The following is a 221,050-nucleotide window of genomic DNA, read 5'->3' as shown; positions in this document are numbered from 1 at the left end:
GACCGCGCTGGGCGCCCGAATCGGCTGGGCGCCGGTGCCGCCCGGGTCCCGCGCCTTCTCCCGGCCTTCTCCCGGCCGGGACCCCGGAGTGCGGGACCCCAGGTGGGGAAAGGCGCGCCCGGGGTCACCGGCTCGGTCGCGCCGAGGCCGGTGACCTCACGTTTCGCCTGGTGACCGACATCTCACCCGGTCGCCGTCGAAGTCGGGTGAAACTTCTGCCAGGCTGTGCGCGTCTACCTGGGTACACGGGACGTCGCTCCCGTGGCCCACCTTTCCCCCCAAGGAGGCGGACATGGAGCTCTCACTGTTCGTCATCGCCCTCGTCGTCGGCCTGGTCATCCTCTCCACGGCCGTCTCGTTGCACCGCGAGCACCGCCGGGTCCGCTCGGCCATGATCGGCCACTACGGCGGGCCGCCGAACCCGTACGAGCTCGCCTATCTCTCCGGGGGGCCGCGCCGCGTGATCAACACCGCGCTCGGCCTGCTGGCCAGGGCCGGGGCGATCCGGATCTCGCGAGGAGGTCAGGCCAGCCTGGTCGCCGGGGCACAGCCGTCTCCCGACCCGATCGAGTACGCCGTGATGGAGTCGCTCCACCAGCGCGGAGGCTCGGCTCCGGTGGGTGAGGTGCGCCGCGCGGTGGCCGAGGGACAGAGCGTCGACGGCCTGCGCTACCGGCTGCTGGGGCTCGGCCTGCTCGTGCCCGAGGGCGCGCTCGACCACGCGCAGGCGCTGCTGAGCCGGCTCCAGATCGCCTCGATCATCGAGGTGGTCGTCGTGGCGGGCATCCTGATCGCGGGAGCCACCGGGGGACTCGGCACCTTCGCGCTGCTGGTGGGCATGTTCTCGGTGATCGGCGGTTTCTCCGTCTACGCGCGGCAGAAGAGGGCCCTGCGCGACGCCCTGAGCCACGCCGGTCACGAGGCGCTCGCCTCCGCCCGCCGGACCTACGTGCGGGGCGCCCGCCCTCTGGCGCCCGATCTGGCCTTCGCCGTCGGCATTCCCGTCGCCCTGTACGGCCTGGGCGAGCTCAACGAGCCCGGCCTGGAGGAGGAGCTCCAGCGCCAGACCGCGAACACCGCGAGCAGCTGCGCCTCGGGCGCCTGCGGCGGCGGTTCGAGCTCCGGTGACGGCCTCTCGTTCGGCGGTGGCGGTGATTTCGGCTCCGGTGGCTGGGGTGACTCCGGCGGGTCGGGTGACGGCGGCGGGTCGAGCGACGGCGGTGGCGGGTCCAGCTGCGGCGGAGGGTGCGGCGGTGGCGGTTGCGGTGGGTGAGCTGCACCCGGTCCCGGCGGCGAGGGCGGCCGTAGCCACAGCCACCGGAGCCCATGTGGCCCACGGGTCTTACGGGGCCCACGGGTCTCACGGAACCTCCGGAGAGGCAGCGGTGGCCCGGCGGCGGGCGGGTCTGGGCGGAGGTGCCCTCGATGGCGGCTGAGTTCCCGGCGCTGGGGGTGGGCATCGGCTGGCGGCCGGAGATCGACCTCACCGTGGAGCGGCTGCCCGGGGTCGACTTCGTCGAGGTCATCGCCGAGAACGTCCACCCCGCCCGGCTCCCCGAGTCGCTGCGGGTGCTGCGCGCCCGAGGGGTTCCGGTGATCCCGCACGGTGTCGGTCTGGGCGTCGGCGGTGCCGAGCCTCCCGACCCGCGGCGGCTGGCGCACCTGGCCGACTGTGTCCGCGCCCTGGACGCGCCGCTGGTCAGCGAGCACCTCGCCTTCGTACGGGCGGGCGGGATGGAGGCCGGGCACCTGCTACCGGTCCCGCGCACCCGGGCCGCGCTCTCCGTCGTCGCCGAGAACGTGCGGCGGGCGCAGGACGCGCTTCCCGTACCGCTGGCCCTGGAGAACGTCGCGGCCCTGTTCGGCTGGCCGGAGGACGAGATGACCGAGGCCGCCTTCCTCGGCGAGCTGGTGGAGATGACCGGCGTCGGGCTCCTGATCGACGTGGCGAACCTCTACACGAACCAGGTCAACCTGGGCCTGTCGGCCACCGCGGCGCTTGACGGTCTCCCGCTGTCCGAGCTGGCCTACGTCCACGTCGCCGGAGGCCACTCCCGCCAGGGGGTGTGGCACGACACCCACACCGCCCACGTCCCGCAGGACGTGCTGGACATCCTCTCCGAGCTGTGCGCCCGGGTCGATCCGCCCGGCGTGCTGCTCGAATGGGACGACGACTATCCCAGCGACGGCGCCCTGGAGGGGGAGCTCGGCCGGATCCGCGGCGCGATGGCCCATGTCTGACGACACGGCCCGTGACACGGCCCGCGACACGGTGCCCGGGGGCGCCACCGCCCGGGTACGGGAGACGGGCGGCCACGAGGGGCCGGAAGCCGTCGAAGGGGTTCGAGAGGCCGCCAAGGGGCGGAAGGCGGCGGGAGAAGCGCCAGGGGCCCTGGAGGTCGGCAGAGGGCGAGAAGCCTCGGAGGAGGTACCAGAGGCCACCCGTGGGCGGGAAGCCGCGAGAGAGGCACTGGGGGCCGGGCAGGGGCGGGAGGGCGTCCGGGAGCCGGAGGCCGGGGGCGCGGCGCGTGAGGCGCTGGCCAGGGCTCAGACGGCCCTGGTGGCGGCCCTGGTGGCCGGGGAGGAGGCGCCGCGGGGTTTCGACCGGGAGCGGCTGCGGATCCAGGAGGCCGGCCTGATCTCCAAACGGCGCAGGACGGTGGCCAGGCTGCGGCCCGACCTGGCCGCGCTGCTCGGCGACGGCTTCGCCGGGGAGTTCGACGCGTACGCGAGAGGGCGTCCCAAGCCGCCGGGCGGCTCGCACGCCGACGCCCGCGACTTCGCCGACCGCCTCCGCGCGGCGGGACGGCTGCCGGAGGAGCCCGGCCCCGGGCTCGCCCCCGAGCCCGGCCCCGCCCCCCGCCGGTGGTCGCTCTTCGGCAGACGCCGTTGAGTCCCCGCATGCCGGACGGAGTGCGCCGAACCGGGTGTCGTCGAACGGGATGTCGCCGAGCCGGGTGTGTCGGATCGGGTATGCCGAACCGGGTGCCATCCGGCCGGGTGTGTTGAGCCGGGGCCGTCGAACCGAGGCCACTGAACCGGCTGTCACCTGAACCGGCTGTCATCGAGCCGGGTGTGGGGGGCCGGAGGCCGTCGAACCGGGGGACCGAGCCGGACGCCCCACGTCAGGGGTGCCGGAACCGGTATAGCTGAAACTTCTGGTCCTCCCCGTTCGTCCACTGGGTAAGTCAACCTCACGCAGGGACGTCATCCCGGAGGCCGTCATGCAGACCGCACAGATCGTCGTCGTGGTGGGTCTCTCGCTCCTGGCGGTGGCCGTGCTGATCGCGCTGCGCCTGGCCGCGCGTCCCTCGCGCGTCTACGAGGGGCCCGAGCTGACGCCGTACGAGCTGGCGCTGCTCGCGGGCGGCCGGTCCCGGGTGGCCGACACCGCGCTGGCCTCGCTGACCGGGGGAGGGGTGGTCAGGGCGCGGCGCGACGGGCGGCTGACGCAGGTGTCGGGCCAGGTCGGCGTGCTCACCCAGCCGGTGCAGACCGAGGTCCTCGACCACCTCCGGGGGCAGGGGGGCGGCGTGCCGGTCTGGGTGGTCAGGAACAGGGTGGCCCAGGGGGCCGCGGTGACCATGCTGATCGCGCGGCTGAGGGACCTGGGGCTGATCGACGCGCCCGGTTCCGGCCGGGCCGACCCCACCCACCCCAACCGCGCGGGGAAGACCGCGCTGGCCCACTACCGCCTGCGCCACCGCGAGGACAGGTCCCTGCCGCCCCGCGCCGGGGGTCATGTCGACCACGACGAGCTGAACATCATGGGCGTCGCCCTGCACGGCCTGAAGCAGTGGGAGGAGGGGCGGCTGGCGGCCATCCTGTCCATGGACGGCCCGCCACCGCCTCCCGCGCTGCGCCGCGGCTCCTCCCGCCGCCGCTCCTCCGACGCCTCGGCGGGCGCCTCCTACGGCTTCTTCGGCGGGGGCGGCGACGGCGGGGGTGGCTCCGACTCCGGTTCCGGTTGCGGGGGTGGGGGCGGTTGCGGCGGCAGCTCCTGAGGGTTCTGTCCGGCCGGGGCGCGGTCGGTTAGGTTGGGCCGACACATGCCGACCGGTAGATACCGGCCGGTACATGTCGGCCAGTACGTGCCAGTACGTTCCGGTCGACACATGTCGATCGGCACATGCCAGTACGCGTCAGCCGATACGTGTCGGTACGTGCCAGCTGATACATGCCGGTACATGTCGGTATATGCCGGTCGATACACGTCAGTCGGTATGTGCCGGTCGGTACGGGCCGATACATGACCGGACGCCTGCATCGGAGTGACCGTGGGAAAGTTCGTCGATCACGCGACATGGCCGCTGCGGCCCGAGGACGAGGGGACGCACCCGGCGGGCCCCGAGCCGCTGTGGAGCGAGTCCGTCTATCTCGACTTCGCGGCCGAGGACGGCTCGCTCGCCGGTTACGTCCGGCTCGGCCTGTATCCCAACTGGAACCGCGCCTGGTACTGGGCGTGCCTGGTCGGCAGGGACCGGCCCACGGTGCTGCTCGCCGACCACCACGTCCCGCTGTCCGTCCCGGGCCCTCCCGAGCGGTACGGGGCCGGGACGCGCCCCGGCGTCCACGCGGTGCGCGGCGAGGGGTGCGGGGGGTTCCGGGCCGTCCACGACGTGACGGCCCCCATGCGGTCCTTCCGGGTGACCCTCGACGCCGGGGCGGCGGCCGTCCTGGACGACCCCGCCATGGCGTACGGGGACCTCGGGGACGCCGGGACGACCTCGCTCGCGTTCGACCTGGAGTGGCGGAGCGGCGGCGACCCGTACCCCTACCGCTTCATGTCCCGCTACGAGATCCCCTGCGAGGTCGCGGGGACGATCCGGGTCGGCGGGACCGGTGGTGCCGGGGCCGAGGAGATCGCCTTCTCCGGGTACGGCGAGCGCGACCACAGCTGGGGGGAGCGTGACTGGTGGCGGCTGTCGTGGCTGTGGAGCTCGGGGCGGCTCGACGACGGCACGTTCTTCCACGGCATGCGCGCCAACGTCGGCTTCGAGATGCCCTGGCCGTGCTTCACGGTCCCGCCGGGCGGCGAGACCGAGGAGCGGGAGGGCTTCACCGCGGCGAGCGAGTTCGGCGAGGGCGGTTTCCCGTCCGGAGCGCGGCTGGAGGTGCCGGGCCTGCCGATGACGGTCGTCCCGGTCGCCTTCGCCCCGGTCGCCATGACGTCCCCCGACGGGGAGATCGCCCGCTTCCCGCGCGCCCTGTGCCGGTTCGAGGCCGAGGACGGGCGATCCGGATACGGCTGGACCGAATGGCACCAGCCGCCCGGCTGGCGGGGACATGGATGGCGTTGATCATGTTTTGGCGGACTGGGCCGGGGATACCCTCTCTGAGGTGGGGGGACTGCGTTGTCTTGATGGTTCTTATCTGACCGTTACGCCGGTGGCGTGCCGTGACAGTGTCGGCACGCCGTACGAGATCACCCTGCAGCTGCACCGCGACGGCGCGCTGTACGGGACGGTGGGCGAGCGGTGCGGCTGGGTTCTCACCCGGCTGGCGCGGGGGGTCGCCGAGGCGCGCGCGGGCCACGAGGCCCGGTGGCCTGACCCCGACGACCGCTTTCCCGACGACACGGAACTGTTCGCCTTTCGTTACCGGGCCAGGAACGGCGTCGTCGGCGGCGGCGAACTCCGCTGCCAACTGCGGACCATCCCGGTCTGGGTCCCGGGGCTGCGGGGGCCCGGCGGCGAGTGGCGGCTCACCAGAAGAGCTTTCCTGGAGGCCTGGGGAGGCGGCGGGGTGGGGATGCGCGCCATTCTGACATCCTCTGAGCTGGGCGTTTTCGTGGAGGCACTCGTCGCGGAGGCCGAGGATTGCCTGGGGTCCCATAAGCCGGGCAAGCCCGCCAGATCCCTGTAGAGGGGGCGGAGAGGTCCGCGGGGCGGCGATAATTGCCTGTCAGTGCCAATTCGTGGCGGGTGCTGGGGGAGGGGCTTCAATGGGCGTGCGCGATCTCGTCTACCGGGTGTACGAACGCAGGCTTGAGGCGAAGCTGTCCCGTCAGAGGGAGATGGCTCCCCGGCACGTCGGCGTGATCGTCGACGGCAACCGGCGCTGGGCGCGCTCGATGGGCATCGACGACGTGAGCCGCGGGCATCGCAAGGGCGCCGACAAGATCTCGGAGCTGCTCGGCTGGTGCCGCGAGGCCGGCGTCGAGGTCGTCACCGTGTGGCTGCTGTCGAGCGACAACATCAACCGCTCCAAGGACGAGCTGGACCTCCTGATGAAGATCATCGAGGACGTGGTCCAGGAGCTCGTGGCCGACGGGTGGCACATCAAGCCCATGGGAGCGCTCGACCTTCTGCCCGATCACACGGCCCGTGTGCTCAAAAACGCAAAAGAAGCGACATCACATCGTCCCGGTTTGATTGTGAACGTTGCTGTTGGGTATGGAGGAAGGCGTGAGATCGCTGATGCGGTGCGCTCCCTTCTCCAGGAGCACGCGAGCAAGGGCGCGAGTATCGAGGACCTCGTCGAGGTCCTCGATGTCGAGCACATCGCGGAGCATCTCTACACGCGCGGCCAGCCCGATCCGGATCTGGTCATCCGGACCTCGGGAGAGCAGCGGCTCTCCGGATTCCTGCTCTGGCAGAGCGCTCACTCCGAATTCTACTTCTGCGAGGCCTACTGGCCTGACTTCCGCAGGGTCGACTTCTTGCGGGCTCTCCGCTCCTACGCCGCGCGACACCGCAGGTACGGTTCCTGAAACTCCACATGAACGACCCCTTTCGGTCACTCTTAAGCAGTTGGAAGTCGGGCATTCAGGACGTACCGTAAGAAGTAGGAGAGCACAGCTCACCTACGCCGGAGAGGGCCCGCCTTTGCGTCACGACCTGCTGAGGAGGGCCGGTCAACGGTCCCTGCTCGACGTTCTCGTGAGCGGGCCCGGGGCCGGTCCGCATCCCAGCTCATGGCAGGGCGCCGTCCATGGCGCCCGGGGGAGAACGCGTGGCAAACCCTTCGTCCTCACCCACGTCGCCGGCAGTGCAGCGGCGCACGTACGTCCTGGACACCTCGGTGCTTCTGGCGGATCCAACGGCGATGAGCCGTTTCGCCGAGCACGAGGTCGTCATCCCGATCGTCGTCATCACCGAGTTGGAGGGCAAACGCCATCATCCAGAGCTCGGATACTTCGCGCGTAAGGCGCTAAGGTCCCTCGACGAACTCCGGGTGACGCACGGACGACTGGACGAGCCCATGCCGATCGGCGAGGGCACCATCCGGGTCGAGCTCAACCACAGTGACCCGTCCATCCTGCCCGTCGGGTTCAGGCTCGGCGACAACGACACCCGCATCCTGACCGTGGCGAAGACCCTCGCCGCCGAGGGCAAGGACGTCGTGCTGGTCTCCAAGGATCTGCCGATGCGGGTGAAGGCCGCCTCCATCGGGCTCGCCGCGGACGAATACCGCGCCGAGCTCGTGGTGGAGTCCGGCTGGACCGGCATGGACGAGCTGCAGGTGACCTCCGAGGACGTCGAGACCCTCTTCGAGCACGGCACGGCCGATCTGGACGACGCCCGTGACCTGCCCGCCCACACGGGTCTGCGCCTGCTGTCCAGCAGGGGCTCCGCGCTGGGCCGGGTGCTGCCCGACAAGTCGGTGCGGCTGGTGCGCGGCGACCGCGAGGTGTTCGGCCTGCACGGTCGTTCCGCCGAGCAGCGGATCGCGCTCGACCTGCTGATGGACCCCGAGGTCGGCATCGTCTCGCTGGGCGGCCGGGCGGGCACCGGAAAGTCCGCGCTCGCCCTCTGCGCGGGCCTGGAGGCGGTCCTGGAGCGCCGCCAGCACCGCAAGGTCATCGTCTTCCGTCCCCTGTACGCCGTGGGCGGCCAGGAGCTGGGCTACCTGCCCGGTTCCGAGAACGAGAAGATGGGCCCGTGGGGACAGGCGGTCTACGACACCCTGGGCGCGGTCACCACGCCCGAGGTGATCGAGGAGGTCATGGACCGGGGCATGCTGGAGGTGCTCCCGCTCACCCACATCCGCGGCCGGTCGCTGCACGACGCCTTCGTCATCGTGGACGAGGCGCAGTCGCTGGAGCGCGGGGTGCTGCTCACCGTGCTGAGCCGGATCGGCGCCAACTCCCGGGTCGTCCTCACCCACGACATCGCCCAGCGCGACAACCTGCGGGTGGGCCGCCATGACGGCGTCGTGGCGGTGGTGGAGAAGCTCAAGGGCCACCCGCTGTTCGCGCACGTCACCCTGACCCGCTCGGAGCGCTCGCCGATCGCGGCGCTGGTCACCGAGATGCTGGAGGACATCACGATGTGACGGGGCGTCTCGACGCCACCGCCGGAGCGCGGTCGCGGGTGCCTGCGGGCATCCGCGACCGCGCTTCGCGCGTCACGGCTCCGGACCTCTCCGGACCTTTCTAGAGCCTCTTCGACCTCTCCGGGTCTCTCGCCGCGGTGGCCGCCGGGACCCGCCCGCGGTCACGGTCCGGGGGTGGAGGGGTCTCCCGCCGCGCCCGTACGACCCCGGAGCCCGTACGGCCCCGTAGTCCTGGCGGTCGGGACGGGACCGGGACGGACGGACCCTCAGGGGGGCAGTCGCACGCCGGGCGCCGCGAGATTGCGGTACTCGAAGCAGCCCCGGTCCCCCATCGTCTCCGGGGTGCCGGGGAAGAGGCGGGTGACCTCGACGCTCCAGATGCTCTCCTGCTTGTTCTGCCGGATGGTGCAGGTGATCTGGGCGAGGGCCTCCTTGGTGACCTTGCCCTCACCCGTGATGATCACATTCAGCCGGTAACCCAGGTTGTCGTCCGGCTCGTTGCGCTGGTCGGTGTTGTCCGAGTAGCGGGTCGTCTTGGTGTCGTAGTGGCTGAAGTCGTTGAGCGCGCTGGTCAGCCCCGCCTTCGGCGGCTGCTTGCCGGCCCGGAACAGGGTGTCGATGATGTTCTTGGCCGAGTCGGAGACCACCGGGACCTTGACGGGCTCCAGCCGGTTGTCGCGGAGCAGATAGACCGTCACCCACGTGGGGCTGTAGCTGATCACCGGCGGGCGGCCGTAGTCCTGGACGTCGGTCGGGGAGATGCCGCAGCCGCAGAGCACCAGGGCCGCGCTGATCAGGCAGGCGAACCACCCCGCGCCGGCGAGCCGTCTCCCGCGGGGGAGGTCCGGGCCGGTGGGTGGTCTCGTGCCGAGGACGGCCGGGCCGGCGGGCCGTCTCCCGGCGAGGGCCGCCAGGACGTGCGGGTGGAGCCGTCTCCTGACGAGGGCGGCCGGAACGTACGGGTGGGTGAGCCGCCTCATGCCGGGGGGAGCCAGACCGTGAAGAGGGTGCCCGGCCGCTGCGCGCGGACCGAGATCGTGCCCCCGTGCAGCTGGGCGTTGGCCCGCGCGATGGACAGGCCGAGCCCGCTGCCGTCGCCCCGGGCGCCGGCCTTGTAGAAACGGTTGAACACGAAGGGCAGGTCCTTCGCCGGGATGCCCTTGCCGTGGTCGCGCACCTTCACCTCCAGGCCGTTCGGGGTGCTGCGGGCGGTCACCATCACCGGGAGCTCACCGTGGCGCAGGGCGTTGCCCACCAGGTTGGCCACGATGACGTCGAAGCGCCGGGGATCGACGGAGAAGGCCAGCCCCTCCGGGACGTTCACCCGAACCTGGTCCGACCAGCCGCGCATCTCCAGGCAGTCGCAGACCACGTCGACGATGTTCACGGTGTCCACGTTCAGCGTGGCCGTCCCCGAGTCGAACCGGCTCGCCTCGATGAGCTGCTCGATCAGGGTCCGCAGCCGCGCGATCTCGCGCAGCACCAGCCGTACGGCCGCCGCGGGCTCGGGGGGCAGCCGGTCGGCCTCCTCGGAGAGCATGTCGGTGACCGCGGTCATCGCGGTGAGCGGGGTCCTGAGCTCGTGGGAGACGTCGGCGACGAAGCGGCGGGACATCGCCTCCAGCGCGCGCAGCTCGGCGACGCTCCGCTCCAGGGCGGCGGCGGTGTCGTTGAACGTGGCGGTGAGCTCGGCCAGCTCGTCCTGGCCGTGTACGGGCAGGCGGGTGTCGAGGTGGCCGGCGCCGAGCGCGCGGGCCGCCGAGCCGAGCCGCCTGACCGGCAGCAGGAGCTGCCGGGCCGACACCAGGCCGAGGGACAGCGCGATGATCAGCATGGCGACGCCGGCGACGGCTAGTGGCTGCCGCAGGCCGCTCAGCAGCCGCTCCTCCTCGATGAGGGGGACGAACACGAAGACGGTCATCCCGGTGGGCTGGGCGGTGTGGATGGGCTCGATCCGCCAGACGGGGGTGCCGATGAGCAGCCACATGTCGCCGTTGATGGTCATGCGCTTGGCGACCAGCCGCTGGGTGGCCCTCGCGGCGAGGTCGCCGGGGACGTCCTTGGGGCCGAAGTCGCCGTCGGGGTAGGGGTAGTTCTCGTAGCGGACCACCACCCTGCCGCCCTGGGGGCGCAGGCTTCTCTGCAGCGCGCTGATCTCCTCGTCGGTCGGCGGGCTGTCGCCCGGCCAGAGCGCGCCGACGGGCAGCCTGCTGCCCTCCAGGATGTCGCGTACCTCGCTCACGGCCACGTGCTCGGCCCGCCTGATCATGCTGTTCTTGACGAACTCGTAGCCGATCACCGCGACGACCGCGGAGGCGGTGACGGCGATCAGGGTGAAGGTGATCACCAGGCGCCCGCGCAGGCCGGTGTACATCCGCCGCGTCGAGGGAGGGAACATCCGCTTCACGGCGGGCTGAACCGGTAGCCGAATCCCCGTACCGTGTGGATGAACTCGGGCTCGGCGGGGACCGCCTCGATCTTGGCGCGGACCCGCTGGACGCAGGCGTCGACCAGCCGGGAGTCGGCGACGTGGGTGTGGTCCCAGACGGCCCGCAGCAGGTATCTGCGGTTGAGCACCTGGCCGGGGTGGCGGACGAGTTCGAGCAGGAGGCGCAGCTCCGTGGGGGTGAGGTGGACCTCGCGGCCGCCCAGCGCCACCTTGAGCGCGCCCCGGTCGATGACCAGGTCGCCAAAGGTGATGCGGTCGGAGGCGACCGACTCCATCCGGCGCAGGACGGCGCGGATGCGGGCGTCCAGCACCCGGGGCTCGACCGGCTTGACCACGTAGTCGTCGGCCCCGGCCTCCAGCCCCACGACCACGTCGAGGTCGTCGCCCCTGGCGGTGAGGAGGATCACCGGCAGCTGGTCGAGCTTGCGGATGCGGCGGCACACCTCGACGCCGTCGATGCCGGGCAGCATGACGTCCAGGATGGCGATCTCGGGGCGTCGGGACCTGATGTGCTCAAGGGCCTCCTCGCCGCTGGCGTACGCGGTGACGGAGTGGCCCTGCCGGGTGAGCGCGAGCTCCAGCCCGGTACGGACCGAGGGGTCGTCTTCGACGAGGAGGATGCCTGCCACCGGGTAATCATTCTCCCAAGGCTCGGATGGATCTGCCGGGTCACAAAACCCAGACATAAGGCAAACAGTACCTGAATGAGGTGGTCAGACCACGATTCGGGCAATTTCATGATCGCCATAAGGGGCTACATGGCACCGTACGGTAAAATGTGAGCAAAATCACTTTCAAGCTTTTCTCGCCGGGAAAGTGCTCGTGGCCTGGTGGTTAGGTCGCGAGGAACCCCGGCGGGCCCGGCCGGACGTCGGCCGACACCGACCAACTCCGCCGTTCCGGTTGCGGACCACCCCCCTCCGCACGGCAAGCTCATAGGTCGTGAGTCCAGGATCACAGCAACTGCAGGAACGCTCGGCGCCCCGCGCCCGCCGCTCGAACCGCAGGGCGGTCAGGGGGAAGACCTCCGACGAGCCGAGTTCGAAGCGCGGCATGACCTCCAAGCGCGTGCTGATCCTGGGCGCCGCGCTCGTGGTCCTGGTGGGTGGAGGCGCCTTCACCGCCTACACCGCCATCCAGAACGCCTCGGCGCCGCCGACCAAGCCGCTCACCCTGGACGAGATGGCGCAGATGCTCGGTTCCGACCCGTTCGGCTCCGACCTGCAGTCCGACATGCTGAAGGCCCAGGCGGCCCAGGCGCTCAAGGCCGACAAGATCGCCGCCGAGCGCGAGAACCGCAAGGCCCTGAACCAGGTCAAGATCGTGGACGAGGCGCCGGGCGGCGGCGGGTTCAACCCGCAGCAGCTCCCCCCGGGCACCTCCAACCCGACCGGCAACAGGGCGCTGGGCAAGCAGATGCTGGAGTCCAGGGGCTGGGCGGGCGAGTGGGGCTGCCTGGAGAAGCTCTGGATGAAGGAGAGCGGCTGGAACGAGCGCGCCATGAACACCTCCAGTGGCGCCTACGGCATCCCGCAGTCCCTCCCCGGCCACAAGATGGCCAGCGCCGGAAGCGACTGGCAGACCAACGCGGCCACCCAGATCGAGTGGGGGCTCGGCTACATCAAGGGCCGCTACGGCTCGCCCTGTGGTGCTTGGGCCCATTCCCAGGCCAAAGGCTGGTACTGAGAGACCAGGAGTCGGCAAGTCTGACCGTCTCCCGGCGCCCGGCGCCGCACCCTTGGCCGCATGGACGTGAAGGTCAGCGTGGTGGTGCCGGTGCACAACCCCGGTGATGGCGCCGACGCCTGTATCCGGTCGGTGCTGGAACAGTCGATGGCCTCCGAGGACTACGAGGTCATCTTCGCCGACGACGGCTCCGACGACGGGATCCAGCAGCGCCTCGACACCCTGGCGACGGTACGGCCGAACGTCCGGGTGCTCCACCTCGAACGGACCGGCTCGCCGATGCGCGGCCGCAACGTCGCCCTCATGGTCGCCAGGGGCGAGTACGTCTACCTGATGGACCAGACCGACCGCCTGGAGCGGACCGCCCTGGAGCGCATGTACCTGCGGGCCGTGGAGACCGGGGCCGACATCCTCCTCGGGCGGCTGGTCAGCGACCAGAGGCCGCCCGCCACGATCTTCGACGCCGACCGCGAGCACGCCGACATCGTCAGGGACCGGCTGCTCACGCTGCTCACCCCGCACAAACTCTTCCGCAAGGCCTTCCTCGACGCCGAGGCGCTGAGCTTCTCCGACCCCGGCGGGTGCCTGGCCGAGCAGGCGTTCGTGCTCCGCGCCTACCTGCGGGCCGGGAACGTCGTCGTGATGGCCGGCCCGGTCTGCTGCCACGTCACCGAGCGGCCCGACCCGCCGGAGGACCCCTACGTCTGGGCCGCGGAGCTGCGCGAGCTGCTCGACATCATCGACGACGAGGTGCCCGAGGGCCACCGGCGCGACCGGATGTACGCCCAGTGGTTCCGCACCGCGGTGCTGCGACGGCTCGGCGGGGCCAGGTTCGCCACCTCCTCCGCGGGCCGGGCGGCCACCTTCACCACGCTGCGCGAGCTGGTCGTCCAGCGCTTCCCCCCGCGCCTCGACCTCCTGCTGCCCGTCCCGCTGCGGGCCCGCGCCGCGCTGCTCCGCGCGGGCAGGCTCGACCAGCTCGTCGTACTGGCCGGGGCCACGCGCGGCGTCCGCCTCCAGGCCGACCTCGACGAGCTCACCTGGGACGACGGCGCGCTCACCCTGGGGCTCACCGTGGAGATCGTGCAGGCCGACGGCACCCCGATGCGCTTCGTCCCGTACGGGGACGACGGCCTGCTCTGGCAGCCCCCGGTGCCCCTCGAAGGGCTCCGCCTGCCGCCCGAGATGGCCGACGTCAGCCAGGCCGCCGCCAGGGCGCGGTTCGAGGTCTACATCAGGCAGGAGGACACCGGGGTCATCCACTTCCTGCCCTCGCGGTGCTCGATGATCCGCAGTCGTCACCGCAACGGGGTCAGGCTCCAGGTCACCGGTACGGCCCGGCTGGACGTCGACTCGGCGGCGACGGGCGACCCGCTGCCTCCGGGACTCTGGGAGATACACGTGCGCATGTACGGGGGAGCGCAGCAGGCACGCACCCGGGTGACCGGGTCGCCGCTGAACTGCACCGGGATGGTCGCCGACTGTTCCAGGCGCCTGATCGTCCCCTGGTGGTCCGACCGGGGGGAGCTGGGGATCTGCGTGGAGCCGCGCTCGTTCCCCGAGTCGATCGTGCTGGTCTCACCGGGGACGACGGTCATCAGGCAGCGCAAACACGTCTTCGTCGTCGTGCCCGTGCCGTACGTGCCGCCGAGCGGGGGGCCGCCCGCGGAGCTGGTGTTCCGCCAGACCACGGGCAGGGAACGCGAGGTCGCCGCCCCCGCGCTGGTCGAGCCCGGCGTCCCCGGGGAGCTGGCCGGGCGGCTGATCGCCAAGATCCCGACCCGGCTGGCGTACCGGGAGGGGTTTCTCGCGCCGGGCGTCTGGGCGCCGTTCCTGCGGGTGGACGGCGAGGAGACCGGTCTCCGCTTCAAGGTGGAGATGAACCGCGGCGGCCGGGTGGAGATCCACAGGTCCGCCGCCGCCAGGCTCTCCGAGCCGTGGTACCCGCTGCTGAAACGGGTCGCGCTGCGGATACCGCTGGTCAGGAACGCGGTCCGGGTGACCAGGACCGTCCAGCGGCGCTACATGCTGAACTGACGTCCGGGTCGCCTGTCCCGGACCCCGGACCTGGACCCCGGACCTGGACCGTGGACCTGGACCGCGGACAGCCCGACGGCGCCACACGGCCCGTGGGGGCGGTGTGGCGCCGTGCGGTGGTGTCACGCGGTCGGTGTCACCTGGCCGGTGTCACGCGGTCGATGTCGTCTGGCCGGTGTCGTCTGGCCGGTGTCGTCTGGTCGGTGTCACGCGCCCAGGCGGCACTCGTTGGGCAGGTCGCCGGTCGAGGGCCTCGGCAGGGTCGCGCTCGGCGGCGGGTTCTGCCCGCGCTCCACCCAGCCCTCCAGGGTCTCGAACGCGCTGCGGAAGCACGGCAGCAACGGGCGGAGCTTGTCGGGGTAGGCGGCGTAGAGGCTGTCCACGTGGGTGCCGTCGGTGATGCGGTAGTAGCGGAACGGCCGGTGCCCGCCGACCATGTCCGCGTAGACGTCGCTGGAGCGGGAGATCGGCAGCAGCGCGTCCAGCGTGCCGTGGATCGTGATCAGCGGCTTGCCGATCCGGCCGGTGAGCCCGATCTTCCTCACCGCCGCGTACGGCTTGCGCGCGTCGTAGTCGTAGTCGGCGTCGCAGGCCGGGGTGCCCGAGGAGCAGAAGGGGGTGCCCGCCTCGACGTCGCCGTCGAAGGAGGGGTCGAGTTCCTCACGGTAGAGGCGCTGGGTCAGGTCCCAGTAGTACTGGTAGTGGAACGGCCACAGGAACTCCGAGCCGCGGGCGAATCCCGCGTCGTACATCCCCTGGGTGTCGCCCGCCGGGTAGGCCCGCAGCGCCGGGGGCAGGTAGTTGACCAGGTTGTCGCCCTTGACCCGCCAGAGCGTGCCCTCCCAGTCGATCCCGCCGTCGTACAGCCAGGCCCGGTTCTCCAGCTGCCAGCGGACCAGGTAGCCGCCGTTGGAGATGCCCGCGGCGTACGTCCGCTTGGGAAGCCTGCCGTAGCGCTGGGCGACGACGGCCTTGGCCGCGATCGCGACCTGCGTGACCCGGTCGTTCCACTCGGCGACCGCGTCACCGGGCTTGCGGCCGTCCTTGTAGAAGGTGACGCCGACGTTGCCCTTGTCCGTCACCGCGTAGGCGTAGCCCTTGGCCAGCGCCCAGTCGGAGACGGTGAAGTCGTTGGCGTACTGCTCCCGGTTGCCCGGGGTGCCGGTGACCACCAGCCCGCCGTTCCAGTTGTCGGGCAGCCGCAGGACGAACTGCGAGTCGTGGTTCCAGCCGTGCGTCGTGTTGGAGGTCGAGGTGTCGGGGAAGTAGCCGTCGACCTGGATGCCGGGCACGCCCTTCGGGTTGACCGCCCCCGCCGGGTGCAGGCCCGCCCAGTCGGCCGGGTCGGTGTGCCCGGAGACGGTCGTGCCCGCCGTCGTGAGGTCGTCCAGGCAGGCCTTCACCTGGTGCTCGGCACCCGGCACCGCCACCCGGTCCAGCCGGGCGCAGTGCGCCGGTGAGGTCCCCGCGCTCGCTACCGGTGCCCCGGCCAGGGCCACCAGAGTGGCGAGCCCGACGGCGGCGATTCCCGCGACCGTTTTGGTACTGCGCCGTGAGGCCGCGCCGGGGACTGGACTGAGGAGCGCCGTGAGGTCGTGCCGGGGACTGGTCTGAGGAGCGCCGTGAGGTCGTGCCGGGGACTGGTCTGAGGAGCGCCGTGAGGTCGTGCCGGGGACTGGACTGAGGAGCGAAGGAGCGAAGCGGATGAGTGACGAGGGAAGGAGCCGGACAAGAGCGGCCGAACCGCGACGCGGAGCGTCGCCATGGGCACTGCGCATTGGTCAGCTCCGCTTCAGGTGGTCGGAGAGGGCGGCGCGGAACTCGGCGGGCCGCTCGATGTGCGGGCTGTGGCCGGCGTCCAGGACGACCTCGGTGTACGGGCCGTACCGCTCCAGGGCGGCGCGGGTCTGGGTGACCATCGGCTGCGCGGGGGTGCCCGGCGAGCCGGGGACGGCCCCCAGGGCGCCCAGGTGGGCCAGGTCGAACAGCGAGGTGTCGGAGACGATCACGTCGGACTCGCCCCTGATCCACAGGATCGGCGGCTTCGGGTCGATCGTGTGCAGGTCGTCGATCCGGAAGTACGTCGGGGCGAACGAGTTGAGCACACCCCGTGTGCCGGGACGGACCCCCGGCCACTCCTCCGACGCCACCGCGTCACCCGGGTAGTGGTCCTCGCCGACCCTCGTGGACAGCATCGACGCGACCAGGGCGTCCTCGTCCTCGATCACCGTGCCGGGCTTCACGTACGTGGTCCGCATCACGTTCCTCGGCGAGGCCGGGGAGTCGTCCGAGGTGTCCCCCGCCGCGAGCAGCCTCACGAAGTCGGGGTTGGCCGCGCCCGCCCCGGCGCCCGTGCCGTCGGCGTGGTTCAGCGCGCCGTCGGCACCGTGCGTGCCGCCGAAGCCGTACGGGGAGATCGGGTTGACCAGGGTCACGCTCCGCACGGCGGACGGCCGGTCGCGCAGCGCCTGCAGCACGACCCCGCCGCCCATGCTCCAGCCGACCAGGTGCACGCCGTCCGGCCCGAGGGCGTCGAGGAGGGCGAGCACGTCGTCGGAGTAGTCCCGCAGGCCGCGGGTGGCGTCGACCGGGGCGGGCTCGGTGTCGCCGAAGCCCCGCAGGTCCACGGCGAGCGGCCGGTGGCCCTCCTCCGCCAGGGCGAGCAGCGTGCCCCGCCAGAAGGCGGCGCTCGACACGTTCCCGTGCACGAACAGCACGGTCTCGCCGCTCTCCGCCGTGCTTCCGGCGTTCCCGGCGACCGACAGGACGTTCTGGGTGATCCGGCCGGTGGGCACCGGCCGGTTCTCGATGCGCATCAGATGTTTCTCCGTACGGTTCAGCGAGTGGCCTTGGCCTCGTCGCGGGTGCCGATGGTGACGAGGTCGCGGCCACGGGTCTCACGCGAGACGTACACGGTGATCAGGGTGAGCACGGCGGCCCCGGCCACGTACAGCATGATGGGGAACGACGACTTGTAGGCGTCCAGCAGGGCGACCGCGATCAGCGGGGCGAGGGCGCCCGCGACGATCGAGGCGAGCTGCGAGCCGATCGAGACGCCCGAGTAGCGCATCCTCGTCGCGAACAGCTCGGAGAAGAACGCGGCCTGCGGGCCGTACATCGCGCCGTGCAGGATCAGCCCGACGGTCACCGCCAGGGTGACGGCGGCGAAGTTCTTGGTGTCGATCAGCGGGAAGAACGCGAAGGACCACAGGCCCACCCCGGCGGCGCCGAGCAGGTAGACGGGCCGGCGGCCGAGCCGGTCGGAGAGCGCCCCCCACATCGGGATCGAGACGAAGTGGATGGCCGACCCGATCAGTACCGCGTTGAGCACGACGGGCTTCGCGAGCCCCGCCTGCGCCGTCGCGTAGACAAGCACGAACGCGGTGATCACGTAGTAGGAGACGTTCTCCGCGAAGCGGGCGCCGATCGCGATGAGGACGTCCCGCCAGTGGTACCTGAAGACCTCCACGATCGGCAGGGACTTCGAGGGCTTGGCGTTCGCGACCGCCTGCTGGAAGACCGGCGACTCGCTGATGGAGAGCCGGATCCACATGCCGACCAGCACCAGCACGCCGGAGAGCAGGAACGGGATCCGCCAGCCCCAGCTCACGAACGCCTCGTCCGTCTGGACCGCGGCCAGCACCGCCAGCACGGCGGTGGCGAGCAGGTTGCCGCCGGGGGCGCCCGCCTGCGGCCAGGAGGCCCAGAAGCCGCGGCGCGCGGCGTCGCCGTGCTCGGAGACGATCAGCACCGCGCCGCCCCACTCGCCGCCGAGGGCGAAGCCCTGGACGAGCCTGAGCAGGGTCAGCAGCAGCGGCGCCGCCATGCCGATCGCCGCGTGGGTCGGCAGGCAGCCGATCAGGAAGGTCGCCCCGCCCATCATCAGCAGGCTGACCACCAGCAGCTTCTTGCGTCCGATCCGGTCGCCGAAGTGCCCGAAGACCAGCGCGCCCAGCGGGCGGGCCACGAAGCCCACCGCGTAGGTCAGGAAGGCCAGCAGGGTGCCCGTCAGCGGCTCCGACTTGGGGAAGAACAGCTGCGGGAAGACCAGCGCGGCGGCGGAGCCGTACAGGAAGAAGTCATACCACTCGATCGTGGTACCGACGAGGCTGGCACCGACGATCTTTCCGATGGGGGTACGGGTTTTCTTTTCCATCTTGTCGATGGGGGTACGGTTTTTTTCTTCCATCTCACTCACCAAGGGGAATCGCTGTTGGGGGGGATTCCGGCTACCGTACGTAGTGACCGGCGTCACTCCTATGGGTACGACCGCCATAGCCAACCGACGCCCTATGTGGATGTGTGAGAGTGCCCGGGGCGGAGCTCCGGGTCAGCCGCTGAGGCGGTGCAGGCGCAGGGCGAGCTGGATCTCCAGGGCCCGCTCGGGGACCTGCCAGTCGTCGCCGAGCAGCTGGCCGATCCGGTCCAGGCGCTGGGTGACCGTGTTGACGTGGATGTGCAGGGTCTCGCTCGTCCGCGACAGCGAGCCGCCCGTGCCGAAGTACGCGGTGAGCGTCTGGACCAGCGCGGTGCCCCTGCGGGCGTCGTAGTCGATCACCGGGCCGAGCGCCGAGGCGAGGAACGCCCCGATGTCGCGCCCCTCGCCGACCAGCAGGCCGACGAAGCCCAGCTCCCTGGCCCCGGCGCCCTCCCCGGCCCTCCCCAGGGCCACCAGGGCGTCGGCGCAGCGCTGCGCCTCCCGGTGCGCGGCGGCGACCTCCGCGGTGCCGCGCACGGGCCCTCCGGCGCCCGCGGTGGCCGGGTGGCCGAGCGAGGCGCTCAGCTCGGCCGCCACCCGCTTGGCCAGGGGGCCCGGCCGGTTCCCGGGAAGCAGCAGCACCACCTCGTCGCCGCGCTGCGCGGCGAGGCCGTGGTGCAGCGTCGCCTGGGAGGACGCCCAGAACGCGGCCCGCTCCCGCCCGCCGCCGTGGCGGACCACGACCACCACGTGGTCGTGGTCCAGGTTCACCCCCACCCGCCGGGCGCGGTCGGCCAGGCCGTCGAGGGCGGGCCGCGAGATCAGGTCGTCGAGCAGCTCACCCCTGACCCGGCCCTCCGCCTCGGCCACCGTACGCCTGAACAGCAGCAGCAACGCGGTCACCAGCGCGGCCCGCTCCAGGATGCGCTGGTCGGCGTCCGACACCTGGCCGCCGTTGCGCAGCACCAGCGTGCACAGCGGCTCCGCGCCCACGTCCACCGACGCGACCAGCAGGTCTCCCTGCCGTACGGTGCGTCCCAGCGCCCTCGACGACCGCGCGGCGTCCGCGATCACGTCCGTGACCTTCCGCGCCCCCCGCCTGGCGCCCGCCTTCGAGCCCGGCCTCCTGCTCGTCACCGAACTCGTCCCCGTGCCGTACGCCGAGCTCGTGCTTGGGCCGGTCCCTGAGCCCGTTCCCGAGCCCGAGCCCGTCCCCAGGCCCTTTGCCGGGCCCTTTCCCGGTCCGGTCGCCGGTTGGTCGAACGCCGCCTCGCCCAGCGCCCCCTCCTCCAGCACGCCCGCGTCCCCGGCGATCGGGCGCCCGGCGTCGTCGAGCACCGTCAGCGAGCCGCCGAGCACCTCCGTCACCACCGCCGCCACGTCCTCCACCCCGCCGCCGCGCAGCACCAGGCCGGTCATCCGGTCGTGCGCGAGCGCGGCGCGCTCCACGGCCTGGCTGTGCGCGTTCACCTGCCGGTTGGCCTCGCTGAGCTCCTCCAGCGCGTTCCTGGTCTCCTGCAGCAGCCGGGCGTTGTCGATCGCCACCGCCGCGTGCGCCGCCAGCGAGCCCAGCAGCACGACCTCGTCCTGGGTGAAGGGCCGCACGCTCCGGTTGGCGGCGAACAGCACGCCGATCACCCGCGCGCCCAGCTTGAGCGGTACGCCGAGAATGGCGACCAGCCCCTCTTCGAGCACCGCGTCGTCGATGTCGGTCTTGTGGCGGAAGCGCTCGTCGGCGAAATAGTCGGCGGTCGAGTACGGGGTGGCGGTCTGGGCGACGAGCCCGCCGAGCCCCGCGCCCATGGCCAGCCGCAGCGCCCGGAACTTCGCCGACACCGAGCCGTCGGTCACCCGCATCCAGGTGTCGCCCCGCGCGGGGTCGTGCAGCGTCATGTAGGCGGCGTCGGTGCCGAGCAGCTGCCTGGCCCGGTGCACGATGGCCTCCAGGACGGCGTCCAGGTCCCGCAGCCCGGCCAGGTCGCCCGCCGTGTCGAACAGCGCCGACAGCTCCGCCTCCCGCTTCGCCCTGCGCCGCAGCAGCGCCCGCACCTTCAGCGCGGCGAGCTTGGCCTCCTCCAGCTCCGCCAGCGCCTCCGCGTCGGCCCCGCCGGTCCTCGCCGCGAGAACGGGCCCCTCGAACTCGACCGCCGACGCCTCCCTGGCCAGCAGTTCGAGAAAGACCCGTGTGCTCATACCGACCATTCTCCGTTGCTCGCGACGCCGCTCAGGTCCGGCTCCCTCCCTCGTCGGTCCAGTCTCCGGCGCGGCCCCACGGGGTCACCGGACCCGGCGGGCCTCGGGCTCAGCGGGCTGTCCAGCCACCGTCTATGGGGAGGGAGGTGCCGGTCATGAAGGAGCCGTGCGGGCCGCAGAGGTAGGCGACGAGTTCGGCGACCTCCTCGGGCTCGATCAGCCGCTTCACGGCGGCGGGGGCGAGCATGATCTGTTCGACCACCTCGTCCCTGCCGATGCCGTGGGTGCCGGCCTGGGCGCCGATCTGGTTCTCGACCAGGGGAGTGCGGACGTAGGCGGGACTCACGCAGTTGGAGGTGACGCCGTGCGGGGCCCCCTCCAGGGCGATCGTCTTGGACAGCCCTTCGAGGGCGTGCTTGGCGGTGACGTACGCCGACTTGTAGGGCGAGGCGCGGAGCCCGTGGACCGAGGAGATGTTGACGATCCGGCCCCAGCCGCGCTCGTACATACCCGGCAGGACCTCCCTGACCAGCAGGAAGGGCGCCTCGACCATCACTTTGAGGATCTTGGAGAACACCTCGGGGGGGAACTCCTCGATCGGGGCGACGTGCTGGAACCCGGCGTTGTTCACCACGATGTCCGTGCCGGACGGGATCGCCCGGACGAAGTCCGGTTCCGACAGATCCGCGACGACGGGCGTCCCCGAGATCTCCGCGGCGACCTTCGCCGCCGCCTCGGCGTCGATGTCGACCACCAGCACATGTGCCCCGGCCATGGCCAGCCGGTGCGCGCAGGCGCGCCCGATCCCGCTGCCCGCCCCGGTCACCACGGCTCGCCGACCCGCTAGGTCAATCATGCTGCCGAATCTAGGCAATGACCCGAATCCCAGCCCATGTCGCCCACCCCCACACTCCGCTGCATGCTTATGTGGCGAGCCTCCGCTCCGACAGAGGTACCGCTTTCCCTCCGCACTCGTTCCCGGGAGCGCCTTCGCGTTCCGAATGCGAACGCCCGGAGCCGGTCTCCGCCGGGGCACGGTGTCGGCGACCGGGTCGCGCGACGGTCAGATGGTGACCGGGTACATGAGTGTCAGCTCGTCGCCGGGGAGGCCGCGGATGCCCCAGTTGACCTTGGGTGATTCCATGATCACGATTTCCAGGTCCTCGGCGGGGAGGTCGAGCGCCTCCCCGGTCCTGGTGAACAGGGCGCGGATCAGCGAGCGCTTGGCCTCGTCCGACCGGCCGCTGAAACAGGCGATCTCCACGATGAGATACCGCTCGCTCCGCTGCGGGCAGATCATGTCCTCGGAGTCCAGCAGCAGGAACCGGTGGAACCGCTTGTCCTCGGGAAGTTTCCAGACGTCCACCAGGCAGCCGTGGACGATGTCGGAGATCTCCCGGCGTCGATCGGCCCACACGTCCCTGCGGCCGTAGAACTTGATCTGGGTCATGTCCCGAGTCTCCCAGGCAGCCGATCTACGGCGCCGGCCGGGTCGTCGGTCGGTGACCGGTGGCCGGTCCACCGGTCCGCTACGCCGATCCGGCCGCGAGGGCGGCCGGGTCGCGGTCCACGACCGCGCGGCTCGGGCGACCCGCGACCGGTGGCGGGGGCGCGGTCTACGAGGGCGGCCGGGTCATGGACAGCACGTCGAGCAGCTCGTCGAGCCGTTCCTCGGTGAGGGTGCCGTTGGCGACGTGGCCGCGCTCGATGACGACCTCGCGGATGGTCTTGCGCTCCGCCAGGGCCTGCTTCGCTATCTTCGCGGCCTCCTCGTACCCGACGTACGGGTTGAGCGGGGTGACGATCGACGGCGACGACTCCGCGTACTCGCGCATGCGGTCGACGTTGGCGGTGATGCCGTGCACGCACCGGTCGGCCAGCAGCCGGGAGGCGTTGGCGAGCAGTCGTACCGACTCCAGGATGTTGCGCGCGATGACCGGGAGCATCACGTTGAGCTCGAACGTGCCCGAGGCGCCGGAGAAGGCGATGGCCGCGTCGTTCCCGATGACCTGGGCGGCGACCATGGTCACCGCCTCGGGGACGACCGGGTTGACCTTGCCCGGCATGATCGAGGAGCCGGGCTGCAGGTCGGGCAGGTTGATCTCGCCCAGTCCCGCCCGGGGGCCGGACCCCATCCAGCGCAGATCATTGGCGATCTTGTTGAGCGAGATCGCGACCGTGCGGAGCTGGCCGGAGAGCTCGACGACGGCGTCCCGGGCCCCCTGGGCCTCGAAGTGGTCGGGAGCCTCGGAGAACGGCAGTCCGGTGGCCTCGCGCAGCCTCTCGATGACCTTGGCCGCGAAGCCGGGAGGGGTGTTGACGCCGGTGCCGACCGCCGTGCCGCCCAGGGGAAGCTGGGCGAGGCGCGGGAGCGCGCTCCGCACCCGCGCGATGGCGTTGTCGATCTGCGTGGCGTACCCGCCGAACTCCTGTCCCAGCGTGACCGGGGTGGCGTCCATCAGGTGCGTACGCCCGGCCTTGACCACGCCGTCGAACTCCAGCGACTTGTCCCGCAGCGCGGTGGCCAGGTGCCGCAGCGAGGGGATGAGGTGGTACGAGACCTCGGTCGTGGCGGCGACGTGGATGGAGGTGGGGAACACGTCGTTGGACGACTGAGAGGCGTTCACGTGGTCGTTGGGGTGGACGGGGCGGCCGAGCCGCTCCTCGGCGAGGGTGGCGATCACCTCGTTGGCGTTCATGTTGGAGGAGGTGCCGGAACCGGTCTGGAAGACGTCGACGGGGAACTCGCCGTCCCACTCGTTCTCCGCGACGTCGGTGGCGGCCTCGGCGATCGCCTGCGCCAGCTCCTTGTCGAGCACCCCCAGCTCCGCGTTGACCTCGGCGGCGAGTGCCTTGATCAGGCCGAGCGCCGCGATGTGCGGGACCTCCAGCCCGCGCCCGGAGACGGGGAAGTTCTCCACCGCCCGCTGGGTCTGCGCCCGCCACTTCGCCCCCGCGGGAACCCGTACCTCACCCATCGAGTCATGCTCGATCCGATACTCGCTCATGAACCCAGTCTGCGTCCTGGAGGGGGAATCAAACCGGGGAGGGGAGCGGTGGGTACGGGGTTTTCCTCGCGGGCCGTGTGTGAAGTCGTTTTCGGGGATGTGCTCAGAGCCGTCTTCGGGGCCGCGGTCAGCCCCGTGCTCGGCCCTGTGCTCGGATCCGTGCTGAGGGCCCTCTTCGCCCAGGTCCGTGCTCAGGGCCGTCTTCGGGGGTGTGCTCAGAAGAAGGCGGCCACCGTCAGGATCATGATCACCACGAGGGCGATCGCCGCCACGCCCATGAGGACGAGGACGCCGATCCGGGCCTTCTGCGACGGTGGCTTCCTCGGGCCCGGGCGGCCGGGATCGGGCTGGGCGTTCTGGTTCGCGATCGCGAACAGGTCGGTGCCCAGGCCCGGGGAGCGGTAGGCGCCGTCGGACGCCTCGGGGCCCGGCGGACGCCAGGGCTGCGCGGTCCCCGGCCCTCCCCGGCCGGAAGGGCCGCCGGCGCCGGGGGGCCGGTTACCGGGACCGGGCCGGTTGTCGGGGAAGAGCCTCAGCGGCGGAGGGAGCGCCTCGGAGTCGGGAGACCCGGGACGTCCCTCGCCGGACGCGGCGAACTCCGGATCGACCGGCGGGAAGCCGTGCGGCGGGGTGGCGGAGAGATCGGGTCTGCCTGCCACCGGGAACCCGTGGGGCGGGGTGGCCGCCGACTCGTTTCCCGGACCTCCGAAGGCCGCCGTCTCCTCGGCGGGCTCCTCGAAGGCGTCCGCCCCGAACGCCCCCGGCCTGGATGCTCCCGGCCTGGACGCTCCCGGCCTCCCGAAGGGGCCGGGGGTCGCGGGTCCTCGCGCGACGGGGGTGCCGAGACCGGAAGGGCCCTGCCGTCCCGCGACCGGCCTGCCCGGCTCCGCGAAGGGCGGCCGGTCCGGGTAGGGCGAGGTCGTCGGACGGCCGGAGGCCGGTGCCGGAGAGGCGGAGGGCTCGGCGGGCGCCGTCCCGCCGGGGATGCGCAGACCGTCCTTGGGACGGATGACCACCATGGTGCGGTCGGCGTCGAAACCTCCGGCCCCGTCGTCGGGGTCGTCGGGGTCGCCGCGGCCCCCGGGCTCCTGCTCGACGGCCCCGATGAAGCCGATGACTCCGGCGTCCTCGGCGTTTTCGATGTCTTCCGCGTCCTCGGCGTCTTCGGTGTCCTCCACCAGGGGGATCTCGGAGGCGGGGGGAGACGGCACGAAGGCGGGTGCCGGGGGCGGCGGGGGGAGAGAGTCCGCGAGGTGCGAGGGGGTGTCGGCCACCGCCCGGAGCAGCGCGCCCGCCTGGGCGGCCGTCAGCCGCGTCGTGTGGTCCTTCTCCAGCAACTGTTCGAGCACCGGGCGCAGCGGCCCCGCCTGGGTCGGCGGGTCGACCTGCTCGCTCATCAGCGCGGCCAGGGTCTCCGCCACCGAGGACCGCTCGTAGGCCGGCCGGCCCTCGACCGCGAAGTACAGCGTGGCGCCGAGGGACCACAGGTCCGACTCGGGCCCGGTGTGCTCGCCGCGGGCCCGCTCGGGCGCGGTGTATCCGGGGGAGCCGATCACCATGCCGGTCTTGGTGAGGCTCGTGTCGCCCTCCGCCTTGGCGATGCCGAAGTCGGTGAGGACCACCCGGCCGCTCTCGGTGATCAGCACGTTGCCGGGCTTCACGTCGCGGTGCAGGACCCCCTGGGCGTGGGCCGCGCGGAGCGCCCCCAGCAGGTCGGCCCCGATCTCCGCGACGAGGCGGGGTGGAAGGGGCCCTTCCTCCTCGATCACCTGCTCCAGGGAACGCGCCTGCACGAGCTCCATGATGATCCAGGGGCTGCCGTCCTCGACGATGGCGTCGTGGACGGTGGCCACCGAGGGGTGGCTGATGCGGGCGGCCGTACGACCCTCGCGGATCATCCGTTCCCGAAGTTCGGTGCGCTGCGCCTCGCTGAGGCCGGGCTCCTGACGGATCTCCTTTATCGCGACCTCACGGCCGAGGGAACGGTCGTGGGCTTTCCAAACGGTGCCCATCGTGCCCCGGCCGAGCGGCGCGATCAGCTCGTAACGGTCCGCGAGCACACGCGTCTGCTGTTCCGGCATGAGAAGAAGATAGCCATTCCACCTTGAGAAGCGCTTTACCCGCGCTTACGGAGTTCCCTCGGCCAGAGAAGACGTGGGAGGACCAACCTTATGAAGGGTGTCATAAAACGGACAAACGGGCGATAGGTTGGCGAAATGTCTGCCGGCTTGCGGTGGACGCCCTCGCCGGGCCGTCGATGCGCGCGAAGCTGGGGTGTCGGCCCCGACGCGGGCCCCGACGGCGGCGGGGGTGTCCCCGGCGACGAGGGCCGCGGTGCCGGGGGCGGCGCGGAGCCGACCCGGTGCAGCCCGCGATGGTGTGAGCGGCGGTTGAACGGCGGAGCCGACGCCCCGTCGGACCCGCTCGTGGACGGCCTGCCGTCGGGTCGCCCCGGGGGCCTGGAGAAGGACTCCTCGACCATCCCGCCGGCCGCCACCCTGGCGAGCATCATCGAGGCCCGTCCCGCGTCGAGCCGGGAGTTCGGGTCGATCGTGAGGAGGCCGCGCAGCACCGGCGTCAGCGGTCCGGCCCGCTCCATGGGGATCGGCTCGCCACTGGTCAGCGCGGCGAGCGCGGCCGCCGCCGTACGGCGCCCGTGCAGGCCCCGGCCCTCGACGGCGGTGTAGAGGGTCGCGCCGAGCGACCACAGGTCGCCGGACGGGCTGGCCTTGGCCCCCAGCACGCGCTCGGGGGCGATGTATCCGGCGGAACCCAGCACGATGCCCGCCTGGGTGATCGACACGTCGCCTTCGAGCGCGGCCAGGCCGAAGTCGGTGAGCACGGCCCGGTCGTCGGTCACCAGGACGTTGCTCGGCTTCACGTCGCGGTGCAGGATCCCCTTGGCGTGCACGGCGCGCAGCGCGCCCAGGACCTGACGGCCGATCTCCGCCACCTGGCGCGGCGGCAGCGGGCCGTGGTCCTGGAGGAGCTGCTCCAGCGATCGGGCGCGGAGCAGCTCCATCACGATCCAGGGACGCTCGTCCTCGGTGACGACGTCGAAGACGGTGATGACGGAGGGATGGGCGACCATCGCGGTCGCGCGTCCCTCGCGCTCGGTCCTGGCGCACAGCTCGGCGCGGAGCTCCTCGTCGAGGACGAGGGGCAGGCGCACCTCCTTGACGGCCACCTCACGGTTGAGCAACTCGTCGTGTGCCCGCCAAACGGTGCCCATGCCGCCGCGCCCAACCGGTTCTGACAGCCGGTAGCGCGCTGCGAGAAGGTATCCGGGCGGCGCACGCATGTGGTGCAGCTTACCGATTTGCGTAATGCGACCAGTAGAGACCCGGCCGAATCTTCTTGCCAACTTGGGTCAGATTTTCGCGCTAGTAACTGTTGAGAAACGCTGAGTGACATCCGCCCAGTTGACCAGGGTCCACAACTTCTCCACGTAGTCGGGGCGTACGTTGCGGTATTGGAGGTAATAGGCGTGTTCCCAGGCGTCGAACACCAGCAGCGGCGTGGAGTTCGTCCCGACATTGCCGTGGTGGTCGTAGACCTGCTCGACGACCAGGCGACGACCCAGTGGTTCCCAGGCCAGGATGCCCCAGCCGGAGCCCTGCACCCCGGCGGTGGCGGCGGTGAGCTGCCTCTGGAGGGCCTCGAAGGAGCCGAAGTGCTCGTCGATGGCCGCGGCCAGCTCGCCGTCGGGGCGGTCGCCGCCGTCCGGGGAGAGGTTCTCCCAGAAGATCGAGTGCAGCACGTGCCCTGACAGGTTGAAGGCGAAGGTCTTCTCCAGTCCGACCAGGCCGCCGAACTCGCCCCTGTCGCGGGCCTCGGCCAGCCGCTCCAGGGTGTCGTTGGCGCCCTTGACGTACGCGGCGTGGTGCTTGGAGTGGTGCAGTTCCAGGATCTCCCCGGTGATCGCGGGCTCCAGGGCCGCGTAGTCGTAGGGCATGTCGGGCAGGACGTACTCACCCATGCGGGCTACCTCCTCGTTGATCACCTTTCCCTCGGACACTATTGCAACTCATTTGCATCTGCATCAGCCTTGCGGCCTAGCTCTCCATCTATTGCGAAGAAGTTGCAGTTGCGGCATGATGGCGAGTGTCGGTTTGGTCCAGGAGGTCTCGTGCCACCGGTCTTCGACGACGCGACGCCGAGCGTCGCGGCGTTGAGGTCGATCTACGCTGCGGCGTTCACGCCGCCGCCGTGGCACGAGACCCCCGACCAGGTCGAGGCGTTCGCCGGGCGCCTGCCGTCACAGATGGGCGAGCCCGGATTCCGCTGCGTGACCGCCTGCGTCGACGGCGAGCCCGCCGGTTTCTGCTACGGCTTCGCGACCCCCGACCCGTGGCCCGCCGACCGCCTCTACCGCCCCATCGCGGCCGCTCTCGGCGGCGACACGTCGGTGTTGAGGGCCCGCTTCGAGGTCCACGAGCTCGCGGTCGGCCCGCGCTTCGCCGGCCGGGGTCTCGGCGCCTCCCTGCTCCGCCGCGTCGCCGCGGACGCGGGCCCCTCCTGGCTCGTCACCTCATCCGCGGCCACCGCCGCCGTACGCCTCTACGAGCGTCTCGGCTGGTCCCGGCTGTGCGAGTTCGACGTCCCCCGTGAGCCGTTCCGCACCTTCCGCGTCTACCTCTCCCCGAGCCCCGAGCCCCCGAAGCCGGGGTGACGTCCTCGCCGCGGTCGCGGCGACCCCGGTGAGGGCGCGGGTGGGGGCGGAACCGGCGTCGCGCACCGGATGGGCGCCACCGGGGGGTTGACCGGCTCACGTCCCTCGTCCTATATTCAACATATCGGTTGATAAAAGAATTGGTTGAACAACATGAGTGTTGACGATCGGGACGAGCGACTGGACCGGGCGTTCACCGCGCTGGGCGATCCCGTCCGGCGCGCGATGATCGCCCGGCTGTCGCGTGGCGAGGCGACCGTGAACGAGCTGGCCGAACCCTTCTCAATCACCAAGCAGGCCGTCTCGCGCCACATTCACGTGCTGGAGACGGCCGGGTTGATCACCCGCAGCCGCGATGCCCAACGCCGGCCGTGCCACCTGAACGCGGCCGCCCTGGAGGAGCTGACCGGCTGGATCGACACCTACCGGCTGGTCGCCGAGCAGCGCCACCGCCGCATGGACGCGGTCCTGGAGAACATGAAGGAGCAGGACAAGTGAACGAGACGACGATCACCGCCCAACCCGGCACGCCGTTCATCGACATCGTGCGCGAGTTCGACGCGCCCCCGGCCCTGGTGTTCCGGGCCTGGACCGACCCCGAGCTCGTCCCGCAGTGGCTGGGAGCGTCCGGGACGACCACGACCCTGATCGAGTACGAGGTGGTCCCGGGCGGCCGCTACAGCTACGTCCACCGCGACCGGGCCGGTGAACACGGCTTCCGTGGCGTGTTCCACACCGTCGTGGCAGGCGAGCGGATCGTGCAGACCTTCCAGTACGACGGCCGGCCCCACGACGTCAGCCTGGAGACACTGATCTTCGAGGACCTCGGCGGACGCACCCGCGTGCGCACCCACGCGGTGTTCGGTTCGGTGGACAGCCGCGACGCGATGATCGAAAGCGGCATGGAGCACGGCGTCCGCGACTCGATGGCGCGCCTGGACCGGCTGCTGACCCGATGACCACGCCGGACCGGCGAAGCGGCCTTGTCCCGGCTCGGCCCCTGTCCCCGGTGCTCGCGGACCCCAACGGCGCGCGCACCCCCTCCCGGCCCGCTGGACCTTCCGCAGAGCCACAGAGCAGGAGATCATGACCAAGATCCTCAGCAACATGGCCGTCTCCGTCGACGGCTTCATCACCGGCCGCGCCCCCTCTCCCGGGTACGGGCTCGGAGACGGCACCGTCCTGCACGGCTGGTACTGGGACGGCGACACGCTCAGCACGGTCGTCCCCGGGTTCCGGCTTTCCGCGGCGACCCGCCGCTTCGTCGACCCCCTCGCCGAGCGCGTCGGGGCGGTGGTCGCGGGCCGTAACAGCTACGACGACGCGAACGGCTGGGGCGACGGCAGCCCGCACCCCACCGCACCCCTCGTCGTCGTCAGTCACCGCCCCGCACCGCCCGAGGCGACGCCGGCTCAGCGGTTCGCCACCTCGATCGAGGAAGCGCTCACCGCCGCCCGCGAGAGCGCGGGGGACCTCGACGTCGGCCTGATGGGGGCGGCGCTCTCACCGCCGCCCTGGTCGACGAGATCGTCGTCCACCAGGTGCCGGTCCTGCTCGGCGCCGGACGACGGCTCTTCCAGGAACTGCCCGGCCACGTGCGGCTCAGCCTCGTCGCGGCCATACCGGCACCCGGCGTGACGCACCTGCACTACCGCGTGGAGCGATGACCTCCACGCCGCCGCCCGGCCGGTGACCTCGCCCGTCCTGTGAACACCTCGCCCCGCACGACCGCGAAGCAAACGAAAGCCGCCGCGCGCCCCAAGCTCCCGCTGTTCTCCCGGCCGGGCTTCACCGCCGACCTCGCGCACACCGCCGCACGGTGCTCCGATGTGAAGCTCGTCGACCTCGGGCGGCGGTGCGGCGGATCCTGACGGGGCGGCGCCCCGTCAGGCCCGTCAGGAGGGGAGGTCAGCGGCGGCCGATGGTGAGGACGGGGCCGGTGGAGTCGGTGAAGAAGTCCTCGCCCTTGTCGTCCACGACGATGAAGGCGGGGAAGTCCTCGACCTCGATCCTCCAGACGGCCTCCATGCCCAGCTCGGGGTATTCCAGGACCTCCACCTTCTTGATGCAGTCCTGGGCGAGGCGGGCGGCGGGGCCGCCGATGGAGCCGAGGTAGAAGCCGCCGTGGGTCCGGCACGCGTCGGTGACCTGCTTGGAGCGGTTGCCCTTGGCGAGCATGACCTTCGAGCCCCCGGCCGCCTGGAAGCGTTCGACGTAGGAGTCCATCCGCCCGGCGGTGGTGGGGCCGAAGGAGCCCGAGGCGTAGCCCTCGGGGGTCTTGGCGGGGCCCGCGTAGTAGACCGCGTGGTTCTTGAGGTATTCGGGCATCTCGCCGCCCGCGTCCAGCAGCTCGCCGATCTTGGCGTGCGCGATGTCGCGGGCGACCACGAGCGGCCCGGTCAGCGACAGGCGGGTCTTGACCGGGTATCTGGTCAGCTCGGCGAGGATCTCCGGCATCGGGCGGCTGAGGTCGATCTTGACGACGTCGTCCGAGAGGTGGTCGTCCGTGGTCTCCGGCAGGAACCTCGCCGGGTCGGTCTCCAGCTGCTCCAGGAAGACCCCCTCGGGAGTGATCTTCGCCAGGGCCTGGCGGTCGGCGCTGCAGGAGACCGCGATGGCGACGGGGCAGGAGGCGCCGTGGCGGGGGAGGCGGATGACGCGGACGTCGTGGCAGAAGTACTTGCCGCCGAACTGCGCGCCGATGCCGAGCTTCTGGGTGAGCTCGAAGACCTTGGCCTCCAGCTCGGTGTCGCGGAAGCCGTGGCCCGAGGGGGAGCCCTCGGTGGGGATGGAGTCCAGGTAGCGGGCGCTGGCGTACTTGGCGGTCTTCAGGGCGAACTCGGCGGACGTGCCGCCGACGACGATCGCCAGGTGGTACGGCGGGCAGGCGGCGGTCCCGAGCGAGCGGATCTTCTCCTCCAGGAACTGGAGCATCCGCTTCTCGTTGAGCACCGCCTTCGTCTCCTGGTACAGGAACGACTTGTTGGCGCTGCCGCCGCCCTTGGCCATGAACAGCAGCTTGTACTCGTCGGGGTGGCCGCCCGGGTCCTCGGCGTAGAGCTCGATCTGCGCGGGGAGGTTGGAGCCGGTGTTCTTCTCCTCCCACATGGTGAGGGGCGCCATCTGGGAGTAGCGCAGGTTGAGCCGGGTGTAGGCGTCGTAGACCCCGCGCGAGACGTGCTCGGCGTCGGCGCCGTCGGTGAGGACGTGGCGCCCGCGCTTGCCCATCACGATCGCGGTGCCGGTGTCCTGGCACATCGGAAGGACGCCGCCCGCCGAGATCGACGCGTTCTTCAGCAGGTCGAGGGCGACGAAGCGGTCGTTCCCGCTCGACTCGGGGTCTTCGATGATCTTGCGGAGCTGGGCGAGGTGGGACGACCGCAGGTAGTGGGAGATGTCGTGGATCGCGTTCTCGGTGAGAAGCCGCAGCGCCTCGGGCTCGACCTCCAGGAACCTGCGGCCCGCGGCCTCGACGACCCGTACCCCCTCGGTGGTGATCAGACGGTACTCCGTCTCGTCCGGTCCCATGGGAAGCAGGTCGGTGTAGTCGAACTCGGGCATCGTCGTCGATCCTCCGTGCGGGCGCGTTTTCCCTAGAGGGTACGGCCTCGCGTTCACGCTCCATCCTCGCGGTCGGTGCGGTGGTCTCCCTCTCCCCGGGCCCCGCGCAACCGGGCGGACATATGGCATTAAATCAGCACATTTAGGATAAATATTAATTGGCTATGCATCTTTTGTGCACATATGTCCGAATGTACGGGGAAAGCTGGAAAGAGCCGGACCGAGCGTCCGGCGGAAGCTGGGGGACAGCATGAACATCGGAAACAGCGTCCTGGCCGGGAACATCGTCCTGCTGGCATTCGTGGCCCTCTTCGTGGTGGCCGGCCTCGGCGTGTCACTCATAGCCATAACACTGACGAGCATCAAGGAGTCCAACGGCCGTACTCCCCAGTGGCCGGTGAGCTGGCCGGAGCCCCCGCTGACCACCTCCCGGCAGCGGCTCGACGTCGCCTCCGGGCGGGCGAGCCTGCCCTCGCAGCAGGTGACCCTGCCCCTTCCCGAGCGGGAGGCCGAGGAGCCCGCGCGGCAGGTCAACCTGCCCCAGTGGGTCGAGATCCCTCGGCAGCGGTCCGCCCCGCCCCAGCCGGTCGACGTGCCCGCCCAGCGGGTGAGCCCGAGGAGCTGAGGCCGACGACGATGCCGGTGACCACGAGCGCGGCGCCGAGCAGGTCGGGCGCCGAGGGCGCGCCCAGGCCGAGGACGGCGCCGGTGACGATGGCACCGACCGGGATCAGCCCGGCGAACAGCCCGGCCCTTCCCGGGCCGAGCCGGGGCAGGGCGTCGTACCAGAGGAAGAACGCCACGGTCGTCACGATCAGCGCCTGGTAGCCCAGGCCCGCGGCCTCGGGCACCGTCGGCGCGCGGAACATCGCGGTGCCGTCCACGAGCAGCCCGGCGGCCACCAGCATCGGCACGGCCAGCGTCACCGAGTACGCCGAGACGCGCACCGCGCCCAGCTTGGGCAGCAGCGGGATGGCCAGCATGGAGAAGCAGACCTCGCAGCCCAGCGCGCCCAGTGACCAGAGCAGCCCCGTCAGGTCGCCGCTGCCCAGCCCGGCGGCCACCGTCGCCCCCGCGGCGACCAGCGTCGCCGCCCCGAGCAGCCGGGGCGAGGGGCGTCCGCCGAGCAGGGCCAGCGCCAGCGGCACGGTGCCGAGGACGGTGCCGACCAGGGCGGGACCGCCGTGCCGGGTGGCCTCGACCACGCACACATTGAAGATCACCAGCCCCGTCAGGGAGAGCGTCGCCAGCAGCGCCGTCTCGCGGGCCGTGAGCCGGACGAACCGCAGCCCCGCGACCCGGGCGACGGTGAGCAGGGCCGCGGCCGCCAGCAGGTGGCGCAGGGCCTGGCCCCCGTAGACCGGGTAGTCCCCGATCACCCCGGCGACCGCCGCCAGGGTGCCCACCAGGAACATCGCCGTCGCGGCCTCGACCGGGCCGCGCGGTCCCGGCCGGGCGGGAGAGCCGGGGCCGGTGCGGGCGGCGGCGCTGGGCCCGGTGCTGACATCTGCGTTCATGTGCGGAATGCTAGGGAGCCAATGGCACCCCTGTCGGGTCCAATGTGGCAGCGGAACAGAGGACCAATTGGCCGATCTGCACCTCGTCGTCGACCGGGCGGCGGGCGGCGTCGCCGCCCAGATCGCCCGCGAGCTCCGCGAGGCGGTGCGGCGCGGGCGCCTGGCCGCGGGGGTCAGGCTGCCCGCCAGCCGCGAGCTGGCCAGGGACCTCGGGCTCTCCCGCGGCGTGGTGGTCGAGGCGTACGAGCAGCTCGTCGCCGAGGGGTTCCTGATCTCCCGGATCGGGGCGGGGACCACCGTGGCCCCTGCGGCGGGCCGTCCCGCCCTCCCCGCCCTCCTTGAGAGTCCCGATGCCTCCGGCGGCCCTTCCGGGACGCCGGAGGGAGCGTCGCGCGCCGCGTCCCGTACCGCGAAGCCTCCCGGGCGGGAAGCGGAGGCCCTCGACGGGGAGGCGGTGACCCACGGCCGGGAAAGGGATCGCGAGCCGTACCACGGGCGCCGTTCCACCGCGCCCGACCTGGGGGCGTTCCCCAGGGAGCGGTGGCTGGCCTCGATGCGCAGGACGCTCGCCGCGCTGCCCGCCGAGGCCCTGGACTACGGCGACCCCGGCGGTGTCCCGGCGCTGCGCGAGGAGCTGGCCGCCTATCTCAGGAGGGTGCGGGCGGCCGACGTGGGCCCGGACAACCTGGTGATCGTGGGCGGGGTGGCCCAGGGGATCAGCCTCACGATCCAGGCGCTCGCGGGGAGGCTGCCCCGGGGCCGCTCGCCCCACGACCTCGGCTGGTTCGTCCGGCGGGCCGCGCGTCCGGTGCCGCCCCCCGGCCGGATCCGGCTGGCGGTCGAGGACCCCGCCGGGGGACGCCAGCTGCCGCTGCTGCACGCGGCGGGCGCGGACCTGGTCGCCGTGCCGGTGGACGGCGAGGGCGTCGACGTCGGGGCCCTCGCCGCGACCGGGGCGCGCGCGGTGCTGCTCACCCCCGCGCACCAGTACCCGACGGGCGTCGTGCTCTCGCCCCGCCGTCGCGCCGAGCTGATCGAGTGGGCCGCCGGGACTGGGGCGGCGATCCTGGAGGACGACTACGACGCGGAGTTCCGCTTCGACCGCGACCCGGTGGGCTGCCTGCAGGGGCTCGCCGCCGACCGGGTGATCCTGATCGGGAGCGTCAGCAAGTCCCTCGCCCCCGGGCTCCGCCTGGGCTGGGTGGCCGCCCCGCCCGAGATCGCCGAGTCGCTGCGGCTGGCCCGCGGCGAGCTGGACCTGGGGTCGCCCGTCCTGGAGCAGTACGTCCTGGCCGACTTCGTCACGACCGGCGGCTACGACCGGCACCTGAGAAGGATGCGCCGGGAGTACCGCGCCCGCCGCGACGCCTTCGCGCTGGCCCTCGGCGAGCACCTTCCCGAGATCACCGTGCGGGGAGTCTCCGCCGGGCTCCACCTGCTCGCCGAGCTGCCGTACGGCTGGGACGAGGCGGCGGTGGCGGGGACGGCCCAGGAGTGCGGGCTCGCGGTCGAGCCGGTGGGCCCGATGCGGCACGCCCCGGGCCCGCCCGCGCTGGTGATGGGCTTCGCCCGCCTGCCCGCCCGCCGCGCCGACGCGACGATCCGTGCCCTCGCGGACGCCCTGCGCCGCCCTCCCGCCCCGTGAGCGTGCCTCTCCGGCCCGTGAGCACGCTTCCCGCCTGCCGGATGCGTCCACGCCGGAGCCTCCGGTACGGCCCGATGAATCGTCCTTATGTCCTGACAAATTCTTGACGGCTCCTGGCTTGTCGCATAGAACTGGAGATCGGCCGCTTTCTTCTCCTCCGGAGGCACGATGCGTGTTGGACTGCTGGGACTCGGCAGGATCGGGGCCTGCCACGCCGCGACCCTGGCGGCGCATCCCGGGGTCGACGAGCTGGTGGTGAGCGACGCGGACGGCGGGCGGGCGGCGGAGGCGGCCGCCAGGCTGGGAGCCCGGGTGGGAGACGCGTTCGACAGCGACGCGGTGGTGGTCGCCACTCCCACGGCCACCCACGCGGAGCTGCTGATGCGCGCCTGCGCCGAGGGGGTGCCGGTGTTCTGCGAGAAACCGGTGGCGCCCGGCGTACGGGACACCCTCCGCGTGCTCGACGCGGCCAGGCGGAGCGGCACGGTCGTGCACATCGGCTTCCAGCGGCGCTTCGACGCCGGGTACGCCGCCGCGAGGAGGGCGCTGGCCGGCGGCGAGCTGGGCACACTGCACCGGGTGCACATGGTGAGCGCCGACCCCCACCCACCCGACCCCGGATACATCCCGCTGTCGGGGGGCATCTACCGCGACTGCCACATCCACGACTTCGACATCCTGCGCTGGGTGACCGGCGGGGAGGCCGACACCGTCTACGCGACCGGCGCCAACCGGGGCGAGGCGTTCTTCGCCGAGGCGGGGGACGTCGACAACAGCGCCGCGCTGCTCACCATGGACGACGGCACGCTCGTCACCCTGCAAGGTTCGCGATACAACGGCGCCGGGTACGACGTGCGGATGGAGCTGGCGGGCACTCTGCGGACCTGGGCGGTCGGCTTGGACCCGCGCGTGCCGCTGACCGGCGTCGAGGGCCTGCGGCCGCCGGGCGAGCCCTGGCCCGACTTCGCGGCCAGGTTCGGGCCCGCCTACGTCGCCGAGCTCGACGCGTTTCTCGGCGCGGCGCGAGGGGAGACGGAGAGTCCCTGCACCGTCGAGGACGCCCTCGCGGCGCTCTACCTCGCCGAGGCCGCGGAGCTCTCCCGGCGCGAGGGGCGTCCGGTGCGCGTCACGGAGGTGATCGTGTGAGAAGAGGCGACCCTGTGCGAGAGATCCGCCCCACCGCTGGAACCGGCCCGGTGAGAACGGCCGGAGCGCCCATCTCCTGGGGTGTCTGCGAGGTCCCCGGATGGGGGCGGCAGCTGGATCGCTCCCGGGTGCTCGCCGAGATGAGGGAGCTGGGCCTGACGGCCACCGAGCTCGGTCCCGACGGGTTCCTGCCGCCCTCGCCGACGCGCTGCCGCTCCCTCCTCGCGGAGTACGGGCTGCGGGCGGTGGGCGGGTTCGTCCCCGTCGTCCTGCACGAGGCCGACCACGACCCGCTCCCGGTCGTCCGGGCCGCGATGCGCGCCTTCATGGACGGCGAGGTGGACGTGGTCGTGCTGGCCGCCTCCACCGGCGGTGAGAGCTACAACGCCAGGCCGGAGCTGGACGCCGCGGCCTGGAAGACCCTCATGGGCAACCTGCGCCGGATCCTCAAGAACGCCAAGGAGTTCGGCAGGACCGTCACCCTGCACCCGCACATCGGGACCGTGGTGGAGAACCGGGAGGAGGTCCAGCGGGTGCTCGACGACAGCTCGATGCCGCTCTGCCTCGACACCGGCCACCTCCTCGCGGGCGGCACCGACCCCGCCGAGCTGGTCTCCCACGCCGCGGGACGGATCGCGCACGTCCACCTCAAGGACGTGGACGCCGCCATGGCCGGGCGGGTGAGGGCGGGCGAGCTGACCTACACCCGGGCCGTGAAGGACGGCCTCTACCGGCCGCTGGGCCGGGGCGACGTGGACCTCCCCGCCATCGTCGGCGGCCTGACCAGGGCCGGGTACGACGGCTGGTACGTCCTGGAGCAGGACATCGTGCTGGACCCCGGCGACGGCGATCCCGGCGAGGCTTTCGGGGATCCCAAGGAGAACGTCCGCGAGAGCCTGGCGTACCTGAGGAAGCTCACCGGCGACGAGACCGAGCAGCCCGGGAGCGGCGGGTCCGGGAGCGGTGTGGCCGGGAGTGGCGGGCCGGGGCGTGGCGGGGCCGGGAGCGGCGAGCCGCCCGGTGAGGGACGCGCATGATCGAGGTCCTGGCCATGGGGCGGGAGACGCCTTCGGCGGCGCCCCGTGCCGCGGTCTCCTCGAACGCCGGCCGTCTGAGGCCACGCCGTGGTTCGCTGACGCGGCCGGGTCCGTCGTCGCGGGCCGGCCGGCCCGCGCCCCGGCGATGCCACGAGCCGACGAGGTGATGGACGTGCTCGGCGCGAGCGGTGGTGGCCCGGCAGGGGTGGGAGGCACATGAACGAGCGAGAGCACCGGACGCTCATTGACACGCGGGCGCGGTTTCCCGGGCGGATCGCCGAGGCGGCGGCGGCGCGAAGGCGCGGGAGACCGCTGGAGGAGCGCGACCGGCTCCTGATCATCGCCGCCGACCACACGGCCAGGGGCGTCGTCGGCGTCGGAAGCCGTCCCGGGGCGATGGAGAGCCGCGTGGAGCTGCTGGAACGCCTGTGCGTGGCACTGGCCAGGCCCGGCGTGGACGGCGTGCTCGGCACCCCCGACATCGTCGAGGACCTCCTGCTGCTCGGCGCGCTGGAGGACAAGGTCGTGATCGGGTCGATGAACCGGGGCGGTCTGCACGGGTCGGCCTTCGAGTTCGACGACCGCTTCACCGCCTACGACACCTCCACGATCGTCCGGACGGGTCTGGACGGCGGCAAGATGCTCTGCCGGATCGGCATGGACGACCTCACCACCGCCCGCACCCTGGAATCGTGTGGACGGGCCGTCACCGAGCTCGCCTCGCACGGCCTGGTCGCGATGGTCGAGCCGTTCTGGTCACGGCGGGCGGCCGGCGCGGTCACCCACGACCTGTCACCCGAGGGGGTCATCCGGTCCATGCACGTCGCCCAGGGGCTCGGCGCGACCTCCGCGCGCACCTGGCTGAAGATCCCGGTCGTGGACGGGATGGAACGGGTGATGCGGGCCACCACGCTGCCGACGCTGCTCCTGGGGGGCGACCCGGGCGGCGCGCCGGAGCTCACCTACGCGGCCTGGCGCGAGGCTCTGCGACTTCCCGGCGTGCGGGGTCTGGTGGTGGGCCGCGCGTTGCTGTATCCCCCCGATGACGACGTGGCCGCGGCCGTCGACACCGCCGCGGCGATGCTGGAGGTGACATGAACGGTGCCGTGAACGGGAGACCGGCGGGCCGGGGCGGCGACGAGGAGGATCCGAAGGGGAGATCGGGCCGGAGCGGTGCCGGAGAGGACACGGGCGGGAGACCGGCGGGCCGGGGCGGCGACGAGGAGGATCCGAAGGGGAGATCGGGCCGGAGCGGTGCCGGAGAGGACACGGGCGGGAGACCGGCGGGCCGGGGCGGCGACGGCGAGGAGTGGTCATGACCTTCGTCCCCGCGGGAAGCACCGCGCGGGCGCCGTGGGCGCTGTCGATCACCCCGGAGGCGGCCGGGTGGACGTACGCCGGACTCCGGCTGCTCTGCCTGTCCGGCGAGGACGTGGAGTTCGACACCGGCGACGAGGAGATGCTGGTCCTGCCGCTGTCGGGCGCGTGCGCGGTCGAGTGCGACGGTGAGAGGCTCACGCTGGACGGCAGGACCTCGGTCTTCCACGCGGTCACCGACTTCGCGTACCTGCCCGTCGGCGCGACCGCGCGGATCACCGGCGAGGGCCGCTTCGCGCTCCCCGCCGCCCGCGCGACCAGGCGTCTTCCCGTACGGTACGGCCCCGCGGACGCGGTTCCCGTCGAGGTGCGCGGGACCGGTTCCGCCAGCCGCCAGGTGAACAACTTCTGCGCCCCCGACGCCTTCGACTGCGACAAGCTCGTCGCGGTGGAGGTGATCACCCCCGGCGGCAACTGGTCGTCGTACCCGCCGCACAAGCACGACACGGCCTCCGAGCACGAGGCCGTGCTGGAGGAGATCTACTACTTCGAGGGCGGCCCCGGCTACCAGCGGGTGTACGGCACCCACGACACCCTGGCCGAGGTGGCCGCCGGAGACGTGGTGCTCGTCCCGCACGGCTACCACGGCCCGTCGATGGCGGCCCCCGGCTACGACCTCTACTACCTGAACGTGCTGGCCGGACCCGCCGAGAAGCGGTCCATGGCCTTCCGCGACGACCCCCGGCACGCCTGGATCCGCTCCTCCTGGACGGACCGGCCGGTCGACCCGAGGCTTCCGATGACGAAGGCATTGTGAGGCATTAGGAGGCGCGGCGATGAGACTCACCGTGGCACAGGCGCTCCTGCGGTTCCTCGCGAACCAGTGGTCGGAGCGCGACGGCGTGGAACACCGGCTGGTGGCCGGATGCCTGGGCATCTTCGGCCACGGCAACGTCGCCGGGATCGGGCAGGCCCTGGCCGAGCGGGGGGCGGGCACCGACGGCGACCTCCCGTACTACCTGGCGCGCAACGAGCAGGCCATGGTGCACACCGCCGCCGGCTACGCGCGGGCCCGCAACCGGCTGTCCACCTTCGCCTGCACCTCCTCGATCGGCCCCGGCGCCACCAACATGGTCACCGGCGCGGCGCTGGCCACGATCAACCGGATCCCGGTGCTGCTGCTGCCCGGCGACGTCTTCGCCACCCGCGCCGCCGACCCGGTCCTGCAGCAGCTGGAGGACCCCCGCTTCCCCGACGCGACCGTCAACGACGCGCTGCGTCCCGTCTGCCGGTTCTTCGACCGGATCAACCGGCCCGAGCAGTTGCCGTCCGCCCTCCTGGCCGCGATGCGGGTGCTGGCCGACCCGGCCGAGACGGGTGCGGTCACCCTGGCGCTGCCGCAGGACGTGCAGACCGAGGCGTACGACTGGCCCGAGGAGCTGTTCGCCCGCCGGGTGTGGCACGTGGCGCGTCCCGTCCCCGAACCCGCCGCGCTCGCACGGGCGGCGGAGCTGGTGAGACGGTCGCGGCGGCCGCTGATCGTGGCGGGGGGCGGGGTGGTCTACAGCGAGGCGTGGGAGACGCTGGCCGCGTTCGCCGCCGACCACGGCGTCCCGGTGGGGGAGACCCAGGCGGGCAAGGGGACGCTGCCCTACGACCACCCCTGCGCGGTCGGCGCGATCGGGCACACCGGCACCGCCGCCGCCAACGACCTGGCCCGCGACGCCGACCTCGTCATCGGGGTCGGCACCCGCTACACCGACTTCACCACCGCCTCCCGCACCCTGTTCGGCGAGGCCGCGTTCCTCAACGTCAACGTCACCGCCTTCGACGCCGCCAAGCACTCCGGCGAGACGCTCGTCGCCGACGCCCGCGAGGCGCTGCGCGCCCTGGACCTCGGCGACTGGAGCGCCGACCCCGGCTGGACCGCGAGGGCGACGCGCCTGACCCACGAGTGGCAGGAGCAGGTCTCCCTGCTGACGACCGGGGACACGCTGACCCAGCCGGTGGTGCTCGGCATGGTCAACGAGGTGGCCCGGCCCTCGGACGTGGTGGTCAACGCGGCCGGGTCGATGCCCGGTGACCTGCACAAGCTGTGGCGGGCGAGCGACCCGAAGTCCTACCACGTCGAGTACGGCTACTCCTGCATGGGCTACGAGATCGCCGGAGGGCTCGGGGTGAAGCTGGCCGCGCCCGAACGCGAGGTGTTCGTGCTGGTCGGCGACGGCTCCTACCTGATGATGGCCCAGGAGATCGCCACCGCCGTGCAGGAGGGCGTCAAGCTCGTCGTGGTGCTGGTCGACAACCGGGGCTTCGCCTCCATCGGGGGCCTGTCGGAGGCGGTCGGCGCGGGGCGCCTGGGCACCGCCTACCGGATGCGCGGGGCCGGGGGCGCGCTGGACGGGGCCCTCCTCCCGGTCGACCTGGCAGCCAACGCCGCCAGCCTGGGCGCCGCCGTGATCCGCGCCGACGGCCCCGAGTCCCTGCGGGTGGCGCTCACCAAGGCGAGGGAGGCCGTCGGCACCACCGTCGTGTACGTCGAGACGGTGCCGGGTCCCGGGCCCCGGACCACGGCCTGGTGGGACGTCCCGGTGGCGGAGGTGTCGGGGCTGCCGGAGGCGCGTCGCGCCCGCGCCGCCTACGAACAGGCCAAACGAGACCAGCGCACCTACCTGTGAGGTCCTCGCGCGGCTGCGGCCGTGGGCGCCTGTGGGGTCCTCGCCCGGCTACGGCCGCGCGGCGGGTCCCGGGCACCGGTGGGGTCTTCTCGCGGGCCAGGGCTTCGCGGCGGGTCCTCTTCTCGCGGGCTACGTCCGCGCGGCGGCTCTACGTCCGCGCGGCGGCTCTACGTCCGTACGGCGGCTCTACGTCCGTACGGCGGCTCTACGTCCGTACGGCGGCTCTACGTCCGTACGGCGGCTCTACGTCCGTGTGGCGGGTTCCGGGTCCGGCTGGAAGCCCCTGGCGAGGAACACGATCAGGGCCACCAGGACGACGGCGGGCACGAACGCCACCCGGATGTCCACCGTGTCGTTGAGCGTCCCGACCACGGCGGCGCCGACGAGGAAGCCGACGTAGTTGAACATGTTGACCCGCGCGATCGCGGTCTCCGCCCCGGCACCCAGCCGGCCCGCGGCCGAGAACGACTGCGGGGCGATGACGGACAGGCCGATGCCGATCAGGCCGAACGACACCACGGCCACCGCGACGCCGGGCGCGACGACGACCCCCAGCGTGCCCAGGGCCGCGATCACCGCGCCCGCCCGGACCACCGGCGCCGGGCCGTACCTGCGGACGGCGAGGTCGCCGGGGACCCGGGCCAGGAGCATGGTCGCCTGGTAGACGAAGTAGGCGAACGGCACCAGCCAGCCGCTCGCCGCCAGCGCCTTCTCCATGTAGACGGTGCTGTAGCTGGAGACCGCCGCGTCGCCGACGTACAGGAACGCCATCGCCAGGCAGAGCGGGATGATCGGCCGCCACGGCACCCTGACCGCCACGGGCGCGGCCCGTTCGGTGGACCGCTCCTCCTCCCGCCCGTAGAGGCGGGGAAGCATGACCACCGAGATCGCCGCGCCGATCAGCACCGGGACGGAGAAGGACCAGCGCAACTCCACGCCGAGCTCGCTGAAGGCGGAGTTGAACCCGGCCCCCAGCATCGAGCCGACGCTCCACACGGCGTGGAAGCCGGTCAGCACGCTCATGCCGTACCGGCGCTCGACCGCGACGGCCTGCATGTTCATCGCCGCGTCCACCGCGCCGACGAACAGGCCGAACACGGCGCTGAGCGCGTACAGGCCGGCGAGCTGGTCGTTCCAGCCCGACAGGACCACCGCGGTGCAGACGCCGACCTGGGAGATCCGCAGGACCGGGGCACTGCCGTACCGGCTCGCCAGGAGGCCCGCGACCGCGCTGCCGACCCCGGCGATCACCGGTACGAGCAGCAGGACCAGGGTGAGGTCGCCGTCGCTGAGCCCGAACTTGTGCTGGAGGTCGATCACATGGGTGAGCAGGGTGGCGAAGCAGAGGCCCTGGACGAAGAAGGCCGCCCAGGTCGCCACGCGCGCCTGCCGGTCACGTGGGGTCGCCACGCGCGCCTGCCGGTCACGTGGGGTCGGCATGACGACCTCCGGGGGAACGTGAGGGGGATTCAAGTTCTCGTCAGGGTATGGGCGAGGTACCCGGGGGTCAATGGCCGGTCACCTGCCGGTTTCACCGGCACGGCCGGGGGCGGGGGGCCGGGCGGCGCACGCGAAGCCGAGGGGCCGGAGTTCGCCGCGTCCGGGATCGGGGTGGCCGGAATTCTGCTGGATTCTCCTGATGGGCGGGCCCGCGGCGCCGGAGATCCGGGCTTCCGGAGCGTGCCGGAGCCCTCGCGCCGCCGCCGAAGGCTCGAACCTCCGGGGTACGCCCGCGCTCGCGCCGCCACGGGAGGTCCGAACTTTCGGCACGTGCCGGAGCCCTCGCACCGCTGCCGGAGTCCCGTCAGGGATTATGGTCGAAGGGTGGAGAGTTCCCGTCCCCCCGCCGTCCGCCGCTACGCCCCCGAGCCGCGCCCCGCCGACCTGAGGGCCGGAGACACCGACCGCGAGAGGGTGGCCGCCGTGCTGGGCGACGCGCTCGCCGACGGGCGCCTCGACCACCAGGAGCACGACGAGCGCACCGAGGCCCTCTACCGCGCCCGCACGCTGGGGGAGCTCTCCGCGCTCACCGCCGACCTGCTGCCGCCCGAGGCGCAGCCGCTCCGCACCGACGTCCGCCCGGTGGCGGCGTTCTTCGGCTCCGAGGAGCGTTCGGGCCGCTGGGTGGTGCCGACCCGGTTCACGGCCACCGCCATCTGCGCCAACGTCAAGCTCGACCTGTGTGACGCGCTGCTCCAGTCCAGCCATGTGACCCTGCACGTCACCGTGATGGGCGGCACCCTCACCCTGATCGTCCCCGAGGGCGTGCGGATCGAGATGCCCGCCTCGGCCTACATGGGGGGCAAGAAGAACCAGGTCCCGGCCTCGCCCGACGGGCCGGTCATCGAGATCACCGGCGTCGTCACGCTCGGGAGCATCGTCGCCAAGTCCCCCAAGCGCCCCCGCCGCTCCTGGTTCCGCCGCTGACGCCGTTTCCGGGTCAGCGGCCGGCACCTGGTTCTCGGCCGATACCCGGTTCTCAGTCGGCACCCGGTTCTCGGCCGGCGCTGTCGAATCTCAGCTGGCGCTGTCGAAGTTGATCGCGCTGTAGGCCCGCAGCTTCCAGAGCTGGTGCTCGCTCTCGATCTTCCGTATCGTCCCGGAACGGCCGCGCATGACCAGGGAGTTGGTGATGGCCCTCCCCGCGCGGTAGCGGACACCCTGCATCAGCTCGCCGTCGGTGATCCCGGTGGCCGCGAAGAACACGTCGTCGGACCTGACCAGGTCGTCGGTGCTCAGCGTGGCGTCGAGGTCGAGGCCCGCGTCCAGCGCCCGGCGGCGCTCGGCGTCGTCCTGCGGCCAGAGCCTGCCCTGGATGACGCCGCCCAGGCACTTGAGCGCGCACGCGGCGATGATCCCCTCCGGGGTGCCGCCGATGCCGAGCATCAGGTCGACGCCCGTGCCCACCCGGGCCGCCATGATCGCACCGGCCACGTCGCCGTCGGTGATGAGCCTGATCCGGGCGCCGGCCTCCCGGATCTCCCTGATGATCTTTTCGTGGCGGGGGCGGTCGAGGACGACCACGGTCACGTCCGAGGGCTCGCCGCCCTTGGCGCGGGCCACCGCGGCGATGTTGTCGGCCACCGGGGCGTTGATGTCGACCGACGAGGCGGCCTCGGGGCCGGTGACCAGCTTGTCCATGTAGAAGACGGCCGACGGGTCGTACATCGAGCCGCGCTCGCTGACCGCGATCACCGAGATGCCGTTGGGCATGCCGAGAGCGGTGAGCCGGGTGCCGTCGATCGGGTCCACGGCCACGTCGCACGCCGCGCCGCTGCCGTCGCCCACATGCTCGCCGTTGTAGAGCATCGGCGCGTTGTCCTTCTCACCCTCGCCGATCACCACCACGCCGCTCATGGACACCGTGTTGATCAGCTGGCGCATGGCGTTGACCGCGGCGCCGTCGGCGCCGTTCTTGTCACCTCGCCCGACCCAGCGGGCACCGGCCATCGCGGCCGCCTCCGTGACCCGGACCAGTTCCAGAGCGAGGTTGCGATCGGGTGCGTGCTCTCCCGCGGCGAGGGCGTCGGGAACGGACGTCTCATCGGACATGGTGGGAAACCCCTCTCGTGGTTAATGCAACGATCGTAGTTGGCGCCCCTCTGACCGGTCGGCGGAGGATAATGTGCCCACCATGAGCAGCGACACGGAACGACTGGTGAAAGGCGTGGGTGCGCGGACCTCCGAGCGGGGTGCCGCCACGCGCGTCGCGCTCCTGTCCGCCGCGAGGGAGATCTTCGTCACGAGCGGTTTCGCCGAGACCGGGGTCACCGACGTGGTCGCCCGCGCCGGAGCGAGTGTCGGAAGTCTTTACCACCACTTCTCCGGCAAGGCCGATCTCTACCTCACCCTCTTCGAGGAGTTCCAGACCCGTCAGACCCAGCGGACCAAGCAGGCGGTCCAGGACGCCAGGGCCGAGGGCGAGAGCGACCCGATGCGGCTGTTCATCGCCGGGGCCCGCGCCTACCTGGAGGGCTGCCTGGCCGAGCGGGAGATCTCCGCGCTGTTCCTGCGCGGAGACGGGCCGCCGGGGTTCGAGCTCATCATGCGCGACCGGCTCCGGCAGTGGGCCAACCGCAACGCGGCCCTGTTCGAGGGCGACGAGGGCGCGCTGGCCGTGGTCCTCACCGGCGCGCTCGCCGCCGCGGTCTCCGAGGTCGCCCTGTCCGACGACGAGGACGCCTCCCGGGCCCTGGTCGAGGACGTGCTGACCATCATCGCCCGGATCCACCGCCCCTGAGATCGCCCGGATCCACCGCCCCTGAGGCAGGACCGCCCTCCCGAACGGATAGTGTCGACAGTCGTGCGAAAGTTCACTCAGGGCTTCTACGGCTACGTGTTCGCGATGGCGGTCTGTCTGGCCGCCGTCGGCCTGTTCCTGCTGGTCACGCCGCAGAGCAGGACCGAGCACATCCCCAGGGTCGACTACTCGATCGCCCTGGCCGACCTGCGCCGTACGGCGCCCTTCCAGGTGTGGGCCCCCGAGCCCGTCGCCGCCGGATGGGTCCCGAACAGCTCCCGGAACACGAACACCAACGGCGTCACCACCTGGCGGCTCGGTTTCGCCACGGCCAAGCGCTTCCACGCGATGCTCGCCCAGAGCAACGAGAAGCCCGCCGCCGGGTTCGCCAACCGGCTCTCCAACACCTCCACGGTCACCGGCACCGTCCAGATCAACGGCGTGACCTGGGAGCAGCGTCTCCGCGAGGACAAGGACCAGCGTTCCCTCGTACGGTTCCTGCCGGACGTCACGATCGTCGTCACCGGCACCGCCCCGTGGGACGAGCTGTCGGCCCTGGCCGGGTCCCTCAAGCAGCAGCCGAAGGTCACCTCCTGAGGTCCGCTCCAACCGGAGGGCTTCCGAAGGCTTCCGGGCTGCGGGAGCCGACGGCCAGGCGAGATCAGAAGGGGGCGTCTCCGGACGGGTCGGGTTGCCGCCGCTGCGCCATGGCCGCCGCGAGCTTCACCCTGGCCCCCTGGAGCCACTCCTCGCAGACCGCGGCCAGCCTCTCGCCGCGCTCCCAGAGCTCGATCGACTGTTCGAGGGTGAGCCCGCCCGCCTCAAGACTGCGGACCACCTCGGTCAGCTCCTCGCGCGCCTGCTCGTACGACGGTGTCTTCTCATCGGCCACGCACCCCACCTTAGGTCGTGTCCCGGGGATCTTCAGCCTGTGCCGTCCACCCGGCGTGGTCCCGGTGTGGGCCCGGCATGGTCCCGGTGTGGTTCCGGGGCGGTCTCACCGGTGACGTCCGCCCGGCGCCCCGCCGTACCGTCCGCGTCTCGGCAAGGATGATCCACAAACGATCCGCGGGTGCCTCCCCGGTCGCTCCACCGCAGCGTACGGCTGGGAGGATGCTCGGATGAGCGTTCGTGACGCGACCCCGGAGGACATCCCCGAGCTGGTGCGCCTCCGTGAGGTCCTGGCCGACCGGATGGCCCAGGACGGCAGCTACCCGGTCGACGAGGAGTGGCAGGGGGCCTACGCGGAGAGCCTCGAAGAGCGGCTGGGCAGCCCCGACACGGCCGTCTACGTGGTGGACGCCCCCGGGCGGGGGCTGGCGGCCTGCGGGATCGGCCTCATCTTCGACCGCTTCCCCGGCCCCAGCCTTCCCAACGGCCGCTACGGCTACGTCCAGGGCATGGCCACCGACCCCCGGTACCGGCGCCGGGGGCACGGCCGGGCGATCATGGGAGCCCTCCTGGGGTGGTACCGCGACAGCGGGGTCCGCAGGGTCGACCTGCACGCGACCTCCGACGCCGAGCCCCTCTACCGGCAGCTCGGCTTCGTCGACGACGGCTACCCCTCGCTCACGTGGCGGTCTCGCTCCTGACCGTCACCCGGTCGTCGGGGAAGCGCACCGTCAGCTCGTCGCCGGGGGAGACCTCGCTCGCGAGGCGTACGACATCGCCCGAGGGACGCTGCACGATCGCGTAGCCGCGCTCCAGCGTGGCGGCCGGAGACAGCGAGACCAGGCGGGCCCGCAGGTGCTCCAGCGAATCCTGGGCGCGGTCCAGGGAGGCGGTGAGGGAGCGTCTCGCCCGGTCCCTGAGCTGCTCGGCCTGCTCGGCCCTGCGTTCGACCTCGCGCACCGGGTCGGCGAGAGAGGGACGGGAGCGGGCCGCCGCCAGCCAGGCCGTCTCGCGGTCGAGCCAGCCGCCCGCGACCCTGCGGCCCCGGTCACGGAGCTGGCGGATCAGCGTCAGCTGCTCGCCGACGTCCGGTACGACCTTCTTCGCCGCGTCCGTCGGGGTGGACGCGCGCACGTCGGCGACGAGGTCGAGCAGCGGGTTGTCCTGCTCGTGGCCGATCGCGCTGACCACGGGCGTGCGGCACGCCGCGACCGCCCGGACGAGGGCCTCGTCGGAGAAGGGCAGCAGGTCCTCCATCGACCCGCCGCCCCGCGCGACCACGATGACGTCGACCTCGCCGTCCGCGTCGAACTTGCGCAGCGCCTCGGTGACCTCGCCGACCGCGTACGGCCCCTGCACGGCCACCGGCTCGACCTTGAACCGCACGGCGGGCCAGCGGCGCCGCGAGTTCTCCAGCACGTCGCGCTCGGCGGCCGAGTCGCGCCCGCAGATCAGCCCGACCGTGCCCGGCAGGAACGGCAGCCGCCGCTTCCTGTCGACACCGAACAGCCCCTCGGACGCGAGCAACTGGCGCAGCCGTTCCAGCCGCGCCAGCAGCTCGCCGACCCCGACCGGCCGCAGCTCCAGCGCGGTGAACGCGAAGGAGCCCTTGTTGACCCAGAAGTCGGGCTTCAGATGGGCCACGATCCGGGCGCCGTCGACCGGCCGGGGGAGGGTCGCCTCGTACACGCCGCGCGGGCAGGTGACCCGGGCCGACACGTTGGCCACCGGGTCGCGCAGGGTGAGGAACACCGTGCCGCCGCGGGCGGTCAGCTCGGTGATCTGCCCCTCGACCCAGACGGTGCCGAGCTTGCCGATCCAGCCGCCGACCATCTGCAACACCGTGCGGACCGGGAGGGGCTGCTCAGGGGTGGTCTTCGAGCTCATGGCCGGGAGCCTACGCGCCGGGCGTGACTATTCCGCGGTCTCCAGCTTGGCCAGGCGGTTCTCGTACATCCGCACTACGGCCTCGCGGTTGGCGGTGGCCCGCTCGTAGGTGATCAGCTCCAGGATCTGCGCGGCCGTCCTGCCCCGCATCCGTGCCCGCAGGGACGCGACCGTCAGGTCCGCGTAGCCGGGCAGCGGCTCGGCGAGCGCGGCGGACGTCCCCGAGGAGGGCTCGGCCGTGGCGGTCGTCGCCCCGGGGAGCGCGGCGGCCTCGGGGGCCGCGGCCCTGGTCTCCCTCACCTCGACCACCGCGGCGTCCGAGGTCTCGGGCTTCGCGGTCTCGACCTTCGTCACCTCGACCTTCACCGCCGAGGGGGTCTCGAGCACGGCCTCCACGGGGGCGTTCGCCGTGCCGCTCGCCGCGGCGCTCGTCAGGGCGCCGCTCTCCGCGCTCTCGGCGCTCTCGGTCACGGTCTCCGCGGGGGCGGCCTTGGTGGTCTTGCGGGTCCTGGTCGCCCTGGCCTTCGGAGCGGCCTGGGGGGCTTCGGCCGCGGTGGCCGCGGACTCCGTGGCCTTGGAACCCGCGGTCCTGGACTTCGTGGCCCTGGGCTTCACGGACTTGGAATCCCCTGCGACGGAACCCACGGCCTCGGAGTCCGAGGTCTCGGGCGCGGCGGTCTCGGTGACCGGGGCCTTGGCCTTGGCCCGGGTGGCCCTGGGCTTCCTGGCGGGGGCCTCGGCGACCGCACTCGCCTCGGCGGCCTCGGGCTTCACGGCCTCGGGCTCGGCGGCCTCGGGCTTCGCGGCGGGAGCCTTGGCCCGGGAGGTCCTGGGCTTCCTGGCGGGGGCCTCGGCCTCGGTGGCCTCGGTGGTCTCGGTGGCCTCGGTGGTCTCCGTGGTGGAGCTCTTGGCGACCTCGGGCTTCGCGGGCTCGGTGGGTCCGGTGGGTTCGGCGACCGGTGCCTCCGCGACCCTGGCCTCAGTGGTTTCAGTGGCCTCGGCGGTGGCCGGAGCCTCCGTGGTCTCCGCCGCCGGGGCGGCGGGGGCCTGCGCGGCCTTCGCCTTCGGGGCGGCCGGGCTTTCCGCGTCGGCGGGGGCTTCCGCCTCAACGTCGGCGGGGGCCTTCGCGCCGGCGGGGGCCTCCGTGGAGACGGCCTCGGCGGGCTTCGCCGTGGCGGTCTCGGGCTCCGGGGCGGCGGGGGCCTCGGTGGTCCCGGCGGTGGCAGAGGCATCGACGGCATCGACGGTCTCGGCCTTGGCCTCGGGAGCCTTCACCTCGGGAGCGGAGGGCGTCGCGGTGTCGGGCTTGGTGGGGCTGAAGATGACCGGGGCGGGAGTGCTCTTGGCCCCGTTGCCCTCGGCGGCGGGCCTGCTCGCGGTCTTCTCCGGGCGCGGCGCGAAGATGACGGGCTCACGTCGGGTGGGCTGCCCCGCCTGGTCCGTGGTCTTCTCGGCGGTCTCCGCGGGCATGTCGTCGGCCGTCCCGAAGGGCTCGTCGGCTTCGCCCTGGCCGGAGGTGCCCCTGAACCTGGTCCGGACGCGGTCGCCGAGGAGCAGGGCCTGGCCGACCCCGCTCAGCGCGCTCTGCAACATGTGTAGCGGCAGATCTTTTGCCTTTTGTGTGACATTGCGGATCATGTCGGGGACTGACATATCGTCTCCCTGGGAGGTCTGTATCGAGAAGGCTAGTGTGGCAAGACTTGTGCCGCATGAGCTCGTGGGACGTATGGGCTGTCTCGCGGACGTGTCCACGTAGCATAAGAGCATGACTTCAGACACCCCCGCGACCCGACGCGTACTAGTGGCGAAGCCCCGTGGTTACTGCGCCGGGGTCGATCGCGCGGTCCAGGCCGTGGAGAAGGCGCTGGAGCAGTACGGCGCCCCGATCTACGTCCGTAAGCAGATCGTCCACAACACCCACGTGGTCAAGACGCTGGAGCAACGCGGGGCGATCTTCGTCGAGGAGACCGAGGAGGTGCCCGAGGGCGCCATCGTCGTCTTCTCCGCGCACGGGGTCTCCCCGGCGGTCCACCAGGAGGCCGCCCTGCGCAGCCTCAGGACGATCGACGCCACCTGCCCCCTGGTGACCAAGGTGCACAACGAGGCCAAGCGTTTCGCCTCCCAGGACTACGACATCCTCCTCATCGGCCACGAGGGCCACGAGGAGGTCGAGGGCACCGCGGGCGAGGCGCCCGACCACGTCCAGCTCGTCGACGGCCTGCACTCGGTCGACACCGTGCGGGTCAAGGATCCCGAGCGGCTGGTCTGGCTGTCGCAGACCACGCTGTCGGTGGACGAGACGACCGAGACGGTCTCCCGGCTCAAGGAGCGCTTCCCCCACCTGATCGACCCCCCGAGCGACGACATCTGCTACGCCACCCAGAACCGCCAGGTCGCGGTCAAGGAGATCGCCGCCCAGGCCCAGCTGGTCATCGTCGTCGGCTCGGAGAACTCCTCCAACTCCAAGCGGCTGGTCGAGGTCGCCCTCGACCACGGGGCCGACGCCTCCTACCTGGTCGACGACGCCTCGCTCATCGACGACGCCTGGCTCGACGGCGTCGCCACGGTCGGCGTGACGAGTGGCGCCTCGGTACCCGAGGAACTCGTCGCCGAGGTCCTGGCCCGCCTGGCGCGCAACGGTTTCGAGGACGTCGAGGAGATCGAGTCCGTCCACGAGAGCGTGCGCTTCGCGCTCCCGCACGAGCTGCGCAAGGACCTGCGCGCCACGGTCTGAGCCTGATCACGCGGTCTGAGAGCAGGCGCCTCACCCGGAGGAATCCCCGCTTCTGAGGGATCCCGTCGTCAGGCGCCTCCTTCGGGAAATCCCCGCCCGGGGCCCGTCATCGGACGCCTCCCTCAGATGATCTCCCGCCCGAGGGATCCCGGCAGCCCTCTCACAGATGAGGTCCGGCCGCTACTGGCCCTCGCGCGGGGTGCCGTACACCTTGGGCTCGAAGTATCCCTCGGGCTCGGGGGCGAAGGCGGTGCCGCCGCCGTCGCCTCCGCTCCTCGGGCGGGGGACCGAGGCCTTGGTCGCCCTGAGCTCCTCGCGCAGCTCGCGAACGCAGCGGGTCAGGCCGCGGCGCCAGGCGATGACCAGCACCAGGAACGAGCCGCCGAACAGCCAGGGGGCTCCCTGCGACAGCGCCGTGTACATGCCCAGGCCGAAGGCCTGGACCGGGGTGGCCGCGAACAGGGAGCGGACCGCCTCGATGAACGTGGTGGTCACGAAGAAGACCAGGGGCGGGGACACCACCAGCGACAGCAGGTCCCGGCGGTTCACGAGCGACGCGGCGGCCACGCAACCGGCCACGAACGCCGCCCCGGTCAGCGCCGCCACCCCCACCAGCGCCTGCAGCACGCTGCCCACCAGCGTGGACACCAGTACGAAGGCCAGCGCGCCCCGGACGGTCAGCCGGATGCCCGCGGCCCGGTCAAGCTCACTCATGCGATCACCCCGCCGGCCGGCTGCACGCCGCCTCGCTCGTCCACCACTCGCCCCCTTGACCCTTGCCCTCGCGGACCCCCGCGTCGTCGACCGCGCTGCTTCCAGTGTCCGGCCGCCGGAGCTTTCAGGGAACAGTTTCTAGGGCAGGTCGTTGGCCAACCTACCGTTCACGCGGGACACGAGAGGTGAGCTTGGCTCCTCTTGCGCGAGCAGTTCCGGCGAGGTCAGGGCGCGCGGCAGGTCCTCGACCGCCTGCGGGGTGTCCAGGTCGGTCTCGACCAGCCCCAGATCGTTCAGCTTGCGGGCGCTCACCAGCACCCGGGTCTCCAGCGAGCCGACCGTCCTGTTGTACGACTCCACGGCCCGGCTCAGCGAGCGTCCCAGGGCGTCGACGTTGCGCCCCATGCTGCTCAGCCGCTCGTACAGCTCCTTGCCGACCTCGAAGATCGCCCGCGCGTTCTCGCCGAGCGCGGCCTGCTGCCAGGCGTACTGCGCGGTGCGGAGCATGGTGATCAGCGTGGTGGGGGTGGCGATGTGGACCCGGCGCCGCATGGCGTACTCCAGCAGGGCGGGGTCGCGTTCCAGCGCCGGGGCGAGGAACGCCTCGCCGGGGATGAACAGCACCATGAACTCCGGCGCTGGGCTGAACGCCTGCCAGTAGGGCTTCGAGGCGAGCCGGTCGACGTGGTCGCGCACGTGCCGGGCGTGGGCGTCGAGCCGGATCGACTGGTGGTCGGGGTCGGCCGACTCGGCGGCCTCCAGGTAGGCGGAGAGCGAGACCTTGGAGTCGACCACGATGTTCTTGCCGCCGGCCAGCCGCACGATCATGTCGGGCCGCAGGACACCGTCCGGGGTGGTGACGCTCACCTGCTCGTCGAAGTCGCAGAACCGCTGCATCCCGGCGATCTCGGCGACCCTGCGGAGCTGGAGCTCTCCCCACCTGCCCCTGGCCTCCGGCCGTTGCAGGGCTCGTACCAGCGAGTTCGTCTGGGCGCGGAGCTGCTCGTTGCTCTCGCGGACGACGTCGATGTGCTTGGCCAGCTCGGCGTGGGCGGCCCGCTGGCCCGTCTGGGTGTCGCGCAGCTGCGTCTCGACGCGGGCCAGGGTGTCCTTCAGCGGCTCGATCAGGTGCTCGACGGCCTGCTTGCGCTGCTCCAGCTCACCGGCCGCCTCGGCCCGGTTGGCGGCGAGCCTCGTCTCCGCCAGCTCCAGGAACCGCAGGTTGTTGACGTCGAGGGCCCGGCTCGACAGGGCCTGGAACCGTTCGGAGAGCTGCCCCTCGATGTAGACGACCTTCTCCTCGGCGATCTTCGCGCGGGCCTCGGCGTCGGCCAGGCGCGCGGTGACGTCGGCCGCTCCCGAGGAGGCGCGCGCCCGGCCCAGCAGGAACCCGATCGCGAGTCCCGCGGCGAGGCCCACCGCGAGCTGGAAGGAGAGCGCCATGACATCCACCCCGGCATGATTCCAGGCCCGGCCACTCCTGGCGCGCCGACACGCTCCGGGAGCCGACGCTTCCGAAGCGGGTGCGCTTCCGGAGCCTGCGCGCCTCCGGAGCCGGTGTGCTCCCTGAGCGAGGGCGCTCCCGAGGCCGGTGCGCTCCCCGAGCCGGGGCGCTCCCGAGGCCGGAAGCGGCTCCGTTCGCGCCCGTGACTCGTACCTGTGACCTGTCCGTGGCAGGTAGCAGTGGGTCATTCCGCGTAAACTCGGCTCACGTGAGCCTGAGCATCGGCATCGTCGGATTGCCCAACGTCGGCAAGTCAACGCTTTTCAACGCGCTGACGAAGACCGCCAACGCCCTGGCGGCGAACTACCCGTTCGCCACCATCGAGCCCAACGTGGGCATCGTCGGCGTTCCCGACCCGCGTCTTGAGAAGCTGGCCGAGATCTTCGGATCCGCCAAGATCCTGCCGGCGAAGGTCGAGTTCGTCGACATCGCCGGTCTGGTCCGCGGCGCCTCGGAGGGACAGGGGCGAGGCAACCAGTTCCTCGCCAACATCCGTGACACCGACGCGATCTGCCAGGTCATCCGGGTCTTCAACGACCCCGACGTGACCCACGTGGACGGCGGCGTCGCTCCCGGCCGCGACATCGAGACGATCAACACCGAGCTGATCCTCGCCGACCTGCAGACGCTGGAGAAGGCGATTCCCCGCCTGCAGAAGGAGTCCAGGACCAACAAGGACCGCAAGGCCGCGCTCGACGCGGCGGAGGCGGCGTTCAAGCTTCTCGACGGCGGCACCACCCTGTACGCCGGGGCCAAGGGCGCGGGCATCGACCCGAAGGACCTGCGCGAGCTGCACCTGCTGACGGCGAAGCCGTTCCTGTACGTCTTCAACCTCGACGCCGACGAGCTGGTGGACGAGAAGCTGAGGGCCCAGCTGTCGGCGCTCGTCGCTCCGGCCGAGGCCGTCTTCCTCGACGCGAAGATCGAGTCCGAGCTCGTCGAGCTCGACGACGCCGAGGCGCTGGAGCTCCTGCAGTCCGTCGGCCAGGAGGAGTCGGGCCTGACCCAGCTGGCCAGGGTGGGTTTCGAGACCCTGGGGCTGCAGACCTACCTGACCGCCGGTCCCAAGGAGACCAGGGCCTGGACGATCCGCAAGGGCGCCACCGCCCCCGAGGCGGCCGGGGTCATCCACACCGACTTCCAGCGCGGCTTCATCAAGGCCGAGATCGTCTCCTTCGACGAGCTCGTGGAGACCGGCTCCATCGCCTCCGCCCGCCAGGCGGGCAAGGCCCGCATCGAGGGCAAGGACTACGTCATGCGCGACGGCGACGTGGTGGAGTTCCGCTTCAACGTCTGACCGGCCGGAGATCCCCCGACCCGTCGGCGGAGCGGCCGGGTGTCCCCTTCCGAGGGGACACGGTCCGCCCGCCGCCGGGTGCACGAGCGCCGGGCCGGGCCGAGGCAGTACCGATCGAGGCCGATCAAGACCGATCGGGTTCTGGTGAGGGGCCCGGCGCCGCGCCTGCCGGGGGCACCGGCCCCCCGCCCACCCCCGTCGTGTCTTTCACGCCGGACGGCGCCGGTTTTCGCGACGGACGGCGTGACGCATGACGCCGCGCTTCCCGTCGGCCACCGGCTTCGACGGCTCCGGACGGAGCACTCATGGACGAGCCTGGAGGTTTGTCCATCTTGCTGGAGATTCGCCCTCCGGCAGGGCGTGCTGAGCAACGTCATTTGGGGGTTGTGACCCTGGGTGACGTATTTCGTGTTAAATGCGCAGGTCGCGACAGTCAGGGGGCCGTCCAGTTAGCAATGGGTGGCGTTTGAGTAATCAGCCCGCGCGCTGGCCAGGGGTAATGCGCTTTTCACGGGTCATCGGCGGCATCGGCTGCCTCGTCGGCGTTCCAGACCCGGTTTGCTCAGTCATCGCGATGCCTGCAGCATAGGCGTGGCTTTCCTGGAACAATCGGCTGGGCGGCTAGAGTAAGTGCGTCACCATGGCCAATGGGATCGCGGCAATACGCCCCCGTACCGGCCGAGGATTGACGCGAGCGGAGGCGTGATGGCTCGAAGGTCGACGGTCCAGCGTGATCCCCGGATCGCTGGCGACCCTGAGCTGTCGGCATACCCGGACTTTCCCGACGATCCCGACCTTGATCGCGCCCCGGCGCGCGGGCGGGGCGCGTCGCGCGGACGATGGTCCGGCGGGGGCGGTCGCTGGCTGGTGTGGACCGGCCGTGCGGTGCTCTGGGCGCTGATCATCGTCATCGTGGTGAACGGGGTCCGCGCGCCCTTCGAGCGCTTCACCCAGCAGAACGCCCCCTCAGGCGCGGTGTCCGCGCCGGACGACGGATTCCCCAGGGTCCAGGCCTCCGCCTTCGCGGCCCAGTTCGCCGAGGTCTATCTGAACTTCGACGGCGCCCGCCTCGCGGAGCGGGAGTCGAGACTCGCCCCCTACCTGCCCGAGGGCGTCGAGGCGCAGTTCGGCTGGGACGGTTTCGGCAGGATGAGCGCTGGAGCGGTGCAACCGTACGGCATCGAGGTCGTCGACGCCGACAACGCCGTCGTCACCGTCGCCTACCAGTCGGAGAACCGCCGCCAGCTCCTGTCGGTGCCCGTCTACCACGACCGGGCCTCGAAGAGGTTCGTCGTCGCCGGGCGTCCGGGCATCCTGCCCGCGCCGAGGGCCGCCGACCTGCCGCCCAAGCCCGCGCCCGAGCGCGACCGCGCCGCGGAGCAGGAGCTGCGCACCACGCTGGAGGACTTCTTCAGGGCGTACGCGGGCGACACCACCGCGCTGCAGCAGTACGCCGACGCCGGGGTCACCCTGCAGGGGTTCGGAGGCGCGTTCACCTTCCTGCAGCTCAAGGACCTCGCCGTGCCCGTCGCCGGGGGGACCACCCGCGAGGTGACCGCGACGGTCACATGGGGTGTGCCGTCGAAGGCGCCCCCGGCCGCCGAGCCGGAGCCCGCCGACCCCGGCCAGACAGGAGGCAAGCTGGAACAGTCCTACTTGCTCACCATGGTCAAGCAAGGCGATAAGTGGTTCGTCAAGGACATTCGTGGCGCATACCGATCTGTGGCGGGGTAGCGCATGATCGAATGGTGCCGGTCCACGGTGAGCAGACCCCCCCTGATCGATGAGCCGCCGACTCGGGTTCCCGCGCCTACGCGCCGCGGGCCCGTCCCCGCCCGGCGGGCACGATCGTGAGTACGGAGGACAAGAAGTGATTCTCAAGACCATGCTGCTGAGCGCGATAGAGCTCGCTCAGCCCACAGCTCCTCCGGCGGGTGTCAACACCGAGGGCCTCGCTGACTTCCTCCGCAGCTTCTTCGCGCCGCTCTTCCTGGTCATCGTCTCGGTGGTGGCCCTCTTCTTCCTCTTCACCCGTGAGATCACCAGGTTCGTCCAGTTCATCATCCTGGCGATCGCCATCGGAGTGATCTTCTACGTGCCGAACATCATCGAGGTGACTGCCAAGGCGATCGCGGGCGCACTGGGCATCTCGGGGGGTTGAGACCGGGTCCGAACGGTCAAACAAGGAGAGGCGGAGAGGAGGATCACGTGGATCTGCCCACGTACACCAATATCTGGAGGATCGAGAAGCGGCTCTACAAGCTGTACGACCTACGGCTGCCGATGCCGCTCCCGATCGTCTGGATCGGTGGGTTCGTGGGAGTGCTCGCCCCGTGGTCGCTGCTGCTCTACCTGCTCGGTCTGCCCTTCGCCGCCCCCTGGCACGTCCTCTACCTGGTGCCGCCCGGTGTCGTCACCTGGCTGTCCACCCGGCCGGTGATCGAGAGCAAGAGGCTCACCGAGCTGCTCCAGTCGCAGGTCCGCTACGTGGGGGAGCCGCGCACCTGGTGCCGGATGGCACCCCTGTCCGAGCCCGCCGAGGTCACGCTGAGCGGCCGGATCTGGCGGGCCGCGCCGCAGCGCGCGGCCGTCCGGGTCAAGGCGTCGCGCAAGGCCAGGCACGCCCAGTCCAAGCGCGCCGCCGCCCGCTCGCGCGAGGTGCGTCCCGCCGTGGCCGCCGCGGCGGCGGCCGCCGCCACCGCTCCGGTGGCCCGCGAGCGCGTCGCCTGGGCCGAGGTCCACGCCCCCCGTCAGGGCACCGCCCCGGCTCTCGGCCAGACCTCGGCCGCCGAGGCGTCCCGGGCCGTCGAGGCGCCCCAGGTCGTCGTCCCCGCCGTCCTCCCGATGCCCCACGCGTCCTCAGTCTCCTCCGCGTCTTCGGGGCCGTCCACGCCCTCCGTCGCGCCTTCCGCGCCGCACGCGCCCCGGCCCGTGGTGTCGTCCCTCTCGGTGCCCGTCGCGCCCCCGGCCGCGGATCCCGTGGAGCCGGTGTCCGCCTCCGAGCCCGCCGCGCCCGTCGCCGGGGATTTCGAGGGCTACGAGGACTCCGAGGACGCCGGGTCCGGCGCGCCGGTCGTGGGCACGGGCTCGCGGCCGCCCGCCGACCGGTCCGCCGGACGGTCCGAGGGACCGGCGGATCGTGCTCCGGCGGCCGGATCCGCCGACGCGGGGCACGCGAGCGATTCGAGGGACGAGGCCACGGCGGCGTCCGGCGCGACCGCGGCCCCGGGCGCTCCCATCGGCACCGAGGCACTGCGCCGCCTGCGCAGGCTCGCGGCCTCCGCCGAGGCCCAGCGCGCCGCCACCGCCCCGGCCGTGGCGGACACGCCCCCCGCGCCTACCGCGCCGGCTGTGCCGTCCGCGCCGTCCGCGCCGTCCGCGCCGGTGGCGCCTCCCACGGTGATCGTGCCCGCAGCCTCCTCGGCGTCTTCGGCGTCCTCGGGGGCTTCCGAGACCGTCGCCCCCGCCCCGAAGCCTCCCGTCAAGCAGCGGCCGGAGGCCCCGGCCGTGCCGCCGCCCTCGGTTCCCGAGCCGCCCCGGGCGGAGCCGCCCCGGGTGGAAGCGCCTGCCCCGGCCCGTGTGGCGCCCGCAGAGCGGCCGGCCGTCGTGCCCGACCCCGCCCGGAAGCCCTCCGACCCGGCCGTTCCGTCCTTCGTGCCGAGGTTCGTCGGACCGGCGCCGATCGGGCGCCGCGCCGCGGAGGCGGCCGAGCTCCCGCAGGACAGGCAGGACAGGCAGGACAGGCAGGACGAGGAGAGCGCGCGGCGCCAGCACCGCAAGGGGCAGCCCGCGCCGATCGGCCGACCGGCCGGCACGTCGCAGGTGTGGCCGCCGGAGAGAGCCACGGGCGCGCAGGGAGGGCCCGGCGCCCCCTCGGCTCCCGGAGTCCAGGGAAGCGGCATGTCGATCCGCGCGGTCCCTTCGGGATCGGCCACGGCGGATCCGGTCACCCCCGCGGTGCCGGTGACCGGTTCCTCTCGCGGCGAGGCCGAGACCAGGGTCCGCCGGGTGGAGTCGGTGGTCGGCCGTGACTCCTCGGGCGGCTGGCGGCGGCTCGCCCAGGTGGTGATCGGACCCGGCGGCGGTGGCCGTACGGACGGCTCGGAGATCGACGAGGCGCGGGCCAGGGCGGTGTTCAGCGGCAGCCGCCGGGTGGTGGTCCTGGGATGCACCGGCGGCGCCGGGCAGACCACGACCGCGCTCATGCTCGGCCACACCCTCGCCCGCTACCGGGAGGACCGGATTCTCGCGGTCGACGCCAGCACCGGCTCCCACGCCCTGTCCAGCCGGATCCAGGGCGAGTCGCCCGAGACCCTGAGCTCCCTGCTCTCCGGGCTCGACGACGTCCAGGGATACCTCGGCATGCGCGCCTACACCAGCCGCTGCGCCTCGGGGCTGGAGGTCCTCGCCGGAGACAGCGACGCCGGTGCCGAGCAGCGCCTGTCCGACCGCGCGCTCTTCTCCGACCGGCGGCTCGGCCAGGTGATGGACATGCTCGACCGGCACTACAAGACGATCGTCGTGGACCCGGCGGCGGCCCTCGCCGCGCGGGTCCTCCCCTACGCCGATCAGCTCGTCCTCGTCGTCCCGGCCAGCGAGGACGGACCGGACGCGGTGGCGATGACCTACGAGTGGCTCGACGGGCACGGCTGCGCCGACCTGCGCCACCGGGCGGTCATGGTCGTCAACGGGGTGAGCCGCCGCAGCATGGCCGACGTGGAGCAGGCGGAGGCGGTCGCGCGGGGCAGGTGCCGGGCGATCGTCCGGGTTCCCTGGGAGGACGCGCTCGCCCCCGGCAGGGCCGATCGGGTGGAACCGTCCCACCTGAGGGCACCGGGCCGCCGGGCGTACCTCGCCCTGGCCGGTGTCGTCGTGGCGGGCTTCGGAACGGTTCAGGCGGGTCGACCCAGCGAGGAGGAACTAGCCCAGTGATCCCCCGGGCGCGAGGAGATGTTGTGAGCGGGCGAGACGAGGTGCAGGTGGTGAGCGGGCAGGCCGGCGTCCGGGTGAGCGGGTTGGATCCGGCGCGGGTGAACGGGTCGTACGAGGTCCGTACGAGCGGGCCGAACCAGGCCGGTACGGGGTGTTTCGAAAGGAACGGCGAGGTCCAGGTGGGCGGACGCCGTGGGATCCGGGCCGGCGAGGGGTCCGGAGACCACGGGGGCCGCGGCAAGGGCCACGGGGGCCACGAGGGCAGGGCCGCGCGAGCGGTGGGGGAGGGGCTGTGAGCCGCGCCTCCAGGACGCGCAGCCGCCTGGCCGTCCGATACTTCGACGATCGGATCCTGCTCACCGACTCGTCGGTCTGGGCCTACTTCAGGCTTCCCACCGTGAGCTACGAGTTCATCACCCCCGAGGAGCGGGAGGCGCTGGCCACCAACATCACGATCGCGCTGGCCGCCATCCGCATGCCCGACGCCGAGGTCCACCTCCGCGTCGCGCACCGCACCTACCCCGCCGCCGAGTGGGCGATGGCCCTGAACTCCACCTCCGACGAGGGGCCGGGCTGGCGCGACTACCTGGAGGACATGTACCGCCACGTCTGGGCCAAGGACTTCTGGACCAAGGAGGTCTACCTCGGGGTGCGGCTCGGCACGCGCGGGCGGCAGCTGGGCACCGGGGTCCTCTCGCAGCTCTTCGGCTTCTACCAGCGCAGCGAGAAGGCCCTGGGCATCGAGGACGACCACGTCCCCAAGGCGGAGATCGCCAAGTGGTCCGAGCAGGCGGAGCGGCTGGGCAGGGCGCTGTCCGCCAGCGCGCTGTACGCCAGGCACGCCACCTCCGTCGAGCTCGCCTGGCTCTTCCAGCACGCCACGACCGGGTCCCTCGGCGACCCTCCGGCCTCGGCGAGCCCCAAGCGCCGGTGGGGGCAGGGGGAGATCGAGTCCCTCGTCGAGGGACAGATCCACAACGGCAGGGCGCTGCTGCGCATCGAGCAGCCGCAGGGCGACTCCTACGTGGCGCACATGTCCTTCGCCCGCTTCCCCGACCTCATGCCCTTCCCCGACGGCGAGCCCTGGATGCACTTCGCCGACCAACTGCCCTTCCCCGTGGAGATCAGTTCGAGGATGCGGCTCATCCCGCCGGTCAAGGCGAGCAAGGACGTGGCGCGCAAGCTCGCCCACGCCCGCGACATGGACATCCACATCCGCGAGGCGGGCGCGGAGGCGCCGCTCGCCCTCGCCGAGCAGATCGACGCGGCCCGGATGCTGGAGCACGGCATCACCAAGGAGCGCCTGCCGTTCGTGTACGGCTGGCACCGCCTCATCGTGTCGGCCCCGACCGAGGAGATCTGCGTGCAGCGGGTCGAGGCGGTCGTGGAGCACTACCGCGACATGGGCATCGACATCGTCAACTCCACCGGCGACCAGTTCTCGCTGTTCTGCGAGACGCTGCCGGGGGAGCGGGTCCGGGTCAACGCCTACGCGCAGCGGCAGCCGCTGCGCACCATCGCGGGCGGCATGGCCACCGCCACCGTCGACCTGGGCGACCGGGTCGACGAGAGCGCCTCGGGCTGGATGGGCCCGTACGTCGGGGAGACCCTGGGCCGGGCCCGCAGCATCGTGCACTTCGACCCGCTGGTGGCGGCGACGCGCAACCGGCCGACGGCCATCGCCATCACCGGCGAGCCCGGCGGCGGCAAGACCACGCTGGCGCTGCTGATGATCTACCAGATGGCGCTGCGCGGGGTGACGGTCGCGGTCATCGACCCCAAGGGCGACGCCGACTCGCTGGTGCAGCTGTTGCGCAAGCGGGGCAGGAAGGCGCGGATCATCCCCCTGGGCTCGGCGGCACCCGGCCTGCTCGACCCGTTCTCGTTCGGCGACGACCTCGCGGCGAAGAAGACGATGGCCACCGAGACCCTGCGGCTGCTGCTGCCTCGCATGTCGGAGGAACGCGAGTCGGCGATGATCCAGGCGGTCGCGGCGGTGTCCAACGCCGAGGACCCGTCGCTGGGCAAGGTCGTCGACTACCTCGAACGGACCGAGGACGCCGCCTCCAAGAACCTGGGCGCGGTGCTCCGCTCCATGTCGGACATGCATCTGGCCAGGCTCTGCTTCGACCCCTCGGGCGGCGACCAGATCGACACCGAGGGCTGGACCACGGTCTTCACCCTGGGCGGCCTCACGCTGCCCGACGCCTCCACCGGCCGCGACGACTACTCGTACGAGCAGAGGCTGTCGGTGGCGCTGCTCTACCTCGTCGCGCAGTTCGCGCGAGGTCTGATGAACGGCCTGGACCGGCGGACGCCCAAGGCGATCTTCCTGGACGAGGCGTGGGCGATCACCTCCACCCCCGAGGGCGCGAAGCTGGTGCCCGAGGTGAGCCGGATGGGCCGCTCCCGCAACACCGCGCTGGTCCTGGTCTCGCAGAACGCCGGAGACCTGCTGAGCGAGCAGGTGACCAACTGCCTGTCGTCGGTCTTCGCGTTCCGTTCCACCGAACGGGTCGAGGTGGAGCACGTGATGGCGCTGCTCGGGGTCGAGCCGTCGGAGGAGCACAAGGCGGTGCTGCGCTCGCTCGGCAACGGCGAATGCGTCTTCCGGGATCTGGACGGTCGCGCGGGCCGTATCGGGGTGGACCTGATCTCCGATGAGCTGCTGCGCTGGCTGGACACGAATCCGACCCACGACAAACCCGACGAGAAAGTGCATGATCTTCCTGGGGGCGACAGAGTCGGTAGGCCGGGGGCTGCGGCGCTGGAGGTGCGGTCATGAAAGGCTCCCGCAAGGGGTTCGAGGGCTCTCGTGAGAGACGGTCCCTCAAGGGGACGAAGGGGCCGAAGGGTCCGCGTAGTCTTCGCGGTCTTCCGGGGTCCCGTGGGCTTTCGGGGCCTCGCGGCCTTCGTGGGCTGCGCGGTCTTCCGGGGTCTCGCGCGGCGGGAGGCTCTCGCGAGAGGGGTTCCCGCCGGGGACGGCTGGGCAGGCGGATCGCCATCGGGCTGGTGGCGCTGGCCGCCTTCTTCGCGCTGCCGCTGGCGTTCCCCGGCGACACGACCACGGCCGTCGCCGCGGCTCCCTGCGACATGTCGCCCGACCTGTCCCCGGACATGGTCGCCGGAGGCGTCGACGGCCTGATCCAGCCGCCGCCCCCCGACCCCGCCCAGCCAGGCGCCCCGGCGGCGCAGGCCCCGGCGGTCCAGGGCAACTACGCGACGTACGGCATGAGCGGCCAGTTCTGGCACACCCACCTGCTCGGCTGCGACGACATCGCGGCGGTGATGGGCAACGCGATGGCCAACACGGTCTTCCTGTGGGCGAAGGCGCTGGACCGGCTGACCATCACGACCTACCAGGCGGCGGCCACCGAGGGCCCGCTGGAGTCGATCAAGAACGTCGTCGACGACATGGTGGTCCGGCTGGCCGACGCCATGTACTGGCCGTACCTGCGGCCGCTGGTGATCCTCGGCGCCATCTGGCTGGCCTGGTACGGGCTGATCCGCAAGCGCGCCACCACCACCGCCGAGGGCGTCATCTGGATGGTCCTCGCGGTCACCGTGGCGGTCTGGTTCTTCAGCCGTCCCGGCGACCTCACGGGGCTGGGCAAGGTCGTCACCGACAAGACCGGCGAGGTGGTCAACTCCGCCTTCTCCGGGCTGCCGGGCGCGGGCGGGACCTCCTGCCTGCCCGCCAAGGGCGACACCAACCCGCAGGTCAAGGGCGGCGGGTACGGCCAGAGCGGTGTGCCCGGCGTCGAGCAGAACTCCGACGCCCTCTGGTCCACCCTGGTCTGCAAGCCGTGGCTGATGGGCCAGTTCGGCACGGCCGACCCCAACGCCCCCATCATCAAGATATTCGGCGCCAAACTGCTGGAGATCCAGACGATCGACGCGGCCGAGATGAAGGCCGAGCAGATGCCGGAGGCGAACTCCCACCAGGCACGATACGAGACGGAGATCGCCGACAAGCTGCAGAACACGCCGGTCTTCCCCCTTTTCCAGGGCAAGGACTGGACGAGCCGCCTGGGGGTCGCGATCGGCGCCTTCATGGCCGCGGTGGTCGCGGGGCTGCTGATCTTCCTGGTGGCGGTCTCGCTGCTGGTCCTCAAGGTCGGGTTCCTGCTGCTGCTGATCCTCGCGCCGGTCTTCCTGCTCATCGGCGTCCATCCGGGGTCCGGGCGGATCATCGCGATGCGCTGGGTGGAGATGCTGATCGGCACCCTGCTCAGACAGGCCGTGCTCGCCCTCGTCCTCGGCGTGCTCGTGTACGGCTACGCCCTGATCATCTCCACGGCGATGCCGTGGGGCATGCAGGTCATGTTCATGGCGATCCTGACGATCGCGGTGTTCTTCTACCGGCGGCCGTTCCAGCACCTGTTCTCGTCCATGGACGGGCACACGCTCACCACCCGGATGCTCGGCGACGCGGCGACCGCGCCGACCCTGCAGCGGGCCGCGTCCGTGCTGCCGCCGGTCGCGGCGGCCAGGGCGGGCCGGTGGGGCATGCGCAAGGCCGAGCCGATGCTGCAGGCGGCCGCGATGGCCGGCGGAGCCTCCGTCGGCGCCGCCGCGGCGGCGGTCGCCCAGGGCAAGGTCCGCGGCGAGGACGGCGGTGCCACACCGGCCACGCCGTCGGGCAGCCGGGTCCCGGTCGGCGCGCAACCGGCGCCCCTCGACACCGACTCCCAGGCGACCGGGCGGCGCAGGGGCACCGGCAGGCCGGTCACCGCGGCCCGCCCCGGCGCGGCGCCCCCGCTCAACCTCTCCGGAGCCGGTACGGGAGGCGGCGCGCCCCCGACCAGGTCCGGAGGCTCCTCCGGGCGCGGCTCGGCAGGTTCCGGCTCAGGCGGCTCAGGTGGTTCGGGCGGCTGGTTCGGTGGCCGGTCCGGCGGCTGGGCCCCGCAGGGAGGCTCGGGCGGCCGGTCCTCCTCGGGCGGCGGGTCCTCCTCGGCGGGCAGGTCGTCCGGCACCCCCTCGGTCAGGCCCTCGGCGCCCTCGCCGGGCAGGTCCTCGGGCTCCTCGGGTGGTGGCGGTCGCTCGGGCAGCGGCATCTTCGGCGGCGGGTCCTCCCGGGGCTCCTCGGGCTCCGGCTCCTCGCGGGGCGGCTCCGGCTCGGGATCGCGTGACGGCGGGTCCTCCCGGGGCTCCTCGGGTTCCGGCGGCTCCGGTGGTTCCGGCGGGAGCATCTTCGGCGGTGGCTCCTCGCGGAGTTCCGGTGGTTCGCGAAACCGCGACTCCGGAGGCAGGTCGTCCGAGGCGCCCCCGCTCTGGATCACCCGGCGGGTGGAGCGCGGCGGGGAGGCCGGTGAGCCGCCGCCGTTCTGGCTGCGCCCGTCCAACCGCGGCAAGGACTGACGATGGTCGAGGCAGGCAGCCGGCGGGGGGTCGTCTTCGCGGTGCTGGTCGTGATAATCGCCGCGGTCGGCATCTACGTGACCATGTGGTCGGACACCGGCCAGGGGCCGGAGACCCGGGCGGAGCCGGCGGGCGTCACCCGTACCGTGGCGTCAGGGCAGGAGCCGGCCGCCGAGCCGGCGCGCCCGGCGGCGACGGCGAGCAACGCGCCCTTCGACGTCTACACCTACCTGCCGATGACCAAGCAGGAGCTGGCCGCGGCCGCCGACTACGCGCAGCGGTTCACCGCCGAGTACGGCACCTTCAGCTACGACGAGGACCCGGCGGTCTACGGCGACCGCCTCAAGGGGTACGTCACGGCGGAGTTCTCGGGGGCGCTGCTGCGGACCGTCACCTCGCCGGGCACCGTCGAGGCGAACAAGGCCGACGAGGTCGTCTCCGTCGGGTCGGCGCGGGTGAAGGGGATCCGGCAGATCGACAGCGCCTCGGTGGTCTTCGTGGTCGTCGGCACCCAGAACGTCACGGCCAGGAGCGGGGTGAACGAGAGGACCGCGGAGTACGCCGTCACGCTCATCCAGGTCGGCGCCGAATGGCGAGTCCACGATCTCCAGCCCGCCGACTCCGGCCAGGAGGGGGACGACCAGCCCTTCGAGACCGGCGCGACCGGATGACCGGCGGAACCGCGTACGGGCGTGGCGGGACGGGCGGCGAGGGCGCATGAGGAACAACAAGCACCTCCGGCTCGCGCTGATCCTCGGAGTCGCCGCACTCTGCCTGATCACGCTGATCATGGCGCCGATGATGATGATCAGCGGTTTCCCGTCCTTCCCGTCGATCACCGGGGAGGCGCAGCCCGACTGCGGAGAGGACACGCAGGCGGCGGAGGACCAGTCGGAGACCGCGACGTCCGACATCCCCGAGGAGTATCTGAAGTTGTACCGCGAGCACGGCCGGAAGGTCGGCGTGCAGTGGAACGTGCTCGCCGGGGTCGGCAAGCGCGAGACCAACCACGGCCGTTCCACGCTGCCCGGCGTGCGGAGCGGCACCAACTACGCGGGCGCCGCCGGGCCGATGCAGTTTCTCATCAGCACGTGGGGCGGCAAGGCCAAGATCAAGATCCCGTCCAAGTTCAACGGCTACGCCTCCGACGGCGACGGAGACGGCTGGGCCGACGTGTACAACCCGGCGGACGCCATCCTAGGCGCGGCGAAGATGCTGAAGCGGAACGGCGCGCCGGAGGACGTGCGGCGTTCGCTGTTCGTCTACAACCGTGCCTGGTGGTACGTCGACCAGGTCATGGAGATCGCCGGGAAGTACGCCAAGGACGGCGAGGTCACCACCCCGCCCGAGGCGGACGACAGCTGTGACGAGCCCATGCTGGAGGCGGCGCCGACGAGCACGGTGGCCGCGATCCTCGAGTACGCGCTGGCCCAGCGCGGCAAGCCCTACATCTGGGGAGGCACGGGCCCCGCCGGTTACGACTGCTCGGGGATCATCTACATGGCCTACCGGAGCGTCGGCCTGACGATCCCGCGCACCACGTTCGGCCAGTGGCCGTTCGGCGTAGAGGTTCCCGAGGGGGAGGAGCAGGCGGGGGACCTCGTCTTCTTCAACTCCGGGCCAGGAACCGGCCCAGACCGTCCCGGGCACGTGGGAATGGTGGTGTCCCCGGGCAAGATGGTCGAGGCGAGATGCCGGTTGTGCGGGCCGATCAAAGTCACCACCTACCGGGAGCGCACCGGGATCGTGGGTTTCACCCGGCCGCTGCAACATCCCCAGATCCTCGCGCAGCTCAAGGCGCGGGAGCAGGGCTGACAGAATCGGGAGCCATGGAAAAGGTCGTTGTGGGCGCAGCCATCGTCGACGGTGACGGGAAACTGCTCGCCGCCCAGCGTGCCGACCCTCCCGAACTGGCCGGAGGGTGGGAGCTTCCCGGGGGGAAGGTCGATCCCGGTGAGGACGAGCACACGGCACTGGTGAGGGAGTGCCAGGAGGAGCTCGGCGTGCTGATCGAGGTGGGCGAGCGGGTCGGCGGCGACTGGGCGCTCGCCGGCGGCTATGTCCTGCGGGTCTGGCTCGCGGTGGTCGCCGAGGGCAAACTCGAGGCGAGGGAGCATCTGGACCTGCGCTGGCTGGGCGCCGACGAGCTTTACGACGTCGCGTGGCTGCCCGCGGACCTTCCAATCGTCCGGGCGGTACAAGGTCGTCTCAACGATGGGCAAGGTCGGTTCAATAAGGATTGATCGACTCCGCAACGTGACATAACTGCTACTGGACGTGGCGATGTCGCGTGTCCGTACCCGGGGAACGGAGATATGCGGTGACCGTATGGTGGCGTGGAGCTGGGTTGGTGTCCGCTGTCGGGGCGGGGGTGCTCGTCCTCGGAGCCTCGGGGGTGTACGCCGTCCAGATGGCCGATCCGGCCGCGCCGCCGCTCGACCTGGCGGCCGCCGCCGACTCCGGTACGTGGGCGCCGGGAAGCCGCGCCGACCGGGTGATCCGCTTCCGCATCCGCCTGCAGGGGCCGGGCGCCGACACGCGGCTGGCGGTCCTGACGACCCCCGCCGAGGCGCTCGCGGGTATCGAGTGCCCTGAGGAGACCAGGTCCTCGGCGCCCGTACCCAAGGGGGCGGGGGTGTGCGTGATCGGCGCCCTGCCCGCCAGGGGCGGCTCCGTCGACGTGCTGCTCGCCGTGCCGGAGCGCCCGAGGGACGTCACGGTGACCGCCCTGGCCCGGATGAGCGGGCCCGACGGCAAGACGGTGAGGCAGCAGGCCCAGAGCACGATCAAGAGCTCGGACGCGGCGATGCGGCCGGGCGGGGATGTCGTCGGGGGGCCGGAGACGCTGGAGCACGCCCGCGCCGCGCGGGAGGACCGGTCCGCGGAAGCACGCGGTGTCGGGGCGCCAGGTGCCGCCAGCATGGTCCTCAGGGTTCCCCAGGGGGCCGACGAGGCAGGGGGTGCTCCCTTGGTCGCCCCGGGCACCCCGGAGGCCGTGGAGGCCGCGGAGGCGCAGAGGGCCGAGAGGCGCACGTCGGCGTTCCTGCTCGATCTTCTCGGAAAGGCGTTCGTCCCGCCGCCCGCGGGGCCGGGCGCCGTGGGCACGGAGGCGAACGGCGCCGCCGCGCTTCCGGGCCCGGCGGTTTCCGCGCTTCCCGCCAGGCCGGGCGCGCTGCCGAGGGGCGGTGCGCCGGTGAGCCCGCAGGCGGGTGCGCTTCCCGGACAGGCGGGCGCGCTCGCCGGGGAGGCACGTGCGCTTCCCGGGGAGGCGGGGGCGACGGGAGGCCCCGCGGACTCGCACGAGACGCGGATCACCGCGCCGGGCGGGCGTCAGGAGGCCGGGTCGCCCGCGGCCGCTCCGGCGGCTCCCGTCCGGGTGCCGGGCGCGGCTCCGGCCCCCGCCCCTGCTCGGGTGCCGGGCGCGGCCGCCGCTCCCGGTCGTCCCGCGGGCCCGGTCGCCCCCGGTCTTCCGCCGGAGGGGGTACGGCTCCCAGGGGGGACGCGGCTTCCGGACGGCGCCGCGGTCCCGGGCGTCGCGCCCGAGGCCGGTGCCGGCGTGCCAGGTCAGGGGCAGGTCGCCGTACCGCCGGCGGGAATGTCCGGGGCCCCCGCGCTTCAGGGACAGAACGGTAGGAACCATTCGGCCGTGGACTCCCAGGCGGGTCGCAAGGCGGCCGGGCGGAAGGCGCGCGGACAACGGCACGCGGCCGGACGGCCCGGTGCGCGCGGTCAGGGAGCGGGCCGGTCCGCTCTCCGGCACGCGGGTCCCGGCCTGCCGACGAACGGCTTGCCGACGAACGGCCAGCCGATGACCGGCCTGCCAGGGATGCCGCAAACGGGTCCGGGCGTACCGAACCTCCAGGCGCTGGGTCCCGCCTACCCGGGAGGCGGGCAGAAGATCGCCGGTCGTCCCGGAGCACGACGGCCGGTGGTCGGCCCGATGGTTCCCGGTTATCCGGGGGCCGGCAGGCAGCCCGCCATGCCAGGACAGGGCGCCGGACAGGGCATGGGCCAGCCGATGATGCCCGGCTATCCGGGGATCGGGCAGCCGGGAATGCCGCCGGGCACAGGACAGCCCGGTGTGCCGCCGCAGGGAGCGGGCGGACCGATGGGCGGGCCCATGCCTCCCGGCCAACCGGGAGCGGGCATGGGGCCGGGCGGAGGGCAGATGCCGGGTGCGCAGCCCGGCGGGCCGCAGATGCCGGGCGCGCAGCCGGGCGGAGCGCAGGTGCCGGGCGCGCAGGGGGCCATGATGCCGCCGGTCTCGATGGGGATGGCGGGAGCGGGCCAGATGCCCGGCCTCGCGAACGGCCTCCAGTTGCCGCAGGCGGGAGCCTTCCCCGCCGCGCAGGTGCCCCCGCAGGACCAGCGCCCGCAGGGCGCGCCCCTCCCGCAGGACCTCGACGGCCCGAGCGGCCAGGTCCAGCCGGTCGCCGAGTCGAGCCCGCTGCTGACAGGGGTCACGGGTCTCCCGGCGGTGGGGGCGGGGGTGGGGACGCTGCTCGGTCTCCTGTGGCTGCAGCGGAGGATCCAGCGCCGTCGCCGGTCACGACACGTTTTGTAAAACGCGGTTTACTGTTACTTTTGCCCAACTAGTATTTCTTTGACGTGTTCATGGTTGATTGCGCGGAGGGAACCGGTGACGCGAGCACGGCACAGGGCAGCTGTCTCCGCCGTTGTGATGTCCCTGGGACTCAGCGGCGTCGTCCTGCTCGCCCTGGCGCCGCTCACCGGCTCCTCCGCGGCCGGCGCGACCGTCAGGGTGATGGGCGTCAACCCCTCGCAGGTCGAGGGATGTGACGTCGACCCGGCGGGCCCCTGCGAGGAGCCCACGCCGATCGTCACCGTCACGGTCACCGAGGACCCCCAGGGCGGCTCCGGGGAGACGGCCGTGCCGCAGAAGACCGTGACCACGACGATCACCGTCCCGGCGTCGCCGAAGCCCAAGCCTCCCAAGACGTCCGCGCCCGCGCCTCCGCCCGCGCAGGAGACGGCGGCCGTGCAGCCGCCGCCGGTCCAGAACCCCCAGCCTCCGGTGACCCCGCCCGCCGACACCGGGACGCCGGAGAACAACGAGCCCCAGTTCCCGGCGACCACTCCCGAACAGAGCAACCCGCTTCCCACGGCCCCGTCCACGCCGTCCGACACCGCGACGCTCGACGAGAGCGCCTCCGGTTCCTCCGTGTACGAGATCCGCAACGCGGGTTCCGAGTTCGACGGGGCCACGCTGAGCCGCCAGCTCGGCATCCCGGCGCTGATCCTGGTGCTGCTGGTGCTGTTCGCCGTCCTGATCTTCGAGGGCAGGCTGCGCCGCCTGGCGCACGCCGCGGCCATCCGCCGGGCCGGTCCGCGCGGGATGGGCCGCGATCCGATGGACCCGATGGCCTACCCCGGCGGCCCCGGCTACGCTCCCGGCCCCTACCAGGGCGGTACGGCCTACGCGCCGATCATCAGCTTCGTCCCCATGCAGATGTACGCCCCGGTCTACCCGGAGGGCTACACCCCCGAGCAGTATCCCCACGGGTACGACCAGACGACGGCGTACCTGCCCGCGCCCGGCTACGAGCAGCAGCCGGTCGTCGGCCACGGTGACCCGTACGACCCGCGCGCCGGCAACGTGCAGCCGGGGCAGACCGGGCAGGTTGGGCAGGTTGGGCGGCCCGTGCAGGAGCCCTACGGCCCGACGATCCAGGACGGCCCGCCGGCCGCCTTCCAGAGCGCCCCGCGCCTCGGCCCCGACTCCGGCGAGGTGGGCCTTCCCCAGGGGGCTCCGGAGTTCCCCGGGGCGCCGTTCCCGCAGGAGCCCGCCCGGGGCGATCTGGGGATCGGCGGCCCGCGAGACGACTTCCGGTCGTTCGGTCCCACCGCCCCCGGTCCCGTCCCCGACGGCGCCTCCGGTCAGGGTCCCTCTCCGGATCGGCCCCTCCACGGCGGCCCCCAGGACGGCTCCGCGCCGTTCGGGCAGGAACCGCGGGGTGACCGGAGCGGGGAGCGTCCCGCGGCGGAGGAAAGGCCGTTCGGGCCCGAGCCGCAGGGCGGTCCCGCCCAGGGCCCCGGCGAGACGGGCTCCGGCGACCGGCCTCCCGTCGAGCCCACCCCGACGGCGGTCTATCCGCTCCCCGGCCAGGACACCGGCAAGAAGAAGCGCGGCCTCTTCCGCCGTTCCACCTGACCCCGAACGGCCTCGAAGGGCCCTGACCGTCCTCGCGCGATCTCCCCGGCCAGGACCGGCCCGGTCGCGGGCGGAGCGGGAGGCGGCGTGGTCGGCGTGAGGACACCGACGTCGTACGAGAACGTCGTCGCGGTCGCGGTCGCGGTCGCGGTCGCGGTCGCGGTCACGGTCACGGTCACGGTCGCCGTGCCGGACCGGTCCGCGAGGTCACCGGTTCCCGAAGGGGGCCGGGGCGAGGAAGACGGCCTGGGAGGCGCCTGAAACCCCGGGTCTCCGGGGCCGAGGGGCCGCTGTGCCGAATACCGGGATCAGATCCGTAACACGGACAGGGGAGCCGTGCAGAGGGCCTGCTCGGCGCCGTACTCCTCGAACGTGCCGATGGGGCGGAAGCCGAGGCGGGCGGCGAGTTTCATGGATCGCTCGTTCGCGGTCTGGGTCACGAGCAGGACCGGCTGGTCGGGGAGCTCGTCGGTCGCGGCGCGCAACGCGGCCGTCGCGGCCTCGAACGCGAACCCCGCGCCCCACGCGCCGCGCCGCAGCACATAGCCCAGCTCCAGCTCTCCGCCGTCCTCGGTGACATGCCCGGGGCGGTCGGCCGACCGGTGGGCGAGCATCAGTGTCCCGACAAGCCGGTTCGTCGTGTTGTCCGCGATGACATAGTTGCCGGACCTGGACGTCCCGTCGGCGATCGCCGCGTCGAAGCGCCGCTCGACGTCACTCCGAGGCTGGGGACCACCGATGTAGGCCTGAACCTCGGGATCGGTGTGGAGTTCGACGAATCCTTCACGGTCGGCGTCGTGCAACGCTCCGCGAAGCAGGAGGCGTTCCGAAGGGATCTCCGTGGCAGACAACATCCGCGATCGGCTCATAGGCCCAGGAGCATAGAACACGGGATCCTGTCCGGGCCTGTCGCGCCCGCCCGCGCCCGTGGCGTCGACGCGCACCTGGCCGGTCTCCGGGACGTCGCCACCGGCTCGCGTCGCGTGCACCGGCCGGCTGGGCACGGACCCCTCGACGATCCACCGGTGCGGCGACGGCCGGCCTGCTCGCCTTACGTGCCTTACGTGGTCTGACGATCTTCAAGCCGCTGACCGGCCAGTTCGCCCGACAGCCCCGGACGGGCGCGGCGCCGGTGTGATACAGGTGGGCCGGTTCGGGCATGGAGTGCGGGCAAGACTTCTTCCGGAAAGATCGTCTACTCTCCTCGCACCAAAATGGAGAGTCTCCTCTTTGGAGTCTCTCTATTTTAGAGAGAGTGGGAAGAGGGGGTCGCCATGTCGACGGAGCGGGAAAACCGCATGGAAATGATCATGGCCATGGCCGACCAGGGGCGCCTGACGGCCGTGCGGTCGGTGCTGTTCCACGTCGGCGTGGCCGGCCGGGCCGGAATCAACGTGACCGACTTCAACTGCCTGGCCGTCCTCGACAAGGAGGGGCCCCTCACCCCGCACGACCTCGCCGTGCGGATAGGGCTGACGCGCGGCGGCGCCATCACCGCGGTCGTGGACCGCCTGCAGAAGGCGGGGTACGTGCGCCGGGGCCGGGACACCGCCGACCGGCGCCGCGTCCTCGTCGAGCTGGTACGGGAGGGGCCCTACCGTGCGCTGCAGGAGATCCTGGCGGACCTCAACCGGGCCTACGCCGATCTCGTCGAGAGCTACGGCGACGCGGAGCTGGTGATCATCCATGACTTCGCCGTCCGCGCCAACGAGGTCATGCGGAAACAGACGCAGCGGCTGTGGCACGACTGAGAACGGCGGCACGAGGAGACGGCGACCGGCGGGAAGGGCGCTACGAGGAAACGGCGCCTTACGGAAACGACGGCACGCACGAGGGAGCGGCCGACGCGTGCGGGGAAACGGCGACGCGTGCGGGGAAACGGCGACGCGTGCGGGGAAACGGCGACGCGAGGAAACAAAGAGGAAACGCGACGGCGCCGCCCCCGGGAGAGCCCGGGGGCGGCGCCGTCGTGAGAGGTGAGAAGACTCAGGTCTTCGAGCTGGAACGCTTGAAGATCTTGTTGCCCAGCCAGACCAGCGGGTCGTACTTCCGGTCGACGACGCGCTCCTTCATCGGGATCAGCGCGTTGTCGGTGATCTTGATGTGCTCGGGGCAGACCTCGGTGCAGCACTTGGTGATGTTGCAGTAGCCGAGACCGTGCTCCTCCTGGGCGGAGTCCTTGCGGTCGGCCACGTCGTACGGGTGCATGTCCAGCTCGGCGATCCGCATCAGGAAGCGCGGACCGGCGAAGTTGGTCTTGTTCTCCTCGTGGTCACGGATGACGTGACAGACGTTGTTGCACATGAAGCACTCGATGCACTTGCGGAACTCCTGGGACCGCTCGACGTCGATCTGCTGCATGCGGTACTCGCCCGGCTTCACGTCGGCCGGAGGGGTGAAGGACGGGATCTCCCTGGCCTTCTGGTAGTTGAACGACACGTCCGTGACCAGGTCCTTGATCACCGGGAACGTCCGCATGGGCGTCACGGTGATCGTCTCGTCCTCGGTGAAGGTGGACATCCGGGTCATGCACCCGAGCTTCGGCCTGCCGTTGATCTCCATCGAGCACGAGCCGCACTTGCCGGCCTTGCAGTTCCAGCGGACGGCCAGGTCGGGGGCCTGGGTGGCCTGGAGCCGGTGGATGATGTCGAGGACGACCTCGCCCTCGTTCACCTCGACCGTGAAGTCCTCAAGCTTGCCCTCGCCGCCCTCGCCCCGCCAGACGCGGAACTTCGCCTTGTAACTCATGGTTACTCCTTGGCCAGCGCGTCAAAGGCGGCCAGCTCTTCCTCGGTGATGTACTTCTTCAGCTCGTCGCGGTCGAACAGCGTGATGAGGTCGTCCCGCATCGGCGGCTGCACCTGCTCCTCCACCGTGACGCCGGAGCCGTCCGGGTTGAGGGCGCAGAGCAGGATCTTGGTCCGCCACTCGGGGGACATACCGGGGAAGTCGTCGCGGGTGTGACCGCCGCGGCTCTCCTGGCGCAGCAGCGCCGCCTTCGCCACGCACTCCGAGACCAGGAGCATGTTGCGCAGGTCGAGGGCGAGGTGCCAGCCGGGGTTGTAGATGCGGCTGCCGGCCGCGCCGACGCCCTGGGCCCGCTCCTTGAGCTTCTCCACCGCCTCCAGCGCCTCGGAGACCTCCTCGGCCTTGCGGATGATGCCGACCAGCTCGTTCATCGTCCGCTGCAGCTCGTGGTGGACCTCGTACGGGTTCTCGCCCGCGCGCTCCAGCGGGGCCAGCGCCTCCGCGCTCGCCGCGGCCACGACCTCCTCGGAGATCTTCGGCCGGGCCGCCAGGCCGTCCACGTACGAGGCCGCTCCCGCTCCCGCGCGGCGGCCGAACACCAGCAGGTCGGACAGCGAGTTGCCGCCCAGCCGGTTGGAGCCGTGCATGCCGCCGGAGACCTCACCGGCCGCGAACAGGCCGGGCACGCCCGCCGCGCCGGTGTCGGCGTCGACCTCGACGCCGCCCATGATGTAGTGGCAGGTCGGGCCGACCTGCATCGCCTCCTTGGTGATGTCGACGTCGGCCAGCTCCTTGAACTGGTGGTGCATCGACGGCAGCCGCTTGACGATCTCAGCGGCCGGGAGGCGGGTGGAGACGTCCAGGTAGACGCCGCCCTGGGGTGAGCCGCGGCCCGCCTTCACCTCGGAGTTGATGGCCCGCGCGACCTCGTCGCGGGGGAGCAGCTCCGGAGGGCGGCGGTTGTTGGCCTGGTCGGTGTACCAGCGGTCGCCCTCCTCCTCGGTGGTGGCGTACTTGTCCTTGAACACCTCGGGGATGTAGTCGAACATGAAGCGCTTGCCCTCGGAGTTTCTCAGCACCCCGCCGTCGCCGCGGACGGACTCGGTGACGAGGATGCCCCGCACCGAGGGCGGCCAGACCATCCCGGTGGGATGGAACTGGATGAACTCCATGTTGATCAGCTTCGCGCCGGCGAGCAGGGCGAGCGCGTGGCCGTCGCCGGTGTACTCCCACGAGTTGGACGTGACCACGTACGACTTGCCGATGCCGCCGGTGGCCAGCACGATCGCGGGGGCGTCGAACAGGATGAGCTTGCCGTTCTCCCGCCAGTAGCCGAAGGCCCCGGAGATCGCGCCGCTCTCGCCGGGACCCGCCTCCTTGAGCAGGCGGGTGATCGTGCACTCCTGGAAGACCTTGATGTACGCCTCGGCGTCGCCGTGGAGCCTCTCGTCCTCCTGCTGGAGCGCGACCACCCGCTGCTGCAGGGTGCGGATCAGCTCCAGGCCGGTGCGGTCGCCGACGTGGGCCAGCCGCGGGTACTCGTGCCCGCCGAAGTTGCGCTGGCTGATCTTGCCGTCCTTGGTGCGGTCGAACAGCGCGCCCCACGCCTCCAGCTCCCAGACCCGGTCGGGAGCCTCCTTGGCGTGCAGCTCGGCCATCCTCCAGTTGTTGAGGAACTTGCCGCCGCGCATGGTGTCGCGGAAGTGCACCATCCAGTTGTCGTCGCTGTTGACGTTGCCCATGGCGGCGGCCGCGCCGCCCTCGGCCATGACCGTGTGCGCCTTGCCGAACAGCGACTTGCAGACGATCGCCGTCCGCTTGCCCTGCTGGCGGGCCTCGATGGCCGCCCGCAGGCCCGCACCGCCGGCGCCGATGACGACGACGTCGTATTCGTGACGCTCGATTTCCACAGGAGATCCTTATGCGAACGAGAAGGCGATGATGCCCTTGGCGACCAGGCGCACGTACAGGTCGGCGCCCATGACGGAGAACATGGAGATCAGCGCGAGCTGCGAGTGCCTGGCGTTGAGCTTGGAGACGAAGCCCCAGGCCCGGTAGCGGATCGGGTGCTTGGAGAAGTGGTTCAGGCGCCCGGCCGTGATGTGCCGGCAGGAGTGGCACGACAGGGTGTACAGGTTGATCAGGACCGCGTTGACGATCAGGATCCAGGTGCCCAGGCCGGCCGGCTTCTCGATCAGCGCCTTCACCGCGTCGTACGCGAGGACGAGGCCGACGACGATCGCCGCGTAGAAGAAGTAGCGGTGGACGTTCTGCAGGATCAGCGGGAACCGCGACTCACCGGAGTACTTCTTGTGCGGCTCGTTCACCCCGCAGGCCGGGGGCGAGAGCCAGAACCCCCGGTAGTAGGCCTTGCGGTAGTAGTAACACGTGAAGCGGAACCCCGCGGGAAGGCCGAGGATCAGCAGGCCGGGAGGCAGGGTGTACCAGTCGCCGAAGGGGGCGAGGCCGAACAGCCGCGCGTCCGGCGGGCAACTCGTCGCCAGACAGGGCGACGCGAACGGCGCGTGATACGGCGATACGAAGTATTTTGTATCAAAGATCGCCCACGTGGCGTAGACGAGGAATGCCGTGAAGATGATGAAAGTGACCAGTGGATAGCGCCACCACTGGTCGGTTCGCAGAGTGCGCTCCTTGATCTGCGCACGTTGCCTTCTGGCCGGGCTCTCGGCCGTTGTCTGGGTCATCGAGACCTCTCCACCTCCCGCGGACCCCGCTCGCCCAGGGGTCCGGGTTGTTTCAGTTGTGCCGCGCGTCCGGGGCATCGTCGCGCCGGCTCACACGTGCGCGCGCATGTTGGTGGGGGATACGTTACGACGACGTCCAGGGGTTGTGTGTAAGGGGTCTCTCACAATTTCACTGACCCGGTGTGATTCCTGTCACGTTCGGCTGGCAGGAGGCCCTCGCCTGCGCCGTCTCACGGGGTGGACGATCACAGGGAGGTCTCGGGAGGCCGTGGGGGCGGGTGCGGCGATTGGGCAACCCCTGTTTTTCCGCCCCCGCGGGCCGTCAGTAGTGCTGGCTGGAGTTGGGCAGCTTGACGACGGTCACGAAGAAGTCGTCGATCCGCCGGACCACGCTGATGAACTGGTCGAAGTCGACCGGTTTGGAGACGTAGGCGTTGGCGTGCAGGTTGTAGCTGCGCAGGATGTCCTCCTCGGACTCCGACGTGGTCAGCACGACCACCGGGATCCCGCGGAGCTTCTCGTCGGCCTTTATGTCCTGGAGCACCTCCCGGCCGTCCTTGCGGGGCAGGTTGAGGTCGAGCAGGATCAGGTCGGGCCGGGGCACGTCGGCGTAGTCGCCCTCCTTGCGCAGGAAGGCCATGGCCTGCTCGCCGTCGTTGACCACGTGCAGCTTGTTGCGGACCTTGTTGAGCTCGAACGCCTCCCGCGTCAGCAGGACGTCGCCCGGGTCGTCCTCGACCAGGAGCACGTCGATCCAGCGCAGGTCATTCATCAGTTCCTCCAGCGTGAAGACCCCGGCCTTCGGACCGGTGGAAACGCGGCACGGTGCCGCGAGATTCGGCAGCGTACTCGGACTCGGTAGCGTATTCGGCGGCGGTGACGACCAGGTCACCGCATGCGTGATCGGCGGCACCATCGCCGCCGGGCCGGCGGCGAGGCGGAACGCCCGTGGGGCTCGTGCGGGACCTCAAGGGAGTTCTCTCCTGGCGCGAACCGGCGGTGAAGCGGGAACTCTCACGAGCGATCCTGGGAATCCCCTCCCTCCGGGGAGGGGAGGTCCTCGGCCGTGTCTCCAGGGGGAAGGGTCCAGCGGAAGGTCGTGCCCGGCGTGGCGGTCCTCCCGGCGCTCGCGCTGTTCTCGGTCTTCCCGGTGCTCGCGGGGGTTTCACTGTCTCCGGTGGTTTCGCCGTCCCCGTTGTCCACCCAGATGCGGCCACCGTGGTACTCGACGATCTTCTTGCAGAGCGCCAGCCCGATGCCCGTGCCCGCGTAGACGTCCCGCCCGTGCAGGCGCTGGAAGATCAGGAAGATGCGGTCGGTGTACTTGCTGTCGATACCGATGCCGTTGTCGGTGCAGGAGAACTCCCACATCTCCCCGGCGCGCCGCACCCCGATGTGGATCACCGGCGGCTCCTGCGAGTGGAACTTGATCGCGTTGCCGATGAGGTTCTGGAAGAGCTGGGTGAGCTGCGCCCGGTTGCCGTGCACCGCGGGCAGCTCGTCGTGGGTCACCGTCGCCCCGGTGTCCTCGATGGTCGCGCCGAGGTTGTTCAGCGCGGCCCTGAACGGCACGGTGGCGTCGATCCTGCTGCGCTCGCCGCCCATCCTGCCGACCCGGGAGAAGTCGAGCAGGTCGTTGATCAGCATCTGCATGCGCTTGGCGCCGTCGACGGAGAAGGCGATGTACTGCTTGGCGCGCTCGTCGAGCTGGTCGCCGTAGCGCTGGTCCAGCATCTGGGTGAAACTGGCCACCTTGCGCAGCGGCTCCTGCAGGTCGTGGCTGGCCACGTAGGCGAACTGCTCCAGCTCGCCGTTGGAGCGCTTCAGCTCCGCCGTCTGGTCCTCCAGCTTGCGCTGCGTCTCCGAGGAGCGGCGCCACTCGGCGAGGATGCGGCGGCGCATCGCGTCGACGTGGCCCGACAGCTCCGACAGCTCGGCCGGGCGCTCCACCCTGAGCTTGTGGTCGAAATCCCCCTGGGCGACCGCGCGGACCTGCTGGTTCAGCTCGGCGAGCGGGCGGAGCACCGCGTACCGCACGATGAGCACCGCGATGATCCCGGCCACGACCAGCGCCGAGGTCACGCCGATGAGCGCGGCGTAGAGGGCCTGCCAGCCGAGGTCGAACCGGACGACGCCGGCCTCGTGCAGCCGGTTCAGGTGGCTCTGGAGGCCGGTGAGGGACTGGCGGACCTCGGTGAACCGGGTGGCGTTGATGTTGGCGTTCTGCCGGGCGGCGTCGGTCTTCAGGGTCGGTACGGCGGCGATGACCGTCTCCGCGTAGTCGCGCCGCCAGGCCTCTCCCGCCACCCTCAGCCGGGCCACCTCGGCACTGACCGCCTGCCGCTCCGGCATCCGGGGGAGCAGCGCGACGAGCGCGCCCACCGCGGTGTTCTCCGCGGTGATCGCGTTCCGGTAGTCCCGAAGGGAGGCTTCCTCGTTGGTCCTGCCGTACGCCCGCACCGAGCTCTCCTGCGAGGTCATCGCGTTGGAGATCTCCAGGAGGCGCAGCGCCGCCGGGTCGACGACGTCGACCAGGGTCTCCCTCGCCTCCCGCGTCTCCTCGATCGAATTGATCGTGACGACGGCGGAGACCATGAAGACCAGCGCGATGCCCACCCCGGCGAGCGTGAACCAGCGTCCCACCGGAAGGTTCCCGAACCCCTTCGAGGGGGTGAACGCGGGCAGGGGGCGAGGGCTGAGGCCGTGACCCGAACGATCCGAGGGCTCCGGACGGTCGGTCATCGGTTTCCGCTTCGAGAGATGAGCACGGTCGCCAGGTCGTCGCTGAGCGCGTCGCGGTTCAGCTCGATGACGCGTTCGATGAGCCGGTCGAGCTCGATCCCGCCCTGCTCCTGGACGAGCCTGAGCAGGCCCTCGGTGCCGAGCAGGTCGGGCCCGCCGCCCACGGTGGCCTCGATCAGGCCGTCGGTGTAGAGCAGCAGCGACCAGTCGGAGCCGAGCGGGACGTCGATCGCCGACCACTCGACGTCCTGGAAGATCCCCAGCGGGGGGCCGGAGGGGGTGCCGGGCACCACGCCGATCTCGCCGTCGCGGATCAGCAGCGGCGGCGGATGGCCGACCACGTGCATCCGCGCCGTGCTGAGCGTGGGGTCGATCGTGACGATGCACAGGGTGGTGAAGATCTCCGCGGACTTGCGCTCCAGGCGGAGCACCGCCTCCAGGGTGGAGAGCAGCTCGTTGCCGGTGTGCCCGGCCAGGACCAGGGTCCGCCAGGCGATCCTGAGCGCGACGCCCAGCGCGGCCTCGTCGGGGCCGTGCCCGCACACGTCGCCGACCACCACGTGGACGGCGCCGTCGGGGCTCTGCACGGTGTCCCAGAAGTCGCCGGCGAGAAGGGCCCTCCTGCGTCCCGGCAGGTAGCGGGCCTGGTGGTCCAGGACCTCCGAGGCCAGCAGCGGGACCGGCAGGAGCCCGCGTTCGAGGCGGGAGTTCTCCTTGGTGAGCAGCTCGGCCTCGACCAGCCTGCGCTGGGCCAGGTCGGCGCGCTTGCGCTCTATCGAGTAGCGGATCGCCCGCGCCAGCAGGCGGGCCTCCACGTCCTGCTTGACCAGGAAGTCCTGGGCGCCGGCGGCGACGGCCTCCACGCCGACGTGGGTGTCGTTCAGGCCGGTCAGCACGAGCACGGCGGCGTGCGGCGCCATCGACAGCACCTGCTCCAGCGCCTCCAGGCCGGACGCGTCGGGCAGGGAGAGGTCGACGAGCACGCACTGCACGTCCTCGGTGAGGCGCTCCCGGCTCTCGGCCATGCTGCGCACCCAAATGATCTTGGGTGGGTTGTCCGCCTCGCTGAGCAGCTCCTCCACGAGGAAGGCGTCGCCCGCGTCGTCCTCGATGAGGAGAAGCGTGAGCGTTTCATTGGCGGGGGCGGTCACTGACGCCTCTTCGTGAGATCGGGAGAACCTGTCGACGCTACGTAGAATAGTGTGACACCGGGACTTAGAGGGTGTTGATCAGTCACCTTGATCCACGCGGCGGATATCGTGACCCGCCGCACGTCGGGAACGTGCCACGACGCCCGTCGGGCACCTGCCCACCCCTCGGGCGTCCACGGCCACTGCCCGGCCGTGTGGCCCGCAAACTCCCGGCCGTCGTCCTTTCGGGCACCCGGGCCCGCCGCCCGGCCGGATGGCCCGCGCACTCCCGGGCACCCGCGACCGCCGCCCGGCCTTACGGCCGCGCACTCCGGCCGTCACGCGCGGCGGGGCCCGCCCCGCGGTGGCGGTTGCGTGGTGGAGGTTTCCGTGACGACGGTTTCCGTGACGGCCTCGCCCGCCGGGGCCGGTTCTCGTCGACCGGCCTTCGTCGATGAGGTCTCGTCGATCGGCTCTCGGTGATCGGTCCTCGTCGGTCAGGTCTTCGGTGATCAGGTCTCGGTGATCAGGTCGAGTCCCTGGGGGAGGCTGCCGTCGCGGGCGGCCTCGGTGAGGAAGAGGAGCAGGGTCGAGCGGAAGGCCTGGGCGGCGCGGGTGGGCTGGACGTCCTTACGATGCGCGATGGCTATCGTGCGGCGCAGCCCGGGGGGCGCCAGCGGCGTCCCGGCCAGTCCCGGGCGGCCGTCCAGCACCATCGAGGGGACCAGCGCGATCCCCAGCCCGGCCTCCACGAAGCGCAGCACGGCGTCCATCTCGCCGCCCTCCACCGCGAACCTGGGCTCGAACCCGGCCTGCCTGCAGGCGCTGAGCGTCGCCTCCCGCAGGTCGTACCCGCGCCGGAACATCACCATCGGCCGCCGCCGCAACTCCTCGATGCGCACGTACGGCCGGTGGGCGTGGTCGGCCGAGGGGGAGGCGACGACGAGGTTCTCCCGCAGGATCTCCTCGGTGACGAGGGCGGGGTCGTCGCTGTGCAGCGGCATGATGATCAGCGCCAGGTCGAGCTGGCCGCGGGCGAGGGTGCGGACCAGGTCGCGGGAGCCGCCCTCCTCCACGAACAGCTCGATGCCGGGGTAGGCGTGGTGGAACCTGGCCAGCGCGTCGGCGAGCAGCCCGGCGCAGAGCGAGGGGGTCGCGCCCAGCCTGACCCGGCCCCGGCGCAGGCCCGCGAGCTCGCCGACCTCGCTCCTGGCGGTCTCGGCGTCGGCCAGCATCCTGCGGGCCAGCGGCAGCAGCGCCTCACCCGCCGGGGTCAGCGTGACGTTCCCCCGGGCGCGGCTGAACAGCGGCGCGCCGAGCTCGGCCTCCAGGGCCTTGATCTGCTTGCTCAGCGAGGGCTGGGCGACGCGCATCCCCTCGGCGGCCTGGGTGAAGTGCCGGGCCTCGGCGACCGCCACGAAGTAGGCGAGTTGCTGGAGCTGCACGTTTCCCTAGCGTAGGGGCTCCTCGGCGTACGGCTCCCCGGTACGCGCGTCACCGGGGGCGCGGGTCGCCGGGCAGGCGACGTCCCGGACGCGGGACGTGTAGCGCACGGGTCCTCCGGGCTCGGATCCGGGACCGGCGACGGTGTGCGAGACGATGTGAGGCTGTCCTCAGCACGTTGTGAGATTGCTCGCACCGGGCCGGCAGCCACGGTCCTGGAAGCCGCAGGAGCGCAGAGTCAATAGCCGCAGGCTATGGAAACCACATCCACGATGACTTGGACGCCGATAAATCCTCCTACCTAGCGTGACAAACGTGACTGCCACGATTGAGCGCGGATCCGCCACCGCGTCGGTGAAACCCCCGGCGGACGCCCCAGCGAAGCCGGCAAGGCCCAGGCGGCGGGGCGGCTTCCTGAGCTCCTCCAACGGCAAGAAGGCCGTGATGGCCGTCACGGGTGCCGTGATGGTGCTCTTTCTTGTCGGCCACATGGCCGGAAACCTCAAGAGCTTCTTCGGCGCGGAGTCCTTCAACTCCTACGCGGCCTTCCTGCGGACCATGGGCGAGCCGATCCTCCCGCACCGCACCCTGCTGACCATCGTCGAGATCGGACTGGTCGTCGCGGTCGGGCTGCACATGTGGTCGGCGATCTCCCTGGCCCGGCGGGCGCGCAAGGCCCGTCCGGTCAGGTACGCGGCCAGGCGCAAGTCCCGGGCGAACGGCTACGCGGTCCACACCATGCGCTACGGCGGCGTCGTCATCGTGCTGTTCGTGGTCTACCACCTGCTGGACCTGACGTTCGGCGTGGCCAACCCGGCGGGTGGCGGCTCCACACCGTACGAGCGCCTGGTCGAGGGCTTCGCGCCGTCGCGCTGGTGGGTCACCCTGTTCTACGTGCTCGCGGTCGTCATGGTCGGCCTGCACCTGCGCCACGGCCTGTGGAGCGCCTTCCAGACGCTCGGCCTGGCGGGCCGCCGCAGCTACCGCTCGCTGAGGGCCGCCGCCACGGGCCTGTCGGCGCTGCTGGTCGTCGGCTTCCTCGCCGTCCCGGTCGCGGTCGTCCTCGGAGTGATCAAGTGAACGGGGCCCGGGTGAGCGGGGCCCGGCGCGGCGAGCACGGCGGCGTACGAGGAGCGGGTCTCACGCGTGGCGTACGAGGAGCGGATCTTCCGCGTGGTGAACGAGGAGCGGTGAGCGGGTCATGACCACGAGATACACAGAGGGCGAGCCCATCCGCGACACCAAGGCTCCCGACGGCCCGATCGAGGATCGCTGGGAGAAGCGCAAGTTCGGCGCCAAGCTGGTCAACCCGGCCAACAAGCGCAAGCTCAACGTCATCGTCGTGGGCACCGGGCTGGCGGGCGGCTCGGCCGCCGCGACCCTCGGCGAGCTGGGCTACAACGTCAAGTCCTTCTGCTACCAGGACACGCCCCGGCGCGCGCACTCCATCGCGGCCCAGGGCGGCATCAACGCGGCCAAGAACTACCGGGGCGACGGCGACTCGATCTACCGGCTGTTCTACGACACGGTCAAGGGCGGTGACTTCCGCGCCCGCGAGTCCAACGTCTACCGGCTCGCCCAGGTCAGCGTGAACATCATCGACCAGGCCGTGGCCCAGGGCGTGCCGTTCGCCCGCGAGTACGGCGGCCTGCTCGACACCCGCTCCTTCGGCGGCGCGCAGGTCTCCCGTACCTTCTACGCCAGGGGCCAGACGGGCCAGCAGCTGCTGCTCGGCGCGTACCAGGCGCTGGAGCGGCAGATCGCGGCCGGGACCGTCGAGATGCACACCCGCCACGAGATGCTCGACCTGATCGTCTCCGACGGCCGGGCGCGCGGCGTCATCGTCCGCGACATGGTCACCGGCGAGATCGAGCGGCACCTGGCCGACGCGGTCGTGCTGGCCAGCGGCGGGTACGGCAACGTGTTCTTCCTTTCGACCAACGCCAAGGGCTGCAACACCACGGCGATCTGGCGGGCGCACCGGCGCGGCGCGATGTTCGCCAACCCCTGCTACACCCAGATCCACCCGACCTGCATCCCGGTCAGCGGCGACTACCAGTCGAAGCTGACCCTGATGTCGGAGTCGCTGCGCAACGACGGCCGCGTGTGGGTGCCGCTGGAGCGGGGCGACGCCCGCCCGGCCTCGGAGATCCCCGAGGAGGAGCGCGACTACTACCTGGAGCGCATCTATCCGGCGTTCGGCAACCTGGTCCCGCGTGACATCGCCTCCCGCGCCGCCAAGAACGTCTGCGACGAGGGCCGAGGCGTCGGCCCCGGCGGGCTGGGCGTCTACCTCGACTTCGCCGACGCGATCCGCCGTCTGGGCCGCGACGCGGTGGAGAAGAAGTACGGCAACCTCTTCGAGATGTACGAGCGCATCACCGGCGAGGACCCCTACGCCCAGCCGATGCGCATCTACCCGGCCGTCCACTACACGATGGGCGGCCTGTGGGTGGACTACGACCTGCAGTCCACGATCCCCGGCCTGTTCGTGATCGGCGAGGCCAACTTCTCCGACCACGGCGCCAACCGTCTCGGCGCGTCCGCGCTGATGCAGGGCCTGGCCGACGGCTACTTCGTGCTGCCGACCACGATCGGCGACTACCTCGCGAACGGCCCGTACGGCGAGGTCGACGAGGAGGCCGTGGCCGAGGCCGAGGTCGCGGTGCGCGAGAAGATCGCCAGGTTGCTGTCGAACGACGGGGACCGCACCGCCGACTCCTACCACCGCGAGCTGGGCAAGCTCATGTGGGACTACTGCGGCATGGAGCGCACCGAGGAGTCGCTGCGCAAGGCCCTGGAGCGGATCCCCGAGCTGCGCGAGGAGTTCTGGCGGAACGTGAAGGTCTCCGGCGAGGCCGGGGAGCTCAACCAGGCTCTGGAGCGGGCCGGGCGGGTGGCCGACTTCTTCGACCTGGCCGAGCTGATGTGCGTCGACGCGCTGCACCGCACCGAGTCGTGCGGCGGCCACTTCCGCGCCGAGTCGCAGGACGCCGACGGCGAGGCCCTGCGCGACGACGAGCACTTCGCCTACGTCGCCGCCTGGGAGTACGGGGAGCAGGGCCCGATCCTGCACAAGGAAGATCTCGACTACGAGTACGTCAAGATGAGCCAGCGGAGCTACAAGTGAATCTCACTCTCAAGGTCTGGCGGCAGCGGGGCCCCGAGGACAAGGGCCGCATGGTCACCTACCGGGTCGAGGACGTGTCACCGGACATGTCCTTCCTGGAGATGCTCGACGTCCTCAACGAGCGGCTCATCCTGGAGGGCGACGACCCGGTCGCCTTCGACCACGACTGCCGCGAGGGCATCTGCGGCATGTGCGGCATGGTCATCAACGGTGTCGCGCACGGCGAGCAGGTGGCGACCACCACCTGCCAGCTGCACATGCGTCACTTCGAGGACAACGCGGTCATCACCATCGAGCCGTGGCGCGCCGCGCCCTTCCCGGTGGTGAAGGACCTGGTCGTGGACCGCTCGGCGTTCGACCGCATCATCCAGGCGGGCGGCTTCGTCTCCGTCCCGGCCGGCTCCGCCCCCGACGCGCACAGCGTCCCGGTGAAGAAGGTCGACGCCGACTCGGCGTTCGACGCGGCCACCTGCATCGGCTGCGGCGCCTGCGTCGCCGCCTGCCCGAACGGCTCCGCCTCCCTCTTCACCGCCGCCAAGATCACTCACCTGGGCCTGCTGCCGCAGGGCCAGCCCGAGCGCGACTCCCGCGCCAAGGCCATGGTCGAGCAGATGGACGCGGAGGGCTTCGGCGGCTGCACCAACACCGGCGAGTGCACGGCGGTCTGTCCCAAGGGCATCCCGCTGGACACCATCGCCCAGATGAACCGCGACTACCTGCGGGCCTCCAAGTAGGTCCCCGGGGGCGGGAGCCGTGGGTTCCGGGGGGCGGGAGCGCCCCACGCCGGGCACGGCTCCCGCCCCACGCCGGGCACGGCTCCGCCTCCCGTCCCGGGTCGCCGGGTTTGTCGTCCGGGGCCGTCGTCCTTCCCGCACCGGGCACCTCGGTGTCGCCGTCGCCGACGTTCACGGCCGGGACGGCCGGCCCAGCTCGGTGACGACCTCCCGGCGCAGGGTCGCGACGTCGAGGCCCGCGTCGGTCAGCACCTTGCTGCCCAGCCCCTCGCCCTCGCGCATGAGGCCGAGGAGGAGGTGGCCGTCGCCGATGTGGTTGTGCTTGAGGTTGATGGCCTCGCGCAGGGACAGCTCCAGGGTCTTCTTCGCCCGGGGGCTGAAGGGGATGTGGAAGCCGCCGAACACGCGGCCCCGCCGGTCGGTGCGGGGTTTGCGGTCCAGGGCGCCGGGCCCGAAGGCCGCCTCGACCTTCTCCCTGATGGCCGAGAGGTCGATGCCGATCGACTCCAGCGCCTCGGCGTCGAGCGCGTCGCCCGGCTTCTGCGGGGTGAGGCGGACGACCGACCGGTAGGCGCCGTCGTGGTCGAGGCCGTGTCGGCGCAGCACCCGCGCCGACAGGCTCTCGGGCTGGTCGAGCAGGCCGAGCAGGATGTGCTCGGTGCCGATGACGTCGTGCCGCAGCCTGCGGGCGTTCTCCTGCGCGAGGGTCACCGCCTGGCGGGCCTCATGGTGGAACCGTTCGAACATCGCTATCTCTCCCGTCTCAACAGACCTCGGCCACCCGCGTACTTCTTGTGCACCGCCTGCCGGGTGACCTCCAGGCAGTGCGCGATCTCCTGCCAGGACCAGCCCTGCTCGCGTGCGTTCTCCACCTGGAGGGCCTCCAGCCGGTCGACCAGCGTCCGCAGTGCCCGTACGGCCCGCAGGCCCACGGCCGGATCGCGGCTACCGGCGTCGGATGCCAGCTGCGCCGTATCACTCATGTCTGTCAATTTAGGTTGACGTGACACGGTTGTCAACCCTGATTGACGGCGACACGCCGGTGAGACCGAAAATGGTTTGCCGGGCCAGGTCGAAGTTTGTGACCCTTGTTGTGAGATGCGCTCCCTACCTGTCGCCGACCCCGGCGTTCCCGATGCCCGCAGCCCTGCCAGATACCTGTGGTGGGTGGCCCGCGCGCAGATGGGCCCACTGCTCCTCGGCATCGCCTACGCCATCCTGTGGTGGCTCGCGATGGCCCTCGTGCCGTACGCCATGGGCAAAGGGATCGACGCCATCACGGCGAAGGACGTGCCGTCCCTGACCACCTGGGGCGGGGTGGTGCTCGCCCTGGGGATCACGCAGGCCGTCACCGGCATCCTGCGCCACCGGATGGCCGTCTACAACTGGCTCGCCGCCGCCTACCGGACCGTCCAGGTCACCGCGAGGCAGGCGACCAGGCTGGGCGCGACCCTGCCCAAGCGCATGTCCACCGGCGAGGTCGTCAGCGTCGGCAACTCCGACATCGCCCACATCGGCAACACGGTCGACATCCTCATCCGGGGCGGTGGCGCGGTCGTCGCCATCGCCGTCGTGACCGTCATCCTGCTGGGCAGCTCGCCGCCGCTCGGCCTGATGGTGCTGGCGGGCCTGCCCCTCATGGCGGTCGCCGTCGCCCCCCTGCTCAAGCCGCTGCACCACCGCCAGAACGCCCACCGCGACCTGCAGGGCGACCTCTCCACCCGCGCCGCCGACATCGTCTCCGGCCTGCGGGTGCTGCGCGGCATCGGCGGTGAGCGGGTCTTCGCCGACCGCTACGGCGCCGAGTCCCAGCGGGTGCGACGCGCGGGCGTGCGGGTGGCGTCCGTCGAGTCGACGCTGGAGGGGGCGCAGGTCCTGCTGCCGGGCCTGCTGATCACCGCGGTGACCTGGCTCGGCGCGACCTTCGCGACGCGCGGTGAGATCAGTGCCGGCCAGCTCGTCGCCTTCTACGGCTACGCCGCCTTCCTGATCGCCCCCGTACGCACCCTCACCGAGGCCGCGGACAAACTGACCAAGGGGCACGTCGCCGCCCGCAGGGTGGTGCGCATCCTCTCGCTGAGGCCGGAGGTGGAAGGCGGCGCCGGCCGCTCGGAGGGCGGCCTGCTGCGCGACGTGACCTCCGGGGTCGCCGTGCGCCCCGGCATGCTCACCGCCGTCGCGGCCGCCGTCCCCGAGGAGGCCGAGGCCATCGCCGACCGGCTCGGCCGCTACGGCGAGGGCGACGTCGACTTCGGCGACGTGGCGCTCGAAACCCTGCCGCTCTCCGAGGTGCGCCGCCGCATCCTGGTCGCCGACAACGACGCCAGGCTGTTCGCCGGGGTGCTCAGGGACGAGCTCGACGTCACAGGGCGGGCCACGGACGAGGAGCTGGGCCAGGCGCTGAGCGCCGCGTGCGCCGAGGACATCGTCGAGGCGCTGCCCGGCGGCCTCGACGGGCGCGTCGCCGAGGCGGGCCGGGAGTTCTCCGGCGGTCAGCAGCAGCGGCTCAGGCTCGCCAGGGCGCTCACCCTCGACCCGGAGGTGCTCATCCTCATCGAGCCCACCAGCGCGGTCGACGCCCACAGCGAGGCGCGCATCGCCGACCGGCTCGCCAAGGCCCGCGCGGGCAAGACCACGCTGGTCTGCACGACCAGCCCGCTCGTGCTCGACCGCACCGATCACGTCATCTACGTCGAGGGAGGCGTCGTGCGCGCCCAGGGCACGCACCGGGAGCTGCTCGCCGCCCACCCCGGTTACACCGCGGTCGTCACCCGGGGGGAGGAGTCATGAGCAGGCAGATCCTGCCCGTCGCCGACCAGGCGCAGGTCCGGGCGTACGCCCGCAGGCTCACCCTGAAGTACCCCCGTGACCTGACCGTGGCACTGCTCCTGCACGCCCTGGCCGCCGTCGCGGGCCTGGCGGTGCCGTGGTTGCTCGGCGGCCTCGTCCAGGGCGTCCACGACGGCTCGGGGATCGACGTCGCCCAGGTGTCGCTCGCCATCGGCGGCTTCGTGGTCGCCCAGGCGGTGCTGGTCAGGTTCGCCGTCTACTTCTCCTCCAGGCTCGGCGAGAAGGTCCTCGCCGAGCTGCGCGAGGAGTTCGTCGGGCGGGTGCTCGGCCTGCCGCTGTCCACGGTCGAGCGCGCCGGATCCGGCGACCTGATCTCGCGGACCTCCCGCGACGTCGACTCGCTGTCGCGCACCGTGCGGCACGCCGTGCCCGAGACGCTGATCGCGCTCGTCACCTGCGTGATCACCGTCGGCGCGCTGCTGCTGGTCGGGCCGCTGCTCGCGCTGCCCTCGCTGCTCGCCGTCCCCGTCCTGTGGATCTCCACCCGCTGGTATCTCAAGCGGGCCAGAGACGGATACCTGCGCGAGAGCGCGGCGTACGCCGACATGACCGACGGCCTGGCCGAGACGGTGAACGGCGCCCGCGCCGTGGAGGCCCTGGGCCTGCAGGACCGGCGCCACCGCCGCACCGACGCCGACATCGCCGAGTCGTGGGCGGCCGAGAGATACACGATGGGGCTGCGCACGGTCTGGTTCCCCACGGTCGAGCTCGGCTACGTGATCCCGATCGTGGCGACGCTCGTCATCGGCGGCCTCTTCTACACCCGGGGCTGGGTCTCGCTGGGGCAGGTCACCGCCGCCACGCTGTATGTCCAGCAGCTCATCGACCCGCTCGACCGGCTGCTCATGTGGATCGACGAGCTCCAGGTCGGCGGCGCCTCCATGGCCCGCCTGCTGGGCGTCGCCGAGGTGCCCGACGACCGCGAGGCCACCTCCGCCACGCCCGAGGGCAGCGAGCTGAGGGCCGAAGACGTCCGCTACGCCTACCGCGAGGGCCACGACGTGCTGCACGGCATCGACCTCACGGTGAGGCCGGGGGAGCGGCTCGCCATGGTCGGCCCGTCAGGGGCGGGGAAGTCCACGCTGGGCCGCCTGCTCGCGGGCATCCACGGCCCCCGCACCGGCTCGGTCGCGGTCGGCGGCGTCCCGCTCGTCGAGCTCCCCTTGGACGACCTGCGTGGCCACGTCGCCCTGGTGACCCAGGAGCACCACGTCTTCCGTGGCACAGTACGCGACAACGTGCTGATCGCCCGGCCCGACGCCGACGACGCGCGGGTCCGCGAGGTGCTGGAGGCCGTCAACGCCTGGGAGTGGGTCGAGGCCCTGCCCGAAGGACTCGACACGGTCGTCGGCTCCGGCGGCGAGCCGGTCCCCGCCGCCCAGGCGCAGCAGCTGGCCCTGGCCCGGCTGGTTCTGGCCGACCCGCACACCCTCGTCCTCGACGAGGCCACCTCGCTGATCGACCCCCGTGCCGCCCGCCACCTGGAGCGCTCGCTCGCCGCCGTCCTCGACGGCCGCACGGTCATCGCCATCGCCCACCGCCTCTACACGGCCCACGACGCCGACCGCGTCGCGGTGGTGGAGGACGGCCGCATCAGCGAGCTCGGCTCCCACGACGAGCTGGTCGCGGCGGGGGGTTCGTACGCGGCACTGTGGAGCAGCTGGCACGGCACCTCCCGGTGAGAACGGGCTTCCTGAGACTCTCACCGGGACGTGCGGGCGTACGCTCTCGGAGGCGGCGGAAAGCGACCGTCAGCCCGTTCCCGACGCGCCGGTAGATGTGATCTCCGCCCAGATCACCTTTCCGTCCACCAGGGGGAGCATGCCGAACCCGTCGGCATGGTGTGCCGCGAGAAACAGGCCGCGCCCGTCACACGCTTCGAGATCCGGCGCTTTCCGGGGTACGACCGGCAGCGGAGCCGGCGCGGACCAGGCGGCCCCGCAACCCGTGCTTACTCCACGGCCCTACAGCCCGTACTTACTCCAAAGGAATAGTGCCGCGCCGTGAGTTGTTCTCAAGGACTGCCACTCCTTCGACGTCAGACTGCTTTTAATCTCGGTCAGAATCGGTGTGATATTGGCTTTGGTGAGATACTCGGCCATCATCACGTGAACCTGATTGAAGCAGTCCGCCTTTGTCTTTCGACTGCTTTTCATCGCAAGAATCTTCTTGCTCATGTTATTGTAATACGGTTCAAATCTGCGGAGAAGGACCGCGAGGGCCTTTGTCAGCGGAGCCCCGGATTTCGATACGATCGCCATTTGGCTCAGGGTGAGATCATTCGGCTTGATGAGAGTGCCGAAGGATTCTTTGAAAGATTTGTTGGCGTAGATGTCTTCCGCCGTCGCGTCCAGGATTTTGGACAGCTGCTGCTCGGTGAAGAATGTTGTCAGCAGGGTTTTTATCTTGTTGATGGCCGTCTGCTTGGACGTGATGAAGGTCTGCGGCCCCTGTAGCAGGCCCGGTTTGGCTGACGTCGATGCGTGAGTGGCACCCATCGACGTCTGGGCCGGCGACGATGAAGCCGCGCTTACCGCTGAGGTATTCGCAAGGCAGACCGACACCGTGAGGGCGGCGGCCAGAAGAGAGGTTCGGGGCACGGGCGTCACGTTACTCATTTATTCGGTGCCCGTCCACGGCGACGCCTCGGCACGGGGCTTGGGCGAGCGGGGCGCCGATCGACGGCGTGTCGTAGCCGGGTAAGTAAAGGTCTCCGACGGAGGGTTCATCGACGAAGAAGAACCTCATATCCGGAGACCTCGTGGCCACCTTAACGGTGACGCGGCGGCTCGACCTCACCGATGCGCAGCGGGAGCGGCTGGAACCGCCACTTCCCGCCCCAACGGGTCCGGTCGGCCGTCACGGTGGACCAGCGGGGACGCACCGCGGTTTCTCGCAGCGTTGGCCGCCGTCACAGTGCCCCGGTCAGACCCGGGCAGGCCGCGCACCCGGCGCGGCCCGTACCCGCCACCGGGTACGGGCCGTTCAAGTCTCGGGAGGACGTCTCAGGAGGACAGCGCCTTCTTCAGGAAGTCGACCTGGAGCAGCAGCAGGTTCTCCGCCACGGTCTCCTGCGGGGTCATGTGGGTGACCCCCGACAGCGGCAGCACGTTGTGCGGGCGGCCCGCGGCCAGCAGGGCAGAGGACAGGCGCAGGGTGTGCGCGGCGACCACGTTGTCGTCGGCGAGGCCGTGGATCAGCAGGAGGGGACGGTCCAGCTTCTCCGCGTCGGCGAACAGGGACGAGGAGTCGTAGTGGCCCTCGTCCGGGTGGCCGAGGTAGCGCTCGGTGTAGCAGGTGTCGTACAGGCGCCAGTCGGTCACTGGGGCCCCGGCGACGGCCGCGTGGAACACGTCGGGGCGGCGGAGCACGGCCAGGGCGGCGAGGTAGCCGCCGAACGACCAGCCCCGGATGGCGACCCGCGACAGGTCCAGGTCGTCGGGGAACCGCGCGGCGGCGCCGTGCAGGGCGTCGATCTGGTCGTCCAGGACCGGGGTGGCCAGGTCGTGCAGGACGGCCCGCTCGAACTCGGGTCCGCGCCCCGGGGTGCCCCGGCCGTCGGCCACGACCACCGCGAAGCCCTGGTCGGCGAACCACTGGCTGGTCAGGTGCGCTCCGGCCGCGGCCAGCACGCGCTGGGCGTGCGGTCCGCCGTACGGGTCCATGAGGACCGGCAGCTTCGCGGAGCCGGGCACGTGGCCGGTGGGCAGGAGCACGGCGGTGGCCAGGTCGCGCTCGCCCGCCCTGATCAGGGAGACCCGCAGGTCCAGGCTGGGACGCTCGGCGTGCGAGGTGATGTGGCCTCGGGGCGTGCCGTTGTGCAGGACGCGGGTGACCGAGCCCTCGCTGCCGAGGGTCTGGCCGGTGATCACCAGGGTGCCGCCCGCGGTGTGGCCGCTGTAGACGCCGCCCTCGGCCGGGCTGACGAGGGTGATCTGACCCCGCCGGTAGGCCCAGACGGCGATCTCGGTGGGCTCACCGCTCGCCCGGAAGAGTACGGTCTCGCCGTCGATGTCGAGGATCTCGCGGACCTGGAGGGTGGGCGGCGTGACGGGGGAGTCGCCGACGACCAGGCGGTGGCCGCCCTCCGAGGTGGCGGCCCAGACGAGGCTGCCGTCGGACAGGTGGCCGGGGACGCCGGTGACGATGTCGACCCAGGAGGGGTCGGTGTCCTCGCGCACGACCGTGGAGGCGCCGGTGGCCGGGTCGACGTCGAGCAGCCGCATCGTCCGCTGGTCGCGCGTCATGGTGACGATCGACAGGCCGTGGGCGTCCCAGGAGGCGTTGACCAGGTATTCGTCGTCGAAGGGCACCGCGACGCGGGCTCCGCCGAGAGTGAGGACGAAGAGCTCCACCTCGGCGTTGGCCGTGCCCGCCGAGGGGTAGCGCTGCTCGGTGGCGGGCCGGGCCGGGTTGGCCGGGTCGGCGATGTGCCAGCGCTTCACCGGCGACTCGTCGGCCCGCTCGACCAGGATCGCGTCGCCGGACGGGGACCACCAGTAGCCCCGCATGCGGTCCATCTCCTCGGCGGCGATGAACTCGGCCAGGCCGTACGTCACCTCGGGGGACTCGGGGCGGGCCAGCGCGTGGTCGACCTCGTCCTCCAGGTCCTGGATGTGGAACGCGCCGCCGGTCACGTAGCCGACGTGGACGCCGGTGGGGGACATCCGGGGGTCGATCACCGGCCCGGAGGTCTTCAGCCGCCGTACGAGGGCGGTCTTCAGGTCGACGACGTAGAGACCGCCGGAGAGCGCGAACGCCGCGACGGTCACCGCGGCGTCGGTGCTGTACCCGACGACGCCCCCGGCCTGTTCGCGGCTCCGCTCGCGGCGCGCCCGCTCCTCGGGCGGCAGGTTCTCGTCGTCGGCCGCCAGGGCGCGCGGGTCGACGATCAGCCGTTCCGCGCCGCTGAGGACGTCGTACTCCCACAGGCAGGTCACCGGGTCGAAGCCGCCCCTGCTCCGGAGGAACACGACGCGGTCACCGCCCGGGGCGATCGTGAAGCCGCGCGGCACTCCGAGGGTGAATCGACGGGTTCTGGCGTGCAGGCGAGGGAAGCTCTCACTCATACGAGCCATCTTGCCAGTTCCGCATCGAGTGTCTTGTTTTCCAGATGCGGACGGACCTCGAATGCGACGTTCCGCACGATGTGCGGCATCGATACCCTCGGACGCATGACTGATCGGCGCCTGATGCTCGTGCACGCCCACCCGGACGACGAGACGATCGGCAGCGGAGCCACCATGGCCAAGTACGCCGCCGAGGGCGCGCACGTCACGCTGGTGACCTGCACCCTGGGCGAGGAGGGCGAGGTGATCCCCCCGGAGCTCGCCCACCTGGCCGCCGACCGCGACGACGCCCTGGGCGAGCATCGCGTCGGGGAGCTCGCCGCGGCCTGCGCGGCGCTCGGCGTCACCGACCACCGCTTCCTGGGCGGTCCCGGCCGCTGGAGGGACTCCGGCATGATGGGCGTCGCCTCCAACCACCGGGCGAACGCCTTCTGGCAGGCCGACCTGGACGAGGCGGCGGGGGAGCTCGCGAGGATCATCCGCGAGGTGCGGCCCCAGGTGCTCGTCACCTACGACGAGAACGGTTTCTACGGCCACCCCGACCACATCCAGGCCCACCGCGTCGCCTGGCGGGCCGTCGAACTGGCCGCCGACCCTGCGTACGAACCGTCCGAGCCGTCTGACCCGTCCGAGCCGTCTGACCCGTCCGGGCCGTCTGACCCGTTTGAGCCGTCTGACCCGTCCGAGCGGTCCGGGCCGTCCGGCTCGGGAGTCGGACCGGCGTCCGTACCGCTCGCGGCGGATGCCGGAGCGGCGACCGGATCGAGGACCGGATCGAGGACCGGATCGAGGACCGGGGCGCCGCCCGGTGCGGGCGGGCCGTGGCGGGTCGCCAAGGTCTACCACACCGCCGTGCCCAGATCCGTGATGTACCGGACAGAGGAGGCGATGCGCGAGAGAGGCGCCCCCTTCCTCGCCGAGCCGGTCGACGACCTGCCGTTCGGCTGCCAGGACAAGGACGTCACCACCGAGATCGACGCCCGCGCCCACGTCGGCCGGAAGATCGACGCGATGCGGGCGCACGCCACCCAGATCAGCGTGAACCCGCCCTGGTTCGCCCTGTCCAACAACGTCGGCCAGGAGGTGCTCGGGGTCGAGCACTTCATCCTCCGCTCCGGCGTGCCGGGTCCCGCCGGTCCCGGAGCGCCGATCGAGGTGGGAGGGATCGGCGAGCCGTACGACCGCGAGGACGACCTCTTCGCCGGGATCCACTAGCCTCGGTGCTTGTGATGGAGCAGGTACCAGCCGTGCGCGGCCCCTCGGAGACGGTCGTCACCGTGGCGGCCAACGCCGTGCTCGTCATGCTCGGGCTCCTGGTGGGCGTCCTCGGCGGGTTCCAGCACTCCTGGTACGTCAGGCCCGTCCCGGTCTCCGCCATCGGGTGCGTCGCCCTGCTGTTCGCGGTGACCTACGGGGCGGGGCGGGCGACGCGCGGCAAGGCGGCACCACTGGCGTTCGCGGCGGGCTGGGCGCTGGTCACCGTGATCTGGACCTCCGGACGGCCGGAGGGTGACCTGGTCATCGCGAACGACCTGTCCGGCTACCTCTACCTCTACGGGGGCCTGGTGGCGATCGTGATGGGGGTCATGCTCTCGCCGTCGGCCACCGTGGCCGGGGCGTGGCTGCTCACCCCGCACGGATACGGCTCGGAGCAGCAGTCCCCGCCCGTACCGCAGGCCCCACCGGACCCGCGGACCCCGCCCGCACAGCAGGGCCCGTCCGGCCCGCAGGTCCCGCCTGGCCCGGCCGCTCCCTGACGATCGCCGTCACACGCGGGACAAGGCAAGAAACGCCAGGAAAAGCCGAGGAAGACCGGGAAAAGTCACTGTCGCCGGTCGCCCGGATGACGCACAATCCCGGTATGCGGCGGTTGCATCGGGTACGGCGGACGCTCAACTACGTCAACCTGTCCACCCCACTGGGGCTGCTCCTGGCACGCGTCGGCCGTGCCCGGGTGACCACCGGGCCCGACGGGCTGCTCCTGGCGTACGGCTACCGCTTCCGGTTCCCGATCGCCTCGGCGTTCACCGTGGGCAACGTGGTGCTGACCAAGCACCCGGAGGGCTTCCTCACCGGTGCCCTGCTCAGGCACGAGGGCCGGCACGCCTCCCAGTACATGTGCTGCGTGGGCCTGCCGATGCTCCCGCTCTACGTCGTCGCGGTGGCCGTCTCCATGATGATCTGCGGCAACCAGGCCTCGTGGAACCTCTTCGAGCGGCTGGCGAACCTGGAGGACGGCAACTACACCCGTAGATCTCCCTGGTGGTTTCACACTAGACCCCCGCAAAAGGAATGAATCTCTCTGTGGGGGGATCTACAAGGGGTGAGCTGTTGATAACCGAAGGGGGCCGCCCATGTCACAGACGTCCCACCCAGAAATCGCCTCCCACGTGCCCGCGGAACCCGGCGGCCTTCTCGAAGAGCCCTCACGGCGTTCCGGCTGGTCGGCTCGCTTCACCACGCGGCCGGTGCGCGCCCTCAGGCAACTGGGCCGGACCGCCGGCCGGATGGTCAGGGATCGGCCCGCCGAGCGGGGGACCTCCGGACCCGAGGCGGCACTTTGCCCTCCGGAGCTCCCCGAGCGGCCCGCACGCCTGGTGCCCTCCGCGCGATCGGCCTCCTCCGTACGATCCGAGCCTCTCGTACGGCCCGCGTCTTCCGCACGGCCCGCGCCTCCGGTACGGCCGACGCCGCCGAGACGGCCCGAACCCCTGCCGCGGCGCTCCTGGCCGGGGGGCTTCAAGGACCGGCTGACCTCGCCGATCCCGACGTTCCAGGAGCTGCTGGCGGTCGCCTGGCACGGCACGCTCCGGCCCGGTGTGGGGGACGAGGACCGCATCCCGGTCCACCGGGACGGGCTTCCCCTCGCGACGGGTACCGACGCGGTCGTCACCTGGGTGGGGCACGCGACGTACGTGGTGCAGATCGGCGGGCTGACCATCCTCACGGACCCGGTCTGGGCGAGGAAGATCGCCGGTATCCACCGGCCCCGGCTCACCCCGCCCGGCGTCGCGTGGGCGGACCTGCCCCGGATCGACGCCGTGGTGATCAGCCACAACCACTACGACCACCTGGACGCGCAGACCGTGCGGAGGCTGCCGCGCGACACGCCCGTCCTCGTGCCGGCGGGACTCGGGTCCTGGTTCACCCGGCGCGGGTTCCGCGACGTCACCGAACTCGACTGGTGGGAGAGCACCTGGGTGGGCGGTGTCCGCTTCGACTTCGTCCCGGCCCACCACTGGAGCCGCCGGTCGGTCTGGGACACCTGCAAGACCCTCTGGGGCGGCTGGGTGATCGCCTCCGACGACCAGACGATCTACTTCGCCGGGGACACCGGGTACGGTGAGCGCTTCGCCCAGATCGGGGCCCGCTACCCGGGCGGCATCGACCTGGCCCTGATGCCGGTGGGGGCCTTCGAGCCCCGCTGGTTCATGAAGGCCGCGCACGTCGATCCCGCCCAGGCCGTACGGGCGTGCCAGGACGTGGGGGCCCGCCGGATGGCGACCATGCACTGGGGCACGTTCGTGCTGTCCGGCGAGACGCTCCTCGCGCCGGTGGAGGAGGCGAGGGCGGCCTGGGCGGAGGCCGGGCGGGACCGCGCCGACCTGTGGGACCTCGCCATCGGAGAGTCCCGGGTCCTGATGTCCTGACGGTGTCCCGACGTTCTTGACGCCCCTGACGCTCCTGATGTCCCGCGTCCTGATGCTCCGGCGTCTCGTGCCCTGACGCCTCGTCGTACCGGAACAGGACGTACCAGACCAGGATCTACCGGACCAGGGCGTACCGATCAAGGCGGCCCGGAACCGCGGGGAGGTCCGGGCCGCGGACGCGCTCGTCCCGCGGCCCGGAAGAGCCTCCGCGCCGTCAGGGGCTGAGGGTCAGGGTGTGGGTGGCGGCCTTCTCGATGGAGTCCCGGCGGGCGAGCATGGGAACGGTCTCGCCGCCCGCCCACAGCGGCGCCTGGTCCCAGTAGTTGTCGTGGAACGCGTGGCCGGAGGCCCCGGTCAGGTTGATCCACTGGGATTTGTCCAGGTCCGCCAGGTCCACCACCATCCGCATGGACGGCAGCCAGCTCACCGCGTAGCCGTCCTGCGCGTCCCATCCGGCGGCGTTCACCGCGTCGTCGCTGCCGGACACCGGGAACGGACCCCGGTTGAACAGCCACTCGATCGGGCCGATTCCCGAGGTGCCGAAGGTCTGGTGGACGAGCTCCAGGGAGTGCAGATCCCCCCAGCGCCAGTTCTTGACGTCCGGGCCGAGCAGGCCGTTCAGCTCGTCGTAGGCGAGCGCCATCGCCCGCCGCAGCATGTCGTCGCGGGTCTCGGCGCTCGGGGTGGCCGTGTCGTTCCAGAACGCGTCGTCCGGCCTGTCGAGCATGACCCGGACGACCTCGAACCAGCGGTCGCCGCCCTGGGACCCGGCGCCCTCGGGGAGGTCGTCGTCGAAGGTCTCGATGAGCAGGTGCCGCCAGACGGCGTTGAAGTACATCGCGGGACCCGACTCCGCGCCCTGCGCGCGGTCCCACTTGCGCAGCAGTTCGCGGGCGTCCTTGGCGGGCCCGGCCATCTCGACGTCCAGCAGCTTGGGCACCAGGAACGGGGCGAGGCCGTTGTCGCTGTCCTGCTGCAACTCGCTCATCGCGGCCACGTCCACCTTGCCGTCGTCCTTCAACGCCTCGCGGAGACGGTCCAGGATGCGCTGGGAACGGTATCCGTACGCCCAGTCCTTGGTGAGGGTGTACGGGTAGCGGGTGGGGTCGACGACCGCGTTGTTCGCGGTCACGATGTAGCCCTCCGGCGGGTTGTAGAGGCTGGGCAGCTCGTTGAAGGGGATCGTCGACTGCCAGGCGTACTCGCCGGTCCAGCCGGGCACCGGCCAGGTGCCGTCGCCGCGGGTCCGCACCGGGATCCGCCCGGGGGCCTGGTAGCCGATGTTGCCCGCGGTGTCGGCGTAGATCAGGTTCTGCGCGGGCACCTCGAACTTGGCGGCCGCGCTCCTGAACTGCTGCCAGTCCTGCGCGGTGTTCAGCGCGAAGATCGCGTCAGCGGTCCTGCCCGGCTCCAGGGCCGTCCACTTGAGCGCGACCGCGTCGGCCTTCTCCTCGAAGACCGCGTCCATGCCCGGGAGCGTGTTCTTCACGTTCTCCATCACGTCGGAGATGATCGGCCCGTGCATGGTGTCGCGCACCTTGAGCCGTACGTCGGCGCCTCCGGCCACCTTGATCGTCTCGGTCCTGGTGGTCATCGGCTTCCACTCGCCCATGAGCAGGTACGAGTCGTCCTTGACCCGTTCCAGATAGAGGTCGGCGACGTCCGGGCCCAGGTTGGTGAAGCCCCAGGCGACCTTGTCGTTGCGGCCGATGACCACTCCCGGCACCCCGGAGAAGGTGAACCCGGTGACGTCGAACGGGCACTCGGGGCCCTTGACGCGGCAGTGCAGCCCGGCCTGGTACCAGACCGAGGGCATGGCCGGCCCCAGGTGGGGGTCGTTGGAGAGCAGCGGTTTGCCCGACGTGGTGTGCTCGCCGCCGACCACCCACGAGTTCGAGCCGATGCCGTGGCCGCCCGCCGGGTCGCCCATCAGGCTCGGCACCGCGCGGATGGCCTCGGCCGCCCGGGTCAGCGCCCCGGTGGCCGGAGCCACCCCGGACGGCTCGCTGTCGGCCTTCTTCGGTTCCTGGTCCTGGTCGAACCCGCGCTCGCCGACCGAGCCCCGGCCGACGATCGGCTGGTGGGTCTCGTACGGGTAGCCGGGCCAGAGCTGCTCCACCCGGCCGCGCGGCAGCTTGCTCGCCGCGAGTGCCCGGCCGATCTCGTCGGACATGTTGGAGCGCAGGTCCCAGGCCATCGCCTTGAGCCAGGCCAGCGAGTCGACCGGCGTCCACGGCTCGGGCCGGTAGTCCGGGCTGGTCGCCCGCAGCAGCACGTACTCCAGGCTCCTGTCGGCGAAGCCGTCGTTCCGCGCCATCCAGGCGTTCACCCCGCCGGCGTAGGCGTCCAGGTAGCGCCGGGTCCGCTCGTCGAGCAGGGGCAGCTCCTTCTCGGCCACCTTCCGCCAGCCCATGGTCCGGATGACCCTGTCCTCGGTCAGCGTCGCCGAGCCGAACATCTCCGAGAGCCGCCCGGCGGTCACGTGGCGGCGGAAGTCCATCTCGAAGAAGCGGTCCTGGGCGTGCACGTAGCCCTGGGCCAGGAACAGGTCCTCGGGGGAGTCCGCGTAGATGTGCGGAATCCCCGTCTTATCGCGATAAACGGTGACTTTTCCCTTTAAGCCGCCTACCTTGAGGTCGCCTTCGAGCTGCGGGAAGGACGCCCGCACGCTCCACACGCCCGCTCCGGCGAGCAGCAGCCCGAGCACCAGAAACACGGTGAGCACCCGTGCCAGCCACGTGAACGGGCGGGGCATCCAGGCGTACGGGCGAAACCTCACAAAAACCTCCTAGGCGACATGCTCCCGCAAGTGTGGCACCACCCCCGTGGTGTCGGCGCAGGGGTCGTTGTGAAGATGCACTCATGAGACTTTCCACGGCCGACCTGGTCGACGCCCACGGTTCGGCGGTCGCGAGCTGCCTGACGCAGTTCCGCTCCTACGGCCCGAGCCCCCGGTTCGCCGGGCCGATCGCGACCGTCCGCTGCCTGGAGGACAACGCTCTCGTCAAGCGGGTCCTGGCCACCCCGGGCGAGGGCCGCGTGCTGGTCGTGGACGGCGCGGGGTCCCTGCGCACCGCTCTGATGGGCGACGTCATCGCCGCCTCCGCCGTCTCGTACGGCTGGTCCGGCGTCGTCGTCAACGGTGCCGTCCGCGACACGGCCGCCCTCTCCGGACTGGACCTGGGGGTCAAGGCCCTCGGCTCGAACCCGGCCAAGAGCGCCAAGGAGGGCACCGGCGAGCTCGACGTGCCGGTCACCTTCGGGGAGGTCGTCTTCACCCCCGGCGCCTGGCTCTACAGCGACGAGGACGGCATCCTCGTCAGCCCCACCGAACTCTCCTGAGGGTCTTCCCGCGACGTCGGCAGGCCCCTCCTGACCAGGGGCCCTTCCCCGGAACTCTCCCGAGGGTCTTCCCGCGACGCCGGCAGGCCCCTCCTGACCAGGGGCCTTCTGCTCATTCCCGGAAGAGCCTTCCGCGCCTCCGGCGGGCCGCTCCTACGAGGCCCGGTCCGACGACCGGGCGCCCGGCCGTCAGAGCGGGCCGATTCCCCAGTGGTGCACGGCACGGTCGCCGGGGGCGAGCCGGATGACGTCCTCGCCGGTGCGGAAGGCGTTCGGCGGGCAGGTCATCGGCTCCACCGCGAGCCCCAGGCGGCGGTGGCCCTCCGGCAGGGTGTCGCCGGTGTAGAGCTGGAGCCACTCGATGCCCTCACCCGCCCACAGCTCGACCCCGGTCCCGTCAGGGGCCGCCAGCGTGACCCGTACCCGGCCGTCGGCGCCACGCTCCAGGCCGGTGAACGCGGTGTCGAGTTCCGTGGCGCCGATCGGGCGGGCGGTCCTGAAGTCGTACTCGGTGTCCTTGACGTCGTGGCGGCCGGTGGGGATCTTCCGCTCGTTCACCGCGACCCACTGTTCGGCGGGGAGTTCGAGCACGGCGTCGTCGAGGGCGCAGAGGGTGCCGAGGGACAGGTAGGGGTGGGCTCCGAAGCCGTACGGCGCGTCGCCGGCGCCGACGTTCTCCGCGCTCACCTCGATCTCCAGACCGGCGGCGTCCAGGGCGTACCGGATGGAGAGGTCGAGGACGTGCGGGTAGCCGAGCTGCGGGAACAGCCGCAGCCCCAGCCGGATCGAGGCGTCGTCCTGGGAAAGGACCCGCCAGGGGAAGGAGCGGGAGAAGCCGTGGATCGCGTTGCCGGTCTTGGGCTCGCTCAGCGCGAGCTGCCGGTCCTCGCCGTCGAACGTGTAGCGGCCGTCCTCGACCCTGTTCGGCCAGGGAAGCAGCGGCAGCCCCGCCCCGCCGAGCGGGGGCTGGTCCTCGGGGAAGTCGACGACGAGCGGCCTGCCGTCCAGGGTGAGGCTTCTGAGGCCCGCCCCGAGTTCGGTGATGACGGCCTGGAAACCGCCGGCCGCGATGGTGTGTTGGGCCCCGGTGGGCACGATGTATGTCACCCGGCAATTCAACACCTATTGCCTCCCGGTTCCCGTCCATACCGCTCCCGTCCACACGCACCACCCACCCGCGACGCGGGTCTCCCGGGCCTGGCACGTTCCTTCCGGTCCTACAGCACCGTCTCCAGGACCGTGGACTGTACGGCGAAGCCGTTGGTCCGGTAGAAGCGGACGGCGGCCTCGTTGCTCGCGTAGGCGGTCACCCCGGCGTAGCGGGCGCCGTGGTGGCGGGCCCACTGCCGGAACTCCTCGACCAGCCTGGCCCCGATCCCCTGGCTGCGGTAGGACGGCTCGACGTACATGCTGCCCAGGGTCGCCACGGTGACCGGCCGCATCGCGGTGGGCCCGGACAGGGTCCCGGTCAGGTGGCCGACGATCCGGCCGCCGTCCTCGGCGACCATCACCAGGCGGTCCGGGTCGTCCAGCGCGTCCACGAAGCGGGCCCGCCCGTGCTCCTGGGGCCACTTCACGTTCAGGGCCGGGTCGCGGGTCCCGGCGTCCTCGGCGAACAGCGCGGAGCTGCAGGCGACGATCCCGTCCAGGTCCGCGATCGTGCCGGGTCGTACGGCGACGACGATCTCACTCATGATCAGGACGCTATCGGTCGCGACCGACATTACGAGTGATCTGCTGCTTTCGTCCCTTCTCGCGGGACGGAGGCCCGTTCCGGCGAGGCGGGAATCCCGCCTCGCGGGCCGGGAGATCCTCTCCCGGCGGGACCGCGCGGGAGGGACCGCACGGGACCTCGCGGGACCACGCGGGATCGAGTGGGAGGGACCCGCGGGATCGGTCCGGGGCCGTCCTGGACCGGAGGGCCGTACGAGATCCCGCGCGAAGCGGCCGTCAGGACCAGGTCTGGCCCTCCGGGGTGTCGGTGACCTTCACGCCGAGGGCGGCCAGCTCGTCGCGGAGGCCGTCGGAGGCGGCCCAGTCCTTGGCCTCGCGGGCCCGCGAGCGCCGCTCCAGCAGCTCGGCGGCGCCCTCGGGCAGGGGCTTCGGCCGGACCGTCCTGCCGATGTCGAGGGAGAGGTCCAGGGCGAGGATCTGGTCGAGGTGCAGGAACGCCTCGAAGCGGGAACCGGGGGAGATCGAGGCGTCGCGCTCCAGCTCGCGCAGGAGCCGCAGCGCCAGCGGGGTGTCGAGGTCGTCGTCGAAGGCGGCCTCGATCCGGGAGACCCGGTCGGCGGGCATCGGGCCGCTCGGCGACTCCGACCACTCGGCCACCTGGCCGCGCCAGCGCCGCAGGGTCTTGTCCGCGGCCCGCAGGGTGTCCCAGGTGAGGTTCATCTGCTGGCGGTGGCGGTGCTCCAGCAGCGCGAGCCGCACGGCCAGCGGGTCGAGGCCCGCGTCCGCCACGTCCTTGAGCAGGACCACGTTGCCGGTGGACTTCGACATCTTGCGCCCGTCGAAGAGCAGGTGCTCACCGTGGACCCAGTGCCGCACCACCTCGTGACCGGCGGTGGCGTCGGACTGGGCGCGCTCGTCCTCGTGGTGCGGGAAGCGCAGGTCGATCCCGCCGGTGTGCAGGTCGATGTGCTCGCCGAGGAACCGCAGCGACATGGCCGAGCACTCGATGTGCCAGCCCGGGAAGCCGCGGCCCCACGGGGTCTCCCAGGTCAGCCCCTGCTCCGAGGGCTTCCACAGCGCCCAGTCGGCGTGGAACCGCTTGCGCGAATCGACGGCCTCGATCCGGTGGCCCGGCCTCAGCTGGTCGAGCCGGTTGCCGGAGATCTCCCCGTACGACGGGAAGGAGGCGGCGTCGAAGAAGACCGAGCCGTCGGGCACCGCGTACGCGTGCCCCTTCTCGATCAGCTTGGCGATCATCTCGATCATCAGGTCGATCGTCTCGCTCGCCCGGGGCGAGTGCTCGGGCGGGCGGATGTTCAGCGCGGTCGTGTCCGCCACGAAGGCGTCCTCGTAGAACCGCGCGACCTCCAGGACGCTCCGCCCCTCGGCCCTGGCCTGGGCGAGCACCTTGTCCTCGCCCGAGGGGTCGATCTCGGTGTCGTCCACCAGGTGCCCGACGTCGGTGATGTTGCGGCAGGCCACCACCCGGACCCGCTGCCGCTCGCTGACCCGCCTGATCAGGTCCGCCAGCAGGTACGACCGGAGGTTGCCCACGTGGGCCGACCTGTAGACGGTCGGGCCGCAGGTGTACATCCGCAGGGAGCGGCTCCCCTCGGGAACGATCCGCTCAACCCGGCGATTCCGCGTGTCATACAGGCTCAGCATGTGTCGAGCCTACGCAATCCCACCCGGCCCCACAGCGTAAGAGTCCACACAGGGGAGTCCGCGCGGGTGAGTCCCGTGCGGGCGCGGCCCGGCCCCGGTCGTGTCCGGGCCGGGGCGCGACGTTCCCGGCCCTCCGGGCCCTTCCCGGCCCTCTCAGCCCTCTCCAGCCCTCCTGGCCCTTCCCGGCCTCGGCCCTCCTGGCCCTTCCGGCCCTCTCAGCCTTCGAGGAAGGCGAGGATCTCGCGGTCGCCCCGGTCGCGCAGGCGGGCGATCACCTCCTCGCGGGTGCAGCCCTCCGACAGGCCGATGCGGGCGCCGATCAGCCGGACGCCCTCGGCCTCCGACGCCACCGGCGCCGTGTAACCGATCAGGTGCAGCGCCCGGTTCAGCGCGGGCAGGGCCGGAGAGGCCGCGGGCAGGTAGCGGGTGAGCAGCTCGCCGCCGTCGGAGACCGTGAGGAAGACGTGGTCGCCCTCGGAGGCGTTGGCGGCGATCAGGACGGGGCGGATGGACCCCATGGTCGGCTGGTTGTGCCAGCTGATCACCACGTCGCCCGAGGGGGTGGAGGCGGTCAGCTGGCCGCCGGGTGCCATGCCCAGGTGCGCGGCGAAGCCGGTCGGCAGCGGGGAACCCGAGCCGCGCAGGTGCTCGGCGTTGACGTCCACCCGGTGCCACCAGCGCCCGTCGCGGCTGCGGAAGCAGCGCCGGGTCTCCGAGACGTCCCGGCGCGGCTGGTAGTCGGACTGCTCGGCCCCGGCCACCCTGATCCACCCGCGCTGCGTGCGCTCGAAGCCGGGCCCGCCCGCGTACGCGCGGACCGAGCTCTCGCTCACGTCGTAGCGCCCGGTGAGGTTGGTGACGATCGTGTTGACCGACGCCTCGCCGTTGGACCGCTCGATCTCCCTGACGATCATCTCCCGGATGCCCAGGTACTGCTCGCCGCCCCAGCGCGAGAGCCCGTACTTGTTCCGGTCGACCCGCAGGAAGCGGTCGTCGGCGGTGAGCTGGTTGCGGATGCCGACGAGGCTGTAGTCCTCGCCGATGCGTTCCTGGATCTCCTCGGGGGTGAGCGGGCCGCCCGCCACCGCGAGCACGGCCTCGGCCTTGTCGTTGACGCTGCGCGGCCACGGGACCACGTGGTTCTCCAGCACCCGCAGCTGGGGCACCGCGATGAGCCAGCGCTCGGCCACGTCCTCGCGGATGCCGAGCTGGCTGGCCAGCGTCACGGCCTCGTCCAGCGGGCGCGGCCCGTCGGTGAACAGCTGCCGGGTCTTCTCCCTGAGCTCGTCGGCCCCTCCGGCGACCAGCCAGCCGTCGACCTGCTCGTAGCCGGTCAGCAGGGTCCGGACGAACCGCCAGGAGGGGATGCCCAGCGTGGCCAGGTCGGTGCGGTGCCACGGCACGGCGGCGGCCAGGTCGTCGGCGGGCACGGCGGAGCCCAGCCGGCCCCGCAGCCACGACACGTGGGCGATCAGCGGCGCCGCGTCGTCCTTGGCGAGCCAGGCCTCGACGTGGTCGCGCAGGTCGCGCTCGATCTGCCGGATGCGCTCCCTGGTGACCGAGAACCGCTGGGCGAGATCGTCGAGCGTGGCCCGCTGGGAGGCGTACAGCCGGTCCCTGGCGATGGCCCGCTGCCGCTCGTCCAGCGTGGCGAAGACCTCGTCGATCAGCTCGGGCAGCGGCCGGTCGGGCCTGGAGGGGCGGATCCTGGCGACGCTCTCCTCGGTGACCGGTTCGAGCAGTCGCTCCAGCACCCCGGTGAACAGCTTGTGCACCACCTCGCGGCCGAGCCCCTCGGGCGTGCGGACGCTCGCGGCGGGGTCGGCGAACCTGAGCAGGGGAAGAACGTCACCGAGCATCAGGTGACCCCAGCACGCCAGGGCGAGGTCGGTCAGGCGACCGGCCACCTCGGACGTCCCGATGGTCGAGCAGGCGGTGTCGAGCGGAAGCGCCTGCCACCACGCCTCGGGGAGGCGGGGGTCGGTCGCGATCGGCGCTACCTGGCCCGGAGAGGTCCAGCGCAAGGGTGGCGCGATGTCGCTCAGGCTGAGGTTCATTGAGGTCCAACCGGCAAAGGGGAATATATCCGCAGTTCAGACTATGTGGTCAGGTAGGAAGGAAGGGACTTGCCCGTCCGTAATGAGAAACGTAGAGGAGTTCCCTCGCCCGGGTGCAGGCCACGTAGAGCAGGCCGCGCTCCCGCTGGAGATCATGTGCCCTGGCCGCGGGGTCCTCGCCGATCGGGGTGAGGGAGTCGGGGTCAGGCACGATCCCGTCGGCCACGCCGATCACCGCGACCCGCCGGAACTCCAGCCCCTTCATACCGTGCAGCGTCGTCACCCGTACCCCCAGATCACGCAGAGCGGCCCGTGCGTCACGCACGAGGCCGGCGGTCCTGGCGGCCACCGCTATCTCCTCGGGCGTCACACCCTCATTCACCCACTGTCCCACCTGTGCCACCAGACCCGTCAGCTCATCCTGCGGTGAATCGTAGGCGCGGACCATCGGCCGGAGCCCGTGCCGGGTGCCCCTGAAGCCGTAAAGCTCCTGCACACCCTTGACGAGCCCGTCGGCGGGACCGCCCCCGCGTAACCGGACCCCCCAGGAAAGGATCTCCCGGGGAAGCCGGTAGGACACCCGCAGGCGCTGCTGGATCGCGTCGATCCCCACGGCGGCGAGCGTCACCCGCGTGTCGAAGATGCGCTGGTGCGGGTCGCCCACGACGAACAAGTCGTCGCGGGCGTGCGGCACCGCCGCCCGCAGCAGCCGCCACTGCGCGGGGTGGAGGTCCTGCGCCTCGTCCACCACGATGTGCCGGTACGGCTCCCGCGCCGGCTCCGTCTCCTCCAGCAGGTCCCCCGTCGTCTGGCCGAGAAGCACCGACGCCTCGGAGGCGAGCTGCAGCAGGGTCCGCTTGCCGCGTTCCCGAAGCTGCTCGGTGACGTGCTCGACGGCCTTCCACACGGAGGTGCGATCCTCGGCCGCCAGCTCGACGCTGCGGCCCGGCCGGGGGGCCTCCAGGTACTCGTCCAGGGTCCGCAGGTTCTGCGCCAGGATCACCTGCTCCCACTCGCGCAGCAGGAACGCAGGGCTGTGACCGGTCTCGGTCTCCTCCCAGAGCGCGGTCAGCTCGGCGGCGCCGACCAGGGAGGGCGGACGGCCCTCGGCCTCGGCGACGATGCGGTGGGCGAGCCGGTCCACGTTGCCGACCTCGATCCGCTTGCGGATCACCTCGTCCTCGATCAGCTGGTCGAGCCTGGCCGCGAGCTCGGCGCTCAGCCCCTGGGAGAAGGTGACGAGCAGGATCTGCCCGCTCGCGCGCCCGGCCAGGTAGGCCGCCCTGTGCAGGGCGACGAGAGTCTTGCCGGTGCCCGCGCCGCCGGTGACCAGCGTCGGCTGCTGGTAGGACTCCCAGTACGCCAGCCGGTGCTGCGGCGGGTGCAGGAACACGCACCAGCCCGGCGCGTCGAGCACGCGGTTCAGCTCGCGCGGGTCGTCGGTGAAGACGGCGCGGTCCGGGCTGCGCATGAGCGCGGCGCCGAAGTCCTCGGGATTGATCGGCTCGGGGTCCGCGGCGACGGCGCGGCAGTTCTCCAGCTCCCGCCAGGCCCCGGCCATCGACTCGCCCCTGGCGAGCGCCGCCAGCGGCTCGTACTGCGTCGGGGGCAGCAGCGGTTCGAGGGCCTCCAGGGTGAGCTGGTCGGTGATCTGCCTGACCAGCGGCAGGAACCGGCCGTCGACCCCCAGTTCGGCCAGGTCGCTGTCGCAGAAGTCGGAGAACAGCCGCGTCGCGGACGCCTCGGCCGCCCTGCGCACCGCGGGCCGCACCCGGTCGAGCGCCTCGGCGTCCCACATCTCGACCACGCCCAGCGCCGTGTTGACGCCGAACCGGTAGCGCTGCGCGTACGCCCACGCCTCCGCGTCCGGCAGCACGGTCAGCAGCCAGTAGACGTCCCGCTGCTTGACCACGACGCCCCGGTACCGGTCGGCCAGCCTCAGGGTCGCCACCCGAGGGTCCCGCGCCCCCCTGACCCTCTCGGGGTGCGGGGCGCCCGCCACGTTCTGCAGGAACCTGCGCGTCGAGACCACGACGTCCCGGCGCACCGGCTGGGCCAGGGCGCCGAGTTCGACGGGGAAGTCCGGGGAGATGGCGAGGCGGGGCATGGGTCAGGCCAACAGTGACAGGAGATCGCGGTCCCCGCGTTCTCGCAGCCGGGTGAGGAGCTCGGGGGCGGCCACGGGGCCCGTCATGCCGACCCGGGTGGCGATGACCCGGCCGGCCTGCTCGGGGGTGCCGCCCGTCGCGGTGTAGCCGACGAGCCGCAGTGCCCGCGCCGTCGCCTCCACCTCCTCGCCCGCGGCCGGCAGGTGCCTGGCCCGCAGCACGCCCTCGTCCGACAGGGTGAGGAAGAGGTGGCTGCCCTCCTTGGCGCCCACGTCCTCCAGGAGCGTCATGAGCGACTCCAGCACGGGCCTGTCCTGCCAGCTGAGGACGAGCTCCCCGACCGCGCTGCTGACCGTGCGGCCGTCACCGGGCGACATCCCGAGATAGGCGGCGAACCCGCTGGGCAGCGGGCACTCGGCGCCCCCGAGGTGTTCCGAGGTGACGTCGATCCTCAGCCACCAGCGGCCGTCCGGCTGCCGGAAGCAGCGCCTGGTCAGCGAGACGTCCTTCAGCGGGCGGAACGGCGCCTTCCTCGGCTCCTGGCCGGGCTCCCCGCCGTTCGGCGGCCCGCCGATCCCCTCGGGAGGCTTCTCCACGGTCAGGGCGGGGGCGCCGTTCGAGCGCTGGGGAGGCCGCTCGCCCGCGCCGAGGATCCGTAGCTGCGGGACGTTCTCCAGCCACTCCTTGGACACCTCGGGATGGATGCCCAGCGAGGAGACCATGTCGAGGGCCTTGTTGATGGTGAGCGGCGGCCTGGCGCCGCTGATCATGTCGCGGGTGCGGTGGCGCAACTCGGTGATGTCGCCCTCCACCAGCCACTCGTCGACCAGGTGGTACTCGGGCAGGCCGGCGAGCACGAACTGCCAGGCCGGTACGTCGAGGGAGTGCAGCTCCAGGTTGTGCCAGGGGGCCGCGTTGATCAGCCGCTCCCTGGGCGCGGCCTTGCCGAGGATCCCCTTCACCTCCTCCAGGTGCTCCCGGTACGGGGTGGCCTCGTCGGAGGCGGTCCACTCGGCGAGCTCCCGGCGCAGGTCGGCCTCGATGTCGCCGATGACCTCCGGGGACACCGCGAAGAGCTTGGCGAGCGCCTCCACGGTCGCCGGGGCGTCGCTGAACAGCCTGTTCTGCGCCACCGCCCAGCGCTTGTCCTCCACGTTGGCGAAGACGCCGTCGACCAGCGCGTGCAGGCTCCTCCGCACCGGCGGGCGCACGGCCCCGGCGGCCTCGGCGTCCCCGGCGGCCTCGGCGGCCTCGCGGTCCGCCGCGTCCTCGTCGTCCCGGTGGCTCCGGTGGGCCTCGTCGCCCTGGTCGCCCTCGTCGCTCTCCGCGACCGGCTCGGGGGCGTCGGCGGGTACGGGGGCGCCCACCGGGTCGTCCTCGCGGCTGTCCTCGCGGTCGGCTTCGTGGCCGCTCTCGTGGTCGTCCCCGGACTCGCCCTCGGTCCCGGGGACGGGGTCGATCCCGGCGGGGACGGCCCCGGCGGGGGCTTCCGGCCCCCCGGAGACGGCCTCCGGCTCCCCGGGACCGGCCTCGGCGGCGAGCCCGGCCTCGGGGGCCTCCACGTCCTCTGGGGCGGCCGCGAACCGCTCCTCCCACGCGGGGGCGCCCGCCGGCCTGTTCCTCCTCGCGGAGGCGGGCTGGAAGAGCGACCCGGGAGCCTCCTCGGGCCCGGCGTCCGGTCGGCGGGCCTCGGGCACCGGCAGGGCGTCGCGCTCCCGGGGAGGCGTGCGCTTCGGCAGGGCCACGGGCTCGGCGAGGACCTCCGGCCCCGGCGCGCTCCCGGCGTGGTCCGGCACGTGCCCGGCGTGGCCGGACGCGTTCTCGGAGCGGTCGTTCTCGGCGTGGTCGTTCCCGGCGTGGTCGTTCTCGGAGTGGGGGGCCGCCACGACGGGCGGAGCGTCCTGAACCGGGAGGTCTCCGGCGGCGGGCTCGCCCGCGACGGGCGCGGGGGAGACCACCGGCGCGGGGGAGGGCTCGAAGACCTCAGGGGACTCGGAGACCTCAAGGGATTCGGCGGGCTCGGGAGACCCGGCGGACTCGGGGGAGGAGACGAGCGCCTGGGACGCGGGCGCCCCGGCCGCGTGCGCCGCCGGGACCGGGACCGCGTGCGCGGGGGCCGCCAGGCGCGTGAAGACCGCGGTGAAGAGGGCCTGCAGCAGCGGGACCGGCTGGATGAACGGCTGGTCGCGCAGATCGTGGCCGGTCAGCGAGAGAAGGCCCGGCCAGGACCCCGCCCGGTCGAGGGCGATGGCCGTGTAGGGCTCGTCCGCGTCGTCCGGGTCCAGGACGTGCAGGGCGGGGAGCACGTCCCCCACGGCGGCTGCCGGCCAGTGGTTCAGGGCGACCGAGGCGAGGATGTCGGCCAGCCTCTCCGGGCCCAGCACGGCGAGCACGCGGGCCATCGGCAGGCTCCGCCACCAAGCGTCCGGTAGGTCGGGCTGTTCGCGCAGAAGTGGGATCGTGGCCGCGTCGCTCCAGCGCAGCGGCGGCACGAGGTCACTCAGACAGAAGTTCATCCGTTCCCTTCACCAGCCCCTCAAGCCGCCCGAGTCACTCCATGTGGCCGGGGAACGAGACTCATGGAACAGACCATAGTCTGGCAAATCGCCGCGGCGCATTGGGTCGGTTCAGCGGCGTACGGCCGCGAACCGCAGTCGAACGTAGTCGGCCATCCAACCGCTCTCCCGCCGCAGGGCGGGGGCGGCCAGCTCGTTCACCCGGCGGAGCAGCGGGTCGACCATCTCCGCGGGCACCTTCTTGAGCAGCGAACCCGCGAACATCCGGACCCAGTCGGCCGCCCCGCCGGGGCACTCGTCGAGCGGGGTCGGCCGGTCGAAGTATTCCAGCAGGCGGACGGTGAAGCCGCCCTTCTCCAGCCGCGTGGCGTACTCGGCGGGGGTGGGGAAGTACCACGGCAGGTCGGGCTCGCGCAGCCCGTACTCCCGCCAGGCGGTGGAGAGCGCCGCCGTCAGCGCGGCGCAGTTGCCCGCGCCGCCCATCTCGGCGACGAACCGCCCGCCGGGGACGAGGGCCTCGCGGACGCTGGTGATCACCGCGTCCGGCTCCCGGCCCATCCAGTGCAGGGCGGCGTTGGAGAAGACCGCGTCGTACGGCTGGACCACCGTGAAGTCGTGGCCGTCTCCGACGATGAAGTCCAGCCCCGGGTGCTGGGCCCGGGCCTTCTCGATCATCGCCTGCGAGCCGTCGATCCCCAGGACGCGGGCGCCCCGGGAGGTGATCTCGGCCGTCAGCACCCCCGTGCCGCAGCCGAGATCCACGATGCGCTCCCCCGGTTGCGGGTCGAGGAGCTCGACCAGGGGGGCGCCGTGCGCTGAGACGTATCCGAAGCTGTTGTCATAGGCGCGAGCGCTCCACCTCATCGAGCTCGGGGTGTCGTATCGCAAGACGATCAGCTCACATTCTGAGACGCGAAGCCTCTGTCGGCCCCTCCAGACACTTTAGAGCCTCTGGGAAGTCACGACATATCAGTCTCAGCAGCCTCAGGCTCATCTCACCTTCCTGGCCCATTCACGCTGGAGGTAGGCCCTGGCCCTGTCGATCTCCGGGATGGAGAGGATCACGGGCTTCGCGCTGGTCGCGGGCAGTTTCGCGGCCAGCGCCTGGTCGAGGGTGCCGCGCATCTGCAGGGCCTCCATCCTGGCCGGGCGGGCATAACCCTTCAGAAACAGGTTCTGGCCCCTGTCGGAGAACAGGAACTCCTGCCAAAGCCGGGCCGCGGCCGGGTGCGGGGCCTGCTTGTTGATGGCCTGGACGTAGTACGAGCCGAGCACGGCGTCACCGGGAATCGCGACCCTCCACGCCTTGTCGGCGGCGGCCCGCTCGGCGTTGTGGTAGTCCCAGTCGACGAGTACCGAGGCCGCCTTGGGAGTGGGCGCGAGGTTGCCCTCGCCCTTGAGGCGGTGGAAGAACTCCACGCCCCGCTCGGCCCTCGCCTCGCCTCCCCTGAGGGAGACGGCCATCACCCCGTTGAAGGCCGCGGAGACCTCCCGGGGATCTCCGGGCAGCGCGACGCTGTGTCCCGGCTTGAGCAGGTCGGAGAATGACGCGGGGGCCGCGACCTTGCTCGGGTCGTAGCCGATGGACATGTAGCCGCCGTACCCGGCGTACCAGAGGCCCCTGTGGTCCTTCAGGCGGTCGGGGATGTCCTGCCAGCCCTGGACCCGGTACGGGGCGAAGAGGGCGGACTTGGCCGCCGCGACGTCCATGCTCAGGTCGAACACGTCCGGCTTGAGCTCGGCCGCCGCCGCGATCTCCCTGGCGCTGCTGGCGTCGGGCTCCAGCTGGTGGACCTTGATCCCGTACTCCTCGGAGAAGGTGTCGATGATCTCGCCGTAGTTCACCCAGTCGCGCGGCAGCGCGATCACCGTGAGGGCCCCCTCCTTCCTGGCCGCCTCGGCGAGGCGCTCCATCGTCGAGAAGCCCTCCTTCATGGAGGCGGCCTGCGTGTTGAGAGGTGGGAATTGGACGTTCTGAGGAGCCGGGGCGCCACATCCGGCGATCGTGGCCGTGAGGATCACGGCGGCTGCGGCGCTGGTACGTACGGTCACGAACGGAATACTCTCCGCTGTGATTCGCCTGGTCGAGCAGGCGCGACCCTTATTGGCGAACGGCTTACACGTGTCTTGGCGAGTGGCTTACCCGGCGAGGCCCGGCCGCCGTCCGCGCACGCCGCAGGCACGGACGCGAGGGATCCGGAGAGCTAGGCGCGCGGGCGCGGGGATTCCGGGACGACCTTCGCCGCGGCGAGCGTCGTCTCGTCGATTTCCACCAGGGTGCCGTTTCGCCTGCGCACACCGAGCACGCCGTCGCGCCAGAACTCCAGCTCACCCACCGCGTCGCGGAACCCTTCGGGGACCCGTCTCCGAGTGGTGACTCTTTTGCCCACGTCGGAAGGGGTTAAGGTGATGCTTAGGCGAGCGCTGAAACCAAGGGCCATCGGCTTTTGCCCCCTCCCGTTTCAGACACATGGCAGGCACGGCAATACTAGGGCTTAGCAACTCGCGGTCGAAGTCGTGCCTAGGTGCGTAAAGAAGAAGGAGCCCGAGGTGACCTACGTCATCGCGCAGCCTTGCGTGGACGTCCTGGACAAGGCGTGCATCGAGGAGTGCCCCGTCGATTGCATCTACGAGGGTGAGCGAATGCTCTACATTCACCCCGACGAATGCGTCGACTGCGGGGCGTGCGAACCCGTCTGTCCGGTGGAGGCCATCTTCTACGAGGACGACCTGCCCGAGCAGTGGAAGGACTTCTACAAGGCGAACGTGGAGTTCTTCGATGACATGGGGTCGCCCGGTGGCGCCTCCAAGGTCGGCAAGATCGAGAAGGACCACCCGGTCGTCGCGGTCCTGCCCCCGCAGGCCGAGAGTCACTAGGAGCGGGTGCCGGAGGGGACGGTCGTGACGGCCGTCCCCTTCGGCGACCGCCTCAGGCAGACCCGCCCCAGCGAAGGACGACGGCTGATCACCATGAACGCCACCACCGACCGGTCAGAGGCCACGAGCGTCCCGGCGAGGCTCCGATGAACGGCCTGCCCGACTTCCCGTGGGACCGGCTCACGCCGCTGAAGGAGCTCGCGGCGTCGCACCCCGACGGGATCGTCGACCTGTCGGTGGGCACCCCCGTCGACCCGGTGCCCGCCGTCGTGCGGCAGGCCCTCGCGGACGCCTCGGACAGTCCCGGATACCCGCTGACGTACGGCACCGAGCGCCTGCGCTCGGCCGCCGCCGGGTGGCTGCGCCGCAGGCACGGCGTGGTCCTCGACCAGGCGAACGTGCTGCCGCTGATCGGTTCCAAGGAGTTCGTGGCCTGGCTGCCGACGCTGCTCGGCCTCGGCCCCGGGCAGCGGGTGGTCCTCCCCGAGCTCGCCTACCCCACCTACGACGTGGGGGCGCGTCTCGCGGGCGCCGAGCCGTACGCCACCGACGGGCTGCTCACGCTCGGGCCCGAGCGGGTGCCGCTCGTCTGGGTGAACTCCCCGTCCAACCCGACCGGCAGGGTCCTGCCCGCCGAGCACCTGCGCAAGGTCGTCTCGTGGGCGCGCGAGCACGGCGCGGTCGTGGCCTCCGACGAGTGCTACATCGAGCTGGGCTGGGAGGAGCGGCCGGTCTCGATCCTGCACCCGGACGTCTGCGGCGGCTCGCACGAGGGCCTGCTCGCGGTGCACTCGCTGTCCAAGCGCTCCAACCTGGCCGGTTACCGGGCCGGGTTCGTCGCGGGCGACCCCGCGCTGGTCAAGCGGCTGCTGGAGATACGCAAGCACGCGGGCATGATCATGCCCGCGCCGGTCCAGGCGGCGATGGCCGTGGCGCTGGACGACGACGAGCACGCCGAGGAGCAGCGGGCCCGCTACGCCGCCCGCCGCGCGGCGTTGCGTCCCGCCCTGGAGACGGCCGGCTGGAAGATCGAGCACTCCACCGCGGGCCTGTACCTGTGGGCGTCCGACGGTACGGGCTGCTGGGACCAGGTCCGCACGCTGGCCGAGCGGGGAATCCTTGTCGCGCCCGGCGACTTCTACGGGACCGCGGGCGACCGGCACATCAGGGTCGCCGTGACGGCCGGCGACGAACGCATCAGTGCGGCGGTGCGCCGCCTCCAGTAGGATCGCGCGGCATGACCACCGAGGTCGCCGTGATACTCGGATTGAGTGTGGCCACGCTCGTCCTGCTGCTCGGCGCGTTCTTCGCGACGACACGCCAGGACAGGAAGGCCGGCGATTCCGAGCGTTCCGGCGAGACCCCCCTCCTCCCGGTTGAGGCCGCGCAGCCGCAGGCCCAACCGTCCACGGGCCGTGTCGGCATCGACTACCCCGACCCCCGCACGATCAAGGTCGGTGACACGATCGAGTGCCAGGGGGTGCGCAGCCGCGTCCTCGGCGCCCTGTACCTGTCATGGCAGGGCACCCAGTGGACCGAGTACCTCCTGGACGACGGCACCCGGCGCTACCAGTGGCTGTCGATCCAGATGCGCGCCGGCCTGACGGCGAGTGACCCGCCGCACCTGGAGGTGCTGCTGTGGACGCCGGTGCCCACCGAGGGCATGATCCCCGCCAAGGCCACGCTGAGCGTCGAGGGGGTCGACTTCTTCCCCGTCGACCGGGGCACCGCGGCCTTCCGAGGTGAGGGTGTCACCTCGATGCCCGAGCGGGGCCTGCTCGACTTCGCCGACTACCGGGCCGCCGACGGCCGCCTGCTCAGCTTCGAACGCCTCCAGGGCAAGCGCTGGAGTTCCTCCCACGCCCAGCCCCTCCCGCCCGGCACGATCAGGATCGAGAAGAAGCAGGGCGGCTAGACCCGGGAGGCCGAGCTAGGAAAGCTCGACCTTCCTCGCGGAGGACCCGGACTCGGCCTTCCAGCCGTCGTGGCTCTTCGCCGAGATCCACGACTGGCCGTCGTAGCGGATCCTGGACAGCCCGAACGTCTTGGCGTGGGCGATCGACCAGGAGGCCACCAGCCAGCCGCGTCTGCGCGAGGGGACCTCCAGGGCGTTCCCCGGCCCCAGGGCCCTGGCGAGCCTGCGCGCGGCCCCCCGCTCGTCGGGGAGCGGGGTCTTGCCCGTCGGGGCGGGGAACCAGCAGTGCACGGCCTTGGGCACGCGCCCGGTGAACCCCGCGGCGAGGATCTTCCCGTCGTCCTCGTGCTGGGCGTACGCCGACCCGTCGGCCGAGCGCTGCACCTCCTGGGCCGCCTCGTGGAGCGGCAGCTTGCGGTAGTTCCTCACCTTCACCAGCGCGGCGAAGAACTTCCCCGAGGCGTAGACCGGGTCGACGAGCTGGTCGGGAGTGCCCCAGCCCTGGGAGGGGCGCTGCTGGAACACGCCGACCGAGTCGCGGTCGCCGCCCCTCAGGTTCTCCAGCTTGGACTCCTGCATGGCGGTGGCGTAGGCGATCACCACGGCCCGCTCGGGCAGCCTCCTGCGGGCCGCCACGGCCGCGATGACCGCCGCCACCTTGGCCTGTTCGAGATCCAGCTCCAGCGAGCCCTCCGGTGTTGTGATCTTGCAGCCCTCGCCGAGGTCGACGAGCGGTGTCACCCGCCTGAGCAAGGTGAAGAGACCCACGGTGATGACCACCGCGAGCACGGTCACGATCACGATGATCGCGATGACCCCTTTTGAGAAGCGCCGTCGCACGGTCAAGAACCTACAGGTCCCCCGCGATTGCGCGGTCTGGTAGAACCTCGCGAACATAGGCTCCGGGCCATGAGCCAGAGCGATGCCAGCCCGTTGCCCGCGGCCGTCGACGAGCTGTGGTGGCGCAGGGCCGAGCTGAGTCCCGCCGACGGCGAGGCCCGCGCCGTCGTGGTGGGCGCGGTGGACATGCTCGACAGCGGCAAGGCCAGGGTGGCCGAGGTCTCCCGCACCGGCGAGGTGGTCGTGGACGAGCGCGCCCGACGGGCCGTCATGCTCGCGTTCCGGGTGCTCGGCATGGCGAGGTCGCAGGTGGGCGACTTCCACCACCACGACCGCGTCCCGCTGAAGACCTCCGTCGAGGGGGTGCGCGTCGTGCCCGGGGCGATCGCCCGCTGGGGCTCCTACCTGGCGCCGGGCGTCGTGCTGATGCCCTCGTTCGTCGACATCGGCGCCCACGTGGGCGAGGGCAGCACGGTGGGCACCTGGGTCTCGGTCGGCGCGGGCGCCCAGATCGGCGGGAACGTCCGGCTGTCCGGGGGAGCCGTCGTCGGTGAGACCGGTGGCCGGGACGGCGAGGAGGACCCTCTCGCCACCGGGGAGCCGCCGAGGACGGTGCCCGTGGTCGTCGAGGACGGCGCGCTGATCGGCGGCCGGGCCGTGATCGTCGACGGGGCCCGCGTGGGCCGGGGCGCCGTGGTCGGCGCCGGGACGGTCCTGTCGGGCTCGACCCCGGTCGTCGACGTGCGGACGGGTGAGGAACTGGGGCGCGGGCACGTCCCCGACCGGTGCGTGGCGACCGGTGGCACCCGGTGGCACGACTTTCCCGGCGGCGGCTTCGGCCTGCGCTGCGTCCTGGTGCTCGACCGCCTGGAGGAGGGCCACCGGCCCGGCCGGGCCGAACTCGACCGCCTCCTGCACGGATAGCACGGGCAGACCGCCTCCCGCACCGGCGGGCCGCTCCTTGCGCGGGTTGCGCGGGGAGGTCACTCCTCGTACGGGGGGTCGCTCCTCGTACAGACAAACCGCTCCTTGTACGGAGAGGCCACTTCTCGTACGGAGAGGCCGCTTCTTGTGAGGGGAAGTCGTCCGGTGGGGCCGGGTGTCGAGGGGGCCGATCGGGAGTGGGCGCGGGGGGTTCACGCGGAGCCTGACTCGGCCGGATCCGGTGCGAGTACTAGGGTCGCGGGCATGAGTACGCGTCTGGACCTCACGCAGGATGTCGGGGAGCTCACCGCCCGGATCGTGGACGTCGAGTCGGTCAGCGGCGGCGAGAAGGCCCTGGCCGACGCCGTGGAGGAGGCACTGCGGCCGCTCCGGCACCTGACCGTCGAGCGCGACGGCGAATCCGTCGTGGCCCGCACCCACCTGGGCCGCGGCGAGCGGGTGGTGATCGCGGGACACCTCGACACCGTCCCCGTCGTCGGCAACCTGCCCAGCCGGGTCGAGGGCGACCGGCTGTACGGCTGCGGCACCTCGGACATGAAGGCCGGCGTCGCGGTCGCCCTGAAACTGGCGGCCGGCCTCCCCGAGCCCAGCAGGGACGTCACCTACGTCTTCTACGACTGCGAGGAGATCGAGGCCGAGCGCAACGGCCTGCTCCGGCTCAGCCGCAGCCACCCCGACTGGCTCGCGGGTGACTTCGCCGTGCTCATGGAGCCCACCGACGGCGTGATCGAGGGCGGTTGCCAGGGCACGCTCAGGGCCCAGGTCGTCACCCGGGGCAAGCGGTCGCACAGCGCCAGGTCCTGGCTCGGGGTGAACGCCGTCCACGCGGCCGAGCCGGTGCTCGCGATCCTGAACGCCTACGAGGCCAGGCTTCCCGTCGTGGACGGGCTGGAGTACCACGAGGGCCTGAACGCGGTCGGCATCGGCGGCGGTGTCGCGGGCAACGTGATCCCCGACGAGTGCGTGGTGACCGTGAACTACCGCTTCGCCCCCGACCTGTCGCTGGACGACGCGCGCGCCCACGTGAGCGAGGTGTTCGAGGGGTACGAGGTCCGCTTCACCGACGCCGCCGCGGCGGCCCGGCCCGGCCTGACCCACTCGGTGGCGGCGGCCTTCGTCGACGCCGTCGGCGGCACGCCGCGGGCCAAGCTCGGCTGGACCGACGTCTCGCTCTTCTCCGGCCTCGGCGTGCCCGCGGTCAACTACGGCCCCGGAGATCCGAATCTGGCGCACCAGAAGGACGAGTTCGTCTCGTTGCGGAAGATCGCCGACTGCGAGCGCGGAATGCTCGGCTGGCTGTCCTGAGAGGCCGGGCCCGTCGGGACCCGCGCGCTGTTCGCGAGATCCTCGGCGTGTATGACCCGTGCGTGACCTTGGAGGGGCCGGTACAAATGAAAGTGGCTTTCCTCGCCGGCCATTTGGCGGGGAAAGCCACTTTCAGTCCCGAGCAGCACCCTCGGCAGTTAGACGCACCCTGTTCAAAATCCGGTTCCATGTTTTCATGGAGATTTTTCAAGATTTTTCTGGGACAGCGCTACGGTGACCCGCATGAAGAAAAAACGTCCGGAACGTCGCCAGGGAGCCGCGGTCGTTCGTGGCGATCTCGTCTCCGACTCCACCCACGACCAGCGGCTTCTTGATCGGAGAGGGCCGGCCGACTGGCTGCACATGGACCCGTGGCGGGTGCTGCGCATCCAGGCCGAGTTCGTCGAGGGCTTCGGCCAGCTCGCCGAGCTGCCCCAGGCGGTGACCGTCTTCGGGTCCGCGCGCACCTCCGTGGACAGCCCCGAGTACGAGATGGGGATCCAGCTGGGCCGCAAGCTGTCCGAGGCGGGCTACGCGGTGATCACCGGTGGCGGTCCCGGCTGCATGGAGGCCGCCAACAAGGGGGCCGTGGAGGCCGAGGGCGTCTCGGTGGGCCTGGGCATAGAGCTGCCCTTCGAGCAGAGCATGAACGAGTACGTCGACCTCGGCATCGAGTTCCGCTACTTCTTCGTCCGCAAGACCATGTTCGTGAAGTACTCCTGCGGATTCGTCACGCTGCCCGGCGGCTTCGGCACCATGGACGAGCTTTTCGAGGCGCTCACCCTGGTCCAGACCCAGAAGGTCACCTCCTTCCCGGTGGTGCTCATGGGAACGGAGTTCTGGGGCGGCCTGATCGACTGGATCAAGAACGCTCTGGTGGGGACGGGAAAGATCTCCCCGGCGGACGTGGATCTCATCCACGTCACCGACGACGTGGACGAGGCGGTCCGGATCATCGTGGAGGCCGACAACAACAGGGGCGGACGGCTGGAGGAAGAGCGGAAGGCGGCCATGACCACGGTCGGTGATGCCGAATAAGGTCAGCACGTGTTCATTTGTGTATTCCTCGCATCGAGTCAGAAGATCGACAAGAAGTATCTGGAGCTGGCGGAGCAGGTCGGCTCCGAGCTCGCGAGCCGGGGGCACGCCCTGGTGAGCGGCGGGGCCAGGGTCTCCTGCATGGGAGCCGTGGCCCGCGCGGCCCGCGCGGGTGGCGCCCGCACCATCGGGGTGATCCCCCAGTCGCTGGTGGACATCGAGCTCGCGGACGAGGGGGCCGACGAACTGGTGGTCACCACCGACATGCGCGAGCGCAAGGGCGTCATGGACGCCCGCTCCGACGCCTTCCTGGTGTTGCCCGGCGGCATCGGGACGCTGGAGGAGCTGTTCGAGATCTGGACGTCCCGCACGCTCGGCCTGCACGACAAGCCGCTGGTGATCCTCGACCCCTGGGGGATCTACACGCCGCTGCGGGAACTGGTCGAGGGCATGGACGAGGCGGGCTTCACCCGTCCGAACGTCTTCGACGCCATCTCCTGGACCACCACGGTCGACGAGGCGTTCCGGCTGCTGGAGAAGTCGACCAGGCACCTGGAGCCGAGCCCGGAGGAGCTAGGCGAGGCCACGGCGGGTTAGCGCGGGCGGGCGTCGCCCGGCGAGGGAGTCGGTCATCTCGACCGCGAGCCGCACCTGTTCGACGCGGTCCGTACGGAAGACGCGGGCGCCGGCCCAGGCGCAGATCGAGGCCGCGGTGAGCTCCGCGGCCTCGGCGTCCCGCTCCCTCGCGGCGGATTCCCCGGATTCCCCGGATTCCCCGGCATTCCCGGCGTCCCCGCTGTCCTCGGCGGACGCGGCGGCCAGCCGGGCGGGGGTGACGACCACGGTGTGCCCGGCACGGACGAGCTCCTCGACCTCCCCGACGGAACGGGCCTCGACCCAGCCCGGTTCGGCCCGGTCACCGGGCCCGAGCACGACGAACGTCATGATCCGATCCTAGGCCAGCGGAGATGTGGCACGATTCGTATGTGCTGGTCGTATTAGCTGTTGCTGCCGTAGCCGTCATCGCCGGTGTCACGGTGGTCGCCATGGGCCGGGGAGGCGAGCTGAGTGAGTTCGCCCCCGACGTGCCTCCACTGAACCTGCCCCAGGCGGGTCAGCTCGGCGCGGTCGACTTCATGGCCCTCCAGCTTCCGGTGAGCCTCGTCGGATACAACACGCAGAGCGTGGACGAGACCCTGAACCGGGTCGCCGGGGCCCTGAGCGAGCGTGACACCAGGATCGCCGTGCTGGAGCAGCGGGTCTCGGAACTGCTCGCCGGCAGGCTCCAGGCCCGCCACGAGCTCAACCCCGGTTCCCCGTCCCCTCAGCGCGGGCTCGAGGCGCCGTACGAGCTTCCCGGCGGGGACGGTTTCGGGGTGGCCGAGGAGTTGTCCAACGGGTCACCGGCCCTCTCGCGCGCCGAGCGCGAGGAGGCGCCGCCCGGCCCCTCCGGTGAGGGTGGCTTCGGGGCGGCCGAGGAGCTCTCCAGCGGGTCGCCGGCCGAAGGCGAGGGCGAAGTGCCCGAGGAGCCCTCCGGGCCGGAGAGGCCTTCCAGAGCCCTTGAGACCACCGGGACGACCGGGGCCGCCGCACCGTCCGGCGTGTCGCCGTTCGCCAGGCCGTCAGAGCCGACGAAGCCGACAGAACGGACAGAGCCGACAGAGTCCTCCGAAGTGTCGGAGCCGTCCCCGGTGCCGGATTCACCGTCATCGCCCTCCTCTGTCAGGGCCTCGGAGCCGAAGGACTCGAAAGACCTGAAGGAGTCGGAGGAGTCGAAGGAGTTCTCTCCAGGTTCCGTCGGCCTCCGCGCCGGGGAGCGGCAGGAGACGGAGGACTCCCGGTGACCGAGATCTCGCGGGCCGCGACCTCAGTGATCTCCACGACCTCCGCGGAGCCCGCGGAGCCCGTGCGGTGCGGCTGGGCGACCTCCGCCCCCGACTACGTCGCCTACCACGACGAGGAGTGGGGGCGTCCGGTCACCGGTGACGACCAGGTGTTCGAGCGGATCGCGCTGGAGTCGTTCCAGTCCGGCCTGTCGTGGATCACCATCCTGCGCAAGCGGGAGAACTTCCGGACGGCCTTCGAGGGGTTCTCCATCCCGGCCGTGGCCGCGTTCGGCGACGAGGACGTCGCCCGCCTGCTCGGCGACGCGGGCATCGTCAGAAACCGGGCCAAGATCGAGGCGACGATCGCCAACGCGCGGGCCGCGCTCGGCGTCGGCCTGTCCGACCTCGTCTGGAAGCACGCGGATCCCGGCGCGCCCGTCCCGAGGACCCCGGCGGAGGTGCCCGCCCAGACCGCCGGTTCCAAGGCCCTGGCCAAGGATCTCAAGGCGCACGGCTTTCGTTTCGTCGGCCCGACCACCGCCTACGCGCTGATGCAGGCCATCGGCCTGGTCAACGACCACCTGGCCGACTGCTGGACACGCCGGGCCTGACGCCCCCGCCTCGGGAACGGCCCGAGGTCAGTGCCCCCGAAGACTCAGTGCCCCTCGAAGACGGGGCGCTCCTTGGCGAGGAAGGCGCGGGTCGCGTTCAGGTGGTCGGCGGTCTTGGCGCAGGCGTCCTGGAGGTCGGCCTCCAGCTCCAGGGCCTCGGCCGGCGAGCTGGTCGCGGCGAACCGCAGGGCGCGTTTGGTCGCCGCGTAGGCGCTCGTGGGGCCCTGCGCCAGCCGCACGGCCAGGGCGCGGGCCGCGGTGTCCAGCTCGTCGGCCGGGACGACCCGCGAGACGATCCCGAGTTCGAGCGCCCGCTTCGCGCCGAAGGGCTCGTTGAGCAGCAGGAGTTCGGTCGCACGGGCCGTGCCGACCAGGCGCTGGAGGGTCCAGGAGGCGCCCGAGTCGGGGGCGAGGGCGATCCCCGAGAAGGCCGTCGCGAATCTGGCCTTCTCCGAGGCGATCCGCAGGTCGCACGCGAAGGCGAGGGAGGCGCCCGCGCCCGCGGCGACGCCGTTCACCGCCGCGACGACCGGCTTGTCCATCTCGATGATCGTTCGGACGATCGGGTTGTAGTGCGTGCGTACGGTCCCGTCCAGCCCCCGGCCCGCCTCCAGGTTCGCGGCGTGTTCCGCCAGGTCCTGGCCGGCGCAGAACGCCCGTCCCGACCCGGTCAGCAACACCGCCCGCACCGAGGGCGCCTGCGCCGAGGTCAGCGCCTCCAGCAGGGCGGTCTTCGCCCGGACCGTCAGCGCGTTCATCGCCTCCGGCCGGTTGATGACGATGGTGGCGACGGCGTCGTCGACGGAGTAGAGAACGTCGTTCAACGGATGCTCCTTCCGGACGTCCCGGTGGCGCCCGAGCGGCTCACCGGGCCCTGGCATGTGCGGCCCTGGCATGTGCGGCCTACGCAGCCTGTGCGGCCTGTGCGGCCGTCTGTGCGGTTCCGCCCTGTCGTGCGGCTGTCCGTGCGGCTCGGCCGGCGGATTCCGGGCCTCGCTCCGCTCGCGGGCGTTCGCCGGGGTTCCACCCTGGTTCCGTCACGTGTGCCGGCCACGGTCCCGCTACGCCTCACCGAGGTGACGGTCGACGAAGGCGGCCGCGGCCGGGAGCAGCCGCCCGGCCTCGTGCTCGAAGTAGATCCTGGCCTTCTCCCCGGGCCAGCCCCGGGGCAGGAGCTCGGCGGGAAGCCCGGGGTCGCGGAACAGGAAGTTGCGCCACCCGTGCAGCAGCCTGCTGCGGGTGGCGAACACCTGGTCGTCGCCCGCGTTGTCGGGCAGCGCGCCGACCAGGTCCATCGCCTGGGCCGTCCACTCCTCGTAGGCGGCCCCGATGCCCTCCAGGTCCCAGGTCCTGGCGACCAGCGCCGCGGGGTCACCGTCGAGCACCGCGTCGAACCGGTCGGCGGAGAGGCCCTCGCCGTCGAGGATCGCGTCCAGCCCGGGGGCGGGGCGCGGCCCGATCCAGGTCGTCTCCGACATCGGCGCGTACCCGATGAAGGTCAGATCGGAGCGCAGGCGCTCGCGCCTGGAGCGCTCGCGTACGGGTTCCACCACGAGGATGTGCCACCGGCCGTTCCACGTGATCGTTCCGACTCGGTAAATTCTCAGCGCGGCCTCGTCGAGGCGGTGCACGCATTTGGGAGTGACCTCGTAACCGGGGCCCCTGGGCAACCTGGCGGGCGCGAGCCAGCCCTGCCGCACCATCCGCGAGACGGCGGTGCGCACGGCGGGAGCCGCGATGTCCAGCGGGGCGAGCAGGCGGACGAGGGCGGCCACCGACGCGCGACCGCCTCGGGACCTGAGGTGGTCCCCGTACAGATCGAAGAGAGCGGCGCGGGCGTTCACGAGGACAAGTTTGGTCGTCTGAGGGGTCTCGGACAACGGTCTTGATCGCCGGATGAGCCGACGCTGAGACTGATCGTTCCCATTCTCCGTGCGGAGGCGGGATAATAGGACATCACAGAAGACGTGAATGCGTCGGCCACCCTCGGGTCAGTCGGAGATCCGGAGCCCGAAGCAGGAAGGGATACACGCATGGCGGCTATGAAGCCGAGGACCGGTGATGGTCCGCTGGAGGTCGTCAAGGAAGGCAGGGGGATCGTCATGCGGGTTCCTCTGGAGGGTGGCGGCCGCCTTGTCGTCGAGCTTTCGGCGGACGAGGCAAGTGCCCTCGCTGAGGAACTGAAGAAAATAGTCGGTTGATCCCGATCTAAGACAGAAGTGGTGGAGCCGGGCCCTATTTGAGCTTGCTCGGGGAGCATGACACCTGCGATGGCCCGCGCGACCGACGACGAACACGGCCCTGGCCGCCGGACCGCCTCACGGCGGCTCGCGCCAGGGCCGCGGTGTTCCCCCGGTGTTCTCCCCGGTGTCCTCCCTCTCCACCACGCCGGGCCTGATGACTGGAGTTACCCCTATGCCCATCTCCCCCCATCTGCTCCTGCCTCGCGTTCCCTACGCGCAGGGGCTCTCCGCCGCGTCCCCCGGGGGCGCGGAGCCCGCCACCGGGGAGGAGGCCGGAACCGCGCCTCCCGGTGACGCCGAGCTGCTGGCCGTCCCCTTCGCCGAGGACCTCGCGCCCGAGATCGAGCTGCCGGTGCCCGCGGCGGCGCTGCTCGCCCACCACAAGGCCAAGGGCGAGGCGGGTGAGGTCGTCGAGGTCCCCGTCGCGAACGGCGACGCCGTCGGCCGGGTGCTCCTCTACGGGGTCGGCGACGGCTCGGCGACCGCCCTGCGCAAGGCGGGCGCGGCGGTGGCGCGGCGCGGCAAGGGCAGGGACGCCATCAGGATCGTGCTCCCGGACGGGCCGGTGACCGCGTTCGCGGAGGGCGCGCTGCTGGCGACGTACACCTTCAGGGCCGGTGAGGCGAAGTCCGCCCCGGTGACGCTCGAGTTCGTCGGCGAGGGGGTCGAGGCGGAGATCGCCGAAGCCGGGGTGATCGCCGGGGCCGTGGCGCTCGCCAGGGACCTGACCAACACCCCCTCCTCGGTGAAGTCCCCCGCCTGGCTCGCCGAGCGCGCCGCCGAGCAGGGGGTCGCGGTGCGGGTGTGGGACGAGCGGGAGCTGCGCGCCGGCGGGTTCGGCGGCATCCTCGCCGTCGGGCAGGGCTCGGTGAGCCCGCCCCGGCTGATCCAGCTCTCCTACGAGCCCGAGGACGCGACCGGCCACGTGGTCCTGGTCGGCAAGGGCATCACGTACGACACCGGCGGCATCTCGCTCAAGCCGACGAGCAACATGGTGTTCATGAAGACCGACATGGCCGGCGGGGCCGTCGTCATCGCGGTCCTGGGCGCGCTGGCCGCGCTCGGCGTGCGGGTGCGGGTCACCGGCCTCGTCGCCGCCGCCGAGAACGCCTTCTCCGGCACGGCCCAGCGCCCCTCCGACGTGATCACGCAGTACGGCGGCCGGACCGTGGAGGTGCTCAACACCGACGCCGAGGGGCGTCTGGTCCTGGCCGACGCGCTGGCCTACGCCGACGCGGAGCTGGACCCGGACGTCATGGTCGACATCGCCACGCTGACCGGGGCGATCGGCGTCGCCCTGGGCAAGGATCTCGGCGCGGTCTTCGCCTCCGACGACGAGCTGGCCGGAGCGCTGGCCGGGGCGGGGCAGAGCAGCGGGGAGCGGCTCTGGCGGATGCCCCTGATCGAGGACTACGTTCCCGCGCTCGACTCGTCCGTGGCCGACCTGGCCAACATCGAGTCCGGGTCGACCTACGGCGCCGGTTCCATCACCGCGGCGCTGTTCCTGCGCGAGTTCACCGGCGGACGGCCGTGGGCGCACCTGGACATCGCGGGTGTGGGCCGCAGCGGTGCGGACGAGGGCGTTCTCAGCAAGGGGGCCACCGGGTTCGGCGTGCGCCTGCTGCTCGAATGGCTGTCGGGGCTCCACGACGGTGACCGGACGGCGACGACCGGAAAGCGATGACCGGACGGCGACGACCGGGAGGCAGTGACACCGGGAGGCGGTGACCGGCGCCAGGCTCGCGAGCCTGGCGCCCGCCCGGCTCGCGGGTCGCCGCCGCCCGGCGCTTCGTTACCTGCTCGCCTCGGAGAGGCTGACGATGGCCTCCGCGGCCCGGAAGTGCTTGTTGCGGCCGAGGTCGCCGATGGTCTTGATACCGAACGCCTTGGCCAGATCCCTGGCGTCGCTCTCGCTGACGCCGGAGAGCGCGCTGACCGGGGCGTTGGGAAGCGTGTTGAGGTCGGCTCCCTCGTACTCCTTGTCGAGCAGCTTGTCCAGCTTGGCGGCAACGGTCATGGTGCACCCCTGTATATCGATGATCATGGAAAAGGCCCGTGTTGTGGCCTTACCGGCATCGTTTCCGCTCAAGGGGGGATCGACCCGCCTCTTTCGGGATCCTGGTGATCACTTGACGGACCCGTATGAACGGGATTGCCCGGCCCCGGGGCGTGTCGCGGACGGTGTCAGTCGGCGAGCTTGACGGCTGCCAGGATGCCGTCCCCCAGGGGCATCATCAGCGGGCGGAGCCGCTCGTCGGAGCGGACCAGCTTGCCCAGCTCCCTGATGGCGACCGTGTCGGGGTCCCGCTGCACGGGGTCGGCCACCCTGTTGCCCCAGAGGGCGTTGTCGAAGACGACGATGCCGCCGACCCGCAGCAGCCGGACGGACTCGGCCAGATAGTCGGCGTACTCGTGCATGGCGCCGTCGCAGAAGACGAGGTCGTAGCCGCCGTCGGAGAGGCGGGGGAGCACGTCGAGGGCGCGGCCGGTGATCAGGCGGATCCGGCCGCCGGAGAACCCGGCCTGGGCGAAGCTCTGTCTGGCCAGCCGCTGGTGCTCGGGCTCCACGTCCACGCTGGTGAGCGTGCCGTCCTGGCGCATGCCGCGGAGCAGCCACAGCCCCGAGACGCCGCAGCCGGTGCCGATCTCCACGACGGCGCGGGCGTTGATGGCGGTGGCGAGGAAGCAGAGGGCGGCGCCGCCACCGGGCAGGATCGGGGGTGCTCCCACTTCGGCGCCGCGCATGCGCGCGGCCCGCAGGATGTCGTCCTCCCGGTGGAACTCGTCGGCATAGGCCAGAGTGGCCTCCAACGGACTTGTCGGCGTCTCTGCCATCGGCCTCTCCTCCCGCTTTCTCCGTACACAGTCATATAGGCGCTGGGTCGCAGCCTAAGGGAGGCAGGCCCGATCGGGAACTCATGTCACCCCCGGTGCGTTGCACGGTTTAAGCGGCCTTTGCCGGTCCTGAAGGTAGTCAGTGCGCACGAAGGGACGAAACCAGGCACTATGGCGATAGCGGTGGTCCCGGAGAGAGGAGTGCTGGTGGAGGAGTCCGACCACCAGGCCGAAACTCCCGTGTCTGATTGGACACCTCCTACATGGGAGGAGGTGGTCCGGACGCACTCGGCGCGCGTCTACCGGCTGGCCTATCGGCTGACCGGCAACGTGCACGATGCGGAGGACCTCACACAGGAGGTCTTCGTCCGGGTCTTCAGGTCATTGTCGAACTACACGCCAGGCACTTTCGAGGGCTGGCTGCACCGCATCACCACCAACCTGTTCCTCGACATGGCGCGGCGCAAGCAGCGCATCAGGTTCGAGGGGCTCGCCGACGACGCCGCCGAGCGGCTGCGCGGGCGCGAGCCTTCTCCCGCACAGGTGTACGACGACACCCATCTGGAGCCCGACATCCAGGCGGCACTCGACGCGCTCGCGCCCGAGTTCCGCGCGGCCGTCGTTCTGTGTGACATCGAGGGGCTGTCCTACGAGGAGATCGCGGCGACGCTGGGCGTGAAGCTCGGCACGGTACGAAGCCGCATCCACCGTGGGCGGGCGCAGCTGCGTGAGGCGCTGGAGCATCGCGCGCCGCGGAACGATCAATTCCCCCCGAGCGTTACCCACGGGGAGGAATTCGCATGAGAAACCACAGTCATGACGAATGTCACGACGAGCCACTTGGCAAGGAGTGCGCATGAGTCACCTTGGAGAACGCGTTTCCGCACTGGTCGACGGGGAGCTGAACCACCACGAGCGCGACCGCGCCCTGTCGCATCTGACCTTCTGCGCCCCCTGCAGGGCCGAGGTCGACGCCGTGCGGGCGCTGAAGAGCCGGTTGCGCTCCCTCGACGGTCCCGCGATGCCGACGGACCTGACGATGTCCCTGCTGCGGATGGCGGAGCCCGGCGGCCCGCTGCCCCCGCGTGAGCGCCCCTTTCCGGCCCCACGCACCTTCGGCGGCGCGCCCATTCCGAGCATGCACAGCGTCGCCCCCCCCGACAACCGGCCCCGGGGCCGCGCCGGGGGACCTCGCCGCGCCCGGAGGGCGGGATACGTCGCGGTGGGCGTCGCCTCGGCGGCCGTGGCGATCGGGACGCTGTTCGTGGTAGGCGGGACCGACCCCAACCCCCGGGTCGTGCCGCCGGTCGACATGTTCGCCAACCAGCACAGGAACACCGTGCCCTACGGCGGTTCGGCGACGCCGATTCTCTCTCCCTCTCCGTGATCCGGCTGCCCGCCACGGTCATCCTGGCCGCCATGTTGCTGCTGGGGCTGGTGGCGGGCGGTCCGGCGTACGCCGTCCGGTCCCCGCACAGCGCGCCGCCGGACGACGTCGAGAGCGAGGACACCGGCCTGCACCTGCTCCGCGAGGCGGCGGTCGCGGGCCGGTCCCGCGGATACTCCGGCACCCAGTACGTCACCGCCTGGGGCGCCTCAGGCGCCACCTCCGCGGTGCTGGAGGTGCGCAACGTCCCGGGAAAGGGGCTGACGGTCCGCGCCGAGCCCTCCGGTTCCGTACGGACCGCCGATCCGGGCGCCCCGGCCGGGGGCATGTCCAGCCCGTCAGAGGCGATGCTGGAGGTCCTGGCCCGCAACTACCGGGTCGTGGCCGCCGGGGAGGGCTTCACCTGCGGGCGCCCCGCCCGCCTCGTGAACGTCCTGCGGGCCGACGGCACGACCGCCGCCCGATACTGGCTCGACGAGTCCGGGGGCCCGGTGCTGCGCCGCGAGCTCATGGACGCGGAGGGCCGGGTCGTCAGCGCCGGGGCCTTCGTCGATCTGACGCTCGACCCGGTGACGCGGGGGGCGGCGGTGCCCGTGATGGCCGCCGGTGGCCTCGACCTGGCCGAGCTTCCCCGGCTGGAAAGCGAGGGCCGGCGCTTCCCCCGCGTCCTGCCGGGGCGCCTGGAGCTGTTCGCCGCCCACGACACCCCTCCCGGATATCTGTACCTGGGCTACTCGGATGGCCTGTCAGTCGTGTCGGTTTTTATCCAGTCTGGGATGCTTGACGAAGAACGCCTCCGAGGTTGGCATGCGGAGCAGCGCAAGGGGCATACGATCTGGGTTCGAGACCCAGCTGGGCAGGAGACGATCTGGGCGAGTGGGGGGCATGTCTACACCGTCTTTGCCGACGCGCCGGCCGACATGGTCGACGCCGCTGTCGCGGCGTTGCCGCACGAGCCCGTTCCCGATCTCTGGACGCGGCTCGGCCGAGGCGCGAGCCGTCTGCTCTCCTGGGTCAATCCCTTCGGATAACGCGTGCTTTACACATCTCGTATGCCGCTCGGGGGAAGATTGCCGGGTTAGCTCGGTGAGCGGCCGCCTGCGAGGCAAGGAGTAGTGAGTATTCGATGACCGACGATGCCCGTACCTCCCACGAGGCGCACGATGCTGAGGGGCGTACACCGTCGGACTTCACCGACGGCGGACACGGCACTCCCGAGTCCCGGCGCGCCGACTCCTCAGGTCCTGAGTTCCCCCGCCCGGACGGCCCCGAGTTCTCCCGCCCGGAGTTCCTGCCCGCCGGGGAGGGGCCCTTCCCGGCCGAGCGGCCCCGCGACGACGGCTGGAGCCAGCTGGGCGCCCCGCCCGACCCCGCCCGGTGGGGCGGCGGCCGGCAGGACCAGCCCGAGCTGCTCCGCCACGACGACAGGCACGACGACAGGTACGGCGACGGCCGCGACAGGGACGTGCCGCCCGGCGAGGGCGGCCGCGAGCCCGGCTTCACCGGGGAGCACTGGGGTGATCCCTCGGGCAGGCCCAGGTACGACACGGCGGTCTTCGCCTCCCAGCCCGCTCCGCCCCCGCCACCCGCCCAGGCGTTCGGCATGGGGCCGGGCTGGGCGCCGCCTCCGGGGAGTCCGGGCGGTCCCGGGAGCTTCGGCGTCCCGGCCGCGCCCGCGCCCGTCCGGCGCGGGCCCCGCACCACCACGCTGGTGGTCCTCGCCCTGATGATCGCGCTGCTCGCCTCCACGCTGGGCAGTGTCGGCACCTACCTCCTCACCAAGCCCGCGGGCTCGGGACGCGACCCCTCCTTCAGTCTGGGCGGGGCGCCGACGGGCTCCAACGTCCGCCCCCCGGAGTCCGTCGCGGGCGTGGCCTCGAAGGTCCTGCCCAGCGTGGTGTCGCTGGCCGTCGAGGGCGGGGCGAGCTCCAGCACCGGCTCCGGTTTCCTGATCAAGGGCGGCTACGTGGTGACCAACAACCACGTGGTGGCCAACGCCGGAACGACCGGTCAGATCCAGATCCAGTTCAACAACCGCAAGTCCACCTCCGCCATCGTCGTGGGCACCGACCCCGAGTCCGACCTGGCCGTGGTCAAGCCGGCGGAGACCTTCGGCGCCCCCGAGATCACCCTCGGCAACTCCGACAACGTGGTCGTGGGCGACCCGGTCATCGCCATCGGCTCCCCGCTGGGCCTGACCGGCACCGTCACCTCCGGCATCGTCAGCTCGCTCAACCGTCCCGTCCAGGCGGGCGAGGAGAACAGCTCCGAGGCGACCTGGCTCAGCGCCGTGCAGACCGACGCCGCCATCAACCCCGGAAACTCGGGGGGCCCGCTGGTCAACGTCAACGGCGAGGTCATCGGCGTCAACTCGGCGATCGCGACGCTCGGCAGGTCGGTCGGCGGCCAGAGCGGCAGCATCGGCCTCGGCTTCGCCATCCCGGTGAACCACGCCCGGCGCGTCGCCCAGGAGCTGATCACCACGGGCAAGGCCAAGAAGTCGCGGATCGGCGTCGCCATCGACCCGACGTACCAGGGCGTCGGGGTGCGGATCGCCACCGAGCCCAGGCAGGGCACCCAGCCGGTCGAGCCGAACGGTCCCGCCGCCCAGGCGGGTCTCAAGCCCGGAGACGTCATCCTGGAGGTCGAGGGCGTCGTGCTCCAGGACGGCAACGAGCTGATCGCCATGATCCGCAACCGGGCCCCCGGCGAGAAGCTCTCGATCAAGTACCAGCGTGGCGGCCAGGAGAGCACCGCGACGGTGACCGTCGGCGCCGCGCCCGAGCAGCCCTCTCCCAAACCCTCCTGAGTGTGAGGGCGGGGCGCGTGCTCCCGAGTCGGGGCGTTAGTGTGGAACCTCTCCGGTGTACGGCCGGAGAGGAGCTTCTGGCATCCTCCCGGTAGGAGATCACCGTGTTCGGACTCGGCTGGCCTGAGATCGTGGCGCTGGTGGTGATCGCCCTTCTCGTCTTCGGCCCGGAGAAGCTTCCCCAGGCGGCCTCGCAGGCGGGCAAGACGCTGCGCAACCTGCGCCGGATGGCCAACAACGCCAGAGACGACCTGCGGACGGGGCTCGGGCCCGAGTTCGCCGACTTCGACCCGGCCGACCTCAACCCGAAGAACTTCGTCCGCAAGCACCTCACCGCCGACCTGGAAGACGACTGGAACGGCACCTCGACCGCCACCGCGACCGCCGAACCGGCCGACCACGCGATGAGCGTCGCCGACGAACTGGGCTACGGCGAGATCCCCCCGTACGACTCCGACGCGACCTGATCGCCGAGCTTTGCGTATTTTTTACGGTTTGTCCGGCTGACCTGGTTCTTCCGCGGTCGTTGTCGCGCACGGCCGGACTGCTTCACAGCTCACACATGACGACGGCGGCGCCCCGGTGGAGGGGCGCCGCCGTCGTCATGTCGGGAGAGTGCGGGGGAAGTGCCGGGCAAGAGGCCGGACCGGCGGTCCGGCCTCCCAGGGTGTCGCGGGCCGGGACCTCAGCGCCGGGTGGGCGAGATGCCGAGCTGGAGGCCCTTGATGCTGCCCGACTTCTTGCTCAGGGAGGCGGCGATGCGGCTCAGCTCGGCCGCCGCGGGGGCGTCCGGGTCGGTCAGCACCAGCGGCTTGCCCTCGTCGCCGCCCTCGCGCAGGCGCATGTCGATGGGCACCTGGCCCAGGAGCGGCACCCGGGCGCCGAGGGTGCGGGTCAGCGCGTCGGCCACGGTCTGGCCGCCGCCCTCGCCGAAGACCGAGATCCGCTCGTCGCAGTGCGGGCAGGGCAGCCACGACATGTTCTCGATGACACCGGCGATCTGCTGGTGGGTCTGGACGGCGATCGATCCGGCGCGCTCGGCGACCTCGGCGGCGGCCTGTTGCGGGGTGGTCACCACCAGGAGCTCCGCCGACGGCATCCGCTGCGCCACGGAGATCGCGATGTCGCCGGTCCCCGGGGGCAGGTCCATCAGCAGCACGTCCAGGTCGCCCCAGTAGACGTCGGCCAGGAACTGGTGCAGGGCCCGGTCGAGCATCGGGCCGCGCCACACGACCGGGGTGTTGCCCTCCGGCTTGAACATGCCGACCGAGATGACCTTGATGTCATGCGCCACCGGCGGCATGATCATGTCCTCGACCTTGGTGGGCCGCTCGGAGACGCCGAGCATGCGGGGAATACTGTGACCGTAGATGTCGGCGTCGACGACGCCGACCTTCAGGCCGCTCGCGGCCATCGCGGCGGCGAGGTTGACGGTGACGGACGACTTGCCGACGCCGCCCTTGCCGGAGGCGACCGCGAAGACGCGGGTGAGCGAGCCGGGCTGGGCGAAGGGGATCTCCTTCTCGGGACCCTTGTTGCCGCGCAGCTTGGTCTGCAGCGTCTTGCGCTGCTCGGTGCTCATGACGTCCATCTCGACGGAGACGCCGGTCACTCCGTCGATTTTGGAGACCGCGCCGGTGACGTCCCGGGTGATGGTGTCCTTCATGGGACAGCCGGAGACCGTCAGGAAGATCGCGACACGTACGGCTCCCTCGGGGGAGATGTCGACGCTCTTGACCATGTCGAGTTCGGTGATCGGCCGACGGATCTCAGGGTCGTTGACGGTCGCGAGGGCGGCCATCACCAGTTCCGGGGTAGGTGCCATCGAAGTGTCGGCAATCACGCCACCCTGAGGCGACGGGGGATGCCGTCCCTCCTTGTCTGTTATCGATGAGGCGTCTCACGGGCGGGACCTGCCCGTCGTGGCGCCCGTATGGCTTGGCAGGAGGCCGATCCCATCGGGGAACGGTCGGCGTCGTGAGCCCATGGTATGAACCCGAGGACGCCAGGAGGAATTCCGAGTCCGGCGATGATCACTGAATTCGGACAATTCGCTGTGTAGATGCGCGTGCAACGTTCTAAGGTTACTCCGTGACCCTCACGGCGGGCGAGTCAAGAGAGAGCGTCGGCTCGGCGGAGCTGGTGGTCTGGCGCACGCTCCAGCGGGCCCAGGTGCGCATCACCCGGGCGCTGGAGGCCGACCTGCTGGTCGAGCACGACCTGGCCCTGCCTTCGTACGAGGTCCTGTCGCAGCTGTCCGAGGCGCCCGAGCGGCGGCTGAGGATGAACGACCTGGCCGAGCGGGTGCTGCTCTCGCGCAGCGGCCTGACCCGGCTCATCGACCGCCTCCAGCGCGAGGGCCTGGTCGAGCGCGAGGCCTGCACCAGCGACGCGCGGGGGCTGTTCGCGGTCCTGACGGACGCGGGCACCGCGCGGCTGGCCGAGGCCGGCCCCACGTACCTGCGCGGGGTCCGCGCCCAGTTTCTGGACATGCTCGACGCCGACGAGCTGCGGCGGTGCGCGGCCATGCTGAACAAGCTCTTCCCCGACCCCCAGGGTGACAGCGACCCGTACTGACAAGTCTTCCCCGGCTACTGGCGGACGCTTCTTCCCCGCCCCCCGGCCCCGGCCGACGCCGCGACCCGTGCTGACGAGCCCTTCTCCGGCCCCCGGCCCAACGTCGGCCTGTGCTGACGAGCTCTTCTTCGGCTCTGTAGGCCCCCGCTCCCGGGGGCGACGCCGGCCCGTACCGACCCGTACCGGCTCGTCGGTCTTTTCTGGGGCACCTGACGGGCTTTCCGCCTGCCGTGGCCCGGTTCTGCCGTTCTGACCCCTCTTCGGACAAGGGTGTCGGGCGCCATGTCACATGCCAACCCCAGAGTGATGTCGAACGCATAAAGGATCTTGCCGACCATACGGACACTCGTGGAGATTGCGGATATTCACGACTAATGCGGAGGCTCGATGCCAAAGTTACGAGCAGCCCTCACCGCCCTCATCGTGGTCGCGGCGGGTGTCACCCCGGCCCACGCGACCGCCCAACCCTCTCTCACCGTCGAGCGGGGACGGACCCAGCCGGTCTTCTCGTACGCCGACGCCGTCCGCGAGCACGTCTACGTCGAGTCGAGCGTCGACAGCGACGCCGACGGAAGGCCGGACCGGGTCCGTGTCGACATCATCAGGCCGAAGGAGTCCGGTCCCGGGCTCAAGGTGCCGGTGATCATCGACGAGAGCCCGTACTACGACAACTCCGGCCGGGGCAACGAGGCCGAGCGGAAGGTCTACGACGCCGCCGGGAACGTCACGAAGTTCCCCCTGTACTACGACAACTACTTCGTGCCGCGCGGATACGCCGTCCTCAACGTCGACATGATCGGGACCACCAGGTCCGACGGCTGTCCCGACGTCGGAGGGCGGGCCGACGTGCTGGGCGGCAAGGCCGTCATCGACTGGCTGAACGGCCGCGCCACCGCCTACCGCGCCGACGGCACGCCCGCGGTCGCGGACTGGACCACCGGCAGGGCCGCGATGATCGGCAAGTCGTACGACGGCACGCTGGCCAACGCCGTGGCGGCGACCGGCGTGCGGGGACTGGAGACGATCGTCCCGATCTCGGCGATCAGCTCCTGGTACAAGTACCAGCGCTCCAACGGAGTGATCTACAACTACGACTACATGTCGTGGCTGGGCGACTACGTCGACAGCGACCCCACGGCCAGGTGCGCGGCCACCTGGGCGCGCCTGGACGCCGAGGACGCCGACGACACCGGGAACTACAACGGCTTCTGGGCCGAGCGCGACTACATCGCGGGCTCGCTGGGCGACGTCTCCAAGGTGCGCGCCAGCGTCTTCGCCGTGCACACGGTCAACGACCTCAACGTCATGCCCGACAACTTCTCCAAGTGGTGGAAGGCCCTGGCCGACCGGAACGTGCCCCGCAAGATCTGGGTCGGGCAGTACCAGCACGTGGACCCCTTCGACTTCGAGGGACGTCGTGACCTCTGGGTCGACACGCTGCACCGCTGGTTCGACCACTGGCTGCTCGGCGTGCGGAACGGCATCATGAGCGAGCCCCGCGCCGACGTGCAGAGCAGCCTCGACCGCTGGACCACCCAGCACGACTGGCCCGCCCCGCTCGCCCTGAAGATCCCCTTCCGGCCCGCGGCGGACGGCTCGTTCGGCCTCGTACCGGCGAGGAAGGGGCAGACCGCCACGTTCACCGACATTCGCCAGTCCGAGGAGGCGATGGTCGCCGACGTCGGCACGGCCAAGCCGGGGCGGGTGGCCTTCACCACCGGCGCGCTGCCGCTGGACCTGCGCCTGTCCGGCACGCCCGTGGTGGACCTGCGCGTCGCGCTCGACAGGCCCACCTCGAACCTGACCGCCCTCCTCGTCGACTTCGGCGAGGACACCCGGATCGACTGGCGGCGCGGCCAGGGCATCACCACGGTCACCGAGGAGAGCTGCCACGGCGAGAGCACGGCCTCCGACGACGCCTGCTACAGGCAGGTCGTCACCAACCGGGCCACCCGTCCGCTGGAGATCGTCGCCCGGGGCTGGATCGACGTGCAGAACCGCGACTCGCTCAGCGCGCCCTCACCGCTGCCCACCGGCACCTACGGCAGGGTGAGCTGGGAGACGCTGCCGCAGGACTACGTCTTCAAGAAGGGGCACAGGCTCGCCCTCGTGATCGCGGGCACCGACTCGACCTACAGCGACGAGAGGGCCACCGGCGCGAACGTCACCGTCGACCTGGCCGGGAGCAAGGTGCTCCTGCCGCTGGCGCTCAGCACCCTGCGCGGCACCGACGTGCCGAAGGACACGGCCAGGTGGACCGGCCCGCGGCAGCTGGACCTGCCGGAGCCGGAGAACCTGTTCTACTGATCTCCGGGAGCCTCTGACCCCGAGGAGGCCGATCTCCGGGGGTCTCCGACTCCCGGGAGGGCCGCGAGGTGTGGGCGGGGGGTGAGCCGGGCCTCCCGCCCGGCTCACCCCCCGTCCCGTGTGCCGGGTGCGGTGACCCTTGGACGCCGGGGGACCGGTCCGCCGGTGGCCGCCGTGTGCGGTGCTCAGGTCGCGCGTCCGCCGGGCGGGAGGAGGGCCGGGGAACCCCTCCGGCTCACGACTCCACGGCCCCCTGGGGCTCCTGGAGGTCCTCCTGCAGGCGTTGCAGCTCCGAACGGATGTAGTCGCGCGTCGCCACCTCGCCGAGCGCCATCCGCAGGGCGGCGATCTCCCGGGTGAGGTAGTCCAGGTCGGCCTGGTTCCGCTCCGCCGCCCTGCGGTCGTGCTCGTTCTGGACCCGGTCGCGGTCGTCCTGCCGGTTCTGGGCGAGCAGGATCAGCGGCGCCGCGTACGAGGCCTGGAGCGACAGGATCAGCGTCAGGAAGATGAACGGGTACGGGTCGAACTTCAGCGACTGGGGGGCGAGGACGTTCCACAGGACCCAGACGGCGACGAAACCCGTCATGTAGACGAGGAACCTGGCGGTGCCGAGGAAGCGGGCGATCCGCTCCGACAGCCGTCCGAACGCCTCGGGGTCGTAGTGGGGGCGTAGCCGAGGGCCGGGCTGCCTGGGCTGGTCGAGGCGGTCAGGCACTCTCGCCCTCCCTCGACCGGTCGTCCCGCTCGCGCCAGTCGTGCGGCAGCAGGTGGTCGAGCACGTCGTCCACGGTGACGGCGCCGACCAGGCGGCCCGCCTCGTTCACCACGGGGGCCGCGACGAGATTGTAGTTGGCCAGGTAGGACGTCACCTGGTTCAGGCTGAACCCCGGCCTGATCGGGTCCAGGGAGGTGTCCAGGATGCCGCCGAGCAGGGTCGAGGGCGGTTCGCGCAACAGCCGCTGGAAGTGGGCCAGGCCGAGGAAACGGCCGGTGGGGGTCTCGACGGGCGGCCGGGCCACGTAGACCTGCGCGGCCACCGCCGGGGTGAGTTCGCGCTGGCGGATGCTGGCCAGCGCCTCGGCGACCGTCGCGTTCGGCGGCAGGACCACCGGCTCGCTCGTCATTATCCCGCCCGCGGTGTTCTCGGGGTAGATCAGCAGCCGCCTGACCGGCGCGGCCTCCTCGGGCTCCATCAGCGCCATCAGCGCCTCCGCCTGCTCGGCGGGCAGGTCCTGGAGCAGGTCGGCCGCGTCGTCGGGGTTCATCTCCTCCAGCACGTCCGCGGCCCGCTCGGGGGCGAGCCTGCTCAGGATGCCGATCTGGTCCCGTTCGGGGAGCTCCTCCAGCACGTCCGCGAGCCGTACGTCGTCGAGGGCCGCCGCCACCTCGACCCGCCGCTTGTCGGGCAGCTCGTGCAGGGCCCCGGCCAGGTCGGCGGCGCGCATCGACTCGAAGGCGACCAGCAGGTTGGCCGCGCCCTGGTCCTTCTGGACGGCGCCGAAGCCGCGGACCTCGCCCCAGTCGACGATCTTGGTCACGCCGCGCCGTCGCAGCCCCAGGCCCGGGGCGCTCCCGACCACCGCCACCTTGGTGATCAGCCACTCGGAGCGCCGGTTCTCCTCCATGGCGAGGTCCAGGACCGTCATCCGCTCGCCCTCGACCTCCACGTGGAGGTCGAGCAGCTCGGCGATGGCCAGGGTCTCGGTCGCCCGCTGCTCGAACCTGCGCATGTTGAGCTGGCCGCTGAAGACGACGGCCCCCGCCTTGGCGGACCGTATCCGGGTGATCGGCAGGAAGACCCTGCGCCGGGGCTGTACCTCGACGACCAGGCCGTGGACGTGCGGCGGAGTACTGCCGGCGATGGCCACCACCACGTCGCGGACCCGGCCGATCTGGTCCCCGGCGGGGTCGAAGACCGGGGTGCCGGCGAGACGCGCGATGAAGATCCTCACATCTGAAGCGTAGGCCGCATCTCGGACCGGCCGGTCGCTGCCACGCTCCCCGGCTCACGATCTGGAATCGGCTTGCTGTCCGATATGTCGACATGCCAGCATCAAACGTGCTTAACGGTAATTACAGAAACGGTGGGTCATGAGACGTGCAGGACTGCTGATCGCGCTCGCGTCGTCCCTGTGCTTCGCCTTCTCGGGACCCATGGCCAAATACCTGGGCGCGGCGGGGCTGGCCCCGCTGGAGGCGGTCTGGATCCGGATGGCGGGCGCCGGGCTGCTGCTCGTCGGCATCCTCGCGGTCACCCGGCCCTCGGCCCTGCGCATCCCCCGCTCGCGGCTGCCGTTCCTCCTGGCGTACGCGATGATCGCGGTCGCCGGTGTGCAGGCGCTGTTCTTCGCGGCGATCACCCGGCTGCCGGTCGGCGTCACCCTGCTGATCGAGTACACCTCGCCGGTGCTGGTGGTGCTCTGGGTGCGGTTCGTCCGGCGGGTACGGCTGCCCCGGGCGGCCTTCGCCGGTGCCGTCGTCGCCGTGGTCGGGCTCGGCATCGTGGTGGAGGTCTGGTCGGGTCTCGCCCTCGACCCGCTGGGCCTGCTGCTCGCCTTCGCCGCGATGACGGGCTGCGCCGGATACTTCCTGCTCAGCGACAGCTTCGGTGACGACATCGACCCGCTCGGCCTGATCGCCTGGGGTCTGCTCGGCGCCGCCGCGGCACTCCTGCCGATCTCCCGGCCGTGGAACATCCCCTGGGGGACGATCAGCGGGACGGCCACCCCCGAGGGCGGCCACACGCTGCCGGTCGTCGGGGCGCTGGTCTGGCTGATCGTGGTCGCCACGGCCGCCGCCTACATCCTCGGCGTCCTCGCGATCCGCCGCCTGTCGGCCGCCATCGGCGCCACGGTCGCCTCGCTGGAGGTCATCGCCGGGGCGGTGGTCGCCTGGATCCTGCTGGGCGAGGCGCTCGGGCCCTTCCAGATCGCGGGGGGCGTGATCGTCCTGGCCGGCGCCTACCTGGCCCAGCGGGCCACGGCCGCGCTGCCCGCGCCCGTGACCGCGCGTGAGGCCGGGGAGCCCGCTCCCGTGGGGTGAGCCGGTCCCGTGGGGTGAGCCGGTCCCGTGGGGTGAGCCGGGGTGAGTCGGGGTTGAGCCGGGGCGAACGCCGCAGGACGGCCTCGGCGGCCCTGACGGACGTCGGGGCCGTGCCGGGAGACTCGTGGCCGGGCGGCCTCACACTCAGGCGGCTCGCGACGTGCGGTCAGGCGGGCTCGCGCGGGACGAGCCGTATCACCTTGGAGGCCACCGCCCAGCGTTCCAGCAGCCTCGTGCCGTCGGGGGCGTTGAGCCGCTCCTTGGCGAGCGCGGCGACCGCGTCGGGGGCCTTCGCCTGGTCCACCACCTCCACGGAGGCCTCGAAGGCCACCAGGCGCCCGCCGTTGTCCTTGCTGCGCAGCGTCACCCGCACCTCCCCGGCCTCGGCCAGCCCCGGCAGCGGCTGCTCGCCCCCGCCGGTGACCAGGTAGATCGCGCCGTCGTGCCAGGTGTGCCAGGCCAGCCGGGGCCGGTCCAGCGACAGCCACAGGACGCTCGACTTCTTCGCGCCCTCCTCGATCACGCCCATGAGACGAATGTACGGCCTGTGCCTCCCGGAATGGCGGTACAGGCCATACACGCCGCCGGGTCAGCGCCGCGAGAGCCTCCAGGCCGCCGGGAGCAGCCCGGCCGCGACGACGATCTTGAGGGCGTCGCCGAGCAGGAAGGGCAGCACGCCGAGGGAGAGGCCGGTGGCGAGATCCACCTGGGCGACGGCGACGAGGACCGGCAGGCCGAAGGCGTAGATGACCAGGTTGCCGAGGATCATCGTGCCGATCGTGCGCGGGACGGTGCGGTCGCCGCCGCGCTCGGCGAGCTTGCCGACGACGGCCGCCGCGGCGATGAAGCCGATGACGTACCCGAAGGACGCTCCGCCGAAGCCGGAGGCGCCGTCGGCGAACCACGGCACGCCCGCGACGCCGACCAGCATGTAGAGCGCCATGCTCAGCACCGCGCGGTTCATGCCGAGGGCGGCGCCGACCAGCACGACCGCGAAGGTCTGTCCGCTGACCGGCACCGGCGAGCCGGGCAGCGGGAAGCTGAGCTGCGCCGCCAGGCCCGTCAGGGCGGCGCCGCCGACCACGAGCGCGACGTCGCGGACGCGGGAGGCGGGGATGAGATCGGACAGTACGGCGGGCCTGGCCACCGAAGAGGCGTTTGCCATCGTGCTGGTCTCCTTTGACAGATTCTTGATGTCCATTCTTCTGACATCTCCGGCAAGGGTCCTACGAGATCACCGCCAAGAAGAGGGCGGGGTCTTTGTGCGGACGCCATAACGTCCGTCGACGTCCCTCCGGCCTGTCGTCCGTCCCCGGGCGGGCGTTAGCGTGTTCCCCATGCGTTCCCGACGATCGTGCCTCGCGGTGCCCGGCAGCAACCCCAGATTCCTGGAGAAGGCACAGGGGCTGCCCGCCGACGAGGTCTTCCTCGACCTGGAGGACTCCGTCGCGCCGCTCGCCAAGGAGGGCGCGCGCAAGAACATCGTGGCCGCCCTGCGCGAGGGCGACTGGTCGGGCAGGACGAGGGTCGTCCGGGTCAACGACCTCGGCACCCAGTGGACCTACCGGGACGTCATCGAGGTCGTGGAGGGCGCGGGGGAGTTCGTCGACTGCCTGATGCTGCCCAAGGTGGAGGACGCGGCCCAGGTGATGTGGCTCGACACGCTGCTCACCCAGATCGAGAAGGCGAACGGCCTCCCGGTCGGCCGGATCGGCATCGAGGCCCAGATCGAGAACGCCAGGGGCCTGGTCAACGTCGACGCCATCGGCGGCGCGTCCCCGCGCCTGGAGACGCTCGTGTTCGGCCCGGCCGACTTCATGGCCTCGATCAACATGCGGACCCTGGTGGTCGGCGAGCAGCCGCCCGGCTACACCGAGGGCGACGCCTACCACTACATCCTGATGCGGATCCTGATGGCCGCCAGGACACACGACCTGCAGGCCGTCGACGGCCCGTACCTGGCGATCAGGGATCTCGACGGTTTCCGCCGGGTGGCGGGGCGGGCCGCGGCGCTCGGGTTCGACGGGAAGTGGGTGCTGCACCCCTCCCAGATCGAGGTCGCGAACGAGGTGTTCTCGCCGCCGCAGGAGGACTATGACCACGCCGAGCTGATCCTCGACGCGTACGAGTACTACACGACGGTCGAGAGGCGCGGCGCGGTCATGCTCGGCGACGAGATGATCGACGAGGCGTCCAGGAAGATGGCGCTGGTGGTCGCGGCGAAGGGCAGGGCCGCCGGGTTGCGGCGCACCACGGCCTTCACCCCGCCTACAGCTTGACCCCGATGGTGGTGAAGAACCAGAACGACGAGGTGAGCCAGAGGCCGGTCAGGGCGACGAAGGTCAGCCCGCCGAGGACCGGGAGGGTCCAGCCGGGCAGGCCCCGCCTGGGCAGCGACAGCATCTTCGCGGTGAAGACACCGTAGAAGAAGCAGCCGAGCAGCGAGTGGATCATCACGCGCGGCACGTCGAACTGGGTGCCCAGCGCGTACAGGCAGTGGAGCGCCACCGGGATCGTCAGGATGAACGCCACGCGCCCCGACCAGCGGTGCAGGCTCCCGATCCACGGCACGTCCAGCTTGATCCGGCCCCACATGACCAGCGCCGAGAAGAGCTGGACCAGCGCCAGCAGGAACGCGCCGGTGGTGAGCCAGGCCTTCATGGCCAGCGCCCCGGAGAACCCGGCCAGGCCGATCGCGTACCCGGTGGGCGCGTGGACGCGGCCGTAGACGCCCAGCCCGACCGCGACCAGCCCGCCGACGACGAGCGGGACGAGGAACGGCGCTACGGTGTTCGGCTGCCGGTGCTGGACCGGCGTGATCCGCGTGTCACTCATCAGAACCCCTCGATGAACTCGTCGACGTCCTGCGGATCGACTTCCACGCCGTTCACGACGGCGTTCTCGCCCGGCTCGGGGATCGGCACGTCGGCGACCTCGTCGCCCACGAGGGTGAGGCCGACCCTGGTGCCGTCGTCGAGATAGATCCATCCGGCGCGGACGTTCGCGCCGCGTACGAGCGCGGTCGCCCGGTAGAGGCCGGAGGGCTTCTTCACGGTCGGAGCCTTGAAGCTCCACTTCCTGCCGCCGAAACCGAGGGTCCCCGCGGCCTTGCCGCCGGAGAGCCGGGCGGTGATCGAGGCGTTGCCGCGGCCGGACAGGGTGACCTTGCCGTCGGCGGCCCTGCCTTTCATCCAGGCCTCGATCTTGCCGTCGCAGAAGTAGCCGACCGCCTTGCCGTTCCTGATGGAGATGGCGACCAGCCCGCCGTTGCCGGTGACCCGCCCGGCGTAGTCGGCCTTGACGGGGGTGGGCCTGGCCGTCTTGACGGCCTCCGGCTCCGGTTCGGGCGACGCCTCCGTGGTGGCCGTGGTGGCCTGGGCCACCGGGGCGGGTACGTCGTCCTGCGCGTTGACTGTCTGTGTGGTCGGTGAGGTGGTGGCGCTGGCCACGCCGAGGGCGACGGCCATCACCGCTCCCGCCGCCAGTGTGTATACGGGCCCCAGCCGTGTCATGTCCGCTCCCTGGGGTGGTGGGTTGTGAAGCCAGGTGTACATGCCGTCGTTCCGGGAGTCTGTGAACTAATCCGCACACGGGCCGGCGAAATCGGATTCCTGCCGGAGGCTTCCTGCCGGAGTCGGGCCGCCGCCGGCCGTGATGCCTCGCGACTCCAGGCGGAGCGAGGCGGCATTTAGCGGCGACCCGCACGCGCGAGAAGGGGCAGCGAGGTGATGCCGAGATGATCTCGGGGCTCGCCGGTCTTTCGCTCCCCGCCGCCGCTCCTCGTGACAGTCCTCGCGACGGGGGGTTCAGGGGGATCTTCCAGTGGCTGATGTTTTTGAAATTTAAAGGATAAAACCTGACAATTCCGGCGCTCAGTTGATAAATCTGACTAGAGAGGTCTCGTCATCGCGGCCCTAACGTGTTGCTCTTGACTGTGTACGCACGACGGCCGGGTATCCGGCCGTGGGAGGTGATCGTTTCCGGAGAACGGGGTAGTAGTAGGGTCGCGTGCGATTTGCCGCATCCGTAGGGGTTGCGGCCTGCTGTTACGGAGACGACTGGAACGGTCCGGGGTGGTGACTCCGGGCTGGAACGGGCTTCCTGCGAGGAGGTGCTGAGCGTGGCCTCGGGCCCCCACGACCCGCGCTCGCGAGAGTGGCCGGCGGACGACGACGGCGTTCACGACGATGCTGTACACGAAGGCAGGTCCCAGGAGTCCCACACGTCCCCGCCGACGATCCAGCACTCCCCGCCGGGCCCCTCCGACGACGCGGCGCGAGGGCTCCCCATGGCCTCCCCGTGGATGCTCCCGCCGTTCGCGGCGCCCACCCCGGACGACGGCGAACCGCCCCAGGCCCGTCCCGAGGGCCTCGGCGGCGAGCGTCGCCGCCCGTACGCCCGCCCCTACGGCCCCGCACCCCAGCCTCCCGCGTCCCAGCCTCCCTCGCCACAGCCTCCCGTATCCCGTCCCGCCGGGCCGCCGACCCCGCAGGAGCCTCCCGCCGACCCCGCCGCCGATTCCCCGTCCGACGAGGAGAGGCCCGCGGGGCCTGGACGCCACGCCACGCCCGAGCGGGGGCGTCCGCGCCTGGTGGACCGTCCGGACCTCCTGGTCGCCTCCGGGCCCGCCCCCGAGCGCAGGGGCAGGAGAAGGGCGGAACGGCCCGACCTCCTGGTCGCCTCGGCGCCCTCCCGGGAGCCGGGGGGAGACGGGCGGACGGAGCCTCCGCCCGCGCCCGAGGAGCGGATCAGGGTCGAGCCGAGCATCGTGGCGACGCCGGAACCGGCGCCGGAACCGGAATCCGGACCCGATCCCAGACCGGAACCCGGATCGGAACCCGGCTCCAGGCCCGGACGGCCTTTCGAGCCGGGACGGCCCGCCGAGCCCGAACGGATCGCCGAGCACGAATGGCCTGCCGACCCTGAGCGGCCCGCCGAGCACGAGCGGTCCGCCGAGCACGAGCGGCCCTCCGTGCCGGTCGAGGACGACTTCGAACCCGTACGCAGGGTCGGGCGCCCGCCCGGCGGCAGGCCCGCCAGGCCCGACCTGCTCGTCGCGCAGGGCCCGCCCGGCAGGCGGGGGCCGAACGGCGGGCGGCACCACCGCCCGGCCACCGCGCCCTCCGCCGTGCGCCGTTCCACCCCGACCAGGCGCAGGCGCGGCCGGGGGCTGGTGATCCCGTTCCTGATGGTCCTGGTCCTCACCGTCGCGGTCGGCGGCGGCCTGGTCCTGTGGGGCTGGGTGAGCAGCCCGTTCGCCACCGGCCTCCGGCTGGTCGGCGACGAGGTGACCTCCGGCGACGACAACTTCGTGCCGCTGGCCGGTGTCGGCGGCAACGGATCCAACCAGGTGCTCAACGCGGTGGCCTCGGTGGGCTCCGTCATGGTCGCGGTCGGCAGCGACACCACCAGCCCGGTTCCCAGGCCGCTGTTCCTGGTCTCTCCCGACGGCGGCACGACCTGGCAGCTGGGCAAGGTGACCGGCCCGGCGGGGTACGAGACGGGGCCGACCACGGTGGGCCGGGTGGCGGGCGGCGACGGCCTCTGGCTGGCCGCGGGCAACGACCCCCTCGGCTCCGGGCACGGCCTGTGGACCAGCTCCGACGGCTACGGCTGGCACGCGGCCGACCCCGGCGAGCTGGGCGCCTTCGCGCGCGGGGACAAGATCATGGATCTGGCCAGGACCGGCTACGGTTTCGTCGCCGTCGGCGCCGCCGTACTGGACGACGGCACCACCGGGGCCGTCGCCTGGGTCTCCCCGGACGGGCGCGCCTGGGAGCGGGTGGAGACCCGGGAGATCGGCATGCCGGACAAGGTGCGCGGCATCAAGGCGGTCGTCGCCAGGGGGGACGCCGTCGTCGCGCTGGCGGACCCGGCCCAGGGCCAGTCCACCTCGGTCATCCTGCGCTCGTCCGACGGGGGCAGGAGCTGGCAGCGGACCGGTGCCGCGCTCGACGACGTCATCCCGGAGCCGGGCGCGCTGGCCGTGGCCGCCGGTGGGTTCGTGCTCGTACCGACACAGCAGCGCAGCGACAAGGGCGAGGTCCGTGTCTACTGCTCGCCCGAGGGCGCCGACTGGAAGGCCTGCGGCGCCATCACCGGCCTGGGGCCCGAGGGCACGGGTGTCAAGCGCCTCGCCTCCTCCTCGGCGGGGGTGGCCGCGGTCGTCGAGTCGGGCTTCGAGCGCTACACCGTCCACACCAGCGAGGACGGCCGCGACTGGAGCAAGACCACCGACCTCGGCGAGGTGCCGGGCTCGCTGCGGGCACTCGCGCTCTCCGACACCGGAACGCTCGTCGTCGGCGGTGACGAGCGCGCCGCCGACGTGGACAACCGGGTGGTCCTCATCACCGCCCCCAAGGGGGGCGAGCCCAAGCCGGTGTCCCTGGGCGGGATCCAGGGCCTCGCCAGAGCCGCCCGCGAGACGGCCAGGGTGGCCGCGGGGGACGGCAGGTTCGTCGCGGTGGGCGCCGTGTCCGGCGACGCCGGGATCTGGAGCAGCGGGAGCGGTGAGAACTGGAAGGCCGGCGGCCCGGCGCAGCTCTTCGGCGGACCCAGGCGGCAGGCGCTCGCCGACGTCGCGCACGGCAGGCGGGGCTGGCTGGCCGCGGGCAGCACGATGACCGACGCCTCCTCCACCGAACCGCTGATGCTCACCTCCTCCGACGGCCAGAGCTGGCGCAGGGTGCCGGTGCTGGGTCCCCTCGCCCCGGCGGGCGACCACGACTTCCTCGCCCCGCACGCGGTGGCCGCGGGGCCGTCCGGCTACGTCATGGCGGGTGAGGACCGCGGGCCCGCCGCCACCGTGCCCGTCCTGTGGTTCTCCGCCGACCTCAAGCGCTACTCCAGGGCGGCCAAGCTTCCCGCGGGCGGTACGGGGGTGCGGCTGCACGACGTCTCGGCGACCTCGTCGGGGTACGTGGCGGTCGGCGGCATCGGCACGGCCGAGCGCGAGACCGGGGTGGTCTGGGTGTCGGCCGACGGGGTCAACTGGACCGCGCGCAAGCCGGTCCTGCCCCCGGGGGCGACGTCCGCGGGCCTGCGGCACGTGGTCCTGTACGGCGGGTACGTCGTCGCGGCGGGCACGGCCAGGACCGAGGACGGCACGAGGGCCTTCGGCGCGGTGTCGGACGACAACGGGGCGAGCTGGGAGTTCTCCTGGTTCCCCGCCGACCGGGCGTCCGCCGTCCAGGACCTCGCCGCGACGCCGGAGGGCGTGGTGGCCGTCGGCTGGCACGGGGCGCCGGGGGCCGGAGACAGCGCGGCCTGGACCTCCGAGGACGGCCTGAAGTGGCAGCGCCACACCCCGAGCCAGGGCAGCCTGGACGGCGACGGCGCCCAGTGGCTCGGCGCGGTGGCGGTCTCCGGCGGGCAGGTCGTGGCCCTGGGCCGCTCCACCACCTACAGCGCGGACCACCTCACCCTGTGGCGCTCCACGCTCACCTCGTCGCGGTGACCGGGAAGCGCACTGGGGAACCGCCGTGCGCGACGCTCGCGGCGGTCCCGTGACCGGGCCTCGCGAGCTCACCCGGGCGCGATGACCGCCCACTCGACCAGGGCGTCCAGCAGGCCGGGGGTGAGGGGGAGGCGCGGGAGCTCCTCGGGGGCGAACCAGCGGGCGTCCGCGGCGTCGTCCCCGGCGGCGAGCGTCCCGCCGGAGACCTCGGCGAGATAGTCGCGGATCTCGTAGACGGCGCCGCCGGGACCCGGGCGGTCGACGGTCCCGGCCAGGGGCCCGGGGACGACCGTGAGCCCGGTCTCCTCAAGGACCTCCCTGGCGACCGCCTCGGGGTCGGACTCGCCGGGTTCGACCCGTCCGCCGGGGACGGACCACAGGCCCTCGCCGGGCGGCCTGCCACGGCGGACCAGCAACATCCGCCCCGAGCCGTCAAGGATGATCGCTCCGACACAATTTACGCGCACGTGAACAACATTACGTTGTGATAACGACCGAGCCTCTTGACGGATGGCCCGCCGAAGAAGCAGCGTGGGTAGGCGTGAAAGCCGCCCCTACGTGCCCACGGTGTTTCGGCCCGCTTCGTCCGCCGAGTGCTTGGTCAAGCTCCTGGAGATGCGGTCCCCACGGCGACGTCCTGCCGTTCCAGCCACCCAGACCTCCGTCCTCCGCGGCCGTGGAGGCCGTCACCCGAGGTGCCCGCGTGCCCGTCTGGGTTCCCTGGCCGCTGCCCGCGGGGTGGCTGGTCACGGGATTCGGCGAGGTGGGCGACGAGCGCAGCGACGTGCGGGCCACCGTGGTCGCGGTCTCCGGTCCCTCGCTGACCCACGGTCCCGCCGACCTCCTGATCATCGCCGAGGAGCCCGGAGTGGGGCTCGGCGCGGCGTTCGCGGGGTTGGAGGCCACCGATCCGGGGGCCGGGTTCGACAAGGGCCCCCCGCACGCCAAGATCAACGTCAGGGGCCATCCGGCCGCCCTGTGGTGCGTCACCGCCGCCCCCGACCGGGCCGTCTACGTGGGTGAGGCGCTGGGAAACTGGCTCTGGGCGGTCGTGTGGCCCGCCGAGGCCGGCTACCTGATCACCCTGGCCGAGCTGTCCCTGCGCGACCTGCGCGACCAGGACCAGACCCTCGACCTGCCCTTCGGGGCGTTCTGCCCGCGCCTGGACGTCCCGGCGCCCTGACACCGCCCGGGTCGCCCTCACTCTCCCCGTCCTCTCCTTCTCCGGAGACTTGACCCTTCTGTCCGAACCGGGGGGCGGGGGGAGGCAGTAAAGTTCGGAAGCGTGACAGCGCGTATCGAGCGAGTGGTGACCGAGGGCGTCGTCGATGTCGACGGCGTCGAGCACAAGGTCGAGAACAACACGTGGATCCTGGGTGACGACGAGGATGTCATCGTCATCGACGCCGCGCGCGACGCGGAGAAGATCCTGGAGAAGGTCGGCGATCGGGAGGTGCTGGCGATCATCTGCACCCACGGCCTGCCCGACCACGTGGGCGCGGCCATCGAGGTCGCGGCCAGAGACGAGGCGGTGGTCGCACTCCACCCGAAGGACCGGCCGCTGTGGCGGCTGACCTGGCCCGACACCTGGCCGGACATCGACATGGAGGACGAGGGCCTCTTCGAGGTCGGCGGTGTCCAGCTGGAGGTCATGTCCACCCCGGGCATCTCCCACGGTGGCGTCTCGCTGTACTGCGAGGCCCTGGACGCCGTCTTCACCGGCAAGACCCTCCAGGCCGACGGCCCCGGCAAGGTCGGCGGTGAGTATCCCGCCCTGGCCGACCAGCTGACCGCCATCGGCGGGCGGCTGTTCACCCTGCCGCACCGCACCCGGGTGCTGCCCGCGCACGGCGAGGAGACGACCATCGGCGATCTGGAGCCCCAGTTCGACGCCTGGCTCTCCGGCTCGCTCACCCGCGGCGCCGACGCGCCGGAGGAAGAGGAGGGGCCGCTGACCGACGGCACCCGCGTGTCGGGAATCCGGCTGAATCCCCGGAACGATCTGCTCTAGATGGACCAGCTCCCCCTGGAGGGCATGCCGCGGCGGCTCTACGCCTGCACGCCGTCGCGGCTGAACAACTGGCTCGACTGCCCCCGCCGCTACCGGTTCACCTACATGGACCGGCCCACGCCGCAGAAGGGCCCGCCGTGGGCGCACAACAGCGTGGGCGCCAGCGTGCACAACGCCCTGGCCGCCTGGTGGCGTGAGCCGTACGAGCGGCGCACGCCCGAGGTCGCGGGGAGCCTGCTCGCCAAGGGATGGATCAACGAGGGGTTCCGCGACGCCGAGCAGTCGCGGACTTGGCGTGACCGGGCCCGGGAGATGGTCTCCGGATACGTCGCGAGCCTCGACCCGTCCGCCGAGCCGGTCGGCGTCGAGCGCACGGTCGCCACACGCACCTCCGTCGTGGCGCTCTCCGGCCGCGTGGACCGGCTCGACCGGCGCGGCGAGGAGCTGGTCGTGGTCGACTACAAGACCGGCCGCCGCCCGCTGAGCACCGACGACGCCCGTTCCTCGCTCGCGCTGGCGGTCTACGCCATCGCCTCCTCCCGGATGATGCGCCGCCCCTGTCACCGGGTCGAGCTGCACCACCTGCCGACCGCCTCGATCGTGGAGTGGGAGCACACCGACGAGTCGCTCGCCCGCCACCTGGGCCACGCCGAGGAGATCGCCGTCGAGGCCTCCGAGGCCGACGAGCGCTACAAGGAGTGGTCGGCCACCACCCGGCCCGAGGGGACCGCCCCGCCCCGGGCACGCGGCGGCGGCGACCGCGCCGCGCCCGCGGTGCCCCCCGAGATCGACGCGGTCTTCCCGCCCCGTACGGGCCCGCTGTGCTCGTGGTGCGACTTCCGCCGTCACTGCCCCGAGGGCCAGGCCGCGGGCGACGACCGCGAGCCCTGGGCCGCCCTCGCCGACTGACCCTGACCGCGAGGCCCGCCCGGCCGTCCCGGGGCTCAGGCGAGCCCTGACACGCTGTCCGCGCCCGCTCGACGGGAGATCACGTAGCCTGCCCTGCCAGGGCCGGGGCCGCGTTCGCGAGAGCGTGCCGCCGGAGCCGTCAGCGGGGGTGGGACGGCCAGCGGCGCGGGTCTGTCAGGCCCCTGAGCCCCGCGGTCATGTCGTAGCCCGCCGCGCCCAGCCGTTCGCGCGACGCGGCGAGCATCCGGCGGGTGGCGGGCATGAACGCCCGGTCGTGGACGGGTTCGGGAAGCGTGTCCATGACCAGCCGGAACGCTCTCAGCGCCGCGGTCACCGCACCCGGCGGCACCTCGGGCAGCACGCCGTACATCCGCCTGGCCCAGCCGGGCAGCGAGTAGTGGCAGAGCGCCCCGAAGGGGACGTAGGCGGGTTTGCCGGGGGTGAGGGCGCGCAGCCCGGCGGGCAGGCGCGGCCACATCAGGAAGCGGACCGTGGACACGGCCTCGGGGGTGGCCCTCAGCAGCGGGCGTGTCGCGGCGAAGTAGTCGTCCAGCTCCGCCATCGAGCCGGGCACGTCCTCGGCGTGCAGGCCGACGTAGGTGGCGCTGCGGCGCTGCTCGGCCAGGTAGCGGTCGGCCTGGCGGTCGTCGAGCCCCAGGCCCGAGCGCCGCGCCACGGACAGGTAGGAGGAGACCTCCGCGCAGTGGACCCAGAGCAGCAGCTCCGGGTCGTCCACCCGGCGGATCCGGCCGCTGACGGGGTCGTCGAAGCGCAGCCGCCGGTGGATCCCCCGGACGCGGCGGCCGGCCTCGTCGGCCTCCGCGGGGCTGCCGAAGGTGACCCTGCCCACGAAGTCCGCCGTACGGCGGAGCCTCCCGAACGGGTCCCGCCGGAAGTCGGAGTTCTGCCAGACCCCGCGCATCGCGAGCGGGTGCAGGGCCTGGAGCATGAGGCCGCCGACTCCGCCGATCCACATGGAGCGGTCGATGTGCACCAGCCACGTCGCGGTGTGCGGGGGCTGGACGACGATGTCCTCGATGCTCGCCATGGTCGGCACATGGTGACACGGCGTTCGGCGGGCCGTCCAACGGGCCCACCCCGGCCGGCCGGCTCCGTGGGCCGCCCGGACCGGTCGGCTCCGTGGGCCCGGCCCGACCGGTCAGCTCCTCAGGCGGCTCTCCGCGGCGTTCCAGAAGCGGATGAGGGCGGCGGCGGTGGTCTCCGGGGCCTCCACCGCGGGGGAGTGGGCCGAGCCGGGGACGACCACGCAGTCGGCGTCCAGGCGGCGGGCCATCTCCGACTGCATGTGGGGCGGCCAGCCGTCGTCGTGCTCGCCGTACAGGACCAGGGTGTCGATCCCGACCTGGGTGAGCTCGTCGCACCGGTCGGGCGCGGAGAGCACCTCCTCGGTCATCGTGAGCATGCCGACGGGCGAGTTGGCGAACAGCCGCTTGCGCAGGAAGGCGATGATCTCGTCGGACACCCCCGAGGCCAGGGCCTCGGGCTCCATCCGGGTGTGCCACAGGTGCTCCAGGCCGACGCCGGGCAGCTCCGAGACCATGAAGCGGCCCGCGCGCTCGCGGGGCCCGACGATCGCGGCGGGCCCGGAGCTCATGAGCGTGTAGGACACGAACCGGGTGCGGCCGTCGATGACCGCCTCCCGGGTGACCAGGCCGCCGAACGAGTGGCCGACCAGGTGGATCGGGCCGCCGTGGCCGATCACCTGGGCCAGGACGTCGACGTCGTTGCCGAGCGCGGCGCAGGTGTAGGCGCTCCTGTCGTCAGGGCCGCTCGTCTCGAACTGGCCGCGCATGTCGATCGCGACGACCTGACGGCCCGACTGCGCGAGCGTCTGCAGGACCGCGATGAAGTCTTCCTTGCTGCCGGTCAGGCCGGGAACCAGCAGGGCGGGCCACCGCTCGGGGATGCCGCTGACGGGCAGGGCCTCCAGTACGGCGAAGGCGCCCACCGCCGTCTCGATCTGACGAGAGCGGACGCCAGGAGGCAGGGTCAGAAAACGCGGCGTACTCACGTGGCCCCACGATACCTCTCTTGGTGACATCGCTCCGTGCGTCCAGAAGGGGCCGGGAGCGTGAAAAGGGGCGCCACCGACAAGGTCGCGCCCCTTCACATGGTGACACTTGCTAGTTAGGGCGACGCGTTCCCCGCTGTTGCTGACCGCTGCGCGCCGGTGGGCGACGGCGGCTCTGCACGCGTTCGGAGGCCGCCGAGGGGGCGATCTCGTCGTCGTCCGACGCCAGGTCCGGTGACTTGAAGATCACCGAGAACGGGCTCGGGGGAATGATCTTCTCGGGCTGCGGCCGGGGCCTGGGGGCCTCCGCCACGGGCTCGTCGTCCCAGCGCTCCGCCATGGTGTCGTCGTCCTCTCCGGGATCCGTGAACTCCGCCACCCGCTCCTCGGCCCACGACGGAGCCGAAGGGGCCTCCGCGATCGCCGGGGTCGCCGGGGCGTCCGCCACCTGCTCGCGCCTGCCACGGCGCTGCCGGCGAACCGGCTCCTCCGCCGCGGGCTCGGCGTGCGCCGGGGCCACCGGGGCCGCCGGGGCCGCCGGGGCCTCTGCCGTGCCGACGAGGCTCACCTCGGGATTCAGGCCGGCCTTGCGAGCCCGGCCCCTGCGGGGCGCGCTCTCGGCGGGCTGCTCGTCACGGGCGTCCCTGCGGGCTACCATGTCCGGCTCCACCTCGGCGATCTCGACGACAGGGGGCTGCTCCTCGGCCACGACCGGTGCGGGGGTCTCCTCGCCGGTACGGCCTCCGCGGGTGCGACGGCGCTCGCGGGACGTGCGCGCGGGGCGCTCACGGCGCTCCTCGCGATCGTCGTCGCGTCCCCTGCGGGAGTCGTCGTCGCGTCCCCTGCGGGGGGAGCGGGACCGGATGCGGCCCGTCTCACCGAGATCCTCGACCTCCTCGGCGGCCAGGCCCGCCCGGGAGCGGTTGGCGCGCGGCAGCACGCCCTTGGTGCCCTCGGGGATGCCCAGGTCGCTGAAGACGTGCGGGGAGGTCGAGTAGGTCTCGACCGGCTCGGGGAAGGGGAGCGAGAGCGCGTTGTTGATGACCTTCCAGCGAGTGAGGTCCTCCCACTCGACGAAGGTCACCGCGACGCCCGTCTTGCCGGCCCGGCCGGTGCGGCCGATCCGGTGGACGTACGCCTTCTCGTCCTGGGGGCAGTCGTAGTTGACGACGTGGGTGACGTCGTCGACGTCGATGCCGCGCGCCGCGACGTCGGTCGCGACCAGCACGTCGATCTTGCCGTTGCGGAAGGCCCGCAGGGCCTGCTCGCGCTGGCCCTGACCGAGGTCGCCGTGCACGGCCGCGGCGGCGAAGCCGCGCTCCTTGAGCTGCTCGACGACCATGTCGCAGGCGCGCTTGGTCTCACAGAAGATCATCGTGAGCCCGCGGCCCTCGCACTGCAGCAGGCGGCCGACGATCTCGATCTTGTCCATCCGGTGCGTGCGCCAGACGAACTGTGTCGTCTGCGGGGTCGCCTCGGCCTCGATGTCGTTGTTCTCGGCCCGCACGTGGGTGGGGCGGGTGAGGTAACGCCTGGACAGGGCGACGATCTCGCCCGGCAGGGTCGCGGAGAACAGCATCGTCTGCCGCTCCGCGGGGATGAGCTTGATGATGCGCTCGATGTCGGGCAGGAAGCCCAGGTCGAGCATCCGGTCGGCCTCGTCCAGGACGAGCGTCCCGATCTGGCTGAGGTCGAGGTGCTTCTGCTTGACCAGGTCGAGCAGGCGGCCCGGGGTGCCGACGATGACGTCGACGCCCTGCTTGAGCGCCTCGATCTGGGGTTCGTAGGCGCGCCCGCCGTACACGGTGAGGATCCGCGAGCCGAGCTTGCCGGCCGCCGTCACAAGGTCCTCGGTGACCTGGACGGCGAGCTCGCGGGTCGGCACGACGACCAGCCCGCGGGGCTTCTTGCGGTTCTTCCTCGGCTTGCCGACACGTTGCAGCATCGCCACGCCGAAGGCGTAGGTCTTGCCGGTGCCGGTGCGCGCCTGGCCGATGATGTCCTGGCCGTTGAGGGCCAGGGGGAGTGCCATTTCCTGGATAGGGAACGGCGCGATGATGCCCTCGGTCTCAAGGGCATCGGCGATCTCTGGGGTGACTCCGAGGTCTCGGAACGTCGTCAGCTTGGCCTGCCTAAATCTCCGTTGAAGGCAGGCCTGCCGGGACCACGGGCAGAAAACGTGTTCCCCGTGCCGGGTCCTCGCGGAAGGTCCAGCCCTCTCATGTCATCAGCGACCGCTGCGGCGTCACGCCGACTTTTGGGGGCGTCCGGGAGTGGATATCCCGGATTAACACGGTGCGGTCGCACTTTCACAGAGCAGTGTACTCGATACCACAACGGAGAACCGATTTCTTCGTATTCCCGGTGAATCGCGAGGTCGCTCAGCTCGTAGGCTGCGTCCATGAGCGATTCCCCTCCCGGTGTCTCCGACCTGCTCGGCGTCCTCGCCTACGCCGAGCTGACCGCGTTCCTCAGACTCGCCGAGGACGCCACCCGGTACGCCCCCTCCCTGACCGACCAGGCGGCCCTCGGCGGCCTCGCGGCGGCCGAGTACGCCCACTTCGAGTTGCTCCGCGACCGGCTCGCCTCCCTCGGCGTGGACCCGGAGAAGGCGATGGAGCCGTTCACCGGGCCGCTGGACGACTGGCACGCCCTCACCTTCCCCGGAGACTGGCTGGAGGCTCTGGTCAAGGCGTACGTCGGCACGGGGATCGCGCTCGACTTCTACCGCGAGGCGGCCGTAGGAGTGGACGACGAGACGCGGAACCTCGTCGACGAGGTCCTCGCGGACGAGGGGCGGTCGCAGTTCGCCGTCGAGAGGGTCCGCGCGGCGCTCCAGGAGGACCCCAAGCAGGCCGGGCGGCTGGCGCTGTGGGCCAGGCGCCTGGTGGGGGAGGCGTTGAGCCAGGGGCAGCACGTGGCCGCCGCCAGGCCCGAGCTCGCGGCCCTGCTGGTGGAGGCGGCCGGCGAGGACATCGGCCGGATGTTCGCCCGGCTGACCGAGAAGCACGGCCGGCGGATGGCCGCCCTCGGGCTGACCCCGGGCCCCTAGCCGGGGGCCGGGGTCCTCTCCGGCCCTGGGTCCTCCGGTTTCCCGGCCCTCATGGGCTCCATTCGCGCCGGACTCCGGTCCTGCCCGGCTCCGTTTTCGCCCGGTGGCATCGGGCGCGAGCGCCGGTCCGCCCGGGTGGCGAATCAGCGCTTTCCGCCCCGCGACGTGGGGGAGACCGTTTCACCTTTGGCGTGAACGCCGGAGCACTGCGGACGAATCCGGTAGCGTGCGGGACATGAGGGCCTCGCGCCGCTATGGCAGTTCCTTGACGAGATGTGGGCCGAACCGCTGGACTTCGCGTCCCGTGCTGCGCAGGGGAGGCGCGGGCTGCCCGGCGATCAGCCGGGGGCGGGAGCACCTCCGCCGCGTCAGACGCCCGCGCTGCTGCGGGCTCGGTGAGCGGGACGAGTGCCCGGGCGGCTGAGGGGCGCGCTCGCCCCGGATCCGCGGACCGCGCCATGCCGCGAAGGACGACCTGGCGCGAGCCCGGAATCCGTCAGAGCGTGCCGCCGAAGCCGACGGGACGCGCCTCCTCCTCGCCGATCTCGATGAAGCCGAGTGAGGCGACCGGGACGATGATCTTCCGGCCGTTGACGTCGGTGATGGTGAAGACACCGCTGCCGGACGAGAGGGCGGCGCTGATCTCGCCCTCGAGCTGCTCGGCCGTGAGGTCGGTCTCCACTACGAGTTCACGGTGTACGGAACGTACGCCGATCTTGATTTCCATCATGCTCCCTTTCGATGAGGGTTGCTTGTCCCATGGTCGCCCCACCGGGGATGCGACGCGCCGGTTGATCGCGGCAAGCGAACAGATGATCGCGGCGAGCGAACGGCGGGTCGGAGGGCCGGGGTAACGGAGGATTCCGCGACGCGGGCGGCGGCGCGGGAAACCGGCCCGAGGCCGGTGCCGGGAGCGCGGGTGGTGCCCGGGGTCCCCGGCGGCCGGTCCCCCGATCCCTTGGTGGTCGGCGTGACCGGCCTCTTAGCCGGCCTCTTAGTGGTCGGTCCCCTGGTGGTCGGCGACGGTGCGGGGGAAGCCGGAGATGCCGCGCCACGACAGGCGGGCGATGAGCTGGGTGGCCGCGTCCTTGGGAATGGAGCCGTTGCTGCTGATCCAGTAACGGGCGCTGACCTCGGCCATGCCGACGAGCCCGACGCCGAGCAGGCGCGCCTCGTCGCTGGAGCAGCCGGTGTCCTCCTGGATGACCTGGCTGATCATCTCGGCGCTCTCGCGGAGGTTGCGCTCCATGCGCTGGCGGACCGGGGCGACGTTGCGGAGATCCGACTCGAACACCAGCCGGAACGCCTCGCCCTGGCTGGAGACGAAGTCGAAGAAGGCGCCGATCGCGGCCTGGACGCGCTGCTTGTTGTCCGTGGTGGAGGCGAGGGCGTCGCGGCAGCGGGCGATCATGTCGTCCACGTGCAGGTCGAGCAGGGCGAGATAGAGCTCCTGCTTGCCCGGGAAGTGCTGGTAGAGGACCGGCTTGCTGACCCCTGCCCGTTCGGCGATCTCGTCCATCGCGGCCGCGTGGTAGCCGTTCTCCACGAACACCTCCTGCGCCGCGCTGAGCAGCTGGCGGCGGCGGGCCGTCCGGGGCAGCCGGGTGCCCCGGGGCTTGGCGTCCGGGGTAGCGGTCACGTGGTCTCCTCGTGTCAAGCTCCTGGCGTCTGGGGCCATCCTACGCGTGGGTAATCCGGGTCAGCGATAATCGTCCTCGTCGAGCTCGACGGTGCGTCGCTGCTCGAAGGTGTCCGCGGGATCGGCCTCCATGGGGATCGAATCGGGCCACTCCGGCTCCTCCTCGCGCGCCGCGCGGTTCTGCTCGGCGGCGTCGGCGGGGTCGACCTCGATCGGGAGGTCGGTGGGCGTGTCGGAGCCGTCCTCGCGCACCGGCCGGTGTTGCTCGGCGGCGTCGGCCTCGGGCGTCTCGACGGAGAGTTCCTCGGGGAGGTCGTCGGCCGTTTCCCTGTGTGATCTGTCGCCCTGCACGTTCATGTCTGACATCCCCTGTCGTCATCCGGGCTTCGGCTGCTCCCTCTCCTGCCCCGGTTCCTGTAAACGTCGGACATCGCTCAGCGTACGGCCTCGGGTGCCGCGCGCCGGGAAAGACGCGACATCGGTCCGGCCATGGCGCCATCCGCGGTGTCGACGAGGTTTCGCGAACGTGTGCGAGGTATCTGGGAGAAGGGGCGGAGGGAGATGTCGGCGGTGAGAGCGGTGCCGAGCCGTCCAAGGGGGTTGCCGTGCCGTTCGAGAGATGGGGGAGGAGCGTTGCCGCAGGGAAACAGGAGGCGGAAAACAGGCGTGGGGTGTGGAGAGTGCGGAGGTGGTGGGGAGGGCCGTGTGGCGGCGTCGGGACGGGTCGGATAATTCAGATAACACGGTGGACACAACAGGGCGGGGGCTCCGCGGTCGGAAAACCGCGGAGCCCCCGCCTGTGATTCGTGAGAAATGAGAATTCGCACTTTGTTGAGAGTCGGAATCCCGAGGATTTCGTCCCCGGCTTTCCGTGCTCACCGTCCGGGCCGATGTTCCTCCGTGAAGGAACGCGACCCTGGTGAATACGGGATCCCTACCTCTCTGTCGCGGCTTTGGAGCCGCTGTGAAAAGCGATTCCAGCCGTTGTCGGCCTCGTGTTCCGGCCCCGTGTCAAGCAGAGGTCAGGACGCGGCGGCCGCGACCGGAGGCCCGGGCGGAGGCCCAGGCGGAGTGTGCTCCTTGTGCTCGTGCTCCTTGAGAGGCACGAGGCGGTCGGAGCGGGTCTTGTTGTGCAGACGGTTCCGGTTGCAGCTGTCGTTGTTGAGCGTCAGACGGAAGCGGTGGTGAGTGCGACGGTACTCACGGTTACGGCAGCAGCCGCCGCCGCCCCACCAGGTCGTGAAGGTGCCGGCGGTGACCGCGGTGGTCATCGCGTTGGCGCTGGTGACGGTGGTCGCCGCGCCCAGGCCGACGACTCCGCCGGCCAATGCCGTGCTGATCGCGAGCCCTGCGAGGACACTCTTGAACTCGGGCATTGCGTTTCCCCCTTGAAAGGATCGATTTACCAATTTTTGGCATTTACCGTATGAGTCGGGAATTGCCAGAGATGGTTAGGGTTGGCCGGTGATGAGCCATCCCTGGTTGTCATAGTTTCCTCGCATGTCTGCTGACAAACGGAGATCGAAGGCTTTTACCCTGTTCTTAGCTATTTATCGTTGAGGTTGGATGCTTATTGGTCGCTTTAAAGCGAAATGTATTTAATGTCGGATTTGTTCTTCGGGGACGGAGGGGGCTCGGTGTCGCCGGAAGGCAGGTCGGTGCGGCTCGCGCACGCGGAGGGTGTCGCCGTGCGACCTCCGCGTCGGCCGTCTCGATCGGGCGCTTGGGGGAGGGGGCGATCCTTTCCCGGGTGGTTCGTCGCCGTACCCCGGCGCCGAGTTGGCGAGGGGCGATATGTCGAAAATGGGGCATAAAGGACGAAGGTCCCGCGGTTTGGAAGCCGCGGGACCTCGCTGCCACTTCGTGAGATGAAAAACTCGCACTGTGGTGAGAGTCAGGTGCCTGCGGATCTCTCCTCAGGTTCCCGCTGTCGCTGTTCGGTCGGTTCCTCTGGGTGAGGAGCACGGCGGTGGCGAACGCGAGGGCCCTGTCTCTCCGTCACGGTCTCGACGCCACGGGAAATCGCGGATCGGGCCGTGATTGATTTTGTCCTCCGGTTGTGCCGCGCCCCGATCGGGGGGTGCGGCCTCGATCGGATGACTAGTCGTCGACGTCCGCACCGACAAGCGGCACGATGCGGTCGCTACGGTTGTCGTTGAACAGTTCGTTGTCGTTGTTGTTGTGGTTGTTGATGATCAGCCTGAAGCGCTTGCGGCTGTGGTGACGGTGGCAGCTGCCCCCGCCGCAGCAGCAACGACGCCCGTAGCCGCCGCCACCGCAGGTCGGGAAGGCGGCGGCGGTGACCGTGGTGGTCATCGCGTTGGCGCTCATGACAGTGGTCGCCGCGCCCATGGTGACGACTCCGCCGGCCAGTGCCGTGCTGATCGCGAGCCCTGCCATGACACTCTTGAACTTGGGCATTGCGTTTCCCCCTTGTAAGGACTAAGTATCCCTGTTTTCGACATTTCCTGTATAAATAGGAAATTGTCAGGGATGGCCGGTGATGAGCCATCCCTGGTTGTCATGGTTTCCTCGCATGTCTGCCGACAAACGGAGATCGAAGGCTTTTACGCTCCTCTTAGCTATTTATCGTCGATGTTGGATGCTTATTGGTCGCTTTGAAATGAAATGTATTTAATGTCGGATTTGTTCTTTGGGGAGAGGGGCGAGGGTGCGAGGCGGTGCCGAGGGAAGGGTCGGTGACGGCCTCGCGCGCCGGTGCCGAGGCGAGGAAGGGAGGAAGTGGTTCGGTGGAAGAGGGTGAGGCGGGGGCGGGAAAGGCGGGGTGTGGGAGGGTGCGGAAGGCAGGCGAAAGGCCCCGCGGTCCGAAAACCGCGGGGCCTCGCTGTCACTTTGTGAGATGAGAACTCGCACTGTGGTGAGAGTCAGGGCTTAGGAATCTATCCCCAAGTTTCCGCCGTCGCGGTTTGGCCCGTTCCTCTGGGTGAGAAGCACGGCCGCGGCGAACGCGGGGTCCTGTCTCTCCGTCACGGTCTCGACGCCACGGGAAATCGCGGATCGGGCCGTGAGTGATTCCGTCCTCCGGCGGTGCCGCGTCCCCTTCGGGTATCGCGACCCCGACTGCTGTCTACTCGTCGTCGTCGGCACCGAGGGTGAGAGGCCGGAGGAGGCCGCTGCGGTTTTCGTTGCGCAGGGAGTTCTGGTTGTTGTTGTGGTTGTTGATGATCACCTTGATGCGGTGGTGACGCCGGTGGTGACGCCAGCCGCCGCCGCAGCAGCGGCCGCAGCCGCGACGCCAGCCGCAGCCGCCGCCGCAGGTCGGGAAGGCGGCGGCGGTGACCGTGGTGGTCATCGCTCCGGCGCTCGTGGCGGTGGTCGCCGCACCCAGGCCGACGACTCCGCCGGTCAGCGCCGTGCTGATCGCGAGCCCTGCGAGGACACTCTTGAACTTGGGCATGCGTTTCCCCCTTGAAATGATCGGTTACCCCGATTTCTGACGTTTTCCGCATAAATCGGAATTGCCAAAGATGGCTGGCTATGAGCCATCCCTGCTTGTCATGATTTCCGCCCATGTCTGCCTAGAAACAGGAATCGAAGGGCTTTGCGCTACTCTTATCTATTTATGACATATGTTGGACTCTTATTAGTAGTTTTGAAAGGAAATGTCTCTAATGTCTGCTTTGTTCTTTGGCGGTGAGGTGCGAGGTGGGGCCCGGTCGCCGGCGTTCCCCTCGCCTGTCGCGGCCGCGGGTGGAATGCTGTCGAATTAATGATGATAAATCGTGCAATAAAAGACATCTGGCGAAAAAGGCGTTATGCGTCTTTCGTGGTAACGGGAGGCTGTCTCCTGGCATGTCGCGGACCGAACTATCGTGGAAGGGCAGTGGAACGACAGGAGGCGAGTGGTGAACAACCCGATCCCGCACTGGCCGGGTGAGACGATCGACCTCGGCGAACAGCGGGTCCACGTGCGCTCGACACCCCGTGGCCCCGCCGAGACCGCCGTATACGTGCACGGTCTCGCCGGCTCCGCGACCAACTGGACCGACCTGATGAGCGAGCTGTCCGGAGTGGTGACGGGGCACGCCCTCGACCTGCCCGGCGCCGGATACTCGCCCGCGCCGCCGGACGCCGACTACTCCGTCGACGCCCACGCCAGGACCGTCACCGCCCTGATCGAGCGGGTCTCCGGCACACCCGTGCACCTGTTCGGCAACTCCCTGGGCGGCGCCGTCTCGGTGCGGGTCGCCGCCACCCGCCCCGACCTGGTCCGCTCGCTGACCCTGATCTCACCGGCCCTGCCCGACCTCCTGCCCCGATACGGCCCGGCGCGGGTGGCGCTGTCCACCGTGCCCCACATCGGCGAGTGGGCCGCGAGCCGGCTCACCCTCGTGCCCGCCGAGCGCAGGCTGGGCGCCACGCTCGCCATGTGCTACGCCGACGTGGGGCGGATCCACCCGGACCGGCTCAGGGAGGCGGCCGACGAGCTGCGCCGCAGGGACGGCCTGCCGTACGCGGCGGAGGCTCTGATCAACTCGGCGCGCGGCATCGTCGCCGAGTACTTCAGGCGCGGAGAGACGAACCTGTGGCGGCAGGCGGCCATGGTGACCGCGCCCACGCTGGTCATCCACGGCCGCCACGACCGCCTCGTCAACCCCCGGATGGCCGCCCGCGCGGTCCGGACGTTCCCCCGTGTGCGGCTGATGCTGCTGCCCGACGCCGGGCACGTGGCCCAGATGGAGTTCCCCGAGCGGGTGGCCCGCGAGGCCGGGCTCCTGATCGCCGAGACGGTCCTCGCGCCGGTTGGGGAATGACGGGGGCCCCGGGTTAGGTTGTGAGTGGAGCGTGCTGCGCCAGCCGCATCAAGGACCCCTGAAACGGGAGCAGAACTGTGTCGTTGCCACCGCTGGTAGAGCCGGCAGCCGAGCTGACCGTCGACGAGGTGCGCCGTTACTCGCGCCACCTGATCATCCCGGACGTCGGCATGGCCGGGCAGAAGCGCCTGAAGAACGCCAAGGTGCTGTGTGTGGGCGCCGGAGGCCTGGGTTCCCCCGCGCTGCTCTACCTCGCGGCCGCGGGAGTGGGAACGCTCGGCGTCATCGACTTCGACGTGGTCGACGAGTCCAACCTGCAGCGGCAGGTCATCCACGGCCAGTCCGACGTCGGCCGCCCCAAGGCGGAGAGCGCCGCCGACAGCGTCAAGGAGATCAACCCGCTGGTCAAGGTGGTCGTCCACAACGAGGCGCTCACCACCGACAACGTGATGGAGATCTTCGCCGCCTACGACCTGATCGTGGACGGCACCGACAACTTCGCCACCCGCTACATGGTCAACGACGCGGCCGTCCTCCTCGGCAAGCCGTACGTCTGGGGATCGATCTACCGCTTCGACGGCCAGGCCAGCGTCTTCTGGGCCGAGCACGGCCCCTGCTACCGCTGCCTCTACCCCGAGCCCCCGCCGCCCGGCATGGTGCCCTCGTGCGCCGAGGGCGGCGTGCTCGGCGTGCTGTGCGCGTCGATCGGCTCCATCCAGGTCAACGAGGCCATCAAGCTCCTCGCGGGCATCGGCGAGCCGCTGGTCGGCCGTCTGATGATCTACGACGCCCTGGAGATGAACTACCGCTCGGTCAAGGTCCGCAGGGACCCCGAGTGCGTGCTCTGCGGCAAGAACCCGACGGTCACCCAGCTGCTCGACGACTACGAGGCGTTCTGCGGCGCGGTCTCCGAGGAGGCCCAGGAGGCCGCCTCCGGATCCACGATCACCGCCGCCGAGCTCAAGTCCTGGCAGGACAAGGGCGAGAACATCTACGTGATCGACGTCCGCGAGCCGAACGAGTACGAGATCGTCTCCATCCCCGGCGCCGTGCTCATCCCCAAGGGCGAGTTCCTCAACGGCTCCGCGCTGGAGGGGCTTCCGCAGGACAAGAAGATCGTCCTGCACTGCAAGTCCGGTGCCCGCTCCGCCGAGGTCCTCGCGGTCGTCAAGAGCGCCGGCTTCTCCGACGCCGTCCACGTGGGCGGCGGCGTGCTCAGCTGGATCAAGACGGTCGACCCGAGCCTGCCCGCCTACTGAGGGCCTGACCGAAGGGTCCGAGGGGCTGAAGGCCCCGCGCCCCGTGGAGCACCCGCTCCACGGGGCGCCCGCCGTACTGAAGGGTCCGCCGGGGTTCCGCCGAGGTCACCGAATGCTCTCCACACTGACGGATCTGGACGGAACGGCGGATGACACCCGCCGCACCGCATTAAGGTCGGGGGCGTGAACGAAGTCCCACGTCAGCGGCGGCGTTCATGGCCGACGCTGGTCGTGGCCTCCGCCCTCACGCTGCTCTGCGCGATCGTGGCCGGGGTGGCGAGCAGCGCCGCGGCGACGGAGCTCACCCGGGGGCCGACCCAGGCGGAGCTCGACCGGGCCGCCCTCGACGAGGTGGCGAGGCGCTGGCAGGCCTGGCCCGCCGGGCGCGTCTTCCCCGAGACCGTCCCCTACGCCGCGGAGCAGGGCGGCGAGGAGAAGGCCCGCCGGGTGGGCATCTCACCGGAGACCCGCTGTGACGGCGCTGTCGACGCCGGGTTGCGCAAGGCGCTGCGGCGGGCGGGCTGCCTGGGCGTCCTGCGGGCCACCTACATCGACGCGCTCCAGGGGATCGTGGTCACCGTCGGCGTCGCGGCCTTCGCGGACGAGCTCGGCGCCACCAGGGCCAAGGCGGCGCTGCCCAGGGGCGGCGGTCCCTCGCCCGGCCTGAGGGCGCTCGCCTTCCGCGGCACCGTCACCGACCGGTTCGTCTCCGCCGGGCGCCAGGCGGGCCTCGTCCGGCAGGCGGGCCCGTACGTGGTGATGGCCACGGTCGGCCAGACCGACGGCCGGCCCGCCAGGGCGGTCGGCGCGCAGCGGCCGACCCTGTTCGCGTTCACCGGGGACATCGCCGATCACATCCTCGCCGACCTGTCCATGCCCGCCCGCCCCGACTGCGTCTCCACGGAGTGGCGATGCTGACCACACCGGGGCGTCTCCCCGCCGCCACCGGACCGCCCGCGAAGGAGAGGCCGGGGGGCCGGGCGACGCCGAGGGCTTCGGGGGAGCCGAGGACGCCGAGGACGCCGAGGACGCTGAGGACGCTGAGGACGCTGAGGACGCTGCGGAACGCGGTGAGGCGGACGGTGCCGGTGATGCTGGCGGCGGTGGCGGTGCCGGTGATCCTGGCCCCGCTCCCGGCCGCGCGGGCCGACGACGTCAGGGACAGCCAGCGGGAGGTGCTGCGGACCCTCGACCTGCCCGCCGCCTGGCGGATCTCCGAGGGCCGGGGCGTGACCGTGGCCGTGCTCGACTCCGGGGTGGACCGCGACCACCGCGACCTGGCCGGCTCGGTGACCGAGGGCCGGGACTTCACGGCCGGGGCCAACCCGCCGGGGGTGAGCCCCCTGAGGCTGCACGGCACGTACATGGCGTCGCTGATCGCCGGGCACGGGCACGGGCCCGGCGGGGCCGACGGGGTGATCGGCGTCGCGCCCCGCGCGAGGGTGCTGTCGGTACGGGTCATCCTGGAGGACGAGGAGCCGGGCTTCCGGGAGTTCAACACCGCCGAGCGCTACGAGAACGTGGTGGCCAGGGGCATCAGGCACGCGGTGGACCGGGGCGCCGACGTGATCAACATGTCGATCTCCAAGGAGCTGGCGACCAGGGAGGAGCGGTCGGCGATCCGCTACGCGATCTCCAAGGGGGTGGTGCTCGTCGCGGCGGCGGGCAACGAGGGCGCCGAGGAGCCCGACGCCAGTGGCAACGCCCCCTACTCCTACCCGGCGGCCTTCCCGGGGGTGGTCTCGGTCGCCGCGACGGACCGCGGGCTGCGCCGGGCCTCGTTCTCCAACCGGAACCCCTCGGTCCTGGTGGCCGCGCCGGGGGTGGACATCCTCGGCGCCGGTCCGGGGGACGAGTACTGGGTCGGCCGGGGCACTTCCCAGGCGACCGCCCTGGTGTCGGGAGTTGCAGCCCTCATTAAGGCCAAATATCCGAAAATGTCGCCCGTGTTGGTCGTGCAGGCGATCACCGAGGGAGCCACCCGGCGGCCCACCGGCGGCTACGACACCGGTACGGGCTTCGGCGTCGTCAACGCGACCCGGGCCCTCGCCGCCGCCGCGAGGATCTCCCGGCACACCCTCACCGCCGAGGGCGCCGGGGGTGCCAAGGGGCATGACCCCGCCCGCCCACTGGGCCTCGCGGCCGAGCCGGTCCGGCTCGTCCACCGCGACCGGGACCGGATCACCCTGTACGGCGGCGTGGCCGTGGCCGCCGGGCTCGGCGCGGTCGTCTCCCTGATCGCGCTCGCCGTGTTCGTCGGCCGTACCCGCTCGCGGGGCGCCTTCGAGGACCCCGCGCGGGACCCGTACACGAACCCCTGGCCGTGAGCGCCCGGCGTCGCCGGGCGGGCTCCTTCGGGCGGCGCCCGGGGATCGGGCCGGACCGGGCCGGGCCGGATCGGGCGCGGCCTCGCCGGGCGGACTCCGCCCTCCGGGCGCCCCGCGGGGCCCGGTCACGGAGAGTGCCGCGAAAATACCCGCCGCCGATAGGGCGGAGGAGCCCTTCGACGTAGCATCGGAGTATGTCGCAGCAAGGGCGGTCCCAGGAGCCGGAACGGCCTCTGGGAACCCCCGCCCCCCGCGCCCGCGGTGGCTGGCCGCCGTCAGGTTCCCGGGTGGGCGGCATCGGCGGCGCCGGAAGCGGCCGGGTCCGCCGGGCGCCCGTGCCCGGCGCCTCCGCCAGGCGGTCCCGCGTGCGGACCTGGCCGGCGGCGGGCCGCGACCGCGCGGCGATCAGGCGCGCCGAGCTGGCGACCCTGGAGCAGGGCATCCGCTTCCGCACGATCTTCCTGATCCTGATGGGCACGATCCTCGCCATCGCCGCCACCAACGTGCTGACCGGCACGGTCGGGCTGGTGCGCGAGACGAGCTCGCGCCCGCTGACCGCCGCCGAGCAGGCCCGCTACATCCAGGACGACATCGCCAGGCGCTGGCACACCTGGACCGCCGACCTGATCTTTCCCGTCGAGCTGCAGTACATCGGCCTCGGCAGGGTCCAGCAGTACGCCCACAGGGTCGGTCTCGCCCCCGAGGTGGCCTGCGCGGCGGGCACGGACGCGCCGGTGGGGTCGGTGCTCTCCCAGTACGGCTGCCGCACCCTGCTGCGGGCCACCTACGTCGACCAGACGTCCTCGTTCGCCTTCACCGTGGGCATCGCGGTGCTCGACGACGAGGAGCGGCGGATCGCCGCCTCCGCGCAACTGGCGGTGGACGACCGGGTCGGGGTGCGCCCCGTGGCCTTCCCCGGCACGGCGACCGAGCTCTTCGGGGCCGCGCAACGACAGCGCAACGCCTGGGTGGGCGTCGGTCCCTACATCGTCTTCTCCACCGCCGGCTACACCGACGGCCGCACCCGGCAGGCGGTCGCCCCCGAGGAGATCCTGCACAGCGAGCTGTGGCCCACGGCCCAGGCGGTCGCCGGGCGCATCGCCCGCGCCCTCGGCGACGAGCCCAGCGCCGTGCCCCAGTGCACCCAGGGGAACGTGTGCTGAGGCGGCGCTTGTGGGCGGCGGGCGCGCTGGTCGCGCTCTCGGTGGCGGGCCCGGTCCCGGTCGCCGCCCCGGCGACGGCCACCTCGGCGCTCACCGGGGCGTCACCCGTGTCGCCTGTGTCGTCCACGCCACCCGTGTCGCCTGTGTCGACCGTGTCGACCACGCCGCCCGAGCCGGCGCCGTCGGAGTCCGCGCCCCCTGAGCCCGCCCCGCCAGAGTCGGCGCCCCCCGAGTCGGCGCCCCCCGAGGGGGCCGCCGACGTCCGCGAGGACCAGCGCTGGGTGCTGGAGATGCTCAACGCCGAGAAGGCGTGGAAGGTCACCAAGGGATCGGGCGTCATCGTGGCGCTCGTCGACAGCGGGGTGGACGACCAGGTCGCCGAGCTGCGGGGGAGGGTGATCTCCGGGCCGGACATGGGGTCGATCAACTTCGACAGGGACATGCCGGACGCCGGGCGGCACGGCACCGCGATGGCCTCGCTCATCGCCGGGGCGGGCAAGGGGGAGGGGGGCCTTCTCGGCGTCGCGCCCGAGGCCAGGATCCTCTCGCTGCCGCTGATCGTCGAGGAGCGGCCGGAGGACGGGACCGCCCTGCCCGAGGAGGACCTGCGCTCGCGCGGCGACAGCCCCCTGGCCCGCGCGATCCGCTACGCCGCCGACCACGGGGCCAAGGTCGTCAGCATGTCGCTGGGCGCCTACGGGCCGCACCGGAGTGAGCGCGAGGCGGTCTCCTACGCGCTGTCCAGGGGCGTGGTGCTCGTCGCCGCCGTGGGCAACGACGGGGACTCCCAGTACGCCATGGACAACGCCACCTCCTTCTGGAACTTCCCCGCCGGATACTCCGGGGTCATCGGGGTGGGCGCGGTGGACGACCTGGGCAGGCCGGCGGCGTTCAGCAGCGACAACCTGTCGGTCCTGGTCTCGGCGCCGGGCGTCGACGTGCCGGTGGTCGTTCCCGGCGGGAAGTACGGGTCCTCGGAGGGGACCAGCTCGGCGACCGCGCTGGTGGCCGGGGTCGCCGCCCTCATAAAAGCAAAATATCCGAATATATCGCCTCAAATGGTGTCGCAGGCTTTGACCTCGACGGCGACGGCGGGTCCCGCCAACGGATACGACGACCACATCGGGTTCGGTGTCGTCGACGCCGCGGCCGCCCTGGCCAAGGCGGGCCGGCTGGTGACCGGTACGGCGGCGGTCCCGGTGCCCGAGGGCAAGCGCTTCGGCGACGGCAGTCTGCCCACCGAGCCCAGCAGGCCGGGCCCCGAGCCCGTTCGCCTCTGGCTGTACGGCGTGGGCCTCGCGGGCGGCCTGCTGGCGTTCGCGGGGGCCGTGGCGATGCTCAACCGGCACTCCGGCAGAGAAGGGCCGATGACGGCGGCCTTCGAACCGATCCGGCGCGGCAGATCGCGAAGGTAACCGTAATTCGACTGCGATTCGAACGCGTTTTGGACACCGTTCGGATGCGGTAGCCCGGATGTCTGGATTCACGCTCCGGAAAACCTGGAACGTTCGCTAGTCTCGCGCGTTATGGGGTACGAGTTGCGCGTGGAGCGCCCTGCGCCTCTCGCCTTCGCGGAACTCGCGACTGTGCTGGGGCAGGCGGGGTTCGAGTTCAGGGGCTCGCAGGAGTCGGGGGAGATCCTGGCCCGCCACAACGGCGCGGTCCATGCCATCGCGGTATGGAACGGCGGCCTTTCCGGCACGCCCGGATCCGACTGGCAGGTGGCCCAGTTGGCGCGCGTGTCCGCCCTGCTGGGAGCGCGGCTGGTGGGCGAGGACGGCGAGTCCTACGCGATCCGCGGCGGCCTGGTCGAGCAGCTGAACGGCTCGGCGGCCTACGAGTTCGGCAAGCTCGACGAGATCCTCTCCGCCGGACCGACCGTATGGAGTCAGTAGGCCACCCCACCCCCTACGCCGAGCGGGTGCTCGACCTGGTCGAGAGCATCCCGCCCGGGATGGTGATGTCCTACGGCGACATCGCCGAGTATCTCGGAGAAGGGGGCCCGCGCCAGGTCGGCCGGGTGATGTCCACCTGGGGCGGGGGCGTGCCCTGGTGGCGCGTCGTGCACGCCGACGGCACCCCGCCGCCCGGCCACGAGCAGCGGTGCCTGGCGAGCTGGCGTGAGGAGCGGACCCCGCTGAGGGGCACCCGCGCCGACATGCGGGCGGCCAGATGGGACGGGAACCCGTAATCGTACGACGGGACGGAGCCGGAATCCCGCTAGATTACAAATGCCTGTAAATCCCGCAAGCCCGTAAATCACGGCGTAACTGGCCCCGCTGTGGCGCACTAACATGGCCTAGGACAGCGCTCTGTCCGAAAGGCGGTGCTTTCCCCATGGCCACCGGTGCCACTCCCGCGCGCTCCAGCGGCGACCCCGTCGCTGATCGTCTGCGGGTTGTCCAGGATCTCTGCGACCGGGGAGAACCCCTCGACTCGATCATGGCGGCGGTGCTGGCCGACGGGCTGAAACCGGCTGAGCGCCGCCGTTTCGACGCCGACGCGCTGGCCGGCCCCCTGGGGTCCCGGCTGGAGATCGCGGCCAAGCGGGGCGCCGCCAGGCGCCGCGAGTTCGTCACGCTCCTGAAGCCGTACGTGACCGGGGTCGACGCGAAGGTCAAGCGCGACCTGCCGGTCGCCCGCAGGATCGCCTTCCACCTGATCGAGCATCGGGGGATCGACGACCTCGCCGAGGGCGACGCGCTGCAGAAGCTCGTGACCGCCGCGGCGGAGCCGTCCAGGCGGGTCCGCAAGAGCCTGCGCTGGTACGCCGACCTGCCGCTCCAGGACGAGCTGCCCGAGTCCCTGTACCGGCTGCGGGCGGCCGACCTCATCCCGGTGACCCAGATCGAGGACATCTCCTGGTCGGGCGGGCGGCTGCACATCAGCGGCCACGCCTACCTGGCCGGGCTGTCCGTGCGCAGCCGCCGCTTCAACCGGGCCGGCGTGGTGCTGCGCGGCCCGCGCTGGCTGCCGCCGGTGCGGCTCCGCACCCGCAGGGTCTTCCACCCCGAGGCGACCCACGGCGCGGAGGAGGCGGGCTGCAACTACGACTGGTCCGGCTTCACCGCCGAGATGAGCCCGTGGCCGCTGCGCTGGCGGTCGGCCGTACGGGCCGTGGTGCGCGGGGGCAAGCGGCTGCTGCGCCGCCGCGCGACCGTGCAGGACACCACCACCTGGCGTACCGAGATCGTGATCTGGAGCCGGGGCGCCCGCGCCGGCGGCCTCCTGCGCGGTCCCTCCACCGGCCGCACCGAGCGCCCGGCGGGGCTGGACCTCGGCAAGGGCTGGTGGATCCGTCCCGTCTGGACCTCCGACCGCGCCCTCCAGATCGTGCTGCAGCCCACCCGGGCCGAACTCGCCGGAGTGCGGCTGGACGGCGAGCGCCTGGAGGTCGAGGTCTTCCTGCCGGGCAAGGGCGTGACCAGGGGACAGGCCCGCCTGGACGGCCACCGGATCGCCGCCGACTTCACCCCCGTCGAGGGCGGCACCACCGTCGTCGTACCACTCGCGACGGCGTCCCTGCTGCAGGAACGCGACGGCGGCCGGCTCTGGATCGAGCCCAAGGGCGACCCCGCGGCCTCCGTCATGATCGGCAAGGCCCGGGAGAGCCGCACGGTCGTCGGCGACCGGGAGATCACCGTGCTGCGCGACCGGCGCGACCGCGTGAGCGTCTCCGCGCACCGGATCCGCCCGGTCATCGACGCGGCGACCTGGGACGAGCGGGGCGTGCTCACGCTGGAGGGCTCCTACCCTGGCTCCGGCGAGGCCGCGCTCACCCTCAAGCACCGCACCGGCCTGATCCAGGCCGTCCCCTTGGAGCGCGACGGCTCCCGCTTCACCGTCAGGGTCGCGCCCGCCGCGATGCCCCGCTTCGGCGACACGGCCCCGCTGGGCAGCGGCACCTGGAGCATGGCGGTCCGCGACGCGGCCGGGCAGATCGTCCCGTTCCGCGTCGACCACGCCATCCTCGACGGGCTGGACGAGGACACGAAGATCCTCGACGGCCGCGAGTACCGCCTGATCTCCACCCGCTTCGACATCCCGGTGCTGTCCGTCGCCGAGCACCTCCCCGACGACGAGAAGGGCGCGGGCGGCCTGTTCGCCCTGCGCCGGCACTTCTACCCCGCCGAGCGGACCCGCGAGCTGAACGACGCGACCGTCTACGTCGCCTACGACGGGCGGCAGTACGAGGGCAGCGTCCGCGCGGTCTACGAGGAGCGGGTGCGGCGCGGTGACGCCGGCGAGCAGATCTGGGTGGTCAAGGACGGCGCGTTCGTGCCTCCGGGGCCGGACAGGCTCGGTTTCGGCACGGGCGCCGGGCCGACCGTGGTGCGCGCGGGCAGCCGCGAGCACTACGCGGCGCTGGCCCGCTCGCGCTACGTGGTCACCAACGGCTTCCTGCCGCCGTGGTTCCGCTCCCGTGAGGACCAGGTCGTCGTGCAGACCTGGCACGGCACCCCGGTCAAGCGCCTGGGCAACGACCTGCCGCACATGTCCCGCGACCCCAGGCCGCCGGCCTGGCACCGGCAGGCCGTCGAGGTGCGCGGCTGGGACCTGCTGGTCTCCCAGAGCCCCTGGGCGACCCGCGTGCTGCGCAAGGCGTTCGGCTACCAGGGCGAGGTCCTGGAGAGCGGATACCCGCGCAACGACGTGCTCGTCGCCCCCGACCGCGACGAGCTGGCCGCGGCGGTGCGCGAGCGGCTCGGCATCGCCGCGGACGCCAAGGTGGTGCTCTACGCGCCGACCTACCGCGACTACGACCGCAAGAACGCCTCGATCCGCCTGGACCTGGCCGAGGCGCACCGGGTGCTCGGTCCCGGCCACGAGTTCCTGATCCGGGGGCACTCGATGCAGGCGGCGCCGAACGTGCGCGCCGGTCTCGGGCGTGACGTCACGACATATCCGGATATCACGGATCTGTTGTTGATCACGGACGTGTTGATCACGGACTACTCGTCGGTCATGTTCGACTTCGCGGCGACCGGCAGGCCGATGCTCTTCTTCACCCACGACCTGCAGCGCTACTCGTCCAAGCGGGGCATCTACCTCGACCTGGCCGCCGAGGCCCCCGGCCCGCTGCTGTCCACCGGGGCGGAGGTCATCAAGGCCCTGCGGTCGATCGACGAGGTGGTCGCCGCCCACGCCGAGAAGTACGACCTCTTCCAGCGCACCTACGCCCCTCGCGACGACGGCAAGGCGACGGCGAGGCTCGTCGACCACGTCTTCCCGGCCTGACCCTCCCGCGCCGGTCCAATTCGATCGACCCTCCGGGGGCCGTTTCCCGAAACGGCCCCCGGAGCCGTCTCCGGGCTCGTTGCCCGAGGGCCGGAGGTTCCCGCGCAGGTCCGCGCGCCGCTCCGGCCGCCGGATCCTCCGGAAACCGCCCCCGCCCGCCGTATCCGGTGGAGAATCCGCCATGCCGTACCCGCCGACTCGGCACGATCATCGTCCGGGATCTGGTGGAATGGCGAGTTGTGAGTGGTCAGGACTGGCGGCTGATACGTCGTGAGGGTGCGGGGAGGGCTGTTGCCCCTGTGCTCGACGAGCACCAGCGGGCGGTGGTGGCCCATGAGAGCGGCCCGCTCCTCGTGCTCGCCGGGCCCGGCACCGGCAAGACCACCACGATCGTCGAGACCGTCGTCGACAGGATCGAGCGCCGGGGCGTCGACCCCGAGCGGGTGCTCGTCCTCACCTTCAGCCGCAAGGCCGCCGAGGAGCTGCGCGAGCGCATCACCGCCCGGATGCGCCGCACCACCCGCACCCCCCTCGCCCTCACCTTCCACAGTTACGCCTACGCGCTGCTCCGCCGCGAGGCCGTGCTCGCCGGAGGACTGCCGCCGCGCCTGCTCACCGGTCCCGAGCAACTCCTGGAGATCCGCCGCCTGCTCCACGGCGAGCTGGAGGACGGCGCCACGCACTGGCCCGACGACATGCACGAGGCGCTCAAGACGCGCGGCTTCGCCTCCGAGCTCCGCGACTTCCTGGCCCGCGCCGCCGAGCGCGGCCTCGACGGCCCCGAGCTGAGGGAGCTGGGCCGCCGCCACGGCCGCGCCGACTGGGTGGCCGCCGGGGGGTTCGCCGACCGCTACCAGGCCAGGTTCGACCTCGACCTCGAACCGGTCCTCGACTACGCGGAGCTGATCCGCGCGGCCGGGGCCCTGCTCTCCGACCCCGAGGTGCGGACCCGCGAGCGGTCGGCGTACGACGCCGTCTTCGTCGACGAGTACCAGGACACCGACCCCGCGCAGGAGTTCCTGCTGCGGCAGCTGGCGGGGGAGGGCCGCGACCTGGTCGCGGTCGGCGACCCCGACCAGTCGATCTACGGCTTCCGCGGCGCCGACGTCCGCGGGATCATGAACTTCCCCGACAGGTTCCGCGACGCCGACGGGGAGAAGGCCCCGGTCGTCGCGCTGCGCGTCTGCCGCCGCAGCGGCCGGGAGCTGCTGCGGGCCACCCGCCGCGTCACCGCGCGGCTGCCCGCCACCCCCGGCGGCGCCGCCCACCGCGACCTGCGCGCCCTGCCGGACGCCGAGCCGGGCGACGTACGGGTGCTGGTGGCCGACGGCGCCACCCAGGAGGCGGCGATCGTGGCCGACACGCTCCGCAGGGCGCACCTGCTGGACGGCGTCCCCTGGTCGCGGATGGCCGTGCTGGTGCGGTCGGCGACGCGCCAGGTGCCGCTGCTGCGCCGCGCCCTGGTCACCGCGGGGGTGCCGGTCGTGGTCGGCGGCGCCGAGGTGCCGCTGTTCCAGGAGCCGGGCGTACGGCCGCTGATCAGGCTCATCCAGGTGGCGCTGCACCCGGAGACCCTCGACGAGGGGGTGGCGGAGGAACTGCTCACCGGGGCGCTCGGCGGCACCGACATGATCGGGGTGCGACGGCTGCGCCGCGCCCTGCGGATCGCCGAGCACGAGGCGCTCGCCGACCCCGGGCCCCCCGGCGAGCACGACGCGGACGGCGAGCACGACGCGAACGGCGTGGACGGCTCGGACGGCGTGGACGGCTCGGACGGCGAGCACGACGTCGCCGAGATGGTGGAACGCGTCGCCGAGCGCGAGACCCCCGGCCCGCGTTCCTCCGGCGAGCTGATGGTCGCGGCGCTGAAGGACGCGCGGGAACTGGTGAGGGTGGAGCCGCACGTCGCGAAGCCCGCCGAGCGGCTCGCCGGTCTCATCGCCGCCGCCACCGAGGCCGTACGGCAGGGCGGCACCGCCGAGGACGTGCTGTGGGCCGTCTGGCAGGCCACCGGCCTGGCCAGGAAGTGGACCGACGTCAGCCTCAGGGGCGGCGTGAGGGGCACCATGGCCGACCGCGACCTCGACGCCGTCGTGGCGCTGTTCGACCACACGGCCAGGTTCGTCGACCGGCTCCCGCACGCCGGGGTGGACGTGTTCGTCGAGGACCTGGTCGCCCAGGAGATCCCCGGCGACTCCCTCGCCGACCGGGCCCCCGAGGGGGACACGGTCCGCATCCTCACCGCGCACCGCTCCAAGGGCCTGGAGTGGGACGTGGTGGTCGTCGCGGGGGTCCAGGAGGGCGCCTGGCCGGACCTGCGGCTGCGCGGGTCCATCCTGAGCACCGACGACATGGTCGCCAGGGCCGAGGGCTCCGAGCACGAGAACCCGGCGGCCGTCTCCGCGGCCCTCGCCTCCCAGCTGCTGGCCGAGGAGCGCCGCCTGTTCTACGTGGCCGCGACCAGGGCGAGGAAGAGGCTCATCGTCACCGCCGTGGGCGGCGACGACACCGAGGAGCGGCCCTCCCGCTTCCTCACCGAACTGGTCCCCGGCTCGGCCGAGGACGCCGCGGGCGTCGACGAGCGGTCCCGCTGGCTCAGCATGTCCGCGCTCGTCGCCGACCTGCGCTCGGCGGTCGCCGACTCCACCAGGCCGGAGCCGCTGCGCAGGTCCGCGGCCGAGCACCTGGCCAGGCTCGCCGCCTCCGGGGTGCCCGGCGCCCACCCCAACGAGTGGTACGCCCTCACCCCCATCTCCGACGACCGCCCGCTCAGCTGGCCCGACGACATCGTGCGCGTCTCGCCCTCGGCCGTGGAGAGCTTCAGCAAGTGCGGCCTGCGCTGGCTGCTGGAGACCTCCGTGGGCGCGGGCGGCACCGACGTGGCACGCGGCCTGGGCACGGTCGTGCACGCGCTCGCCGTCCTCGCCGCGACGGGCATGCCCACCGAGGAGACCCTCGGCAAGCGCCTGGACGACGTCTGGCACGAGCTCGACTTCGGCGGCGTCTGGTACAACCGCAAGCAGCGCAGGGTCGCCGAGGAGATGATCTCCAAGTTCGTCCGCTGGCACGAGGAGAACCCCCGGGAGCTGGTCGGCCTGGAGGAGGCGTTCACGGCCATGGTCTCCGAGGGAGTGCAGATCAAGGGCAGGGTCGACCGGGTCGAGCGCGACGGCGAGGGCCGGGCCGTGATCATCGACATCAAGACCGGCAAGACCGGCGCCAAGGACAGCGAGCTCGAACGCCACCCCCAGCTCGGCGTCTACCAGCTCGCCGCGCTGCTGGGCGCCTTCCAGCGGCACGGCATGACCGAGCCGGGCGGCGCGGCCCTGGTCCAGGTGGGCGACGCGGCGGGCAAGAAGGCCGCCAAGGAGCAGACGCAACCTCCCCTGGCGGACGACCCCGACCCCGGCTGGGCCAAGGACATGGTCGGCACCGTCGCCGTCGGCATGTCGGGGCCGTTCTTCCAGGCCAAGGTGAACGACGGCTGCCGCACCTGTGCCGTGCGGGCGAGCTGCCCGGTCAGCAAGAACGGAGATCAGGTGTGCTGAGCCGCACGACCCCGGGGGACGCTACGTGCTGAGCCCGGTCCAGCTCGCCGCCAAGCTGGGCATCCTGCCGCCGACCCCCGAGCAGGCCGCCGTGATCGAGGCCGGTCTCGAACCGATGGTGGTGATGGCCGGAGCCGGTTCGGGCAAGAGCGAGACCATGGCCGGGCGTGTCGTCTGGCTGGTCGCCAACGGCCTGGTCCGTCCCGAGCAGGTGCTCGGCCTGACCTTCACCAGGAAGGCGGCCGGGGAGCTGGCCGCCCGCGTGCGCGAGCGGCTCAACGGCCTGGTCGAGACCAAGCAGGTGCCCGCCGACCTGATGGAGGGCGAGCCGACCATCTCGACGTACCACGCCTACGCGGCCCGCCTGGTCACCGACCACGCCCTGCGCGAGGCGCTGGAGCCGACCATGCGCCTGGTCTCCCCGGCCGTCTCCTGGCAGCTCGCGGGGCGGGTGGTCAGCGCGTACGACGGGCCGATGGAGCAGGTCGAGTGGAGTCCGGCGACCGTCACCCGGGCGGTGCTGGAGCTGGCCGGGGAGATGGCCGAGCACCTGCGCACCTCGCGGGACGTGCGCGACGTCGGCGCCTGGCTCGCCCAGCGGTACGCCGAGCTGCCCGGCACGCCGGTCAAGGACCAGCGCAGGCCGCTCGTCGTCCAGCGGGCCAGGGAGCAGCTGCTGCCGCTGGTCGAGGCGTACGACCGGCTCAAGCGGAGCAGGGAGGTCGTCGACCACGGCGACCAGATGGCGCTCGCCGCCCGGATCGCGGCCAAGCACGCCGACGTCGGCGAGATCGAGCGCGGGCGGTTCGCCGTGGTCCTCCTGGACGAGTACCAGGACACCAGCCACGCCCAGCTCGTCCTGCTGCGCGCCCTGTTCGGCGGAGGTCACCCGGTGACGGCCGTGGGCGACCCCTGCCAGTCCATCTACGGCTGGCGCGGCGCCTCGGCGGGCAACCTGACCCGCTTCCCCCGCGACTTCAGGACCGCGTCCGGAGAGCTCGCCCCGATCAACCGCCTGTCGGTCAGCTTCCGCAACGGCGACGCCGTGCTGGACGTCGCCGCCCGGCTCCAGCTGCCGCTGCGGATGGAGGCCAGGGAGGTGCCGGTACTGGTGCCCGGCGGCAACCGGGTCGACCGCGGCCGGGTGGTGTGCGCCTTCCACGAGACCGCCGACGACGAGGCGGAGTGGATCGCGTCGGGGATCGCCAGGGTGCTGGGCGCGGAGAGCGCGCCCGACGGCATGCCCTGGGGCGAGGGCGAGCGCAAGCGGGCCAAGCAGAGCGCCTGGGGTGGCCCGCAGTGCCTCCAGCCGCACGACGTGGCGATCCTGGCGCGCAAGCGCTCGCAGTTCCCCGCGCTGCGCAGGGCGCTGGAGGCGCGCGGCATCCCGGTCGAGATCGTCGGCCTGGGCGGCCTGCTCACCGTGCCCGAGGTGGCCGACATCGTCTCCACCCTGCGCGTCGTCTACGACCCGAGCGCGGGTGACGCCCTGGTGCGGCTGCTGTCCGGTCCCCGCTGGCGGATCGGCCCCGCCGACCTCAAGGAGCTGGGCGAGCGGGCCCGCGAGTTGAACCGGGAGACCCGCGAGGGCTCCTCGCCGGTGGCCGACCCGCTGGACCAGGTCGTGGCGGACATGGCCGAGGAGCGCGGCAGCCTGGTCGACGCCCTCGACGAGCTGCCCGACCGTCCCGCGTGGCAGGACCTGTTCTCTCCCCTGGCCGCGGTGAGGCTGGTGGCGATGGCCCAGGAGCTGCGCGTCCTGCGCGCCCACACCGGCCAGCCGCTGCCCGACCTGATCCTGGAGATCGAGCGCACCCTCGGCCTGGACATCGAGGTGGCCGCCCGGGGGACCGCCGTCGGCCCGTTCGCCGCCCGCGCCGACCTCGACGCCTTCCTGGACGCCGCGGCCCGGTTCGCCGGAGACTCCGAGGACCCGACGCTGGGCGCCTTCCTGGCGTTCCTGAAGGCGGCCGACGAGGAGGAGAACGGGCTGGACGCCGGGCGGGTGGGCGAGAGCAACAGCGTGAAGCTGATGACCGTGCACGCCTCCAAGGGCCTGGAGTGGCCGGTCGTCGTGGTGCCCGGCCTGTCCCAGGCGCTGTCCAAGGCCGGGACGCTCACCGTCGGGACCATGTTCCCGGCCCGCCCCACGACCAGCCCGAAGTGGACGGAGAACCCCCGCAAGCTGCCCTACCCGCTGCGCGGCGACGCCTCGGACCTGCCGGAGCTGACCGGCCTCTCCAAGGAGGAGCTCGCCGACTTCGACGAGCGCTGCCGCGACCGCGACCTGCTGGAGGAACGCCGCCTGGCGTACGTCGCCGTCACCCGCGCCCACTACCTCCTGATCGCCTCCGGCTACCGCTGGGGGACCGCGGCCAAGCCGCTGGAGCCGTCCGACTTCCTGGTGGAGATCCGCGAGACCTGCGGGCGGGTGGCCTTCTGGGCCCCGGAGGTGGAGGAGGGGGCGACCAATCCGCTCCTCGCCGAGCCCGCCGAGTCCGTCTGGCCGATCGCCCCGGAGGACGTCCGTTACGCGGCGGTCCTCGACGGCGCCACCATGGTCGAGGCGGCCCTCGCCGCCCTGGCGGGGGGCGCGGCTTCCGGGGCCGGTTCCGCGTCCGGCGTCGGTCTCGCGTCCGGGGTCGGTTCCGCGTCCGCGTACGAGGATGTCCCCTTTCCCGAGTTCCCCGGGGCCCCGAGGAGCGGGGCGCCTGTCTCCGGGGAACCCGGGGAGACGGACGTGCCCTTCCCGGACGAGGAGAGCGTGCCCTTCCCGGGCGACCCGTGGGACGAGTCCTTCCCGGCGGATCCGGAGGACGAGGACGTGCCGTTCCCGGCGGACCCGCGGGAGGCGAAACCCGCGCCCGGCCCCGAGTCCGGTCCCGGTCCCGAGTCCGAGCCTGAAGCCGAGCCCGGTCCCGAGCCCGAACCTGAAGCCGAGCCCGAAGCCGCGTCCGGTCCCGGCCTCGAGTCCGAAGCCGAGCCCGAAGCCGAGTCCGAGCCCTGGGCCGGGTTCGAGGCCGAGGCGGGGGAGCTGCCCGAGCGGCGGCCGGCCCCCGTGGCCGACCTGCGCGGGTGGGACCGGGAGCGGGCGAAGGCGTGGGAGCGCGACATCGAGCTCCTGCTCAGGGAGCGGGAGCTGAACCGGCGGCGCGGCAGCGGCCGGGTGGAGCTGCCCACCCACCTGACCGTGTCCTCCCTCGTCACCCTGGCCTCCGACCCCAAGGCGCTGGCCCGGCAGATCCGCCGCCCGGTGCCCAAGAAGCCCGCCCCGCTGGCTCGCCGGGGCACCTCCTTCCACCGCTGGCTGGAGGGGCGCTGGGGCCAGCAGCGGCTGATGGACGAGTTCGAGCTGCCCGGCGCCTCCGACGACTTCGATGAGCCCGACGCCCACCTCGACGAGCTGCGCGCCCGCTTCGAGGAGAGCGAGTGGGCGGGCAGGGAACCGTTCGACGTCGAGGTCCCCTTCGAGACCATGATCGCCGACCGGGTGGTCCGCGGCCGGATGGACGCGGTCTTCCAGATCTCCGACGACCGCTACGAGGTCGTCGACTGGAAGACCGGTCGCCGCCCCGACGGCAAGAAGGCCGAGGCCGCCGCCTCCGTCCAGCTCGCCGCCTACCGGCTGGCCTGGTCCCACCTCGCCGCGGTCCCCCTGGACCGGGTGAGCGCGGCCTTCCACTACGTCCTGCTCAACGAGACGGTCCGCCCCGTCGACCTCCTCGACGAGCGCGGCCTCGTCACCCTCGTCGAGTCGGTGCCGGCCCTCCGCTGACGGTGGCGTCGCCGCCGAGTGGTCCCGACTTCAGCTGTCGGGCGTCGATTCACGTACCCAGAACAGGGTTGTCCGTGCCCGGGATGAGGTCTACTCTCTGACTTGTTGACCAGATTTCATAATTGGTCACGGAGTCAAAGCGATCAGGGTGATCAGGGTGATCAGGGCGAGAGGTGCCGGGGTGGCGGAGCGAGCGGGGCAGGCCGACGGGCGCGCCGACCGGATTCTCGACGCGGCGGCCGAGCTGCTCGTGCGCCTCGGCTACCGGAAGGTGACGATCGAGGACATCGCCCAGCGGGCGGGCATCGGCAAGGGCACGGTCTACCTGCACTGGCGCACCAAGCAGCAGCTGTTCGAGGCCGTGCTGCTGCGCGAGACCATCGCCTACGTCGAGGAGCTCCTCGACGGGCTGCGCCGGGATCCGGCGATGCTGCTGCCGCACCGTTTCGTGTCCGAGTCCTTCCTCGTCGTCAACGACAGGCCGGTGTTGCGGGCGCTGTCCGAGGGATACCTGCAGGGGCAGCACAGGTTCGCCGACGCCTTCCTGCGCAGCCAGGAGCTGCTCGCCTCCGAGCGGTTCTACGGCCTGATGATCCGGCACGGCCTGCTCCGCGACGACGTGCCGAACCTGTCGTACACGCTGAGCGCGACGATGATGGGGTTCCACCTCCACGACACCGCGAACCTGATAGGCGTCGAGGTGGACACGAGGGCCAAGGCCGAGTCGATCTCGTTCATCGTCAGACACGCCTTCGAGCCGCCGGAGCCGCCGGGCCCCGAGGAGCTGGCCAAGGCCGCCTCCGAGGTCATCGACGTCTTCGAGGCCCTGATCCCGCCCTACCGCACCTGGATCTACGCGTACGAACGCACGCACGAGCCCGGCTGATCCCGGACCCGTCCCGATGAGAAAGGCAGACCATGACCACCATCGCCGACACATGGGGCCTGCACGAGGGGCACTTCTGGCTGCGCGGACGCCATCCGGACCAGCCGGTGAGCTTCGACGCCGCCACCGGGATGTGGAACGTCTTCGGCCACCCCGAGGCGTTGCGGGTCCTCGGCGACCCGAAGACGTTCTCCTCCGACACCGCCCGCGTGCTGCCCAGCATGGAGATGAGCAGCGAGGGCATGCTGACGCAGATGGACCCGCCCGCGCACGGCAAGCTGCGCAAGCTCGTCAGCCACGCCTTCACCCCGAAGGTCGTCGCGGACCTCGAACCGCGGATCGCCGAGCTGACCCACGAGCTGCTCGACGAGGTGGCCGACCCGGACCGCCTGGAGCTGGTGACCGACCTCGCCTACCCGCTGCCGGTCATCGTCATCGCGGAGCTCCTGGGGGTGCCCGGCAGCGACCGCCACCTGTTCAAGCAGTGGGTGGACAGGATGTTCGAGAACACCCAGCAGTTCTCCCTCGTCAATCAGAGCGATGAGCAGGAGCGCAGCTTCACGGTCGCGATGGAGCAGTTCAGGCACCTCGCCGACTACATCGGCGAGCACGCCGACGACCGCAGGCGCCACCCGCGCGCCGACCTGCTCACCAAACTCGTCGAGGCCGAGGTCGACGGCGAGCGTCTCACCCAGGCCGAGGTGGTGAACTTCGCGAACATCCTGCTCGTGGCCGGGCACATCACCACGACCATGCTGCTGGGCAACACGGTGTTGTGCCTGGACGCCCATCCCGAGCAGTTCGCCAGGACCCGCGAGGACCGGTCGACGATCCCCGCCGTGATCGAGGAGTCCCTGCGCTTCTTCAGCCCGTTCGCGGCCCTCGGCCGGGTCACCAACGTCGACGTCGAGCTCGGCGGGCAGCACGTCCCCGCCGACCAGCTGCTCATGGTGTGGATCGCGGCGGCCAACCGCGACCCGAGGGAGTTCGCCGACCCCGACGTGTTCGATCCCTCCCGCGTCCCCAACCCCCACCTCGGCTTCGGCAGGGGCATCCACTTCTGCATCGGCGCGCCGCTGGCACGCCTGGAGGGCCGGGTCGCGCTCGACATCCTGCTCGACCGCTTCCCCCACCTGCGCACCGACCCGGACGAGCCGCCGCGGTTCATCCCGAGCCCGACCATGACCGGGGTACGGAGGCTGCCGCTGCTCACCTCCGGTTCCTGAGCAGGCCCCAACGGGCCTTTCGGGCGGTCGCCGTGGGGGACTCCCGTTCCCCACGGCGACCGCCGCCGTACGGGTGAGCCGGGCCCGGAGCCGTGGTCCGCGGGCGGTCATCCGTTACCTCGGGGGCGAATTCGGCACGAAACTATCCCGGGAAGCGGACCCGCCATACCGGCGAACCCCTTATGTTGTGCAGTAATTGATCACAACAGAAGAGAACGCCACATGACCGACATCTCCGGCATCAATCCCAACGTGCCGCACCAGGCCAGGGTGTGGGACTACCTGGGCGGCGGCAAGAACAACTACGAGGCCGACAGGATCGCCGCGGAGTACATCCTCCAGAGCTATCCGCAGATCGGAAGCGTCGTGCGGCAGGCGCGCGCCTTCCAGGGCCGCGCCGTCAGGTTCCTCGTGCAGGAGGCCGGGGTCAGGCAGTTCCTCGACGTCGGCACCGGGCTTCCCACCCTCGACCACACCCACGACGTCGCGCAGCGGGCGGACCCGACGTGCCGGATCGTCTACGTGGACAACGACCCTCTGGTGCTCGCGCACGCCCAGGCGCTGCTCTCCAGCAGCCCGGAGGGGAAGTGCGACTACATCGAGGCCGACGCCCGCGATCCGGAGACGATCCTGCGGGCCGCGGCCGGCACGCTGGACTTCACCGAGCCGATCGCGTTGATGCTGTTCGGGGTGATGGGCACCATCTACGACAACGACGAGGCGCGGGCCCTCGTCCGCCGGTTCCTGGACGCGCTGCCCTCGGGAAGTTACCTGGTGTTCGAGGACGGCACGAACGTGGTGATCCCGGACGCGGCCAAGGAGGTGGAGCAGCTCGTGGAGGAGGGCCGCACCTACGACTACCGGCTGCGGACCCCCGAGCAGATCGCCTGGTTCTTCGAGGGCCTGGAGGTGCTGGACCCCGGCGTGGTGTCGGTCTCGCGGTGGCGTCCCGAGCACAGCACGTGGGGGGCGCCGGACGAGGTGGACGCGTTCGGCGGGGTCGGCCGCAAGCCCTGACCGGCCGGGGCCGGCCGGGGCCGGCCGGGACCGGTCGCGGAGCCCGGCCTGTCGGAGCCGGCCGTCGTGGTCCTGCGGGGGCTCATCCCCGTTCTCGTCCCCAACTGGTCACGCTGACCTTCCGCACCATGTTGTACCTTGCGCAGTCATGTACGAACACGTCGACGACAACTGGATCTGCGGCCGGTACGGCGAGGACGAGCCCTGGATGCTCGGCGCGGTCAACCCGCCGGTCTTCGAGAGCTCCCTGTTCGCCTTTCCCACGGCGGGCGCGCTGGCCGGGAGTCTCGCGGCCGAGGACGAGAACTACGTCTACTCGCGCGGCACCAATCCCACGGTGGACCTGCTCCAGCGCAAGCTCGCCGCGCTGGAACGGGCGGAGCGGGCCAAGTGCTTCGGTTCCGGCATGGGCGCCATCGCCGCGACGATCTCCTCGCTGGTCTCCGCGGGCGACCACGTGATCGTGCTCGGGGCGGTCTACGGCCCGACCACGCAGTTCCTCCGCTATCTGGAGAAGTTCGGGGTGTCGCACACGACGGTGCACACCGGCGATCCTGCCGCCCTTGACAGCGCCGTCAGGAAGAACAGCCGGATGCTCTACTTGGAGTCGCCCTCGTACATGCGCTACGGCGTCGTCGACATCCGCGCCTTCGCCGAGTGGGCGCGCGGCCGCGGTCTGACCACCGTGATGGACAACACCTGGGCGACGCCGATCTTCCAGAAGCCCCTCACGATGGGGGTCGACCTGGTCGTGCACTCGCTGTCGAAGTACATCGGCGGCCACAGCGACCTCGTCGGCGGCGTCGTGGCGGGCCCCGCGCGCCTGGTCAGGCCGCTGGCGCTGACCGAGTACCAGCTGTACGGCGCCGCCCTGTCGGCCCACGAGGCGAGCAAGGCGATCAAGGGGCTGCGGACCCTGCCGATCCGCATGGCGGCACACCAGGAACGCGGCCTGCGGGTGGCGGAGTTCCTGGTCGAGCACCCCGCGGTCCGGGCGGTCAACCACCCGGGCCTGCCGGGTCACCCGGGGCACGAGCTCGCGAGCGCCCAGATGACGGGCTTCTCCAGCGTCTTCAGCGTCGAGCTGGACACCGAGGACGTCGCCGAGGTGGGCCGGTTCGTGGACGCGCTGCGGCACTTCCGCATCGGGGTGTCGTGGGGCGGTTACGAGAGCCTGGTGAACGCCCCGGCGCTCACCACCCTGGACTCCGTGCGCGCGACCATGGAGATCCCGGTGGGACTGGTCCGTCTCTCGGTGGGGCTGGAGGAGCCCGCCACGCTGATCGCCGATCTCGCGAACGCCCTGGAGAAGCCCTGACGGACCACTGGGGGTTCTGCGGCACCCCCGCCGTCCATAGAGCTGTGACAACGCTGTCGAAAACGTCGCCCCCCGTTGAGCGAACGCCCGCCCGCCCCGCTCGTTCGCCCGGCACGTCACGCGGGCCGGGAGGGCGTGAGGGTCAGAGCTTGCGGCCCACTCCGACGTAGCCGATCGAGGTGTTCCGGTCGGTGAACAGGGGCGGTTCGACGGCACGCCAGTCCTTGGGGAACGCCAGGCCGGGCTCGGCCAGCTCGTAGCCGTCGAAGAAGCGGGCGATCTCGTCGTGCGTGCGCAGGCTCAGCGCCTCGGTGGCCCGCTTGTAGATCTCCAGCGCCTCGGGAGTGCTGTCGGGGCTGGCGTCGATCGCGTGGCTGAGAACGAGGTAACTGCCCGGCGCGCTCACCTCGCGCAGTCGTTCGATGATCTGGTAGGCGCCCGCGCCGTCGGGGTTCTCGTCCGGGACGAAGTGCAGGATGGCGAGCAGCAGGAACGCCACGGGCTGGTCGAAGTCGACGTGCTCGCGCAGCCCGGCCAGCAGCGTCTCGGGGTCACGCACGTCGGCCTGCACGACGGTGACGTTGTCGCCCTTCCCCAGGATCGCCCGGCTGTGCGCGCACACGACGGGGTCGTAGTCCACGTAGACGACGCTGGTGCCGGGCGCGATCTCGTGTGCGATCTCGTGGGTGTTGCCCCTCGTGGGCAGCCCGGAACCCAGGTCCACGATCTGCCGGACACCTGATTCGACCAGGTGGCGCACGGCGCGTGCGAGGAACGCCCGGTTCTCCCGCGCGGAGTCGCGGGTGTCGGGGAAGAGCTTCAGGATCTGCTCGGCCGCGGCCCGGTCGGAGGCGAAGTTGTCCTTGCCGTCCAGGTAGTAGTCGTACATCCGGGCGACATTGGGCACGTTCGGGTCGACCCCGGCCGGCGAAGCCTGATCATCCACGGTTTCTCCAGACTCTCCAGCGTTTGTCTGGGTTTGATCTTAGAGAAGCTTTCACGTTTTGGCAGCGAGATGTAGTGATCGTCTATCCCGCGCACCGTCACTCGGCGGGGGGCACGGGGGTTCGCCGAACCGGTCGCGCCCGGCGTCCCTCCAAGGTGACCGTCCCGCTCCGCTCTCTGATCATCCTTACGAAATACGGGACAGCGATGATGAAATGGGCTTCCCGTGCTTTTCATCAGAGGAGGACCATGGAGACCCAGGGCTGGGAATCGATCGACTCCGCGGAGGAGCTGTGTGAGCTGCTCGGCACCCCCACGCCGGCCGCGCTCGCGAAGGAGCGGAAGACCCTGCACGAGCTGGACCGGGCCTGGCTGGCCGCCTCGCCGTTCTGCCTCGTCGCGACCTCGGACGCCGACGGCCGCTGTGACGTCTCACCCAAGGGTGACCCGCCCGGGTTCACGCTGGTCCTGGACGACTCGACGATCGCGATCCCCGAACGGCCCGGCAACCGCAGGGCGGACGGATTCCACAACATCCTGCGCAACCCGTACGTCGGCCTGATCTACCTCGTCCCCGGTCGCGGCGACACCCTGCGCGTCAACGGCCGGGCGCGCCTGGTGCGCGAGGCTCCCTTCTTCGACCGGATGGTGGTCAAGGGGCACCGTCCGCAGCTCGCGATCGTGGTCGAGATCGAGCAGATCTTCCACCACTGCGCCAAGGCGTTCCTCCGCTCGGAACTGTGGCGCCCGGAGAGCTGGAACCCGCAGGCCGTGCCCTCGCGGGCGCGCATCGCCCAGGCGCTGGAGCGGCAGGGGGAGCCGATCGAGGAGCTGGAGCGTTACTACGGTCCCTCCTACGCGGAGGGCATGTACGGCTGACCGTGCGGGTCGCCGGTGGGGTGTGGGGCTGACCGGTTGAGCCGGTGGGGAACGCCGGGTTCCGCGAGAGGGGCAACCGGCCTCTCCGGCAACGAGTCACCTGCGGTATGGCCGATCATCGCAGCGGCCATTGATTCGCTGTCGGCTTGAACGTCTCACGGAAGGCGCCGCTGAGGCTTTCGGCGCGGGCGTCGGTGAGGCGACGGCCAAGTGCAGTCCGGGGACTTTTTACTGACCACCAGCGGCGACACGCACTTGGCCATTGACAAGGAGATGGATCGTGAACGCGGTGACCTCCCCCTCCTCCGCCCCCCGGTGTGAGGGGCGGTGAGGGTGATGAGCCGACCGGTGTGGTTACTCGACGTCGACGGGGTGATCAACGTCTCGCGGCCCGGCTGGGGCGCCGCCCCCCGCAGCGGCTATGCCTCCTCCGCCGGAGGAGTACCGGATGCGCTGGGCACCGGCTCTCATCGACCGCATCCGCGCGCTGCATCACGCGGGCACCGTCGAGATCCGCTGGTGTTCGACCTGGTGCCCTGACGCCGACCAGGTGAAGCGATTGTTCGCCTTGCCCGCGCTGGAGCGCGCCTGGTCCGATCACCTCGCCGCCACTGCCGCGACGGCGGCGAAACTCGCCGCCGCCCGCCAGGTCCTCACCCACGGACGACGCCTCATCTGGACCGATGACGTCGAAGTGCCCACCCATGGAAGCGTGTACGACGAACTGACCCACACCGGCCAAGCTCTGCTGATCGCCCCCTCACCACGCCGTGGGCTGCAGCCTGAGCACCTGGATGCCATCGAGGCATTCATCTCCTAGTGCCAGGGCCATCGCTGAAGGGAAAAGCGTTGGTGGCCAATTTCGGGCGCCAGCCGGGTCGCCGCTCTCCCCGCTCCGGCGGGCAAGGCCGACGCGGGCGTTCAAGGTGAAAGAGCCGGCCAGACGTCGGCGACGGAAGGCGGCCAAGGGTTCGGGGAGTATCGCTACTCGCACCGCCAGCCGTCATACGATTTCTGCACGAAACATCCCCAATCAATGCGACATATCTCCACCAACACCGACACCCTCCGCGATCTTGCTCTGCGAGAATGACCTCGTTCCTCATACGGGTGAGGGCATCCTCGGGAGCATTCACGTGAAGCGTTTCATCGCCGGGCTCGTCGGCGCCGCGACCGCCGTCGTAGCCCTGCCCGCCTCCTCCGCCATCGCACCCGCCCAGGCGGCCACAGTCTCCTTCGCCGTGGTCGATCCGGTGAACGCGCTCAAACAGCAGTTCCGCGCCGGGCGTGGCGTACGGCTCACCGAGACCGTCCGTCTCGACTGGAAGAAAAACACGACGACCGTACGCCGCAAGGGCACGCTGCAGTTCGGCCCCTCCGGCGTCGTCGCCGCGGACGTCGTGCGGCGCGCCACCTCCAGTCGGCCCGTCGGTAAGGACATCCCCGTCTACGTACAGCACATGATCAACGTCGATGGGAAGCACTATCACTGCGACGTCATCCCGGCCGACACTCACCTTCCCGCCGGCAAGTCGTGGGTGCGCGCCAGTGTCGACAGACCCTTGCAGAAATGGGGCACCGTCTTTGGTGATCAGGAGATCAACGTGTTCGAACCGGCCACCTTGGCGCTCTTGCTGCGCGCTTCGACCCACCGTTTGCCCGACCAGGGCGGCACCCAGTACCGGGGTACGATCACCCCGGCCGAGCTCCGCACGGCCTCCCGCTCCTTCCGTGAGACGACCTCCTTCGGTTTGGACGGCAAGGAGAAGCCGGGGAAAATCACCTGGCGGCTCTGGGTGAACAACAAAGGGCTGGTGACCCGTCTGGTGACCCGCGACGCGTTCACCGACCTGATCGACGACTACGCGAGCGACACCCGCTACACCGACTGGGGATCCAAAGTCACAGTCACTGCCCCACCCGCCGACCAAGTCATCGACGAAGACGACGTGGACTACTCCACCACGAGGCAGACCCCACCCAACGCAGTGATCGAACAGCCCCCGGGCAGCTGATTCTCGTTTCTTTCGTTCGAGCATTCGAGCGCACTAGCCCCATCGTCCACGACTCGTGACCTCGACTTCCGGCCGCAGATATCGATCCTGGCCAGCGCTATCGATGGCGGGCGCGTTTCTTGGCGGCCCCTCGACTCCGGGCGACAACGTAGGAGCGCGTCGCGGCGCTGAGGCGGGCTGGCTGGTCATGTACGGGGTGGGCGGGCGCCGGTTCTACGCCATCGCACTGGGAGGCGAGCCGCTGGTCGTACAGGCGGGTACGGCCGAGGAACTGTGCACTCTGATGCGCGAGACCGAGGAAGCGGAAGCGGCGACGCCGTCCGGCGTGCGGCCGATGCCGGACTCCCACGGGTAGACGGAATCCCACCGGCACGGGCAAGGAGATCCGATGATCGCAGGCACCCCTTACGGACTCCGGACCGTCTGCTGGGACATTCCCCGTGACCCGGCGACCGTCGGCGAAGCCCGCCGGATGACGCGCGACACCTTCACCGGCTGGGGCCTGCCGTCCGGGTTCGTCGACGACGCGGTCCTGGTGGTCGGCGAGCTGGTGGCGAACGCCACGGTGTACGGGGAGGAGCCGATCCGGTTGTCGCCGTGGGGCATGGCGCAGGGAGTCTGCGTGCGGGTGACCGATCACGGCTCCGGGTGGCCTCGTCCGCTCGACCTCGGCCAGGACGCCTCTCACGGCAGGGGGCTCGCGATCGTCGAGGCGCCGGCCGACCGGTGGGGTGTCGTTCCCGTCAAAGCCGGGGGAGGAGGCAAGACGGTGTGGGCCGCGTGGGAGGTCCCCTGTTCCGGGGCCGCCGTCGGTTGTGCGGACCTGACCCCGGTTTCCCGGCTCCACGAGAGGGTCGACCGGCCGGTCTGACAACGAGTCACATGCGGTACGGCCGATTATCACAGTGCCCATTGATTCGCTGTTGGCCGGAACGTATGTTCCTCTCACCATCCGAGTAAGACTCATGTTTAGGGGACTCTCCCAATGCATGCACGTCTCCGGCGGGTGATCACAGCGGCCTCCGGGTTGTCACTGGTCCTCGCGCTGGCATCCCCCGTCGTGCCCGCATCCGCCACCACGTCCGAAACCGTGTCCGAAACCGCAGCGGCGGCCGTTCTCCCTCCCGACGACTACTGCCTCGCCGAGTGCTCCGACATCCTGCCCCCGGGGCAGAACGGCAACGCCACCCTGGCCGGGATCCTCGCCCACCAGACCCTGGGCACCAAGCCGAAGCACAGCGACGACCAGCTCGGCAGGTACGCGAACCTCCTCTCCGGCTACACCGGCCTGACCAACGACCAGATCGCCGACTTCTTCAACGACGCCTCGTTCGGCGTCCCCGCGGGGCAGGTGGAGAGCACCACGAGCCCGCGGTCGGACGTGACGATCGTCCGTGACAAGGCGACCGGCACCCCGCACATCACCGGGACGACCCGCGAGGGCACGATGTTCGGCGCCGGGTACGCGGGCGCGCAGGACCGCCTGTGGGTGATGGACCTGATGCGGCACGTGGGCCGCGGCGAGCTGACCCCGTTCGCCGGGGGCGCGCCGGGCAACCGGGCGCTGGAGCAGAGCGCGTGGCGAAACTCCCCCTACACCGAGGCGGACCTCCAGGCGCAGATCAACAGGGTGAGGGACTCCGGCCCCCGGGGCGCCCAGCTCTACACCGACGTGCAGAACTACATCGCCGGCGTCAACGCCTACATCGACCGCTGCATGGCGGACCGCAACTGCCCCGGCGAGTACGTCCTGACCGGCCACCTCGACGCGATCACCAACGCGGGCGGCCCGGTGGACTTCACCATGACCGACCTGGTCTCGATCTCCGGCGTGATCGGCGGCCTGTTCGGCGGCGGTGGCGGCGCGGAGATGCAGTCCGCGCTGGTGCGGGTCGCGGCCCGAGCCAAGTACGGCACCGCGGTCGGCGACCAGGTCTGGTCGGCGTTCCGGGCGCAGAACGACCCGGAGACGACGCTCACCCTGCACAACAACCAGAGCTTCCCGTTCGGCAACGCGCCCGCCGGAGCCACCGGCGTCGTCCTCCCCGACCCGTCGACGGCGCCGGTGGACATCACCGCGAACGAGACCGGCTCGGCCACCTCCCCGGCTTCGGCCTCGGCGCAGAAGGGCGTGCTCGACGGACTGCTCGTCGACAACTCCAAGCCCGGCATGTCCAACGCCGTGGTGGTGTCGGCGGCCAAGTCGTCGACCGGGAACCCGGTCGCGGTGTTCGGCCCGCAGACGGGCTACTTCGCCCCCCAGCTGCTCATGCTGCAGGAGCTCTCAGGACCCGGCATCCGGGCGCGCGGCGCCGCCTTCGCCGGGCTCAACCTCTACGTGCTGCTCGGCCGGGGCACCGACTACGCCTGGAGCGCGACCTCCAGCGGCCAGGACATCACCGACACGTACGCCCTCCAGCTCTGCGCGCCCGGTGGCGGCGCGGTCACCACCGCGTCCAACCACTACCTCTACCGGGGCGTCTGCACGGAGATGGAGACGCTGCGCAAGACCAACTCCTGGAAGCCCACCGTCGCCGACTCCACCGCGGCCGGCTCGTACGACCTCGTCATCCAGCGCACCAAGTACGGCCTGGTGAGCTGGCGCGGAACCGTCGGCGGGCAGCCCACGGCCTTCACCACGCTGCGGTCGACCTACCACCACGAGGTCGACTCGGCGATCGGCTTCCAGATGTTCAACGACCCGGCGGCGATGGGCGACGCGGCGGCGTTCACGAACTCGGCCTCCACCATCGGCTTCGCGTTCAACTGGTTCTACGTCAACTCCAGGGACTCGGCGTACTTCATGTCGGGCAACACCCCGGTCAGGTCCGCGGTGTCCGACCCGAACCTGCCGATGACGGCCGACGCGGCCCATGAGTGGGCGGGCTACGACCCGGCCGCCAACACCGCGACCTACACCGCTCCCGCCACTCACCCGCAGGCGGTCAACCAGGACTACTTCGTCAGCTGGAACAACAAGCAGGCCAAGGACTACGGCGCCGCGGACGGCAACTTCAGCTTCGGCCCCGTGCACCGGGCCGACCTGCTGGACGCCCCGATCAAGGCGGCCCTGTCGGGAAGCGGCAAGCTCGACCGGGCGGGCACCACGAAGATCATGGCCGATGCCGCGGTGACCGACCTGCGTGGCAAGAAGGTCCTGCCCGACCTGCTCCGGGTGATCAACAGCTCGGCGGTGACCGACCCGGCCCTCGCCTCGGCGGTCTCCAAGCTGTCGGCCTGGACGTCGGCGGGCTCCCGGAGGCTGGAGACCTCGCCGGGCAGCAAGGCGTACGCCCACGCCGAGGCGATCCGCGCGTTCGACGCGTGGTGGCCCAAGCTCGTCCGCGCGCAGTTCAAGCCGGGGCTGGGTGACGGCCTCTACCAGTCGGTGGTCAACGCCATCCAGATCAACGAGTCACCCTCCGGCCACCAGCAGGGCGACCTGTCCACTTTGCCCACCTCCGCGAACGAGGCCCAGGCGCACAAGGGGTCGGCGTTCCAGTACGGCTGGTGGGGCTACGTGAGCAAGGACGTCAGGAGCGTCCTCGGCGACCCGGTCTCCGGGCCGCTGCCCGCCAAGTACTGCGGGAACGGCACGGTGGCCGGCTGCCGTACCGTCCTGCTGGAGAGCCTGGCGGCGGCGCTCGCCGAGCCCGCGGCCACGACCTATCCGGCGGACGACGTGTGCTCGGCGGGCGACCAGTGGTGCTCCGACGCCGTCGAGCAGTCGCCGCTCGGCGGGATCACGCACTCGCTGATCTCCTGGCAGAACCGGCCGACCTACCAGCAGGTCGTGTCGTTCCCCGCCCACCGGGGTGACGCGATCGCCAACGTGGCGGAGGGGAAGAGCGCCAAGGCGTCGAGCACCCAGCTCTTCTACCCCGCGAGCAGGGCCGTCGACGGCGACCCGACCACCCGGTGGTCGAGCTCGTCCAGCGACAACCAGTATCTCCAGGTCGATCTCGGGGCGCCCACCACCGTGGCGAGGGCCCTGCTGCGCTGGGAGGCGGCCTACGGGGCCGCGTACTCGATCCAGACCTCGACCGACGGCTCCACCTGGACCACCGTCTACTCCACCACCACCGGGAACGGGGGTGTGGACAACGTGAGGTTCAGCCCGACCAGTGCCCGCTACGTCCGCATGCAGGGCGTCACACGCGGGACGTCGTACGGCTACTCCCTCTACGAGCTGGAGGTCTATCCCCGGTGACGGACCCCCTTACGTAGGGCGTCACCACCCGGGAGACGGCGGCGACAATCACCGCCGTCTCCCGCCGTCTTCTGCCGTCGGGCCTGAACCCGCCGGCGGACCAGAGGCCGGACCCTGTGGAAACGCCCGGGGGAAACGCCCGTCGCTCAGGCCGTGGCCAGCGGGTTGGCGACCGTCACGTACCCCGCCGAGCGGTCCGCCGAGCGCGCCCACCGGACCGAGAGGTTGGCCTTGGCCGGCAGCGGCGCTCCCGACAGCAGTTCCGACAGCGGCCGGGGCCACCCGCGCGACGCCGCGTACTCCGTCAGGACCTCCCCGGCCACCGCCCACAGCTCCCGCGTGGAACCGGTCCCCGCGAGGGAGGCGGCGATCTCGGCGAGGTGGTTGACCATCAGGCAGTAGACCACCCGGTTCCAGCCGGAGGCCGCGTCGTAGGTGAGCGCCTCGGCGACCCGGCCGGGCAGCCCGGACAGGTCGTGCCGCCCGGCGACGAGCTTCGTGCCCTCCAGGTCGCGGAAGACGGCCTCCACGGGCAGCCCTTCCGCGTCCACGCCGATCAGGACGTTCTGCAGGTGGGGTTCCAGCACCACGCCGTGGCCGAGGTAGGCGTCGAGCACCGGCGGCGCCACGCGCTCCACGTACGCCCGCCACCAGCGCACCGGATCGGCCACCGGCCACCCGCCCGGCTCCGCCACGCCGCCCGGCACCGCTCCGGCAATCGGCCAGGCCACCCCTGGCACGCCGCCCGGCACCGCTTCGGCCACCGGCCAGGCCACGCCCGGCACGCCGCCCGGAACCGCTCCGGCCCCCTGTGGCCCGGCGGCGAGCGCGCCGCTCAGCAGGGGGGTCACCCCCGGCCTGCAGACCGACCACGGGCTCATCCGGACGATCACGCCGAGCCCCTCCAGCAGCCGGGTGCCCAGCTCCGCGGAGCGGTAGCCCGGCTCGGGCAGCCAGCGGGTGCCCGGGAAGGAGGCCGCCAGGTCGAGGAACACCGGTTCGAGGCGACGGCTCAGCTCGACCGCGCCCGCCAGCTCGTACCAGGAGTTCTTCCGCACGCAGTTGGTGATCCGCACGTCCAGGCTGAACTTCAGGCACCGGTCGATCAGCGGCTCGTAGAGCGTGCGGACCGACGACGTGGGAACCGCCGGCCGGGAGCCCTCGCCCAGGTCGACCAGGCGGCCGTCGGCCAGCGGCGCGGCCAGGTCCGCCGCGAGCAGTTCCAACTGCCACGGGTGCGCGGGCAGCAGCGAGTAACCGGGAGGCGCCTGGCCGAGCTCGTCGAGCGCGCCGGTGTCACCCCCCTCGGCCAGCACGTCGTCCCTGACCCCGAGCAGCCGCAGCGGGAAACTCGCGTGCGCCTCGGGCGCGTAGCGCAGCCAGCCCTCACCACCGCGTGCCTTCGGGCTGGGATGGAACGGGTGCCCGAAGACCAGCGCCTGCTCCGAGGCCAGCCACGGGTCGGCGGGCGGCGGCACCTCCCGCCGGGCCGCGATCAGCGTCGCCAGGGCGTCCCTGCTCGCGGCCACCTGACCGGCGAACTCCTCGTTGCCCCCGCCGGCTCCCATGCTCTCGCTCTCGTCCGCTCTCGCTCCCGCTCCCTCGCCCCCGCCGAGCTCGGCCTCCACCAGCCGGACGAGCAGGTCCGCCGAGAGCGGCTGCCAGGAGCCGTTCTCCAGCCACTCGGGCCGCCCCTCGAAGCGCAACGCGAGCCCGCCGTGCGCCCGCGCCCGCAGGCGGGTGCCCGCGACGCGCAGCAGCACGTACGGCTCCTCATGTCTGACCTGCCCGCGAGGCCCCGCGATCTCCCTCACGCAGCAACGCAGCAGCGCCGACACGGAGGCCTCCTCGGCGAGGGCGACGGCGACGGCGGGTGAGTCGAGGGCGAGGCTCGTCATGTCGTCCTTTGCGTGATCTGAGAGGGGTGGCGGAGATAGTTCGGCCCGCTCGTGCCGTAGAACTTGTTCACGTCCCGCGCGCCGGTGCGTGCCTTGTCCACCAGGGTCCCGGCGGTGATCATCGATTTCCCGACGAGCCGGGCGGCGTCGAGGGTCCTGGCCCGCAGCAGCCTGGCCATCGGATCCTCCCCGTACTCGTCGAGCGCCTCGGTGAGCGCGCCCCGGACCAGCTCGAAGGCCGTCGGCGGCGGCAGCGCGCCGAACGTCACGGCGGCGGCGGCCAGGTGCAGGGTGATGGTCACGAACACGTCGGCGAGCGCGTGCGGGTCGTCGGTGAACATCCGCGCGTCGGCGAAGCCCGGCACCGCGAGCCCCGCGTCTCTCAGCCTGTCGGGCGAGGTCAGCAGGCCGTCGTTGTCCTTGACGAGCAGCCGTACGACACCCTCGCCCGTGCTGTCCCCGCCTGTGCTGTCCCCGTCGGTGGCCTCCTCCGCGCCGAACACCAGCGAGAGGTTCTGCTGGTGGGCCTCGAGCGCCGTGCCGTACCTGACGAAGAGCCGCACGTGGAAGCGGAACAGCACCCGCAGGTACCGGCCGAGCAGCCGGGCGACGTCCCCGCCGAACCACCTCTCGGCGAGCTCCTCCACGACCAGCCCGCCCCCCGGCAGCGGTGCCGGCAGCGCCGCGACCGGGACGACCTCCCCCGCGGGATGCCTGCGAAGGAGCCAGCCCAGGTACTCGTGCCCGGCGTGCCCGTACGTCTGCTCGTCGGCCAGGAGCACCTCCGGGTCGGGCATGGCCCGCAGGAGCAGCTCGGCCCGCGCCCCGTCGGCGAGCGTGTCCGGTTTGAGGGACCTCCGGTTGCGCAGCCCGAGGGTGCTGGTGGTCAGCGGCAGCTTCAGGTGCGTGCCCGGCGCGATCTCGACCGTGCGCATCGACAACGTGGGTCTCACTTCCAGGTGCGCCAGCGGGGCCACGACCGTCCACGGGATCTCCTCGACCGCGGGGACCGTCAGCGGGTGCACGGGGAACAGCGTGTGGGTCTCCGCGAGATTCGGGGCCAGGCCGACGTCGGCGAATCCGGGCGCCCCCGGCAACTCCGCCCCGATGAGCCGCTCCCGCGGCACCGCGGCCCAGCGCAGCTCGAAGGCGGGCGCGAACTCCGGCGCGTACGCGGTCAGATCCTCGTCGGACAGGCCGATCCGGCACCGGGCCGTCGGGTAGACGGGGTGATCGACGAACGCGGCCAGCGTCTCGTACCACATGCCGTCGCGTCCGCCCCTGACGCCCACCGCGCGCGCGATCCCGTTTCCGGCCGCCCGCCCGCTCTCGCCCGTTCCCGTCGGCCGCCCGCTGTCGTGCGTTCCTGCCGTCAGTCCGCTGTCGTTCGTTCCCGCTGTCCGTCCGCTCTCGCCTGTCGTGCGTTCTGACCCGCTGCCCGCGGCGGGTCCGACTCCGTTCTCGTCTTCCGTCGTACACACGCCTTCGTGGTCCGGCGTCCCCGTGAAGCCGGGACGAGTGGCGGAACCGGTGGCGGGGTGCCCGGCGGCGACGGTCGCGTCCAGCCTGGCGAGCACCTCCTCGCGGTGGACGTCGTGAAGGTCGAGGGCGCGCAACGCCTCGCGGCACTCCGTGACGAACGACTCGACCCCGGCGGCGTCGGCGGGAGCGGAGATCTCCCGCAGGGCGCTCAGCACCTCCTCCAGGCGGAGCGCCTCCTCGGGGGCCGCCACGAAGTCCTGGAACAGCGAGCCGGGGGTGAGCCGGACCCGTCTGCCCCCGGGCAGGACCAGCGCGACACCGTCCTTGCCGTGGGTCACCCGCCCGGCCAGGCCGCCGTAGTCCTCGCGCAGGAGCGCGTTCAGCACCCGGGTGGCGAGATACCGTTCCCGCCCGCGCACGGACCCCCCGCCGATCACACGATCACTCACCGATCCCCGGTTCCTTCGGTCGCTTGTGGGTTCTCCGCGTGTACGGTCGGTGCGGTCGTTCGTGGGTTCCCCTCGCGTACGGCCGCCCGTGGATCCGCGGCTCACGTGGTCGCGGGGTTCCCGGCTCCTGCGGTCCTCCGTGAACCTCCGGCTCACGCGATCACCCACGGGTCCTGCGCGGTGAAGGCCGCGACGGCCGCGTCCACGCGTGCCCGGTCGGGCCCGATCGCGCGGACGATGCCCATGTAGTCGCGGTTGGTGTTGCTCAGGTCGATCCGGTCACCCACGGCGCGCAGCGGACGGTGCCAGATCCGGACCGGATCGCCGGGCGCGGGAACGACCGTCCCGGGAGATCTCACCACGGTCCCCGGACGGTCGGCGACCAGGCTCAGCGCGGTCGCGTGCCCCTCCGGCCGGTCGGGAAGCCTGGGCTCCGCCCCGAGATGCACCCTGAGCACGAGTTCGAACAGGGGCGCGTCCAGCATGCTCGCCAGCAGGAAGTCGCAGTGGTCGCCGATCACCCGGTAGTTGACCTCGACGATCCGGGGCCCGGCCGGGGTCATCACGTACTCGGTGTGGCAGGCCCCGAACCCCACCCGCAGCGCCTCCAGGGCCCGCAGCACGTGGTCGCGGCCGGGGGGCGGCTCCCAGTCGAGCCGTTCCTCCACGAAGTACGGCAGCGGCCCGAGGGTGGTGCGGAAACCGCCGAGCACCCTGGTCCGTTCGCCGTCGCCGAGCGTCTCCATCGTGTGCAGCGGCCCGTCGAGGTACTCCTCCACGACCAGCGCCTCTCCCGGCCGCCTGTCCCGGATGGCCGCGACGGCCGTCACGAGCTCGCCCGCGTCGCGGACCAGCACCACGTCCTCGCTGGCCACGCCCTCGCGAGGCTTCACGACCGCGGGGAACGGCATGTCGGCGGGCGGCGGGTCGGCCGGTGCCAGCCGCGCGGAACGGACGGTCTCGACCCCGGCGGCGGCCAGCCGCCGCCGGGTGAGCGCCTTGTTCTTGGTGTCGACGCAGGCCCGCCAGTCCTTGCCGGGGAGGCCGAAGTAGGCGGCGGCGAGCGCGGTCTCCGCCTGGATGTGGTCGGAGTTGGAGAAGATCGCGTCCGGGACGCGGTGGTGCGCGACGGTGTCGATCACGGCCCGCGCGTCGCGTACGTCGCAGCGGAGCACCTCCACCCCGGAGTCGCGATACTGCTCGGGGCGGTCGGTGAGGATCGTGACCTCACAGCCGAGCGCGCGTGCCGCCGGGAGGAAGCCGTCGCTGACCGAGTCGGTCGGTTTGAGCGCGGTGAGGTACAGCCGCAATGCAGGGACCCCCGATATCAGGCAAGGCTAACCTAACTCGGTGATCCTAGCCTGAGGCCGATCGGCACGCGGAGGTGATCGGCCTATTGACAGTACATGTCCGTGTCGCCCGATATCGCCCCCGGTCACGATTGTCCGCGGCCACCTCGAACTCACGGCGACGAGCCGAACGGCGGGGAGGACGGAGAGGGCCCCGTCCGGCGACGTAGGATGTGCACTCGGTTGGGGAGGCGGAACAGCGTGGAGATCACGGCACAAGAAGGACTGTTGGGACCGCTGCTGCTCGCGCGCAGTGCCATCGACCGATCGGCGACGCTTCGCGGCGACGCCGAATGGCTCGAGAAGACCTGGGCGGACGCCGCGACCAGGGTCGTGGTCGTCGACGACGGGCAGGCGCTGGTCCGGCGCAGCGGCGGAGAGGTCAAGCTGGTCCTGCTGCCCACGGCCGACGCGCCGGAGGGGGAGCGCTACCTGCTCGGCGTCGACGCCGAGGGCGTCGCCTACTTCGCCGTGGCGGCTCCGCTGGCCGGCAGCACTCACAACGGTTCCCTCAACCGGATCCTCTCCCCGCTGGCACCCTCGGAGCTGGCGGAGGACCAGACCCTCGCCGCGGGGCTCCGCCAGGTGGGGTCGTTGCTGGGTGACCTGGACGCCGGGCTGCTGGTGTACGCGGTCGCCCTGGACGCCTGGCACTCCACCCACGAGTTCTGCCCCCGGTGCGGGAGCGGCACCGAGGTGCGCGCGGGCGGGCACGTGCGCGTCTGTCCCAAGGACGGCAGCCAGCACTTCCCCCGGGTCGACCCCGCGGTGATCATGCTGATCCACGACGACGACGACAGGTGCCTGCTGGCCAGGGGGCCGCAGTGGCCCGAGGGGCGGCTGTCGGTGCTGGCCGGGTTCGTCGAGCCGGGCGAGTCCCTGGAGCACGCCGTGGCGCGCGAGGTGGCCGAGGAGGTCGGTGTGCGCGTCGCCGAGCCGCGCTACATGGGCAGCCAGCCCTGGCCGTTCCCGCGCAGCCTGATGCTCGGCTTCTTCGCGCGGGCCACGTCCACGGAGTTCGTCCTCGACCCCGAGGAGATCGCCGAGGCCCACTGGTTCAGCCGCGCGGAGCTGCTGGCCGCCACGGAGAGCGGCGAGGTGCGCCTGCCGTCCGAGGTGTCGATCGCCCGCAGGCTCATCGAGACCTGGTACGGCGAACCGCTGACCGGCGGCTGGTGACCCCGGCTGGTGACTGGCGGCTGGTGATCCCGGCGCCTCATCGCCCCCCGGCGGACGGGAGCCCCGGTCTCCTGGTGAAGGAGGGCCGGGGCCCGGATGCCGACGGCGCGGCTACACGCTCGCGCCCGCCAGGATGCGCTTGACCTCGATCACTGAGGGGTTCGTCCTGACGACCCGGCCGGTGGGGGAGTCGACCACGACGGTGGGGACGACCTGGTTGCCGTTGTTGACGCTCATGACGAACGTGGCGGCGTCCGGGTCGCTCTCGATGTCGATCTCGTTGTAGGAGATCCCTTCGCGGCTCAGCTGGCTCTTCAGTCGCTTGCAGGGGCCGCACCAGGTCGTGGTGTACACAGTCAGCGCCATGTCGTGAGAAATCCCCTCATGTGATGTCCGGCGCCATTGGCAACAAAGCGAGGGCCGTTCATCTTCCCGATGAGCCGTTCATCTTCCCGATGAGAGCAGCTTCATGAGAGCAGCTTCTGCGCGACCCACTGCTGGACCCGCTCCGCCACGCCGGGCAGCCGGTAAAGAGGCGCGCTGTGCTCGACGCCGGGCTCGGTGACGATCGTCACAGGTACGCCGACCTGGCGCAGGTGCTCCTTGAGCTGCTTGCCGTGCTCCGCCGACACGAACTCGTCCTCCGAGTGCACGACCAGCATGGGCGCGTCACCGCGGCTCGCGTGCCACGGGACCTCCATGCTCGCCCAGACCCTCGCGCACTTCCCGGTCGGCTCACAGCCCCCGGCGAGCTTGATGGCCGACTCGCGCAGCTTGCGCTTCTCCAGGTCGAAGGTGTCGGTTCCCTCGGTGTACGCCGTGAGCGGGGAGATCACCGGAGAGATGCCGACCACGCCGCGCAGGCCGGGCAGGCCGTTCTTGTAGGTGCCCGCGGCACCGGCCAGGTGACCTCCGGCGGAGAAGCCGACGACGACGTAGTTGTTCGGGTCGAAGGACCACAGCGCCGCGTGCCGCCGCGCGGTGGCGATGGCGTCGAGGGTGTCGGTGCGCTGGGCCGGCCAGGAGGCGTCGGTGGAGAGGCGGTAGTTGATGTTGAAGACGACGTAGCCCTGCTCGGCGTAGCTCCGGCTGATCTCGGTCATGTACTTCTTGTCACCCGACGACCACCAGCCGCCGTGGATCAGGAAGACGCCGGGCCGCTTCAGCTCGTCGGTCTGGTACCAGACGTCCATGCGCTGGCGGACGTGCGGGCCGTACGAGACGGTGTTGACGACGGTGCCCTGGGTCAGCGGATCGGGACCCGCGGTCGGGGGAGGCGTCGGGTCGCCCCCGCCGGACCTTCCCGTACCGCTCTTCGGGGCACCGGCCTTCCCGGTGCCGGTCTTCCGCGCCGCGGTAGTCCCCGCGCCGGTTGCCCCGGTGCCGGTCTTCACTCCGGCCCTGGTCCTGGCAGTGCCCGTGCCGTCTGTGCTGTCTGTGCTCTCCGTACCGGCTGTGCCGGCCGTGCCGATGTCGACCACCCTCGTGCTGGCCCTCGCCAGGCCGTACGTACCGGTGTCCGACTTGTCCGCTCCGGATTTCGCCGTGCCGGCGGTCCCCCGGGTGCCGGCCTTCGCCGGGCCGGGTGTGCCGTCGGGCTGGGCCGAAGCCGAGATCGCGTGGGCGTGTGCGGTCGTGTACACCACCGCGGGTCCGACCATCACCGCCGCCAGGGCGAGCGCACCCACGGTTACCCCAGTTCGCACGGGCCTCTTCCTTCTTCCCCGGAATCGTTCGGCCCCCATTGTGGAGTAAAAAGCCAGCTTTGTGCATCTCGGCGAACCACATAGGTTGACGGCGGCGAGTTGCCAGAATGACTGATGCTTGGCGTGTGACTGGGAGGATGTTGCCGCCTGGTCCGTTCGACCGCGTGTGTTCGACTGCGTGTAAGGAGGCTCCGTGGGGCCCGACAACGTTCTGGCGGCACTGGATCCCGAGCAGCGTGAGGTGGCCGAAGCCGTCCGGGGGCCGGTCTGCGTCCTCGCCGGAGCCGGGACGGGCAAGACCCGCGCCATCACCCACCGCATCGCGCACGCGGTCCACAGCGGGGTGGTCGACGCCCAGGGCGTGCTGGCGGTGACGTTCACCACACGCGCGGCCGGTGAGCTCAGGCAGCGGCTGCGGCAGCTCGGCACGCCGGGGGTGCAGGCGCGCACCTTCCACGCCGCCGCGCTGCGCCAGCTCACCTACTTCTGGCCGCGCGTCATCGGTGGCGACCCGCCCAGGGTGATCGAGTCGAAGCTGCCGCTGCTGATCGACGCCTGTCGCTCCCTGCGCAGGAACCAGGACCGTTCCGAACTACGCGACATCGCCTCCGAGATCGAATGGGCCAAGGTCACCCAGATCGCCCCCGAGGACTACGCGGAGGCCGCCAAGAAGGCGGGCCGCACCTCGCCCGTGGCCCCCGAGGAGGTCTTCCGGCTCTACGAGGCCTACGAGAACCTCCGCCGCGAGCGGCACCTGGTCGACTTCGAGACCATCCTGGAGCTCACCGCGGCCGTGATGACCGAGCACCGCGAGGTCGCCTCCCAGATCCGCCAGCAGTACCGCTACTTCGTGGTCGACGAGTACCAGGACGTCAACCCGCTGCAGAAGCTGCTGCTCGACACCTGGCTCGGCGGGCGCGACGACCTGTGCGTGGTCGGCGACCCCAACCAGACGATCTACTCCTTCACCGGCGCCACCCCTCGATACCTGACCGGCTTCTCGGTCGAGCACCCCAACGCCACCGTGATCAAGCTGGTCCGCGACTACCGCTCCACCCCCCAGGTCGTCTCCCTGGCCAACCGGGTGCTCGACAGGGCGCGGACCCCGCACAAGCTCGCCCTGATCGCCCAGCGTCCCGACGGCCCCGAACCGGTCTTCACCGAGTACGACGACGAGACCGCCGAGGCGGAGGGCGTGGCACGGGCGGTGAGGAAGCTCGTCGGCGGCGGCGTGCCGACCCGCGAGATCGCCGTGCTGTTCCGGGTCAACGCCCAGTCCGAGGCGTACGAGCAGGCCTTCGCCAAGGCCGGCCTGCCGTACGTGCTGCGCGGCGCCGACCGCTTCTTCGAGCGCCCCGAGGTCCGACAGGCGGTCGTGCTGCTGCGCGGCGCCGCCCGCTCGGCCGAACCCGGCGACACGCTCGCCTCGACCGTGCACCACATCCTGTCCGGCATCGGGCTCACCCCCGAGGCGCCCGGCGGCGGCAAGGCCCGCGAGAAGTGGGAGTCGCTGAAGGCCCTGGCCGACCTCGCCGAGGACCTCGCCGCCACCGGCGCCGACCTGCCCGCCTTCGTCGCCGAGCTGGAGCGCCGGGCCGGGGAGCAGCACGCGCCGCCGGTCGAGGGCGTCACCCTGGCCTCGCTGCACGCCGCCAAGGGCCTGGAGTGGGACGCGGTCTTCCTCGTCGGCGTCACCGAGGGCATGCTGCCGATCATCTACGCGGAGACGCTCGACCAGATCGAGGAGGAGCGCCGTCTCCTGTACGTCGGCGTCACCCGCGCCCGCGCCCACCTGGGGCTGTCGTGGGCGCTGGCGCGCTCGCCCGGCGGGCGGCGGTCCCGCAAACCGTCCCGCTTCCTGGACGGGCTCACCGGCCGCTCCGCGCAGAAGAGCCGCGCCGCCGCCCCGGCCTCGTCGGCCTCGTCGGCCGATCGCCGCCAGGTCGCCGCTCCGATCAGCTGCCGGGTCTGCGGCAAGACCCTCGCCGCCGCCGCCGAGCAGAAGCTCGGCAGGTGCGCCGGCTGCCCCGCCGACTACGACGAGGCGCTGCTCGACGCGCTCAAGTCCTGGCGTACGGGAGTGGCGAAGCACGAGAAGATCCCCCAGTGGGCGATCTTCACCGACGTCACCCTCCAGGCCATCGCCGAACGGGCGCCGCTCTCCGAACAGGACCTGCTGGCGATCACCGGAATCGGACGCGTCAAACTGGATCGTTATGGCGAGGCGGTGGTCGAACTATGCCGTATCGCCGCGAACCGGACGGAGGGCGCGTGAACGAGGCGTTAAAGGAGCTCCTGGACCTGCTCGACCTGGAGCAGATCGAGCTCGACATCTTCAGAGGGCGTAGCCCGGAGGAGCGCATCCAGCGTGTCTTCGGTGGCCAGGTCGCCGCCCAGGCACTGGTCGCCGCGGGACGGACGGTGCCCGACGACCGCGACGTCCACTCGCTGCACGCCTACTTCATCCGGCCCGGCGACCCGGCGATTCCGATCGTCTACAACGTCGAGCGGGTCCGCGACGGCCGGTCCTTCACCACCCGGCGGGTGGTGGCCGTCCAGCACGGCAAGGCGATATTCACGATGTCGGCCTCCTTCCACGTGACGGAGACCGGTGTCGAGCACCAGGCGGTCACGATGCCCCAGGTGGTCGATCCCGAGGGACTGCCGCTCTTCCAGGACCGGATGCTCCAGGCCGTGGGGACGGAGTCGCCGCTGCGCGAGTGGTTGTCCAGGCCGAGGCCGGTGGACGCCCGTTACGTGACCCCCCTCACCTGGGAGGCCTACCGCGACCCGGAGCTGCGCGGGTCGAACACCAACGTGTGGTTCCGCTACGACGCGGAACTGCCCGACGATCCGCTGCTGCACGTGGTGCTCGCCGCCTACGCCTCCGATTTCACCCTGGTCGACACGGTCCTGCTCACCCACGGCCTGGCCTGGGGCGCGTCCAACCTCTCCGGTGCCTCGCTGGACCACGCGATGTGGTTCCACCGCCCCTTCCGCGTGGACGAGTGGATGCTCTACGCCCAGGAGTCGCCCTGGTCGGGGGCGGCGAGAGGGCTCGCCAGGGGCGAGATGTTCACCCGGTCCGGAGAACTGGCCGTGTCGGTAGTGCAGGAGGCGATGATCCGCGTGAGATAGTCGCAAAGTCGCAGGTAGAAAATATGTTGCCCCCTCCCGGGGCCGGGGTTTAGGGTCATGCTCAAGCAAGTCGGACGGTCCTGTCCGACGATCCACGAATGGAGGTGAGTCCGCTGTGAGGAACATTCCGATGACGTCCCAGCCGGGGCTCACTTCCGCGCGCCGTAACACCGTTCTGTCTTGCGACAGTCAGATCGTCCTCGCCGGCGGCGCGGCAGTTCTGGCTCAGCAGGCCAACCCTGCCCATCTCCAGGTCGAAACCGGCCGTTGGTTCGCTCCGATCGCTTTTCCGGCGACGGACGTCCCGGCTGCCCGTAACCGGGTGGGCGAGCGCTACGCAGCAACGACCAAGCACATCGGAAACGGTGGACTGCGCGGTCCGCAACCCTGGGGGCATCCTCCGGTCATAACCTGACCGAGGAAAAAGCCTTCAGGCCGCGGATCCGCACCCAGGATCCGCGGCCTTCTTGTTTGTCCGCGTCATTCCTGACCCCCACCCCAAGAGGTAATCGAAGATCAACACCTAGCTGAGAGGTGAAGCAGATGGGGGCCCAGACGGTCATGGACCTGATCGACGAAGCCACAATCCCCTGTCGTACCGACCCCGACCTGTGGTTCGCCGAGTCTCCGGAGGACGTGGAGTTCGCCAAGGCGCTCTGCGGAGGCTGCCCGATCCGGGAGGCCTGCCTGGCCCGCGCGCTGGAGCGCGAGGAGCCATGGGGCGTCTGGGGTGGCGAGCTCGTCCTGCGGGGGGCGATCGTCCCCCGGAAGCGTCCGCGCGGGCGTCCCCGCAAGAACCCGGTCGCTGCCTGAACAACCCGGTCGCCGGCCCGAAGCGCCGAGAACCAGCACCACCTAGATTCCGAATCACCACGAGCCGCACGTTTCCGAAAGGACCATTCCGATGAGCTACTTCACCTCCAGAGGCCTCGACCTGCCGTCTATGCAAGAAGAACTGGTCCGTGACCGAATACGGACCCTCCACCGCGAGGCGGAGGAGCATCGCAGGGCCGTCGGCCTCCAGCGCCTCCAGCGCCTCCAGCGCGCGCAGCGCGACGCGGAGCGCGCCTCGGCACGCCTGCGGAGCGCGATCCTGCGCCTCGTCTGATCCGTCTTGTCTGTTCGATAAGAACCGGCGGCGACGTGTAGAAAACGCACGAAAGACGCCCGAAGCCGCCCGGGAGACGGATCGAAGAACGAGACGGACGAGAGAAGCGAGACGAACGAACGAGGGGTGACCCGCTCCGGCGGGCCACCCCTCGAACGTCTCACCGGACCCACCACATCTCACATCGCGAGACGTCGCGGAACGTCGCGAAACGTCGCGGAGTGCCCGGGGCGCTGCGGAACGCCCGAGGCGTCGTGAGACACCCCCGGACGTCGTCGGACATCACGGCACATCGTTAGAGGATCACGGAAAACCGCAGGACATTACGAAACACCGCGGGACATCAAGGAACACCGTGGGACGGCATGGGGTGGCGCGGGAGGGCGCGGGAAGAAAACGTCCCTCAGGCGCTGGTGAGGGTGGGTTCTCCCGAATCCTCGTCGGTGAACCCCGGAACCCAGCGGATGACCTCCTCGCGGAAGCGGGCGGTGGCGCCGAGCTGGCAGAGGACGCCGACCCCCGCCGCGTGCACACGGTGGATGAGGACGTACGACGCGGGCAGGTTGAGCTGGCGCACCACGTTGCCGGGACGCAGATCGGTGGCCGTGGCGGCCTGCCGCTGGAGCCACTCCCTGCTGAAGGAGAACTCCTCCACGGCGGTCGGCTCGACGTAGGGAGCCAGGAACGCCCGCAGGGCCTCGGGGTCGATCTCGATGTGCGGCTGGATGAAGCCCTCGTCACGCAGGCCCTGCACCACGGTCGACATGTCGCCGTTGTTGAAGATGCGGGTCAGCTTTCCGAAGACCGGTGGGTATCCGTCGGGCATCCGGTTGACCGCGCCGAAGTCGAGCACGCACATCCGGCCGTCCTCGACGATCCGGAAGTTACCCGGATGGGGGTCGGCGTGGAGCATGCCCAACCGCGCGGGCGAGGAGAACAGGAAACGGACGAGCTGGAGCCCGGCCCGGTCGCGCTCCTCCTGGGTGCCGTCGGTGATGATCCGCGACAGCGGGGTGCCGTCGACCCATTCGGAGACGAGCACCTGCTCGTTGGCGGCGATCACGTCCGGGATCAGGAAGTCGGGGTCGTCCTTGTACTCCAGGGCGAAGGCGTGCTGGGCCTCGGCCTCGTGGAGATAGTCGAGCTCCTCGACCACCCGCTCGCGCAACTCGCTCAGGACGGCCTTGATGTCGAGGCCGGGCAGCAGCACCCCGAAGAGCTTGCCGAGCCGGGACAGCTGTGTGAAGTCGGAGAGAAGGGCCTTTCCCGCCCCCGGATACTGGATCTTGACTGCGACCGTCCGGCCGTCGTGCCATACCGCCTTGTGCACCTGCCCGATCGACGCGGCGGCGGTGGGTTTGTCGTCGAACGACAGGAAGTTTTCCCGCCAGTCGTCACCCAGCTGCTCGACGAGGACCTTGTGCACGGTCGCCGCCGGAAGCGGCGGAGCCGCGTCCTGGAGTTTGGTCAGGGTGGCGCGGTAGGGGCCGGCGATCTCGGAGGGCAGCGCCGCCTCGAAGATGGACAGCGCCTGGCCGAGCTTCATCGCCCCGCCCTTGAGTTCTCCGAGGACCTTGAAGATCTGCTCGGCGGTGCGTTCCTGGATTTCCTGGGCGACGATCTCGGCGGACTTGCCCCCAATTCGTTTTCCGAGACCGAGAGCGGTGCGGCCGGCGAACCCGATCGGCAGGGCCGCCAGCTTGGCGGAGCGCGCAACGGCGCGGCGCGGAAGGTCACTCACCTTGGTTGGCGGCGTATCCGCTGGCACAGCGAGACGCCGCTCCCTCCCTTCGCTGTGTGTCCGTCAGCGGCAGGTAGCCGACGCGACCATTGTTAGCGAACCCAACTCGTTTCGGAAGCAACGACATTGAGGATGAACACTCCAGGATCGCCTCTTCCAGCTCAAATCTGGCAATAATTCCATTGTGCTGTTTGTCACAGCGGGTTCACGGCCGTCGACCACCGCGAGTGCGTGACCTGCGGCCGATGCCGCCACCAGCGTCGACAGCGCCGTACCACACGCGATTTCTCCCGCGGGGAAGCCGCCCAGCCGGGCACTGACGACGGGCCATCCGGGGTCGCGGTCTCGTCGGGTCAAATCCAAGCAGTGCAGGCATGTGCTCCGTCCGGGCAGCACCAGGGGACCGACCGACCCGGCGCCCTCGAACGCGGTGACCAGCAGATGCGGGATCTCCCACTCGACGAGCTCCCTGACCAGGAGGCCGTCCAGCGGCACCACCGGCGCGAGCACCGCCAGGTCCGGGGGCCGGGCTCCGTCGGCCAGTTGGGCCGCCCCGTCGCCCGTCCATGCCGTGAGACCGGGCGCCAGCCTCCTGGCCACCGCGACCGCGCCGTCCTGCCTGCTCATTCCGACCTCCGTCCAGCCGAGGCCACCGGGGACGACATCCCGTCGCCGTGCCGTACCGGGATCGATGACGCAGATCCGGCCGACCCCGGAAGCGGCGAGCAGGCAGACGACCTGCGCGCCCACCCGGCCCGCTCCGTAGACCCGCACCTGGGCCGCTCGCCGGCGCTCCAGCGCGGCGAGCCCGCCGTCGATCGTGCCCGGAGTGAGGGAGAGCACGTCGAGGTCCGGCTGGAGCCGGTCACGCTCGGCCATCGCGAGCGAGCGCAGCGGACCTGGACCCGCACTCGCGTCGTCCACCACGCCGCGGCTGACCAGCAGGTCGAGCAGGGTCCGGCCGTGCTCCTCGCCGAGACCCGCCTCGGCGGCGCCGGCCAGCACGCCCGCGAGATCCCGTACGCCGTCGAGGCTCTCCACCCAGCGGCGGACCTCGGGCTCGAGATCGGTCAGCACCACCGCGTGGCGTGGATGCAGCCCGAACTGCAGGGTGCGCCCGTCGCGGGCGACACGGCGCAGAGCGGGCTTCAGGCGTGGTCGCATCGGAGAGCCTTTCTTCGGGGCGGCCTGCGGGCAGGCCGGTGAGCAGGGGAGGTGAGCAGGGAAGGGCGGGGATCAGGGGATGAGCAGGCCCGGGACTGGGGGTGGCTGGGGGGCCAGCGTGGCATGGCCCCACAAGGTCCCGGATGCCTTTCCCGCCGCCTGTGGATAACTCGTCCCGCGGGCAACTCCCTGTGGATAACCCGCCGTGGGGCAGCTCGGGATGGACTTTCCGCCTCACCCGCCCCTGAGAAGACGCCCCGGGGAGCCCATCGGGGATCGGGGGCCACCCCCTCGGAGCTCGGGAGATGCGCCCGTCCCGAGCGGTATGCCCGGACTTTCAACCCTCCAGGATGAGGAATGTCCCTTCCACCCACGAAGGCAGGGAATCCGTCTCGCCTCCCGGGACGGGAACTCCGAAGAGAGACGGTTCCATGGGAGACGGATCCGGGAGAGACGGGCCGAGAGACAGCGATTCGAGAGACAGCGAGTCGGGAGGCGGCGAGGGTAGGCAGGGCCGGAAGACGGCGAGCCGGGAGGCGGCGGGGCAGACAGGGGCAGGCGGGGCCGGGAGGTGGCGGGCGGGAGAGGGTGGGTTACGCTCCCCGGCATGGACGAGCTCTTGGTCGACCGGCGCGACGACGGTGTCGCGGTGCTCACTCTGAACCGCCCCGATCGGCGCAACGCGATGACCGACGGAATGACCACCCGGTGGCGGCTGGCCATCGCCGATCTCGCGGCGGATCGCGACCTCCGGTGCGTCGTCGTCACCGGAGCGGGAAACGCGTTCTCCTCCGGAGGAGACCTGTCCTGGCTCGCCGAGCGGGCCGCCGAGGGAGTGCCCGCTCTGCGCGATCGGATGCTCGGCTTCTACCGGACCTGGCTGGCGATCGCCGACCTGGAGGTGCCGACCATCGCCGCCGTCAACGGCGCGGCCGTCGGAGCGGGGCTGTGTCTCGCCCTCGCCTGCGACCTGGTCTACGCCGCCGAGGAGGCCAAGCTGCTCGTTCCCTTCACCTCACTCGGCCTGCATCCCGGCATGGCGGCCACCTATCTGCTGTCCAGGGTGGCGGGGGTGGGCGTGGCGAGGGAGATGTTGCTCACAGGCCGGACGCTGACGGGCGCGGAGGCGGCGCCCGCGGGGTTGGTGACCAGGGCGTTCCCTCGTGAGTCGCTGATGGACGAGGTGATGGGGATCGCGTCGCGTACGGCGGCCAACGCGCCGGTCGCCACCAGGCTCACCAAAATCGCCCTGGCGGGCGGCGGACACGCCGACCTCGACGCCGCGCTGCGCTGGGAATCCCTCGCCCAGCCGGTCACGATGATCTCCGCCGACATGCTTGAAGGGCTGGCGGCCCAGAGAGAACGGCGGCTCCCGCGATTCGGCAACGCATGAGACGGCTGATATCCAGGTTAATTAGATAAGTCACGGTCATAGTTGATCACCCGTGTTGAACAATCAACGAACGGGGATTGACCAGCGGGAACGTGTTCTACCCCCTGGTGTGAATTCGTCATTCTCGGCTACCGTTCATATGTGCCCCCCGAGACAGTCGAGGTCCGCCGCAGTTCTCGCCGCCGGCGGACGGTTTCTGCGTACCGCGACGGCGAGAAAACGATCGTGCTCCTCCCAGCCGGTCTGAGTAGCACCGATGAGGAACAATGGGTGCGCCGTATGCTCGATCGCCTCGCGGCCAAGGAGCAGCGCAGACGTCCCTCCGACGACGATCTCCTCGATCGGGCCGTCGATCTGTCGGCTCGCTATCTGGACGGGGAGGCGAAGCCGTCGAGCGTGCGCTGGGTGGAGAACCAGCAGCACCGCTGGGGTTCGTGCACCCCTGACCACGGCACCATCAGGATCTCCACGCGGCTGCGGGGCATGCCGTCGTGGGTGGTCGACTACGTGATCATGCATGAGCTCGTCCACCTGCTGGTGCCGAGTCACGGCTCGCGCTTCTGGGCGCTCGTGGAACGTTATCCCAAGGCTGAGCGGGCGAGGGGCTTCCTGGAGGGGTTCTCCACGGCGGCTCACGGTTCCGCGGAGGAATGTTGACGGAAGATCGAGTGGTGGCCGTTCTCGTCACGCCCTCCGTGGCTGACGCGGCCCCCCCGGGAGTCGACGCCACCGACTTTCTCACGGCCGTCGCCGAGGACGCCTACGAGCTCGTCGCGGCCCTGGACTTCGTCTCTCCCGTCGTGGTGACGAGCGTCCCGGGCATGGAGGAGATCGTCTGGCCGGGCACCCCGGTCGTCGAGATCCCCGACCTTTCCGGCGGTGCCCTGGTCGAGGCCGCCTTCGGGGCCCTGCCGTACGGCGAGCAGGCGGTCCTGCTGAGCGCCGCCGCGCCCGACCTGCCCCCGCTGCTCATCGGCAAGCTCTTCCGCGAGCTCGGCAGGGCGAGGATCGCCGTCTGCCCGGACGCGGGGGGCGGGACGGTCGCGTTCGCCGCCCACCTGCCCTATCCGGACTGGGCCGCGGTGGGCTTCGACGACCTCGATCCGATCAAGGCGCTCCGCGCCTCCGCGCCCGGCAGCCGCATGGTCGCGAGGGGCCCCGGCTGGCACCGCCTGCGCACTCCCGGCGACATCCGGCTCCTCGACCCGGGCCTGGAAGGCTGGGACAACACCCGGGCGCTGCTCTCACACTGAGCCCTGAGCCCTGAGCCCCTGAGCCCCTGCGTCCCTGAGCTCTGAGCCCCTGAGCCCTGAGCCCCTGCGGCCCTGATTTCCGGCACCCCCGGGTTTCTTGGGCTCCCGGACGATCGAATGGCCTGATCCCCCGATTCGAGCCCTCCCGATCCCGTGATCGGTCAGCTGTCCGGGCGATCGAGTGCCCGAACCGTTCGAGTACCCGGGCAGTCCACGAGACCGAGCGCCCGGCCCGTCATCAGGGGGGAGGCAGGCGCAGGTCGGCGAAGACGGCCCGGTGGTCGGTGCCCGGAACGGTGTGTACGCTCACCGCGTTCACTCCCACCCTCTGGTCCGCCACGACGTGGTCGATCGTGATCAGCGGGGGAACGCGCTTGTTCACCGGCCAGGTGGGGGTGAGGCCCTCCCCGGCGCTGTCGGCCGCGTCCAGGTAGCCGCGGCTCAGGAAACGGCGCATGGCCGCGTGGTCGAGGCTGGCGTTGAAGTCACCCGCGAGGATGCGGATCGTGTCGGGCGCGGCGGAGGGCAACGCGTCCAGCGCGGCCGTCCAGTCGTACACCTGCCTGCCCAGCGGCGGGAAGGGATGTACGTCGACGATCTCGACGGGCTTGGCGCCGGGCACCGTCATCAGCGCGGCGGGCATGTTGTGCCCGATCGCCTCGAAGAGGTCCTTCCTCGGGGTCAGCGGATACCGCGCGTACAGGCCGCTGCCTCCGGCGCTCCACTCCGGCTCCAGCACCTGGTACGGCATGATCTTCTCCAGCCCGGCCGCCTCCAGCTTCTCGACCATCCCCGGTGTCAGCTCCTGGGTGCTGAGCACATCCGGGTTCAGCCGCCGGACCAGGTCCATCACGGCGTCGGGTTCGGCGTGCCCGAACAACGTGTTGAGCGTCAGCACCCGCAGGGGCGTTCCCGTCACGGGATCCCCGGAGCGGAAGGCCCTGGGAAGCACGCTGAGGCCGAGCGCCGCGGTGGTGATCAGCGCCACGACCGTCGCAGCCCGGTTGCGGGTCAGCGCGGACAGCAGCACCGGTACGAGCGAGGCCGCGGCGACGTACGGGGTGCCGGTCATGAGCTGGGTGGTCAGCGAGTCGCGTTCCAACCCGGCCACCCGGGCCACCGCCCAGGCGGCGAAGGGGGTCACCGCGGCCCAGGCGAGGGTCCTGGGAATCCTCCAGCGGCGACGGCGCGCCGGTGGCACGACCGTGCCTCCGATGTCTCCGGCGCTCCTGCCAGCCACGATGTCCACGCTCACAGTGCCCCGATCCGCTCCGTACAGCCCGATGAGCCCGGTGAGCTCAATGAGAACGAAGATATCCGGGGAAAGATGAGACAAGCGTAAAACGGTCCAACGCCCTCGGGGCATGCCCCAGGCAGGCCGGAACCGGTCTCCGAGCCATCGTGCGAAACCGGACGTCCGATCACTTGGAGCGCAGGACCTCGCGGGCGCGGCGGGCCAGGCGACGGGTCGCCTCGTCGGAGAGGTCGGGGATCTCCTCCACCGGGAACCAGCGCAGGTCGAGCGACTCGGCGCTGATCACGGCCTCGACGCCGGCGGGGGCGACGGCGCCGTACTCGACGTCCAGGTGCCTGCTGTGCGGCGGGTGGCACCAGACCAGGTGCCGGTCGAGCGCCAGCGGGCCCGGCAGCAGCCGCAGGCCCGGGATGCCGGACTCCTCGGTGGCCTCACGCAGTGCCACCGCCTCCAGGGAGGTGTCGCCGCGCTCGCAGTGTCCTCCCATGGGCAGCCACATCCCGGCCTTGGGGTGCAGCGTCAGCAGCACCCGTTCGCCGTCGTGGGAGAGCACCGCGGTCGTGGCCGTCAGGTGGCCGGGGACGCACTCACGCCACATCGCGTCGTCGTTGGCGTGGAGGTGCTCCAGGAACTCCTTACGGAGGATCTCCTCGTCGGCCGTCGGTGCGGTCCACCCCGTGAGCACGTCCTCCGCGTCGGCGCGCAGGCTCACGCGCCGCCGTCCTCGCCGCCGTCGTCCTTGCGGCCCTTCTCGTCGCCGTCGCCGTCCTCACCCGAGGCGGCCGGAGCGCCCGGAGTGCCTGAAGTGCCTGGAGCGGCCGGGGTTCCGGGAGAGTCCCGGAGCGTCCCCTCCAGCGAAGACAGGTCGAGCTCGGGCTCGCCCCGTACGAACCTCTCGGGGGCGTCGAGGTCGTCGGCGGTGGGCATCAGGTCGGGGTGGTCCCAGACCGCGTCGCGGCCGTCGACACCCCGGTCGGCCTCCAGGGCCTGCCACAGGGCGGCGGCCTCGCGCAGGCGGCGGGGCCTGAGTTCGAGGCCGACGAGCGTGGCGAAGGTCTGCTCGGCGGGGCCGCCGGTCGCCCTGCGGCGTCGTACGGTCTCCGACAGCGCGGTCGCCGAGGGGAGCTTGCCGTCCGCGGCGCCGTCCACGACGGTGCCGACCCAGCCCTCGACCAGGGCGAGCATGGTCTCCAGCCGGGACAGGGCGGCCTTCTGCCGCTCGGTCTCCTCGGGCTTGAGCAGGTTGCCGCCGCTCAGCGCCTGCTGGAGCTGCTCGGGGTTGTTGATGTCGAGCCCGCGGAGCTGCTCTTCCAGCGCGGACGCGTCCACCGTGATGCCCCTGGCGTACTCCTCCACGGCTCCGAGCAGGTGCGCGCGCAGCCACGGCACGTGCTGGAACAGCCGGTGGTGGGCCGCCTCGCGCAGGGCGAGATAGAGGCGGATCTCCTCGGCGGGGGTCTCCAGACCCTGGCTGAACGCCGCGACGCCGCCGGGCAGCAGGGCGGCGTTGTCCGACAGGGGCAGGCCGATGTCGGTGGAGCCGATCACTTCGAGGGCGAGCGAGCCGACGGCCTGGCCGATCTGCTGGCCGACCATCATGCCGCCCATCTGCTTCATCATCCCCATCAGCGGCCCGGCCATGGCCTGTGCCTCAGGGGGCAGACCGGTGGCGCCGAGCGTGCCGCTCATGGTCTCGACCATGCGGGCGGCGATCGGGTCGCAGAGTTTCTGCCAGACCGGAACGGTCTTCTCGATCCACTCGGAACGGCTCCACGCCTGGGGATTGTTCACCCCGCTCGGCAAGGAGGTGGCCTCGTTGAGCCACAGATCGGCCAGATTCAGGGCGTCGACGATCTGGCGCCGCTCGCCCTCCATGACACTGGGATCGCCCTCGGCGACCACGACGTGCCGTGCGATGTTCTTCGCCATGTCCCAGTTGACGGGACCAGAGGTCGGCGGAGCGGAGAGCATGTCGGCGAACTGGCGCATTGCCGCTGCGATCTGCTCCGGGTCGCCGAACATGGCGAACGGATTCTCGTTGGGGTCGTTTTCCCGACCTGGCAAGTCAGTCACCGCTCTACCTCGTGCAGGATGGAGGAGTCCACATCCGCCACGTTATCCGTCGCATGGCGGGTCAGTGCAAAGTGAGGACCTGGTGCCTACCTCGAAACGCTCCCGGCCCCCCGTCGTCGCCGTCACCGGCGCCGCCTCGGGCATAGGCCGTGCCTTCCTCGCGAAGGTCGCCTCGTCTGCGGATTTCCGCAGGGTCGTGGCCATCGACGAGCAGCGTGGTGATGTTCCCGACGTCACCTGGCGGGTCCTCGATGTCCGAGATCCGCTCTTGGCGAACCGCATATCTGATATTGACGTACTCGTGCACCTGGCGGTCGACTACGCGCTCGACGTCAACCCAGCGGAGCGACGCGCCTACAATCTGCGAGCCGCCCAGACGGTGCTCACCGCCAGCGCCGCCGCACGGGTGCGGCGGGTCGTGCTGCTCACCAGCGCCATGGTGTACGGCGCCGTTCCCGAGAATCCCGTCCCGCTGCCGGAGGACTCCGCGGTCGCGGCCGAGCCCGACACGGGCATGGTCGGCGACCACCTGGAGATCGAGGCGCTCGCCCGGCGCTCCCTGCGCAGCCATCCCGGCCTCGGCGTGACCGTGGTCCGGCCCGCCGCGGTGGTCGGTCCCGGCGTCGACAGCGTGGTGACCCGGCACTTCGAGGCGCCCAGGCTGCTCACCGTCAAGGGATGCAGCCCCCGCTGGCAGTTCTGCCACGTGGACGATCTCGTCTCGGCCCTTGAGCTGGCCGCGCTGGGAACGGTCTCGGGAGTGGTCGCCGTCGGCGGCGAGGGCTGGCTGGAGCAGGAGCAGGTGGAGGAGATCTCCGGGCTGCGCCGCCTGGAGCTGCCCGCCGGACTGACCTTCGGGACCGCCCAGCGCCTGCACCGCCTCGGCGTCACCCCGGCCCCGGCCACCGACCTGCACTACGTCGTCTACCCCTGGGTGGTCGACTGCGCCGCGCTGCGCGAGGCCGGATGGAAGCCCCAGTGGAGCAACGAGGCCGCGTTCGAGCAGCTCCTGGAGTTGCGTGAGGGCAAGCACGCCGTCGTGGGCCGCCGCCTGTCCGGCAAGGAGGCCACACTCACCGCGGCCGGCGCCACCGTCGCCGTCCTCGGCACCGCGGCGATCGTCCGCGCCGCCCGCAAGAAGCGCCGCACCTGACGTCCGCGCGGGACGACTGCCGTTCGCTACGGGGCACCTGGCGTTCGCGCGGGCGACTGACCTTCGTGCGGGACGAACGGCCCGCGGGTGGCGCATGATCCCGTACGGGTGAATCCGTGCGGGCCCGCGCAACCGGCGAGGGACGCTGAGGACGGTCCCCCGGGAGGGTGCGCGGCCGAAGGCCGTTTTTCCCGGGCGGTACGCTTTGCGGCGTGGATGTCATCAGGTTGCTCGATATTCGCGACAGCGCGCTCTCCGTCGACGAGGTGCTCGCAGCCGTCGGCGACCACGCCGCGGGCGGCACGACCGTCTTCGTCGGCACGGTGCGTGAGCAGGACCACGGAAAGCCGGTCGCGAGCCTGTCCTATTCGGCGCACCCGAGCGCCGTGGACGAGCTCCGCCGGGTGGCCGAGAAGATCGCCGCGGACTTCCCCGTGACCGCCCTGGCCGCCGTCCATCGGGTCGGCGATCTGGAGCTCGGCGACGTCGCGGTCGTCGTGGCGGTCGCCGCGCCACACCGGGGCGAGGCCTTCGAGGCCTCCCGCAGGCTGATCGACGATCTCAAGAGCCAGGTCCCCATCTGGAAGAACCAGCTGTTCACCGACGGCTCCTCCGAGTGGGTCGGGGCCTGCGAGTGAGCCCGTCCGGCGGGGACGCGGCCGTCGGCGCGGCGGCGTCCGGGTGCGGTTTCATGACCTGTCGTACGGCATAGGCTTTGTCCATGTCCCGACGAGCGCTGACCCTCATGGTGGCGGGCTTCCTCACGCTCATGCTCGCGCTGGTCGGCGCCGTGCTGCCGGTGCCGTACGTCGTGCTGAGTCCCGGGCCGACCGAGAACACGATCGGCGACGTCGACGGCAAGCCGGTGATCAGCGTCGAGGGACGCCAGACCTATCCGACGGAGGGCAAGCTCAGCCTCGTCACCGTCGCCTACCAGGGCGGGCCCGGCACCAGGATCGACCTCTTCAGCGCGCTCAGGGGGTGGATCGATCCCACCATCGCGGTCGTGCCCGAGGAGACGATCTTCCCCCCGACGACCACCGCCAAAGAGGTCGAGCAGCAGAACACCCAGGAGATGACCAACTCCCAGGACGACGCGACCGCGGCCGCGCTGACGGAGTTGAAGATCCCCTACAGCTCGGTCGTGACCGTGGCCTCCACCGAGAAGGGCCTGCCGGCCGACGGGAAGTTCAAGGTCGGCGACGAGATCGTCTCGGTGGACGGCACGCCCGTCTCCGACCGTGAGAACGTCTCCGCCTCCGTCCGCAGGCACAAGCCGGGCGAGCAGGTCAGTTTCGTCGTCAACCGGGGCGCCCAGAGCATGACCGTCGCCGTCCCGACCGTCGCGGGCAGGGACGGCAACCCCATCGTGGGCATCACCATGCGGGTCGGCTACAAGTTCCCCTTCAAGGTGAAGATCAACGTCGGTGACGTCGGCGGGCCGAGCGCGGGGATGATGTTCTCCCTGGGCATCGTCGACAAGCTCACCCCGGGGGCGATGACCGGCGGCAGGTCCATCGCCGGGACCGGGACGATCACCGCGGAGGGCGGGGTCGGCCCGATCGGCGGTATCCAGCAGAAGATGGTCGGCGCCAGGAAGGCGGGGGCGACGGTCTTCCTGACCCCCGCGGAGAACTGCGCCGAGGCGGTCAAGGCGATCCCGGCCGGCCTCAGGCTGATCAAGGTCTCGACCCTGCACGAGGCCGTCCAGGCGGTCGACGCGCTCCGCACCGGCTCGGGTTCCGTGCCGAGCTGCCCGGCAGGCTGACCGTGGAACCGGACGGGACCCCCTGATTCCAGGGCCGGACCCCTGATTCCAGGACCGGATCCGCTGATCCCGGGACCGGACGGGGCCGGAAGGGGCCGGCCGCCCCGGAAGCGGGCGGGAAGAGGAGCCCGGAAGGCGGGACGCCACGCCCGATCCACGAAAAGATCAGGTTTTCCGGTCCCTGACCTCGTCGCGGGGCACTCATCGGGCTTCTCGTACGTTGGACCTGTGGACCCGAGACCAGCGGGCGTTGTGGCCGGACCGTGCCCGAAAGGCCGAACGCGACCCAACTCCCGCCGGTGTAGGTTGCCAGACACGGACCGTGCTCTTACGACAAGGGGTTGGCCTTGAGCTTCCGGACCCCCGGAGCCGGCAGGGCAATGCGCTTGCCCCGCCGGCCACGACTGCTAGTTCCCGTCGCGATCGCGCTGGTCGCGATAGTCGCGTTGTTCTTTCTCTTCGCCAGTATTTTCACTGATTACCTCTGGTACGACTCGGTCGACTACACGGCCGTCTTCTCCGGGGTGGTCGTCACGCAGATCCTTTTGTTCGTCGTCGGCGCCCTGCTGATGGTCGGCATCGTCGGCGGCAACATGCTGTTGGCGTACCGGATGCGGCCGATGTTCGGCCCGGGGATGTTCGGCGGTGCCAGCGGCGCCGACCGGTATCGGATGGCCCTCGACCCGCACCGCAAGCTGATCTTCCTGGTCGGCGTGGCGGTGCTCGGCCTGTTCTCGGGATCGTCCTTCTCCGGCCAGTGGAAGACCTGGCTGGAGTTCGTCAACGCGACGCCGTTCGGTGAGGTCGACCCGCAGTTCAAGATCGACATCTCCTTCTTCATGTTCACCTATCCGTTCATCCGGATGGTGCTGAACTTCCTGTTCGTCGCGGTGGTGCTCTCCGCCCTGCTGGCGGCGATCGTGCACTACCTGTACGGCGGGTTCCGCCTCCAGTCGCCCGGTGTGCACGCCTCGCGCGGCGCCAGGGCGCACCTGTCGGTGCTGCTCGGCGTCTTCGTGCTGCTGAAGGCGATCGCCTACTGGGTCGACCGGTACGGGCTGGTCTTCTCCGACCGCGGATTCCGGCACGGCGCCTCGTACACCGACGTCAACGCGGTGCTTCCCGCCAAGAGCATCCTCGCGGTCATCGCCCTGATCTGCGCGGTTCTGTTCTTCGCGGGGGTCGTGCGATCCGGCGGGATGCTGCCCGGCGTCGGCTTCGGGCTCCTGGTGCTCTCGGCCATCCTGATCGGCGGGGTCTACCCGGCCCTGGTCGAGCAGTTCCAGGTCAAGCCGAACCAGCAGGGCAAGGAGCAGGAGTACATCAAGCGCAACATCGACGCGACCCGAAAAGCCTACGACGTCAACGACGCCGAGGTGATCGACTACACGGCTCAGGGTGACCCGAGCAAGGTCAACGTCACCGCCGACAGCTCCATCTCCGGCGTGCGCCTGCTCGACCCGAGCCTGGTCGCCAAGACCTACCAGCAGAAGCAGCGCATCCGCGGTTACTACGACTTCCACGAGCCGCTCGACGTCGACCGCTACCCCGACGCGAACGGCACGATGCGCGACACCGTCGTGGCCGTGCGAGAGCTCACCGGACCGCCGGCGGAGCAGAACAACTGGATCAACCGGCACCTCGTCTACACCCACGGCAACGGTTTCGTGGCCGCGCCCGGCAACGAGGTCGACTCCGAGGGCCTGCCCAACTTCGACGCCAAGGACATGCCGGTCACCGGTGCCCTGGCGGAGCGGACGAAGCTCAAGGAGTCGCGGATCTACTTCGGCGAGGCTCCCGGCTCGACCGAGTACGTCGTCGTAGGCGGCACCGGCCAGCAGAAGCAGGAGCTCGACTACCCCGAGAGCGGCGGTACCGGCCAGAAGAACACCACCTACGACGGCAAGGGCGGCGTCCCGGTCGGGTCCTTCCTCAACCGGATGCTCTACGCCGCCAAGTACGGCGAGATCAACCTCCTGCTGTCGGGTGACGTCAACGCGAACTCCAAGATCCTCTACGAGCGCAACCCGCAGGCGCGGATCGCCAAGGTGGCGCCGTTCCTGAGCCTGGACGACAACCCCTACCCGGCCATCGTCGGCGGCAGGGTGGTCTGGATCGCCGACGCGTACACCACGTCCAACGCCTACCCGTACTCCCAGAGCAAGAGCCTGGAGGCGATGACGCGCGACACCGTCACCGACCCGCGCCTGGTGGTCCCGCAGCCGCGTGACCAGATCAACTACATGCGCAACTCGGTGAAGGCCATGGTGGACGCCTACGACGGCACCGTCAGCCTGTACGCCTGGGACGAGAAGGACCCCATCCTGCAGACCTGGCGCAAGGCCTTCCCCGGCGTGATCAAGCCGCAGACGGAGATGTCGGCCGAGCTCAAGCAGCACCTCCGCTACCCGGAGGCGCTGTTCAAGGTCCAGCGTGACGTGCTCTCCCAGTACCACATCTCCGACCCGAACGCCTTCTACAGCGGCCAGGACTTCTGGAACGTCCCGAACGACCCGTCGTCGGGCGACCGTGACATCAAGCAGCCGCCGTACTACCTGTCGGTCAAGATGCCGAAGACCGCGGCGCCGTCGTTCTCGCTGACCACCACGTTCGTGCCGCGCCAGGGACCCAACCTGGCCGCGTTCATGGCCGTGGACGCCACCCCGGGAGACGACTACGGAAAGCTGCGCATCCTGCGCATGCCGTCCAACACCACGATCCCCGGGCCCGGCCAGGTACAGAACAACTTCCAGAACAAGTTCTCCGGCGAGCTCAACCTGCTCGGACTCGGCCAGGCGAAGGTCCGCTACGGCAACCTGCTGACCCTGCCGTTCGCCGACGGCCTGGTCTACGTCGAACCGGTCTACGTGGAGATCGCGGCCGCCTCCGGCCAGGAGCCGTACCCGATCCTCCGCCGCGTCCTGGTGGCCTACGGCAGCAAGGTCGGCTCGGCCGACACGCTCAAGGGCGCGCTGGAGCAGGTCTTCGGCGGTGGCACCCAGGCGGCACCGCAGGAGGAGGCCAAGCCGGGCGAGGCCAAGCCCGAGGAGGCCAAGCCGGCCTCCGCGCTGGCCCAGGCCATCGACGAGGCACAGGCGGCGTACGACAAGGCACAGAAGGCCCTCCAGGCCAACCCGCCGAACTGGACCGACTACGGCAACGCCCAGAAGGAGCTCCAGGCGGCGCTGTCGAAGCTGAAGGGCACCGAGACGACGTCGGGCGCCACCCCCACCCCGTCACCCTCGGCGTCGGGAACCCCGGCGCCGTCGGCGACACCGTCCGCCACTCCGGCTCCGTCCGCCACCCCGTCGCCCGCGGCGAGTCCCTAGGAGACACCTGAGGGCCCAGCGCCAATCGATTCGCGTCCACCACCAAAGCCGGGTATGGTTAAGACATACACCGACGCGGGGTGGAGCAGCTCGGTAGCTCGCTGGGCTCATAACCCAGAGGTCGCAGGTTCAAATCCTGTCCCCGCTACAAAAGAAGGCCCCGGTCGCCGGAAACGGCGACCGGGGCCTTTGTGTTCCTCCTCCTTTGCGAAGACCAGCTTTCCTCCCGAAAAGCCCTCTTCCGACACTCACCCCCTCGAAGACCGGGGGGCTCTCGCGAAACGCGCCCGCAGCTGGCGGATACGTGGGTCCATGACACCGACCGCGATCGGGGTCGTCCCGGCCCCGCAGACGCCTGTCGTCGCCCCGGCGGGGGCGTGCCCGCCGGTGGTTCCTCGGCGGCGCCAGGGGAGCCCTGAGCCCGCACAGCCGGTGTGCTCCGCCGGCCCATGCGTTCGGGCCCATCCACCTGGTGACTGTGGCCACGCCGATCCACGTGATCACCCTGTGGTCCGCCCTTCGCGGGCTGGTCGGTGTGGGGCGCGCCACCCCGCGTTCCCTTACTGATTTGCAGTCGGAGGGGGATTCCGGATATTGTTCAAACACACACCGACGCGGGGTGGAGCAGTTCGGTAGCTCGCTGGGCTCATAACCCAGAGGTCGCAGGTTCAAATCCTGTCCCCGCTACCAATCGAAAGGCCCTGATCTTCCAGAAGATCAGGGCCTTTCGCATTTCCTGCAAGCCGTTAATCCGTCTTCCCGTGTCGCGGCACCACATCGCCGTAAGCGCGGGGAAGGCGAGCCACATGCGCGCCAGGCGGACGAGATTCGAGGTGCCTTTAGAGGTGCTTCGGAAGATGCCGAGCCGAAGAGGTAGCGTGCCGCTGTGACCGAAACGTCCGAACCCGTCCTGCGTTGGCGCGTGCGCCGCGACCTCCTCGTCATGAAGATCGTCGCCGCGCTCGCCTTCGCGGTGCTCACGGTGTTGACCCTCGGCGACCCCCGAGGCGCGATCCTGGCGGGTGCCACGTCCGTGGTCCTGGCGGTGCTGGCGGTACGCGACGTCCTCGCTCCGGTACGGCTGACCGCCGACGGCGAGGGCCTCGTCGTGGTGAAGGGCTTCGCCGGATCCGAACGGCTGCCCTGGAGATCCGTCGAGCGCATCCGGGTGGACACGCGGACCCGTTTCACCTCGCGTACGGAACTGCTGGAGATCGACACGGGGGAGAGCATCCACCTCTTCAGCCGGTTCGACCTGGGAGTGCCGTGCCGGCAGGTGGCCGATGAGCTCCGCTCGTTCCGGACGGGTTCATAGCCTCTCCGGTGACCGGGAGCCGGGCCCGGCTCCCGGTCGGTGGCTGCCGGGCCTCGGCCCGCGGTGGAGTTCGTCAGGCTCTGGCCCTCACCCGGCGATGTCTCGGGACGAAACCGGGCTTGGTGCGGCGTACCAGCAGAGTCACCTTGTAGAGAGCCCAGCAGGTGAGGAAGGCCCCGAAGCAGACCTGTCCGATCCACGTCCACGCCGGGGTCTCGACGGCCGCGAACATCACTACACCGGTCCAGACAAAGCCGAAGACGCCCACGAGGGTCGCCGCAGCCCAATTCAGCCCTCGCTGCAACATGCCTGGAGTCTTACAGATCTTGGTTCAAGACCAGGTCAATGACGCGGAACGCCTCATCGTGGGAGGCTCCGACTTGTGCCGGCACACCTCCGCGCGCGAGACCCGCCGGTGCTCATCGGGGTCGTTCCGAGCGGATTCTCCTCGAGGCAGGCCAGCAACGCCGCCGCGGTATGGGCGTCGGCGAGGATCCGGTTCACCTCGTCCTCGGATGTCGGGAGCTGGCCGCGCTTGGCGAGCTCGTCGGTGAGGAAGGTCAACGGCTCCGGATAGCCGGCCGCCTCCGCGGCGACCGTCGCCCGAGCCGCGGTAAGGAGACGCAGATAGTAGGCGCGGAGGGTCGCCTCTCTCATACGTGCGTCTTCAAGGTCGTTCAGCAGAGACCTGGCGACCCTCAGTAGGTCACCTGGATGGTCGGCCTCCGCGTCGATGTGCGCGCGGATGTCGTCGAACTCCGAGCGGGTCATGGTGCTCACCTCCACGGCGGAGTCAGGATCCTGACCCTCGCGCCTACTTCGTATCCAGAGTCGATTGCGAATGGCTTGACGTCTGGTTGCGCGCTTCGACTTCCTATGACTGTTTGGGACGCGCGAGCCTCCGGGATGGTTGGCAAGTTGTCTCTGTGACGTGAGAGTCCTGGTAGTGTTCTTTCCGCAGGGCAACGAACTCCCAGGTTTAAACCTCCTGAGGCGGACGAACTGCCCGGCGAAACCCTCTCTGATCCTGGCAAGTCGGGCGTGTCCGTACGGTTGGACATCGACCGGATGTTGGAGTAAGTTAGAGGGGTTGCCCTGGAAACAGGGTGGTCGCAATCCTAGCGGGTTCGACGGGATCGAGTCGAGAGTCGGAAATCCGACAGTTTGACACGAAACCGGCACATTCGATAAGATGGTGACAACGAAATGGAACGCCCCGGAGTTCTGCTCGGCTGGTTGGCCGGGTTTGGGTGATGGTGTACGCGTCCGTTTCTTGAGAACTCAACAGTGTGTTAAAAGCCAGTGCATGAAGCACAACCCCGTCCAACCCATCTTCGGGTGGGG

At 71.3% G+C, this 221,050-nt stretch carries 189 protein-coding genes and 2 tRNA genes; 111 read left to right on the top strand and 80 right to left on the bottom strand.

The annotated features are described in order from the left end of the window. Positions 1 to 292 precede the first annotated feature (292 nt). The 8 genes from ACFFRH_RS22360 (at position 293) to phoH2 (ending at position 8,277) form a co-directional block, all read left to right on the top strand. Positions 293 to 1,273, top strand: coding sequence for a TIGR04222 domain-containing membrane protein (locus ACFFRH_RS22360; RefSeq protein WP_344750143.1), 981 nt, complete (start codon positions 293 to 295; stop codon positions 1,271 to 1,273). Between the two features lie 152 nt (positions 1,274 to 1,425). Further along, positions 1,426 to 2,241: an MbnB/TglH/ChrH family RiPP precursor modification enzyme gene (locus tag ACFFRH_RS22355; RefSeq protein ID WP_344750144.1), complete on the top strand. Its 816-nt coding sequence runs from the start codon at positions 1,426 to 1,428 to the stop codon at positions 2,239 to 2,241. Beyond that, entirely contained in the window at positions 2,234 to 2,893 is a 660-nt protein-coding gene (locus tag ACFFRH_RS22350; RefSeq protein WP_344750145.1) for an SCO6045 C-terminal-like domain-containing protein, read from the top strand. The genes ACFFRH_RS22355 and ACFFRH_RS22350 overlap by 8 nt, the downstream gene beginning before the upstream one ends. Before the next feature lie 331 nt (positions 2,894 to 3,224). After that, positions 3,225 to 4,004, top strand: a complete 780-nt coding sequence (locus ACFFRH_RS22345; protein WP_344750146.1) for a TIGR04222 domain-containing membrane protein — start codon at positions 3,225 to 3,227, stop codon at positions 4,002 to 4,004. A gap of 273 nt (positions 4,005 to 4,277) precedes the next feature. Continuing rightward, the gene (locus ACFFRH_RS22340; protein WP_344750147.1) at positions 4,278 to 5,300 is read left to right on the top strand and encodes a DUF7064 domain-containing protein; all 1,023 of its coding nucleotides are present in this window, start codon (positions 4,278 to 4,280) and stop codon (positions 5,298 to 5,300) included. An 88-nt stretch (positions 5,301 to 5,388) separates the two neighbouring features. After that, on the top strand, positions 5,389 to 5,865 hold the full coding sequence (locus ACFFRH_RS22335; protein WP_344750148.1) for a hypothetical protein: 477 nt from the start codon (positions 5,389 to 5,391) through the stop codon (positions 5,863 to 5,865). Positions 5,866 to 5,944: 79 nt separating this feature from the next. Next, on the top strand, positions 5,945 to 6,712 hold the full coding sequence (locus ACFFRH_RS22330; RefSeq protein ID WP_344750149.1) for an isoprenyl transferase: 768 nt from the start codon (positions 5,945 to 5,947) through the stop codon (positions 6,710 to 6,712). Between the two features lie 221 nt (positions 6,713 to 6,933). After that, positions 6,934 to 8,277, top strand: coding sequence for an RNA 5'-3' helicase PhoH2 (gene phoH2 / locus ACFFRH_RS22325; RefSeq protein WP_344750150.1), 1,344 nt, complete (start codon positions 6,934 to 6,936; stop codon positions 8,275 to 8,277). A gap of 266 nt (positions 8,278 to 8,543) precedes the next feature. Here phoH2 and ACFFRH_RS22320 read toward each other — a convergent pair whose 3' ends face one another. The 3 genes from ACFFRH_RS22320 to ACFFRH_RS22310 are packed head-to-tail and all read right to left on the bottom strand — an operon-like array spanning position 8,544 to position 11,355. Further along, complete coding sequence (locus tag ACFFRH_RS22320; RefSeq protein ID WP_344750151.1) at positions 8,544 to 9,257, bottom strand: hypothetical protein; 714 nt, start codon at positions 9,255 to 9,257, stop codon at positions 8,544 to 8,546. After that, entirely contained in the window at positions 9,254 to 10,675 is a 1,422-nt protein-coding gene (locus ACFFRH_RS22315) for an ATP-binding protein (protein ID WP_344750164.1), read from the bottom strand. The genes ACFFRH_RS22320 and ACFFRH_RS22315 overlap by 4 nt, the downstream gene beginning before the upstream one ends. A 5-nt stretch (positions 10,676 to 10,680) precedes the next feature. Next, positions 10,681 to 11,355 carry a response regulator gene (locus tag ACFFRH_RS22310; protein ID WP_386159260.1) on the bottom strand — a complete coding sequence of 225 codons (675 nt, stop codon included), beginning with the start codon at positions 11,353 to 11,355 and terminating at the stop codon, positions 10,681 to 10,683. 313 nt (positions 11,356 to 11,668) lie between these two features. Between ACFFRH_RS22310 and ACFFRH_RS22305 the strand changes: the two genes are divergently transcribed. Together ACFFRH_RS22305 and ACFFRH_RS22300 are read left to right on the top strand one after the other, a co-directional pair. After that, positions 11,669 to 12,412 carry an aggregation-promoting factor C-terminal-like domain-containing protein gene (locus ACFFRH_RS22305; protein ID WP_386159257.1) on the top strand — a complete coding sequence of 248 codons (744 nt, stop codon included), beginning with the start codon at positions 11,669 to 11,671 and terminating at the stop codon, positions 12,410 to 12,412. A 60-nt stretch (positions 12,413 to 12,472) separates the two neighbouring features. Then, a complete protein-coding gene (locus ACFFRH_RS22300) occupies positions 12,473 to 14,449 on the top strand; it encodes a glycosyltransferase family 2 protein (RefSeq protein WP_386159255.1) in 1,977 nt (658 codons plus the stop codon). Between the two features lie 206 nt (positions 14,450 to 14,655). Here the strand turns inward: ACFFRH_RS22300 and ACFFRH_RS22295 are convergent, their stop codons facing one another. From ACFFRH_RS22295 to ACFFRH_RS22250, 10 genes are all read right to left on the bottom strand, one after another. Then, on the bottom strand, positions 14,656 to 15,948 hold the full coding sequence (locus ACFFRH_RS22295; RefSeq protein ID WP_386159252.1) for a tannase/feruloyl esterase family alpha/beta hydrolase: 1,293 nt from the start codon (positions 15,946 to 15,948) through the stop codon (positions 14,656 to 14,658). Positions 15,949 to 16,230: 282 nt separating this feature from the next. Further along, positions 16,231 to 17,265 (bottom strand): alpha/beta fold hydrolase, encoded by a 1,035-nt coding sequence (locus ACFFRH_RS22290; protein WP_344750160.1) that lies wholly within the window; start codon positions 17,263 to 17,265, stop codon positions 16,231 to 16,233. Between the two features lie 20 nt (positions 17,266 to 17,285). Continuing rightward, positions 17,286 to 18,605: an MFS transporter gene (locus ACFFRH_RS22285; protein WP_344750161.1), complete on the bottom strand. Its 1,320-nt coding sequence runs from the start codon at positions 18,603 to 18,605 to the stop codon at positions 17,286 to 17,288. 174 nt (positions 18,606 to 18,779) lie between these two features. After that, the gene (locus ACFFRH_RS22280) at positions 18,780 to 20,849 is read right to left on the bottom strand and encodes a helix-turn-helix domain-containing protein (RefSeq protein WP_446697423.1); all 2,070 of its coding nucleotides are present in this window, start codon (positions 20,847 to 20,849) and stop codon (positions 18,780 to 18,782) included. Between the two features lie 100 nt (positions 20,850 to 20,949). Further along, complete coding sequence (locus tag ACFFRH_RS22275) at positions 20,950 to 21,696, bottom strand: 3-hydroxybutyrate dehydrogenase (RefSeq protein WP_386159245.1); 747 nt, start codon at positions 21,694 to 21,696, stop codon at positions 20,950 to 20,952. A 207-nt stretch (positions 21,697 to 21,903) separates the two neighbouring features. Next, positions 21,904 to 22,290, bottom strand: a complete 387-nt coding sequence (locus ACFFRH_RS22270) for a tautomerase family protein (RefSeq protein ID WP_386159242.1) — start codon at positions 22,288 to 22,290, stop codon at positions 21,904 to 21,906. A 166-nt stretch (positions 22,291 to 22,456) separates the two neighbouring features. Continuing rightward, positions 22,457 to 23,848, bottom strand: a complete 1,392-nt coding sequence (locus ACFFRH_RS22265; RefSeq protein WP_386159240.1) for a class II fumarate hydratase — start codon at positions 23,846 to 23,848, stop codon at positions 22,457 to 22,459. A gap of 215 nt (positions 23,849 to 24,063) precedes the next feature. After that, on the bottom strand, positions 24,064 to 25,929 hold the full coding sequence (locus ACFFRH_RS22260; protein WP_386159237.1) for a serine/threonine-protein kinase: 1,866 nt from the start codon (positions 25,927 to 25,929) through the stop codon (positions 24,064 to 24,066). A gap of 35 nt (positions 25,930 to 25,964) precedes the next feature. After that, the gene (locus tag ACFFRH_RS22255; RefSeq protein ID WP_386159234.1) at positions 25,965 to 27,149 is read right to left on the bottom strand and encodes a serine/threonine-protein kinase; all 1,185 of its coding nucleotides are present in this window, start codon (positions 27,147 to 27,149) and stop codon (positions 25,965 to 25,967) included. Between the two features lie 69 nt (positions 27,150 to 27,218). After that, positions 27,219 to 27,827, bottom strand: coding sequence for a superoxide dismutase (locus ACFFRH_RS22250; RefSeq protein ID WP_344748218.1), 609 nt, complete (start codon positions 27,825 to 27,827; stop codon positions 27,219 to 27,221). A gap of 150 nt (positions 27,828 to 27,977) precedes the next feature. Here ACFFRH_RS22250 and ACFFRH_RS22245 point away from each other — a divergent pair, with 150 nt between their 5' ends. The 4 genes from ACFFRH_RS22245 (at position 27,978) to ACFFRH_RS22230 (ending at position 30,158) form a co-directional block, all read left to right on the top strand. Continuing rightward, positions 27,978 to 28,520 carry a GNAT family N-acetyltransferase gene (locus tag ACFFRH_RS22245; RefSeq protein WP_344748217.1) on the top strand — a complete coding sequence of 181 codons (543 nt, stop codon included), beginning with the start codon at positions 27,978 to 27,980 and terminating at the stop codon, positions 28,518 to 28,520. A gap of 153 nt (positions 28,521 to 28,673) precedes the next feature. Beyond that, on the top strand, positions 28,674 to 29,018 hold the full coding sequence (locus ACFFRH_RS22240; protein ID WP_344748216.1) for an ArsR/SmtB family transcription factor: 345 nt from the start codon (positions 28,674 to 28,676) through the stop codon (positions 29,016 to 29,018). Next, entirely contained in the window at positions 29,015 to 29,479 is a 465-nt protein-coding gene (locus ACFFRH_RS22235) for an SRPBCC family protein (protein ID WP_344748215.1), read from the top strand. The genes ACFFRH_RS22240 and ACFFRH_RS22235 overlap by 4 nt, the downstream gene beginning before the upstream one ends. Before the next feature lie 127 nt (positions 29,480 to 29,606). Further along, positions 29,607 to 30,158: a dihydrofolate reductase family protein gene (locus ACFFRH_RS22230; RefSeq protein WP_386159229.1), complete on the top strand. Its 552-nt coding sequence runs from the start codon at positions 29,607 to 29,609 to the stop codon at positions 30,156 to 30,158. A 270-nt stretch (positions 30,159 to 30,428) separates the two neighbouring features. On the opposite strand, the gene ACFFRH_RS22225 is transcribed toward ACFFRH_RS22230, so the two are convergent. Continuing rightward, on the bottom strand, positions 30,429 to 32,081 hold the full coding sequence (locus ACFFRH_RS22225; RefSeq protein ID WP_344748213.1) for a fumarate hydratase: 1,653 nt from the start codon (positions 32,079 to 32,081) through the stop codon (positions 30,429 to 30,431). 250 nt (positions 32,082 to 32,331) lie between these two features. Here ACFFRH_RS22225 and ACFFRH_RS22220 point away from each other — a divergent pair, with 250 nt between their 5' ends. Further along, on the top strand, positions 32,332 to 32,706 hold the full coding sequence (locus ACFFRH_RS22220) for a hypothetical protein (RefSeq protein WP_344748212.1): 375 nt from the start codon (positions 32,332 to 32,334) through the stop codon (positions 32,704 to 32,706). Here ACFFRH_RS22220 and ACFFRH_RS22215 read toward each other — a convergent pair. Beyond that, positions 32,612 to 33,598, bottom strand: coding sequence for a DMT family transporter (locus tag ACFFRH_RS22215; RefSeq protein WP_344748211.1), 987 nt, complete (start codon positions 33,596 to 33,598; stop codon positions 32,612 to 32,614). The two genes, ACFFRH_RS22220 and ACFFRH_RS22215, sit on opposite strands and share 95 nt — an antisense overlap. A gap of 67 nt (positions 33,599 to 33,665) precedes the next feature. Between ACFFRH_RS22215 and pdxR the strand changes: the two genes are divergently transcribed. The 6 genes from pdxR to iolD all read left to right on the top strand — a co-directional run bounded on the left by pdxR (position 33,666) and on the right by iolD (position 41,421). Beyond that, positions 33,666 to 35,243 (top strand): MocR-like pyridoxine biosynthesis transcription factor PdxR, encoded by a 1,578-nt coding sequence (gene pdxR / locus ACFFRH_RS22210; protein ID WP_344748209.1) that lies wholly within the window; start codon positions 33,666 to 33,668, stop codon positions 35,241 to 35,243. Positions 35,244 to 35,411: 168 nt separating this feature from the next. Continuing rightward, the gene (locus tag ACFFRH_RS22205) at positions 35,412 to 36,389 is read left to right on the top strand and encodes a Gfo/Idh/MocA family protein (protein WP_344748207.1); all 978 of its coding nucleotides are present in this window, start codon (positions 35,412 to 35,414) and stop codon (positions 36,387 to 36,389) included. 50 nt (positions 36,390 to 36,439) lie between these two features. After that, positions 36,440 to 37,426, top strand: coding sequence for a TIM barrel protein (locus tag ACFFRH_RS22200; protein WP_386159223.1), 987 nt, complete (start codon positions 36,440 to 36,442; stop codon positions 37,424 to 37,426). A 216-nt stretch (positions 37,427 to 37,642) separates the two neighbouring features. Further along, the gene (locus ACFFRH_RS22195) at positions 37,643 to 38,524 is read left to right on the top strand and encodes a class I fructose-bisphosphate aldolase (RefSeq protein WP_386159220.1); all 882 of its coding nucleotides are present in this window, start codon (positions 37,643 to 37,645) and stop codon (positions 38,522 to 38,524) included. A gap of 217 nt (positions 38,525 to 38,741) precedes the next feature. After that, positions 38,742 to 39,560 carry a 5-deoxy-glucuronate isomerase gene (gene iolB, locus ACFFRH_RS22190; RefSeq protein ID WP_344748202.1) on the top strand — a complete coding sequence of 273 codons (819 nt, stop codon included), beginning with the start codon at positions 38,742 to 38,744 and terminating at the stop codon, positions 39,558 to 39,560. Between the two features lie 19 nt (positions 39,561 to 39,579). Beyond that, a complete protein-coding gene (gene iolD / locus ACFFRH_RS22185) occupies positions 39,580 to 41,421 on the top strand; it encodes a 3D-(3,5/4)-trihydroxycyclohexane-1,2-dione acylhydrolase (decyclizing) (protein ID WP_344748201.1) in 1,842 nt (613 codons plus the stop codon). A 243-nt stretch (positions 41,422 to 41,664) separates the two neighbouring features. On the opposite strand, the gene ACFFRH_RS22180 is transcribed toward iolD, so the two are convergent. Further along, on the bottom strand, positions 41,665 to 42,861 hold the full coding sequence (locus ACFFRH_RS22180; protein WP_344748200.1) for an MFS transporter: 1,197 nt from the start codon (positions 42,859 to 42,861) through the stop codon (positions 41,665 to 41,667). A 384-nt stretch (positions 42,862 to 43,245) separates the two neighbouring features. Here ACFFRH_RS22180 and ACFFRH_RS22175 point away from each other — a divergent pair, with 384 nt between their 5' ends. After that, positions 43,246 to 43,848 carry a DUF1707 SHOCT-like domain-containing protein gene (locus ACFFRH_RS22175; protein ID WP_344748199.1) on the top strand — a complete coding sequence of 201 codons (603 nt, stop codon included), beginning with the start codon at positions 43,246 to 43,248 and terminating at the stop codon, positions 43,846 to 43,848. Positions 43,849 to 43,938: 90 nt separating this feature from the next. On the opposite strand, the gene glpX is transcribed toward ACFFRH_RS22175, so the two are convergent. Further along, on the bottom strand, positions 43,939 to 44,973 hold the full coding sequence (gene glpX, locus ACFFRH_RS22170; protein ID WP_344748198.1) for a class II fructose-bisphosphatase: 1,035 nt from the start codon (positions 44,971 to 44,973) through the stop codon (positions 43,939 to 43,941). Positions 44,974 to 45,055: 82 nt separating this feature from the next. On the opposite strand from glpX, the gene ACFFRH_RS22165 reads away from it, so the two are divergent. Both ACFFRH_RS22165 and ACFFRH_RS22160 read left to right on the top strand, forming a co-directional pair. Next, positions 45,056 to 45,661, top strand: a complete 606-nt coding sequence (locus tag ACFFRH_RS22165; RefSeq protein WP_344748196.1) for a TetR/AcrR family transcriptional regulator — start codon at positions 45,056 to 45,058, stop codon at positions 45,659 to 45,661. Between the two features lie 63 nt (positions 45,662 to 45,724). Beyond that, on the top strand, positions 45,725 to 46,258 hold the full coding sequence (locus ACFFRH_RS22160; RefSeq protein WP_344748195.1) for a DUF4245 domain-containing protein: 534 nt from the start codon (positions 45,725 to 45,727) through the stop codon (positions 46,256 to 46,258). A 64-nt stretch (positions 46,259 to 46,322) separates the two neighbouring features. Here the strand turns inward: ACFFRH_RS22160 and ACFFRH_RS22155 are convergent, their stop codons facing one another. After that, a complete protein-coding gene (locus ACFFRH_RS22155) occupies positions 46,323 to 46,553 on the bottom strand; it encodes an exodeoxyribonuclease VII small subunit (RefSeq protein ID WP_344748194.1) in 231 nt (76 codons plus the stop codon). Between the two features lie 229 nt (positions 46,554 to 46,782). On the opposite strand from ACFFRH_RS22155, the gene ACFFRH_RS22150 reads away from it, so the two are divergent. Beyond that, positions 46,783 to 47,253 carry a GNAT family N-acetyltransferase gene (locus ACFFRH_RS22150; RefSeq protein ID WP_386159213.1) on the top strand — a complete coding sequence of 157 codons (471 nt, stop codon included), beginning with the start codon at positions 46,783 to 46,785 and terminating at the stop codon, positions 47,251 to 47,253. On the opposite strand, the gene xseA is transcribed toward ACFFRH_RS22150, so the two are convergent. Continuing rightward, entirely contained in the window at positions 47,231 to 48,439 is a 1,209-nt protein-coding gene (gene xseA / locus ACFFRH_RS22145; protein ID WP_386159210.1) for an exodeoxyribonuclease VII large subunit, read from the bottom strand. The genes ACFFRH_RS22150 and xseA overlap by 23 nt on opposite strands. A 27-nt stretch (positions 48,440 to 48,466) precedes the next feature. Next, complete coding sequence (locus tag ACFFRH_RS22140) at positions 48,467 to 50,032, bottom strand: hypothetical protein (RefSeq protein WP_386159207.1); 1,566 nt, start codon at positions 50,030 to 50,032, stop codon at positions 48,467 to 48,469. A gap of 172 nt (positions 50,033 to 50,204) precedes the next feature. On the opposite strand from ACFFRH_RS22140, the gene ACFFRH_RS22135 reads away from it, so the two are divergent. Then, positions 50,205 to 51,173: a 4-hydroxy-3-methylbut-2-enyl diphosphate reductase gene (locus ACFFRH_RS22135; protein WP_386159204.1), complete on the top strand. Its 969-nt coding sequence runs from the start codon at positions 50,205 to 50,207 to the stop codon at positions 51,171 to 51,173. A 180-nt stretch (positions 51,174 to 51,353) separates the two neighbouring features. On the opposite strand, the gene ACFFRH_RS22130 is transcribed toward ACFFRH_RS22135, so the two are convergent. Further along, positions 51,354 to 51,887, bottom strand: a complete 534-nt coding sequence (locus ACFFRH_RS22130; RefSeq protein ID WP_344743045.1) for a DUF6542 domain-containing protein — start codon at positions 51,885 to 51,887, stop codon at positions 51,354 to 51,356. Between the two features lie 138 nt (positions 51,888 to 52,025). After that, positions 52,026 to 53,330, bottom strand: coding sequence for a DNA recombination protein RmuC (locus ACFFRH_RS22125; RefSeq protein ID WP_386159379.1), 1,305 nt, complete (start codon positions 53,328 to 53,330; stop codon positions 52,026 to 52,028). A 269-nt stretch (positions 53,331 to 53,599) separates the two neighbouring features. Here ACFFRH_RS22125 and ychF point away from each other — a divergent pair, with 269 nt between their 5' ends. The 13 genes from ychF (at position 53,600) to ACFFRH_RS22060 (ending at position 71,414) form a co-directional block, all read left to right on the top strand. After that, entirely contained in the window at positions 53,600 to 54,688 is a 1,089-nt protein-coding gene (gene ychF / locus ACFFRH_RS22120) for a redox-regulated ATPase YchF (protein ID WP_344743046.1), read from the top strand. Between the two features lie 705 nt (positions 54,689 to 55,393). Beyond that, positions 55,394 to 56,422: a conjugal transfer protein gene (locus ACFFRH_RS22115; protein WP_386159199.1), complete on the top strand. Its 1,029-nt coding sequence runs from the start codon at positions 55,394 to 55,396 to the stop codon at positions 56,420 to 56,422. A 151-nt stretch (positions 56,423 to 56,573) separates the two neighbouring features. Beyond that, the gene (locus tag ACFFRH_RS22110) at positions 56,574 to 56,849 is read left to right on the top strand and encodes a hypothetical protein (protein ID WP_329093688.1); all 276 of its coding nucleotides are present in this window, start codon (positions 56,574 to 56,576) and stop codon (positions 56,847 to 56,849) included. 47 nt (positions 56,850 to 56,896) lie between these two features. After that, a complete protein-coding gene (locus tag ACFFRH_RS22105) occupies positions 56,897 to 59,620 on the top strand; it encodes a TcpE family conjugal transfer membrane protein (RefSeq protein ID WP_386159196.1) in 2,724 nt (907 codons plus the stop codon). Positions 59,621 to 59,643: 23 nt separating this feature from the next. Next, the gene (locus ACFFRH_RS22100) at positions 59,644 to 59,916 is read left to right on the top strand and encodes a hypothetical protein (RefSeq protein ID WP_386159193.1); all 273 of its coding nucleotides are present in this window, start codon (positions 59,644 to 59,646) and stop codon (positions 59,914 to 59,916) included. Beyond that, positions 59,913 to 62,405: an ATP-binding protein gene (locus ACFFRH_RS22095; RefSeq protein ID WP_386159190.1), complete on the top strand. Its 2,493-nt coding sequence runs from the start codon at positions 59,913 to 59,915 to the stop codon at positions 62,403 to 62,405. The genes ACFFRH_RS22100 and ACFFRH_RS22095 overlap by 4 nt, the downstream gene beginning before the upstream one ends. 227 nt (positions 62,406 to 62,632) lie before the next feature. Next, complete coding sequence (locus tag ACFFRH_RS22090; RefSeq protein ID WP_386159187.1) at positions 62,633 to 64,981, top strand: type IV secretion system protein; 2,349 nt, start codon at positions 62,633 to 62,635, stop codon at positions 64,979 to 64,981. Between the two features lie 2 nt (positions 64,982 to 64,983). Further along, positions 64,984 to 65,652, top strand: a complete 669-nt coding sequence (locus ACFFRH_RS22085) for a hypothetical protein (protein WP_344743030.1) — start codon at positions 64,984 to 64,986, stop codon at positions 65,650 to 65,652. 46 nt (positions 65,653 to 65,698) lie between these two features. Further along, positions 65,699 to 66,796, top strand: coding sequence for a C40 family peptidase (locus ACFFRH_RS22080; RefSeq protein WP_344743029.1), 1,098 nt, complete (start codon positions 65,699 to 65,701; stop codon positions 66,794 to 66,796). 14 nt (positions 66,797 to 66,810) lie between these two features. After that, complete coding sequence (locus ACFFRH_RS22075) at positions 66,811 to 67,224, top strand: (deoxy)nucleoside triphosphate pyrophosphohydrolase (protein WP_344743028.1); 414 nt, start codon at positions 66,811 to 66,813, stop codon at positions 67,222 to 67,224. Positions 67,225 to 67,331: 107 nt separating this feature from the next. Further along, the gene (locus ACFFRH_RS22070) at positions 67,332 to 69,545 is read left to right on the top strand and encodes a hypothetical protein (RefSeq protein ID WP_386159183.1); all 2,214 of its coding nucleotides are present in this window, start codon (positions 67,332 to 67,334) and stop codon (positions 69,543 to 69,545) included. A gap of 117 nt (positions 69,546 to 69,662) precedes the next feature. Next, entirely contained in the window at positions 69,663 to 71,153 is a 1,491-nt protein-coding gene (locus ACFFRH_RS22065) for a chromosomal replication initiator protein DnaA (protein WP_344743026.1), read from the top strand. Between the two features lie 87 nt (positions 71,154 to 71,240). Further along, positions 71,241 to 71,414 (top strand): hypothetical protein, encoded by a 174-nt coding sequence (locus ACFFRH_RS22060; protein ID WP_386159180.1) that lies wholly within the window; start codon positions 71,241 to 71,243, stop codon positions 71,412 to 71,414. A 47-nt stretch (positions 71,415 to 71,461) separates the two neighbouring features. Here ACFFRH_RS22060 and ACFFRH_RS22055 read toward each other — a convergent pair whose 3' ends face one another. Then, positions 71,462 to 72,007: a GNAT family N-acetyltransferase gene (locus ACFFRH_RS22055; protein ID WP_344743025.1), complete on the bottom strand. Its 546-nt coding sequence runs from the start codon at positions 72,005 to 72,007 to the stop codon at positions 71,462 to 71,464. Between the two features lie 444 nt (positions 72,008 to 72,451). Between ACFFRH_RS22055 and ACFFRH_RS22050 the strand changes: the two genes are divergently transcribed. Beyond that, positions 72,452 to 72,904 carry a MarR family transcriptional regulator gene (locus ACFFRH_RS22050; protein ID WP_344743023.1) on the top strand — a complete coding sequence of 151 codons (453 nt, stop codon included), beginning with the start codon at positions 72,452 to 72,454 and terminating at the stop codon, positions 72,902 to 72,904. A gap of 235 nt (positions 72,905 to 73,139) precedes the next feature. Here ACFFRH_RS22050 and ACFFRH_RS22045 read toward each other — a convergent pair whose 3' ends face one another. From ACFFRH_RS22045 to ACFFRH_RS22015, 7 genes are all read right to left on the bottom strand, one after another. After that, positions 73,140 to 73,901 carry a succinate dehydrogenase/fumarate reductase iron-sulfur subunit gene (locus tag ACFFRH_RS22045; protein ID WP_344743022.1) on the bottom strand — a complete coding sequence of 254 codons (762 nt, stop codon included), beginning with the start codon at positions 73,899 to 73,901 and terminating at the stop codon, positions 73,140 to 73,142. Between the two features lie 2 nt (positions 73,902 to 73,903). After that, the gene (locus tag ACFFRH_RS22040; protein ID WP_386159176.1) at positions 73,904 to 75,811 is read right to left on the bottom strand and encodes a fumarate reductase/succinate dehydrogenase flavoprotein subunit; all 1,908 of its coding nucleotides are present in this window, start codon (positions 75,809 to 75,811) and stop codon (positions 73,904 to 73,906) included. 9 nt (positions 75,812 to 75,820) lie between these two features. Then, complete coding sequence (gene sdhC, locus ACFFRH_RS22035; protein WP_344743020.1) at positions 75,821 to 76,606, bottom strand: succinate dehydrogenase subunit SdhC; 786 nt, start codon at positions 76,604 to 76,606, stop codon at positions 75,821 to 75,823. 322 nt (positions 76,607 to 76,928) lie between these two features. Beyond that, positions 76,929 to 77,378 (bottom strand): response regulator, encoded by a 450-nt coding sequence (locus ACFFRH_RS22030; protein WP_386159173.1) that lies wholly within the window; start codon positions 77,376 to 77,378, stop codon positions 76,929 to 76,931. Between the two features lie 242 nt (positions 77,379 to 77,620). Continuing rightward, positions 77,621 to 79,249, bottom strand: a complete 1,629-nt coding sequence (locus ACFFRH_RS22025; protein WP_386159170.1) for a sensor histidine kinase — start codon at positions 79,247 to 79,249, stop codon at positions 77,621 to 77,623. Between the two features lie 95 nt (positions 79,250 to 79,344). Then, positions 79,345 to 80,499: a PP2C family protein-serine/threonine phosphatase gene (locus tag ACFFRH_RS22020; RefSeq protein ID WP_386159167.1), complete on the bottom strand. Its 1,155-nt coding sequence runs from the start codon at positions 80,497 to 80,499 to the stop codon at positions 79,345 to 79,347. 491 nt (positions 80,500 to 80,990) lie between these two features. After that, positions 80,991 to 81,923 (bottom strand): LysR family transcriptional regulator, encoded by a 933-nt coding sequence (locus tag ACFFRH_RS22015; RefSeq protein ID WP_344749261.1) that lies wholly within the window; start codon positions 81,921 to 81,923, stop codon positions 80,991 to 80,993. A gap of 313 nt (positions 81,924 to 82,236) precedes the next feature. Here ACFFRH_RS22015 and ACFFRH_RS22010 point away from each other — a divergent pair, with 313 nt between their 5' ends. The 3 genes from ACFFRH_RS22010 to ACFFRH_RS22000 all read left to right on the top strand — a co-directional run bounded on the left by ACFFRH_RS22010 (position 82,237) and on the right by ACFFRH_RS22000 (position 85,785). After that, positions 82,237 to 83,001 (top strand): succinate dehydrogenase cytochrome b subunit, encoded by a 765-nt coding sequence (locus ACFFRH_RS22010; protein WP_344749264.1) that lies wholly within the window; start codon positions 82,237 to 82,239, stop codon positions 82,999 to 83,001. Positions 83,002 to 83,122: 121 nt separating this feature from the next. Next, a complete protein-coding gene (locus ACFFRH_RS22005; RefSeq protein ID WP_344749258.1) occupies positions 83,123 to 85,051 on the top strand; it encodes a fumarate reductase/succinate dehydrogenase flavoprotein subunit in 1,929 nt (642 codons plus the stop codon). Continuing rightward, a complete protein-coding gene (locus tag ACFFRH_RS22000; protein ID WP_344749257.1) occupies positions 85,048 to 85,785 on the top strand; it encodes a succinate dehydrogenase/fumarate reductase iron-sulfur subunit in 738 nt (245 codons plus the stop codon). The genes ACFFRH_RS22005 and ACFFRH_RS22000 overlap by 4 nt, the downstream gene beginning before the upstream one ends. A gap of 171 nt (positions 85,786 to 85,956) precedes the next feature. Here ACFFRH_RS22000 and ACFFRH_RS21995 read toward each other — a convergent pair whose 3' ends face one another. Further along, the gene (locus tag ACFFRH_RS21995; protein WP_344749256.1) at positions 85,957 to 86,532 is read right to left on the bottom strand and encodes a Clp protease N-terminal domain-containing protein; all 576 of its coding nucleotides are present in this window, start codon (positions 86,530 to 86,532) and stop codon (positions 85,957 to 85,959) included. 2 nt (positions 86,533 to 86,534) lie between these two features. After that, the gene (locus ACFFRH_RS21990) at positions 86,535 to 86,768 is read right to left on the bottom strand and encodes an RNA polymerase subunit sigma-70 (RefSeq protein ID WP_329085846.1); all 234 of its coding nucleotides are present in this window, start codon (positions 86,766 to 86,768) and stop codon (positions 86,535 to 86,537) included. Between the two features lie 115 nt (positions 86,769 to 86,883). Between ACFFRH_RS21990 and ACFFRH_RS21985 the strand changes: the two genes are divergently transcribed. Both ACFFRH_RS21985 and ACFFRH_RS21980 read left to right on the top strand, forming a co-directional pair. Beyond that, positions 86,884 to 88,575 (top strand): ABC transporter ATP-binding protein, encoded by a 1,692-nt coding sequence (locus ACFFRH_RS21985; protein ID WP_344749255.1) that lies wholly within the window; start codon positions 86,884 to 86,886, stop codon positions 88,573 to 88,575. Beyond that, entirely contained in the window at positions 88,572 to 90,317 is a 1,746-nt protein-coding gene (locus ACFFRH_RS21980; RefSeq protein WP_344749254.1) for an ABC transporter ATP-binding protein, read from the top strand. Before ACFFRH_RS21985 ends, ACFFRH_RS21980 begins: the two co-directional genes overlap by 4 nt. 282 nt (positions 90,318 to 90,599) lie before the next feature. On the opposite strand, the gene ACFFRH_RS21975 is transcribed toward ACFFRH_RS21980, so the two are convergent. Together ACFFRH_RS21975 and ACFFRH_RS21970 are read right to left on the bottom strand one after the other, a co-directional pair. After that, a complete protein-coding gene (locus ACFFRH_RS21975; protein WP_386159161.1) occupies positions 90,600 to 91,235 on the bottom strand; it encodes a hypothetical protein in 636 nt (211 codons plus the stop codon). 405 nt (positions 91,236 to 91,640) lie between these two features. After that, positions 91,641 to 93,704: a S9 family peptidase gene (locus tag ACFFRH_RS21970; RefSeq protein ID WP_344749252.1), complete on the bottom strand. Its 2,064-nt coding sequence runs from the start codon at positions 93,702 to 93,704 to the stop codon at positions 91,641 to 91,643. A 105-nt stretch (positions 93,705 to 93,809) separates the two neighbouring features. On the opposite strand from ACFFRH_RS21970, the gene mshB reads away from it, so the two are divergent. The 4 genes from mshB (at position 93,810) to ACFFRH_RS21950 (ending at position 97,354) form a co-directional block, all read left to right on the top strand. Then, positions 93,810 to 94,919, top strand: coding sequence for an N-acetyl-1-D-myo-inositol-2-amino-2-deoxy-alpha-D-glucopyranoside deacetylase (gene mshB, locus ACFFRH_RS21965; protein WP_344749251.1), 1,110 nt, complete (start codon positions 93,810 to 93,812; stop codon positions 94,917 to 94,919). Between the two features lie 14 nt (positions 94,920 to 94,933). Continuing rightward, the gene (locus ACFFRH_RS21960; protein WP_344749250.1) at positions 94,934 to 95,461 is read left to right on the top strand and encodes a DUF6113 family protein; all 528 of its coding nucleotides are present in this window, start codon (positions 94,934 to 94,936) and stop codon (positions 95,459 to 95,461) included. A gap of 104 nt (positions 95,462 to 95,565) precedes the next feature. Beyond that, positions 95,566 to 96,000, top strand: a complete 435-nt coding sequence (locus ACFFRH_RS21955; RefSeq protein ID WP_344749248.1) for a hypothetical protein — start codon at positions 95,566 to 95,568, stop codon at positions 95,998 to 96,000. 58 nt (positions 96,001 to 96,058) lie between these two features. Beyond that, on the top strand, positions 96,059 to 97,354 hold the full coding sequence (locus tag ACFFRH_RS21950) for an MBL fold metallo-hydrolase (protein ID WP_344749247.1): 1,296 nt from the start codon (positions 96,059 to 96,061) through the stop codon (positions 97,352 to 97,354). A gap of 214 nt (positions 97,355 to 97,568) precedes the next feature. Here the strand turns inward: ACFFRH_RS21950 and ACFFRH_RS21945 are convergent, their stop codons facing one another. Continuing rightward, complete coding sequence (locus tag ACFFRH_RS21945; RefSeq protein ID WP_344749267.1) at positions 97,569 to 100,109, bottom strand: penicillin acylase family protein; 2,541 nt, start codon at positions 100,107 to 100,109, stop codon at positions 97,569 to 97,571. A 107-nt stretch (positions 100,110 to 100,216) separates the two neighbouring features. Between ACFFRH_RS21945 and rraA the strand changes: the two genes are divergently transcribed. Then, positions 100,217 to 100,696, top strand: coding sequence for a ribonuclease E activity regulator RraA (rraA, locus tag ACFFRH_RS21940; RefSeq protein WP_344749246.1), 480 nt, complete (start codon positions 100,217 to 100,219; stop codon positions 100,694 to 100,696). A gap of 189 nt (positions 100,697 to 100,885) precedes the next feature. Here rraA and ACFFRH_RS21935 read toward each other — a convergent pair whose 3' ends face one another. The 9 genes from ACFFRH_RS21935 to ACFFRH_RS21895 form a co-directional block, all read right to left on the bottom strand. Beyond that, complete coding sequence (locus tag ACFFRH_RS21935) at positions 100,886 to 101,803, bottom strand: aldose 1-epimerase family protein (RefSeq protein WP_344749245.1); 918 nt, start codon at positions 101,801 to 101,803, stop codon at positions 100,886 to 100,888. A 110-nt stretch (positions 101,804 to 101,913) separates the two neighbouring features. After that, complete coding sequence (locus tag ACFFRH_RS21930) at positions 101,914 to 102,390, bottom strand: GNAT family N-acetyltransferase (protein ID WP_344749243.1); 477 nt, start codon at positions 102,388 to 102,390, stop codon at positions 101,914 to 101,916. 256 nt (positions 102,391 to 102,646) lie between these two features. Beyond that, complete coding sequence (gene cysS / locus ACFFRH_RS21925) at positions 102,647 to 104,035, bottom strand: cysteine--tRNA ligase (protein WP_344749242.1); 1,389 nt, start codon at positions 104,033 to 104,035, stop codon at positions 102,647 to 102,649. A gap of 215 nt (positions 104,036 to 104,250) precedes the next feature. Next, the gene (locus tag ACFFRH_RS21920; RefSeq protein ID WP_344749241.1) at positions 104,251 to 106,092 is read right to left on the bottom strand and encodes a sigma factor-like helix-turn-helix DNA-binding protein; all 1,842 of its coding nucleotides are present in this window, start codon (positions 106,090 to 106,092) and stop codon (positions 104,251 to 104,253) included. Positions 106,093 to 106,141: 49 nt separating this feature from the next. Continuing rightward, a complete protein-coding gene (locus ACFFRH_RS21915; protein WP_386159152.1) occupies positions 106,142 to 108,199 on the bottom strand; it encodes a UvrD-helicase domain-containing protein in 2,058 nt (685 codons plus the stop codon). 3 nt (positions 108,200 to 108,202) lie between these two features. Then, on the bottom strand, positions 108,203 to 110,716 hold the full coding sequence (locus ACFFRH_RS21910) for a hypothetical protein (protein ID WP_386159149.1): 2,514 nt from the start codon (positions 110,714 to 110,716) through the stop codon (positions 108,203 to 108,205). A 111-nt stretch (positions 110,717 to 110,827) separates the two neighbouring features. Further along, the gene (locus tag ACFFRH_RS21905) at positions 110,828 to 111,580 is read right to left on the bottom strand and encodes a class I SAM-dependent methyltransferase (RefSeq protein WP_386159146.1); all 753 of its coding nucleotides are present in this window, start codon (positions 111,578 to 111,580) and stop codon (positions 110,828 to 110,830) included. Positions 111,581 to 111,706: 126 nt separating this feature from the next. Then, entirely contained in the window at positions 111,707 to 112,768 is a 1,062-nt protein-coding gene (locus ACFFRH_RS21900; RefSeq protein ID WP_386159143.1) for an ABC transporter substrate-binding protein, read from the bottom strand. Between the two features lie 152 nt (positions 112,769 to 112,920). After that, positions 112,921 to 113,106 (bottom strand): putative acetyltransferase, encoded by a 186-nt coding sequence (locus ACFFRH_RS21895; RefSeq protein ID WP_386159140.1) that lies wholly within the window; start codon positions 113,104 to 113,106, stop codon positions 112,921 to 112,923. Positions 113,107 to 113,266: 160 nt separating this feature from the next. Between ACFFRH_RS21895 and fdxA the strand changes: the two genes are divergently transcribed. From fdxA to ACFFRH_RS21880, 3 genes are all read left to right on the top strand, one after another. Continuing rightward, positions 113,267 to 113,593 (top strand): ferredoxin, encoded by a 327-nt coding sequence (fdxA, locus tag ACFFRH_RS21890; protein WP_386159137.1) that lies wholly within the window; start codon positions 113,267 to 113,269, stop codon positions 113,591 to 113,593. Positions 113,594 to 113,739: 146 nt separating this feature from the next. After that, complete coding sequence (gene dapC, locus ACFFRH_RS21885; protein WP_386159134.1) at positions 113,740 to 114,819, top strand: succinyldiaminopimelate transaminase; 1,080 nt, start codon at positions 113,740 to 113,742, stop codon at positions 114,817 to 114,819. A gap of 11 nt (positions 114,820 to 114,830) precedes the next feature. Continuing rightward, on the top strand, positions 114,831 to 115,508 hold the full coding sequence (locus ACFFRH_RS21880; protein WP_386159131.1) for a DUF4178 domain-containing protein: 678 nt from the start codon (positions 114,831 to 114,833) through the stop codon (positions 115,506 to 115,508). Positions 115,509 to 115,523: 15 nt separating this feature from the next. Here ACFFRH_RS21880 and ACFFRH_RS21875 read toward each other — a convergent pair whose 3' ends face one another. Continuing rightward, positions 115,524 to 116,348: a hypothetical protein gene (locus tag ACFFRH_RS21875; protein WP_386159129.1), complete on the bottom strand. Its 825-nt coding sequence runs from the start codon at positions 116,346 to 116,348 to the stop codon at positions 115,524 to 115,526. Positions 116,349 to 116,417: 69 nt separating this feature from the next. Between ACFFRH_RS21875 and ACFFRH_RS21870 the strand changes: the two genes are divergently transcribed. The 4 genes from ACFFRH_RS21870 to ACFFRH_RS21855 all read left to right on the top strand — a co-directional run bounded on the left by ACFFRH_RS21870 (position 116,418) and on the right by ACFFRH_RS21855 (position 120,233). Next, entirely contained in the window at positions 116,418 to 117,272 is an 855-nt protein-coding gene (locus ACFFRH_RS21870) for a 2,3,4,5-tetrahydropyridine-2,6-dicarboxylate N-succinyltransferase (RefSeq protein ID WP_386159126.1), read from the top strand. A 264-nt stretch (positions 117,273 to 117,536) separates the two neighbouring features. Next, positions 117,537 to 118,598: a succinyl-diaminopimelate desuccinylase gene (gene dapE / locus ACFFRH_RS21865; RefSeq protein WP_386159124.1), complete on the top strand. Its 1,062-nt coding sequence runs from the start codon at positions 117,537 to 117,539 to the stop codon at positions 118,596 to 118,598. 243 nt (positions 118,599 to 118,841) lie between these two features. Then, positions 118,842 to 119,636: an LOG family protein gene (locus ACFFRH_RS21860; RefSeq protein WP_386159122.1), complete on the top strand. Its 795-nt coding sequence runs from the start codon at positions 118,842 to 118,844 to the stop codon at positions 119,634 to 119,636. 9 nt (positions 119,637 to 119,645) lie between these two features. Then, positions 119,646 to 120,233 (top strand): LOG family protein, encoded by a 588-nt coding sequence (locus ACFFRH_RS21855; protein WP_386159120.1) that lies wholly within the window; start codon positions 119,646 to 119,648, stop codon positions 120,231 to 120,233. Here ACFFRH_RS21855 and ACFFRH_RS21850 read toward each other — a convergent pair. Continuing rightward, positions 120,210 to 120,581, bottom strand: a complete 372-nt coding sequence (locus ACFFRH_RS21850; RefSeq protein ID WP_386159117.1) for a hypothetical protein — start codon at positions 120,579 to 120,581, stop codon at positions 120,210 to 120,212. The two genes, ACFFRH_RS21855 and ACFFRH_RS21850, sit on opposite strands and share 24 nt — an antisense overlap. Before the next feature lie 41 nt (positions 120,582 to 120,622). Between ACFFRH_RS21850 and ACFFRH_RS21845 the strand changes: the two genes are divergently transcribed. Continuing rightward, positions 120,623 to 121,480, top strand: coding sequence for a hypothetical protein (locus ACFFRH_RS21845; protein ID WP_386159114.1), 858 nt, complete (start codon positions 120,623 to 120,625; stop codon positions 121,478 to 121,480). A 5-nt stretch (positions 121,481 to 121,485) separates the two neighbouring features. Continuing rightward, a complete protein-coding gene (locus tag ACFFRH_RS21840) occupies positions 121,486 to 122,073 on the top strand; it encodes a DNA-3-methyladenine glycosylase I (protein ID WP_386159374.1) in 588 nt (195 codons plus the stop codon). Positions 122,074 to 122,117: 44 nt separating this feature from the next. On the opposite strand, the gene ACFFRH_RS21835 is transcribed toward ACFFRH_RS21840, so the two are convergent. Continuing rightward, positions 122,118 to 122,897 (bottom strand): enoyl-CoA hydratase-related protein, encoded by a 780-nt coding sequence (locus ACFFRH_RS21835; protein WP_446697422.1) that lies wholly within the window; start codon positions 122,895 to 122,897, stop codon positions 122,118 to 122,120. A 237-nt stretch (positions 122,898 to 123,134) separates the two neighbouring features. Then, positions 123,135 to 123,917 carry a PaaX family transcriptional regulator gene (locus tag ACFFRH_RS21830; protein ID WP_386159108.1) on the bottom strand — a complete coding sequence of 261 codons (783 nt, stop codon included), beginning with the start codon at positions 123,915 to 123,917 and terminating at the stop codon, positions 123,135 to 123,137. A 189-nt stretch (positions 123,918 to 124,106) separates the two neighbouring features. On the opposite strand from ACFFRH_RS21830, the gene ACFFRH_RS21825 reads away from it, so the two are divergent. Beyond that, on the top strand, positions 124,107 to 124,274 hold the full coding sequence (locus tag ACFFRH_RS21825) for a DUF3117 domain-containing protein (RefSeq protein WP_362685327.1): 168 nt from the start codon (positions 124,107 to 124,109) through the stop codon (positions 124,272 to 124,274). A gap of 214 nt (positions 124,275 to 124,488) precedes the next feature. Next, positions 124,489 to 126,000 (top strand): leucyl aminopeptidase, encoded by a 1,512-nt coding sequence (locus ACFFRH_RS21820; protein WP_386159104.1) that lies wholly within the window; start codon positions 124,489 to 124,491, stop codon positions 125,998 to 126,000. 108 nt (positions 126,001 to 126,108) lie between these two features. On the opposite strand, the gene ACFFRH_RS21815 is transcribed toward ACFFRH_RS21820, so the two are convergent. Continuing rightward, positions 126,109 to 126,333 carry a hypothetical protein gene (locus ACFFRH_RS21815; protein ID WP_386159101.1) on the bottom strand — a complete coding sequence of 75 codons (225 nt, stop codon included), beginning with the start codon at positions 126,331 to 126,333 and terminating at the stop codon, positions 126,109 to 126,111. A 167-nt stretch (positions 126,334 to 126,500) separates the two neighbouring features. Continuing rightward, positions 126,501 to 127,151, bottom strand: a complete 651-nt coding sequence (locus ACFFRH_RS21810; RefSeq protein WP_362685333.1) for an O-methyltransferase — start codon at positions 127,149 to 127,151, stop codon at positions 126,501 to 126,503. 171 nt (positions 127,152 to 127,322) lie between these two features. Between ACFFRH_RS21810 and sigE the strand changes: the two genes are divergently transcribed. The 5 genes from sigE (at position 127,323) to ACFFRH_RS21785 (ending at position 131,814) form a co-directional block, all read left to right on the top strand. Further along, entirely contained in the window at positions 127,323 to 127,955 is a 633-nt protein-coding gene (sigE, locus tag ACFFRH_RS21805) for an RNA polymerase sigma factor SigE (RefSeq protein WP_386159098.1), read from the top strand. Between the two features lie 52 nt (positions 127,956 to 128,007). Continuing rightward, positions 128,008 to 128,538 (top strand): anti-sigma factor family protein, encoded by a 531-nt coding sequence (locus ACFFRH_RS21800; protein ID WP_386159096.1) that lies wholly within the window; start codon positions 128,008 to 128,010, stop codon positions 128,536 to 128,538. Then, positions 128,535 to 129,569: a sigma-E factor regulatory protein RseB domain-containing protein gene (locus ACFFRH_RS21795; protein WP_386159092.1), complete on the top strand. Its 1,035-nt coding sequence runs from the start codon at positions 128,535 to 128,537 to the stop codon at positions 129,567 to 129,569. Before ACFFRH_RS21800 ends, ACFFRH_RS21795 begins: the two co-directional genes overlap by 4 nt. A 95-nt stretch (positions 129,570 to 129,664) precedes the next feature. Next, positions 129,665 to 131,347, top strand: a complete 1,683-nt coding sequence (locus tag ACFFRH_RS21790; RefSeq protein WP_386159089.1) for a S1C family serine protease — start codon at positions 129,665 to 129,667, stop codon at positions 131,345 to 131,347. 104 nt (positions 131,348 to 131,451) lie between these two features. Continuing rightward, positions 131,452 to 131,814 carry a sec-independent translocase gene (locus tag ACFFRH_RS21785; protein ID WP_386159087.1) on the top strand — a complete coding sequence of 121 codons (363 nt, stop codon included), beginning with the start codon at positions 131,452 to 131,454 and terminating at the stop codon, positions 131,812 to 131,814. A gap of 218 nt (positions 131,815 to 132,032) precedes the next feature. Here the strand turns inward: ACFFRH_RS21785 and ACFFRH_RS21780 are convergent, their stop codons facing one another. Continuing rightward, positions 132,033 to 133,172 (bottom strand): Mrp/NBP35 family ATP-binding protein, encoded by a 1,140-nt coding sequence (locus ACFFRH_RS21780; RefSeq protein ID WP_386159084.1) that lies wholly within the window; start codon positions 133,170 to 133,172, stop codon positions 132,033 to 132,035. A 266-nt stretch (positions 133,173 to 133,438) separates the two neighbouring features. Here ACFFRH_RS21780 and ACFFRH_RS21775 point away from each other — a divergent pair, with 266 nt between their 5' ends. Beyond that, the gene (locus tag ACFFRH_RS21775) at positions 133,439 to 133,924 is read left to right on the top strand and encodes a MarR family winged helix-turn-helix transcriptional regulator (RefSeq protein ID WP_386159081.1); all 486 of its coding nucleotides are present in this window, start codon (positions 133,439 to 133,441) and stop codon (positions 133,922 to 133,924) included. Positions 133,925 to 134,311: 387 nt separating this feature from the next. After that, the gene (locus ACFFRH_RS21770) at positions 134,312 to 136,231 is read left to right on the top strand and encodes a Xaa-Pro dipeptidyl-peptidase (protein WP_386159078.1); all 1,920 of its coding nucleotides are present in this window, start codon (positions 134,312 to 134,314) and stop codon (positions 136,229 to 136,231) included. A gap of 235 nt (positions 136,232 to 136,466) precedes the next feature. Here ACFFRH_RS21770 and ACFFRH_RS21765 read toward each other — a convergent pair whose 3' ends face one another. Next, the gene (locus tag ACFFRH_RS21765) at positions 136,467 to 136,946 is read right to left on the bottom strand and encodes a DUF1003 domain-containing protein (protein WP_344744940.1); all 480 of its coding nucleotides are present in this window, start codon (positions 136,944 to 136,946) and stop codon (positions 136,467 to 136,469) included. Further along, positions 136,939 to 138,183 (bottom strand): magnesium transporter MgtE N-terminal domain-containing protein, encoded by a 1,245-nt coding sequence (locus ACFFRH_RS21760; RefSeq protein WP_344744941.1) that lies wholly within the window; start codon positions 138,181 to 138,183, stop codon positions 136,939 to 136,941. The genes ACFFRH_RS21765 and ACFFRH_RS21760 overlap by 8 nt, the downstream gene beginning before the upstream one ends. 139 nt (positions 138,184 to 138,322) lie before the next feature. Here ACFFRH_RS21760 and ACFFRH_RS21755 point away from each other — a divergent pair, with 139 nt between their 5' ends. Next, positions 138,323 to 139,273, top strand: a complete 951-nt coding sequence (locus tag ACFFRH_RS21755) for an EamA family transporter (protein WP_344744942.1) — start codon at positions 138,323 to 138,325, stop codon at positions 139,271 to 139,273. Positions 139,274 to 139,439: 166 nt separating this feature from the next. Here ACFFRH_RS21755 and ACFFRH_RS21750 read toward each other — a convergent pair whose 3' ends face one another. Both ACFFRH_RS21750 and ACFFRH_RS21745 read right to left on the bottom strand, forming a co-directional pair. After that, positions 139,440 to 139,802, bottom strand: coding sequence for a DUF167 domain-containing protein (locus tag ACFFRH_RS21750; protein ID WP_344744944.1), 363 nt, complete (start codon positions 139,800 to 139,802; stop codon positions 139,440 to 139,442). A 60-nt stretch (positions 139,803 to 139,862) separates the two neighbouring features. Next, positions 139,863 to 140,438, bottom strand: a complete 576-nt coding sequence (locus tag ACFFRH_RS21745) for a biotin transporter BioY (RefSeq protein WP_344744945.1) — start codon at positions 140,436 to 140,438, stop codon at positions 139,863 to 139,865. Positions 140,439 to 140,610: 172 nt separating this feature from the next. Here ACFFRH_RS21745 and ACFFRH_RS21740 point away from each other — a divergent pair, with 172 nt between their 5' ends. After that, positions 140,611 to 141,552: an HpcH/HpaI aldolase/citrate lyase family protein gene (locus tag ACFFRH_RS21740; protein WP_344744946.1), complete on the top strand. Its 942-nt coding sequence runs from the start codon at positions 140,611 to 140,613 to the stop codon at positions 141,550 to 141,552. On the opposite strand, the gene ACFFRH_RS21735 is transcribed toward ACFFRH_RS21740, so the two are convergent. Both ACFFRH_RS21735 and ACFFRH_RS21730 read right to left on the bottom strand, forming a co-directional pair. Next, on the bottom strand, positions 141,542 to 142,108 hold the full coding sequence (locus ACFFRH_RS21735; RefSeq protein ID WP_344744948.1) for a DUF6529 family protein: 567 nt from the start codon (positions 142,106 to 142,108) through the stop codon (positions 141,542 to 141,544). The genes ACFFRH_RS21740 and ACFFRH_RS21735 overlap by 11 nt on opposite strands. Further along, the gene (locus ACFFRH_RS21730) at positions 142,108 to 142,785 is read right to left on the bottom strand and encodes a hypothetical protein (protein ID WP_344744949.1); all 678 of its coding nucleotides are present in this window, start codon (positions 142,783 to 142,785) and stop codon (positions 142,108 to 142,110) included. Before ACFFRH_RS21730 ends, ACFFRH_RS21735 begins: the two co-directional genes overlap by 1 nt. Positions 142,786 to 143,393: 608 nt before the next feature. Here ACFFRH_RS21730 and ACFFRH_RS21725 point away from each other — a divergent pair. Further along, entirely contained in the window at positions 143,394 to 146,729 is a 3,336-nt protein-coding gene (locus tag ACFFRH_RS21725) for a hypothetical protein (RefSeq protein WP_344744951.1), read from the top strand. 68 nt (positions 146,730 to 146,797) lie between these two features. On the opposite strand, the gene ACFFRH_RS21720 is transcribed toward ACFFRH_RS21725, so the two are convergent. Next, a complete protein-coding gene (locus ACFFRH_RS21720) occupies positions 146,798 to 147,196 on the bottom strand; it encodes an NUDIX hydrolase (protein ID WP_344744953.1) in 399 nt (132 codons plus the stop codon). A gap of 17 nt (positions 147,197 to 147,213) precedes the next feature. On the opposite strand from ACFFRH_RS21720, the gene ACFFRH_RS21715 reads away from it, so the two are divergent. From ACFFRH_RS21715 to ACFFRH_RS21705, 3 genes are all read left to right on the top strand, one after another. After that, positions 147,214 to 147,912 carry a DUF6758 family protein gene (locus tag ACFFRH_RS21715; RefSeq protein ID WP_386159069.1) on the top strand — a complete coding sequence of 233 codons (699 nt, stop codon included), beginning with the start codon at positions 147,214 to 147,216 and terminating at the stop codon, positions 147,910 to 147,912. Between the two features lie 102 nt (positions 147,913 to 148,014). After that, complete coding sequence (locus ACFFRH_RS21710) at positions 148,015 to 148,740, top strand: MBL fold metallo-hydrolase (RefSeq protein ID WP_344744957.1); 726 nt, start codon at positions 148,015 to 148,017, stop codon at positions 148,738 to 148,740. Continuing rightward, the gene (locus tag ACFFRH_RS21705) at positions 148,741 to 149,649 is read left to right on the top strand and encodes a RecB family exonuclease (RefSeq protein ID WP_344744959.1); all 909 of its coding nucleotides are present in this window, start codon (positions 148,741 to 148,743) and stop codon (positions 149,647 to 149,649) included. 139 nt (positions 149,650 to 149,788) lie between these two features. Here ACFFRH_RS21705 and ACFFRH_RS21700 read toward each other — a convergent pair whose 3' ends face one another. The 3 genes from ACFFRH_RS21700 to ACFFRH_RS21690 all read right to left on the bottom strand — a co-directional run bounded on the left by ACFFRH_RS21700 (position 149,789) and on the right by ACFFRH_RS21690 (position 153,713). Continuing rightward, positions 149,789 to 150,697, bottom strand: a complete 909-nt coding sequence (locus ACFFRH_RS21700) for an oxygenase MpaB family protein (RefSeq protein WP_386159065.1) — start codon at positions 150,695 to 150,697, stop codon at positions 149,789 to 149,791. A 111-nt stretch (positions 150,698 to 150,808) separates the two neighbouring features. After that, on the bottom strand, positions 150,809 to 151,681 hold the full coding sequence (locus ACFFRH_RS21695; protein WP_344744963.1) for an alpha/beta fold hydrolase: 873 nt from the start codon (positions 151,679 to 151,681) through the stop codon (positions 150,809 to 150,811). Between the two features lie 112 nt (positions 151,682 to 151,793). Continuing rightward, entirely contained in the window at positions 151,794 to 153,713 is a 1,920-nt protein-coding gene (locus tag ACFFRH_RS21690; protein WP_344744965.1) for a DEAD/DEAH box helicase, read from the bottom strand. 369 nt (positions 153,714 to 154,082) lie between these two features. On the opposite strand from ACFFRH_RS21690, the gene ACFFRH_RS21685 reads away from it, so the two are divergent. Further along, positions 154,083 to 154,733 carry a ferritin-like fold-containing protein gene (locus tag ACFFRH_RS21685; protein ID WP_344744967.1) on the top strand — a complete coding sequence of 217 codons (651 nt, stop codon included), beginning with the start codon at positions 154,083 to 154,085 and terminating at the stop codon, positions 154,731 to 154,733. 496 nt (positions 154,734 to 155,229) lie between these two features. Here the strand turns inward: ACFFRH_RS21685 and ACFFRH_RS21680 are convergent, their stop codons facing one another. From ACFFRH_RS21680 to ACFFRH_RS21655, 6 genes are all read right to left on the bottom strand, one after another. Then, positions 155,230 to 155,460, bottom strand: a complete 231-nt coding sequence (locus ACFFRH_RS21680; RefSeq protein WP_344744969.1) for a DUF3107 domain-containing protein — start codon at positions 155,458 to 155,460, stop codon at positions 155,230 to 155,232. Positions 155,461 to 155,727: 267 nt separating this feature from the next. Further along, positions 155,728 to 156,372 carry a TetR/AcrR family transcriptional regulator gene (locus tag ACFFRH_RS21675; RefSeq protein WP_344744971.1) on the bottom strand — a complete coding sequence of 215 codons (645 nt, stop codon included), beginning with the start codon at positions 156,370 to 156,372 and terminating at the stop codon, positions 155,728 to 155,730. A gap of 60 nt (positions 156,373 to 156,432) precedes the next feature. After that, complete coding sequence (locus tag ACFFRH_RS21670) at positions 156,433 to 156,729, bottom strand: hypothetical protein (RefSeq protein WP_386159060.1); 297 nt, start codon at positions 156,727 to 156,729, stop codon at positions 156,433 to 156,435. A gap of 665 nt (positions 156,730 to 157,394) precedes the next feature. After that, positions 157,395 to 157,748, bottom strand: a complete 354-nt coding sequence (locus ACFFRH_RS21665; RefSeq protein ID WP_344744975.1) for a hypothetical protein — start codon at positions 157,746 to 157,748, stop codon at positions 157,395 to 157,397. Positions 157,749 to 158,472: 724 nt separating this feature from the next. Continuing rightward, on the bottom strand, positions 158,473 to 158,793 hold the full coding sequence (locus ACFFRH_RS21660; RefSeq protein WP_344744977.1) for a hypothetical protein: 321 nt from the start codon (positions 158,791 to 158,793) through the stop codon (positions 158,473 to 158,475). Positions 158,794 to 159,460: 667 nt separating this feature from the next. Then, positions 159,461 to 159,790 carry a hypothetical protein gene (locus ACFFRH_RS21655; RefSeq protein WP_344744979.1) on the bottom strand — a complete coding sequence of 110 codons (330 nt, stop codon included), beginning with the start codon at positions 159,788 to 159,790 and terminating at the stop codon, positions 159,461 to 159,463. Positions 159,791 to 160,238: 448 nt separating this feature from the next. Here ACFFRH_RS21655 and ACFFRH_RS21650 point away from each other — a divergent pair, with 448 nt between their 5' ends. The 15 genes from ACFFRH_RS21650 to ACFFRH_RS21580 all read left to right on the top strand — a co-directional run bounded on the left by ACFFRH_RS21650 (position 160,239) and on the right by ACFFRH_RS21580 (position 182,904). Then, positions 160,239 to 161,147 (top strand): alpha/beta fold hydrolase, encoded by a 909-nt coding sequence (locus ACFFRH_RS21650; protein WP_344744981.1) that lies wholly within the window; start codon positions 160,239 to 160,241, stop codon positions 161,145 to 161,147. Positions 161,148 to 161,224: 77 nt separating this feature from the next. Next, complete coding sequence (gene moeZ, locus ACFFRH_RS21645) at positions 161,225 to 162,406, top strand: adenylyltransferase/sulfurtransferase MoeZ (RefSeq protein WP_386159055.1); 1,182 nt, start codon at positions 161,225 to 161,227, stop codon at positions 162,404 to 162,406. Between the two features lie 183 nt (positions 162,407 to 162,589). Further along, positions 162,590 to 163,324, top strand: a complete 735-nt coding sequence (locus ACFFRH_RS21640) for a hypothetical protein (RefSeq protein WP_386159052.1) — start codon at positions 162,590 to 162,592, stop codon at positions 163,322 to 163,324. After that, on the top strand, positions 163,318 to 164,733 hold the full coding sequence (locus tag ACFFRH_RS21635; RefSeq protein WP_386159049.1) for a S8 family serine peptidase: 1,416 nt from the start codon (positions 163,318 to 163,320) through the stop codon (positions 164,731 to 164,733). The genes ACFFRH_RS21640 and ACFFRH_RS21635 overlap by 7 nt, the downstream gene beginning before the upstream one ends. 194 nt (positions 164,734 to 164,927) lie before the next feature. Then, positions 164,928 to 165,896 (top strand): hypothetical protein, encoded by a 969-nt coding sequence (locus ACFFRH_RS21630; RefSeq protein ID WP_386159046.1) that lies wholly within the window; start codon positions 164,928 to 164,930, stop codon positions 165,894 to 165,896. Beyond that, positions 165,890 to 167,311, top strand: a complete 1,422-nt coding sequence (locus tag ACFFRH_RS21625) for a S8 family peptidase (RefSeq protein ID WP_344750132.1) — start codon at positions 165,890 to 165,892, stop codon at positions 167,309 to 167,311. Before ACFFRH_RS21630 ends, ACFFRH_RS21625 begins: the two co-directional genes overlap by 7 nt. 111 nt (positions 167,312 to 167,422) lie before the next feature. After that, positions 167,423 to 167,791, top strand: a complete 369-nt coding sequence (locus ACFFRH_RS21620) for a hypothetical protein (RefSeq protein ID WP_362837020.1) — start codon at positions 167,423 to 167,425, stop codon at positions 167,789 to 167,791. Then, positions 167,779 to 168,087, top strand: a complete 309-nt coding sequence (locus ACFFRH_RS21615; RefSeq protein WP_344750130.1) for an MGMT family protein — start codon at positions 167,779 to 167,781, stop codon at positions 168,085 to 168,087. The genes ACFFRH_RS21620 and ACFFRH_RS21615 overlap by 13 nt, the downstream gene beginning before the upstream one ends. A 146-nt stretch (positions 168,088 to 168,233) precedes the next feature. After that, on the top strand, positions 168,234 to 171,134 hold the full coding sequence (locus ACFFRH_RS21610; protein WP_344750129.1) for a CDP-glycerol glycerophosphotransferase family protein: 2,901 nt from the start codon (positions 168,234 to 168,236) through the stop codon (positions 171,132 to 171,134). Positions 171,135 to 171,433: 299 nt separating this feature from the next. After that, complete coding sequence (locus tag ACFFRH_RS21605; RefSeq protein ID WP_344750128.1) at positions 171,434 to 174,682, top strand: ATP-dependent helicase; 3,249 nt, start codon at positions 171,434 to 171,436, stop codon at positions 174,680 to 174,682. 25 nt (positions 174,683 to 174,707) lie between these two features. Next, entirely contained in the window at positions 174,708 to 178,457 is a 3,750-nt protein-coding gene (locus ACFFRH_RS21600) for a UvrD-helicase domain-containing protein (protein WP_386159040.1), read from the top strand. Between the two features lie 181 nt (positions 178,458 to 178,638). Beyond that, entirely contained in the window at positions 178,639 to 179,343 is a 705-nt protein-coding gene (locus ACFFRH_RS21595; protein ID WP_344750127.1) for a TetR/AcrR family transcriptional regulator, read from the top strand. 32 nt (positions 179,344 to 179,375) lie between these two features. Further along, positions 179,376 to 180,569, top strand: coding sequence for a cytochrome P450 (locus ACFFRH_RS21590; RefSeq protein ID WP_344750126.1), 1,194 nt, complete (start codon positions 179,376 to 179,378; stop codon positions 180,567 to 180,569). A gap of 222 nt (positions 180,570 to 180,791) precedes the next feature. Next, positions 180,792 to 181,586 (top strand): SAM-dependent methyltransferase, encoded by a 795-nt coding sequence (locus tag ACFFRH_RS21585; RefSeq protein WP_344750125.1) that lies wholly within the window; start codon positions 180,792 to 180,794, stop codon positions 181,584 to 181,586. Positions 181,587 to 181,734: 148 nt separating this feature from the next. Continuing rightward, positions 181,735 to 182,904: a trans-sulfuration enzyme family protein gene (locus ACFFRH_RS21580; protein ID WP_386159037.1), complete on the top strand. Its 1,170-nt coding sequence runs from the start codon at positions 181,735 to 181,737 to the stop codon at positions 182,902 to 182,904. A gap of 142 nt (positions 182,905 to 183,046) precedes the next feature. Here ACFFRH_RS21580 and ACFFRH_RS21575 read toward each other — a convergent pair whose 3' ends face one another. Further along, complete coding sequence (locus ACFFRH_RS21575; protein WP_386159035.1) at positions 183,047 to 183,850, bottom strand: SAM-dependent methyltransferase; 804 nt, start codon at positions 183,848 to 183,850, stop codon at positions 183,047 to 183,049. Positions 183,851 to 184,098: 248 nt separating this feature from the next. Between ACFFRH_RS21575 and ACFFRH_RS21570 the strand changes: the two genes are divergently transcribed. The 6 genes from ACFFRH_RS21570 to ACFFRH_RS21545 all read left to right on the top strand — a co-directional run bounded on the left by ACFFRH_RS21570 (position 184,099) and on the right by ACFFRH_RS21545 (position 190,953). After that, a complete protein-coding gene (locus ACFFRH_RS21570) occupies positions 184,099 to 184,728 on the top strand; it encodes a pyridoxamine 5'-phosphate oxidase family protein (protein WP_386159032.1) in 630 nt (209 codons plus the stop codon). Between the two features lie 448 nt (positions 184,729 to 185,176). Next, positions 185,177 to 185,548: a hypothetical protein gene (locus ACFFRH_RS21565; RefSeq protein WP_386159030.1), complete on the top strand. Its 372-nt coding sequence runs from the start codon at positions 185,177 to 185,179 to the stop codon at positions 185,546 to 185,548. A gap of 316 nt (positions 185,549 to 185,864) precedes the next feature. Then, complete coding sequence (locus tag ACFFRH_RS21560) at positions 185,865 to 186,743, top strand: hypothetical protein (RefSeq protein WP_386159027.1); 879 nt, start codon at positions 185,865 to 185,867, stop codon at positions 186,741 to 186,743. A 103-nt stretch (positions 186,744 to 186,846) separates the two neighbouring features. After that, positions 186,847 to 187,098: a hypothetical protein gene (locus ACFFRH_RS21555; RefSeq protein ID WP_386159024.1), complete on the top strand. Its 252-nt coding sequence runs from the start codon at positions 186,847 to 186,849 to the stop codon at positions 187,096 to 187,098. A 33-nt stretch (positions 187,099 to 187,131) separates the two neighbouring features. Next, a complete protein-coding gene (locus tag ACFFRH_RS21550) occupies positions 187,132 to 187,614 on the top strand; it encodes an ATP-binding protein (RefSeq protein ID WP_386159022.1) in 483 nt (160 codons plus the stop codon). Positions 187,615 to 187,728: 114 nt separating this feature from the next. Beyond that, entirely contained in the window at positions 187,729 to 190,953 is a 3,225-nt protein-coding gene (locus ACFFRH_RS21545) for a penicillin acylase family protein (protein WP_386159019.1), read from the top strand. A 146-nt stretch (positions 190,954 to 191,099) separates the two neighbouring features. Here ACFFRH_RS21545 and ACFFRH_RS21540 read toward each other — a convergent pair whose 3' ends face one another. From ACFFRH_RS21540 to ACFFRH_RS21530, 3 genes are all read right to left on the bottom strand, one after another. After that, positions 191,100 to 192,851 carry an IucA/IucC family protein gene (locus tag ACFFRH_RS21540; protein ID WP_386159016.1) on the bottom strand — a complete coding sequence of 584 codons (1,752 nt, stop codon included), beginning with the start codon at positions 192,849 to 192,851 and terminating at the stop codon, positions 191,100 to 191,102. Further along, on the bottom strand, positions 192,848 to 194,782 hold the full coding sequence (locus tag ACFFRH_RS21535; protein ID WP_386159013.1) for an IucA/IucC family protein: 1,935 nt from the start codon (positions 194,780 to 194,782) through the stop codon (positions 192,848 to 192,850). Before ACFFRH_RS21535 ends, ACFFRH_RS21540 begins: the two co-directional genes overlap by 4 nt. A 152-nt stretch (positions 194,783 to 194,934) precedes the next feature. Then, positions 194,935 to 196,092, bottom strand: a complete 1,158-nt coding sequence (locus ACFFRH_RS21530; protein ID WP_386159010.1) for an ATP-grasp domain-containing protein — start codon at positions 196,090 to 196,092, stop codon at positions 194,935 to 194,937. Positions 196,093 to 196,332: 240 nt separating this feature from the next. On the opposite strand from ACFFRH_RS21530, the gene nudC reads away from it, so the two are divergent. Next, complete coding sequence (nudC, locus tag ACFFRH_RS21525) at positions 196,333 to 197,310, top strand: NAD(+) diphosphatase (RefSeq protein WP_386159007.1); 978 nt, start codon at positions 196,333 to 196,335, stop codon at positions 197,308 to 197,310. Positions 197,311 to 197,421: 111 nt separating this feature from the next. Here nudC and ACFFRH_RS21520 read toward each other — a convergent pair whose 3' ends face one another. Next, positions 197,422 to 197,676 (bottom strand): mycoredoxin, encoded by a 255-nt coding sequence (locus ACFFRH_RS21520; protein ID WP_344745685.1) that lies wholly within the window; start codon positions 197,674 to 197,676, stop codon positions 197,422 to 197,424. 101 nt (positions 197,677 to 197,777) lie between these two features. Then, the gene (locus ACFFRH_RS21515) at positions 197,778 to 199,016 is read right to left on the bottom strand and encodes an alpha/beta hydrolase (protein ID WP_386159004.1); all 1,239 of its coding nucleotides are present in this window, start codon (positions 199,014 to 199,016) and stop codon (positions 197,778 to 197,780) included. Between the two features lie 193 nt (positions 199,017 to 199,209). On the opposite strand from ACFFRH_RS21515, the gene ACFFRH_RS21510 reads away from it, so the two are divergent. The 4 genes from ACFFRH_RS21510 to ACFFRH_RS21495 all read left to right on the top strand — a co-directional run bounded on the left by ACFFRH_RS21510 (position 199,210) and on the right by ACFFRH_RS21495 (position 203,262). Continuing rightward, positions 199,210 to 201,291: an ATP-dependent DNA helicase UvrD2 gene (locus ACFFRH_RS21510; RefSeq protein ID WP_386159001.1), complete on the top strand. Its 2,082-nt coding sequence runs from the start codon at positions 199,210 to 199,212 to the stop codon at positions 201,289 to 201,291. Next, positions 201,288 to 202,154 carry an acyl-CoA thioesterase II gene (tesB, locus tag ACFFRH_RS21505; RefSeq protein WP_386158998.1) on the top strand — a complete coding sequence of 289 codons (867 nt, stop codon included), beginning with the start codon at positions 201,288 to 201,290 and terminating at the stop codon, positions 202,152 to 202,154. The genes ACFFRH_RS21510 and tesB overlap by 4 nt, the downstream gene beginning before the upstream one ends. Before the next feature lie 543 nt (positions 202,155 to 202,697). Further along, entirely contained in the window at positions 202,698 to 202,967 is a 270-nt protein-coding gene (locus ACFFRH_RS21500; RefSeq protein ID WP_329085648.1) for a WhiB family transcriptional regulator, read from the top strand. A gap of 91 nt (positions 202,968 to 203,058) precedes the next feature. Next, entirely contained in the window at positions 203,059 to 203,262 is a 204-nt protein-coding gene (locus ACFFRH_RS21495; RefSeq protein WP_344745687.1) for a hypothetical protein, read from the top strand. Between the two features lie 403 nt (positions 203,263 to 203,665). Here ACFFRH_RS21495 and ACFFRH_RS21490 read toward each other — a convergent pair whose 3' ends face one another. Both ACFFRH_RS21490 and ACFFRH_RS21485 read right to left on the bottom strand, forming a co-directional pair. Then, complete coding sequence (locus ACFFRH_RS21490) at positions 203,666 to 205,003, bottom strand: ABC1 kinase family protein (protein ID WP_344745688.1); 1,338 nt, start codon at positions 205,001 to 205,003, stop codon at positions 203,666 to 203,668. Positions 205,004 to 205,066: 63 nt separating this feature from the next. Next, positions 205,067 to 206,167 (bottom strand): ThiF family adenylyltransferase, encoded by a 1,101-nt coding sequence (locus tag ACFFRH_RS21485; RefSeq protein WP_344745689.1) that lies wholly within the window; start codon positions 206,165 to 206,167, stop codon positions 205,067 to 205,069. A gap of 607 nt (positions 206,168 to 206,774) precedes the next feature. Between ACFFRH_RS21485 and ACFFRH_RS21480 the strand changes: the two genes are divergently transcribed. The 3 genes from ACFFRH_RS21480 to ACFFRH_RS21470 all read left to right on the top strand — a co-directional run bounded on the left by ACFFRH_RS21480 (position 206,775) and on the right by ACFFRH_RS21470 (position 208,813). Then, positions 206,775 to 207,560 (top strand): enoyl-CoA hydratase/isomerase family protein, encoded by a 786-nt coding sequence (locus tag ACFFRH_RS21480; protein WP_344745690.1) that lies wholly within the window; start codon positions 206,775 to 206,777, stop codon positions 207,558 to 207,560. Between the two features lie 141 nt (positions 207,561 to 207,701). Next, the gene (locus tag ACFFRH_RS21475) at positions 207,702 to 208,217 is read left to right on the top strand and encodes a M48 metallopeptidase family protein (protein WP_344745691.1); all 516 of its coding nucleotides are present in this window, start codon (positions 207,702 to 207,704) and stop codon (positions 208,215 to 208,217) included. A gap of 14 nt (positions 208,218 to 208,231) precedes the next feature. Beyond that, a complete protein-coding gene (locus ACFFRH_RS21470) occupies positions 208,232 to 208,813 on the top strand; it encodes a hypothetical protein (RefSeq protein ID WP_344745692.1) in 582 nt (193 codons plus the stop codon). A 238-nt stretch (positions 208,814 to 209,051) separates the two neighbouring features. On the opposite strand, the gene ACFFRH_RS21465 is transcribed toward ACFFRH_RS21470, so the two are convergent. The 3 genes from ACFFRH_RS21465 to ACFFRH_RS21455 form a co-directional block, all read right to left on the bottom strand. Next, on the bottom strand, positions 209,052 to 210,062 hold the full coding sequence (locus ACFFRH_RS21465; protein ID WP_386158991.1) for an endonuclease/exonuclease/phosphatase family protein: 1,011 nt from the start codon (positions 210,060 to 210,062) through the stop codon (positions 209,052 to 209,054). A 172-nt stretch (positions 210,063 to 210,234) separates the two neighbouring features. Next, complete coding sequence (locus ACFFRH_RS21460; protein WP_344745694.1) at positions 210,235 to 210,780, bottom strand: NUDIX hydrolase; 546 nt, start codon at positions 210,778 to 210,780, stop codon at positions 210,235 to 210,237. After that, positions 210,777 to 212,141: a zinc-dependent metalloprotease gene (locus ACFFRH_RS21455; protein WP_512701132.1), complete on the bottom strand. Its 1,365-nt coding sequence runs from the start codon at positions 212,139 to 212,141 to the stop codon at positions 210,777 to 210,779. The genes ACFFRH_RS21460 and ACFFRH_RS21455 overlap by 4 nt, the downstream gene beginning before the upstream one ends. A gap of 79 nt (positions 212,142 to 212,220) precedes the next feature. Here ACFFRH_RS21455 and ACFFRH_RS21450 point away from each other — a divergent pair, with 79 nt between their 5' ends. The 7 genes from ACFFRH_RS21450 (at position 212,221) to ACFFRH_RS21420 (ending at position 219,706) form a co-directional block, all read left to right on the top strand. Then, positions 212,221 to 213,294, top strand: coding sequence for an NAD-dependent epimerase/dehydratase family protein (locus tag ACFFRH_RS21450; RefSeq protein ID WP_344745699.1), 1,074 nt, complete (start codon positions 212,221 to 212,223; stop codon positions 213,292 to 213,294). 212 nt (positions 213,295 to 213,506) lie between these two features. Next, on the top strand, positions 213,507 to 213,932 hold the full coding sequence (locus ACFFRH_RS21445; RefSeq protein WP_344745695.1) for a molybdenum cofactor biosynthesis protein MoaE: 426 nt from the start codon (positions 213,507 to 213,509) through the stop codon (positions 213,930 to 213,932). An 83-nt stretch (positions 213,933 to 214,015) separates the two neighbouring features. Then, a complete protein-coding gene (locus ACFFRH_RS21440; protein WP_344745696.1) occupies positions 214,016 to 215,062 on the top strand; it encodes a YlbL family protein in 1,047 nt (348 codons plus the stop codon). A gap of 380 nt (positions 215,063 to 215,442) precedes the next feature. After that, entirely contained in the window at positions 215,443 to 218,391 is a 2,949-nt protein-coding gene (locus tag ACFFRH_RS21435) for a UPF0182 family membrane protein (protein WP_386158987.1), read from the top strand. Positions 218,392 to 218,465: 74 nt separating this feature from the next. After that, a tRNA-Met gene (locus ACFFRH_RS21430) sits at positions 218,466 to 218,539 on the top strand. Between the two features lie 465 nt (positions 218,540 to 219,004). After that, a tRNA-Met gene (locus ACFFRH_RS21425) sits at positions 219,005 to 219,081 on the top strand. 196 nt (positions 219,082 to 219,277) lie between these two features. Then, positions 219,278 to 219,706: a PH domain-containing protein gene (locus tag ACFFRH_RS21420; protein WP_386158984.1), complete on the top strand. Its 429-nt coding sequence runs from the start codon at positions 219,278 to 219,280 to the stop codon at positions 219,704 to 219,706. Between the two features lie 73 nt (positions 219,707 to 219,779). Here ACFFRH_RS21420 and ACFFRH_RS21415 read toward each other — a convergent pair whose 3' ends face one another. Then, entirely contained in the window at positions 219,780 to 220,013 is a 234-nt protein-coding gene (locus tag ACFFRH_RS21415) for a hypothetical protein (RefSeq protein WP_386158981.1), read from the bottom strand. A gap of 53 nt (positions 220,014 to 220,066) precedes the next feature. Continuing rightward, entirely contained in the window at positions 220,067 to 220,477 is a 411-nt protein-coding gene (locus tag ACFFRH_RS21410) for a hypothetical protein (protein ID WP_386158978.1), read from the bottom strand. Positions 220,478 to 221,050: the final 573 nt, after the last annotated feature.

Origin of the sequence: Streptosporangium vulgare, from assembly GCF_042428775.1 — a bacterium.
Taxonomy (GTDB): Bacteria; Actinomycetota; Actinomycetes; order Streptosporangiales; family Streptosporangiaceae; genus Streptosporangium; species Streptosporangium vulgare.
Note: the sequence above shows the minus strand (reverse complement) of the source record. Positions and strands in the feature narration are given on the sequence as shown.

Coding starts and splice junctions, on each gene's coding strand:
- ACFFRH_RS21620 (WP_362837020.1), top strand. CDS start 167,423: ATGGGGTACGAGTTGCGCGTGGAGCGCCCTGCGCCTCTCGCCTTCGCG.
- ACFFRH_RS22300 (WP_386159255.1), top strand. CDS start 12,473: ATGGACGTGAAGGTCAGCGTGGTGGTGCCGGTGCACAACCCCGGTGAT.
- ACFFRH_RS21415 (WP_386158981.1), bottom strand. CDS start 220,013: ATGTTGCAGCGAGGGCTGAATTGGGCTGCGGCGACCCTCGTGGGCGTC.
- ACFFRH_RS22135 (WP_386159204.1), top strand. CDS start 50,205: ATGACTTCAGACACCCCCGCGACCCGACGCGTACTAGTGGCGAAGCCC.
- ACFFRH_RS21670 (WP_386159060.1), bottom strand. CDS start 156,729: ATGAACGTGCAGGGCGACAGATCACACAGGGAAACGGCCGACGACCTC.
- ACFFRH_RS21615 (WP_344750130.1), top strand. CDS start 167,779: ATGGAGTCAGTAGGCCACCCCACCCCCTACGCCGAGCGGGTGCTCGAC.
- ACFFRH_RS22360 (WP_344750143.1), top strand. CDS start 293: ATGGAGCTCTCACTGTTCGTCATCGCCCTCGTCGTCGGCCTGGTCATC.
- ACFFRH_RS21990 (WP_329085846.1), bottom strand. CDS start 86,768: ATGAGTGATACGGCGCAGCTGGCATCCGACGCCGGTAGCCGCGATCCG.
- ACFFRH_RS21985 (WP_344749255.1), top strand. CDS start 86,884: ATGCGCTCCCTACCTGTCGCCGACCCCGGCGTTCCCGATGCCCGCAGC.
- ACFFRH_RS22205 (WP_344748207.1), top strand. CDS start 35,412: ATGCGTGTTGGACTGCTGGGACTCGGCAGGATCGGGGCCTGCCACGCC.
- ACFFRH_RS22350 (WP_344750145.1), top strand. CDS start 2,234: ATGTCTGACGACACGGCCCGTGACACGGCCCGCGACACGGTGCCCGGG.
- ACFFRH_RS21630 (WP_386159046.1), top strand. CDS start 164,928: ATGTCGCAGCAAGGGCGGTCCCAGGAGCCGGAACGGCCTCTGGGAACC.
- ACFFRH_RS22130 (WP_344743045.1), bottom strand. CDS start 51,887: ATGAGTGAGCTTGACCGGGCCGCGGGCATCCGGCTGACCGTCCGGGGC.
- ACFFRH_RS21565 (WP_386159030.1), top strand. CDS start 185,177: ATGCGCTGGGCACCGGCTCTCATCGACCGCATCCGCGCGCTGCATCAC.
- ACFFRH_RS21915 (WP_386159152.1), bottom strand. CDS start 108,199: ATGCCCCGCCTCGCCATCTCCCCGGACTTCCCCGTCGAACTCGGCGCC.
- ACFFRH_RS22270 (WP_386159242.1), bottom strand. CDS start 22,290: ATGACCCAGATCAAGTTCTACGGCCGCAGGGACGTGTGGGCCGATCGA.
- ACFFRH_RS21810 (WP_362685333.1), bottom strand. CDS start 127,151: ATGGCAGAGACGCCGACAAGTCCGTTGGAGGCCACTCTGGCCTATGCC.
- dapC (WP_386159134.1), top strand. CDS start 113,740: ATGAACGGCCTGCCCGACTTCCCGTGGGACCGGCTCACGCCGCTGAAG.
- ACFFRH_RS22180 (WP_344748200.1), bottom strand. CDS start 42,861: ATGCCGACCCCACGTGACCGGCAGGCGCGCGTGGCGACCCCACGTGAC.
- ACFFRH_RS21980 (WP_344749254.1), top strand. CDS start 88,572: ATGAGCAGGCAGATCCTGCCCGTCGCCGACCAGGCGCAGGTCCGGGCG.
- ACFFRH_RS21500 (WP_329085648.1), top strand. CDS start 202,698: ATGGGGGCCCAGACGGTCATGGACCTGATCGACGAAGCCACAATCCCC.
- ACFFRH_RS22215 (WP_344748211.1), bottom strand. CDS start 33,598: ATGAACGCAGATGTCAGCACCGGGCCCAGCGCCGCCGCCCGCACCGGC.
- ACFFRH_RS21680 (WP_344744969.1), bottom strand. CDS start 155,460: ATGGAAATCAAGATCGGCGTACGTTCCGTACACCGTGAACTCGTAGTG.
- ACFFRH_RS21950 (WP_344749247.1), top strand. CDS start 96,059: ATGTCACAGACGTCCCACCCAGAAATCGCCTCCCACGTGCCCGCGGAA.
- cysS (WP_344749242.1), bottom strand. CDS start 104,035: ATGCTGAGCCTGTATGACACGCGGAATCGCCGGGTTGAGCGGATCGTT.
- ACFFRH_RS21550 (WP_386159022.1), top strand. CDS start 187,132: ATGATCGCAGGCACCCCTTACGGACTCCGGACCGTCTGCTGGGACATT.
- ACFFRH_RS21860 (WP_386159122.1), top strand. CDS start 118,842: ATGAAGAAAAAACGTCCGGAACGTCGCCAGGGAGCCGCGGTCGTTCGT.
- ACFFRH_RS22150 (WP_386159213.1), top strand. CDS start 46,783: ATGAGCGTTCGTGACGCGACCCCGGAGGACATCCCCGAGCTGGTGCGC.
- phoH2 (WP_344750150.1), top strand. CDS start 6,934: ATGGCGCCCGGGGGAGAACGCGTGGCAAACCCTTCGTCCTCACCCACG.
- ACFFRH_RS22255 (WP_386159234.1), bottom strand. CDS start 27,149: ATGCGTGCGCCGCCCGGATACCTTCTCGCAGCGCGCTACCGGCTGTCA.
- ACFFRH_RS21730 (WP_344744949.1), bottom strand. CDS start 142,785: ATGACACGGCTGGGGCCCGTATACACACTGGCGGCGGGAGCGGTGATG.
- ACFFRH_RS22165 (WP_344748196.1), top strand. CDS start 45,056: ATGAGCAGCGACACGGAACGACTGGTGAAAGGCGTGGGTGCGCGGACC.
- ACFFRH_RS22260 (WP_386159237.1), bottom strand. CDS start 25,929: ATGCCGGAACAGCAGACGCGTGTGCTCGCGGACCGTTACGAGCTGATC.
- ACFFRH_RS22230 (WP_386159229.1), top strand. CDS start 29,607: ATGACCAAGATCCTCAGCAACATGGCCGTCTCCGTCGACGGCTTCATC.
- ACFFRH_RS21480 (WP_344745690.1), top strand. CDS start 206,775: ATGGACGAGCTCTTGGTCGACCGGCGCGACGACGGTGTCGCGGTGCTC.
- ACFFRH_RS22330 (WP_344750149.1), top strand. CDS start 5,945: ATGGGCGTGCGCGATCTCGTCTACCGGGTGTACGAACGCAGGCTTGAG.
- ACFFRH_RS21685 (WP_344744967.1), top strand. CDS start 154,083: ATGAGCGATTCCCCTCCCGGTGTCTCCGACCTGCTCGGCGTCCTCGCC.
- glpX (WP_344748198.1), bottom strand. CDS start 44,973: ATGTCCGATGAGACGTCCGTTCCCGACGCCCTCGCCGCGGGAGAGCAC.
- ACFFRH_RS21960 (WP_344749250.1), top strand. CDS start 94,934: ATGGAGCAGGTACCAGCCGTGCGCGGCCCCTCGGAGACGGTCGTCACC.
- ACFFRH_RS21555 (WP_386159024.1), top strand. CDS start 186,847: ATGGCGGGCGCGTTTCTTGGCGGCCCCTCGACTCCGGGCGACAACGTA.
- ACFFRH_RS22355 (WP_344750144.1), top strand. CDS start 1,426: ATGGCGGCTGAGTTCCCGGCGCTGGGGGTGGGCATCGGCTGGCGGCCG.
- rraA (WP_344749246.1), top strand. CDS start 100,217: ATGAGACTTTCCACGGCCGACCTGGTCGACGCCCACGGTTCGGCGGTC.
- ACFFRH_RS22085 (WP_344743030.1), top strand. CDS start 64,984: ATGGTCGAGGCAGGCAGCCGGCGGGGGGTCGTCTTCGCGGTGCTGGTC.
- ACFFRH_RS21970 (WP_344749252.1), bottom strand. CDS start 93,704: ATGAGTGAGAGCTTCCCTCGCCTGCACGCCAGAACCCGTCGATTCACC.
- ACFFRH_RS22195 (WP_386159220.1), top strand. CDS start 37,643: ATGAACGAGCGAGAGCACCGGACGCTCATTGACACGCGGGCGCGGTTT.
- ACFFRH_RS21440 (WP_344745696.1), top strand. CDS start 214,016: ATGTCCCGACGAGCGCTGACCCTCATGGTGGCGGGCTTCCTCACGCTC.
- ACFFRH_RS21750 (WP_344744944.1), bottom strand. CDS start 139,802: ATGGGCGTGATCGAGGAGGGCGCGAAGAAGTCGAGCGTCCTGTGGCTG.
- ACFFRH_RS21790 (WP_386159089.1), top strand. CDS start 129,665: ATGACCGACGATGCCCGTACCTCCCACGAGGCGCACGATGCTGAGGGG.
- ACFFRH_RS21820 (WP_386159104.1), top strand. CDS start 124,489: ATGCCCATCTCCCCCCATCTGCTCCTGCCTCGCGTTCCCTACGCGCAG.
- ACFFRH_RS21520 (WP_344745685.1), bottom strand. CDS start 197,676: ATGGCGCTGACTGTGTACACCACGACCTGGTGCGGCCCCTGCAAGCGA.
- iolD (WP_344748201.1), top strand. CDS start 39,580: ATGAGACTCACCGTGGCACAGGCGCTCCTGCGGTTCCTCGCGAACCAG.
- ACFFRH_RS22250 (WP_344748218.1), bottom strand. CDS start 27,827: ATGGGTGAGTACGTCCTGCCCGACATGCCCTACGACTACGCGGCCCTG.
- ACFFRH_RS22285 (WP_344750161.1), bottom strand. CDS start 18,605: ATGGAAAAGAAAACCCGTACCCCCATCGGAAAGATCGTCGGTGCCAGC.
- ACFFRH_RS21485 (WP_344745689.1), bottom strand. CDS start 206,167: ATGCGACCACGCCTGAAGCCCGCTCTGCGCCGTGTCGCCCGCGACGGG.
- ACFFRH_RS22005 (WP_344749258.1), top strand. CDS start 83,123: ATGACCACGAGATACACAGAGGGCGAGCCCATCCGCGACACCAAGGCT.
- ACFFRH_RS21745 (WP_344744945.1), bottom strand. CDS start 140,438: ATGGCAAACGCCTCTTCGGTGGCCAGGCCCGCCGTACTGTCCGATCTC.
- ACFFRH_RS22315 (WP_344750164.1), bottom strand. CDS start 10,675: ATGTTCCCTCCCTCGACGCGGCGGATGTACACCGGCCTGCGCGGGCGC.
- ACFFRH_RS22220 (WP_344748212.1), top strand. CDS start 32,332: ATGAACATCGGAAACAGCGTCCTGGCCGGGAACATCGTCCTGCTGGCA.
- sdhC (WP_344743020.1), bottom strand. CDS start 76,606: ATGACCCAGACAACGGCCGAGAGCCCGGCCAGAAGGCAACGTGCGCAG.
- ACFFRH_RS22075 (WP_344743028.1), top strand. CDS start 66,811: ATGGAAAAGGTCGTTGTGGGCGCAGCCATCGTCGACGGTGACGGGAAA.
- ACFFRH_RS21955 (WP_344749248.1), top strand. CDS start 95,566: ATGCGGCGGTTGCATCGGGTACGGCGGACGCTCAACTACGTCAACCTG.
- sigE (WP_386159098.1), top strand. CDS start 127,323: ATGGCGATAGCGGTGGTCCCGGAGAGAGGAGTGCTGGTGGAGGAGTCC.
- ACFFRH_RS22320 (WP_344750151.1), bottom strand. CDS start 9,257: ATGAGGCGGCTCACCCACCCGTACGTTCCGGCCGCCCTCGTCAGGAGA.
- ACFFRH_RS21610 (WP_344750129.1), top strand. CDS start 168,234: ATGGCCACCGGTGCCACTCCCGCGCGCTCCAGCGGCGACCCCGTCGCT.
- ACFFRH_RS22050 (WP_344743023.1), top strand. CDS start 72,452: ATGGAAATGATCATGGCCATGGCCGACCAGGGGCGCCTGACGGCCGTG.
- ACFFRH_RS21690 (WP_344744965.1), bottom strand. CDS start 153,713: ATGGCACTCCCCCTGGCCCTCAACGGCCAGGACATCATCGGCCAGGCG.
- ACFFRH_RS21910 (WP_386159149.1), bottom strand. CDS start 110,716: ATGAACTTCTGTCTGAGTGACCTCGTGCCGCCGCTGCGCTGGAGCGAC.
- ACFFRH_RS21660 (WP_344744977.1), bottom strand. CDS start 158,793: ATGCCCAAGTTCAAGAGTGTCATGGCAGGGCTCGCGATCAGCACGGCA.
- ACFFRH_RS21770 (WP_386159078.1), top strand. CDS start 134,312: ATGCCAAAGTTACGAGCAGCCCTCACCGCCCTCATCGTGGTCGCGGCG.
- ACFFRH_RS21880 (WP_386159131.1), top strand. CDS start 114,831: ATGACCACCGAGGTCGCCGTGATACTCGGATTGAGTGTGGCCACGCTC.
- ACFFRH_RS21815 (WP_386159101.1), bottom strand. CDS start 126,333: ATGACCGTTGCCGCCAAGCTGGACAAGCTGCTCGACAAGGAGTACGAG.
- ACFFRH_RS22275 (WP_386159245.1), bottom strand. CDS start 21,696: ATGATTGACCTAGCGGGTCGGCGAGCCGTGGTGACCGGGGCGGGCAGC.
- ACFFRH_RS21780 (WP_386159084.1), bottom strand. CDS start 133,172: ATGGCACCTACCCCGGAACTGGTGATGGCCGCCCTCGCGACCGTCAAC.
- ACFFRH_RS21920 (WP_344749241.1), bottom strand. CDS start 106,092: ATGAACCTCAGCCTGAGCGACATCGCGCCACCCTTGCGCTGGACCTCT.
- ACFFRH_RS22080 (WP_344743029.1), top strand. CDS start 65,699: ATGAGGAACAACAAGCACCTCCGGCTCGCGCTGATCCTCGGAGTCGCC.
- ACFFRH_RS22240 (WP_344748216.1), top strand. CDS start 28,674: ATGAGTGTTGACGATCGGGACGAGCGACTGGACCGGGCGTTCACCGCG.
- ACFFRH_RS21585 (WP_344750125.1), top strand. CDS start 180,792: ATGACCGACATCTCCGGCATCAATCCCAACGTGCCGCACCAGGCCAGG.
- ACFFRH_RS22055 (WP_344743025.1), bottom strand. CDS start 72,007: ATGTTGTCTGCCACGGAGATCCCTTCGGAACGCCTCCTGCTTCGCGGA.
- ACFFRH_RS21825 (WP_362685327.1), top strand. CDS start 124,107: ATGGCGGCTATGAAGCCGAGGACCGGTGATGGTCCGCTGGAGGTCGTC.
- xseA (WP_386159210.1), bottom strand. CDS start 48,439: ATGAGCTCGAAGACCACCCCTGAGCAGCCCCTCCCGGTCCGCACGGTG.
- ACFFRH_RS22045 (WP_344743022.1), bottom strand. CDS start 73,901: ATGAGTTACAAGGCGAAGTTCCGCGTCTGGCGGGGCGAGGGCGGCGAG.
- ACFFRH_RS21850 (WP_386159117.1), bottom strand. CDS start 120,581: ATGACGTTCGTCGTGCTCGGGCCCGGTGACCGGGCCGAACCGGGCTGG.
- ACFFRH_RS21545 (WP_386159019.1), top strand. CDS start 187,729: ATGCATGCACGTCTCCGGCGGGTGATCACAGCGGCCTCCGGGTTGTCA.
- ACFFRH_RS22030 (WP_386159173.1), bottom strand. CDS start 77,378: ATGAATGACCTGCGCTGGATCGACGTGCTCCTGGTCGAGGACGACCCG.
- ACFFRH_RS22280 (WP_446697423.1), bottom strand. CDS start 20,849: ATGGTCGGTATGAGCACACGGGTCTTTCTCGAACTGCTGGCCAGGGAG.
- iolB (WP_344748202.1), top strand. CDS start 38,742: ATGACCTTCGTCCCCGCGGGAAGCACCGCGCGGGCGCCGTGGGCGCTG.
- ACFFRH_RS21930 (WP_344749243.1), bottom strand. CDS start 102,390: ATGAGTGAGATCGTCGTCGCCGTACGACCCGGCACGATCGCGGACCTG.
- mshB (WP_344749251.1), top strand. CDS start 93,810: ATGACTGATCGGCGCCTGATGCTCGTGCACGCCCACCCGGACGACGAG.
- ACFFRH_RS21635 (WP_386159049.1), top strand. CDS start 163,318: ATGCTGACCACACCGGGGCGTCTCCCCGCCGCCACCGGACCGCCCGCG.
- ACFFRH_RS21755 (WP_344744942.1), top strand. CDS start 138,323: ATGAGACGTGCAGGACTGCTGATCGCGCTCGCGTCGTCCCTGTGCTTC.
- ACFFRH_RS21995 (WP_344749256.1), bottom strand. CDS start 86,532: ATGTTCGAACGGTTCCACCATGAGGCCCGCCAGGCGGTGACCCTCGCG.
- ACFFRH_RS22140 (WP_386159207.1), bottom strand. CDS start 50,032: ATGTTGCAGAGCGCGCTGAGCGGGGTCGGCCAGGCCCTGCTCCTCGGC.
- ACFFRH_RS21870 (WP_386159126.1), top strand. CDS start 116,418: ATGAGCCAGAGCGATGCCAGCCCGTTGCCCGCGGCCGTCGACGAGCTG.
- ACFFRH_RS21410 (WP_386158978.1), bottom strand. CDS start 220,477: ATGACCCGCTCGGAGTTCGACGACATCCGCGCGCACATCGACGCGGAG.
- ACFFRH_RS21655 (WP_344744979.1), bottom strand. CDS start 159,790: ATGCCCAAGTTCAAGAGTGTCCTCGCAGGGCTCGCGATCAGCACGGCG.
- ACFFRH_RS21580 (WP_386159037.1), top strand. CDS start 181,735: ATGTACGAACACGTCGACGACAACTGGATCTGCGGCCGGTACGGCGAG.
- ACFFRH_RS22115 (WP_386159199.1), top strand. CDS start 55,394: ATGGCTCGAAGGTCGACGGTCCAGCGTGATCCCCGGATCGCTGGCGAC.
- ACFFRH_RS21905 (WP_386159146.1), bottom strand. CDS start 111,580: ATGAGGTGGAGCGCTCGCGCCTATGACAACAGCTTCGGATACGTCTCA.
- dapE (WP_386159124.1), top strand. CDS start 117,537: ATGAGTACGCGTCTGGACCTCACGCAGGATGTCGGGGAGCTCACCGCC.
- ACFFRH_RS22290 (WP_344750160.1), bottom strand. CDS start 17,265: ATGCGCATCGAGAACCGGCCGGTGCCCACCGGCCGGATCACCCAGAAC.
- ACFFRH_RS21700 (WP_386159065.1), bottom strand. CDS start 150,697: ATGGCGAGCATCGAGGACATCGTCGTCCAGCCCCCGCACACCGCGACG.
- ACFFRH_RS21740 (WP_344744946.1), top strand. CDS start 140,611: ATGCGTTCCCGACGATCGTGCCTCGCGGTGCCCGGCAGCAACCCCAGA.
- ACFFRH_RS21665 (WP_344744975.1), bottom strand. CDS start 157,748: ATGCCCGAGTTCAAGAGTGTCCTCGCAGGGCTCGCGATCAGCACGGCA.
- ACFFRH_RS21945 (WP_344749267.1), bottom strand. CDS start 100,109: ATGCCCCGCCCGTTCACGTGGCTGGCACGGGTGCTCACCGTGTTTCTG.
- ACFFRH_RS22110 (WP_329093688.1), top strand. CDS start 56,574: ATGCTGCTGAGCGCGATAGAGCTCGCTCAGCCCACAGCTCCTCCGGCG.
- ACFFRH_RS21800 (WP_386159096.1), top strand. CDS start 128,008: ATGAGTCACCTTGGAGAACGCGTTTCCGCACTGGTCGACGGGGAGCTG.
- ACFFRH_RS21735 (WP_344744948.1), bottom strand. CDS start 142,108: ATGAGTGACACGCGGATCACGCCGGTCCAGCACCGGCAGCCGAACACC.
- ACFFRH_RS21540 (WP_386159016.1), bottom strand. CDS start 192,851: ATGACGAGCCTCGCCCTCGACTCACCCGCCGTCGCCGTCGCCCTCGCC.
- ACFFRH_RS21570 (WP_386159032.1), top strand. CDS start 184,099: ATGGAGACCCAGGGCTGGGAATCGATCGACTCCGCGGAGGAGCTGTGT.
- ACFFRH_RS21495 (WP_344745687.1), top strand. CDS start 203,059: ATGAGCTACTTCACCTCCAGAGGCCTCGACCTGCCGTCTATGCAAGAA.
- ACFFRH_RS21705 (WP_344744959.1), top strand. CDS start 148,741: ATGGACCAGCTCCCCCTGGAGGGCATGCCGCGGCGGCTCTACGCCTGC.
- ACFFRH_RS22345 (WP_344750146.1), top strand. CDS start 3,225: ATGCAGACCGCACAGATCGTCGTCGTGGTGGGTCTCTCGCTCCTGGCG.
- ACFFRH_RS22265 (WP_386159240.1), bottom strand. CDS start 23,848: ATGAGCGAGTATCGGATCGAGCATGACTCGATGGGTGAGGTACGGGTT.
- ACFFRH_RS21590 (WP_344750126.1), top strand. CDS start 179,376: ATGACCACCATCGCCGACACATGGGGCCTGCACGAGGGGCACTTCTGG.
- ACFFRH_RS21435 (WP_386158987.1), top strand. CDS start 215,443: ATGCGCTTGCCCCGCCGGCCACGACTGCTAGTTCCCGTCGCGATCGCG.
- ACFFRH_RS22225 (WP_344748213.1), bottom strand. CDS start 32,081: ATGCCCGAGTTCGACTACACCGACCTGCTTCCCATGGGACCGGACGAG.
- ACFFRH_RS22065 (WP_344743026.1), top strand. CDS start 69,663: ATGTCCCTGGGACTCAGCGGCGTCGTCCTGCTCGCCCTGGCGCCGCTC.
- ACFFRH_RS22125 (WP_386159379.1), bottom strand. CDS start 53,330: ATGGCGCTCTCCTTCCAGCTCGCGGTGGGCCTCGCCGCGGGACTCGCG.